The sequence below is a fragment of the Thalassotalea euphylliae genome (genome assembly GCF_003390335.1).
GTDB lineage: Bacteria > Pseudomonadota > Gammaproteobacteria > Enterobacterales > Alteromonadaceae > Thalassotalea_F > Thalassotalea_F euphylliae_B.
The window spans coordinates 2,421,342-2,652,027 of the sequence record NZ_QUOU01000001.1 but is presented as its reverse complement, the minus strand read 5'-3'; the positions used below and the strand labels follow the sequence as shown (position 1 = coordinate 2,652,027).

Sequence of the window (230,686 nt, the reverse complement as noted above, 5' to 3'; positions counted from 1 at the left end):
TTCGCCGCTTAAAACAAAGTGAAAGCGAAGATGTTTTTCAGATTGTGATGAACAGCTTCGCGCGAGTGGTAGAGCCGCATACTTCTTATTTATCACCGCGTAATGCAGAGCGTTTCCAAATGGAAATGAATCTGTCGCTTGAAGGCATAGGCGCCGTGCTGAGAGCCGAAGAGGATTACACGGTTATCCAAAGCATCGTAAATGGCGGTCCGGCCGATAAATCAAACGCACTCAAGCCCAAAGATCGCATCGTTGGTGTGGCGCAAGACCAAGATGAGTTTGTTGACGTCATTGGCTGGCGATTAGATGATGTCGTCGACCTGATCAAAGGACCAAAAGGCAGTAATGTGCGCTTGCAAGTACTGTCTGGCGAGTCAGATGACTCTTCCAATATCAAAATCGTTTCAATTGTGCGCGATAAAATTAAGCTTGAAGACCGAGCAGCAAAATCAGAGGTTTATTACGAACACGATTTAGAGCAAACCGGTAAGAAGCTTGGTGTTATTACCATTCCAAGCTTTTACAACAACTTGTCTCGCGACGTTAAAAAAGAGCTGCAAAAGCTCAAGGACGAAAAGGTTGAAGGGGTGATTGTCGACCTACGCGGCAATGGCGGTGGTTCACTGACTGAAGCAACCTTGTTGACGGGCTTATTTATTGATAAAGGCCCTGTCGTGCAAGTGCGAGACGGTGCAAATCGAGTACAAGTTAACAGCGATCGCGATGGCTTTAGTTATTACGATGGCCCATTGACTGTGATGGTCGATCGCTACAGTGCATCAGCGAGTGAAATTTTCTCGGCGGCAATTCAAGATTATGGTCGCGGTGTTATCGTTGGTGAGCAAACTTTTGGTAAAGGCACTGTGCAACAACATCGCGGTTTAGGCCGAGTGTATGACTTGTTCGAAAAGCCATTTGGCAGCATTCAATTTACGATTGCCAAGTTTTACCGCATTAATGGTGGCTCAACCCAGCACCGTGGCGTGACCCCAGATATTTTATTCCCATCTGCAATTGACCCAGCAGAGTGGGGCGAGAGTAAAGAAGAAAATGCCTTACCTTGGGATCAAATCGCGAAAGCAAAATACCGTCAATTGGACGATATTGCGACCGATGTGAGTTACCTCGATTCACTACACCAAGAGCGTATCAAGGCAAATGCAGAGTTTAATTACCTGCTCAAAGATATCGAAGAATATAAACAAGAAAAAGACGACAAATCAATATCGCTCAACCTTGCCGCGCGGAAAGAGAAGCGCGAAGAGCGCAAAGCAAAGCAGTTGGCTAGAGCCAATGAACGTCTGGTTATTCTCGGCTTGAAAACAGTCGAAGATTTAGATGATTTGCCGGATGAGTTAGACGAAATTGATCCGTTTTTAGATGAAGCGGCGAAAATAACTTACGATTTGGTTGCACTAGGCAAAGTGGCCAAGAATAAAGTCACACCTTAGTCTCAATTCGGACAACATACAAAACCACCTAACAATTACTTAGGTGGTTTTTTTATGGCCAAATAACTGTGCGTTTAACAAGAGTCTGTTTAGATTTTTATACAGTAAAAGCGAATAGTTATTGCCAAGAGACTATCCCACCAAACAATTTTTAGTATAATTGCTTTAATAAATGTCTTGCAGTCACTGACTAGTCTAGGCAGATTAATACATCTCGCCGCCCCGGCGAATATAATAATTATTTCAGGGTTTATATAAATAATGTCACAACCTCTTGATTCGCAGCCTAGAATCCCGAGCATGCTGGATGCCTTTATTCCGATAATTGCACTGATTGCCATGCTTTCTACCGCAGTAGTTTATTTTGGTGATAACTCGTCTTATGGTCCTAATCAAATCGCCTTATTAATCGCAATGGGTATTGCGATCATTATTGGTTTAAAAAATGGTTTTGATTGGCACTCTATCGAAAAAGCCATTGTTAATGGTATTTCATTGTCGCTTAGTGCGGTTTTGATTTTGTTGGCTGTTGGCTCGCTTATTGGTACTTGGTTATTATCGGGTACCGTACCGACACTGGTGTATTTTGGTCTGCAAATTATTGATCCCAGTTGGTTCTATGCCGCAGCCTGTGTGGTATGTGGCATCGTTGCCATGAGTATTGGGAGTTCATGGACTACCGCCGCGACAGTCGGTGTCGCCTTTATTGGCATCGCAACTGGCTTTGAAATGTCGACAGCAGTCACTGCCGGTGCGGTAATTTCGGGTGCGTATTTTGGTGATAAGTTATCGCCACTATCTGAAACAACAAACCTGGCGCCAGCGGTAGCAGGTACTGAACTCTTTGCCCATATTCGCAATATGCTTTGGACAACAGTACCTTCGATTACCATAGCGCTAATCCTATTTTTATTTATTGGTTTCGATCATTCGGGGCAGGGCACAGGCAATACTGACAGCATAACCACGCTAACCTCTACACTTGAAGCAACCTACAATATTTCTGCATTAAACCTTATTCCATTGGCTGTACTGTTAACATTGGCCTATAAGAAAATGCCGGCGTTTCCTGCCGTATCGGTAGGTGCCTTGATTGGTGCTGTGTGGGCAGTGATTTTTCAACAAGAATTGATTGCGACTATGGCCGCCGAAGGCGTTGAAGGCGTCAAGGCAACCATTATGGTGGTTTGGACAGCATTTTTTGATGGCGTTACCGTGGATACCGGTAATGCCAATATTGATGAGCTGTTAAGCCGTGGCGGTATGTCAAGCATGCTGAATACTATCTGGCTAGTGATGACGGCATTAAGCTTTGGCGCTGTGCTAGAACATTTGGGGATGTTACGTCGCTTCGTTGATGCCATTTTAGCGGCGGCCAAATCAACAGGGAGTTTGATTGCCAGCACAGTGGCGACCTGTATTGGTACTAACTTAATTACCGCCGATCAGTATATGGCAATTGTGATGCCCGGCCGTATGTATAAAGAAGAGTATGAACGCCGAGGCTTCCACCCAACCACGTTAAGTCGAACGCTAGAAGATTCAGGCACTATCACTTCGCCACTGATCCCATGGAATACTTGTGGTGCATTTATGATGGGGGCATTAGCATTAGGCTCTTATGAGTATATTTTTTACTGCTTCTTTAATATTATTAATCCAATACTAGCGATTATTTATGGTTACGCTGGCTTTAAAATGAATAAAATGTCAGAGCAGCCTGCTTAGCGCAAAAGTCGCTAGCATGAATAATTATCTGTTTTAATTTTTAAAGGCCTGCTAAATGCAGGCTTTTTATTTGAATTTTTCGTAAGTTACTAACAATACATTTCGAGGCAAGCTATGTCAGAGTTTACTGCCAAATATTTAGCTGACTATTTACCGTCAGACTTTACCATTGATACCGTTAATTTAACGGTCGAACTTGATGACCATCACACTCGTGTCACTAACACGCTTACAATTAAAAAAGTGAACTTGTCACAAAGCCAGCTCAGTTTAGATGGTGAACATTTAACGTTAGTTAGCGTACACCTTAATGAGGAGCAGCTAACGCGTGATGATTTTACGCAAACCGAGCAACAGTTAACCATTTTTAATGTGCCTGATGAGTTTACGTTAGCGCTAGTCACTGAAATTGACCCAGCTAACAACACAGCACTTGAAGGCTTGTACAAATCTGGTGGTGCGTTTTGTACGCAATGTGAAGCAGAAGGTTTTAGACGCATCACTTACTATTTAGATCGTCCTGATGTCATGGCAATTTTTACCACTAAAGTGATTGCTGACAAAGCCACTTACCCATACTTACTTGCCAACGGGAATCCAATCGAGCGTGGTGAATTAGCCGATGGCAAACACTTTGTGACTTGGCACGATCCATTTCGCAAACCATGCTATTTGTTTGCCTTAGTTGCTGGTGATTTTGATTTGCTCAAAGATGAGTTTGTGACTCAGTCTGGCCGCTCTGTGGCTTTGGAAATTTTTGTCGATCGCGGCAACCAGCATAAAGCAGTTCATGCCATGGACTCGCTTAAACGTTCAATGGCATGGGACGAGCAAGTCTTTGGTTTAGAATACGACCTTGATATTTACATGATTGTCGCCGTTGATTTCTTCAATATGGGGGCGATGGAAAATAAAGGGCTGAACGTATTTAACAGCAAATATGTATTAGCAGACAAAGAAAGTGCCACCGATACCGATTTCTTTAATATTGAAGCGGTTATTGCTCACGAGTATTTCCACAATTGGACGGGCAATCGCGTTACTTGTCGAGATTGGTTCCAGTTAAGTTTAAAAGAAGGTTTAACGGTATTTAGAGATCAGCAGTTTAGTGCCGACATGCATTCAAGTGCCGTGACGCGTATCCAAAACGTTAAGCTATTGCGCGCTCAGCAGTTTGCCGAAGATGCAGGACCAATGTCGCACCCCATTCGTCCTGAGAAAGTGATGGAAATGAATAATTTCTACACCTTAACGGTTTATGAAAAGGGCAGTGAAGTGATTCGCATGTTACATACCTTGCTAGGTCAACAAGGCTTTAGACAAGGGATGGATTTATACTTTAAACGCTTTGACGGTATGGCAGTGACTTGTGATGACTTTGTTGACGCGATGGCAGATGCGAATGACAAAGATTTATCCTTGTTTAAACGCTGGTATAGCCAATCTGGTACGCCTGAGCTGACCGTAACCCAGCAATTTGATGCAGAGCATAACAAGTTCAATTTAACCATTGCACAACAGACTCCGCCAAGTGAGGCTCAACCTGAAAAGTTACACTTGCACATTCCGATTAAAATTGAATTGATTGACCCCGTTACGCACCAAGTGACGAAACAATTATTGGAGTTGACAGACATACAACACACATGGCAATTTGATGCTAGCAATCAACCGATTGTTGCGCTGCTTGGCGATTTTTCTGCGCCAGTAAAAGTACATTTTGAACAATCGGTTGAAGAATTGCTGTCGATTATTGAACTGGGCGACAACAGTTTCTGTATCTGGGATGCTGGTCAAAAGATCATGGCACAAGAAGTTGCTTTCTTACTGGCAAACCAAAGTGCTCAACCTAGCGAGTCAATCATGCGTATGATGGCTGCGGTAATGAAAGCCGATTATGATGACGAGTTTAAGGCGCTAATGTTGACGCTGCCGTCATTTGATGAACTCGTCTCTGGTTTAAACAAAGTTAACCCACAACAGTTATTGAACGCAGTTGAGCAACTGAAATTATTTATTGCCCAGCAATTTGAAGAAAATTTAAGCGAGCTTTATCAAACGAGCAAGCAATTACTTCATAAAACCGACGACAGTGCAGAAGGCAAACAGGTTGCTGCTCGCGCTTTGGCAAACACCTGTTTAAGTTATTTAAGCAAGTTACCTAAGTACCATCACTTAATTGAGCAACAGTTTGCACAAGCTCAGGAGATGACTAGCAAGCTTGGTGCATTGCAAAGTGCTGTGAAACATGCACCTCTGGTTGTTGCTGATAACGTATTGTCGCAATTCGAGCAAACATGGCTTGACGACACCTTAGTGATGGACAAGTGGTTTAGTCTGCAAGCGAATATGCACACGGAGACGATTTTTGAGCGGTTAGAGCAGCTAATGGCACGTGACGATTTTGCATTGACCAATCCAAATCGCGCACGCTCATTAATTGGTGCTTTTGCCATGCAAAATGCCCGCTATTTTCATGATGCGCAAGGTAAAGGCTACCAATTCCTAGCCGAGCAAATTATCGCCATGGACAAAATCAATCCACAAGTCGCTTCTCGTTTGATCACACCGTTAATCCAGTTCAAAGCGTTTGATGAACACCACAGTGAGTTGATGATCAAAGCACTCGAACTTATTGCCGCTCAGCCTGAGTTATCGCGTGATATTACTGAAAAGTTGAACGCTGCATTACCGCAACACTAAATAAGTATAGGAAGCTTAGTGTGAAGTATTATTTCAAGGTGTCTATGTCAGCGGATGATGTGATGCCTTATTATCGCGGTCAAGCCTCAACGGTTGTAGCGTTTGCAACTAATGGACAGCGCATTCAATTTCCGGCAATGCATTTGCGAAAGTTTATGACGCCAAGTGGCGTATATGGCATGTTCTGTTTGGAAACACAGAGCAATAAATTTGTGTCATTAACAAAAGTGTCATAGCTTTTGTTGATTATACACAGAAGCTGCTAACAGCTATTGCCAGCTGCTTAGCGTGCCATTTTATAAGTGATGCATTAGTCGTTTTTTATCAACGTAGAGCTATGATCACGTAAAGGAAAACCAAAACGAAAAGCAGCCTAGCGTACTCAAGGCTGCTTTCACTTGTTACTAACTTGCGATACAACCATTCAACACAAATTCGTTCTTGAACAAACCATTCTTTAGCGTTTAGCACTGATACAAGCCAAGACACTCACACCTCTACATTTATCGGGTTCACCCCTATATCATTCATGAAATATTGTAAGCATTTGAATATACATCACTATTTTAATAACTAACCTAGAGCTGAATAAAAATCGCGCCCTAGAGTATATATTTCAAACAGTTTTTACATTCACTCGATTAATTGTCACTATACACATCATTCAATATTACCCATAAAATACTTCGAAAGCCTTTCCGGACAGTGACTTAGTGTTCAATTTAACACCAAGTTAATAGCTGCCTGTAACTAGCAAACGCCTGTTTGAACAAATTATTTTCAATCAAACGAGATTTTGTAGAGTATATACTTTAAACAAAGAGGGGGTTTTATTTGTACGAAGTGCCAATGTTTATTTTAGTGGGTGGCAGACAACCCTTAGGCCGCAAAGTGGTCAGTCCATTTGTTTGCTTTTGTTTAAAACAGTTGTTTTAAACATTGATTTGGTTATTGCTAAAGCCAGCCTGTAAGTCTCTAAAAATAAGTATATTTAGGAAAAATATTAGCGCTTGCCTGTTCAGATAAATGATGCAATTATGGTTTTGCGCACAAGAATCGTGAGCAAAAAACAACAAGCACTAGAACAATAAGAATTTATAAAAAGTAGATAATACTTTGTTTCAGGACTGGGGAGAGATTGAATGAAACATAGCCCTCGTATATCTTTTTTTAAGAAACCAATCGCGCTAGGGGTTGCAGCAGCCTTAGCCGCATCTATTACACCAAGCGTTAATGCCGCAATATTTGAATTAGGTGATTTTGAGATTACCTTTGACTCAACATTTTCACTAGGGACCAGTATCCGCGTTGAAAATCGCGACTGGGCAAATCACGTCAGTAAACCAAATAACGTGAACAACGGGTTTGATTTTAGCAGTTACCACCCGGCATTTAATCCAGTGCCAAGTGGCGCAGACGTCTGGAATGGTGAAGGTAAGTACTCGTCAAACAGTGACAATGCTAACCTTAACTTTGACGCTGGTGATGCATTTTCTACCATTTTCAAAGGTACGCATGAGCTAGACATTCGTCGAGACAACATGGGTGTCTTCATTCGAGGCCTATACTTCTACGATTTTGAAATGTCGGATGAAGATAGAGCATGGACAAATACTTTAACAGGTCGTACTGAGGATTCTTGCCGTGATTCTATCGCGGAAGAGCAAGTCTGTAGTGATTTCCGTATTCTTGATGCCTTCTTCTATGGCGATTTTGATATTGGCGAGATGCCGTTCTCAATTCGTGTTGGTCAGCAAGTCATTAGCTGGGGTGAGAGTACGCTAATTCCACATGGTATTAGTGAATTAAACCCGGTAGATATCGCACGACTTAGAGCGCCGGGCGCAGAGTTAAAAGAAGCCTTTATTCCGTTTGGTGCGGTATGGGGGTCATTAGGCGTAACAGAAAACTTTAACATCGAAGCATTCTATCAATACGACTGGGAAAAAACCGTCATTCCAGCAGCAGGCAGTTACTTCGCTGGTAACGATTTTGCTGGCGACGGCGGTCATTTCAATAACGTTCAGTTAAATTTCGCAAGCAACCCAGATATGGATCTTGATTACTTGATTGGTAACCTAAACGGCTTAGGTGATGCATTGCGCAGTGGTGACCCTGCGGTAGCGGCGGCAGCGGCGCAAATTTATTTAGCACATGGCACTAAGTTAACGTTAAAAGCACCGGGTAATGAATCGCTTGTACGACCAGACAATGGCGGTCAATACGGTTTGCGCCTTTCTTGGTTCTTGCCTGAGTTAAACGACTCTGAAATTAGCTTGTACTACATGAACTACCACAGCCGTCGTCCATTTTTCTCGGGTGTTGTAGCTGACTTTACCGCTCCGGCGATTGGGGCTGATTTAGCTTTTATCGCACAAAATCAGATCAACTATGATAACTACGCTGACTTACGTGGTTTCTCTAAAGTAGAGTTAGACTACCCTGAAGACATTCAACTTTATGCATTTAGTTTCAACACCACAGTTGGTGCAACTGCGGTCGCGGGTGAAGTGAGCTACCGTCAAGATGAACCACTGCAAATTGATGACGTAGAGTTACTATTTGCCGCGATGCCGCAGCAGTTAGCCAACGCTGGTATCCGTCCAGATCTAAATGGTATTTCACAGATGGATATCTTTGCGCCAGGCGAGCGCGCAGAGGGCTTTATCTTATCTGACACGTTACAAGCGCAAGTTACGTTAACGCACTTATTCGGCCCTATGATGGGCGCGGATCAGGTAACCGGTTTACTTGAAGTGGGTGGTGTTAATATTAATGATATGCCAGATCAAGATGTACTGCGCCTAAATGGTCCGGGTACAGCAAGAAATGGCGGTATTGCGGGCATTGAAGGCCTAGAGCTGGCGGTCCAAGATGGTGTTGAAACCAACCCATTCCCCGATGAATTCTCATGGGGTTACCGAGCACTATTGAAGCTTGATTTCAATAACGTGTTCGCAGGTATCAACGTTTCACCACGTATTGTATTTTCTCATGATGTTGAAGGTATCACGCCTGATCCATTGTTTATGTTTATTGAAGATCGCAAGTCTGTAGCATTTAGTCTCGACTTTGATTATCAAAACCGTTGGTCTGGTAGTTTTGGTTACAATGCCTTCTTTGGCGGCGTAGGCACAACTAACATTCTTGAAGATCGCGACTTTATTTCGTTTAGCGTTAAGTATTCAATTTAAGGAAGTAATGATAATGAAAAAACTCACCTTATTATCTTTAGCCGTATCGCTTGCGGTGAGCAGCACGTCAGTGTTTGCCAAGGTTTCAGCAGACGAAGCTGCCAAGCTAAAAACAGAGTTTACACCGATGGGGGCTGTGCGCGGCGCTAACGAAGACGGCTCTATCCCAGAGTGGACTGGCGGTATTACCGAATGGCCAGCTGGTTACAAACCGGGTGACCATCATCCAGACCCGTACCCAGAAGATAAAGTACTGTACACAATTACTGCGCAAAACATGAGCGAGTACAAAGACTTGCTAACGCCGGGTCAAATCAAGTTATTTGAAACATACCCAGAAACATTCAAAATGAATGTTTATCAAACGCGTCGCTCAGCATCGTATCCACAACACGTATACGATGAGTCAATTAACAATGCGAGTCGTACTGAGTTAGTAACCGGTGGTAATGGTATTGTAAATGGTGCTGTCGGTATTCCATTCCCAATGCCGCAAAATGGTTTAGAAGCCATTTGGAACCACATTTTACGTTACCGCGGTGTTTCAATGCAGAACAAAGCGGGTCAAGCAGGTCCTACGGCAAGTGGTGACTACACTTACATTGGTTTTGACCAGCAGTTGATGTTCACCTACCACGAGGAAGGCGCAACACCAGCAGAACTTGAAGAATCAAATATTGTTTTCAAGTTTAAGCAAAAGGTAAATAAACCTGCACGTATTGCTGGTACCGCATTGCTTGTTCATGAAACCATGGACCAAATCAAAACACCTCGCCAAGCGTGGACATACAACACAGGTCAACGTCGTGTACGTCGCGCGCCAAACGTTGCTTATGATGCACCGGGTACAGCGTCAGATGGCTTGCGTACAACCGATGATTTCGATATGTATAACGGCGCTCCAAACCGCTACAACTGGACATTAAAAGGTAAGCAGGAATTACTCATTCCATACAACGATTACCGCTTACACAGTGACAGCCTAAAGTATGATGACATTCTTCAGCCTGGTCACATCAACAAAGATCTAGTGCGCTATGAAAAACACCGCGTATGGGTGGTAGAAGCTAACTTGAAAGATGACACGCGCCATATCTATAAGAAACGTGTGTTCTACATTGACGAAGATAGCTGGCAAGTAGCGGTTACTGATATTTATGATAACCGAGATGAATTGTACAGAGTAGGTATTGCTCATGGTATAAACTACTATGAAGTGCCAACACAATGGACGACGTTGGAAGTTTTCCATGACTTGCAAGCTCGTCGTTATATCGCGATTGGCTTAGATAACGAAGAGTCCATGTATGACTTCAGTGTTAAGCTCAAAGACAAGGTGTTTACACCTGCAGCCTTAAGACGAGAAGGACGTCGTTAATCACATTTGATTAGCGATGAGCGGCTGGCACCTAGCCAGCCGTTTTTGTTTATAACTAGAAAGAAAGCGTGGTTTTAGGAATGAAGAATGTAGTTGCAGCGGCACTATGCTGTGCATTAGCGACAAAGGTTTATGCTGTTACCGAGCCTATGCCTGCGATACAAGCTCCTCTAGCGAGTAAATCTCTACTATTAGATATTCACCAGATAGAACAAGGTCAGTTAGTTGCTGTTGGCGAAAGAGGGCATGTACTCCTGTCAACTGATGGCGAAAATTGGCGCCAACAAGCAGTGCCAGTGCAATCAACACTCACGGCTGTCACCTTTGCCGATGAAGATCATGGTTGGGCTGTTGGTTACGATGCCACGATATTAGCGACCACAGATGGCGGTGCTACTTGGACTATTCAGCAATACTTACCTGAAAAGCAAAAACCTTTACTTGATATTGTGTTTAAAGATCAGAACAACGGTGTCGCTATTGGTGCTTATGGTTTGTTTTATCGCACAACTGATGGCGGTAAAAATTGGACAGAAGAATTTCACAGTGAGTTTTTACCAGAAGAAGATATTGAATACCTCAATGAGCTCAAGATGGAGGACGAAGAAGCCTACCTTGACGAGCGAGGCAGTATTCTGCCGCACTTTAATAAAATGGTCATGGATGGTCGCACATCATATCTGGTTGGCGAGATTGGTTTGATCGCAAAAAGCAACGATTTTGGTCAGTCTTGGGAGCAATTCGATCCTATTTATGAAGGTTCATTTTTCGATATTGAGCGAACGCAGCAAGGCAATTTACTCGCCGCTGGCCTAAGGGGCAATGTTTTTAGAAGCCTAAGAAATGGCACGCCATGGCAACATATTCAGACAGATTCCACAGCACTCATTAACGATATCGTATTAACCGATGATGATCGGTTACTGTTACTCGGTAATGGTGGTGCTTTATTGGTGAGTGAGGACGACGGTCAAAAGTTCGTCGCTTGGTCACAACCAGATGGTAAAGCACTTATCGCTGGTGTCTGGTTTAACAATCGTCTAGTTGCCGTTTCTGAAGATGGTGTTAGAACAATAACAATCGCGAAGTAGTGTTTATGAGTATTAATTCAGCAATCAATAAAATTGAAATCGGTATTTTTCGTCACCGAGCATTCGTCTTAGCACTATTCGTGGTGACGACTTTTGTGCTTTTGTATCAAGCAACGCATCTAAAACTCGATGCTGCTTTCACCAAGAATATTCCGCTTAATCACCAGTACATGCAAACCTACCTAAAGCATCAAAAAGATTTTGGTGGGGCGAACAACGTACTAATCTCCGTCTGTGATGTTGATGGTGATATCTTTAATGAACCCTTCTTTAACGCCTTAAAAGGCGTGCATGATCAACTTTTCTTCATTCCAGGCGTTGATCGTATTCAAGTGAAATCACTTTACTCACCAAGCACTCGTTTTGTTGAAGTTGTTGAAGACGGTTTTGCCGGTGGGCCGGTTATTCCTGCCAGCTTCAAACCAAGCGACGAAAAGGGCATGGCGGTTGTCAAGGCGAACATCGAAAAAGCCGGTATCGTGGGCCGAATCGTAGCTGACGATTACAGCTGTGCCATGGTCACAGCCACGTTAATGGAGATTGATCCTAATACGGGTGAGCCATTAGATACGTTAAAGATTGCCGAGCAATTAGAAAACGATATTCGCGCTAAGTATGAGAGTGATAAAGTGTCTGTACACGTTATCGGTTTCGCGAAAATGGTTGGCGACGTTGCTAATGGCGCGAAAAACGTTGTCACTTTCTTTGCCATTGCCATTGCCATTACCGCAGTGATGGTATTTTTCTTCTGTCGCTCGATTAGCTTAACCTTATTAACCATTGTTTGTTCACTGGTTGCGGTTATTTGGCAGATGGGGATGTTAGCCAGCCTTGGCTTTGGTATTGACCCAATGTCGATTCTTGTACCATTCCTAGTGTTTGCTATTGGTGTTAGTCACGCGGTGCAAATGATTAACTCAGTTGTTAAGCAAGTTGAATCAGGCATCAGTTGTAAGCAGGGCGCTCAGAACAGTTTCCGTGCCTTACTCATTCCAGGTGGTGTAGCGTTACTATCAGACACCATTGGTTTCATTACCTTACTATCAATTGATATCGGTATTATTCGCGAGTTAGCAATTACTGCATCACTTGGTGTGGCGATGATTATCTTGACTAACTTAGTGTTGTTGCCAGTGTTAATTTCTTACATGAAACTAGGTGGTGCTAAGCCAGTAGATGCAAGTGCTAAGCAGAAGTCGAACAAGAACGACGTTTGGCATATGATGGCGCAGTTTGCAACGCGTGGTCCTGCGACTGTTATTCTTGTGATTGTTGCAGGCTTGTATGCCTTTGGTTTATATCATGCGCAAAACATGAAAATCGGTGAGTTGCACGCTGGTGCACCTGCACTTCACGAAGACTCGCGCTACAACCAAGACACCTTCTTAATCACGGATCGATACGCGATTAGTGTTGATTACATGTCAGTGATTGTGGAGACTCAGCCAGATGCTTGTACCTCGTTTGAAACATTAGAAGTGATTGATCGCTTCCAATGGCATTTGCAAAATGTTGAAGGCGTGCAATCGGCTGCCAGCTTAGCGGCGGTGTCAAAAATTGTTAACGCTGGTTACAACGAGGGGAATCCCAAATGGCGTGTTATCCCGCGTAACCAACAAACACTCGTTCAATCGATTGCTAACGTGCCGACCACCAGTGGTTTATTAAACCGAGACTGTAGTGTGATGCCAGTGATTCTATTCCTGGAAGATCACAAGGCAGAAACCATTGACCGTGTTGTTAAAAGAGTCAAGGAAGTTGCTGAAGAGCTGAATACCGATCAACTCACGTTTAAATTAGCCTCTGGCCCTGTCGGTGTAATGGCTGCGACCAACGAAGCAGTAGAAGCGGCACAGTTACCGATGATGTTATACGTTTACGGTGCGGTTATTCTTCTTTGTCTAGTAAGCTTTAGAAGTGTGCGTGCAACCATCTCTGTTGTGTTACCGCTTTATATCGTATCAACGCTGGCGCAAGGTTTAATGACGGCGCTTGATATCGGCTTAACGGTATCAACTCTACCGGTAATTGCCCTAGGTGTTGGTATCGGCGTTGACTATGGTATTTATATCTTATCAACCATGAGTTTGCGTTTGCGCGAAGGTGACAGTGTGAAGAAAGCTTACTTAACTGCCTTACAAGAGCGTGGTAATGCGGTATTGCTAACCGGTATTACACTCGCAATTGGTGTGTCGACTTGGTTCTTCTCAGCACTGAAATTCCAAGTAGACATGGGGATTTTGTTAACCTTTATGTTCTTGGTGAATATGTTAGCGGCGATAATCGTCTTACCAGCGATTGCGGCTTATTTATGGCCTGAGAAAAAAAAGGAAAGTGCCAAATAAACAACTATGTTCGGTTTGATAGACCTGCATAATTAACCAAGAAAATGGCCGAAAGGCCATTTTCTATTTATCCCTTCTGAATAATCAATTACCCCTCGACAATGAGCTTGTCTAATTTGGTGCAACAGTGAGCTTTTGCACTAAAAAAGAACTCGCAAAACCCTAAGTTTCTTAATAAAATTGCCGCCGTTAGTCTATGCTGAACAGAATAGGCTATGTAAAGCACAGTTCGCTTGTTTTTTCGTTCATTTATGCTGCGCCTGAAATAACAATAATGATAAGTACGAGTCCGCTAAATCTTCGAATACGAGATGGTGTTTTAACCAAGACAATAATTACTCAACGCGTTTTATCCAAAAGGAAAGCGACATGGCGTTCGTAGACGGTTTACCCTCAGTTTTATTAACTAACGTAGCTCAATCTATCCAACAAAAAGTACCCGCGGAAACTGCGGCGTTAGTTGAGCACTTTGCTCAATTGCTATACGGAAATATTTCAACGACAGACTTAGCTAATCGCAACGATAGCGATTTATACGGCGCAACCATGAGTCTGTGGAATTCACTTAACGGTCATCAAGATGAGACCCCAGTGATCAAAGTTTTCAATCCAGAAGTGTCGAAACACGGCTGGAAATCTAGCCACACCATTATTGAAGTTATTGTGGCTGACATGCCATTTTTAGTTGATTCACTGAGAATTGCACTGAATCGCCAAGGTGTTTCGCCGCATTTAATGATCAATACGCCGATGCAAGTAGTGCGTGATGCCAAAAAACAAATAAAACAACTAGGCGCGTCAGGTGAGAAAAAACTGAGAAGCAGTAAAGTAGAAACGGTTTTCTTTATTGAAATCGATCGCCAAGACGACAGTAAAGTATTAAAGGCAATTGCTGACGATTTACACTCGGTAGTGAGTGATATTTCACTAACGGTTTCAGATTGGCAGCCAATGCTCAAAAAGCTGCAAGCAGTTGTTGCCGATGTAAAAAAAGCAAAAGTACCTTGCTCTGACCAAGAAAAGCAGGATTCATTAGAGTTTTTAGAGTGGATCGCAAACAATCATTTTACCTTGATGGGCTACCGCTCCTACGACATTAAAACGTTAAAAGGCGACATGGCGCTTGCGGCGAATGTCGACTCAAGCCTAGGCTTGATGAAAAATTCAAAGGGCACTGAACAACGCCTGATCTCAACGTTAAGTGAAACAGCTAGAGAAGTTGCGTTAGGTGATAGCTTACTTATTTTAACAAAAACCAATTCTCGCTCACGTGTGCATCGGCCTGCACACCTTGATTACATTGGTATTAAGCGTTTTGACGACAAAGGTAATGTCGTCGGTGAAGAGCGTTTTATCGGCTTGTTTGGCTCAGCGTACTACACCAACAGTGCGTTAGACTTACCTTTGATTAAATCAAAGGTTGCTGGTGTATGTGAACTCTCAGGCTTTGCACCGGGCTCGCACGCATACAAAACCTTGATCAATATCCTTGAAACTTACCCTCGTGATGAGATTTTACAATCAAGCGTTGTTGAATTACTGCAAAACGTCAAAGGCATTTTACAAATGCAAGAGCGTGATTACACTGGCTTGTTTGTGCGCCGTGATGCTTTTTCACGTTTCTACTCGTGCATGGTTTACGTGCCAAGAGAGCGTTACAACACCAAACTGCGCATTCAAACGCAGCAGCTATTAAGCGAAGCATTTGGCAGTAAAGAAGAGGTTGAATTTAACACTTACTTCTCTGAATCAGTGCAAGCGAGAACCCATTACATTGTTCGTGTCGATCACACAAAAGCAGATATCAACGTGAAAGAAATTGAAAAGAATTTGAACGAAGCCGCCCGAAGTTGGGATGATAAGCTTTCCGCGTTACTCAACACTCACAAAGGTGAGTCGGAAGGTAAAGCCTTGAGTCGTAAGTACTCAAAATTCCCGCAATCATATAAAGATGAAGTGCTACCGGGCACAGCAATCGTTGATATTGAGAAGCTTGAATCGGTATGCGAGAGCTGTCCGCTTGAAATGCTGTTTTATCAACCGCAGGAAGAAAAATCTGGTAGCCGCTTCGTTAAATTAAAGCTGTTCCACAAGGGCGAGCCGTTACATCTTTCTGATGTATTACCTATGTTGGAAAACTTTGGTCTGCGCGTGATTGGTGAGAGTCCATATGCAATTCGCACTGCCGATGGTGAAATGTGCTGGATTCTAGACTTCTCTATGTTGTTAACTGGCGATCGCGAGTTCAATTTAGAGCAAGTTCAAATGTTGTTCCAAGACGCCTTTGCGAAAGTATGGGCTGGTCAATTGGAAGACGATGGCTTCAACCGCTTGATTTTAGGTGCCGGCTTAGCGGGCCGTGAAGTATCTATTATTCGCGCATTCGCTAAATACGAGCGTCAAATTGGTGGGACATTCAGCCAAAGCTACGTAGAAGATACCTTTTCTCGCTATCCAAATTTGGCAGAGCTTTTGGTTAAATTGTTTAACCTGCGTTTTGCCCCTGCTGCTAAGCGCACAGACAAAGCGGTCAACAAGCTATTAGATGAAATCGAACAATCGCTAGATACCGTTGCTAATCTTGACGATGACCGTATTATTCGTCGTTTCGTTGAGATGATTAACGCGACAATTCGTACTAACTACTTCCAAAAAGATGGCAGTAAGCAAGACAAGTCTTACATCTCGTTCAAAATTTTGCCTGAGCAAATTTCTGAAATGCCGCTGCCAATGCCGAAATTTGAAATTTTCGTTTACTCTCCACAAGTTGAGGGTGTGCACTTGCGTGGTGGTAAAGTCGCTCGTGGTGGTTTGCGTTGGTCAGATCGCCGCGAAGATTTTCGTACCGAAGTACTCGGCCTAGTAAAAGCACAGCAAGTTAAAAATACTGTGATTGTACCGGTTGGTGCGAAAGGTGGCTTCGTTTGTAAACAATTACCTGTTGGCGGCACGCGCCAAGAAATTTTCGAAGCAGGTCAAGCGTGCTACAAAACATTTATTCGCGGCTTGTTAGACATTACTGACAACATTATTAAAGGCGATATTATCCCGCCAGTTGACGTGGTTCGTCACGACGAAGATGACCCTTACTTAGTGGTTGCAGCTGATAAAGGTACAGCAACCTTTTCTGATATCGCCAATGGTATTTCAGATGAGTACAACTTCTGGATGGGCGACGCCTTTGCCTCAGGTGGCAGCGTAGGTTACGACCACAAAGGTATGGGGATCACCGCAAAAGGCGCGTGGGAGTCAGTTAAACGTCATTTCCGTGAAATGGATATCGATTGTCAAACAACAGATTTCACGGCAATTGGTGTTGGTGACATGGCTGGTGACGTATTTGGTAACGGTATGTTGTTATCTAAGCATATTCGTTTACAAGCGGCGTTTAACCATATGCACATCTTTATTGACCCAGATCCCGTTGCTTCGACAACTTACAAAGAGCGTGAGCGCCTATTTAATTTACCAGGTTGTACGTGGGAAGATTACAACAAGGAGCTGATTTCTGAAGGTGGTGGTATTTTCAGCCGTGCGGCAAAATCAATTAAGTTAACACCACAGATCAAGAAAATGATCGGCACGCAAAAGCAAAGCATGGCGCCGAACGACTTGATCAAAGCCATTTTGAAGATGAAAGTCGACCTGTTGTGGAATGGTGGTATCGGCACTTACGTTAAAGGTGGCACTGAAAGTCACTTAGAAGTTGGCGATCGCGCCAACGATGCTTTGCGTATCAACGGCAGTGAATTACAAGCAAAAGTCGTCGGTGAAGGCGGCAACTTAGGTCTTACACAGTTAGGTCGAATCGAATACGCGGCCAACGGCGGCCGTATTAATGCCGACTCGGTGGATAATGTGGGTGGTGTTGACTGTTCAGATAACGAAGTTAACATCAAAATTTTGCTTAATGGCTTGGTACAAAGTGGTGATTTAACCGTTAAGCAACGCAACCAACTGCTTTACGATATGACGGATGAAGTGTCAGAGATCGTGTTGCAAGACTGTTATGATCAAACGCATTCATTGTCGATTACCGCAATGCGCGGCGCGCAGCAGTTGAAGGAGCAAACACGCTTTATTCACGGGTTGGAGCGTGATGGCAAACTAGATCGCGGTTTAGAATTTATTCCAAGTGACGATGAAATTGCTGAGCGTTTGGCACAAAACAATGGCCTAACTCGTCCAGAGCTATCAGTACTACTTGCCTACAGCAAAATGGTATTGAAAGAAGATCTCGTTTGTGAAGAAATCACCAAAAACCCATACCACGATCGCTTGTTGATTGGTGCATTCCCTCGCTTATTGCAAGAAAAATACAGTGCACAAATGCAAGATCACCCGCTGCGTGCAGAAATCATTGCGACTAAGCTTGCCAACAAACTTGGCAACGACATGGGTTTCAACTTCGTTAACCGTATGCAAGAAGAAACTGGCGCTAGTGTTGCCGAAGTTGCCAATTGCTACACTATGGCGAGCGAAGTATTTGAGATGGGCGCAGTCTGGCAAGATATCGCCGCACTAGACAATAAGATTGAAACCTTAGTGCAAACGGAAATGTTGTTCCAATTGCGCCGTAATGTTCGCCGTGCCACGCGTTGGTTCCTGAGACATCGCGACAAAGGTATGGATATCCAACAAGCGATTGATTTCTATCGCCCAACGTTCGAAACATTAGCGAAAAACTTGAATAAGTATATGGCTGCCGATGAAGTAGAGCAATTAACTCACGTTGAAGCTGACCTTGTGAAAGCGGGTGTGCCAAAGAAAACAGCGAAGCGAATTTCTCAACTGAGTACTTTATTCTCAGTGATGGATATTGCGGAAATTGCGGCAACAGATGGTCGTTCAATTGAGTTTATCGCTGAGCTTTACTTTAAACTGGGCGATCGCTTAGACCTGCACTGGTTCTTAGATCAGATTACTAAGCAGCCAGTAGCGAACCACTGGCAAGCACTCGCGAGAGCGTCATTTAGGGAAGAACTTGACTGGCAGCAAAGAGCGATTACTATTGTGGCCTTGAAAGTTGATGCAAACAGCAACGACAGTGATGCATTGCTGGCGCAATGGTTTGAGCAGAGCGCACAACCACTTGAGCGCTGGCAACATATTCTGGCTGACTTTAGAATGTCACCGACACATGAGTTTGCCAAATTCTCTGTCGCGTTAAGAGAGCTTATGCTGTTGAGTTTACACACAGCGGCATAATTAAAAAATGAAAAAAGTCCCTGCCTAGCGGGGACTTTTTGTATCGTTTAGGCAAACAAATAATTAAACACAAAAGAGGAAAACCATGTTGTATTCGGCGATTCGAAAGATGATGTTTCAAATTGATCCAGAAGCTATTCATAACTTCGCGATTAAAGGGCTACATCTAACCGGAAACTCACCATTAAAGGCCGTGTACAAACAAACTGTGCAAGATAAGCCAGTTGAAGTCATGGGAATTCGCTTTCCTAACCCTGTTGGCTTATCGGCTGGGCTTGATAAAAACGGTGAATGTATCCAAGCCTTTGCTGCGATGGGGTTTGGCTTTGTTGAAATTGGTACCATTACGCCGAGACCTCAACCGGGCAATCCTAAACCACGCATTTTTCGGTTAGAAGAGGCAAATGCTGTGATTAACCGTATGGGATTTAACAACAAGGGCGTTGATTACTTGGTAGAGCAAGTGCGAAAAGCCAATTTCAAAGGTGTGTTAGGCATTAATATTGGTAAAAATAAAGATACACCAGAAGAAAATGCAAAAGATGATTACATTCACTGCATGCGTAAAGTCTATGATTACGCTAGTTATATTACGGTTAATATTTCTTCGCCCAATACCCCAGGTTTGCGCTCATTGCAATATGGTGAAGCGTTAAATGAGTTGCTTGCTGCCTTAAAAATTGAGCAAAAATCACTGGCTGAGCAATACGGTAAATATGTGCCAGTCGCGGTAAAGATCGCACCAGATTTGACCCAAGAAGAAGTTGAAGGTATTGCTGATTGCTTAAAAACAAATGAGATTGATGCGGTAATTGCGACTAATACCACACTGGCTCGCGATAAAGTTGCGCATTTACCACATGGTGATGAGCAAGGCGGTTTAAGCGGCGCCCCAGTCAAAGAACAAAGCACGATTGTGATTAAGCAACTGGCACAAGCCTTAGCAGGGCAACTGCCAATTATTGGTGTTGGTGGCATTCAATCTGCCGAAGATGCGAAAGAAAAGCTTGCTGCAGGCGCCTCGCTGGTACAAGTTTATACTGGCTTTATTTATGAAGGGCCAAAACTGGTTAAAGATATCGTCGATGCGCTATAAGTGAATCGTTACTCTCACCTAGAATAAGCTAGCAACAGTTAAGCTTTGCTCACTTCTTTTCAACCCCAGCTTGATGTGAAGCTGAGGTTGAAATCTTATTATCTCGGCGATAAAGGTTTCGCCTTACCTCGTGATAATTCAGCTCTGCTCCTTTTTTAGCTGCTGATTACTTCATTAGTTTCGATAGAATAAATATGCATATTGGCTGGGTAATTACGCTTGGTATTCAGCATCGCCAAGTCGGTGAATACTTTTTGAGTCGCTAGTTAACGCCGAACTTACTCCTTTGATTTAGTCTGTTAATCATTTAATTTTGCAATTCGATGGGCTTTAAAAAAGTATATTTGAGCGTGTTTTATATAAAATAATCCATTGTTTATAAAGCATAAAAATTGTTCAGTGTTTGTAAAAGCTGGCTTTTGGAGGATGATTTTGAATAGCAAAAGTACAATGTGGGTGAATATTGTTCGTATGTGCTAATTATCGTTTAAATAGTATAAATACTTGTTTGAAATATTATTCATCAGTTATAAGATGAAATTGCATTACAACAGTATTACAACAATTTATGCAGTATAAAAAATTATCAATTATTATTAGCTCTCTTCTTCTTTCATCTTCATTTTCTCACATTACCCAAGCCGCAGGCTTTAAAATATATGAACAATCCACCAGTAGCATGGGCAATGCTTATGCTGGTCGTGGCGCAGTAGTTGAAGATGCTTCCATCGTGTATTCCAATCCTGCTGGGTTAACACAACTATCACGTGCTAGTTTATCCATCGGCGGTGGGTATATCTTTGGGCAGTCTGAATATTCCAATGTGTCGGCCACCAACGTACTGGGTCAACCTGTTTCGGGAGAAACTAGTGGCGACTTTGATATTAGTGAAGTGGTGCCGTATGCTTTTTACGCCTCGCCAATTAACGACAAATGGGCATGGGGTGTCGGCCTTTATGCGCCAGCCGCTATTTCAAGCACTTACGATGAAAACTTTATCGGCCGAAACTTCGCACAAGACACTGAATTAACCATTATCAGTTTACAGCCAACTCTCGCGTATCAAGTTTCCGAGCAATTCTCGGTAGGTCTTGGTGTTAGCGTTTCGTATGCAGAGGGGCGCTTAACTGCGTTTAAAGATATAGGTGGTCTTTGTGAGAACGCTGACTTTATTAATGCTGCCTATGCTCCACTGGGGTTAGGTGATGTTCACAATAGTAATTACTGTGATATTCAGTATGAGTTAGATAGTAGCGATTGGGCGGTTAGTGCCACATTAGGAGCACTGTGGCAGCCAAATCGTTCAACAAGCATTGCGTTTGTTTACAACTCAGCAATCGATCTAACCTTAGCGAACGATTTTGAAATTACGAATGTGCCTATTGTTGGCGCTGCCGCTGGCGGGCGTGATGATTTATTTATCGTTGCTCCTGAGTTACCCGCTGTTGATTTAAATACTGGTTTATTAGCTTCGTCACCACTTGAAAAAGAAGCGGCACAAATGGAGCTAACCCTGCCACAAAACTTTTCGATTAGTGTGAATCAAGCTTTGTCCCCTGAACTATCGGTACAAGCATCATTGCAATGGATGGATTGGAGTGAGTTCGACAATATCAGTATTATTAGCGAACAAGAATCTGGCGCTATTTCTCAAGTAACAGAAGCTGACTTAAACGAAGATGGCTACATTGCTTATATACCAGAAAAGTGGGAAGACACTTTTGCATTAGCGCTTGGTGTGACTTACCAATGGTCGTCTCAGGTTAAATTGAAAACGGGTGTGGCATATGACACCAGCCCAATTCCACAAGAGCGCAGAACGGCACGTATTCCAACGGATGACCGTATTTGGTGGACTATTGGTGGTAATTGGCAACTAAATAGTGATTGGACGCTAGATTTAGCCTATGGCTATATGTGGATGAAAGACACTAGCATTAATGAGTTTGAATATAATGTGCAAGATCAGCGTATAACCAATGCTAATTTAACCGCTGACTATGACACTAACGTTCACCTATTGTCTGTGCAGCTCAATTACTGGTTGTAGTTACACCTTAGTGACACAAACAAAAATGCCAATCATATGATTGGCATTTTTGTTTAAACGAGTTGGCTGGTAACGTTTGCGTTATTGCGCAGGTGTCGGTGTAGCTGCTGATTTGCTGGTCGAAGCACTATTTGCTGCTGGTCGTTCCATGCGCTCAATCAATAGCTTCACTGACGTATCAAGCTCAGCCACCATAGTTGCTAATTCTATTTGCTGTTGATCACGACTCGATGATTTGTTTTCCAAACTAGTTAACTGACTCGCAAGCTTTTCAATCTCTTGTTTCACCGACTGAGCCTTACCCAGTTGATCGGTAAGTGCATTGATATTAAATGCTGTTGCACTTTGTTTGTCGCCTAGCTCAATAATTGCAGTTTTATTCGTGAGAATTTCTGTGTTGGTTTCGGTCAGTTTATTTTCGGTTTTGATGGTTTTTGAACGCAGCTCTTTAATCTGTGCTTGGTTTTTACGCCATGCCGATGCCCACAGCTTGTCCATCTCGCTCCAAAGCTTGTCAGTCTTTTCGATTAAACCTTCAAGTTTCGCGCGCATCGCAACCGTTGATTCACCCATTTCTTCATCAGTCGCTGATAGCTGACGTTCTAGGTCAAGAATGCGGTTCTCTGCGGAAATAAGTTCCTGCTCGCGTTTTACATCTTGTTGAAATGCCCAGTAACCGCCAGCTGCAATCACGCCGTAAATTACTAGATTGTTTAAGATACTAAACGCAGAGCGTTTCTTAGGCGCTGGTTGGCTTGGCTCATTTGGCGTGCTTGGCGGTGTTGAAGAACCTGCTTTGCTCGGCTTTTTTGTACTGCGGTAGGCTTCTACCTGATCAAGATCAGGCTTAATGCTCGGAATATTATCGTCGATTGGGTTAGTCAAAACAGGAGATCCTAACTGTTTTAGAGAGTTATTCGGTAAATACGACTACTTTAAAGTAATTTTCATTAAAAATTAACTGACAAGTGTAAATAATCTTATTTGGGCGCTCATAAATTAAAAAAGGCGCTACTGATCATTTAGTAGCGCCTTTGATTGGGTGATAACAATCGTTTAAAACGTTAGCTTATTAGTAGCTGTCGTTATGTACCGACTGTACTGCACGACCTGACGGGTCGGCCATGTTTTGAAATGCTTCATCCCAAGCCAGTGCTTGCGGAGTAGAGCAGGCAACTGACTTACCGCCCGGCACACATTTGGCAGCACTTTCTAGTGGGAATTTCTCTTCAAACACAGTGCGATAGAAGTAAGCTTCTTTGGTATCTGGCGTGTTGACTGGGAACTTAAATTCCGCGTTTGCTAACTGTTGATCGCTCACTTGCGATTCAACATATTCTTTCAAGCCATCAATCCACGAGTAGCCAACACCGTCCGAGAACTGCTCTTTTTGACGCCATAAAATTTCTTCTGGCAAGTAGCCTTCAAACGATTCACGTAAAATGCTTTTCTCCATTTTACCGCCGCCACACATTTTGTCTTCTGGGTTAATGCGCATCGCGACATCAAGGAAGTTTTTATCCAAAAATGGCACGCGTGCTTCAATACCCCAAGCCGACATTGATTTGTTCGCTCGTAAGCAATCAAACATATGTAATTTGTCTAATTTACGCAGTAGCTCTTCATGGAATTCCTGTGCGTTTGGCGCTTTGTGGAAGTATAAGTAACCACCAAAAATTTCATCAGCACCTTCGCCGGAAAGCACCATTTTAATGCCCATGGCTTTAATTTTGCGCGCCATTAAGTACATCGGCGTTGAGGCACGAACGGTAGTGACATCGTATGTTTCTAAGTGATAAATCACTTCTTTTAACGCATCGATACCTTCTTGCTCGGTAAATACGACGTTATGGTGCACCGTACCAATCGCATCGGCAACTTTTTGTGCGGCGATTAAGTCAGGCGAGCCTGCTAAACCACAGGCAAACGAGTGCACTTTTGGCCACCAAGCTTCAGATAAGTCGTTTTCTTCAATACGGCGTGAGGCGTATTTTTGCGTAATCGCAGACACCAGTGAGGAATCTAAACCACCTGACAATAGCACGCCATATGGTACGTCTGTCATTAAGTGGCTTTTTACTGAGTCTTCTAATGCGGTGCGCAGCTTTTCTTTGCTGGTGTGGTTGTCTTTAATCGCATCGTATTGCATCCAGTTGCGCTTAAAGTACTTGCGCAATTCGCCGGTTTTGCTGTCTAGCACATGGCCAGGAGGGAATTCTTTAACCGTTTTACAAACCGGCATGAGTGATTTCATTTCTGAGGCAACATAGAAGTTACCGTCTTCATCAAAACCTGTGTAAAGCGGGATAATACCAATGTGGTCGCGAGCAATGATGTAGCGATCTGCTTTTTCATCGTATAAACAGAAGGCGAACATGCCTTGTAGCTTGTCAATAAACTCTGCGCCGAATTCCTTGTACAACGGTAAAATCACTTCACAGTCAGAGTGGGTTTGGAATTCGTAATCAACCGTTAAACTCGCGGCAAGTGTTTTGTGGTTATAAATTTCACCGTTAACGGCTAGTACGTGGGTTTTGTCTTCGTTATAAAGTGGCTGCGCGCCGTGCTCAGTATCAACAATGGCTAGACGTTCATGCACTAAGATGGCATTGTCGCTAGTGTAAATGCCAGACCAGTCTGGGCCGCGATGACGTAAAAGACGAGAACATTCTAATGCAGTAGGGCGAAGTGCCGACGCACTAGTTTTAATATCAAGAATACCAAAGATCGAACACATTGAAGTGCTACTCCTTTTTCCAAATTGTATGAGGTGCAGTGTTTTGTCGTGTAAAAATCGTGAGCAAACGACTGCGGATAAAAGTCCAATTAAAGCAAAACTATCTAACCGGTTAGTTAATTAATAACTACTATTGGACTGAGGTTAAATAGGGTTAACGTTAACACTTTAACAAACGGTTGACCGTCTGCAGTTGCTATTTAAAATGCCAGCTTCTCGCGAAAAAGCAACCCCTAATTTCACTAAAATGGTGAATACCTTAATAAAAACTCTATTTCTTATCCCAAATACCTGAATAGAGCTTGCCTTGGTAGTCGATATTTTGTGCAGAGAAGCTGATTTTAGGCTTGGTTTGACTCTGAACTGGTAACGACATTTGATTCGCCCGTTGTCGGCAGTAGTCTTTGAATAGCGCTTTGATAGTGGGGGTGAGCTGTACAATGGCAAAAATATTGACCAGCGTCATCAACCCTAATGCCATATCTGCCATCGCCCAAACATGGAAGAGTGAGGCGTTTGCACCCCAAAGCACCATGGCAAGATAACAACTCGTGTATATCCCACGCCCTAATTTGTTATCTAGTTTAAATAAATGTAGGTTGCTTTCAGCATAGGCATAGTTGGCAACTACTGAGGTAAAGGCAAATAGGGTAATTGCCGCGGCAACAAAATAAACACCACCCTCGCCAATGTGCGCTGTCATCGCATCTTGGGTGAGGCGAATACCTTCCATTTCACCGCTCATGGGCAGGTCGGCCAGTAAAATAATCACGGCAGTACAAGTACAAAGCACAACGGTATCAACAAATACACCAAGCATTTGCACATAACCTTGAGCAACTGGGTGATTAGGGGTAGGGGAAGCACTTGCCGAAGCATGGGGCACAGAGCCTGCGCCAGCTTCATTCGAATACAAGCCTCGCTGAATTCCATTTTTAATGGCGGCACCGAGCGCACCTGCACCAGCTTCTTGTAAACCAAAGGCAGACGCTAAAATATCACCTATTAAGGCTGGGATGTGCTCAATGTTGAGGGCTGTGACGGTTAGCGCCGCCAAAATATAGGCAATCCCCATAAATGGCACAACTAGCTCTGCAAAGCGGGCAATACTTTTAAAACCGCCCATGACAATCACACCAGCAAACAGGGTAATGGCAAGCCCGGAATACATGTGTGGAATATCTAGCGCGTGATTGAGTGCGTCGCTAATGGTATTGGCCTGCATCGCACTAAAACTAAAGCCATAACCTAAGAACAAACAAATAGCGAATGCCACTGCCAGCCAAGGCTTATTCAAGCCCATTTTTATATAATAGGCAGGACCACCGCGATACTCTTTATGATCGTCTTTCACTTTGTAAAGTTGACCTAAAATGCTTTCGGCAAAACCTGTCGCCATCCCTAAAAAAGCAATCACCCACATCCAAAAAACAGCACCCGCACCGCCCAGTGAAATCGCCACCGACACACCTGCTAAATTACCAGTACCAACGCGGGCAGATAAGCCAGTGCACAACGCCTGAAAAGAGCTAATGCCAGCGCTATCGCCTTTAGTGCTGTTTTTCATCACCGAAAACATATGGCGAAAATGGGCAAATTGAACGAATTTCAGTTTGAAGGAAAACCAGAAACCGGCAAACACCAGTATATAAATGAGGAGTTGACCAGAGCCCCACAGCAAGTTATTAACATTGCCAACGGTGGCGTTAAAAAACTGATCAAACATGCGACTTCCTTATTTGTTGTTTGGGTTTACTTTTTGAGTCAACTTACCTTAGCGTATTCTAAATCACTGTGCACGCTTACATTTTTTAAGGCTTTTGAGAGGGCGCTAAATGAATGCCGCGAGTATACAGGGGATTCAGCCATCCGCCATTTCAATGGTTGGTATATCAAAAGTTTCGATGGGTGTTTTTGTTAATTGCGTTGAGATTTGTTGTTTTGATAACGAGCGTCAGGCTGTACTTGAACAAAAAATGATATGAGAAATAGGAAACTTTAGACGAAAAAAAAGACTATCAATGGATAGTCTTTTTATCTTACCTATTGAGGTAATTATGTGGCTCCCCTGGTCTGATTTGAACAGACGACACATGGATTAACAGTCCACCGCTCTAACCAACTGAGCTACAGGGGAATAAACTTTTACTTGCCATCATTTGATGGGCTTTTTTCTTTAACTCAACGCTTATTAAAGGTGAGTTAAGAAGTATTTGGCTCCCCTGGTCTGATTTGAACAGACGACACATGGATTAACAGTCCACCGCTCTAACCAACTGAGCTACAGGGGAATAAACTTTTACTTGCCATCATTTGATGGGCTTTTTTCTTTAACTCATCGCTTATTAAAGGTGAGTTAAGAAGGATTTGGCTCCCCTGGTCTGATTTGAACAGACGACACATGGATTAACAGTCCACCGCTCTAACCAACTGAGCTACAGGGGAATAAACTTTTACTTGCCATCATTTGATGGGCTTTTATCTTTAACTCATCGCTTATTAAAGGTGAGTTAAGAAAGAATTTGGCTCCCCTGGTCTGATTTGAACAGACGACACATGGATTAACAGTCCACCGCTCTAACCAACTGAGCTACAGGGGAATAGTGTTTATTCTGTAGTGAAACTTACCGTTTAATGGGCTTGCCTCGCTAACGGGGCGGAATATTATAGTCCGTAAGTGAGAGTGTCAACACAAAAATGACAAATTCTTTCACAATTAGATCGTTTGCTGAATATGTGGTCAAGTGGTGGTAATTTTGCACACAATTAGCTGATATTGTTATGGTTGGGACTGACTTGAATCAACCTTTGTTATTCTTTATCTAGCTTCTTTTACCGAGTAAATCGTTATTTAAGTTTGTTGGCAATAAATAATGAGCACTGTCTTGGTTCCTCTTAATGGTTGAGGATCTAGTAATTAGGAAATTGTCGAGCTAATAAATAGTTTTGCTTGTCGCTCACTAACGTTACTTACACTGCTATCGCTTACCCGTACTCAAATTGACCCGCTAAATGAAGTCAACTATTCTCAGTTTGTTGTTATCAAACGACTTTACTTGCTCTTTTCACGAATGCAGTAGGTCGGAAACGCGTATGACAAACTAGGTTGCGTTAACAACTGATATAAACAGATATTAAATAGATATGGTCAAGAGGTATCGACTAATAACAATAAGGAACGTGAAATGAACCATAAGCTTTCAGCGCTGCTAATTTTAACTAGCTTGCTAGTAGGATGCAGTGAACCAAAGACATCAACTCAAAAGGCAGCCTCTGCAGCCCAACCTCAAGTTAACAACAGTAAGCCTGCAGAAGTTGTTTCCCAAATACCTTCATATTCAGCGGAAACCTTTTTTAAAACGATCAGCATATATGGCTCTCGTATCAATCATACAGGTGAGTATGCATTGGTAAGTTCGGATGAATCAGGTATTTATAATGCTTATCAATATCCGCTCAATGGTGACCAGCCTAAACAGCTGACGCAATCCACAACTGACGCTATTTGGGTTGTCGATTGGTTCCCAGCAGATGATCGTTTTTTGTATTCTTCAGACCAAGGTGGTAACGAGCTCAATCATGTTTATGTGCAATCACCAGATGGCACAGTGAAAGATTTAACACCGGGCGAGAACCTGAAAGCGTCGTTCGTTGGCTGGCACGAAAGCGATAAATGGTTTTATATCGCGAGTAATGAGCGCGATGCTAAAGTATTCGACCTATATCAATACAGTGTCGAGGATTACAGTCGGACGTTAATTTTCGAAAATGACAATAACTATTTCATCAGTGGTATTGCACCTAATGGCGAGTGGCTCGGGTTGTCTAAACCGAATCGCAATACTGATACAGATTTAATCATTGCGAATGTAAAAAGTGGCAAGTTAATCAATTTATCAGACGGTGAAAAAGATGCTCAAGTGGATTTGCTCGACTTTTCTCCTGATAACAATACGCTGGCTTATTCCACTAATCTTACCGGCGAGTTTGCTCAGCCGTGGACATATAACATTGATTCAGGTGAGCATAAGCAGATCGCTGACTTAAATTGGGATGTTGCGTATTTGGTGTATTCGCCCTCGGGTAAATATCGTGTGATGGGGGTGAATGAAGATGCCAGTACGGTTGTCACAATTACCGAGCAAGCAAGTGGCCAGCAAGTTGTTATTCCAAATTTAGCGGCAGGCGATATTCGCGGCGTAAATTTCTCATCAGATGAAAGTGTCGTCAATTTCTTATTGAACTCAGATACCTCACCTTCAAATCTCTATACCTATCAATTGGGCAGCAATGCCCCGAAAAAGCTAACCAGTACATTAGCAGACGAAATGAACGAACAGCATTTGGTGGCAAGCAGTGTCGTGCGCTTTAAAAGTTATGACGAGCTAGAAATTGCCAGTTTATTGTTTAAGCCCAAACAAGCGTCCAGTACTAATAAAGTACCTGCGTTAATATGGATACATGGCGGCCCAGGTGGGCAGTCGAGAACGGGATACTCTGCAGCCAGACAGCATTTGGTGAACCATGGCTACGCGATTTTTGCCGTTAATAATCGCGGCTCGTCAGGTTATGGCAAAACCTTTTATCACCTTGACGACAAAAAACATGGTGATGTTGATTTAAAAGACATTGTGTACGGAAAAAAATACCTACAATCGTTGGACTGGGTAGATACCGATAAAATTGGCCTGATTGGCGGCAGCTACGGTGGTTATTTAACCATGGCGGGTTTGGCATTTACCGATGAATTTGAAGTTGGCATCAATATTTTTGGTGTGACTAACTGGGTGCGTACGTTAAAAAGTATTCCACCTTGGTGGGAAGCGTTTAAAGAAAGCTTGTATCAAGAAATGGGCGACCCTGCGACCGACGAAGAACGTCATCGCGCGATTTCTCCTTTGTTTCATGCGAGCAATATCAAAGCGCCAGTGCTCATTGTACAAGGTGCGAATGATCCAAGGGTATTACAAGTGGAAAGCGATGAAATGGTAGAAGCTATTCGCCAAAACAATGTGCCTGTCGATTATGTGTTGTTTGATGATGAAGGCCACGGTTTTAGAAATAAAAGCAACCGTATTGAAGCGTCTCAAGCGTATGTGAACTTCTTGAAAAAACACTTATAAGCTCACTTAAAGTAGCCCTTTGCCAGAAAAGGCATTAACTCTACTTGAGTTAATGCAGCAGTATTTATCCGGCAGAGGGGATAGTTTTCGCTTTGTACGATGAATTAATCTTAGGTTTACTTAGTAGCGCGTTTCATCACTAGCCCCCATCGCCCTTATTTGTTTTCAATATCCGTAGCTTTCATCTTAGTTGGTTTCCACAGTTGGTTTGAGTTTGTTTCCACAGTGGACTCAGGCTTATACTCACAGCTTCTGTGTTCTCTTTGATTGATCCATTGTTTATTCAGCGCATCGGTATAATTAGCACTTTATCAATAAGTGGACTAAAAAATAGCGACTTACGTAGCTCATAGGGGAGCAAAAAGTGCTGTATATCTGATTATCTTAACCAATTAGACGAGTTATCCACGTAAATTGTGGATAACTGTGTGAGTTAAAGTGTAATAGTTGGTAATTGCTATGAAACATAGGGGGTACAGCGCATTGGTTAAAAAATAGCTAGTTGGTGTGATATCTTTTACAAACAATAAGATAGCCTTATGTTTGTGTGTTTCTTCGCCGAATAGCGTGTTTCTTGGTCAATTCGTCGTTTTTAGCGAGTCACTGTGTGTTATTTTTGCGATCATGGTTTGGTGAGTGCTTTTCTATGCAAACACAGCGCAAACAGGCGGTGTAAATTTACACTTTGTTGCGAATCTATTGGCGTGAAATAAAAGATAGCCATAGCGAGTCTTATCACTATCTTTTACAATAGCGCTTTTGCTGCATTCAAATGCTTTTCAGGTCGACTGTTTGTAAAGCGACCAAAAGCAACATTACGAAGAATACTTACAAAGAATACTTAGAAGAATAGTAAAAACCTTCCTTGTTCGTTTGACCAGATACATACGGTAATCAATTAAGTACATGACCGACAAAAAACACAAACACCAGATCGATTTATTAGCCGATCCGGTTGGGCCAACTTTGAAAAATATGACCATTCCGATGATCTACGGCATGGTGCTGTTGATGACCTTTAACTTGGTTGACACATTCTTCATCGGTCTACTCGGCACCCAACCATTAGCCGCTGTAAGCTTCACGTTTCCAATTACATTTACGGTGTTGAGTTTAACCATTGGCTTAGGCATAGGTACGTCTGCGGTCATTGCCAAATACCTTGGCGCGAAAGATAAAGAAACGGCAAAAGACAATGCCACCAGTGCGATGTACTTAGCGGCAGTGATTGTCTCGATAGTATCTGGCATTGGTTATTATTTTACTGATGAAATCTTCCACTTACTGGGTGCTAGCGATAGCTTATTACCACTGATCCACGATTACATGGACATCTGGTATCTCGGGAGTGTCTGTTTAATTGGCCCGATGATAGGTAATGCCGTGCTTAGAGCGTCGGGTGACACGCGAACGCCGAGTATTATTATGGGCAGTGCGGGCTTAATTAATGCCGTGCTAGATCCGGTGTTTATCTTTGGTTTTGGGCCAGTTCCTGCAATGGGTATTAAAGGGGCTGCGATCGCAACCTTGGTCTCATGGCTTGTTGGCCTGGCCATGGTGTTACACATTTTAGTGAATAAACGCCAACTGATTCACGGTCACTTTATTCCGCTAAAAACCTTATTAAAATCGTGTAAAGGCATTTTACATATTGGCCTGCCAGCTGCTGGCGCGAATATGCTGACGCCAATTGCCGCAGCTATTATGACCGCGATTATTGCGGGTTATGGAGAATCGGCGGTAGCAGCCTTTGGGGTTGGCTCACGTATTGAATCTATTGCCAGCTTAGTTGTATTGGCGATGTCGATGACACTGCCGCCGTTTATTAGCCAGAATTTTGGGGCTGGTAATATGGTTAGGGTAGAGCAAGCGTATCGCACTTCGGTGAAATTCGTGATGATTTGGCAAGTGTTCATTTACGCTGTGCTTATTCTGATATCGTCACTTATTGCCGATGCTTTTGCCAAAGAAGAAGCGGTGGCTGATTTGATCAAGTTGTTTATTTATACCTTGCCACTAGGTTATGGCTTGCAGGGGATTATTATTTTAACCAACTCCTCGTTTAACGCATTGCACAAGCCAATGGTGGCGCTGGTGTTATCGGTTGTTCGTTTATTTGTTTGTTATGTGCCATTGGCATACCTTGGCAGCTATTTATATGGCATTGAAGGTTTCTTTATTGGCGCCTTGTTAGGCAATTTAGTGATGGCGTTTATTTCCTATTATTCGTTTACTCGCCAGTTTATCGATGAAAATATAGATGCGGAGCCGCAGTCGACATGAAGTCATTAGAATTAGTTTCCGATTACACGCCTAGTGGCGATCAACCGACCGCGATTAACCAACTACTCGACGGTATTGACTCTGGTTTAGCACACCAAACCCTGCTAGGGGTGACCGGCTCGGGTAAAACGTTCACCGTGGCTAACGTGATTGAAAAGTTAAATCGCCCAACCATGATGTTGGCACCCAACAAAACACTTGCAGCACAGCTTTACGGCGAAATGAAAGAGTTTTTCCCTAACAATGCCGTGGAATACTTCGTTTCGTATTACGACTATTACCAGCCAGAAGCTTACGTGCCAACGACAGATACTTTTATCGAGAAAGACGCATCTATTAATGATCATATCGAGCAGATGCGTTTATCGGCAACGAAAGCCTTACTGGAACGTCGTGATGTTATTATCGTTGCATCAGTTTCTGCAATATACGGCTTAGGCGACCCCGATTCTTACCTGCAAATGATGTTGCACTTGCGCCAAGGGGATATCATTAATCAACGTGATATTTTACGCCGCTTGGCAGAGTTGCAATACACGCGTAACGACTTGGCCTTTCAACGGGCAACATATCGCGTGCGCGGTGATGTGATTGATATTTTCCCCGCAGAATCTGATCGCCTTGCCTTACGCGTTGAATTATTCGATGAAGAAGTCGAGAAAATCAGCGAGTTTGATCCGTTAACGGGGGCTGTTGAACGCACTTTGGCTCGGGTAACTGTCTATCCTAAAACTCACTATGCAACACCGCGCGATAAAATTTTAGCGGCGGTAGAGTCCATCAAAGTTGAACTAAAAGACCGTGCCAAGCAGCTTAAAGACAATAATAAACTGATTGAAGAGCAGCGTATTGTGCAACGCACGCAGTTTGATATTGAAATGATGACTGAGCTAGGCTACTGCTCGGGCATTGAAAACTATTCACGCTACCTATCAGGTCGCGAAGCGGGCGAAGCGCCGCCTACCTTGTTTGATTACTTACCTGACGATGGTCTACTAGTGATTGATGAATCGCATGTCACTGTGCCGCAAATCGGTGCCATGTATAAAGGCGATCGCTCGCGCAAAGAGAACTTGGTGGAATATGGCTTTCGTTTGCCGTCAGCGCTCGATAACCGGCCAATGAAATTTGAAGAGTTTGAAGCCTTAGCGCCGCAAACCATCTACGTTTCAGCAACGCCGAGTGATTACGAGCTGGAAAAGTCTTCTGGTGAAGTTGCCGAGCAAGTGGTCAGGCCAACGGGTCTACTCGACCCTGAAATTATGGTACGTCCCGTTGATACTCAAGTGGATGATCTACTCTCAGAAATTAACAAGCGTATTCCACTGGGTGAACGTGTACTTGCCACGACACTAACCAAGCGCATGGCCGAAGATCTCACGGATTACTTAGACGAGCACAATATCAAAACTCGTTATCTGCACTCTGATGTAGATACTGTTGAGCGTGTTGAAATTATTCGCGATTTTCGTTTAGGTAAGTTTGACGTGCTTGTGGGCATTAACTTGTTACGCGAGGGTTTGGATATGCCCGAAGTATCCTTAGTGGCGATTTTAGATGCCGACAAGGAAGGCTTCTTACGGTCTGAACGTTCACTAATTCAAACCATTGGTCGTGCTGCTCGTAATGTGAATGGTAAAGCGATTTTATACGCCGATCGTATCACTGGCTCAATGCGCAGAGCGATTGATGAAACAGAGCGCCGCCGTGCTAAGCAAGACGAACACAACAAAGCCAATAACATCACACCGAAAGGGGTTAAGCGTAAAATTACGGATGTTATGGATGTCGGGTTAGATCCAGAAGAGCAGTTAATCGCCAACAAGGTGGCAGAGCAAAAAGCCGCTTATAAAACGCTGTCGTTTGAGGAAATTGATGAACAAGTTAAGCAGCTTGAAGCAAAAATGCTGGAACATGCTAAGAACCTAGAGTTTGAACAAGCTGCTGCGGTTAGAGACGAAGTAGCGAAGCTGAGAGAGCAACAATTAAGCCGTTAATAAGTGGCCAATTGCAAAGGGGCTAACTGCACACTTTGCCTATAAATTGGCTGTTTTCTGCTGGTGTTGCTCTCGCTTTTGCTACCTTAACTCAGGCATAGAGTAGCGCCCAATAATGTCTGCAACGGCGTCACTGCTGCAATGCGACAGGTTACTGATTTCTTCTATTATTTTATCTTGCACATCAACTGGAAACAGCATTAATTGCTCCAGATACAAGTGTGCAGCGGTTTCTTTATTGCAATTAATCATATTGGCTAAATGCATGGCGTGGTTTTTCCATATAGCGCTCATATATACATCCTCATCCTCGTGAACACTATTTATAAGTTTAGTTGATGCCCTTAGAAGGGTTATATTCATTGGTTATGTAAACAGATCGACCACTCGTCCACCGTTATAACGCAGACACAAGTTATCTAAGTAACTACCGAGAAAAGTTCGCCATTTCAGTGAACAAGGGGTAGAATTCGCGATCTAATTTTATTGGTTGTCGTAAAACCAATAAACGCAATGAGATCAAACACAGATATGTCAGAAATTCGAGCCAGAGTTAACCTCAAAGTTGGCCAAAACAGTGATATTGACGCAGAAATCATCAGTTTCACTGGTTTTGATAAAGATAATGAGCACGTTGCCATGGTGTTCAAGCAAGCAGATTTGGCACAAGACGTGCCGTTAGTGCGCGTACATTCAGAATGTTTAACTGGTGATGTTTTCCATTCTTCACGTTGTGATTGTGGCGAGCAGCTTGATGAAAGCATTCAGGTAATGGCTGAGCAAGGCGGTGTTATTTTGTACATGCGCCAAGAAGGGCGTGGTATTGGTTTGTACAACAAAATAGACGCCTATGTGCTGCAAAGCCAAGGGCTAAACACGTACCAAGCAAACAATCACTTGGGTTTTGAAGACGATCAACGCAGCTTTGAACACGCTTTTGCGATGCTCGACGCGCTTAATATCAAACGTATTAAGCTATTAACGAATAACCCGAGAAAGGCGAAAGCATTGGCGACACACGTTGAAGTGACCGAAGTGGTTAACACGCAAGTTCACTTAAAAGACGACAACGCGAATTATCTTGCTGCCAAGCAAGAGCACGGTAAACATAATATAAAACTTGAGCCATAAGCAGTTAAGCGACTCATACCAATTGAATTAATTAATTGATCAATTCAGAGCGCTGTCAGCGGTGGGAGAACAAGCCAAATTTTTGTTGATATAGTTATTCTACATCTCAGAAATTTGGTGTAGTTATCGCGACGCTGACACGCTCCCAAAGGGCTGAGGGATCCCCATTTATCATACAATGATTATCTTGTTGTAGTCGTTAATGAAATTTAACCAACTCCTTTTGATAAACCTCTTTGTTAACTGGTGAGGGCATTGTTTGACAATATTTTTGGCGAGTGACAGAAATGAAAGCACGCGCCGCTTTCTCACGGTATTTGCTTGGAACCTAAAGTGCCATTTTCTTCTTTCTGCTTCAAAGCCAATAAGCCAGAGTACCAAGCTTGCTACACAAGCGATAAGGCACAGTATGCTCATCCGTTTAATGCCCATCGTTCGACTAAACCGCCAAGAAAAACCATACTGCTCACTTTTGTCATCTCTAAAGTTTTGCTCTATTTGCATACGTTTAGCGTACAAATTGATTACTTCGCGACTTGTTAGCTCGGCATCAGATGTCGCGATGAGCCAAGGTTCATGAGCAAGGTTGCGGTACATTTTATCATCCTTAGTAAAGCGGCTTTTCCCGCGTCGGCCTCTGTGCTCACCTTGATAAAGGTGCAGGCTCGCTTGGCACCCCGTTTTGCTGTGTTGCGTTAACCTTGCGCTCCCTAAATTTTTAGGTGTACAACTGGCGTCCTTTCTTAACTGCGCTAAGGTTTGCCATTGCGTTGGCTGCTGTTTCAATTGGCACTTCATTGTACCTCGCAGTCGACCAATAAAATCCCATCCGTGGGCAAGTACTTCGGCATACCAAGGTGTTAAAAAGCCGCCGTCAGATGTGATATACACTTTCGCATGCCCCGCCAATATGTGACTTAATCGTGAGAGAAACAATTGATGAGTGGTACGGGTTTCCTTATCCTTTTCTTCAACAACCATGTTGTAGAGCGTCATTGAGCGACCATCGACCAATAAACTAGCGCGTAACAAATGATAATTTGAGCCACAGCACCCACTCCAGTCGACAGCAATGACTAGGTATGGCAATTGGCTTATAACGGGCTTGGCAAGCGCACGGTAAATGTCAATAAGCTCTCGTTGTAAGTGGTCATTGTTTAAAAATCTGTCGATTCGTTTAATTTTGTTTTTACTGAACGCTTTTCCTTCGAGGTGTCGACCTATATCAGTGAGAGTTAACCGATTCGAGTCAATTAACGCATCGGCACTGAGCATTAAGGTTTTCATGCGTGCGCGATTGAAGGAAGAGAGGGTATTTTTAAGGTAGTTGTGGCATAGTGATTTAACAGGCATAGCAGTTGTCCTTATTGTGTTTGGCGATTCAATAAGATCACAAATTGTTATGCCTGTCACTTTTTGGGGATTCCTCAGCCCAAAGGGCGAGTTTAAAAGGCTCATATGCTGCGTTATTGATTTTGCTTTCCATGCAAAAAAAGGGAGCGACCATTCTCTGTAATCAATGCCTTGCCTCTAAGCCTTTTAATTCTCGCTGAATGATTAAGTAGTTATTTCAATTGGTATTATACACTTAATTTGTCTGATCATAGGCGCTAGAACACTGAGTTGGAATCTTAGAGGCACTGCTAGAACGGCATTTGGTGTTTGGCTCATGGTGGTTTAGCGAACAGAGTGTGTTCGGGAGCAGTTATTTTTGGGATCGTCGTGTGTCGTCTGAATCACACGATCCCGGCTTTAATCATTTGTGTTTCAAGTGAGCACACTTAGGCAGAAATTGCTTGTTCTCTTGACGCAGTAGGCGCGGCTATCAAGGTTATTTGATAAGCCTCAGCAAATTGTTGTGGCATACGCTTTGGGCGCCCTGTGCTTAAATCAGTGCAAATATAGTCTGTTCTCGCACGCAGCAAGGTTTTCTTATCTTTTATCCTTACAACTTGAAAGGTACGGCTTGCACGCAGTTTCCCATCGTTGGCGGATAACCAGTTAAACACGGCGATCTCATCGCCTAAATACGCTGAGCTAATATAATCAAGTTCGTGTCTAACCACGGCCATACCGCGATTAAGCGTTTGGCAAGTATGCTCATCTAAACCAACATTTCGGGTATGAGCCCATACCGTGGCGTCAAGCCATTTTAAGTAGACGGCATTATTAACATGACCAAAGCCGTCAATATCCTCTTGGGTTACTTTAAATATTCTGCCGAAGGCGTTGGGGTATTCCGCTAATTGTAAAATTGACTCGTCCATAAATATTTGACTACCAGTATGAAAACTAAAAACAACCTGTTATACCAATTGAAATAACTACTTAATCATTCAGCGAGAATTAAAAGGCTTAGAGACACAGGTTATATGCTCCATGCATAACCTAAGTACCTACATCCATGTAGGCAAGACATTGATTGCAGAGAATGGTCGTTCCCTTGTCAAAATCAATAACGCAGCATATGAGCCTTTTAAACTCGCCCTTTGGGAGCGTGTCAGCGTCGCGATAACTGCGCCAAATTGATGAGATGTAGAATAACTATCTCAACAAAAATTTGGCTTGTTCTCCCACCGCTGACAGCGCTCTGAATTGATCAATTAATTAATTCAATTGGTATTAGCCTTAGCTTAACCTTGATAATGAGTGCTTGTCACTAGTGTGTGAATCTGATACTTGGTTTGCGTCAACATTTGGTGCTTTTTGCACATTCATTAATACGGTATCAGCAGTTTTTAGCTATTAATAAGAAAATAAATGTTAGACTTAGCAGAGACTTAGCCATTGAGCGTTTGATTCAGTCATCAAGTTAAATAGTCAATTAGCCAGCATCGGTTGAACAATAACTCGTCGTATCGCGAAATAAATTAAGAGTGCTATAGCAATATGCCCCGTAGGAGCCATCATCCAGATCATGAAGTGACCGAAATCAATTGGCGTGTACTAAAAACCTTGTGGCCGTATTTATTGGAATTTCGCGCTCGTATTTCCATCGCCATCGCTTGTTTAATTTTAACCAAAATTGCCAGCGTTTATCTGCCGTTTATTCTCAAAGATTTGGTCGATACGCTCGATACCAATAACAAGCAGAGTTTACTTTTGGTGCCGCTTGGGCTGGTCGCGGCTTATGGTTTGGTGCGTTTTTCTATTGTGATTTTCGCGGAAATTCGCGACACCTTGTTTGGTCGAGTCACTGAACGGGCGATACGGCGCATTGGCCTTAAAGTTTTCCAACACTTGCACCGCTTAGAACTTGATTTTCATCTCAATCGCCAAACCGGTGGCTTATCACGGGATATTGATCGCGGCACGTCAGGCATTAGCTTTTTGATGCGATTTATGGTGTTTAACATCGTGCCGACCTTGTTCGAAATTGCCTTGGTGATTGGCATTTTAGGGTACAACTACGGTGTGATGTTTTCACTGGCAGTGCTTGCATCGATTGTCTGTTATGTCGGCTATTCGGTGAAAGCTACTGAGTGGCGAACGGGTTATATTCGGGAAGCGAACAAAGCTGACTCTTCAAGTAATACGCGTGCTATAGATAGCTTGTTAAATTATGAAACGGTTAAATATTTCACTAACGAGCGCTATGAGGCGGATGCCTACGATGAGCAGTTAGGTACTTGGGAGCAAGCGAAAATCAAAAACCGACTGTCCTTGTTTGCACTAAACGGTGGGCAAGCGCTGATTATCGCGGTGTCGATGACGGGAATGCTGGCAATGGCAGCGTATCAAGTTACCCATCAGCATATGACTCTAGGGGACTTTGTATTGATCAACGCTTTTATGATGCAGCTATTTTTACCCTTGAACTTTCTTGGCTTTGTGTACAGAGAAATTAAAGGTTCAATGGCAAATATCGAGCATATGTTTAGCTTGTTGGCAAAAACGCCTAAGGTTGTTGATAGCGCCGACGCTCAGTCGATAAAGGTGAGCCAAGGGGCGATATCATTTAACGATGTTAGTTTTACCTATGATGGCAAACGAGAAGTGATTAGCGGGTTAAATTTCACTATTGGCTCAGGCCAGAAAGTGGCGGTTGTGGGTGACAGTGGCTCTGGCAAATCAACGCTAGTAAAACTCTTGTTTCGCTTCTACAACACCTCATCTGGGCAAATAACCATTGATGGACAAGATATTAGTCAAGTGACGCAACACAGCTTGCGCACCCACATTGGTATCGTGCCGCAAGACACTGTGTTATTTAACGATACCTTGTTTGCCAACGTGCATTACGGCAACCCTGAGGCATCGGTTGCCGATGTTCGTCAAGCGATTGAACTGGCGCATTTAGATCGCTTTATTGCAAGCTTGCCAGAAGGCGAAGAAACTATGGTAGGGGAGCGTGGCCTCAAACTTTCTGGTGGTGAAAAACAACGTGTGGCGATTGCCCGAACCATTTTAAAAGCACCTGCTATTTTAGTGTTTGATGAGGCAACATCGTCGCTAGATAGTCATTCAGAGCAGGCAATTCTCAATGCGATCAAACAAGTGAGCCAAAACAAAACCAGCCTAGTGATTGCTCATCGGCTATCTACTGTAGTTGATGCCGATCATATCATTGTGATGCAGCAAGGCCAGGTGGTAGAACAAGGTGATCATCAGACGTTAATCGCCAAGTCAGGCAAGTATGCCGCGATGTGGGCATTGCAGCAAAGTGAATAACCTGATAAAAAGCGTGCCCGAAAACTTCTAACATGCTCTGAAAGCAAAACGACTGGCGAATTTAAAATGACTGACGAAAAACTACACCCCGCAGTAGTAAAAACTAAACATTGGCTTGAACAGATAGTGATCGGCTTAAACTTTTGCCCATTTGCAAAGAAAGAGTTCGTGAATAACACCATTCGTTACGCTACCAGTAATACCGGCCTACTTGAGCAAGCGCTAAGTGAAGTTGCCGAGCAATTACAATACCTAGTTGAACATCCAGAAATTGAAACCACACTGGTGATTTTTACAACCGGCTTTCGCAGTTTTGACAAATACCTTGATCTGGTCGATTACGCTAACGAGTTACTCGTTGATTTAGGCTTAGATGGCGAAATACAAATTGCCAGTTTTCATCCTGACTATGTTTTTGAAGGCGAAGATGAGCAGGGGGCTAGCAACTATACTAACCGTTCGCCATTGCCGACATTGCATTTAATCCGTGAAGCCAGTATGGCAAAAGTGCTGGCGGTGTATCAAAATCCCGAACAAATCCCAGAAGATAATATCGCGTTGGCGGAAGAAAAGGGCACTAAGTTCTTCAAGCAGTTTCTGGCGGGACTGAATAAAATTTCATAGCAGCAAGCGCTCTTATGTGAAGCCTGTTTATATAACGTACAACTTATTACATTCAAATAGCATTCGATAACGGCATTTATTGGTTGATATCTATACACTTGTTAACTGTCAGCTGGCCAAGTTTTTTAGGAACGTAACTTTTTAGATCGTAACTTTGGCCTTAGGTTTTTTGTATAAAAGGTCAATGCAATGAAAGCTATATATCACGGTAAGCTATATCAATTTAGCAACTTTGAAGAATTATGGCAGTTCTATGCGGCTAAGTTACAAGAGTCTATTCGCTAGACTTGTTAGTCGTTATTTTCGCTCAAATCACGCCATTACAGTAGCTTAATTCGGCTGCTCGCATATCAGGTACTTCGCACTAATGTGAGTGAGCTTGTCATTTCAAAACTCTTCACCACCTATCATCTGGATTTTACTGTGAGCTTTGTTTCTCGCCCTATGAATTAAATTTTGATTAAACTAAGCTGAACTCACCTTATTGGTTTAAGGTGCTTATTTTGATCGTTAACAGACAAGGAATCATTGGCATGGAATCGTTAAGAGAGCTTATCGCAACACTATGTTTTATAGCAGGAACAATTTTGGTGACCTCAATGCTAGCCCAAGAGTTTAGTTGGCTTATGCTAATTGCTCCGATCATTTTGTATGCTACGGCCTATTTGTGTTGGCCGAGTAAAAGACGTGGTAAGCGAGATAGTGAAAATGTCGTACTGGATATTATTGAGTTGATTATCGAGTTTCCCGTTGAGTTTTTCCTTTGGCTGTTCAGACTTTTAGGGCGTGTATTGGCAAGCCTATTGGGGGCTAAAGGAGATGGCTTAGACATTGATATTTAGTCTATCTTTCCGTTTTTTATATGATCTTTTGTCGATAAAAAGTTACTAATGCCTCTCATTACAGCGTGGCTGCTTCGACGTTGCTTGCACAATAAATGCACAGCATTGCTTGGCTTGTTAAGGTACAATAACCTTTCAATTGTCTTTTAAACCCCAATAAAAACAGGGGTATGTTGTTGCTACTTATAGGTATTTTGTGGACAAAGATTCGATTATTCAAGTTGGTGGTGATGTTGAAAAAGCACTGAAAGGTCAGTACGTCATCAACCCTAAACAAGTACTGCAAGAAGCGTGGCAAAAAACGAGTAGCACCCGTTGGTCGATAAATATCGGTTTATTATTCGTTTTGTTGATTGGTATGGCTTGCTCACTAGTGGTTGGTGAATATTTAGGTGGCGTGGAAAGCGTCATGGCCAACCCAGAAGCAACCATGATCCTTAATATTGTCGTCACTTTAGTTATCTGGCCGTTCCTAGCTGGCGTTGAGATGATGGGAGTATTGCATGCCGTTGGCGTGAAAACTCAACCTAAGCTTGTCTTTGCTTTCCTAAAGCGCGGTAGTTGGGTTGCTTTATGTGCGGTGATGACGTCTGTACTTATCAGCTTAGGGCTACAGCTCCTCATTTTCCCCGGCATCTTCTTAGCGGTTGTCTTGTCTTTAACTATTCCTCTGGTTTTGGAAAAGCGCTTAACACCGGGTAAGGCGATTATTTTGTCGTTGAAGGCGCTTCGCTTTCAGTGGTTTAATATTTTTGTAGTCTACTTGTTTATGGTATTGGCGCTAGTGGCTGCATTATTGCCATTGGTGATTGCCCAAACCGAATTGATGATGTTTATTGCGAGTGTACTGTTTATTTTTTCACTTTCTTATATTGCACCGTGTTACTACAACGCCAAGGGAATATTGTACCGTGAGATCTTTGGTATGAAGCTACACGCCGTTGCAGCTGAAAGCAGCGTAGGTAATGACACATTTGTCGCATAACTAGATAAAAGCAAGACAAAAAACCAATAAAAATTCGAGTAGAGTGTCGTTAGTTGTTCGATAAAAATCGATGAAAATGCGATACATAAATGGATAATGCCGGAATGATGCGAAGTGTATTAAGGAAAATTTTTTTTGTAGCAGGTGCTGCTGTCGTGGCAGGGGCACTTGTTCGGCCATTTATTGTTGAGCCTGACTTTGTCGAGGAATTACCAGCGCCTGTCCCTGAGACCCCGCCAAAACCTGTCGTGATCGAAAAGCCACTACACAATGTTGCCTTGCCTGATTTTGCGACTATTTTAGATGTAAAACAAAAGAAAGCGGCGTTTTTTAACTTTATTCGGCCCGCAGTTGAGAGCAATAATGCCAAGATTCTAGCAAATCGTCTGGCACTGGAAGATATGTTAGCCACAGTGTCTCTGGGTGAGCCACTGATGCCCGGTCAAGAGCAGCAGTTAGCAACGCTCGTGGGCAAGTACAGGGTTAGTGCTAAAATTAGCCAAATGCAGCAGTTACATCAGTTGTTAGTGAAAGTTGATGAGATACCAACACCTTTGGTGCTGGTGCAAGCCGCTAATGAGTCAGCTTGGGGCACATCTCGTTTTGCCCGTATTGGTTTAAATTTCTTTGGCATTTGGTGTTATAAGCCAGGCTGTGGCATGGTGCCTCGATCGCGCAACAGCGGTGCCAAACACGAAGTTGAAGCTTTCCAAAGTGTTGATACTGCGGTATATCGCTACTTACACAATATCAACACCAATAATGCATATAGTGTATTTCGCTCTATTCGCCAACAATTGCGTGAGCAAGAACAACCCTTAGTACCGGAAGTGCTGGCAATGGGCTTGTTACCTTATTCCGAGCGCGGTTCAGATTATGTCTTAGAAATTTCCGACATGCTGCGCCATAACAGCCAGTATTTAAAGTCGTCTACAGCGCCATAGCGGCTATTTGGTAAGCTTATGCTAGCTTGGCTTAATACTTTACTTGGCATTGCGCTTTGGCAGACATTAATACTTAGTCGTGTTGGCGAGCCTGCATCATTGATGCCTAAATCAAATCTTTTTAAATCTCATAAAAAAGCCGTAGCATTTGCTACGGCTTTCAGTGTTAGTGTTGTTAAGCTGATATTAACTATAAAAACACTTTAACGATGGCGCTAACGACGCTTTCGTCGTCAATACCGGCGATACCGAACTTGTTGTGCCAGTAGCTGTATTCAATACCTACTTCGACCGCGTTAGGCTTACCAAAATAGTTACCAACGTCTAAACGCACTTGCGGGTTGAAGTGAAAATCAGCAGCGTGATCATCTGCTGCAGAAGACCAATCAATGTAACCGTCAATCATCACTTTGTGCTTACCCATAGTAATTGGGTAGCCGTAGGTAATGGTTAATTGTGTGTCGTTGTCAGTTAACTCATTGTTGGCTTGGTAAACATCGGCACCAAAGAAGGCAAAACCAGGAATATTCCACGCGGTACCAACACCAATTAGGTAGTTATCAAAACCTGTGCTGAAGTTTGGCTCAGAGATGCTTGCATGCTCGTAAGTACCGGCAATAAATACGTCTTTTAGCGGGCCATAAGGCACGTTAGTGTCTAACGCGTAAGAAAGGCTTAAACGCGCGCTCACTTCGCCGTAAGTCTCTTTGTGCGTAGGCGCGTTAGCATCCGCTTTTGCGTCGATGCGGTCAACGAACATAAAAGCGTCACCCCAATTGTGCCCAGATGCGTGCTCAAGGGTGAAAACATCGACATCGTCATTCGTTAATACTTCAAAATCACTGGTGTTTTTGAGGTAAGTTAAGCTATTTGAACTCCATATTGTTTGCGCTGAAGTCATACTTGATACTACTAGGCCGCCGGCGACCAACAAAGTACGAGATAAAGTCATGGAACTTTCCTATCCAAAATAAATGAACTTAATTACAAATAGTGCTGCAATAAACAACACACTGGCTGATAACTGATTAAATTTGCCTGCAAAAATTCTCACTGCCGCGTAACCGATAAAGCCAAACGCAATACCGTGTGCAATTGAGAAGGTCAGTGGCATCGTTATACAAATTAGGGCGGCAGGTACAGCTTCAAGCAAATCATCCCACTCAATATGAGCGAGGCTTGAAAGCATTAGCACTGCAACAAAAAATAGCGGTCCAGCGGTAGCGTATGCTGGCACCATACCCGCCAATGGCGAGAAAAATAGGGCTAATAAAAATAAACAACCAACAATCACTGCCGTTAAGCCTGTACGACCACCTGCAGCAACACCAGAGGCACTTTCTACATAACTGGTTGTCGTTGAAGTACCTAACATGCTACCCGCGATAGTGGCGGAAGAATCAGCAAGCAATGCTTTGTCTAGACGCGGTAGTGAACCATCTTTATTTAATAAGTTGCCTTTTTGTGCAACGGCAATCAGTGTTCCTGAGGTGTCAAATAGGTCGACGAATAGGAAAGCAAAGATAACGCTAATCATACTAACTTCTAGCGCACCCATAATATCCAATTGCATGAAAGTCGGTGCTATAGCTGGCGGCATAGACACTAAACCGTTGAACTGCACGTCACCAAGTAAAATACCTAAGCCAGTGACAATCAAAATGGAGTACATTACTGCGCCGTTCATGCCGCGACTTGCCATCGCAACGATTAAAAATAGGCCAAGGGCAGCCATTAACGCGGGTAACGAGGTAATATCGCCAAGGTTTACGAGTGTTGCTGGGTTATCAACGATGATGCCCGCACTTTTTAACCCGATAAATGCCAGGAATAAACCGATACCAGCCGCAATACCGTAGCGCAGAGATTGCGGGATGCTGTTGATGATCCACTCGCGTATCTTAAAAATACTTAAAATGACGAAGACAATCCCTGAAATAAAGACGCCGCCAAGTGCCACTTGCCAGCTGTAGCCCATTTCAAGCACCACAGTGTAAGTGAAGAAGGCATTAAGACCCATGCCTGGCGCCAGTGCGATAGGGTAATTGGCAAAAAAGCCCATAATAAAACAGCCAATGGCAGCGGCAATACAGGTGGCAACAAAGACAGCGCCGTGGTCCATGCCAGCATCGGCTAACATGGCTGGGTTTACAAAGATGATGTAAGCCATTGTCAGGAAGGTAGTAATACCTGCGACAACTTCTTGGCGAACGTTGGTTCCGTGTTCAGTAAGTTTGAAAAGTTTTTCTAACATCATGGGTTGCTAAGCTTAAAGTTGGGCCAATTCAATTGGCGGTAAAAAGAAAGCGTTTCCTGCCGTGATAAGCATACTTGCCTTTACAAGTTACGCGTTATCAAGGCGTTTTTATCCGTAAAATCGTTCGTTTTATCTTCTGTAAAATACTCGTATGAAATATGGCTAGTACGACACCTATAAACTGCTTTGACGCTTGGTATTACACTTGTGAAACATCGATAATTAGTGAGTCGTCTATATTGGTCTCTAACGAGTTAGCTAGTGCTGTAGACAGGTTGGTTGACGAGACAGTTTCTTTTGAAAAATCGTAAGCTTCGCGCGGCGCACTGCGGTCAATGGGTAAATTGGCAAAATCAAATAACTCGGTATCTGCCAATTGACTTGGGCTTACGTTTTTCAGCGATTTAAATATGTTTTCAATACGGCCGGGGGTTTGAGCATCCCAGCTGTTAAGCAGTGCTTTAATATTTTGGCGTTGCAGGTTTTCTTGTGAGCCACAAAGGTTACACGGGATAATCGGGTACTGGCGAATTTCGGCAAACGCGATCAAATCTTTTTCACGTGCGTAACTCAAAGGGCGAATCACAGTATTGCGACCGTCATCGGCTCGCAGCTTAGGTGGCATTGCTTTTAACTTGGCGCCAAAGAACATGTTCAAGAACAAGGTTTCAACGATATCATCCATGTGGTGACCAAGGGCAATTTTGGTGGCACCAATTTCTTCCGCGAAAGAGTAAAGTGTGCCACGGCGTAAACGCGAGCATAAGCCGCAAGTTGTTTTGCCTTCGGGCACTTTTTGCTTGACGACCGAGTAGGTGTCTTTGTCTATGATGTAGTATGGGATATCAAGTGATTCGAAGTAGTTTGGCAGTATGTGGGCGGGAAAGCCCGGTTGTTTTTGATCAAGATTCACGGCAATAACGTCAAACTTGATCGGGGCAGATTTTTTCAAGCTAAGCAGAATATCAAGCATGGCAAAGGAGTCTTTACCACCACTAATCGCCGCCATCACAACATCACCTTCTTCGATCATATTGTAATCAGCAATTGCTTTACCCACTTTGCTGCGCAGTCGCTTTTGCAACTTGTTCGCTTCAAAGGTGGCCTTTCTGTTATCTGCTTCTGTCATACCAAAAAACTACTCAAATAATTGGGGGCGCATTATAAAGCTAAATGTCATAAAAGATAAGTAAAAATTAACCAGCGCTAGCATTCTTTATGCCAGCGCTGGTTACAATTTTGTTAATATTTTCGGTAGCTTACCGATCGGTCAATATTGTGATGGTTATATAACAGTCGCTCAATAAAGCAGCGTTTACATGTGCTTTATAGCCCTTGAACTAGCTTTGTAAGGGCGAAATATAACCTGTTGGCTTTAACGCTAAAACGTCACAATTCAATCGGTCAATAACGTGCTCTGCTGTGTTGCCAATCAGTGCTGCTGACAAGCCAGTACGCCCGATTGTTCCTAAAATAACCAATTCTGCGTCGAGCTCTTGCGATAGCTCGTCAATGACATCTTCAGGTAAGCCCTCTTTGATGTAGGTGTTATTGATATCAACACCGTATTTTTCGGCATGAGCCTCCATCGATTTCTGATGATGCTGTAACATAGTGTCGTTGTATTGGCTGGCGTCAAACTCTGGAATTTCTATTGCAATATTCACTGGCGTGCCAGGGAAGGAGTTAACAAGATGCACATTCGCCCTGATAACCTGTGCTAAATGTTGCGCCTCTTCGGTGATAATCTGATTCAAAGATTGGTGTTCGTCTTCATCACTGCCAACGTTTACCGCAGCGAGGATGTTCCCGTTTTCAGGCCATGAGTGATCTTTGACAAGCAGTAAAGGGCAGGGACATTTGCGCAGTAGATGCCAGTCCGTTGGTGTAAAGATGACAGATTTTAATTTGTCGTGCTCGTGGGTGCCTTTAATGACAACATCGTAGCCATGCTGTAAAACCTGATCGATCACCGCTTCAAAGGGGCGGTTATGCCAAATCACTTTAACATCAATGTTTTTACCTGAGGCTTGTAGTTCTTTAATGCGCTCATCTATCCAAAGCATGCGATCGTTAATCACGATCTGACGCATTGATTCGCGTTCATCGCTGGATAGCATGGTCGTCATTTCATACGAAAAATCGAAGATGCTTAAAAACGCAGTAATTGAGCCTTGAGTTTTATCGGCTAACTCAATGGCTCTACTTAGCGCTTTTTGTTCTTCGGTTGTCGGATCAATAACAACTAGTATCTTTTGGTAGGTTTCCATGCTCAGTACCTCGCATCGCTTTGTGATTGATATTCGTTAATAATCTTTTTTAAAAACGTTAGTTAGCAAATAGAGTGTGCCTTTTTTAAGCAATTAATTGTTTGTTTTACATCAACAAAAATGCGCAAGTGGCAGCCTACTAAATAGCATAGTATGTAAATTGGCGGTTAGAAAGGTGAAGTGTTGGAAAGCTAATCGCGTCGCTACAGTTGTATTAGTGTTGCGATAAATAAAGTTTAATGATGATGAAAGGTTGGGATTTATCACTAAAACGAGCAAGTAGGGCGCTTGCTCGTTGACCGGAGAAAACCGACTAAGTTAGCCGATTTTTCCCTATATCATGGCGACTTCGTTGAGCTGGTCAAGGTTATTGATGGTAATCAGCTTACCTTCAACAGTAATCAAGCCTTGCTTGTGAAAACGGTTTAGTAGCCGACTGATAGTTTCAACCGTTAAACCGATGTAATTACCAATGTCACCACGCGTCATCGTTAAACGAAACTCAGCGGCTGATAAGCCTCGTGCCTTGTAGCGGGTGCTCAGCGAAGAGATAAAAGTTGCTAAGCGCTGTTCAGCATTTTTGCGATTAAGTAGCGACAACATTTCTTGATCTGAACGAATTTCATTACTCATCAGCCTTAACACTTGGCGTTTTAGGGCTGGCATCGAGTTAGAAAGTTCATCAAGCGTGTTATAAGGAATTTCGCAAACCATTGAGGTTTCAAGCGCTTGCGCAAAACTTTGATGTTCGCTGCTAGCTAACGCATCGAAACCAAGCAAGTCGCCAGCAAGGTGAAAGCCGGTAATTTGCTCTTCACCATTTGAATCGATAGTAAAGGTTTTAAACGTACCAGAGCGGATCGCAAAAAGAGAGTGAAGGGCTTCACCGTCTTGGAAGATTTTTTCACCTTTGTGAATAGGGCGTTTGCGATCGATGATATTGTCGAGCGTGTCCAGCTCTTGTTCATTAAGGGAAAAGGGTAAGCAAAGCTCACTGATACTGCAGTTTTGGCAATGAATATGGTTGTTGCTTGCACAGTGACTAGACATGAGAAGATAACCTTAATATTTCCTTGGAATTAAGCATATGTATGGTATTAAATCATAGCATTGTACGCAATATACAAAGTGTAAATACCATAACTGATTAGACCAGTAGCCAGTATGTATCTAAATGTAAGATTTTGTAGTAATTTTTTGATGGAAAAAACGCCAAAAGATAAGGTTAACAAAGCGGGTAAGGTGCCTAAACCAAAGGCGGCCATAATCAGCGCTCCTTGTCCAAAGCTGCCGCTTGCTAGCGACCAAGTTAAGGTTGAGTAGACTAAACCACAGGGTAGCCATCCCCAAACAGCCCCTAAGCCAAATGCCTTGCGTTTATTATTGACGGGTAAGAAGTGTTTAGCGAATGGTGAAATGTATTGCCACAAGCGCTTTCCAGCTTGTTCTACTTTTGCTAATAGCATAAACCACTGAGCTAAATACAGGCCCAGTAAAATCAAGAATACACCTGAAATTAACCGTAAGCCATTAAGCGGTACGCCGAAATTTTTTGCCGTTATCGAGCCCGTAAAGCCCACCAAACCGCCAATTAAACTATACGAAAGAATTCGACCGAGGTTATAGCCAAAAACCAATGACCATTTTTGTTGACGGGCAGTTTGTGGAATAGCTGATAGTAACATGCCTGACACGCCACCACACATCGCAAGACAGTGGCCAGCACCGAGCAAGCCAATGACAAAGGCAGAGAGAAGATCTATGTTCATTAGCTATCTGAATTGGAAGAGTTACTTCGGTGCTGCGTTTGTTCCCGCTCAGTACTCGTTAGTTGCTCGTCGCCAGCAGTGCTATCTTGTGTTTGTGCATCGACTTTGGGTGGGCGCTTGCTTTTTTCGAGCTTTTCATCCTCAAACAGAATACTGAGCCCTTCTTTTTCAAGATCGTTAAACTGCTCTGTTTTTACTGCCCAGAAGAATAAATAAATACCCACGATTAACAGGATGATCGCAATGGGAATAAGTACGTAAATTACACTCATTTTTTCAATAGTCGCAATGAATTAGTGATCACAAGTATAGAGCTTGCTGACATACCAATAACCGCCATGTACGGGGTAATAAAGCCACAAACGGCAAGCGGTAATACAATGGCATTATAGCCAAATGCCCAGCCGTAGTTTTGCCATATGATACGCTTAGTTTTTTGCGCAACGGTTTGCAGCACATTCAGTGAAGATAGCTTGTTATTCAATAAAATGACATCAGCGCCGCTTTTAGCGACGTCGGTGCCACTGCCCATCGCCACTGAGACATGAGCAGCACTAAACACTGGCGTGTCATTAACACCATCGCCGACCATGGCAACAGTCTTGTCGTGTTGCAGGCGATTGACGATTGCCATTTTTTCGTGTGCACTCAAACTTGCGTGTACTTCATCAATCGGTAGTTGAGACGCTATTTGCTGGCAGCCAGCCATGCTGTCACCAGAGAGCATCAGCGTACCAATATTGCTTGCCTTTAGCTTAGTTAATACTTGGCTGGCATCTTCTCTGGCACTGTCTTTCAGGTATATTGCAGCGACAGGGTGGTCGTTAATGAACACGGCAATTTGCGCATCTTCGCAGCCTAACGTTTTTACTTGCTGTGCGTCAGTCATTAACCAAGAGACTTTACCTACAGTCATGGCGTTGCCGTCGACAGTACCTGAGATCCCTAAACCTGCGTGAACTTTGGTGTCAACAGCGTTAATTTGAAAGTCACGAAATGGCACGAATGCTTTGGCTAACGGGTGCTGAGAGTGAGCCTCTAGTGCGGCAACGAGTGTTAGTATCTGTTGTTCACTGTGGTTGTCATTAAAACGTTTCACCTGAGTGACTTGGAACTCACCTTGCGTTAATGTCCCAGTTTTATCAAAAGCAAAGGTATCAACCTCAGGTACAGTTTCCATGACATGGCCTGATTTAATCATGATACCGTCGCGATTTAAGCGTGTTGTACCACAGGTTAATGCGGTTGGTGTGGCTAAAGACAAGGCACAAGGGCAGGTTGCAACGAGCACAGATAAGGTGATCCAAAACGCTTCGCTAGGCATGTGTTGGTACCAGTAAAGTGCGGTGCCAATAGCGGTTAACAGTATGATGCCGACAAAATATTGTGCAATTTTATCGGATAGTTGTGCAATTTTAGGTTTGTGCGCTTGTGACGATTCACTTAATCGAATGAGCTGGCTCAAGAAGGTGTCGCTGCCCGGCTGCGTAACTCGCGCAGTTAAGTTGCCATCGCCGTTGATAGTACCAGCAAAAAGACTGTCCCCTAGCTGTTTGGCGACAGGACGCTGCTCACCGGATAACATGGCTTCGTTCAAGTGGCTTTCACCGTGCGCTACGATACAGTCAGCAGGCACTGTTTCGCCTGGTTTAATCATGACAGTGTCGTTGATTTGCAGTGATTTTGCCGCCACATATTGCTCGATGTTGTTAACCAGCTTAGTGGCGGTCATTGGCATTAGCTTTAATAAGTTTGCCGACACTTGTGCGGCACGTGAGCGGGCGCGAAATTCCAGGAACTTGCCGATCAGCAGCAAGAAAGTGAACATGGAAACGGATTCAAAATACACTTCGCCTTGCTGACTTATCGTCGCCCAAGCACTGGCAAAAAAGGCCAATAATATGGCGATAGAGACGGGGACATCCATCGACAAACGGCGAGATTTTAACGCACTTAATGCGCCGATATAAAAGGGCAGCGCACCGTAAAAAATGATTGGTGTTGTTAGCAACAAACTGGTGTAGCGCAGATACACTAGGTTGTGCTCAGACATATCTGAAAATGCGCCAAAATAAAGGCCAACGGCGATCATCATCACTTGCATCATCAAAATGCCCGAAATACCAAGGCGCTTAATAAAGGTTTTACTTTGCGCAAGGTTTTGCTGCTCTGCATCACTGGCCTTAAAAGGTAAGGCGTGATAGCCAAGGCGCTCGATATGTTCGATGATTTTACTTAGTTTGATGGCTTTGTTTTGCCAATGTACTGATGCTCGCTGGGTGGTAGCGTTGACTGATATTTGGCTAACACCGGGGATCTGCTCCAGTTTCATCTCGATTAGCCATGCACAGGCGGCGCAGCTAATACCATCAACCGTTAAAATAGTCTCGCGGGTGTCACCACTTTGGTGAGTGAACTCGTGTTGTAGGTTGTCATCATCGAGTAATTGGTTGCGTTTTAATTGCTCAGGTACGAGTGCTGTGCCTTTCGGTGCATTTTCGGTCCGAAATTTATAGTAATCGGTGAGCTTGTTGTCAACAATGGTCTCGGCAACCGCCTGACAACCAGCACAGCACATTGCTTGTGCTTGCTGGTCAATCGTAACAAATAGCGAAATGCCCTTGGGAATGGGCTCGCCACAATGAAAGCAAGGTTCTGACATCTGTTCGGTATTACTGGGCTTGTGCAGGGTTCGGTATTAACTCAATGAATTCTTCTTGTGGTAATGCAACCGTTGCTTGCACTTTCCAGTTATTTTCAAATGAAGAAAGCGTAACACGCCACTTGCCAGATACTGCTTGTTCAAAGCGGTGTCGGAAATCACCGTTGCCGTCAGGTGTTAGCGCTAAGTAAAAGTCTCTTTCTTCAAGCGTTGGGTGATAGAAATTAGCATTGATCACTGGAAATACTTTCTCGATGCCTAATGGGCGAATCACGAGTTCGTTATCCGTTAACTTTAAGCCGAATTTCATGCCCAGCTTTTGTGCTAGCTTAACTTTAGATACTTCGATATTGATGGCTTTACCTTTTTTATAGTAGTCACCGACCACTAAGTCATCGGGATCGGTGTTTGCAATAATCACGGTAGTGATACCTGCGATTACCGCAGATAAAGGTAGGAAAAAGACTAACCAAGCCCACGGCTCTTTATACCAAGGAGTTTTCATCGAATACATCTGTAGATAATTTTGGTGCCATATTGTAGCGGCTTTCGCGAATGGTCACCACGTTTTAATCGCAATAAAAAGATCTACGTCAACAAATGCGAAAAGGTGCATTAATTTAGGCTGTGAATAATTTGCTGGCGGGGGGTATTGAGTTAAATGACTAAATTTGATGGTTAGCTAAGAGCTGTTAAGCAATAAAAAACGCCTTGCTAATCACTTAGCAAGGCGTTTTGAAGGCGACAAATAAACTGTCGTTATTTGTTAGATAAGCTGTAAACGTAAGCGCTGATCACGTGGATCTTTTCTTCGCCTAGGATATCTAACCAAGCAGGCATTACGCCGGCACGACCATTGCGAATTGATTCTTCAACCGCTTTTTGTGAGCCACCGTATAACCAGATGTTGTCGTTCAGGGCAGGGGCACCAAGGGCGATACCCATGGCATTACTACCTTGACCTTCTGGACCGTGACATGCCGCACACATAGCGAACTTAGGCGCTGCTTTAGCTGCGTCCTCAGCGTTAACTTCACGGCCACTCAAGCTTAATACGTAAGCTGCCATTTCTTTAACACCTTGCTCACCACCTAGTGCTGATTTCCACGCCATCATACCGTTAGCCTTACGGCCGTGGATTAATGAGTGCTTGATGTCAGCTGGTGTGCCGCCGTATAACCAATCGTTATCCGTTAGGTTAGGGAAGCCAGTTGTACCGCGAGCGTCAGAGCCGTGACATTGCGCACAGTTTTGTAGGAATAAACGTTGACCTACTTTACGTGCTTCTTCGTCACCCGCTAAATCTTCAATGCTACGCGCTGCGTAGGCTTCAAAGATTGGGCCGTATTTTTCGTCGGCTTGTGCTACTTCACGATCGTACTGGTTAAGTACACCAGAATCTGACTCTAAGTTAGCAGCAGTTAACGCTTTTGACTCTTCGATAGTCATGATGCCTTGGTTAGAAGACTTCCAACCAAACAAACCTTGCCAGTTACCTAAGCCAGGGTAGAAAAGTAAGTAGCCAAAGCCCCAAATGATGGTAATAAGGAAGAATGTTGACCACCACTTAGGCAGTGGGTTGTTTAATTCTTCGATACCATCGAATTCGTGTCCCATTGATTCCCCTTCAGGGACACCCGCAAAGTTCTTTAAACACCAGCGCAATAATAGGTAACAACCCACTAAAGTTCCCAGTGATAGAACTGTAATCCAAATACTCCAGAAGCTAGACATTATTTATTAGTCTCCTGTTTGTTTACCTCATCTTTGTGGTCTTCTTCGAAAATAGAGTTCGCAGCTTGGTCAAAAGACGATTTACGACTCTTACTGTAAGCCCACACCACAATGATGATAAAAAGTGCCAATATGAGGAGGGCGATTAACCCTCTTAGTGTTCCGTAGTCCATTGCTGGTTACTTCAACGCGTGACCAAGCGATTGAAGGTAAGCGATAATAGCTTCCATTTCCGTTTTACCTTCAACAGCTGAACGTGCATTTGCAATTTCTTCTGCTGAGTAAAGTGGAATTGAATCACCATTTTCGTCTTTGTGACCACGGTTACGAGTTAACAAGTTAAAGGTTTCTAGCTTCTTAGCTGTTAGCTTACCATCTAGCTTGTTCTCTTCTAACCATCTGAATGATGGCATGTTTGATTCAGGCACTACTGAACGTGGATCAATTAAGTGAGCACGGTGCCAGTCATCTGAATAACGTCCGCCAACGCGAGCAAGATCAGGACCTGTACGCTTAGAACCCCAAAGGAACGGGTGTTCCCAAACGTGTTCACCAGCAACAGAGTAGTGACCGTAACGCTCAGTTTCTGCGCGGAAAGGACGGATCATTTGACTGTGACATACGTTACAACCTTCGCGGATGTAGATATCACGACCTTCCATTTCTAACGCTGAGTATGGGCGTAAGTTGGTAACTGGTGTCGTTGTTTCTTTTTGGAAGAACAGCGGCGTAATTTCCACTAAACCACCAATACTGATCGCCATAATAGTGAAGATGAAGAACCAACCAACGTGCTTTTCAATTTTCTCGTGCTTGTTTTGCATATTATTTGCCATGATAACGCTCCTTAAGCTGCTTCAACTTTCTTAAGGCTGCCGTTTTCAGCACCTATGGTTTTTAACATGTTGTAAATCATGATTGCGAAACCAGCTACAACCAATGCACCACCTAAGAAACGCATAAAGTAGAACGGGTAAGAAGCGGTTAAGCTCTCAACAAAGCTGTAAGTTAGCGTACCGTCAGTGTTTACTGCGCGCCACATTAAGCCTTGCATTACACCAGAAATCCACATAGCAACGATGTATAAAACGATACCCGCAGTGTGCATCCAGAAGTGAATGTTGATTAAACGAACGCTGTACATACGTTGTTGGTTAAATAGCACTGGGATTAAGTGGTACATAGCACCAATTGATACCATAGCAACCCAACCTAACGCACCTGAGTGAACGTGACCAACAGTCCAGTCAGTGTAGTGAGATAGAGCGTTAACAGACTTGATCGCCATCATTGGACCTTCGAACGTAGACATACCGTAGAAAGACAATGAAACGATTAGGAAACGAAGAATTGGATCGTGACGAAGTTTGTGCCATGCACCAGATAACGTCATGATACCGTTGATCATACCACCCCAAGACGGTAGGAATAATACGACTGACATTACCATACCTAAGCTTTGTGCCCAGTCAGGTAGTGCAGTGTAGTGCAAGTGGTGAGGACCCGCCCAAATGTATAGAGAAACTAATGCCCAGAAGTGAACAATAGATAAACGGTAAGAGTAAACCGGACGTTCTGCTTGCTTAGGTACGAAGTAGTACATCATACCAAGGAAACCAGCGGTAAGTAGGAAACCTACGGCATTGTGACCGTACCACCATTGCATCATGGCATCGATAGCGCCTGAGTAAATGGAATATGATTTCAGACCTGAAATAGGAATTGCCATGCTGTTACCGATGTGAAGTACCGCAACAGTAATAATGAAACCACCGAAGAACCAGTTCGCTACATAGATGTGCGACGTTGTTCGCTTGATGACCGTACCAAAGAATACAATTGCATAGCTTACCCAAACCACCGTGATAGCGATATCGATTGGCCATTCTAATTCAGCGTATTCCTTACTTGAAGTGTAACCTAACGGCAGGGTAATAACGGCTGCAAGGATAATTGCTTGCCAACCCCAGAAGGTAAACGATGCTAAGCTGCCACCAAACAGTGCTGTTTTACAAGTTCGTTGTACAACATAGTAAGATGTAGCAAAAAGTGCACTAGTACCAAATGCGAAGATTACCGCATTGGTGTGCAGTGGACGTAGACGGGAGTAGGTTAGCCAAGGAGTATCGAAATTTAGCGCAGGCCAAATTAATTGAGCTGCAATTAAGACACCAACTAGCGTACCCACGAACCCCCAAATGACAGTCATCACAGTAAATTGACGTACAACTTTCAAGTTGTAGTCTACTGCTGATGTATTACTTTGACTCATGTTATGGTTTCCGCAGTTTTTAGTTATTCATAAACAGAACGTGGATTGCGCCAGCCGCCCCACAAATTAATCAAACACAAAGATTAAAGCTAACCTAAGTTATAGACCAATTTTTGCGAGTTAACCTAGCGGTTCTCCAACCCGTGCGCATATTAAAGAGTTACCCCAAAAAAGTCATTACCGTTAGGGATAAAACCTGTTCTAAATCAAAAAAAAACTGAGATAACCACCATAATCAAATAAAATGCCAGTAAAATAGGCTTTTCAAACCATTAACTAGGCCTAGCAGTGACCAAATTACCCCCGTTTATCATTTTGATTTTATTCTTAATATCTGGTTGCAAACCGAACAACGAAGGCAGGAATTTAGCGCAAGTGCCTAGCTGTATTTTTGGCCAATCAAGTTGTCAACTAGCGAGTAAATTTGGCGACATAAGCCCGCAATTTAATCAGACGTTTTTAGTGGCAGAAACCCCCTTTGAGCTGCATATAAACGAGCTTGGAAACGCTGTTGAAATTAGCTCAGCTTACATGGCTGGTGAAGATATGTTTATGGGAAAAATCCCCTTGTTTTTCAAACCAAAAGCACAAGGTGGATGGGTTGCGCAAAGTATGTTTGGCAGTTGTGCGCAAGCGCAAATGACGTGGCGCGTGTGGTTGACGCTTAAAGCCGCTGATGGGGAAATGCAAACCCTTAATTTTACGGTAAAAAGTTTTCGAAGCTTGTCGGCTATTCCAGAAGGTTTATAGCGACAAAAAAGATGTCTGTACGGGGGATGTCGTTAATGCCTTACTTTTACAAGAACTAGTTATTACAAGCGGCAAGGCTAATTAATTCAAATACTTATATTGATCATAACCTGCTAGTGAAAAATTTTTCAGATACCAAGGCAAATTTAACGTTGGTAGCAGTAAAAATAGTCGTTAGAAGTACATTCGTCATCCACAGTTGAGGCTGTTTATCAACCGTTTTTTTAGCTTGCTAACGGGGTTAAATCGGCATCATTACAATCCATTACTCTGCGCGGTAAGATTTTAATTTTTCCGCATATGTTTTAAAAGCAATTGGCCTACCAAGAAAGTCAGAAACTAATGCTTCAGCAGGCTTTGAACCACCTTTCTCTAAAATGTTTTTACGATACTTATCCGCCGTCTGTTTATTCATCATCCCATGAGCTTTAAATACCGAGAGGATCTCGGTTGAAATGGCCAATGACCATTGATAGGTATAGTAAGCTGCGCTATAGCCATTCAAGTGCGTAAATGAGGTATATAAATATTGATTTTTATTGGCAGGGAATAGCGTGTATTCAGATTGTAACTGGTCACTTAGCATATCAACATCTAGCCCTTGGGGGTTTTGATTGTATACCTCAAGTGAAAATGCGGCATAATGCAGTTGTTGCCGAGTATTCATGCCTAAATTGAAGTCGCGCGCAGCGATCATGGCATCAAACATCGCTTTTGGTAAAGCCTCTCCTTTTTCATTTGTTGCAAATCGTGACAGCGTTGGGTAGTGCCACACCCATTCTTCGAGCATTTGCGAAGGTGCTTCGATAAAATCACGTTCAGTAGTGACACCTGCGGTATTACTCCATTTTCCGTGAGCAAACAGTACGTGCAGTACATGTCCAAATTCATGCAGAAAAGTGACAACATCATTGTGTGATAAGGCTTCATTGCCACTTGGAAAGTTGGCAAGCATGGCGGCTATTGGTAGTTGTTTATTCTCAATACCTTGTTGCAGGGTGATAACTTTTGCATGAGTAAACTTTCCAGCCCTGGGGTGTAAATCAAGGTAAAACTTCCCTAATAATTTTTCGCCATCATAGACTTCGTATGCAGTCACATCCTCATGCCAAACCCATGGTTGCCAAGCTTTGATTTGAATATCAAAAAGCGCTTGAACTAATTCCAGTATCCCAGCTTGGGTTTTAGTGAAGCTAAAATATTGTCGAATAGCCTGAGAATCAACGTTTAACTGTTCTTTTAAGACAAGTTCATATAGGTAATCTCGTTGCCATAATTCCACTTTGGTAGCGGACGGGTTGATAAGCTTCAAGCGCTCTAGCAAACGAAGGTAGTCTTTATTGTCTGCCGCTTTAGTGTATTCATTGAGCTGATGTAAAAAGTGTTGAACCCTTTGGGGGAATTTTGCCATTTTGTCGCTAAGTACATAATCGGCATAAGTTTGATAACCTAGCAGTTGAGCATATTCATACCTTTTCGCAAGTAGTTGCGCGACAACCGGAACATTCTCAGGGTAAGCCCGTTGCCAAAATTCAAACCAAAGCTTTCTTTTGACGTCGTCACTCTCGGCATAGGATATTACTGGTACTAGATCAGGATAACGCGTCGATATCTCAATATCGCCATTTTCGTCAGGTGTTTTTGCGTTGATAAAATCTTCTGGTAATCCCTTTAGTTCCTCAGGTTTTACTTTTATATAACGGACACTTTCATTGATATTTCTATTGAACTCCTGCTCAATGGTGACTAATTCACGCAAAAGAAGGCGTAATTTCTCGCGAGTTTTATTATCCGTGTTAACGCCACTTTGTTGAAACTTGGTGATCTGCTTTTGTAGGGAATATCTCGTTTCGTCGTCAAGGTTTGCTCTGTTGATGGCTGAATACTTATTATAGATATCCTTTGATAAATAAATGTTGCTCTCAAGCGCCGATAGTTTTTGCTGACAAGCTCTAGCGGCTTCTCGTAACGCTGGCTGTTCAAAACTATCAGAAATGAGTCTCAATCGACCTGAAAAACTCTTTATCGACACTAACAGTGAATCAAAAGGCGCATAAAAGTTAAGCTGAGTAGGGGGGAGTTTTGAATTTTTGGCTAATTGCTTTTGATTTTCCGCGTTTTTTAGAAACTGAGCACACGATTCAGATATAGCTGTTGCTGAGTTTAAGCTATCAAGCGGAGTGGGCTGATATTTAGCCAGAAAAATTGGCGCTTTGCTTTCTCCTGATTGGGCTGCATTTGCTTCGTTGTTACAAAACGTTATGAGTAAAAAAATAGAAGTAAAAGCAACAACTTTCAACATAATCCATCATCCTGATATTTGACTAGCAACCTTTGGCTTATTGTCCGTGGTAAGCGGATAAGTCCTTACAACATGCTCTGATTCAGTTGAGGTTTAGTTGGAGCAGAGCAGCCGGTAAAAACTAACACATTAGAGCGCTTAACTGCTGCCTATAAATAACCATAGTGCGACAAAAAACATCAGCCCGCCAGAAATTTTATTGAGTAAATTGAGATTGTTACGAGATGTTAGTAACTTGCCAATGGTTTTACCTCCGGTGGCATAGAGCATCATGCAAATAAACTCTGAAAGTAATATAACCGCCACTAAAATGCTGAGTTGGGGGGCAAGTGGCATCGACTGATTAATAAAAGGGGGCAGCAAAGACACCATAAATGCCCACCCTTTAGGATTTGCTATCGCGGTAACAAAACCTTGTGAAAACAACTGTAATGGTTGGCGATTTACGTGTTGTTCTGCATTGATGGCGAATTTTCCAGTTGAACGCCACATTTTGAACCCGATATAAGCCAAATAAATCCCACCAATTGTTTTTAACACGGTAAAAATCGCAGGGTAATGAAGCATTACCGCTGCAACGCCCATTACAGCGGCTGTCGCAACGCTAGCAACGCCTAAAAGCTCTCCGAACATCATAAACAGTGTGCGTCTGACACCAATGCTCATGCCTAGCGACATTGCTAGCGTCATACACATGCCAGGCGTAATGCTGACAAAAAAGATCGTTGGTACAAAAACGGCGAGTAGTGTGCTATCGAACATCAATGGTTAACCAATTCAATTGCTTAGTTGAACATTTTTTTAAAAGAAAACGGCTCCTAGTTGGAGCCGCTGTCTGTAGTTTTATTGATAAGCTGCGAATGCTAGATACTGTTGGTTACGTCAACCGAGAGTTTAAGCATCTGGCCGGGTTGCAAATAATTTTTGCGGCTTAAACTATTCCAGCGCTCAATATCTTTTATCGTTACGTTAAATTTGTTGGCAATGCGTGCAAACGAATCACCACGGCGTACTTTGTAAGTAATGTTTCGCATGACAACTTGCTCAGCTGGCTTACCGGCGGTTTGTTTTAAGCCAGACTTTTGCCAAATCACTAACTTTTGGCCCGGCTTAATGTAATCACGAGGCGCCATGCCATTCCACTTGGCAATACTTTTAGTGGATACGTTGTACAAGCGGCTGATATCCCAAAGCGTATCGCCATTTTTTACCGTGTGATAGGTTTTGATGCCAGAGCGCTTGCGCTGCTGTGTTTTGGTCAAGCGCTGCTCTTGCGACAAAATATAATCATCAAGCGCTTGCGCGGCGACAGGGATCAGCAAATGCTTTCCGGCGCGAATGTTATTGCCGTTAATACTGTTAACTTTGCGGATAAGCTCTGGTGTCGTGTGAAACTTCTTCGCGATGCGAATTAAACTGTCGCCGGATTTAATTTGATAGCGTTGCCAAGATAGGCGCTCTTTGTCTGACAGTTTGGCCAAGCCCGTTTTAAATGCTTCGACTTTTGCGGTCGGCACGACCACATAGTGCGGACCATCAGGATCGGTCGCCCAGCGATTAAAGCCTGGGTTAAGGCGTTGAAATTCCGCCAGTGATAAATCGGCTAAACGCGCCGCTTTCGCCAGATCTAGCTGTGATTTAATATCGACAGCAGAAATCACTTGGCTGTTGTTTATTTTGTAAAGGTGCAAACCAAAGTCATCTGGGCGCTTAACTATGTCGGCTAGTGCTAACAATTTAGGCACATAAGCGCGGGTTTCTTTGGGTAAATCAAGCGACCAAAAATCCGTTGGTTTATTTTTGCGGGCATTGGCTTTCATTGCTCGCTTTACACGACCTTCGCCTGAATTGTATGCCGCCAGCGCTAATAACCAGTCACCGTCAAAATACTTGTGTAAGTATTTAAGGTATTTAATGGCGCCATCGGTTGAGGCAATAACGTCACGGCGTCCGTCATACCACCAGTTTTGCTTCATGCCAAAGCGTTTACCTGTCCCCGGTACAAATTGCCACATGCCTGAGGCTCTACCGTGCGAGTAGGCAAAGGGGTCAAATGCACTCTCCACAATGGGCAGCAAGGCCATTTCAATTGGCATATCGTTTTTTTCAAGCTCTTGCACTATGTGATGCATAAACGGCTCGGCGCGCTTGGCGACGCGATCTAAATAGCGTTGGTGTTTGGCATACCAGTTACGCTGAACGATAACCCGTTTGTTTTGTGGGATATCAAAAGAAATTTGCTGTTGAATGTGCTGCCAAATGTCGTCTGAAACGTGAATGTCATCATTGGCAAGATCGATATCAACATCAGCAACCGGGTGAATGACGTCTATCGACTCATCAGCCATCAATGCCTGATTAATTTCGAGCGGCGAGGCGATATGTGCGTTGGCGGTTAAATCGGATGATTGCTCTGGCTGTGTTGCTTGGCAGCCGAGCAATAGTAGTGAGGCTGACAAAGAAAGTGTTAACTGCTTCATAGACGCTTATTTTGACAAAAACTAACCGAATTCTACTGGTTTGAGAGACTAATTCAAGTTGTTATTAAATTTCCGCGATGTGAAGTTAAAATTCATCTTTCCAGCGGCGAACTGCGGCGAAAACCTCAACTTCCGTTACCAGTACTTTACCCGAAAAACGCTCAGCACTTTGCTTTACATCGGCATGGTTACTGCGCAAAAATGGGTTGATGGCAAGCTCAGTGGCAATATTGGTTGGAATGGTTGGTTGTGCTTTGGCGCGCAGTGACTTAGCGTGTCCAATATATTCCATCAATGCCTTGTTTTCTGGCTCTACTGCCTGAGCAAAGGCAAGGTTAGCTAGGGTATATTCGTGTGCACAGTAGACTTTGGTTTGTGGTGATAAACGTTTTAGCTTGGCAAGCGAATGGTGCATTTGCGCAGGCGTGCCTTCGAATAAACGACCACAACCACCGGAAAACAGCGTATCGCCGCTAAACAGCAGATCTTCATTGAAATACACTATATGACCAGCCGTATGTCCGGGCACATCAAATACCTCGAGTGATATAGCCGGGCTATCTAATGTCACCTGATCGCCTTCTGATAATGGCAAGCGGCAATGTGGAATGTTCTCATTGGCAGGACCATAGACCTTAATGTGATCACCGTAGCGTGCGATCAGTTGTTTGATTGCGCCAACGTGGTCATCGTGGTGATGGGTAATTAAAATCGTGGTGAGCGTTAATGAGTTCGCTTCAATGTATTCAATGCAAGGCGCCGCTTCGCCGGGGTCAACTAAAGCCACTGTACGTTGTTCCGATAGTACAGGTTGCTTAGATAGTTCAGGTTGCTCAGTTTGTTCGATGGCCCAAATATAATTGTCGTTAAATGCTTGAATCGCCGTTATATTAATAGTCATAGAGTTTTTGTTTCGCTAAATGTGCTTAGCTAAGCGTGACCAGCTAAATTCACGTGAGTTTTGGCTAGTATAACGAAATTCGGCAATTAAAAGGCAATTCAGCAAGAGTTAGTCGCAGTGCAGCAAAGTAATTCACAGCGATTTATAGCGAGAAATGAACAACAGGGTGATCACATACGATGAAGTCAGCATTAGCATATCGCGAGCCTAGTTCGCCACAGAATTGGCAAGCCCTGCCAATGGGTAATGTTGTGCTTGATGCGATTAACCAAACCATAGCGCCATGGACTGCAAAGTTTTTTGGTTATCACTTGTTAAAAATTGGTGCGTTAAGTGGTGCGCTTGATTGCCATTTATCACCCATTAATCACCAAATGACAGTGGCGCATTGTCGCACGAATAGCTCAGTGATTGCCGATATTGACGACTTGCCATTTATTGAGCATAGCGTTGATGTATGTTTACTTGGTCATGCGTTGGAATTTAGTGTCGACCCGCACCACGTGCTGCGTGAAGCAAGTAGGGTGCTTATTCCTAACGGCTATATGGTGATTACGGGCTACAATCCGATCAGCTTTGCGGGGCTGAATAAATTAATGCCATATCGCCGCAAGCAGATGCCTTGGCGAGAGCAGTTTTTTACACCGATGCGAGTTAAGGACTGGCTTGAGCTGATGGGGTTTGAGATCCTTGAAGATACTCGTATTTTACATTCTACGTTAGCAGGCCAAACGGCCACTAATCACACTAGCAAGGGTTCACCCAATGGTGATGACAAGCCTGTTCAGCAAGGAAAAATAAAACAAGCTTGGCAAACCTTTGCCCAAGCATACCTGCCCGCAATTGGCAGTGTTTATGTCATCGTTGCTAAAAAACGGGTACATCCACTAACGCCAATTAAACCTAAATGGCGATTAAGGCCTAGCCTGCAGCCTGCCAGAGTGCCGTCGATGAACAGTAATCGTTCACCCCGCGTTTCTAAGAAATAGTACTAAGTTACACTGGCACCACGCCATTTTAATGCTAAGCCACAGGGAAAATAGGGAAATTTTATCTCGATTGAACGTTTCTTAGTTTATAACCTTGCTTATGTCAGTGATCTGTATGCAGCGAATATTGTGCACCATTTTGTGCTTACTCCCTTTGGGTCTTTCGGTTTTTGTGAATAGTGCTAATGCGCAAACATTCGTTAGCCCAAAACAACAAGTCAACTTAGTCGAAGTCTACAGCTCGCAAGGTTGCAGCAGTTGCCCGCCTGCGGAAAAGTGGCTTAGCCAATTCAAAGAAGATCAGCGTTTATTTAGCCAGTTTATTCCCATCAATCTGCACGTTGACTACTGGGACTATATCGGTTGGAAAGACCCCTATGCGCTTAGCGCTTTTACCAAGCGTCAGCAAAACTATCAACGCTTTGGTCATACCAAAAATATTGCTACCCCAGGATTTGTCGTCAATGGCAAGGGCTGGAATGGCTGGTTTTATCGTCAACGTTTGCCAATTGATAACCAACTGGCAGTAGGTGAGCTAAGTGCACAAATTAAAGCGCAAGAGGTTTTGGTGAGTTTTGACGGCGTAAAACCATTACCGCCTTTTGCCCAAGCTCACATTGCAATTTTGGGTTTTGATCAGATAACTAGGGTAACTCGCGGCGAAAACAGAGGCCGTGCATTGCCACATGATTTTGTCGTGATCGATTACCAACAAGCAAGTATAAAAACTGACGGTAGTAAATTAACCGCGACACTTCCTTTGCCACATAGTGGTAAATTCGTCTCAAACAAGAAAGCGATAGTTGTCTGGCTTTCTGAGCGTTTTGATCCTAAACCTATTCAAGCTGTTGGTGGCTGGCTTGAATGATAGGTTTGGCTAAATATTTGACCAATAACGCCAACTTAGGTTTTGATAATTAAACTTATTAACGATAACAACAAGGAATACGACATGGCGATTAACGCACTTAGAACACCAGAGGATAGGTTTTCTGTTTTACCAGCTTTTTCCTATCAACCGAATTACGTGGATGACCTTGACGGTTATGAAACTTTGCGCATGGCATATATTGACGAGGGCGACAAGAACGCAGAGACCACGTTTTTGTGCCTGCATGGGGAGCCTAGCTGGAGTTATTTGTATCGAAAAATGATACCGGTGTTTACAGCGGCGGGTCATCGCGTTATCGCCCCTGATTTATATGGCTTCGGCCGCTCTGATAAGCCCGTTGACGAGGAAACTTATACGTTTGAATTTCATCGCAACAGTTTATTGCGTTTAGTTGAGCGACTTGACCTTACCAATATCACCTTAGTTTGCCAAGATTGGGGGGGCATATTAGGCTTGACGTTACCAATGGAAATGGCTTCGCGTTTTACGCGGTTACTTGTCATGAACACTGGTTTGCCCGCAGGTGATGGTGCAACAGAAGGGTTTTATCGCTGGCGCGGATTTTGTGCCTCAGTACCGGAAATTCCAGTTGGTGGCTTAATTGCAACGGATGCCGGAAGTGCCGTCAATATGCTTGATGTCGTGGCGTATGATGCACCGTACCCAGACAACCGTTATAAAGCTGGCGTTAGGCGGTTTCCGCAATTGGTACCCGTTGATCCAGACATGCCGGGAATTGATTTGACCACTCGCGCCAGAGCATTCTGGTCTAACGAATGGCAAGGGCAGAGTTTTATGGCTGTCGGGATGAAAGATGCGGTGCTAGGGGAAAAATCAATGGAAGTACTGCGCTCATTTATCAAAGGCTGTCCGCCACCGATGAAGCTAGAGCAAGCAGGCCATTTTGTTCAAGAATATGGCGAAGAAATTGCCAAGCAAGCATTAATAGAGTTTGGTTTATAAACCAGTTTGATAACTTGGTGGTAGGTATATATTTTATATTCACTATACCTACCATGACCCAACATGTGACCTAACATTTACGCTGTTAAAGATCGTCGCTGTGTTAGCTTGTATTAGTCGGCTTTAGAATAAATTGAGAGCAATGGAAATTTATGTCGGCCAAAATTAATGGTTAATGACAACGTTTCCTCCGCTTTAAAGTGCTGCTCGATATCTAACGGGCTAATTCGCTCGCCGTTCGCCGTCAGCGCCAGTATGTGCTTTTGATCTAGCATTCGCCATCCGCTGGCTAAATTTCTAATGGTAACCACAGCCCAGCGTTCACCAGCTTGATTACTCATTAAAGCATAGCTGACAATCGCAAAGTCACTTTTGCGAGGCTGACGGTTTTGTTCATTTGGAAAGGCCAGTTCAAAATTTTCGGGTATCAGGCGCTCAATGTTCAAGGCTTGCTGATTAGCGAATGCACTTATCTTGAAAAATGCCAAAAATAGCAGAACAACGAGCAATAGCTTTGGTTTCATCTATGGTTCCTGTTAATTAAGCTTGCAACATACTCTAGCTAAGCCTGCTTAACCTAACCTGAACCGATGCCCGCTATTTAACTTATATCAGGCGAGTATCGTTACTTTAGCGTAGATGGTTTGTTTTTTCGTTTACGACGAACGAGTACAAGCTTCATTAAGCCACCGAACGCCAAACGGATAGGCGCGCCCTCGATGGCTATCACTGGCTTCAACTCCCTGACTCAACTAAACTTGCTAAGTGCGTGTAGTTCCTTCTTTCACGTGTATTTGGATAATATGAAACTCAATACCGATCGATTGAATGCGTTTTATCAGGTGGCATTGGACAAGAACTTTTGTCAGGCGGCTGACAACTTGTTTATTACCCAATCAGCCTTGTCTCAGCGGGTGCTCAAGTTGGAGCAGGAGCTGGGTACCAGTTTGCTGATACGCAGTCCCGAAGGTATTGGTTTGACGGAGCAGGGGAAGATCCTTTTCGAATATGTGTCGGACTTGCAGGCACGCGAGCAAGATGTGTTGAATCAAGTGACTGGGCGCAGCGCCATCGCTAATGGCATTATCCGTGTGGGGGCATTCAGTTCAGTGATGCGCTCGGTGATCATGCCGTCATTATTGCCTTTGATTAATTCTCCCCATCAACTCAAGGTGGAGTTCTTTTCCAGAGAGCTGCGTGAATTACCTCATTTGCTGTTGTCCGGCGAAGTAGATTTCATCGTCGTGGATGCCGAATTCACTGATCCGCGTTTGCAATTTCAGTTACTTGGCCACGAAACCTTAGTGCATATACGTAGCAAAGTCAGCGAGCATCGGCTGGACCCGCCTATATTTTTAGATCATGATGCCCATGATGTCACCACCTTCAACTTTTTTGACAGCCAAGGGATGGCGGATTTTGAGTTCGACCGCTGTTTTTATGATGACGTCTACGGCCTAATAGATGGCGTCCGACTGGGGTTTGGTGAAGCCGTGGTGTCTGAGCATATTATCAAAGACAGTGACGATTTCGAGATCGTCAGCCATACGAAAACCGTCACCAGCCCAGTCATTCTTTGTTATGTGAAAAACCGCTACATGTCGGCATTACAAAAGCAGGTCATTGGGCACTTGCAACAGAATGCGCCTCGTTATTTGTGACCGCCCAGCAAGATTATTTTTTCTCTAATATCGGCTAACTCATTGTATTTATGAGTGTTGAAGTAATTCTTATAGGGCAATTAAATTTAATAATTGTACCTTCCTAACTGCTGTCATTAAGCTTGGTTTCGTCCAATAACGGAACGGGAAAAAGACGATGGTTAAGCAAATAAACACACTACAACACTCGACCAAATCTCAGGGGCAATCACATGCTACTGCAAAGCGGTATACGCAATACTTTTTAGGGCTGTGCGTCCTGTTCATTGTTTCAGCTGTTTCTTTCTGTCCTGTCACTCAGGCCGCACTAGCAAACGTGTTGCCGCCAATCATCTCTGTTTTGAAATTAAGTGGTTTGACATTCAGTGTTGAGGGGATTGCCTATTTGGCGTTTTTAGGCTTATTGGTGATTGGATTAAACATACGCACCAAGTATCAGGGTTGATACTTGGCAATAAACGGACTGATGCAGAAACCGACACATAACTTTAAATTAGGAAGATTCCATGAAAACATTACAACTTGCGATTAGCGCGGCCATATATTTGCTGTTTTGGTGTGTGTTCACGTATCTACTGGTCTTTTTAGGCGGACCATTCTTTAGCTATTATTTACCCCTGCCGGAAATCATTAAAACCGTAGGAAGTGGCCCGGTGATAGGTAATATTCCATTGTTACCAGCAGTGATAGCTAATGCCTTGCTTATTGTCGCCTTTGGTATACAACATAGTGTGATGGCCAGATCAGGGTTTAAAAAGCTTATCTTAAAATGGATACCTACATCGTTGGAGCGTAGCGTATTTATGCTAGCAACTTGCTTTGTGCTTATTTGGTTCTATCTGGCATGGCAACCGATAGGCATTATGGTCTGGCAAGCCACAGGAACAGCTTCGGTTGTGCTGCAACTTAGCTTCTTCGCTGGTGCAGGTCTGGTGTTGTGGTCAACCTTTATGATCAGCCACACCCAACTTTTTGGCATTGCTCAGGCTTGGTATGCCTATAAAGGCAAATCTATGGCAGAGGATGATTTTAAAACCCCGTCTTTGTATAAAGTTTCTCGCCATCCTATGTATCTGGGCATGTTGATTGTGTTCTGGTCAACTCCTGAAATGACGGTCGGTCATCTAGTTGTAGCAAGTTTGTTCTCTATTTATGTGTTTATTGGCATAGGTTATGAAGAGCGTGACTTATTGGCGAGATTTGGCAAAGCCTACGCCGACTATATGGAGCGGGTGCCACAGTTGTTACCTATCGGGTTAAAGCGAGTGCAAAGTACTAAACAGCAACCTGCAAAAGTCCGTACTTGATTTGTCCACTGATTTGATACTAGATCCTACAAGAGACCGTCTGTATAAGTGGCTGTTTATCATAGTGATAAGCAGCTACTAGAAATAAATGAGTCAAGGTAACAGTAACTAAAGTAGCTAAAGGGCTGGAATCGATGAACGTGAGCATCCAAGTTTTTATAAGTAATTGTTAATGTTAGCTTTTAGATATTTTACATTGATAATAATCTAACCGCTTTCACTTAACTTTTTTGGTACTAATACTTGTCGTTTTTCTTGCCCATAATATACTTCATTGCACCACCAAAAATACCACCTGAAACAAGCCAAATACCGATTTCTGTGAGTATAAACCTGATATCCGTTTGACCTGCAATTATGTTAGGCAAAGACATCACGCAAAACATCATTAGGGCGAACAAGAGTCCCATTCGCCAGTAAGAGGCTTCTTGATGACGCGGCAATGTCTCTATCGTTGCTTGTGCCATTCGACGCTCAGAAAATGCTAGCCATTTATTTTTTAACGGTGTTTTAAACCAACCCCAAAGTGGAAAAGTCACTGCTAGCACTATTAGGCTAGTAAAGTTCCACAAGCAAGGGATTATTTGATGACAAGACGGACAAAAGTAGCCAAACCAATTACCAAAAGCTCTGCTTTTTGACCAAATCAACCCGTGGTGTATGGTGTTGCAATGTGGGCAAGTGTAGAAGTTCAGACCTGATCTAACGATTACCAGTTTAGAACGGGTGTCCGTCAGGTTAGTTTGAACTTAAATTCTTTTCAGTCCAAACCGATTTACCATCAATGAGCGTTTCCATTGGCGTTCTGCCACAGCAGATTTTACCCTGATGGGTTCGTTCATTGTTGTAGTATTCGAGCCATTCGTCCAGATCTTTTTGAAGCTCATCTAAGCTCATATACAAGCGTTTACGGAATGTTACTTGATAGAATTCCTGTAATATCGTTTTGTGGAAACGTTCACAGATACCGTTAGTTTGCGGTGATTTGACCTTTGTTTTTGTGTGATCGATATCGTTAATTGCCAAATACATTTGGTAATCGTGATTCTCGATTTTTCCACAGTATTCCGTGCCACGGTCAGTAAGAATGCGTAGCATAGGAAGGTCATGAGATTCGAAGAATGGCAATACTTTATCATTAAGCGTATCAGCCGCTGTAATCGGTGTTTTCATTGTATAAAGTTTAGCGAAAGCAACCTTCGAATAGGTATCAACAAACGTCTGCTGGTAGACACGGCCAACACCTTTAAGATTCCCCACGTAAAACGTGTCCTGTGATCCTAGATAACCGGGATGCGCGGTCTCTATTTCACCGCAAGCCTCATCGTCTAGCTTCTTGCGCTCAAGTGCCTGAACTTGGCTTTCGGTGAGTATAATGTTTTCTTTCGACACCTTGTCTTCTAGGGCTTTTAAGCGACCTTTGAAGTTGGCTAAGCCATGACGCAGCCAGACGGAACGAACACCACTGGGAGAGACGAAGATGCCTTGCTTGCGTAATTCATTACTCGCTCTGGTTTGCCCATGGGCAGGATATTCGACCGCGTAATCAATAACAGCCAATTCAATCGCTTCATCGACTCGGTTTTTAACATTAGGTACTCGACGGTTTTGATTGAGTAAAGCTTCAACGCCACCTTCTTCATTTGCTTGTTGATAGCGATAAAACGTATCGCGAGATACACCCATCACTTTGCAAGCTTGCGTAATGTTACCTAATTCTTCGGCTAAGTTGAGTAAACCGACTTTGTGTTTAATGACAGGGTTGTTAGTATGAATCATGAGAGTTACCTCTTTGTTTAGTTTGGATTAGACACCCTTAAACTAAACTGGTAACTCTCTCTTTTGAAAGTGAAATGTCAGATCAGATTGAAACTTCTATAGTTCAACTTTACCATTGAGGTTAGGACTAGCAGGTTTGATATACACATGCTGCATTCCCAGATCCTCGCAGTGCCAATGAAACTTAGACTGGAATTCATGACCATTATCTGTGCGTATCATTTTAATGCGGAAGGGAAACTTACCAGCAACGTAATCAATAAAGTCGATGGCACAAGCTTGGTTGTGTTTTTCGTAGACTTTTAATGCTCTGATACGTGTAGCATCATCAATAGCCGTATATTGGAATCTACGAACCTTCTTGCCAGACTTATCTTTGGAGGTCAGAAATTTAACATCAACTTGAACATGGTGTCCGGGGACTTGTTTCTCGTATCGCTTTACCGACTTAACTTGCCGTGTTCTCAAGTTTTGGGGGAGACGGTTGACGCCATGCCTACAAAACACGCTATAAACGCCTGATATAGAAACTTTAAGTCCATGATAGCGAGCTAAATACCAACTGATTTTAGCTTGTCCAAAATGATAGTTTTTACGCAGATATAAGATTTTTTCTTCGATAATCGGGTCAACGCGAACGGCTGGATTTTCAGGGCATGGTTTGGAGTTGATTAGTCCTGCTTCTCCTTTAGCTGCATAATCTTTTTTCCAACGATAAAAGCTATCTCTGGATATCCCCCAGTAACGACAGGTTTTGCTAACGTTTCTGGTTTCTTTTGCGTGGTTTAATATCTTTAGCTTACGTCTAACTTCTTGTTCTTCTTTTCTATTCATTTAAAACCTCAACTAACACATTGTAAATATAAAAAAATGTGTCAGCCAAGATCTAAAGATTCACAGCCTAAAGGTTCACAAATTAAACTAACGTTTATCACCTTCTGATTTTTGGCTTTCTACCACGGCTTCTCTCTCTTTTTTGTATTCTTGATAGGGTTTACCTGCTTGATGGCAATTTTGAAATTCTTCGCCAGACTGGGCGTTTTGAATACAGTCACTCTTTTGGTAGCCCTGACCAAGCTGGTAAAGCTCTCGGTTGCTGCAACCAATGGCAACAGCCAATACAAATACGACTGTAACTAGTCTTAGCATAACCTTTCCATCCATTTTCTAGGGTATTAGCATGCTTTTAATCATTAGCTATTAGGACTGTACACCCGACCTTTAGTTCTATGTTTTTTAATACTCAAATGTAAGCGATGAAAAATCGTGCGACTTGGCTAGCATTAGCACAACATAACACTAGACTTACTAAGGCCTTATCAGGAAATGTGATGCTGATGTAGCGACCGTATATTCAAATTTGAATTGCGATGCGGCGCGAGTGATAGCATGTATCCACACCCAAATACGTCAATTACACACATCATTTACTTCGATTGAGAGGGAGGTCATCATGGCTGATAAAAAACTTTCAAAGCCATCACCCATTACCCAAAAACCATGCGTTGTACCTAAACACACTATTTCTAGGGTTGCGAATAATGAAACGGAGTTAAAAACGGTTGCCGATGCCCAGCGAGAGCGCACCAATTGGGCGGGTTCAATTCTCGGCATCCCGCAAGTTTGGCAGGTAACACAAGGAGAGGGCGTTAAAGTTGCTGTCCTTGACACTGGTATTGACTCTGATCACCAAGACCTAGCGGCAGCAATTATCGATACAGCAGATTTTACTGGTGACGGGATTGAAGATGCCAACGGCCACGGCACGCACTGTGCTGGGGTGATTGGAGCAAGGTTAAACGGTGTTGGTTTTGTTGGAGTTGCGCCAAAATCGGAATTACTCGTTGCTAAAGTGTTAGCCAATAACGGCAGTGGCGCTTATGAATGGATCGCCAATGGTGTCTATTGGGCGGTTGATAACGACGCAGATATTATTTCCATGTCACTAGGTGGGCCAGTGTCTGATCCTGAATTGTATCGCGCGATTCAGTATGCCTTATTTTATGGCGTACATGTGATTTGCGCGGCAGGTAATGACGGTGGTTTAGGCACCAATACCATAGGTTATCCCGGTCGTTACGGCGGTGTCATTACCGTTGCTTCACACGATAGAAATGGCAACCCATCAGGCTTTTCATCAAAAGGCGGGGAAGTGGATGTGATGGCGCCCGGTAGCGATATTTGGTCAACCTACAAAAACGGTGGCTATGCCGAGCTATCAGGTACCTCAATGGCGACTCCATTTGTTGCCGGGTTAGCGGCCTTGATTGTCGCCAAACACAAGCAATCTGGGAGCCATAATACGCCGCTGCACAATAATGAAGACTTGAAAAACCATTTACTGTTTATGGCGGCGCATCCAGGTTATCACGATAATCGTGCGGGCTATGGGCCATTGAATCCGTTTAGCTACTTTGCCCAATAATAGCAGTTCGCTAGGCTGTATTAGGATAAATCACAGCGCTATTCGCAAGGGTAGCGCTGTGCCATTATGGTGATCGACTTAGAGATAATGGCTTTTAAAACCTCTATATCAATATCTGCCAGTTTGTTAATGTACAAGCAAGATTTACCGAGTTTGTGTTTACCCAAGCGAGCAAGCTCGTCTGAAAACTCGTCAAAGCCTGGCATAATATACACGCTAATCGCTGTTTTTCTTGGTGAAAAGCCCGTCACTGGCCATTCTCCACCGCCACTGGTGTTTTGATAACTGTATTTGCCAAAGCCAACAATACTTTTCCCCCACATTTTCGCTGGTTTATGGGTTAATGCGGTCATTACTTCAAGCAGGATTAATCCATCTGACACCTTTTGCGGATGCGCTACGCTCTCAATAAAAGCGTTAACATCGGCATCATTCTCTTGGGTTTTCAATGTCATCACTTCTTCCTTGCGAATTAGGTGAAGAAATTACAAACTTTCCGGCTTAGCGCCGGGGCCAAGTGGCTGACCATAGCTAAACTCAACAAAGTTGCCGTCTGGATCTTTAACACCGCAGTAATAACCAACCGGATAAGGCTCTTGTCGGCACGGCCACACTAAAATATCGTCTTGTTTCGCCTGTGCTGCGATGTCATCAACCGCAGCTTTGCTGGCTAGCGCAAAACCCAAGTGAGAAAAGTCGTTCTCTAGTTGCGCTTTTGCAGGCCCATTGGGGAGGACGACGATAATAAAGTCATTGGCTTTACTTGGCTCGGCTAGCCAAACAATACGTTTACCGTCTGGTCCGTGAGGACGACGATCGCGTACTATGCTCAACCCCGCATAACGTTGATAAAAGCTGACGCACGCTTCTAAATTTGCCACATGCAGGGCGATATGGGTTAGACTGGCATTCATAGCAGCCTCACTAAACTGAGTTAAATAATCATTAGCGGTACCTACAGTATAGAGAGGAATAGTTGAGACGAATGCCTGATAACTTGAATTACACCTTTAAAATACTTGCTCGCGACTGGCACAAACGGCGCAAACCTAATCCCAAAACCAGAGAGCCGCTATCGGTTGAAATACCACACTTTAAACGTGAGCATAACCATATGTGCACTATGGTGGTGACTTATAGTGACAATTCTAAGAAAGAACTTATCGCGCGAGTGATTTACAATCAGTTGGCACAGCGCTGGACTGTTGATGGCATGGAAGTGGCGGTAGAAGTGCTGGAGTGTTAAGCCGCTACTTTATTCAATTAAGACTTAGGCTGAGTCAGCCTAATTTCGCCATCAATATGAACATCTCGTTGTGGGAAGGCGACAACAATCCCCTGTGTATTAAAGGCTTCATTAAGCGCGAAGCGGATATTACTGGCGACTAAACGCAACCCGCCTTCAACATGGGAATTGATCCAAAAGTAGACCTCAAATACTAGCGCATTATCGCCAAACTCTTGAAAGTACACTTGTGGCGTTTTGCCATCTTCCGTGAGGGTTTCTTGTTGGGCATTTGTTACATCCAGCATGAGTTGTTTTACTGTTTGGCAATCGCTGCCATAGGCGACACCAACACTCACCACGCCGCGGATCAATCGGTCGCGTAATGTCCAATTAATAACAGTGTTTTCCAGTAATTTACTGTTAGGGATCAGCATATGCACACCGTCTACCCGCCTTACTCGGGTTGAGCGTGTATTAATTTCTTCGACCACACCTTTAACGCCCTCAACTTCTAGAAAATCGCCAATACGAATAGGCTTTTCACCCATTAATATCCAGCCACTAATAAAGTTATTAATAATATTCTGCGCACCAAAGCCAAAACCTATGGCAATGGCGCCAGACAAAAAGGCAAACGCCGTTATAGGTACGTTGAGCATGGATAGGGTGGTAATAAAAATAACGGCTAAGGCAAGGATATAGAGTAGCCGCTGAATTAAATGCACTAAGTTAGGATCTTTGTCTGCGTTTCGTAATTTTTTGCCCAGCTTTGCGATAAGAGCATGAGCCAGCCAGACACTAACTGCCAACCACAGTGGTACGGCAAGCACTTCGACAACGGTGATCACTCGCTCGTTAAAGGTGAATAGTGGATGATTTAACCATTCTTTGATTTGCACTAACATTTGGTTACCTGCTGCATTGGGGTACCTGTTGATAATTAACCTATATTAGCTCCCGCCTGTGTGGAAATGATGCATTGCTCATAAAAACAATTGGCTAAACAGTCGCATACCTATTAGTGTAGAAAACATTCGAAAAATAAAGAAAGAAACACAAGGAAGAGAGTTTTGAAAATTAACCGACGGAAATGCACTAATGCATTACTTGTGTTGTGTGGCTTGCTAATCACCAGTGGGATTAGCTCAGCGCAGCAATTTGTTGAATCTAAAGATGGTGTTAATTTGGATGATGCCAGCTTTCCTTGGCAGCTGGTGATCGATCGCGGCAAAATTCTCGGCTGCATTTATGATAATAAATACTATTCGCTTGGCTCGATTTTAGTATTGGAGTCACTGCCAAGAAAGTGTGAGCAAGCGTCCGATCGCAATGGCATTTGGCAACAGTTATCCGAATCTGAATTGGCACTGTTTAAACAAAACATCGAAATTCAACAACAGCTTGTGCGTGAATCCACCTATATAGGCGCAGAGCGAATTAATCGCGAGGAAGCGCGCTTAATTCGCTATTTGCGCAGCGTCAAAGAGTTTGCAGATAAGAGTCAAAGTCGTTAGCTTCTAACTGACTTTGGTCAATAAAAAGCTTAATGACCTTGCTTTTTAGAGCTGAAAGTTAAGCATAAACCTAATAACAGGAAGGTGCTCAAGACTGTTGGTTCTGAAACTTGAACTGCATTGTTGATGTTAAATGAGAGGTTTTCTAATATCCCGCTAGAATGTTGGTTACGCAATGCTGGATTTTCAGGGGTAGCGCTAATTTCAACATAATCTACCTTGTCAAAGGCTAGCTGAAAAAAGCTAAAGCCACCGCCGCTGGGCGATGCGGTACTGTTAATACTCTTTGACATAACAACTTGATTTTCAAAGAATGCTGATATTTCCCAAATCATACTTTCATAGCAGCAATCAACTAAGCCGCCCCCAAGTACCCTGAAATTGAGTTTATTGTTGAAGCAAAGCTCATGTTTAGGCTATTTGATTGATTAAATGCAGCAAACCCATTGCCACTCATTGGCCTTTCGCCAAAGGTTGGATCATTATCGACCACCATCCAATCACCACCGAAAGTAACACCATAATCTTGGTATTGATCATTAAGTGTCGTATACCTTCTGGTTTTTACGACACCATTGTCGGTATAGGTAAACGACCTAGTCGAGTCATTGTGGGCGGTTTCTTCATCGAAAGTGATTAAGGTGGCGTTTGTTTTACTTATTGTAAGCAGGGCAACAAGCAGGCAACTAATTATTCCATAGCGCTTCAAATCATATTTCCTTATATTTTTGTTGTTTGATTATTGAACAGTGTTCGAGGTTTCAAATCAGTTAACAATAGAAAATCAAAAATAAACTATTATAAATAATGACTTACCTGTAATAGTAATGACGGATATGAAGCACTTTAGCTTTTACACCGCAATCCTTTAACAATTAAATACGCATAAAAATTTAGTTCAAGACTAAGGTTTGGCTTTGCTGCGCAACCCAAGCTGCTAATTTATCGGGGCTGGTCAGGTAAATCGTTTGATAGCCGGTTTTAACAAAACCAAGTTGGCTTAGTTGTTTCAAGCTTTTCGATATTGATATTCGGCTGACGCCCAACTGCGCTGCAATTTGCTCCTGAGATATGGCAACCGCTTTGTGTTTTTGGGTTTCTCGGGCGATGAGTAAGAGCAATTTGGCTAATCTACCTGCTAACGGTAAGCGCTTTAAATCATCAATGGTTTCAAGGCTTTGGTGTAATCGCTTCGACAGTGACACCAAAAGTGCGTGAGCAAGTGCTGGCGAGTTGGTCAAAGCTTGTTTGAGTACTGAACCCGATACATAACCTAGCTGTGTATCGCCAACCGCCTCTGCGGTATGGGTTCGAGGCAAGTCTGCAAATACCACGAATTCGCCAAAGCTTTCTCCCGGCAATAATAATTTACTGAGAAAATAGCGCCCATCATTACCATAATTGCCCATTTTAACTGCCCCTGACAGCACTATGCTCAGCCCATCTCCGTGATCTCCTCGTTGATGAATTAGCTCACCGTCTAGAAAGCTTTGTACTTGTTGAATTTCACTTAGCTCCACTAGCGCTTGCTGAGGTAATACGCCCATAAAGTCGTGGGCTGTTTCACCTTGATTAGCATGTTGATTTGAAGACATAGCAGTATTTTATAAATGTAAACTAGTTAACATTTATAAAGTGAATTTGCTGTTATAACAATCCCTAACAAGGTTATTTGGCTTAACCTTATTCTCTCACTCATGAACTATCAGATGCGTTAGCCGTCGGCATAAGGGCTAATGTTGATAGTTATTTGATAAAGGATTTTTTAATGGCTCAAATCAGTACATTCAAGGGAAAACAAATTCGGCAAGGCCTACAATTGCTCTTGGCGGCACTTTTATTAACTGGCTGTGATTCACCACAAACAAGTCATGATCAAGTGAGTGAATTTACTCGCCACCACAACAAAGCGGTATACAAAGCCTTACCCTTTGATGATAAAACTGATTTCGAGCAGGCTGAGCGTGGACTGATTGCACGAGATCCGCAATTGTCTATTTCAGACGAGCAGGGGGCCGTACTCTGGCAAATAGGTGACTATGACTTTGTCAAAGGGGATGCACCAGATTCGGTTAATCCTAGTTTATGGCGACAAGCCAAACTTAATGGTATGCACGGACTTTATCAGGTCACTCAAGGTATCTATCAGATTCGTGGCTATGATATTGCGAATATGTCGTTAATCAAGGGGCAAACTGGTTGGATTATTGTTGACCCGTTAACTGCTTTTGAGTCAGCACAAGCGGCGTTGGCAATGGCGCAAAAACACTTAGGCGAGATAAAAGTCACAGGCTTAATTCTCACGCATAGCCATATTGATCACTTTGGCGGTGCGCTGGCTGTTATTAACCCTGAATTAGAGCCTAACGTTCCTGTGATTGCGCCAAAGCACTTTATGGCGGAAGCCACATCAGAAAATATTCTTGCCGGTGTCACCATGGCACGTCGCGCTGGCTATATGTACGGCCGCAACTTAGCTAAAAGTGCGACGGGCAAAGTAGATTCTGGCCTAGGCAAAGGCTCGGTGTTTGGGCGTATGGGGGTGGTGCCGCCAAATCGGTTAATCGACCAAACCGGGCAAACGTTAACGATTGATGGTGTTGAGTTTGAATTTCAATACACGCCAAATTCAGAGGCCCCCGCTGAACTCACCTTTTATTTACCTCTGCACAAAGCGTTTGCTGGCGCTGAGTTAGTGTCTCGTCAAATGCATAACCTGTATACCTTGCGCGGTGCGAAAGTCAGAGATGCGCTATCGTGGAGTAATCATATTGAGGATGCTCGTCGGCTGTTTAGTGATGCAGAAATATACTTTGGTAGCCATCATTGGCCAATTTGGGGAAATAGCGCAATCGACCAATTTTTGCGAGGCCAACGCGATATTTATAAATTCATTCACGATCAAACGCTGAGATTAAGCTACAAAGGCTTAACCCCCAGTGAAATAGCGGAAACACTAACACTACCCGACACACTTGCGACGTCATTTTCGAATAGGGGCTATTACGGCACAGTTAGCCATAACGCCAAAGCGGTTTATCAAGCGTATTACGGCTGGTATGACGGTAATCCGGCAAACCTCAACCCGTTGCCACCAGCAGCGAGTGCTAAGAAGTACATCACAGCAATGGGCGGTGAGCAAGCTGTGCTTACACTGGGAGAAGCTGCCATTGCTAATGGAGAATATCGCTGGGCGGCAGAGTTACTTAACCACTTAGTCTTTGCCAATGATAGTGAATCAGCGAAATTGTTGCTTGCTCAGGCATATCAACAACTGGCGTATCAAGCAGAGTCGGCACCGTGGCGAGATTCCTATTTAAGCGCCGCACAGGAACTGACTCAAGGTAAGAGCACGAATGTGATCAGCTTAACCATGATGCGAGACTTGCTTGAACATGCCCCTGTGCCCAGATTTTTTGATGCGATGGCAGCGACATTAAATGCTGATGATGCGCAGGGTGAAGTACTAAGCTTTGTTTTCGAACTTACCGATCGCAACGAAAAGCATGTGTTATGGCTTGAAAATTCGGTATTACATCATCGCCCTTATGATGGGCAAGAGGCGTTAGAGTTCGAGGTAAACGCGCAAATCCGCATTAGTCATTCGTTGTTTATGGATATTGTTCTTGGCGAAGCCAGCTTGTTAGATTTAGCGGGTTCTGACGAGCTAAGCATTGAGGGCAGTACGATTGATCTAGTTGGTTTCTTAGCCATGCTCGACAAACAAAAAGAGCCGTTTAATATCGTTGAGCCATGATTTACTTTGGGCTCAATTGAGTCCAGCTCAATAGCCACTTACCTTATCAGGGTCACTTGATTAAGTGGCCCTTAGTTTTTTAAGTGCGTGCCAAGTGCAACTTACTTTATATGACACAGCTTGGTGCATAGTTATTAAGGATGCTTTGGGCTAGGGGCGCGTTGTTCCAGCTTATTAATATGTAGATCGTCTCGGTCGATCACTTGTCCTCCGAGAATAATTTTATCGATATCGTCGTAGGCGTTGATAGTTTTAAGGGGATTACTGTTTAACAGCAATAGGTTTGCACGCTTGCCTTTTTCAACGGTGCCATAATCCTGCGATAAATTATAAAGGCTGGCATTATTTATCGTCGCAGCCGCCAAAATACCTGTTAAATCAACACCTGCCTTGTGCATATCGGCTAATTCCCAGTTGGTCGCTAGCCCAGGTTGAGAGGCAAAAGTTGGTGCCGGCGGTGTATCAGACCCCAGCAAAATAGTAGCACCATGATCATATAAATGCTTGAGGACTCGCTGACCGTTGATTTGCTTCGCACTGAATCGCTCAATGATTAGTTCGACAGGTGGCTTGCCCCAGTCTTTGTGCATTTCAACATTAAACCATTGGCCTGCGTTTGATTGATACCAAGCTATTTGCCACGGAGGTAATACGGTTTTGTATTCAGTTCGGTCGATATGGTTTTCAACCATTAGATCAGTCAATGATCGGATAACATTTAACGTTGGTTGATAGGCGATATCTTGGTTAAGAATTTTGGTGAGAACACGGCTCACTTTAGGGGGAAGCGCTGCTTCAGTTGATAACCCTTGCTCTTCTAACCAATTCCATAAACCATGCCCCATTACTGAAATCTCAGCGTTTGCCGCAATATCCTGCATATCGGTTGCATTGGCATGTGCCATGGTCGGTAAGTTGAGTGTTTTTGCGTACTGTGTAAGCTCATTTAGTGTCGCTTCACTTACCATCGGTATGTTGTCAGCCAAATCAAAGCCGTTTTCAATATACACTTTTGCACAGACAGCGCCGTCATTTTTTAATCTTAACAAGCTTTGTTTGGCTTGATGCGCATGGGTTATCGCCTCAGTCGTTTTAGGATCTGTGTATTGGGCTAGGTAGTAAGGACGTTCATGATGCAGGTGTTTATGAGCAATGCCTTGAGCGTTGTAGCCATTAAACACAGGCATAGCGCCACAGAAAAATGCATCAGGTGTTAAACCACTCTCATGAAACCGCTTGATACCGTCTTTAGTGTTTGACGGATCGATAACTTGCGTAACGCCATAATACAAATAATTAGTGCCTTGTCTGGCAAGAAAAGCTGATTGCATATGCGTAGCATTGGCGTCGGAAAAATTTATCCCTGGCATGGTTTTTAAGTGAACATGGCTATCGGTTAATCCCGGAATAAGGTATTGGTCACTGCCATCAATCACCAATTTTGCTTTTGGCGGCTTTGTTCGGTTGCCTATTTGGCTAATGCGATTTCCTTTGATTGCAACCCAATGATTGGGTTTGACACTTATTTGATGCTTATTAATAGGCGAAATGATTGTCGTACCTTCAATCACCACATCAACGTCAGCTAAACTGGCCGAGCTCATATTAACTGAAGCAGCACTGACTGAGCTTGAAAAGGCTGAGCAATAAAAACACGTTAGTAATGCGTAGCTTAAAACTTGTTTTTTCATGAAATTCTCCTGTTAAAGGCATGACCTTAATAAAGGAGAGAATTCTGTATCTAAGTTATCTATAATAATTGTCTAAAATTTTTCTAAAATAATTAAAAAACAATACTATTCAGTTGTTTAAGTGGTCATTAATGGAATCGTTTCAGCTTGGGAATTGGCGTGTTTCACCAAGGTTAAATCAATTAACGCTCGAGAATAGTGAGCAAAAACTCTCCATTACGCCCAAGTTAATGCAACTTCTGCTGGTGCTTGTTGAACACAAATATCAACCTATTGGATTAGAAGAATTAATTGAAAAAGTATGGCCGCAGCGTGTAGTCGCTGATAGTTCGGTTTACCAAGGTATTGCTCAGTTACGTAAAGTGCTTAGTGCGGACGACCAGCACCAACAATACATTGAGCGTATTTCAGGGCAGGGCTATCGAATTGCGCCGGATATCGCGATTGAAATTTATACCGATGAGTCAGGCACGTTAGACTTAACGCCTAGTTCACAGAACACTTCTCACTATAAAAACTACTGGTTGCTCGGCATTTGCACATTGTTGGTTGTGGCTGCATTGGTTATCGCCGTCAATATTCAGAGTTATAGCCCCAAAAGAGAGGCTGACTCAACGCAATATTTTGAGCAATTTACGTTAGCAAGTCATTTGCTCTCTCAGCAAAATGTCGCACAACTAGAACAAGCGAAACAAATTTATCTAGAGGTCATTGAGCAAGACAGTGAGAATGCCGAAGCACTTAACGGGTTGTGCAATAGTTATCGAATGTTAGCGATATATGGCAGTGTTACTGAGATTGAGCGAGACACCTTGTGCCACCCCTTGTTAGAAAAAGCGTTTGCTCATGCTCCTAATAATGCACAAGTTTTGGCTTCTGTGGCACGCCAGCATTTTGAGCAAGGCCAAATTAGCCAAGCCCAAGCCTTGTTCGAGCAGTCTTTGGCAATAAACCGTGATGACGCCATGACTTGGCATTGGTATGGTCGCCTGAAACGCAATCAGAATAAGGTGGCCGATGCGCTAACGGCCCATCAACGTGCATTTAAGCTTGCACCGAATGATCCCATTGTACTGCGCGGGCTAGCATATGCTTATTTAAACAACAGAGATTTAACTAATGCGCGCAAGTACTTTGAACGCAGCGTTGTAATTTCCCCTAACTTTAAACACAAAGCCCTGTATGAACTAGATTTTTACCCATTGAACCAATCGCGAGCTGCGCACTATTTAAACTGGTACAGACAACATCAAGAAAGCTACGTTAAAAAATACCCAGCACACAAACTTAGCCACATTTTGTTTTTATTAAGTTTAAATCAAGGAGTGCTTGCACAAGAAATTTTTGATCAGTTTGCTGCTGTTAATAGCGTGCCGCAGCACTTTTTACTCTACGCTAAGGCATCTCTGGCTTGGTATCATCAAAAACCAAACGCGGCGCTTGTTTATTTGCAGCAGCGCTATCGACTAGCGCCTGAGCAAAATCATTTTGTGATGCCTTATTTATTCGCTTTAGTTCAGCTTAATCATGCTGAAAAAGCATTAACGTTATTTAAAAAGCACTTCCCAGAAATAGTTACTCTCAAGCAGGTGACAAACGAAAATAGAGGGCAATATTTATTGCTTGCTAGGCTATATAAAGCGACAGAAAAAAATCGTTTGTATCAAGACGCCTACGAGCGGCTACTAGCGTTAGAGCAAGAATCTACGTTTAGTATCGAGCACCAGTTACGTTGGAATGCGTTAAGTGGTGATGACGCTAACAACGTCGATTTGCTCAACAAGTTATTGAATAGCGGTTGGTTACCTGATTTTAATGACAATATGTTCTCAATTGAGCGCTATTCAACACTTGCGGGCTCGAATCACAGTGCAAAAAGCTGGTTGGCTAAGTTAAGTAATATTCAACGTTGTATTTGGCAACATACGCAATGTGTAAAAAATTGATGTTTGCCTGCGACGGTAAGTCGCGCTTACAAATTCATAATTGAACCAACTGTATTTACTAGAAAATTTACTAATACAAGTGTGAGTTGATGCAATCACATTGCAAAATTACGACAGAAATATTTCAAATACGGCTTTGTGTCTCTAAAGTTTTGTTGTATCATGCCCGCCCAATCGAATAGCAGCAACGCTGTGCATTTCAATTAACTCACTCTATTTATTTCTCGTCCATCTGCTTATGCAGTCGGCGGTTTTGCGTGCGCATAAGTTTTATGACCAGAAATAGTTAAGCCGAGTTGGTGAATGAAACTGCTGCATTTATTAAGGTTGGTACTCACCCGGAAGAGTTAAAACCTCACAAAAAAAACACTACATTTTTTATTGAGGACAAGCATGAACACCACTAAGTCGCCATTCAATCTGCACCGTACTTTAAATCCTATTTCAGCCGCCATTACATTAGCCGTAGCCGGATTTGTTGCCACTCCTGTACTAGCGGAAGACGCTGATACTAATTCAGACATTGAATCAATCACAGTAACAGCAACAAAGCGCTCTCAGGTTATTTATGAAGTACCAATTGCCATCAGTGCATTCTCTGGCGATGCGTTAGCGTCTCAAGGTATTAGCGACATTACCGATGTTGGTAAGTTTGTGCCAAACCTAAACATTACCGGTTTCTCAGCAGGTCACAACTCATCAGCGAACCCATTTATTCGTGGTATCGGTTTGCAAGACCACTTGATTACCACAGACCCGGGGGTGAGTGTTTACGTTGATGGTGTTTACTTAGGTCGTCAGGTTGGTCAAAACTGGAACCTTCAAAATATCGAGCGTATTGAAGTACTGCGTGGTCCTCAAGGTACTTTATACGGTCGTAACTCAATTGGTGGTGCAATTAACATCATCACTAAACAACCAGACGAAGAAGCAATCACTAAAGTTAGCACAGAAGTGGGTACCCGTGGTCGAGTAAAAGCAAGCATCTTTACTAACCAGGCGATTACTGACAACTTGGCAATTAACTTCAATTTAGGTTACAACCGTCGTGGTGGTTTAGGTGAGTTTATTAACCTACCAGATGCCAAATACGATGTCGGTGAAAACCGTGAATACTATGGTCGTTTCTCTGCGAAATACACAGTAAATGAAGATCTATCATTCACGTTAACCGCGGATATGAATGATGGTGAAGGTGGTACGCGTCCTTACACTACGTTAATTGACGAGCTGCCAAATGGCCGTTACTACCAAAGTGGTTTACGTAACTCAGACGTTACCGCTGATCCTTATGACAATGCCAGTGGCACGATTGAAACCTCAGAAGTCAGCAATGAAGCGGATGGCTTCTCACTGACGGCAGATTACAACATTACTGATGAGTTAGGCGCTAAGCTCATTTTCAGTAAGCGTTCTTCTGAATACAAAGCAGGTCTTGACGACGATGGCACCATTGTTGCGCTAGATCACTTCCCAGAGCGCGGTGAGGCAGACCAAACCTCTGTTGAATTGCAATTTAATGGCTATGTTGGTGATGTCGATTTCGTCACGGGTTTATACTGGTTCGAAGAAGAAGGTAGCAACCGCCAAGATGCTTCAGAAGCGATTTTCAATGGTGGCCCAACTAAGCTTGAGTTAGATCAAAAAACAACAAGTAAAGCGGTATTCTTAAATGTAGGCTACGACTGGACTGACGAATTACGTGTTACTGGTGGTATTCGTTACACCGAAGATGAGAAAGAAGCATCGGCAAACGTATTCGATCCTGTCGGTACGGTATTTTCTGAGCGTGATTGGGATGAATTCTCTTGGGAATTAGCGGCAAACTATACTTTTGATAGCGGCTTAAACTGGTACGGTACCATTCAAACTGGTTACCAATCAGGCCAGTTCCCAGCACGTCCATACTTTTTAATCGGCCAGTTCTTTGCTGAAGGTGGCTTCGACAACCTTGAGCAAGCTGCAGCTGCGGTTCAAGCGAATAATGGCTTTTTAGCAAGTGACAACATTAGCGCAATTAACTATGAGACTGGTTTTAAAGGTCAACTAACCCCTGATTTCAGCATGAGTGTTGCGTTCTTCAACACTGAATATGAAGATTTACCGTACCAAGTAAACACCGCTACGGATGCCGGTTTTGACACAAACAACTTAATTGTTGAGCAAACTTCTCGTGGTATTGAGTTTGAAAGTACTTACTCAGTAACGGATAACTTTACGTTACACACGAGCTTTGGCTTTATGGATGTTGACGTTGATGAGCAAGACGGCATCAAGCCAGTTGCACCATTAACGCCAGATTTGACGGCATCAATTAGCCCATCTTACGAGTTTGCACTTGAAAACGGTGCCCTGATTACTTCGCGTATGGATATTTCTTACCGCGACGAAATGTACGGTGAGCCAACATCAGATGCACGTCGTATGACGGAAATTGAAAGTCGTACCACAGTTAATTTTGACATCAAGTACGCGCCCGCAGGTGCTGACTGGGATATCTCACTATACGGTCGTAACATTTTTGACGAGCGCTACGAAGATGCACGCTTAAACACAGGTGATTACATCTTAGTGATCATGAGTAACGATGCGAGCGAGTTCGGTTTACGCTACTCTGCAACTTTCTAAGCTCAGTCGCTAAAGCATAATTTAGCTTAAAATAGCGAAAATTAGCTCTCGTATAATTAAAGCCAGTTAGCGGAAACGCTAACTGGCTTTTTTAGTGCTGCTTATCGACTAAAAATTGTATTTTACGGTTGCGTTAACCGAGCGACGAACACCAGGGAAACAATCGCCACGGAACAGGCAAGATGTTTGGTAGTCTTTGTCGGTTAGGTTACGCACGTTTAGGGCAAAATCTAAGTTCGCACTGAAAGTGTAGCCCAGCATTAAATCTGCAAGCGTGTAATCTGGTGTTACGTATCGCACAGGGGCAATATTCAACTCAGAGACACTTTCACCGACGTGGCGAACACCCGCACCGATGCGAAAACCTGGTAATAAGTTTTCAGGTTGCCAAGTAACCCAAGCAGATACTGTGGTATCTGGAATTGAAGATAACTGCAGGCCGTCTTGGTCTTCTGTGTCTAAGTCGGTGTAAGCTAGTTGAATATCAAATTCGCCCACTTGGAACTTACCTTCAAACTCAACACCTTTAAGCGTTGATTCACCTTGCTGCTGACCTTGCTGACCTTGCTGACCCGGGAAACTGTTTGGATCTGGTAAGTTGGTAATGTCGATTTCAAAGTAAGCTAAGGTAAAGAAACCAGGGAAACTGGTTGGTTCATACTTAGCACCAATTTCGATCTGTTCAGCTTCTTGTGGTTCAAGTTGTTCGCCCGTATCCGTCAAACCAACAACGGTTTCAAACGATTCTGAATAGTTGATATAAGGTGAAATACCATTATCGAATTTGTACAACAGACCACCACTTAACGATAAGGCATCATCATCTTGCGAGCTGTTTTGGGCTGTATCGCCAATATCGCTGCGCGTTTTGTTATCAACGCTGTCGTAACGCGCGCCAAGGGTAATGCGCCAGTTATCAACTGAGATTTGATCAGAAAGGTAAATACCTAAATCTTCGACTTGATTGGTAGGTTGGTCTTGGTAAATGGCATCGAAAATTGCTTGATCAGGAGCACCAGTGTATAAAGGATTCGCTAAGTCTAATACATAGCGAAAATCGCCAGAAAGTACGCCACCGCCGGCGTAGTTACTGCGATTGCTATCGGTCTCAATATCTTGGTATTGTGCGCCAACTAACACTTCGTGCGATAAACGACCAGTGTCAAATTCGCCAGACAAGCGTACATCAAATGCGTACTGTTCAAATCGGTTATCAGCTTGGTAGAAAGTACGCGGTACAGTGGTATCGGTAAAGCCAGTAGGCACACCTGCAGGCACTAAACCTTGCTGAACGAGTAAATCATTGAGGTAACGACTGCCTAGTTGCGGGTTAAAAGTTGGCCACGCTTGATGATAGTCGCCTTCACCGTCACGCCACAGCGCAGTAGCGTTTAAGGTAAAATCATCATTAATCATATGTTCAACAAGCATGGTTACCTGTGTCGATTCAGTTTCAATTTTATTGAAGCCTGGCTCGCCCGCGTATACGTTGCTGTTTAAGAAGCTACCATCGGCAAGTGGTGTTAATGTGCCTTGTACGGGTAAAAATTGTGCAGCGGTATCGGCATCAGAATCTTGGTACAAGCCAATCAATGTGAGCGTCGTATCTTCTGATGGCATAAAAGTAACCGAAGGCATTAAAACAAGTGTGTCGTCGTTTACTTCTTCAATTTGCGTTCCTGAATCGCGGTATATTCCCACAAGTCGCCCCTGTAGCGAGGCATCATCGTTTAATACACGATTAATATCTACGCCTAGCTGTTGGCGATCGTGGTTACCAATTTGTGCATAAATTTCACCGAAGTTTTCAGGGCGAGGGGTTTTACTCACGTAGTTAATGATGCCGCCCGGCGAGCCTTGGCCATAAAGCACGGATGCAGGGCCACGCAGAACTTCAACTTGTTCAAACGTGTAAATTTCTGCGCGCGGTGAGTTGTAGTTGCCAAATTGCTCCTGAATAGAGTCGCGATAACGTGGCGCTCTTAAACCGCGAATCGAAATATTATCGACACGTGTCGCAAAACCATTGCGCTCGGTGGTAATCCCCGGCATGTAAGATACCATTTGAGAAAGGTTTAATGAGCCTTTCTCTAATGCTGCGTCAAGGCTTTCAATTGATACTGAGCGCGAGGTCTCAACAATCGGTGTGTTTGATTTTGTCGCACCAAAGCGAGAGACCGAACCTGTTACCGTAATGACTTCGATTTCATCTTCACTCGCAGGCAGGTTATCTGCCTGTGCGATACCAAATGAAGAGCCAATGGCGAGAGAGAGCAGTGCGATTGGAAATTTTTTGTTTTTAGTATTCAACCTTAATCCCTTTAACAATAAAAGTGTGTTGTTATGGATGCTTTACTTATTTGTAAAGTGAGTGTTAGCTTGGGGTTGTCTGCGGAAGCACAAGCACCATTACAAGCTAGGAGCACAATTTAGGGGTGCAAGTGACGAGTAGATGTGAGGAAGATAAGTGTGGAATTAAACAGGCGAGTGCGTGTTAAGCCTGTTTAATTTAAAAAGCAAACCTATTGTTGCAAGGTTTACTTTGTTATTGCACTGGAAATAGCGGGTGTGATCAGGAAAGGCTAACTCAATTACGGGGACATTTTTATTGCCTATCCACATCACCCCAATAAACAGTGAAATTTATCTAGAACAGGCCGAAATTAGTCGAAAACATAAGGGCAACCGCCAAAAGAGTTCATGGTTTCAGACCAGCGCCAAACGTCGTTCGCTCGGCGCCAACGGCTATGATAGAACTCCATCAGGCATGAGCCTTGCTTCAACTCAATCAACAAAGTGTCACCTTCTTTTACTTGCTTATAAGGGGGATAAGTATCGGTTTTTCCCCAAGTCAGCCCGCTTTTTGAAGCTGCATACCTTGCCCAAAAAGCTTCTACATCTGCTCCTTGTGTCCAAACGATAGGCTGCTGGTTATCACTACTTGCTACTGAATTGGCTGTAGCGCATGACGTTAACAAAAAACAAAAACTTAAAAACAATAGGGCGGTTTTCATATTGAATTTCTCTATGATCGTGAAAACTATCACTGATATTACTATTTACTGGCTTGTTAACTAAGTGTTTTAACAAATTAATTGATAAGTGGCGGCGGGACGCGCTTAACTATATTGCTTGTGTTGCTTAAAGCTCAGAGCGACACCAACCAAAGACAAGAAACCGCCGATAGCAGATGTCATAAAAAATGGCGTCACAGTCAGGTTAATGTTGCCCTGAAAACCAGCAGCAAATGCAGAAGTCATCGCATTGACCTGCATTGTGTACCCAACCGAAGCAGCGATTATGATAATCGCGCCAGAGACAATAAGAGCAATAACTATTTTACTATCCATAAAAGATCCTTTTTTAATATTAAACAAACGATTAATGGGCTGATACTTGCCCAAGCGCAAACGGCTTTGACAAATGCTTACTTAGCGCCGACTGAATGTCAGTTATTGGCACTGTTTCGATCTTTCAATTCTAAGGTTTTTTGATCAAACCGAATTTGCAGTGGCAGGTTGTCTTTCCATGCCCCTACGTGTATATGAGGGTTACATGAGTAACCATTATTGCCAACCTTCGCAATGCTTTCCCCAGCTTGAGCAAGCAAGTATATTTCTGCCAAATCCCACCTCATGGCTTTTGGGAAGAGGGGGGGAGCCGACAGTAATGTAACTCGAAAGTATATTGTGAAACCATCACCTTCGTCTTTGCCCAAGAACAATTGAGTAATTTACAAACAGCTTGGCTCGGTCTATCGTAGGTAATAACAGCACTAATAAAAATTAAATCAACAGGATAACAATATGTGGAAATGGATTGGTGCAATTTTAGTGGCCATTATCGCGGCAGGCGTTGGTTATTGGTTTAGCCTTGATAAAAACATCCGTTACTTGATGTTAAACCAGCCGGAAAATACCAATGTTTTACTATGGACTACTGCGCAGCGCGATGCTGGCTTTCAAACACTCGAACAATTAAATGTTATTCCTTTTAATGTCATTGAGAAAGGTGAACGCCCTCACTCGCTGTCGTTAACACAGCCGCTAGAAGTTTCAGACAGCGCAATCGATAAATTTTTTGAAGAGCAGCGTATTGCCGCTTTGGTGGTACTGCAAAATGGACAGCTTCGCTATGAAAAATATGGTCTAGGGCTAACTAGCAGCGATAAGTGGACGAGCTTTTCGGTTGCCAAATCGTTTACCTCAACCTTGGTTGGTGCTGCGATTAAAGATGGTTACATTAACAGCCTGCAAGATAAAATCACCAACTATATTCCTGATTTAAAGGGCAGTGTTTATGATCAAGTTACGATAGAGCAAGTGCTGACCATGACATCGGGGGTGGCTTGGGATGAAGATTATTACGATCCTGACTCAGATGTGTCGAAATTCAATTTTCATACGCCAGAGCCGGGTTTGGACGCCACAGTCAGTTATATGCGCCATCTTGGCCGCGCTAAACCAGCAGGTTCCGAATTCTCATATAGCACAGGCGAGACGGGGTTAATTGGTTTACTGGTGAGCCAAGCCACCGGGAAAACACTGTCGAGTTATTTGTCAGAGAAAGTATGGTCACATTTGGCCGTGCAAAAGGACGCCTCTTGGCTACTCGGCCCAACTAATCACGAAATTAGCGGTTGCTGCATTCAAGCAACGGCGAGAGATTTTGCCTTATTTGGCGACTTTGTCTTGAACGGTGCACAAGTCAATGGCACGTCTATTGTTCCTGAAAACTGGTTTGCTAAAGCAGCATCTAATCAAGTTGAGTTGGATGAAGGCGAAGGTTACGGTTTTCAATGGTGGACGTCAGCAAAAGGTCACTTTGAAGGAAAAGGTATTTATGGCCAAGGGTTATTTGTCGACCCTGAGAACCAATTAGTTGTTGCTGTTAATGCTAATTGGGAAGGGGCGATGACACCTGCAAGCTACCAATCAAGAAAAGCTATGTATCAGTATTTTGTGAATTTATTGAACAACAGCTAAGGAGAAGGCGAGTTGTGTTTGATGAGGCATTTAAACAACAACTCAATCATATGTTTTTTATAGTCAATAATTTGCACCACGTTTTAGCGCTTAAAGTTACTTTTAAACGTTAAAGGATGGTGCTTGCGAACTGAGAACAGGCTAAAACTCATATTTAGTTAGCTTTTGTGCATCACCGCGAGTTAAATATGTCAATCTATGTTGATTGCTGAGCGATTGGTAGCTGAGGCAACAGACGGTTCAATTTGTATTGCACCTCATTATTCGAAAGTAATAAATCACTAGCGATTGCAGAAAATACTGGCAAGGTGCCAATAGCTTCTAAACCAATGCTAGGTTCATACAAAGCTTTAAGTTGATTTATAGACAAGCCAGGCTTCTGAATAGTAAGCTTAGTATGTTTATGGCTCTGTCTGGGTACTCAATGTCATCAACACTTTCAAAGGATTGATATAATGCGTCTAATGAATATTCGTTGAAATTCAAGTCCATTTGCGGCTCCGTTGTGTAAAATTAGCCCTGTTAAAAAAACGCTAGCAACTAATATTGCTATTTTGCATTAAGCCATACTCTCGTTCTCGATATGTTGACTTATTTAGGTTGAATGAAGTGCCAAACTTACTATTACAGTTTTAGCCGTACCTTGTTGAGTTTCAACCATAAGCTTTAGCTGATTCAAAGATTTCGATGTTAAGTATGACTTAGCTTTAGTGGCCGGACAACCAGGAATTTGACAACCCTCTATCGATTTAACTTTATCTCCGACCTTTAAGCCTGCTTTATCAGCCGGAGAATTCGCTACTATTTCTTTAGCAACAAGTTCATTGACTTTAGGATCGAAAAAACCGCTGGCCGAATACGACCATGTTACCCCCATTTTTATCCTTTCTGATGCGAAAGAGGTGTGAACTATCGGTAAGAGAATCAGCGTGATGATGAGTTTGATGTGGCGCATTTTCTTCCTTGCATGCATAAAAGTATCCAATTTACATTACAATTTAGTAATGTGCTTTTAGTTTTATCTTAATGTAAACTATTGATATTAATGATTTATTAGGCAGTTGGGTGAGCTGACTGTATCCCATATTACTTTATTGATGGTGTATTGATGTGACCTAAAACAATACTAGTTTTCATGTGGAATTTTAGTTGCTTGCCATGCAATCACTTGCCAAATACCATTGCGTTTTAACAAGGTGCCAGTATTAAAGTAGGTTTGTTTTACTTCTGTTGCGTTCGCATTTTCTTTGTGCATCAGTTTAAATGCAACTATCGCGGTTGAGCCGTAAATACGAATATCGGTTTGTTCAGCCCAGTAAAGCGGTGGCAGCGTTTTATGACTTTCCTTGGTGTGTTCCATTGCTGTGGCTTTTAAATCAGCCTCAATACCTTCAATAATGTGGGCCTTATCAAATCTTGCACCAGATGAGCTAGTGTAAATAAGATCATCAGCCCAAAAGCGTTGATGATTTTTCAAATCGTCGTTAATGGTATTGGCTAAAAAGTCGTTGAGCAGTTGGTTGATCACCGCTTTTTCTTCGCCAGTTTCATTGGCGTAAGCCGTACCAAATAAAGTACCGAAAAATGGAGTTAATAAGATAAGCAGTAAAGCGAAGCGAAGTTTATTCATTGGTAACCTTTTCTAATTTTTAGTTTTATTCTTTAGTTGTGTTATTAAGCTTTGGATTTGAGTCGATTTAGCGTGCGTTGCTTTTAGTTTTCAGCTTTGCGCAAACTTAATCAGCTTTGGGCAACTGGAGTAACTGGCTGTTTTTCTTCCATTATGCCGATTAGATTATCATCAGGATCGCGGATAAAGCCAATCCATAAATCGTGATCTGGCATTTTAGCGGCAAACGCCGGTAGACGCTCAATAGTGACGCTTAGCGTGCTTAACTGCTCGAAATATTGCTCTATATTCGTGGTGTGGTAGTAGATGACGGATGTTTGATGATCTCGCTCACTGCCTTGCAGCGTTGTCAGCATTAAGCGAATATCACCAAGCTCAAGAAACGCTAGGTTGGGTGGTACTTCAAAAGCAAGCGGGATATTAAGAATCTTATGGTAAAAATTAACCGCTTTCGGTAAGTCGCTAATCGCGATAGCAATTTGTTTGATTGATAGATTATTGGCAGATAGCTTACTGGCGTCTTGTTGTGTAGGTTCCATCATCGAAATTATCCCAAGGCACTTATACTTGATGACAGCATAGTTAATATTGTTGAAAGTATAAATGCCAGAGTCGTTATTTGTCCGGGAGGAGCTTATTCAGGTACTAGCATATCCAGTGTGTAACTCGATTGCTCAGTGCCCAATAACGTTTTCAGTTGCGGCAGTGCGCTTTCAAGTTCGCTAGCTAGCTGCCAAGGAGGGTTAACAATAAACAATCCCGTACCTGTCATGCCATATTGTTCTGAATCGGGTGATAAGCAAAGCTCTACTTTCATCACATTGCTTAGCTGGCTGCTGCTAATCGCCGCTTCCATGGTATCAATGTAATGACGTTGTACGATCGGATACCAAATAATATAGGTGCCAGTGGCAAACTTTTTATAGGCTTTAATCACCGCATCAACCGCTTTTTGATAATCGTTTTTAATTTCAAAAGGCGGGTCGATTAACACGACCGCTCTGCGTGTTGGCGGTGGTAACTGCCTGACAAGCCCAGCGTAGCCGTCTTTTTGAAAGACACTTGCTTGTTTCCAGTGATCGCAAAACTGCTCAAGCAAGCTAATATCGGTATTGTGTAGCTCAAACAAACGGGCGCTGTCTTGCTTTCTGGCGTGATATTGGGCAACTGCTGGTGAACCTGGATAAAGCGCCAAAGCTTGTGTATTAAAACTTTTGATAAGTGCCACATAATCGGCGAGTAAAGGCGTTAGCTTAGGCGCCTTGTATAGCTTGCCGATACCTTGTTTATACTCGCCAGTTTTTTGTGCGTATTCGTCTTGTAACTTGTACATGCCCGCGCCAGAGTGGGTGTCGATATAGCTAAACCCTTTCTCTTTTTCCGTCATATAGTTCAACACATGATGCAAAACACTGTGTTTGAGTACATCGGCAAAATTGCCGGCGTGAAAAGCGTGGCGGTAACTTAACAAGAGAATTCCTTATTGTATGGTATGGGGTAATTGGTAATGGGCAAGATAGGCTCTCGCGATATCTTTACGGTGCTTAGCGATGTGCTTTAGCGTGGTTGATTGGCCGTGCGCGGCAAAATAATGATATTTGCCATTCTCTTCAACAACACCGACAAACCAGCCTTGTGCTTTCGTTGGGCTAAACGTCCCCGCGCCAGTTTTACCATAAATTTTATAATCAGGCGTGTCGTGATTTAGCATTAATGGCTTGAGTAGCGCATAAGTGCTGGTTTTTAGTGGTAGTTGTTTGCTGTACAAGCGTTGTAAAAATTGTGCTTGTTCAATAGGGGAAATTTGTAAGCTGACACCTAACCAGAATACATCAATTCCAGCGCTAATATCGCGATTGCCGTAATCAAAATTGTTTAAATAGCCTTGCATGCGCTCAGCGCCCACCTGTGTTGCGATGGCGCGGTAAATTGGCACATTCGAAACTTGGTAAGCAGAGCGCAAGGTGTGCTCGCCAGCAGTCCAACTGCTTGGCCACCAACCTTCCGGCGCATAGGTTTTGGTATCGGCGCTCATGGTTTGGCTTAAATCGCTGACAATGCCTAAATCTAATGCAATGAGTGAATTAGGGATTTTAAACGTTGAAAATGGGCTAAAGCGCGTGTTCGCCCATTGTTTGTTGTGTACTTTAAGATCGCCGTCTGCGGTTAACAGTACAAAAGCACACTGACTATTGGCTTGCTCACAAGGTAGCACTTGCGGGCTTTTATCTTGGCTCTTGTTTTGGCTCTTCTCTTGGCTTAGCGCAGAGCTGGCTTGAGCACTTTGTGGCGCAGCATCAACAACTGCCGCCACTGAAGGCAATGGATAAGCAACTAAAGTTGCAGTAGCTAAAGCAAGCGCAGTGATGCGGCGCAGCGCTTTTATTGATCCCAAATTCATTTTTATAATCTTCCTTAACGGGTAGTTAGTGCGGTCTTTTACGCGCCATAACTCAATGGTTTGCTTTGGTTATAGCAATAAAAGGTTTTAGTGTAATGCCGCGCGAAATGGTAATTTTTCACAAATCGCCGCTTCAGCGATAAGGATTTCTTCTAAGCGTGTATCTACGTCTGTTTTGTCAAAATATTCGTAAGCAAGTTCAACAAATAAGTTTTTGTGTTTTTCTTCTGACTTTGCAATAGCAACGTAAAAATCTTTGTCTTTACCCGCGGGCAGTGCCTCGGCAACCAACGCGAAGCGCTCATGACCTCGGGCTTCAATGACACCAGCCACTAACAAGCGATCCATTAAAAACTCGTCGCGACCACGGCGAAACAACGCGCGAATCTCTTTGATGTAAGTATCTTTTTTATCGTCGGCAAGTTGCACATTGCGAGCGATTAATAGCTTTAACACTTGTTTAAAATGAATCAGCTCTTCAAGCGCTAAGTCTGTCATGGCTTTAACAAGCTTGAGGCGATCAGGGTAGTGCGACAGCATCGACATCGCCATGCCTGAGGCTTTCTTTTCTGCTGCTGCGTGATCCTGCAAAAAAGCATCAAAATCTGCCATTACAGCGTCGGTCCATTCAAATGGGGTGTGGTACTTCAATTCAAACATAGCGATATCGTCTTTATAAAACGTGAATGACACAAGTGCCAGCAAAGCAATGCGCTAGCACTTTAAAAGGTCGCGATTTTACCAGCCTTGGCGCTCGGCGCAAAGTGCTATTGTATTTTCTATTACCGAGAATATTACTGAGAAGGTGCGACAGAAAATGGTTGAATGACGGAGGTGGTTACTCCAACTAGATTAATTGATAGGCAAACCTACTATCAATACGGCCATTGTTCGTTGATGCAACCTTGAGCGGGTGATTAATTTTATTCCAGGCGGTGACTTTGCCTTTCATATTAATGAGTGGAAATTCACCTTGAGTATCTTGGGGTAAGCCGAGAAACTCAATCAGCTTGGCAAAGCTATCACTTGCCGCGATATCGAGTGTTAACAAATCTTGCTCACGATGTTTAAAGTAATCGTGAATCCCTTGTTGATGTTTTGTATAACACTGAATGAGAAATTCGTCACTGGCGATATTGTTTTCCGTGAGAGGCGAAAAAACATCGTTAAAACAGCGTTTTAAATGGGGGTTAAAACCACCGTCGCCGCGCTGTAAGTTAGTGTACATACGGCTTAACAGCTGGCGAATAGACGGTAACCACTTATCAAATGACCGCGTTAAATAAATAAATTTGCTGTTAGGATATTGCTTGTCCAATGCTTGGTAATCGCAAAATACCGGTGTATCGGCAATGACCTGTGCGCTGTCAAAGCAACGCTGCAAATACGCCGTATGCGCGGTTTTAAAGCCCAGTTCGAGCATCGTCACACAAATGCTCGTAGTGGCCGTGCGGGGCAGGCCAATAATCCAAATTTTCGATGTGTGAATACGTAGATCGGAGGTTGTTGCGTTTGTGGGGTCATGCGAGTTCGAGGCTAGTGGTGCGTTCAACGTTAATGGAGAGTTAGTCATGACATAGTTGATAAAAAAGTGGGTTAAGCCAAGGGTAAAAGCCGTTAGCTATAAAACGGCGCGATTATAGCAAACCTTTACTTCTAAGTGCGATTTATAGCCAACGTCTAACCTGAGAGCAGTAGTCGTGATATGGCCGACCAAAAATTTCAGCTAACATATGCTCTTCGGGTTTAATTTGAAACTCAGTCATATACCAAACAAACAGCGCACACCAAATTAAGGTCATGGGGTGTTGCAAGTACGAAGCAAACGCTAACAACGCAAGTAAAAACCCTAAATACATGGGATTGCGGGTGAGTCGATAAATACCTGTACAAACTAGATTTGACGCCTCACTTGGCGCCATGGGGTTGACTGTGGTTTGCGCTCGTTTAAAGGCCCACACACCAGCAATAGCAATAGCTGCCCCCACTGCGATAAGCGTTGTCGCTAGCGCACTGGCAAATTCAAAGGTCAAAGCCCATTGCGGCGTGGTGCTTTTGGTTAATGTCATCAAGAGCATGGTAATAAACACCAACACCACTGGTGGAACTTTTAGTTTAAGCGCTTCCATATTTTACTTTTCTCCTCGCTTACCTTGGCTTTCCTAATTCGTTTTTTAGCCTGGCTTTGCCAATTTATCTGTACGCGGTTTGAGCACTCTCACTGGCGGAAACTAGCGTGCATCAATCGCTTAGGTATATACTGCCAGTCCCGAATATTCTAATAAATAGTATCTTCATGAAAAAAATATCTTCTTTCGCGTTAGCTGGTGCTGCGCTGCTCACCGTTGCTGGGTGTAATGACAAGCCCGCTACAGAAACCGCCAACGCCGAATTAAAAAATACTCAAGCGGTGTTTGACAGCAGCTACAACAGCATTAACGGCGAGCAGCTTGCTGAGCACGTAAAAGTACTCGCGTCTGATAAATTCGCAGGTCGCGCACCATCAAGTATTGGTGAAAAGTTAACGCTGGACTACTTAACTGAACAGTTTAAAGCTTTGGGCTTAGCGCCCGGTAATGGCGATAGCTTCTTACAAGAAGTACCTTTGGTGTCAATAGAAGCATCAACTGATATGTCACTCAACATTGGTGGTAAAGCATACAAGTTCAAAGAAGATATGGTGATGAGCTCAAGCCGCATTACCGAGCTGTCTGAGCTTAAAGACTCTGAACTAGTGTTTGTTGGCTATGGCGTTAATGCACCAGAATACAACTGGAATGATTACGAAGGGCTAGACGTAAAAGGCAAAACCGTGGTGATGCTAGTCAATGATCCGGGCTTTGCAACGAAAAATCCTGCGTTATTTACGGGCGAAGCGATGACCTATTACGGCCGCTGGACCTACAAATACGAAGAAGCGAGCCGCCAAGGCGCGGAAGGCGCGATTATTATTCACGAAACGGCTCCGGCATCTTATGGCTGGAATGTCGTGAAAAACTCATGGACTGGCGCACAATTTGGCTTCCAACGTGAAGACAACAATATGAGCCGTGTCGCCGTTGAAGGTTGGATCACCAGTGAAGTGGCGAATGAGTTATTTACTAAGGCAGGGTTAGACTTCGCCACCGCCAAAGCACAAGCCGCAAAGGGCAGTTACCACGTTGATATGGGCGATTTAACCGCATCGGTAACGGTTAAAAATACCATCAAAAAATCAGTATCTAATAACTTTATTGCCACCTTACCGGGTACGAAAAAATCAGATGAACACATTATCTATAGTGCTCATTGGGATCACTTAGGCACAGACACCGCGCTTGAAGGTGATCAAATTTATAACGGCGCCGTTGATAACGCGACGGGCACAGCCGCATTAATTGAAGTAGCCGAAGCTTTCACGCAATTAAACGTCAAACCAGAGCGTTCAATTACCTTCTTAGCGGTGACTGCTGAAGAGCAAGGCTTGTTGGGCTCTAAATTCTACGCGGCAAATCCTGTGATTCCCGCGAAAAAAACCGTGGCTAACATCAATATGGATGCGTTAGGTGTTAACGGTAAAAGCGCTGATGTATCGGTATACGGTTTAGGTCAGTCTGAATTGGACAACTACTTAACCAAAGCTGCGGAAAAACAAGGTCGTGTAATCTCCGGCGATCCTCGCCCAGCAGCGGGTATTTACTACCGCTCTGATCACTTTGCTTTTGCCAATATCGGTATTCCTGCGCTTTACGCGAAAAGTGGCGCAGAGCCTGCCGACGAAGCAACGGCTAAGTTACGTGCGATGTTAGATCCTAAATTGAAAAAGTGTTACCACAACTTGTGTGACGAATATTCAGATGAGTGGGATTTATCTGGCGCAGTGCAAGATATGCAAGCGTTTTTTGAAATTGGCTATGAGCTTTCTAGCGAAAATATCTGGCCAAAATGGAGCGAAAGCTCTGAGTTTAAAAGACAGTAATTTGTCGAGATAATCTTGTGTTTTAAAAAACAGAGGGAGCAATAATGCTCCCTTTTTTGTACCATTTTTAGTTCGGTTCCGGTTGCCTACCCGTATAAACCTTTATTGCTATTGTGCTTGGTGAAAAATCGCTAGTAGCGCAACCACAAAATGTGGCTAGCAATAGATAATCCCTAATAGTAAACTTGGGAACTAAACATAAGGAAATACAAGGAGTTGTTGTGATTGAAGTAAGCAACCTAAGCTTTAGCCGATACCAAGGCGATCGCGAATTTCCTATCCTTCGCGGGTTAAACCTTTCGCTGACGCAAGGTGAGCAACTCGCATTACTTGGCGACAGTGGCTCAGGCAAAACGACACTGCTGCATATTTTAGCGGGCTTGCTACCAGCAGATGCTGGCGCCGTGGCAATTGATGATACGGATTTAACGCAACTTGACGACACTGAACTTGCCATCTATCGCCGTCAACTTGGGCTGATTTTTCAACATTATCAGCTGCTTGACTGTTTAACCGTCAAACAGAATATTCTTTTTCAATTCCAGTTAAACTTTCCAAAGCAAGAGGCAAGTGAATTTACGGCGTTAGTAGCCGCGCTTGGCCTTGAAAATAAGCTTGATGCAATGCCGCACCAAATTTCTGGCGGTGAGCAGCAGCGTGTGGGTATAGCGCGTGCCTTGCTTAACAAGCCTAAACTTGTGCTGGCCGATGAGCCAACAGGTAATTTAGATCAAACTCGCTCACATCAGGTGGTTAAGCTACTCACGGCGTTATGTCGAGAGCGTAATATCAATTTAGTGATGGTCACTCATAGCCAGCAATTGACCGATTATTTTGATCGCGTTGAAGTGCTAAGCAATGGGCAGTTTGCGTAACACTTTTCTTATGACGCAGTTAATGACACAGATAACAAAAGCGCAAACAAGCACAAATCAGCCTCAAGCCATCGAATTGAACGCTATTTTACGTATTTTAGCGACTCATCTGGCATTTTATCGACAGCGCCCGTGGTTAATGGCACTTTTTATTTTGGGGTTTAGCTTAGGTAGTGCGTTACTCACCGCCATTACCGGTTTAAATCAAGAGGCGAAAAACCGCTATAGCCACTCGTCAGCGCTGATCGAAAACCCTGTTTCGCACTTAATTCAGCCGCTTGTTGGCGAGAAATATATTGCTGGCGATTTATGGTTAACGCTAAGGCGAAATGGTTATAGCCATGCGCAACCGATATTACGCGGTAATTTAACCACAGCCTCTGGGCAGACACTCGCTATTCAAGGGGTTAATACCTTGCTTTGGTTAAATGCGAGTCACAAAGGCCAACAGCAAGAGATGGTGAGTCGCTTGTTTGAACCAACAAGCAGTGATGATACGCAAAATCAGTCAGCCAGAGATAACACGGGCAACAACTCATCTATTTACTCACCATTAACGACTTTATTTGTTGATAGCCAGTTTAAATCACGGCTAGAGCCTTCAGCAAAAAATCAGCAAGAGCCTTCAGCGGAAAACCAGCAAGAGCCTTCAGCGGAAAACCAGCAAGAGCCTTCAGCGGAAAATCGGCAAAAGCCTTCAGCAAATACAGATCAAAAAAACACAGTAATCTTTAAATTTGAGCCTTATCAAGCGGCTCTGCAGGTTCATTTTGTTGATGGTATAGGTCTTTGGGCAATGACCGACTTGGCACTTGCGGATCAGCTGTTAAACGCTAATGGGCAGTTAAGTTTTATTGAGCTTTCTAACTTGTCAGCCAAGCAGGTCAGTGAAATCGAACGCTTGATTAAAGGGCAAGCACGGCTGGTAGCCGCTGAACAACAAAATTTTGATGTACTCTCTGATGCCTTTTTCTTTAATTTAATGGCGCTTGCGTTGCTCGGCTATGTCGTTGCTGCCTTTCTAAGTTACAACGCAATTAAACTGACACTTTCGGCACGCAAAAAATTACTTTGGCAAATGCATTTGCTTGGTTGCACCAAGCAAAGTATTCAAGTGAGTTTATTGATCGAACTGGCAGTGATTAGCATCGCCACGGCTTTTATCGGGGCATGGGGCGGCTACTTTATTGCTAATACCTTGGTGCTTGATGTTAATCGCACGTTGATTGGCCTATACCAACTAGAAAAAGCGCTAGTGGTAAACTGGCAATGGACGAATGTGGCGATTGGTTTCATATTAAACGTGAGTGCCTTGGTGTTTATGCTGGCTAGCCAAGTTAAGGTGGTTGGTCGGCAGCACCAAAAAATATTCGTTAGCTTATTATCGCTTACCCTTGTCAGCCTAGGGTGGCTTTATCTCTTTTCAGTGACTGAGTTTCAGGCGCTCTTACTGTGTTTTTGCATACTTGTGTTATTTATTTTGTTGGTGCCTAAATTACTGACTCGCTTGGCGAGTATTCGCTTTGATTTTCAACATCCACTGGCTAGTTGGCTGCACGGTGACACCAAGCAGCACATTAGCGATCTTACTATTGCCATCGTTGCCATTTTGGTCGCACTCGGCAGTGCTGTTGGTATGCAGGTAATGGTGACCAGTTTCAGCAATACGCTTGATGCCCATTTGGAAAAGCAGCTAAGTGCAGATATCTATCTTCGCACGGCAAACGTTAACTCAGACTTTCGCGCGGTACTCAACGCACAGCCAGAAGTGAGCCAAGTGAGTGTGTATTTTCAAAGTGATGGCGAAGTGGCCAAGCTGCCGGCAAAATTGGCCAGTTTTGGCAACAGTGAACAGCACTACCAGCATATTTCACTCACCAGTGGCGAACAAGTTAATGCCTCACATTTTGCCAATCACGGCTGTTTAGCCAACGAGCAAGCCTATATAAAATTTGCTGTTGAGCTGGGCGATATTGTCGACTTTAGACAAAATGAGCGCGTATTCCCATGCCGTATTTCCGGCTTTTTTTACGATTACGGCAACCCGCTTATTTCACTTTTTACCCTTGAACCTCGCCACCAATTAGCAGCGCTGAATGGTCGCCATTTTGGCTACTCTATTCGCCTCGATCATGCCAATACGTCATTGGCACTATTTACTGAGCGTTTGATCAACGAATTTGATCAACAAAGCGAAAAAATCCTTGCCAATAAGCGCTTTAAGGAATTTGCCAATCGCTTGTTTGAAGACACTTTTGTCGTCACCAAAGCGCTAAATGGTTTTATTCTGGCCATTGCCTTGCTTAGCCTGTGTACCAGTTTATTGAGCTTAGGGGCTAATCAGCGCAAACAGCTGACCATCTTGAACCATTTGGGCGTTACCCAAGGGCAATTACTTGGGATGAAGCTTATACAGACGAACATTATCGTCGTCTTTACGGTACTTTTTGCCTTACCTTTGGGGTTACTGCTGGGGCTGGCACTACTGAAATTCGTAATGCCCATTGCCTTTGGTTGGACGATACACTTCAACTTGGATATCGCCGCGATTTTGCAAACTTGCGCCTTGTTAATTATTACTGCCATGTTGTGCGCTTATTTACCGCTTAGGCAAATAACTACTCGGGCAAATAACCACTCTGGCAAACAAAAGGTTCAACAAAAATAAGTAGGAATTGAGCTTATGTATAAACCGTGTTTTTACTTATTTGATGTCGTTAGATTAGCAAGTTCGCGTGGTGTAAAAGCTTGCTTCTCCTTCCTTTTAGCATTTTTATTATTGGCTTGTGAGCCAGTGGCTTTGAAAATTGAAACGTCGAAAGATAAGGCTTCGAATCAAGATTCGGCATGGCAAACCGCCAGTGGAGAACCAGTTGAGCAAGGCCGAACACTGGTTTTTCCTCAAGATCACGGTATTCACCAAGTACAAGGTATTGAATGGTGGTATTTAACGGCGAATCTAACGGCTAGCACAGGTGAAACCTTTGGCGTGCAGTGGACATTATTTCGCACGCTGATGCCTATAAAAACGACAATGCCAATAGGTGAGTCAGTAGCAAATCGTTCGAAAAGTCCTACAGAGCCTTCGGCTAACTCGCTAAATCAACATCAGCCTCAACCTCAAATAAGGTGGTGGGACAACAACCTCTACTTTGCGCACTTTGCGATGCAACACCAACAACGCCATGTTGCGTTTGAGCGCTTCGCGCGAGTAGGTCAAGCCAGTGTTCAACATTCCCCGTTTGTTGCTGAAATAGATAATTGGCAACTGGCAAGCCAAGGTAATGAATTCTTACCGCTTAGGTTAAAAGCCGCACAAGGGAATTATCAACTTAATATTTCATTAGCCGATAGCCCACTTGTACTGCATGGTGATGAAGGATATAGCCAAAAAACCGGGGCAGGGCATGCTTCTTATTATTACAGTTATCCTTTTTTAACAGTTGATGGCCAGCTCACGTTTGCGGGCAAGCAATATCAAGTATCAGGTAATGCTTGGTATGATCGTGAATGGTCAGCAAGCTTGCTTAGCCAAGAGCAATTAGGCTGGGATTGGTTTAGCTTGGTGAATGAAGCGTCGGATGAGCAGCTGAGCGAGAACGATGCCAAGGGGCTGATGGTGTTTTGTATTCGCGGCGCTAAGCAGAATTACGATTACTGTAGCGGCAGTAAAATCACCAAAAACGGCAAGGTACAGGCGATTCATCAAGGCGAAGTAACGCTCAAAGTGTTAGCTACCGTTGATATAGAAGGCGATAATTACCCGAAAAAATGGCAGATTGAGCTGCCAGATACGCCTGCTATTTTCGTTGAATCCATCACGCAAGATTCGCGCAATCAATTAACATTCCCTTATTGGGAAGGGCGCGTGAAGGCCAGTGGAGGTTTTAGTGGTTTGGGTTATGCCGAACTCACGGGGTACTAATTTGGCTTTAAGCAATTGCGTTGAATTATGGCCTCAAAGTAATTGACTCATACTTGTCGGCATTACCGCTTTTAATCGTATATTTTTCCGATCCGTTTCTCATTTTTAGTTAAGTCTTTAGCTAATTTTATATTAAGCGTTTGAAATCCAGTGCTAGAATCTAGGCGTATACAACGGGAAAATTAACAAAGAGAGAATTTATCATGTATTTAGTGCGTTTGATTTACGCCAGTTGCAAGCCTAGAGATATTGTTGATGAGAGTATTAACGATATTTTGGTGTCGGCGCGCAAGCACAATACTGCCAACAGCATTACGGGGTTGTTGTGCTTTAATCGTAAATACTTTTTGCAGTGCCTTGAGGGGTCGCGCAAGAAAGTGAACGAAACTTATCAGCGTATTTTACAAGACGACCGCCACGAAAAGATTATCATGCTTGATTACTGCGAAATCGTTAAACGCGAATTTACCGATTGGAGTATGGGTTATATTCCCGATTCCTCCCTCACCCACGATATTAATTTGAAATTCTCAGGCAGCTCGGAGTTTGATCCGTTTGAAATGTCGGGTGAAAGTGCCCACCAAATGATGTTAGAGCTAAAAGAGCAAGTGCCTGTGGTGGATTAGTTTACCGATATTTTGGCGTAAATTTAAGCAGTAGTTGTCAGATTATTCGAAGAACTATTTCAATTCAATTGCTTAGGGTATGAGCTGAACAGTTTTTAACTTCTATTCAATGGCGCGGTATGTATTTCTCTGGGATTAAACTGAGCAAGTTAGTTGAAATAGGGGGGAATACTGAATTGATAGGGGAGTGCTTTTATCGTCATAGTTAGCCCCTGTGAGGGCTAACTAAAATCTATTGGATGTAAAGAGTGTGAACTAGATTCCTACTACCATGCAACGCAAATTTTGCCAAAATGGCTGCCGTTTATTTGGTAGTCAAATGCTGTCGATAATTCCTCGTACTTAAATGTGGTATCGATAACAGGCTTTACATTATTGGCTTCTAAGGCCGCAACATAATCTTGCTGCTGTTGGCGGTTACCCACCAGTAAACCTTGCAAACGCGCTTGTTTAAACATTAAACCTGCCAGTGGCAAATTACCTTCAAAGCCGGTAAGCACACCAATTAACGAAATTTGACCACCAACAGCAACGGCTTCAACTGATTGTGCGAGCGTTCCCGGTCCGCCAAGCTCAATCACATGATTGACGCCTTTTCCTTGCGTCAGTTTTAACACTTCTTGTCCCCAGTCGGGCTGGGTTTTGTAGTTGATGATGTGATCTGCGCCTAAGGCTTTGGCTTTTTCCAACTTTTCGTCAGATGAAGAGGTGACAATGACTTTAGCGCCTAACATTTTACCTATTTGTAACGCGGCAATGGATACACCGCCAGTGCCTAGGGTTAAAATGGTATCTCCAGCTTTTACATTGCCATCGCAAACGAGTGCACGCCAAGCGGTTAAGCCTGCGGTTGTGATGGTTGCCGCTTCAGCATGGCTCCATCCTTTCGGGGCAAGTGTGAACGCACAGGCGCTGCGGGTGACAAAATTAGCTGCTAAACCATCAACCCCATCTCCAGGCGTTTGGGCAAAGCCATCAACATCATGTTGAGCATTACCAGACAGCCATTGCGGGAAAAAAGTCGACACGACATTATCGCCAACTTTAAACTCTTCAACACCTTCACCCACAGCCACTACTTCTCCTGCACCGTCAGACAGTAACACTCTATCTTCGGCGCTTGGCATCGCACCAGAAGCGACAAGGTAGTCGTGATAATTTAATGAACCAGCGTGAATTTTAACTTTGATCTCGCCTTTTGCTGGCGCTGCCGATTCTGCAACCTCGGTAACGGTAATATTGGCTAATCCACCAGGTTGTTTTAGGGTGATTGAACGCATTGATTTTTCCTACAACTAATAAAACACAATTAACGCCAATGACTTTTCAATGGCGGAGTGCGGTTAATACAAGAGCCGATAATATTACTATTATCATGATATCAGTGATATATTGTTTAAGTTGTAATTAATACAAGTAAAAGGTTGTTGTTTGTGGTGCTAGAAAAGCTCGATGTAAAACAAATGCGATTGCTATTATTGCTATTGCAAAAACGCAGTTTAAGCAAAGTTGCGCTAGCGTTAAATGTTAGCCAGCAGGCTATCAGTATGCAGTTAAAGTCGTTGCGAATGATTTTTGATGACCCTTTATTTGTGCGTGATGGACAAGGAATGACGCCCACGGCACATGCGCTATCATTGGGGGACGTTATTGCGAATGTCCTGAGCCAGCTTGAGCAAGCGGCGCATCCCGCACAATTTTTACCCGAAAAAGTAACAGCAACCGTGGTGATTTCTGCCACCGATTATGCGCAATATACAGTAACCAACAGACTTTTTTTTCGGATCAGGCAACTTGCCCCCGGTATTAAATTGATTGTGAAAGAGTTGGAAATAGAAACACTCTCGACGTCGATGGCCAGTGGTCAGCTTGATTTAGTAGTAACAACGCCGGCGTTTTTGTCAGACAACTTGCCTTATGCACCTTTATTCAAGGAAACTTATCAACTCGTTTCCAGCGCGAAATTACCGCCAAAGCAGCTCACTCATATTCAAGCGTTAAATCACTATGATCATGTGATTGTTTCACCTTCACGGGCAAACTTGACCGGCTCTTCACAAAGCTGGTTTGAAGCACAAGGCGTGAAACGCAATATTGTGGCTGCAATTCCGCACTTCTCAATGCTAGTTGACTACGTGAGCAATGGCGATGTACTCGCTTATGTTCCCAGTAAAATGTTGCCTAACCCTGGCTTACGCGAAATCCACCTACCACAGCAGCCTCCCGGTTTTGAAGTGGTCGTGGCTTGGCATCCTAGCCGCTCGCAAACACCCTTGCATCAATGGTTAGTGACGCAAATGCAAGCAATTACCGCAGCATCGTAACGACTGGCAACGAGCCTTTGGTGCCAGAGTCAGCTATCAGTATTGCTTGTAACAGATACAGCCTAATACTGTTTTCGGTTGTAGCTGAGATTCGCTATGATCTGCTACTTACTCTCTACCGCTTTATTATTGCCATGATTATCGCTATTGATCTTGTGGCTTTACTTGAGTTCTTCTGCAAATAACAGGTATTTATGAAACTGACGTCTTTTGATCCCAGTAATCAGCAAGCTTTAGGGCGAGTAGCCGTTGCGACCAGCGAACAAGTGCACCAGTGCGTTCAAACAGCAAAGGTCTATCAACAACAATGGCGACAGCTGCCGATGGCTGATCGTGTTGAAATTGTGCACAAAGCCTTTATGTCAGTATCGCCGTATAGCGACGAACTTGCCGTGTTGCTCTCAAAAGAAATGGGTAAAGACATAGATCGCAGTACCAGTGAAGTGCGTGGCGCTATTTTTGCGGGTAGTCACTTTGCCAAAGAAGCTGGCGCCGCATTATCACCGAGAGCCGATGGCAGCAATATTAGCTACCGCCCTCTGGGAGTATGTGCCGTTATTTCACCGTGGAACTACCCGTTGGCAATGGCGGTAAACTTAATTGTGCCAGCGCTAATTGCCGGTAACACTGTGGTATTTAAGCCTTCTGAACAAACCCCTTTAATTGCAGAAAAATTTGTCGCGTATTTGAATGAACATTTACCCTCAAATTTACTGACCATTATTCACGGTGATGAGGAAGTAGGCGCCAAGCTGGTTGAACACGAAGACGTTGCACTAGTGGCATTTACTGGCTCGCAAGCGGTGGGCAAAAAGATCATGAAAACAGCTGCGGCCAGTTTAAAACGCTTAGTGATGGAGCTTGGGGGGAACGATCCCATGATCGTATTAAAAGATGCTGATTTGGATGCAGCGGCTCGGTTTGCTGTCGCCAGTAGCTTTGAGAACGCTGGGCAAATGTGTACCTCGACAGAGCGTATTTATGTTGAAAAATCGGTTGCTCAAACATTTACGGACAAAGTGGTTGCTATTGCGAGCTATTACCAAACCGGTTGTTGGGATGAGCCTAACGCTCACATCGGCCCAATTGTCAGCCAAAAACAAGTGACTAAAATCATTGACCATATGGAAGATGCCAAAGCCAAAGGCGCTCAGGTATTGCTCGGTGGTTCGGTGCAACATGGAAACTTTTTTAGCCCGACCGTATTAACGCAATTAACACCCAATATGCTGATGGAGCGAGAAGAAACCTTCGGGCCTATTGTCGCAATTGCCGAGGTAGACTCGGTAGCTGAGGCGATAATGCGCGCTAATGATTCTGATTATGGTTTGGGCGCCGTGGTGTTTGGGCAAGCACAGGCCAGAGATGTTGCCAATCAATTGGAAGCTGGCATGATTGGCATAAACAAGGGGCCTGGAGGGGGCGGTGCTAGCCCTTGGGTTGGCGCTAAGCAAAGTGGATTGGGTTTTCACGGTGGCGTTGATGGTCATCGCCAGTTTGCGCAAGTAACGGTTGTTGGTTAATAAATTAGGCTAAGCAGTTAAAGGTTGTCATTGTATGTTAGGTAAAGGCTTTTACGTTATTGAGCACGAGCAAGGTGCAGAGAACGATAATATTCCACTGTGGGGCAACAAAGTTGAAAACCCCGCTGAATTAAGTGCACAGTCAACAAGCCGTGCTCATTTGGTGCCAGTGCCTCAAGTGCCGGGTGCATTTCAAATAATGAATGTGCTATCTCGCGACGAGTGTCGCCGTTTAATTGATATCGCTGAAACTTTGGGTTTTAACCAAGACGCCGCGGTATCGCTGCCGCGCCATATTCGCCATAACGATAGCTTAACTTGGCTGACCGACGACACTACCGAGTCTTTGATATGGCAGCGCTGCCGAGGTTTGTTAGCGTCTGGTATTGAAGCTATCGGTGGGTTAGTGCCGCTCGGTATTAACCAGCGTTTTCGTTTCTACAAATACGGCGAAGGGGATTTCTTCAAACCGCATACCGATGGTTCATGGCCGGGCAGTAAATTAATTGACGGTGTTCATGTACAAAATGCGTTTGACGATCGTTATAGTCAAATGACTTTTTTAATGCTGCTGTCTGATGATTTTGAGGGGGGCGATACGCAATTTTGGGTGAACGATGTCGAGCCGAACAAGCCCGCCCAACGAGGTCAACCAGCAAGGCAAGTTAATGTCAGAACACCAGCAGGTAGTGTGCTGTGTTTCCCTCATGGTATGCATCCGCTACACTGCGTGCATAGCTCAGAGCCAATTACCCGTGGCGTTAAATATATTATTCGAACAGATTTACTGTTTCCGCTTGATTAACGCTGCGGCTTAGTTGTTGTCAATAAGCTGATATTCAGCTTTTCATTACAGCTGTAATCAAGGTGATCAGGAATAAATTAGGCGGAATTAAGGCACAGTAATGTCAGTGTTGAAAGGTATGATAAGTTGTTATATTGCCTTGAACCACCTTGGGCAACCGCCCAATCTTGTCTACGCGGAGTACCACCTAAGTATGTTCCATCATATGGCTCACCGTGAACCCCACTTTTGAGGAATATAGGAGGCTCTGTTGTCGGGGAATAAGTATACCGACAGCGCCTTTACGGCCAGCAAAATATTTTTTGCATGCTTAATCAGTTGAATGCATCGAGCAGTTAAAGTAGCCATTTGCAATACTAATCACCTGCGCCCAGTTGAGTATTAAAAATAGGTTATGCCGTTGCCTAAAGCAAATACGAAGATTTGAGTATTGTTGGTGCGTACATTGTGAAACTACGAGATTAAACAAGGTAAACTCTGAACGATAAGCCTATCGACGCATCTAACCTTTGAATGTGCCTAACACCTGAAATAAACGGCTATATTTTGTCAGCGCAACTAACAGCCAAGCGTGGGAATCGCGCCGAAATGCTTTGTGTGCATGCCTTCGAACGCGCATGAAAAACTGTGTCTACTTGAGGTTACATACCTAAGCGCCCTTTGAGCGCCTTTTTACGTACCAGCCTTTAAACTTAATTTCCTTACACCGATTAAAACACCACCAAATGAAACAGGAAAGAGTATTAGCACCGAAATAAGTGTATTAATATCTGATATATCAATGCCTGGACTTCCGATAACGGCAAGAGTATTTATTAACAGTAAGGTTAAACTCGATTGAAGGTAGCCTTTTGAACCAATGAAACCAGCTACCAATAACATTAGCAATGAAATACCAACTGCTGGAGTGAAAGGCGCGGCCGCTAGCATCATACACAGTAAAGAAATGATAATCTATAGAAGTTTCAATCTGATCTGACATTTCACTTTCAAAAGAGAGAGTTACCAGTTTAGTTTAAGGGTGTCTAATCCAAACTAAACAAAGAGGTAACTCTCATGCTTCATACTAACAATCCTGTCATTAAACACAAAGTCGGTTTACTCAACTTAGCCGAAGAATTAGGTAACATTACGCAAGCTTGCAAAGTGATGGGTGTATCTCGCGATACGTTTTATCGCTATCAACAAGCAAATGAAGAAGGTGGCGTTGAAGCTTTACTCAATCAAAACCGTCGAGTACCTAATGTTAAAAACCGAGTCGATGAAGCGATTGAATTGGCTGTTATTGATTACGCGGTCGAATATCCTGCCCATGGGCAAACCAGAGCGAGTAATGAATTACGCAAGCAAGGCATCTTCGTCTCTCCCAGTGGTGTTCGTTCCGTCTGGCTGCGTCATGGCTTAGCCAACTTCAAAGGTCGCTTAAAAGCCCTAGAAGACAAGGTGTCGAAAGAAAACATTATACTCACCGAAAGCCAAGTTCAGGCACTTGAGCGCAAGAAGCTAGACGATGAGGCTTGCGGTGAAATAGAGACCGCGCATCCCGGTTATCTAGGATCACAGGACACGTTTTACGTGGGGAATCTTAAAGGTGTTGGCCGTGTCTACCAGCAGACGTTTGTTGATACCTATTCGAAGGTTGCTTTCGCTAAACTTTATACAATGAAAACACCGATTACAGCGGCTGATACGCTCAATGATAAGGTGTTGCCATTCTTCGAGTCTCATGACCTTCCTATGCTACGTATTCTTACTGACCGTGGCACGGAATACTGTGGAAAAATCGAGAATCACGATTACCAAATGTATTTGGCAATTAACGATATCGATCACACAAAAACGAAGGTCAAATCACCGCAAACTAACGGTATCTGTGAACGTTTCCACAAAACGATATTACAGGAATTCTATCAAGTAACATTCCGTAAACGCTTGTATATGAGCTTAGATGAGCTTCAAAAAGATCTGGACGAATGGCTCGAATACTACAACAATGAACGAACCCATCAGGGTAAAATCTGCTGTGGCAGAACGCCAATGGAAACGCTCATTGATGGTAAATCGGTTTGGACTGAAAAGAATTTAAGTTCAAACTAACCTGACGGACACCCGTTCTAAACTGGTAATCGTTAGATCAGGTCTGAACTTCTACACGAGTATAAAATTGGGTACTAAAAAGACTATTGCAAGCTTTACTCATGGTGGTAGTAGTGTCTGTAACAGATACGGTTTTTCTATTTACAGAAACTATGATGGGCATGATTTAAGAGTGACTTTAGTTAATCGTGATGGTAACAGAGTTAGGGGCGGATATGGCGAAGCAGTTTACACTTCTATATATGCTGAAGGCACTTATTATTGGCAAGTTGAACTGGTTTAATTGAGCCGGACACTTTAATAAAGGACAATGTTCCAATATTGAGGTGTTAAATGACAAAACGAAAAAACAAAACCTATACAACCGAATTTAAACAAGAAGCTGTAGCTTTAGTGACTGAGCAAGGCTATACGGTCTCACAAGCCGCAGCCTCTTTGGGAATTACAACTAAACTCATTTATAACTGGAAAGCGAAACTTGAACAACAACAAGCTGGCAATGCGTTAAGTGAAGGTGAACGAGCAGAGCTAAAACGACTGAGAAAAGAAGTTAAAGAACTCAAAGTGGAGAAAGAGATCTTAAAAAAGGCAAGCGCCTTCTTTGCGAAAGAAATGAAGTAAAGTACGAGTTCGTCAAAGCCAATAGTCAGGCTCATGACGTCCGCAAGATGTGTGCTGTGATGCAAGTCAGTCGCTCTGCTTACTATGCATGGCTCAAACGGCCAGCCAAGTTAATTACGGCAGAAGAGCTTCATTTATATCGGCGAGCTAAAGCGCTGTTTAAACGCAGTCGTGAAAGCTTGGGCTATCGCGAGCTACATAAAAACTTACGCAAAGAAGGCTTTGAAATTGGTAAGCACAGAACTCGAAAGCTCATGGAAGCGTTAAACCTAAAAGTAAAGCAGCGAGTTGCCTACAAGGTAACAACGAAGCGTAAGCATGCTGATGCAGTTGCAGATAATTTGCTTAATCAGAACTTTAATCCGTTGGGGCCAAATCAGATTTGGGCTGGTGATGTGACTTATTTAAAAACAGGCGAAGGTTGGATGTATCTTGCTGTTGTGATGGATTTATATTCTCGACGCATTGTTGGTTGGCATATAGATAAACGTATGACGACTGACTTAGTGATGAAAGCCATGATTAGGGCTTATAACCTGAGAAAACCAGCTAAAGGCTTAATATTCCACTCTGACCGAGGCTCTCAATACACCAGTAAGCGTTACCGTCAGCTGCTCGAACAATTTGGTATTCGAGCGAGTATGGGTGATGTGGGAGCCTGTTGGGATAACGCAGTAGTGGAGAGGTTCTTTGGCAGTTTGAAACATGATTGGTTACTTAAAGTGGCTCAACCTACGCGTGAGCATATGAAAAATGATGTTGTCGATTATATGAAGTATTACAACTTAGAAAGACTGCATTCAGCTAATAGTGATCTGTCACCAGTAGAGTATGAAAATTCTTTTAGAAAAGTGTCCGGCTGGAGTTGACCAGAACAAGTTGAGAATAAAACAACGACAGGCTCTACTTATGGTGGTATGGCATATGAAGTGATATCTAATAACTAATTAGAATACATCTAAATGATTCATGGGGTATTAATCCCATGGGCCATTTAGATAATGACTTAGTTTACTATAAAAGCTCAAGTTTTATCGAGTAATGTCGATAAAAGTAAAACAGTAGTTTACTTAGATTTAATTTAAAAAGGATTTTATGAAAATTAATACTAACTCATCACATAGCCAATTTGAAAATAAGACTGCTGTTTTTGTAAAAACGGATGGCGAAAACCTCAAAAATCTTTCTGAACAAAAAACTAAATTAAGCACCACAGATCCCTACCCGAAGGAAAAAAGAGATAATAAACCCTTTGATTTATCATTAATTGAGGGGAGTGCTTATGAACAAATATTTAAAAAAGAAGATTTAGACTTTACTAATATGAGTACAAACGAACTTCATAATATTGTTAAAAATGTGAATGATATGCAGTGGGAATATACACAAAAATACGGTAGTGATGAGCCAGTTAGATTAGGTAGGTATGGTAATCCAATCATATCGAAAAAAAGAGAAGATATGCTAAATTTAGAGTCTAAACTTGAGATCCTTTCTTATGGTGGTGGTGACGTTGACCCTGATAAAAAAATTGATATTATGGAGTATTTTGCTAACAGCTCAGAGAAGTTGGATAAGCTCACTATAGAATATCCTAAACGCCAAGATTATAGTGTAGCTGCCTCTTACATGAAAGAAATAATTAATACGTTTGATAGATTTATGTCAGATGATACTTTTGACTTATATCAAGAAAGCGCTGCTAGGCTATTAACGGATGAAAAAAAAATGGTTCTTCGCATATTAGCGGGACTAGAAATGAAAACGGTAGTAAAGGTAATGTTTAGTTCGCCAAAACAAAAACAACACCCAAACTACCGTTTCTATGTCAGAGCTTACTTTTCTTGCCCAGTTTTGGGAAGGGTTTCATGTCACAAATATTGAAACCAATCCTACATCCATTCACTTCACGTTAGAGCCTAACAGCTCAGGTCGATGCCGTTGTGGTCAATTAACTAACAGTATTCACGATTCGTCTTGGCGTAATATCCAAGATGCTACGATGCTGGGTCGTAAGGTGAGCTTAGCTGTTAAGACACGGCGAATTGTCTGCCCAAACTGCGGTGTTGTTACGGAATCAATTCGTTGGCTAGAGCCATTCGCCCGGATAACCAAACGACTTCAAAGTTACGTCGAAGGGTTATTGCCAATCCTACCTATCAAGCATATCTCAGAGGTGACAGGACTTCATTGGCATACCATCAAACAAATTGATAAAGCGCGGCTTGCACAACAAGTTAAAGCGCCGAATTGGTCGCGCGTAAAACGCTTAGTCATGGACGAATTTGCCCTGTTTAAAGGTCATCGATACGCCACAGTCATCGCAGACGCGGACACTTACCAAGTGCTCTGGATTGGCGTTGGTAGAGCAAGGCAGCATATTCGCCCGTTCTTTGAGTCACTTGGTGAGCATTGCCAGCAAATTGAAGCTGTTGCAATGGACATGAACACGGCCTTCGACTTGGAAGTTAAGCAACACTGCCCACAGGCTCGCATCGTTTACGACCTTTTTCATGTCGTGGCTAAATACGGTCGCGAGGTTGTTGATCGCGTTCGCGTTGACCAAGCCAACCAGCTCAAGCATGACAAGCAGGCCAGGCGTTGGGTTAAACGCTCTCGTTGGGTTTTACTTAAGAACCGAGATAACTTAAATACTCATCAGCAAGGATACCTAGATGAACTGCTCAGCATGAACCGAGACTTAATGGTGGTGTATCTATTAGGTGAGCAACTCAAAGAACTTTGGTATTGCGAGGATGAAGAGCAAGCCAAAAATCTCTGGCAATGCTGGTGGCAACAAGTCATTGAAAGTGGCATTAAACCATTGATTGCCTTTGCTCAAAGGCTCAAACCATACCTGCATGGCATCACTTCTTCAGCAATCTATCGGATGAACACATGTACCTTGGAAGGCATGAACAATAAAATCAAACTGATTAAGCGAATGGCGTATGGATACCGAGATATAGAATATTTCTTTTTAAAGATAAAAGCAGCTTTCCCCGGAAAGCCGCGATGAACCAAAAAAATTGATATTTTTATTTGAAAATAGCCTGAAATATACAAAACAGTAACGCGGTAGTGTTTAGAAATCTGTGTCATTTCAGTAATATTAAGAAAATAGGAATGACACATGACTCAATCTTTCGACTTCAACAAAGCATTAGCAGAACTTCAATCAGGTAAAGGGTTAACGGGTGAAGATGGTGTTTTAACGCCACTCATTAAACAATTAACAGAAGCTGCACTCAAAGCCGAGCTAGAGCAACACCTAGACTCAGAGCAACAACCTAACCGTAAGAACGGTACAAGCAAGAAAACGGTTAAATCCTCCGTAGGCCAGTTTGAGCTTGAAACCCCAAGAGACCGTACTGGCTCATTTGAACCTCAACTCGTTAAGAAAAATCAAACTAAGCTAACCGCTGAGATTGACCATAAAATCCTATCCATGTTTGCGTTAGGCATGAGCTATCGTGATATTCGCAGCCATGTTCAGGAAATGTACGGCATTGAAATCTCAGAAGCCACGATAACAGGCGTTACAGACCAGCTCATACCAGAGCTAAAAGCGTGGCAATCACGTAGCCTTGATACGCTGTACCCGTTTATCTGGCTTGATGCTATTCACTATAAAATCAAGGAAAGTGGCCGTTATGTTAGCAAAGCTGTTTACACCGTACTCGGCATAAATATCGAAGGTCGCAAAGAGTTACTTGGCTTATACGTCTCAGAAAGCGAAGGCGCTAACTACTGGCTATCAGTGCTCACCGATTTACACAATCGCGGCGTATCCGATATTTTAATTGCTTGTGTTGATGGACTTAAAGGCTTTCCTGAGGCCATTGGTACTATCTATCCTGAAACAGAGGTTCAACAGTGCGTTATTCATCAAATTCGTAACTCGATGAAGTATGTTGCTTCAAAGCACCAGAAAGCATTTATGGCGGACTTAAAGCCTGTTTACCGTGCAACGACCAAAGATGCCGCAGAAGCAGCCTTAGACGAATTAGATGCTAAATGGGGCAAGCTATATCCCATCGTGATTGAGTCTTGGCGCAGAAAATGGGCTAACTTGTCGGTTTACTTCAAGTATCCAGACTACGTGCGCAAAGCTATTTACACCACCAATGCTATCGAGGCAGTGCACCGCCAGTTTAGGAAATTGACCAAAACGAAAGGCGCTTTCCCGAACGAAAATAGCTTGATGAAATTATTGTATGCGGGCATATTGAACGCTTCGAAGAAATGGACAATGCCAATCCACAGTTGGAACCTGACATTGTCGCAATTAGCCATCCACTTCGAGGGGCGATTAGATGGCGTGCTAGATATTTAGCAATTTAGGCTGACACAGAATTCTGAACGCCCTCGCTAACGCTTAAATAAACGGCTAAAAATGCTTGGCTATCATAGGGAGCGCAGCGAACCAAGCCAAGCGTTTTTAGTCCGATTTAATTTTCTTGTTAGCCACAATTAAGCAGAAATATAAAAAACCTTCGATAAAAAATCTTACCGAAGGTTAATAAATGTATGAATATAAGGGTATTTCCTATCAAAAACTAGGCATATTACTCATATCATTGTTATTTCTAGAACAGATCTGTACTTACTTTTCACCACAGCATTACACATCTCGAAAGATTTTTTATCACTTTTAGCTAACTTTGCAGCAGCTCTAACAATTTTTAAAGCCCCGCTTGCGCCAGTTGTAGACGAGAGTGAATTGAGTAACTTAGAGATGCTCTTATTACAGTTTCCTGTTTCTCTTACCATAGTGGCTAGAACTTTTGTTGTTTTCTCATTTGGTGTACCAGAGTTAAATTTATCACCATAAAAAGCTGCAATAAGTGCATTGGCACTTTTAATATCTTCCTTTGTCATTCTTACATTCCCTCGTTAGTTATTTTGGATCCAATTCGATTTGGTTTAGATGGTTTAAAAAAATTGTTTTAGAGTCAATATTGGTTAATATACGAATAAAATAATTTTCATTGGTATGGCTGTAAATATATGCTTCAAATGTGTATTCATCTATTTCAGTATTGAAAACTACGCATTTGACTTCTTTGCTTGCACATGAATCACCTAGGCTAATGTCATCTTTATTTGGAGGGATAACGTGCATAAGATGACGTTTTAAAGAGTCATCAATACATTTCTCACCTAAAGAACAAAAAATAAAATCTTCAACACCATATAAGGGTTGATTACTGTTAAGGCTTTTGACGTATTCTTTGTGCTTTCCTAATAACTCTCTCATTTTCCAAGATTCAAATGTCATAATTTGAGAGTCTTTTTTAAGTATAAAGCCACCTTGTGAAAGCCCTATAATATTTTTCCACTTATCAGCTTGTGTATAAATAAAATTATCTTGTTGTATTGTTAAAGCATCAGCTTGGTGAGCGAAAAGCGTTATAGTCAAAAATAAAATCTTACTAAATAAGTTCATACATTCCCTGTCATTAAACATATTGATATTCCGATAGTATCTGTTTACTAAAACCTAGTAAATACATATTTTAAAAAGGATTTCAGGATCATCCTAAGTGGCTAACGCTTTGCTAAACGGCAAAAAACTGTTTGGCTACAATACCGAACGAAGTGAGGCGAGCCAACAGTTTTTTGTCCTTTTGAGCAACTTGTTATGTTTTTGCCTACTGGCGGTCTATTTTAAACATCACTGCCCGCAATCAACGGGTCTTGCGTTAAGTCTAATTTATTTCTAAGCATACGATACAGACCCCAAGTAATGATCGCGTCTACTGTTATCCCTAACCCGAACATCATAGCGATAGTTTCAAGTGTTGGTACAAATACACCTACTTGATAGCATATAAATGCGCCGCCATAAAAAATGCTATTGACGATCAAGGATTGATAAAGCATGAGATCTGTGCGCCCAATTCCGTAAAAATAGCTATCTATGACATTATTAAAGCTGAACACAACGTAAAAGCCGAGTAACAGCCATACTAGCTCTATAATTTTAGAAGGTTCAGCAATCCCCATGATATTTGATATAAAACCATCCCAGACTGGTACTGAAGTAGCCCAAATAACGGTTATTCCTACTGTTATCCATAAATAGCTATTAACCCGAATAGTTGATAGCCCTTTGTTTGTTGCAGCATCTTGCTTTACTAGCTGCCCGAGAGCTAGCACAGGAAGTAGTAACCACCCCCAGATAAACTGATTAGTCAGCCAAAATGTTCCAGCTTGTTGCACTTGATTAATCAATTGCAAGACCATGACTATAAATGCTGCGTTGCGAACAAACGACTCAAGGCCAGACTTCCAACCAATTGCCAACCATTCTTTCAACCATTGCGTCTGGCTCCACATACTTCGTTCAAATTTGAAATTAACTCCTGAGTTTGTAAGGTAAGTAATAGCGACAGCTGCAAGGATTGAGTTAACAACAGTATTGCTAATTGCAACGCCATCTACACCGAGTTCAAAAGAAACAGGCAACTGACTAACAAACACACTGTCACATAATACTGTCAATATCATTTGTACTACCAACAATTTATAAAGTGCCTTCTTTTCATTTTTTAAGACCAGAACCAATGATAAAAATGAGTAGATACTAGACAAAAAGATAGCGATGGATTCCAGTCGGATATAATGAACTGTGTTAACAAATAACTCTGTTTGCTGTTGCATTGCCTTGACCAAAGATGAGGCAAACAACAACACCAATACAGTTACAATTAGATAACTAGCAATGATAATACTTAGGGAAATACTTGCTCGTTCGCGAAACCTTTGCTCATCAGTTACAACATTGCCAAGGATAAAAGCAAGTGGAATTAATAATGCTTCATTAATCACCTCATACCCTACATTTAACCAAGCAACTTGTGCTGCAATACTAAATGTCCAAGGGCTTGGGAGAGTTCCCAAAAAATGAATCCGTGTTGTAGAGTAAATTAAGGGGATAAAACTGGTAAGTATCAGCACTAACCAAAGCTGATAATTAATTGTTCTGATGTCACTTTGTTTCAAAGAAAATTCCAGAAATTCTGCTAGTTCGATAAGGTCTCGGATGTGGATGAAAACATAACGCCTTACTAAAAGGCGGAAAATGCTTGGCTATAATCAGCGACGAAGGAGCGCAAGCCAAGCGTTTTGCGTCCTTTTGAGTAACTTGTATGGATAATTACCCACCTAAATAACTATTTTCGGTAAAGTGAGACCCAAGCCTTAGCGGCAACTAAGGCCTTCTTTTACAGTAGTTCGATTGATTAATGGCTCCTCAATCGAGAGACCGATAACAAGAACGAACGCTGTAAAAGACTCCAAGCAACATACTCGAATAGTCTACTGGGTCTCGAACCCGCATTATGCAAGCAAGGGTTAGCTTATTATGAAAACAGTCATCAATCAAAAGATTCACGTTGGGGTAGATACAGGTAAGTACCAACTTGATATATATCTTCGTCCTTTGGACATTTACTTCACCGTCCCCAATGACGAAAAAGGGATTGCAGAAGCCATAAATCAGCTCAAGCAATACCCTGTTGAACGCATCGTCATTGAAGCGACAGGGCGGTTAGAAATGCCGTTTATTATGGCGTGTGCGAACAGCAAACTGCCGTTTGTTATCGCCAATCCTATTCACATCAAACGCTTTGCAGGTGCGATTGGACAGCGCGCTAAAACAGACAAACTTGATGCGCAGCTTATCGCTCATTATGGGGAAGTGATTAAACCAGCACTATCACAACTCAAACCAGCCACTATGCAAGTCATGAGTGATTTGGTCGCCAGAAGAAATCAGTTACTTGTGATGCAAACGATGGAAAAGAACCGCCTTCAGTCTCTGCCAAAAAGCTTATCAATGACCATCAAGCCGATACTTACCGCGTTTAAACATCAAATCCTAAAAATTGAAAAGAAACTCGTTGAACTCATCGAATCTTGCCCTGAATACCAGAAGAAAAATACGATTCTGCAAAGCATGACAGGTATCGGTAAAATAGCGGCCTCATCAATCATCAGTAATTTGCCAGAGCTTGGCTATGTGACGGGTAAACAAGCGAGCAGCCTAGTTGGTGTTGCGCCGATGAATCGAGAAAGTGGCCGCTATAAAGGACAACGGAGAATCCAAGGTGGACGGCACCAAGTGCGCACGGTGTTATATATGGCGATGCTGTCAGCGATTCAAAGTAATCCGGTGTTTAAAGATACCTATCAACGATTAGTTGGTGCAGGCAAACCTAAAAAAGTGGCGATAATTGCCTGTATCAGAAAGATGGTGGTGATATTAAATTCGATGCTCAGAGATGGAGTAATGTGGGAAGCGCCAAAAGCTTAAAAATAGCTATTGACGCCATAGTCTCTTGTTAGCCGTGTTTCAGATGATGTGAATGTAAATTCTCAATACGTTCCGCAAGCCAAACCTTGATTATAGATTGGCGAGTAACACCAACACGATTTGCTTCGCGATCAAGTGAATCTAGCATCCATGCTGGGAAGTCTACATTCACACGCTTAGTTTTTTGCATAGGACGCTTAACATTAGATAAATCTAAGTGCTCTATGATGTCTTCACCATCATCAAATTTTTTATCGAAATCAGATGCTTTCATATAAATCTACCTCATTTTTCCTTGCTCGCCTTACAGAAATAATTCGCACATTAGGTGTACGATAAGTTACTACAGCTGACCAATACTTACCTTTATAATAAGCAACAATTAAAGCTCTAGGTTCATCTGAAGTATTCGCTGGAATTTCAATTAAATCAGGATCATTCCATAGCTCTTGAGCCTCAATAAAATCTATCCCATGTTTGGATAGATTAATGTGGCTTTTATTAGGATCAAATTCAAAAGTATACATGAGTAGAAACTATACCTTTTTTGAATCAATTGCAAGGTTGGATATTTGATGGTACGGCTAACGCCGCAATAAACGGCAAGTAATGCTTGGCTAAACTAAGCGAGGCACGAGCGCGAGCCAAGCGTTACGCGTCCGTTTGATTGTTTTGTTATGTAATTTTTCTTACTTTACATTGGGTTGGGTTAAATTCCAAACTCAGAAAGTATACGTACCGAACCTGCCCGCAACTGGCCACCACAATACGCTAAACCTGAATTTTGAGCCGCAAGCTGTTCTTGGAAAAAAGCACTAAATGTTAACGGCGAAAAACACATGAACGTGATGACAAATTCAGAAAAGGGTGCTTTCTTTGATTGATTTTCATCCTTGATATTGTGGTGGTACATAACGCCGCCGTAAACGGCGCGAGCTTGCGAGCGTCCGGCGACCGAAGGGAGCGAATTTGATGGCCTTGTTACATGTTTTACTTGGGATCAAATTCACGCTCGATTAAATTGATTAAGTTGGCTACCGTTTCTGTGCTAATGGCAATTACCTTTGCACCACCTTTTTTACCCTGCTCAACATCAAAGCCGTGAGACTCAAGAAATTCCTTGATATCTTCATAAACATTTCTGCTTCGGCCAATGGATAAATGGTGCCGACCAGATTTTCTGGCATTAACGTAGTAGGTTAATTGTTTTTCATCACTGAAAAAGGTTGGGCCAGCCAGACGCGAAGAGGATCTTAAAGGCTTATCAAGTAAATCTGATATTTCACCAACTAAAATATGATCAGACTGCTGCTTAGCCTCAACTTCTTTTTTGATGATGCTCTGTGTGTAAGCATCATTACTTTGTTCGATAGCAACTTCCTTTGCGCCGATCAACTCCATTATGGGCTGCATTCGCTCCACAAGAGTACCTTCTTTATCAAGAAACCACTCTCCTTCAATTCGGCTATCTTCCATTAACATGTGAAGGGCGTTTTCGACAGCCCTGGCATCTTCGTGCTCCCACGCTGCAATGCATTGAGCTTTAATAGGAGATTTTGTGTTGCTGATTTGTTGCAGTCTTGAGCTTAAAGTCGCATTGCCTGCACCAGTGATTCCAACTTTCTTGTATGGAATTTCAATATTGCCACCAATATCTATGTGGCGCATGACGTAAATTATTGTTTGCATTCCTGCTCGGTACTCCGAATCTGGTGTGACATGTAACGCCCAAATAACGGGCTTAAAATTGTGGGCTAAACTTGAGCGAAGCGAAAAAGCCCGCAGTTTTAAGTCCCAGTTAATTTTCTTGTATGGATAATTACCCACCTAAATAACTATTTTCGGTAAAGTGAGACCCAAGCCTTAGCGGCAACTAAGGCCTTCTTTTACAGTAGTTCGATTGATTAATGGCTCCTCAATCGAGAGACCGATAACAAGAACGAACGCTGTAAAAGACTCCAAGCAACATACTCGAATAGTCTACTGGGTCTCGAACCCGCATTATGCAAGCAAGGGTTAGCTTATTATGAAAACAGTCATCAATCAAAAGATTCACGTTGGGGTAGATACAGGTAAGTACCAACTTGATATATATCTTCGTCCTTTGGACATTTACTTCACCGTCCCCAATGACGAAAAAGGGATTGCAGAAGCCATAAATCAGCTCAAGCAATACCCTGTTGAACGCATCGTCATTGAAGCGACAGGGCGGTTAGAAATGCCGTTTATTATGGCGTGTGCGAACAGCAAACTGCCGTTTGTTATCGCCAATCCTATTCACATCAAACGCTTTGCAGGTGCGATTGGACAGCGCGCTAAAACAGACAAACTTGATGCGCAGCTTATCGCTCATTATGGGGAAGTGATTAAACCAGCACTATCACAACTCAAACCAGCCACTATGCAAGTCATGAGTGATTTGGTCGCCAGAAGAAATCAGTTACTTGTGATGCAAACGATGGAAAAGAACCGCCTTCAGTCTCTGCCAAAAAGCTTATCAATGACCATCAAGCCGATACTTACCGCGTTTAAACATCAAATCCTAAAAATTGAAAAGAAACTCGTTGAACTCATCGAATCTTGCCCTGAATACCAGAAGAAAAATACGATTCTGCAAAGCATGACAGGTATCGGTAAAATAGCGGCCTCATCAATCATCAGTAATTTGCCAGAGCTTGGCTATGTGACGGGTAAACAAGCGAGCAGCCTAGTTGGTGTTGCGCCGATGAATCGAGAAAGTGGCCGCTATAAAGGACAACGGAGAATCCAAGGTGGACGGCACCAAGTGCGCACGGTGTTATATATGGCGATGCTGTCAGCGATTCAAAGTAATCCGGTGTTTAAAGATACCTATCAACGATTAGTTGGTGCAGGCAAACCTAAAAAAGTGGCGATAATTGCCTGTATCAGAAAGATGGTGGTGATATTAAATTCGATGCTCAGAGATGGAGTAATGTGGGAAGCGCCAAAAGCTTAAAAATAGCTATTGACGCCATAGTCTCTTGTTAGCTTTTTGCCACAGAATACCAATAGTCTTTTCCTTTAGGGCGAACTACTTTCTCCAAGGCCGTTTCTCCAACTTTATCGCGTTTTTCTCTGACAGCTTTCTGCAAATCTCTGGCAAGCGCTTTGAAGGGTAAATGACTAGAACAAATATAGTCAGGCTGAGAAAGTTCTGTGTATAGCTGTGGCTTCATATTAGAGCTTTTTTCAGGATGTAAAACTAGACTGACGGTAACATCCTCGAATTTCTCGTTTCCACTATGAGCAGCAAAGTTATGCCTTAAAGCCATAACTTTTTCATGCGTCTTTTGGTGTTGCTCAGGAATGTGTGTAGCTTCCAGCTTTACTTTGCGGCCATCGCACTTAGTAAAGCATTTGCCATAAAAAGTTAATGATGCAACAAATAGCCCCTTAATAAGATCCATTTTCTCAGGTGCTTTGACTCGATCCAACTCTTGAGGTGCTAACCTTTCGATTTCTTCCAACCAAGCAATTGTACTTCTTAAATCTTTGTCAATAAGAGTGTAGGCAGCATATTGTTGACTTATCTTGTCGGACATTTGAATAGCAGGTGCAGGCTTATCTCCATAATAGTATTTATTGTGACAGCCTTTCTCCTGATCCAAATGCTCTTCTATAGTCCAGCCACTGGACATTACTTTTCTAATTATCTGCACAGTTGCCAAATTAAACTCCTATAAAGCTAACGCCTTAAGCAGTGGCGCGCGCAGTTTGCGCGTCCTGCTGACTTAACTTGTTATGCATTTTTCTCAAATACAATTTAGATGCTATATACGATGCAACCAAAGTTTCAATTAATGCCAAAGGTAAAACTATAACCAGGTAGGACCAGCTTGAAAGATTCATATTTGCCATGCCAACCCAAAACAATACAAAGAAAAAACACCACGACATGATGCCGCTAATAATAACCGACTTTGTATTATTGCCGAATGCCTGAGAACACAACCAAAATAAGAATACATATAAAGCCGTAAGCAATGTATCCCACAAACCCCAAATAGCAAAAATGCCCCAATTCATATCAGCAACATTTGGGACAACAGATAGATATTCATGCATTTCTGGCCTTACAAAAATAAAGTACCTAAATACCTCAGAGGCATTAACCCACAGGCTGACAATGATGGTAATAACTATAAAATCTTTTGTTACAAATTTTTGATTCATTCTTATTGATTCCCTGTGGATGCATAACGAATGATATGGACTCCCCGCTCGGCATCTTTCTCTAGCGAGTGTGCCATAGTGAAGTTGATTATTTGCTTCAATTGAGGAGAGTCCATATGTCACTAATTAAAGCAATTGGCATCGATTTAGCCAAATCTGTTTTCAGTATCCACGGTGTCGATAGTCATGGCAAGTGTCAATTACGAAAAACCGTTAAGCGAAACAAACTGTTAGCAGAAATTGCTAAGTTGCCAGCGTGTATCATTGGTATGGAAGCTTGCTCTGGTGCACACTACTGGGCAAGAGAGTTTACTAAGCTTGGCCATGAAGTACGCATCATGGCTTCAAAGTTCGTTATCCCGTATCGCCAAAACGAAAAGAACGATGCCAACGACGCTGAAGCCATTTGTGAAGCGGTGACCCGCCCCAAAACGCGTTTTGTCACCATCAAAAGTGAAGAGCAACAAGCTGTATTGTGCTTACACCGTATTCGCCAAGGGGCTATCAAGGATAGAACGGCACTGATTAATCGCCTACGAGGTTTGCTCGCTGAGTTTGGCATTGTCATGCCCAAAGGGCGGTATCCAGCACAACATGCCATCACAGGTATTTTAGCAGATGCTGACAATGGTCTACCGCTGCTCGCTAGAGAGCTACTAAGTGACTTATGGCAAGACATTAAAGCATTAAACCAGCAAATTCTTAAACATGACCGAAAGCTCTACCAACTCGCGAACCAAATGAACGCGGCAAAACGCTTGATGAGTATACCTGGCGTTGGAGAAATCACGGCAACGGCGGTTGTTGCGACGGTGAGTGACGCAAAAGATTTTGATACCAGTCGCGCCTTTAGTGCGTGGATAGGGCTAGTCCCTAGGCAATACACGACAGGTGGGCAAGTGAAGCTTGGCCGAATATCTAAACGTGGCGAAAAACACATTCGCACCTCACTCATTCACGGTGCACGAGCCGTTATTGCCAACTGTAAACACAAAACAGATAGAACCAGTTTATGGGTACAAGAGCTGATTGAGCGACGAGGGTTTAAACGAGCAACCGTCGCGCTTGCGGCCAAGAATGCACGGTTGATATGGGCATTGCTGCGAAGTAAAAACGAATACCAAATAGATTATGTAAAATAGAAAAGATTGACGTTGTAAAGGTAACCCTAACGGTTAACCCCACCGCGTCTTAGCATGAGCGATTGACGATAACACGGTCAGACCGAGAGCATAAAAGCCTGTTTAATCGGGAAGCGCATTTCTTGAAAGAGAAGACGCTGTCTAACGAATGAGGCCATGCTCAAGCGCAAATCATCAGGGCGATAGCACAAGCTGTTACGGCAGTATGCTAATAAACGCCGAATGTAGAGCTGCTGTCAGACTTTCTTGTTGTCAGAGAGTGCTTGTGCTTGACAAAGGGGAGTCCATGTAGCCCTGTTAATGGGCAAAATTATGTTGGCTAAACTGTGAAGCGAAGCGAAACCGAGCCAAACTTTAGCAGTCCCACTTGAACAGCTTGTTATATTTTCTTTAACTCACCAGAACCAAACATATAATAATGATCTGGAGCACCTGAATTTTGGGTGTTATACCAATTATGAACGGTTCTTGTAACAGTTAATGCTCCCGTATTTTCTTCGGTACGTGCGATAGAAAGCCAAATGCGCTCTAACCAATTGCCACCTTCTCTAGTGAGATAAACATGCCAACCTAGCTTATCAGGAACTACTTGAATGTTAGCGTCAGACATTTCCCAATCAGATTTTGATGTATATTTAAAATAGACTTCGGTAGATTTCTCTTTAAGGATAATCTTGATCCCTATGCCTGCCTTATCACTTCCATCTTTAGCCATAATTTCTAATAGCTCATCAGGCGCACTTTTAATGAAATATTTTCCTTTCCATTCTCCTAAAAGAGGGGAGTATTTTTTAATTGATTCTATTTTCTTCGAGATTTCAGGGTTAATTTGCTGTTCTTGAGCAAAAACACTGAATGGTAATGCAAATAGTAATACTAGAAATTTCATCGAAACCCTTTTGAAAATATAACGCTTTAGTTAAACGGCTTGTAATGGTTGGCTTGTGTTTTTGCGTCTTTTGCAAAAACCGAGACAAGCGTTACAAGTCCGATTGAACTACTTGTTAGCTATTTAATGCCAATGCCCATAAGGTATTTTTTCTGGATCATCTGGTAACAATCTCCATCCATCCTTTTTATCAACGTATCGACGTTTAAAGTTATTCCTCCGTGCCCCGTTAGGAACTAGCCCTGATAATAAATCTAATACATCGTTAGCTTGTGACGAGTTTCTTCCATGGGCAGCAATTACAGTTTTTAAAACTGGCAGTAGCTTTTTGTATTTTTTATTAGCGTCTTGTTTATCATTAAACAGCTTATAAAGTTCTTTTGCTGCATCAACAGGAAAACCAAAGATTTTAGTTGCCGACATAATTAACTCCTTTTAATTGTTTAGACAGTTGAAAAAAAACGTATAAATTGGGTGTTAAAAAAATAGCTGTTAAGATAGATATAATGATCATCTCTTCTTGGGAGTATCCTCCAGCAGAGAATTCATAAGCCAGAGTAGTTATGTTGGTCAAAATAAATAGACAAGCAGTTATGTCCCAAAAATAGCGAATTTTAGTCAGGTAATAGCAACTATATTTATACGCATAGCTATATAACCCAAATAATAACACCGGAAGTAAAAGCAAATTTAAAACAGACAGTTCCATGGGTATTTGAGGTTGAGTAATATCTGGTTCCATGAGTGATTCGTAAACTCTGTAGCTTGAAAACACCAAGACAAACCAAAACCATAACTTCCAAAATATCCTGTCTTTCATATATATCCCTATAAGTTTTTAGTGAATAGTAAAACGAACCTTCGAAAATAGCTAACGCCCAAATAACGGGCTTAAAATTGTGGGCTAAACTTGAGCGAAGCGAAAAGAGCCCGCGATTTTAAGTCCCAGTTAATTTGCTTGTTAGGTTTCATGACATTAAAACGCCAATGAAAACTAGACTAACCCCTATGCAAATGAATAAGGGAAAAATGGCATCTCCGGTAAACTGAAGTGCGCAGCCTATTAAATACATTGCAAATGATAGATTGATACCCAACTTAGCTTCCCAACCAACTAAACTGCGAGACTTGCGATAGACCGCTAAGAGAGCAAAAAAGCAAAGAATTAAACAAGCAGAACTAATTAAAATAGCAGGAAAGCCATAAATATGATTCCAATATTCATAACCGCCACGTCTAGGTATAGCTAAGTCTTGTTCTACTACACCTTTAATAAAACCTGGTGCATAGCCTAAAAACATCACACCGGGGATGCCGAGCCTAAATTGATTCCTTTCATTGCGACTTAACATGTCTCTCCTTGAAACCTAACGCCGCCAACACGGGCCGAGCGTAGCGAGGTCCAGCACCAGCTTGCTGGTGCGAACGTGCTTGGCCTTGTTAACTTTTTTCACGCTTTCTAGGGTTGTACTTTGACATAGCCTTTTTATTCCACTCTTTAAAAGATTCAATTTTATTGAGTTCTTCATCAAGTACTATGCCTCGTTTGGGATCTGATCTGATCCAATAGTTTTGGACACCTCATTAAGTGAGTAAAATAACTCACAGAGGTGAATAATGACATCCCAAAAGAAAATCCGAAAAACCTATTCAGTAGAATTCAAAGAAGAAGCTCTAAAGCTAGCAGCCAAAGTTGGAGTAGCACAGGCTGCACGTGAACTTAGCATTTATGAATCTCAACTTTACGCATGGAGAAGTTCGGCACAAAAAAAAGCATCCACATCTGAACGAGAAAGTTCTTTAGCCACAGAAAATGCGAAGTTAAAACGCCAATTAGCCGAACAAGCCGAGGAGCTAGAAATACTAAAAAAGGCGGCCACCTACTTCGCGAAAAACCAAAAGTAGCCAGATTTGAGTTTATTAAAGACAATCACGGCTCATTCTCCATTGTCAGAATGACTCGTGCATTGTCCGTTTCGCCAAGTGGGTATTATTCATGGTTGAAGGCTTGTCAACAGCCAAGCAAGCGAAAGCAGGCACAGCAAGTTCGTGATGAAAAAGTCAGGCACATTTTTGATGACAGTAAAGAGCGAGATGGTGCTAGACGCATCCAAGCTGAGCTTGAAGAACAAGGTCATAGACATGACATAAAAACCATCGCCAACAGCATGGAGCGTCAAGGGCTTGTTGCCAAAGCAGGGCGTAAGTTTAAAGTCACGACAGACAGTAAACATTCGTTACCTGTTGCACCGAATTTACTAGAACAGAATTTTACCAGCGACAAGCCAAATCAGAAATGGGCGGGTGATATCACCTATCTAATGACGAGCGAAGGCTGGTTATATCTAGCCGTTATCATTGACTTATACTCCCGCTCAGTGATTGGCTGGTCGATGAGTACCCGTATGACCTCAACGCTGGTCTGTGATGCTTTACAAATGGCTTTATGGCGCAGAGGCAAACCTAAGAATGTCATTGTGCATAGCGATCGTGGTAGCCAATATTGCTCACACGCTTATCGTGATTTGATTAAAAAGAACTGTTTAATCCAAAGCATGAGTCGAAAAGGCAACTGCTGGGACAATGCCTGTGTTGAAAGCTTCTTCCATTCAATGAAAGTTGAAGCGGTTCAATATGAGCCGATTATGAACCGAGAAACCATGCGCCAGCACATATTTGAGTACATCGAAATTGATTACAACAAAAAAAGAAGGCATAGTGCCTTGGGCTATTTAAGTCCTGAAAGATTTGAACAATTAAATGTCGCTTAATGCAGTGTCCAGTTTTACTGGTTCAGATCAGTACGCATAATTTGGTTTTAGAAGTTAACGCCCAAATAACGGGCTTAAAATTGTGGGCTAAACTTGAGCGAAGCGAAAAGAGCCCGCAGTTTTAAGTCCCAGTTCATTTGCTTGTTATGTTTTACTTACAAACGAACTAATTTTCATTGTGTGGGTTGAGCAAGAATCGGCATACCCAATATTACCGATTAGCTCATCGTCATCATACAAGACAGCTTTAATCTTTATAGATACATCGCCAGTAGCAACCATTGTTAGAGCGCAATGCCTTGGATTTAGTTTACAACTATAAACATTGCCTTTGGACGTCTCAAATATAACAGTGTCAATTCCTAGTTGAGTATCATTATTGACATGGAGTGAAATGCCGCCCGTTGGACAATCCAGAGTAGACTCTACAACAAAATATCCAAAGGTAACTAATACTCCAAGAACAAATGATATTAGAATGTTCACCAAGGCTCCCTGTAATACATAACGCTAAGCTAACGGGCAGTGACGTAGCGGCATAATCGGGAAGCGCCGCTGCGTTACTGTCCCAGTGTGGCACGCAGTGCTACACGTGTTAAGCGCCTTGTTATATCCAACCAATTGCCCTCCAAAAAAACCACCCGATAGGAACCCAAAAATAAAAACCAAATAGCAAAAAGCGACTCTGTAACTAAATCTGTGTAACTGCCTATTATTAATACCCATATAGGGTTTAGGATAGGTAGTTATGAACAAGAAAGAACTTGAAGTCTTTGCCAAGCAAGCGGCTAAATCCATCAAAACGGAAGCAGATTTAACGAACTTTCGTAAAATGCTTACCAAGGTAACGGTTGAAGCTGCGCTTAATGCGGAGCTGGATGAACACCTTGGTTATGTTCGTCATGAGCAATCCATCAACGATAATTCACGCAATGGCTATTCGCCCAAAACTATACGAACAGAAGATGGCGAGATTGATTTAGATACACCTCGTGATAGAGATTCTAGTTTTGAGCCTCAACTGGTTAAAAAGAATCAAACCCGCTTTACGTCAATGGATGACAAGATTTTATATCTGTATTCCAAAGGCATGACGACTCGTGAAATCGTGTCCACATTCAAGGAAATGTACGATGCAGATGTTTCACCAACACTGATTTCTCGTGTGACTGATGCGGTTATCGCTCAAGTCGTCGAGTGGCAAGCCAGGCCGCTTGATGCTGTTTACCCAATCGTCTATCTCGACTGCTTGGTTGTAAAAATACGCCAAGATAAGCAAGTCATCAACAAAGCCATTTACTTAGCCTTAGGCGTGAATATCGAAGGCCATAAAGAACTTCTAGGTATGTGGATATCAGAAAACGAAGGCGCGAAGTTCTGGCTTAACGTATTAACGGAGCTTCAAAACCGTGGCGTCAAAGATATCCTTATCGCCTGTGTCGATGGCCTTAAAGGTTTCCCTGATGCAATTAATACCGTTTATCCTGACACACAAATTCAGCTTTGTATTGTTCATATGGTGCGTAATTCATTGAAGTTTGTGCCGTGGAAAGACTACAAAGCCATCACGGCTGATTTAAAGCGCATATACCAATCGGTAACTGAAGATGAAGCCTTAATGGCCTTAGAGCAGTTTGAGCAACGCTGGGACAGTAAATATCCCAATATCTCTCGCTCATGGCGAAATAACTGGCAAAACGTTAGTACCATCTTCAATTACCCTGAAGATATCAGAAAAGCTATTTACACCACCAACGCTATTGAATCGCTGAACTCAGTTATACGTAAAGCCATTAAGAAACGTAAGCTGTTCCCACATGACGATTCGGCGAAAAAGGTGGTTTACTTAGCTATTGAGCAGGCATCTAAAAAATGGACGATGCCGATAAGAAATTGGAAATCGGCCTTAAATCGATTTATGATCGAATTCGAAGACCGATTAAAAGATGTTATTTAAAACTGGCAGTTACACAAAATGTGTTACAGGGTCCAAAAAGCCCATTGCCCCCAAATGATGATAGCCAAGCCCCGGCTTTAATGTGGATTGAGAAGGGTCCTTCGGATTTACAAACACGCGAACTTTCCAATTGAGGGCAAACTCACCTAATAACTCTTCAGCTGGCTTTCGCGTACCTGTCCCTGATATTCCAAAGCCTATGGTATTTGATTTGTATTTTTTACCATTAAAAACGTATTCATATTCAATATCTGGTTCAAAGGTGTCCGAATCATCGCTGTCTTTATAGGTTCTAACTTCGGATTTAGTTATTAAGGCATCGGTTTTTGCCCATAACCGTTTTCTAAAGTCGAAAATAGCAAACAATACAAAAGCAATAATGCCAACATTTACTGCTGCACTAAATATGAATTTAATATAAAAATCTTCAGATGTTTCCATGGATATAACGGCTTAAATATGGGGCGCCAACTTGTTGGCGTCCCAGCACAGTTTACTGTGCGAGCATAATTTATTTGTTAGCTTTAAATGACGACAACAAACGATTGATATGCTCTTCTTTAAAAGCCCCAGAAAGTTGAATAACATGATTGTGATTAGCTGGCACTATGTATAGTAGTTGGTTATTCATATCATAGCTTTTTACCCAGTATGCATTCATTTTCGTACCTTGATACTTAACAAATGCAGATGCGTCGTTCAACCCCATAATTTGCCTAGCAACCTTAACTGCTTTCGACGATTGAGTAGGAGTATGAATTTCATCAAAAAAGCTAGTTATGTCACTGACATTCAATTTTTGATAATAACCATTTTCATTTAACCCTCCCGTTGTTTTAGACTCATTTAACACTGAAAAAATGATCTCATTATTTTTTGCAAACCACTCGTCTTTACTTTTAAAGTAGGTGCCAATTCCATCTACATTGAGCAATAAAACTTCTTTGAGCTTGCTTTTAGGGAAGTTAAATAGAATGTCATCTATATTAGATATGCTTATTCCAATACAATTATTACATTCGGATATTTCAGGCCACGGCTTTTGAGCGACTTCGATGGCTTTTACATTTAAGGCCAACAAACAAAATATAAATAAAGAATAAAGTTTCATATTGCTACCCTAGTATAGACGCTCTATCTAATTCTCGAGACCAAACATGAATTACTTGCCTCGCACATGTTAAAGATACGCTATCCCGAAATCTATCTAACATTGCACGCCCAAAATTCGTAGCAAACCATGTTATGGTAGCTCTGCCCCCTGGTGGTGTTGGTACCCAAGCTAGTGCATTAGAACACTTCCTAGTTTCTATCAACATTTTTCCAAATATATTTGCAACTTTATCATTTACTGACCCCGTAAACTTTTTGTTTACTCCTGCTCCCTTATAAAAAGCATTAATTGCATCTCTTACTACTTCTTTTTCCATGTCATTCTCCTTAATTATGACTGTATTTTTTAAAGCTAACGCTTAAAATAAACGGCTAAAAATGCTTGGCTATACTTGTGAGTGAAACGAACCAAGACAAGCGTTTTTAGTCCGCTTTAATTTTCTTGTTAGAGGTACTTAATATTTTAGCCCTAAAGCTAAAACAAGCCCCAAAAATAAACCAGCCACCAATGTTAGCCCATGTGTTAACGCTTTATATGATTTTTCATCTTTTGTGGGTGTTGCTAGTGATTCCATATTTGCTAGTTTTACTTTCAACTCTGAAAGCTCGGTTAATTGGTAGGAGTACTTTAATTCTCCATACTCTTTACACGTGTCTGCAATACAATTTCTGATGTGAACAAGTTGACCTTTTTGACTCGCTTCATTTACATATTGCGTCAATAAATTTTCTGCACCAATAATCCCTATATTTTTTAAAATAGTTTTGGGGTCTTGCTTAGTTAATTTTCCAACTAACTGTAACAAAATCATCTCGCTTTCATCCATGTTTGGGGAATTGTTCATAGTACCTCTAACGCTTAAATAAACGGATAAAAATGCTTGGCTATACTTTGTGAGCGAAGCGAACTAAAGCCAAGCGTTTTTAGTCCGATTTAATTTTCTTGTTAGGTTAATACTGGGCTTTGTTATTTTTTAAATACTCTTTGAAAGAGTAATGAAAATTTAAGACATGCTCATTTGCTGCCTTTTCTTCACATTTAACACGAATATTTGATAAATCAATATATGGTTGAAGCATTCCAGATTGCTCTAATTGTAATGCTAATTCTGCTTTTTGAGCCAACTCCGTTAGGTTACTTCCGAAATTTTCAGCTTTAGGGATACCCTTATTTTTGGTTCATCGCGGCTTTCCGGGGAAAGCTGCTTTTATCTTTAAAAAGAAATATTCTATATCTCGGTATCCATACGCCATTCGCTTAATCAGTTTGATTTTATTGTTCATGCCTTCCAAGGTACATGTGTTCATCCGATAGATTGCTGAAGAAGTGATGCCATGCAGGTATGGTTTGAGCCTTTGAGCAAAGGCAATCAATGGTTTAATGCCACTTTCAATGACTTGTTGCCACCAGCATTGCCAGAGATTTTTGGCTTGCTCTTCATCCTCGCAATACCAAAGTTCTTTGAGTTGCTCACCTAATAGATACACCACCATTAAGTCTCGGTTCATGCTGAGCAGTTCATCTAGGTATCCTTGCTGATGAGTATTTAAGTTATCTCGGTTCTTAAGTAAAACCCAACGAGAGCGTTTAACCCAACGCCTGGCCTGCTTGTCATGCTTGAGCTGGTTGGCTTGGTCAACGCGAACGCGATCAACAACCTCGCGACCGTATTTAGCCACGACATGAAAAAGGTCGTAAACGATGCGAGCCTGTGGGCAGTGTTGCTTAACTTCCAAGTCGAAGGCCGTGTTCATGTCCATTGCAACAGCTTCAATTTGCTGGCAATGCTCACCAAGTGACTCAAAGAACGGGCGAATATGCTGCCTTGCTCTACCAACGCCAATCCAGAGCACTTGGTAAGTGTCCGCGTCTGCGATGACTGTGGCGTATCGATGACCTTTAAACAGGGCAAATTCGTCCATGACTAAGCGTTTTACGCGCGACCAATTCGGCGCTTTAACTTGTTGTGCAAGCCGCGCTTTATCAATTTGTTTGATGGTATGCCAATGAAGTCCTGTCACCTCTGAGATATGCTTGATAGGTAGGATTGGCAATAACCCTTCGACGTAACTTTGAAGTCGTTTGGTTATCCGGGCGAATGGCTCTAGCCAACGAATTGATTCCGTAACAACACCGCAGTTTGGGCAGACAATTCGCCGTGTCTTAACAGCTAAGCTCACCTTACGACCCAGCATCGTAGCATCTTGGATATTACGCCAAGACGAATCGTGAATACTGTTAGTTAATTGACCACAACGGCATCGACCTGAGCTGTTAGGCTCTAACGTGAAGTGAATGGATGTAGGATTGGTTTCAATATTTGTGACATGAAACCCTTCCCAAAACTGGGCAAGAAAAGTAAGCTCTGACATAGAAACGGTAGTTTGGGTGTTGTTTTTGTTTTGGCGAACTAAACATTACCTTTACTACCGTTTTCATTTCTAGTCCCGCTAATATGCGAAGAACCTTATTTTTAGCCCAAGCAATTGTTGCTGCCGCAGCCCTTAAAGCACCTAAAGACTTTAAAACTCTTTTTTGTTCCTCTGTGAATTTTCCACACTTGGCAGAAAGCCACTCTTCGTAAAAAGGAACACGAGAATAAAATTCCATTTTCGCCTCAGACATGTTTAATATATCAACATTAGTAGAATCAGTTTCAAACATCCTTTCAATAAGAGTTTGTTTTACTCCCATTTTTTTCAAGTAATCTTCACTAGATTCTCTTAATGCATCATACCTCTTTTTTGCTTCCAGAGATGACAAGTTAGCAAAATATGATTTATCAAAATACGGTCTGTGAAGTCCAATAACGCCACCAATGTCTCTTTCTACGCCAGCGGAGAGAATAATACCAATTGAAATAAACATGTGATCTAATAGCCATGACTTTTCAACCAGTAGATCAGCATGCATCACCCAACAGAATTAAAAAAGCTCGCCCAACAAGAAAGTAACGCGAGAGTCCGAATGAGGTTGCTCGCCATTTATCACTTTTCACTTGGTCAAAATAGAGCGCAAATAGCTCAATTACTCGGTGTTGCTCGAGGCAGCGTTAATAAATGGGTTAACAGCTACCTATCGGCAGGGCTTAAAGGGCTGCAATCCAAAGTAAACAAGGGGAGACCCTCCAAACTCTCACAAGCGCAACTGAATCAGCTGTCAGCATTTGTGTTGTCCCATGCAGAAAAAAACAGTGGCGGTAGACTGATTGGGGAAGATATTCAACAGTTCATTGCTCAAGAATTTGATGTGACTTATTCACTACGCAATATCTATCACCTGCTCCATGCGCTCGGCTTTAGTTGGATAACGAGCCGCTCCAAGCATCCTAAGCAATCCGAACAAGCCCAAGCGGTTTTTAAAAACCTTCCGACTGGAAACGATCCTTAACACCCCATGGCATGTCCAGCCCGAAGACGTTGATGTGTGGTTCCAAGATGAGGCTCGTTTTGGCCAGCAAAATCAAGTAACAAGAACGTGGGCGAAAAAAGGAAGTCGTCCACGGGCGGTTAAACAACAGCAGTTTGACTACGGCTATTTATTTGGTGCTGTTTGCCCTTCGACAGGCCAAACCGAAGCGCTAATTACGCCGCTCGTCAATAAAGCGATGATGACAGAGCACTTGTCTCAAATATCCAAAGCTACACCTCAGGGTAGACATGCGGTGGTTATCATTGATGGTGCGGGGTGGCATACAATGGATACAGCTAGTCCATTTTCTAATCTTACGCTAATCAAGTTGCCACCCTATTCACCAGAGCTAAACCCAATTGAGCAAGTGTGGCAATGGTTACGCCAGCACTGTTTATCTAATCGTGTATTCAGCGGGTTTGATGAAATAGTAGAACAAGTCTCAGTGGCCTGGAATACATTCATTTCGGATATTGATAGGGTGAAAAAACTCTGTACTCGCGATTGGATCAAGGTGGTCAGATAATTATTTCAATTGGTATAAATACGCAAGCACTGAAACATTCTTCGCCTGAATGCACAGGTATTTGACTTGCCCTTATTATTTCACCGATATGGATAGCTTCGTCTAAGTTACCGCCTCTCGATGAAATAAAGAAAATAGTAGGCGCTACCTCCCATGAAGTGAACTCTAAAAGAAACTTAGCTGCATCACCTTTTTTAATTTCACCATGCATAGAAAAAGTCCCACCTAGTTTCAAAAACTCCATAGATTGGACACTAAATGTAAATATGAATGACAAAAAAATTATTAATCTCATTATGACTCCTTTCTCTGAGATTGATTTGCAAACCTAACGCTTAAATAAACGGCTAAAATTGCTTGGCTATACTTGTGAGTGAAACGAACCAAGCCAAGCGTTTTTAGTCCGATTTAATTTTCTTGTTAGGGTTCTTTTACAAATGACAGAAAGCTTTCATCAAACTGAACCGCTTTTGCAGAAAAATTACCATTATCATTTTCTTGGTAGCTCCATCCCATAAACTCAGGAAATTCAATCCAGCTTGGCTTAGGTGCAGGATAGGCTGATCTTGTTTCGTAATTAGCATCCCCGTTTACAATAGATACAAGGGCAATTCCATGTTCAGTTGCATATTTTATAGCACCAGATTGAAATCCTGTCGTGGCAAAAAGAATACCTTTTTGAGCACCAAGAGAACGAACTCTATCGTGTAATATTTGAACCAAACTTCTAGGGATAGCATTCTTGTGCTTTTTACATTCAACAATTACTTTAAATTCAGCCCCAAAAGCTTCAAATGTAGCTAATACATCTATTTGATAAGTACCATCATGAGCTTCTAAATCAACATCATGTTTTACTTCAATATTTTTTAATTCACTTCCTGAAGACTCTAACCACTTTTTTGTGGCTATTTCGAATTCTATTGGTGTTATATCAATTCCTGTATCTGAAAATGGATTTCTCAATTCTTAACTCCAAACTTCGATTGAACCCTAACGCCCCAATAAGGGGCTGATAAATGCTTGGCTATACTTGTGTAGCGAAGCGGAACCGAGCCAAGCGTTAGCAGTCCCGCTTTATTGGCTTGTTAGCTGAATAGTTTACTGTAACCACAAAACTATCAGCAACAAACAATGGTAAATACGTTTGTAAGGAACCCGCAACAACGTCCACCACTACCCGACAAACTTGAATTTGAGCCGTTTTTACTTTGGTTTATTTGAGCCCATAAAACTGAAACGGCGAAAATGCTTTAGCAAAAAGTACGAAACAAGATTGGCACGAATAACTCACCAAACCAAAGAAACACAACACCAGCCAAACTCTTGTTTTACCGCCAAACCACAAACTATTTTTACTTGAATTAGTGGTGGCAGATAACGCCCCAATAAGGGGCTGATAAATGCTTGGCTAAACTGTGTAGCGGAGCGGAACTGAGCCAAGCTTTAGCAGTCCCGCGCTTAATTGGCTTGTTAGCTTTCTTTGTAAAACTGCTCGAAAAGCCTGCTGAACCGTTTACCTTTTGAAAAATAAAACAAGAATCCAAAAGTAAACATAAAATAAAACATAAGTCCCCAACCAACAAGCGAGCTATTGTTTGGGATTAAATAAATTCTAACTAGGAAAAATACAAGTAAAACACCTGAGAAAGTAACTAGCATTGTTTTAGCTTTTTTATCAGTGCAGATGTACTGCAACAATTTTAAATTTTTGGTTATAAGAAAAGAAACCGATATAAATAAAAGTAAGGCTATTTCAATTTTACCGTTGTGCATGTATATAGCTAAAAAGCATGGAGAAAATAAAAGAGGTAATACTTGTTTTTTATATTCTTCTATTTTTGTTCTTTTATTAAACCCTTCGGGGTTTTTATGCTTCTCGATATCTTCAGTACCTGCCGTTGAAGAGCAACCGCAATTTGTGCAATGAGTTTTATTTGAGTCATTACCAAAACTACAGGCGTTACATGTCCATCTATAACCTTTCATAAAACTCCATTCTTGATGAGAAAGCTAACGCCGCAATAAACGGCAAGTAATGCTTGGCTAAAATCCGCGAGGCACGAGCGCGAGCCAAGCGTTACGCGTCCGATTGATTGTTTTGTTATGTAATTTTTCTTACTTTACATTGGGTTGGGTTAAAAGCCAACCTTAGAAAGTATTTGAACCCAGCCTGCCAGCTACTTGCCACCACAACACACAAAGCCTGAATTTTGAGCCGCAAACTGTTCTTGAAAAAAGCACTAAATACTATCGGCGAAAAACACATGAACGTGCTTATAAATTCTGAAAAAAGCGCTTGATTTGACTAGCTTTCATCCTTGGCATTGTGGTGGTACATAACGCCCAAATAACGGGCTTAAAATTGTGGGCTAAACTTGAGCGAAGCGAAAAGAGCCCGCAGTTTTAAGTCCCAGTTAATTTGCTTGTTATGTAATTTACCTTACTTTACGGAGAGTTAGAATAAAAGCTAAACCTAGAAAGTATACGTACTGAACCTGCCAGCCACTCGCCACCACAACACACAGAATCTGAATTTTGAGCCGCAAACTGTTCTCGAAAAAAGCACTAAATGCTAACGGCGAAAAACGCATGAACGCGCGAATAAATTCAGAAAAGGGCGCTTGAATTTATTAACATTCATCCTTGAAATTGTGGTGGTACATAACGCTTGCGATAAGCGGCTTAAAACAGCTGGCTATACTTGTGAGCGCAGCGAATCGAGCCAGCTGTTTTAAGTCCGATTCATTGCCTTGTTATGCAAACCCTCTGAGGCCACTAAAGCCTAACAACACTGCCAATGCTTGTAGAAGAGGCGGAAGATACAACAGCTATTGCACCCACAACACTCGATGCCTGCCTTTTGAGCCACACGCCAATACTAGAATTAGCGATACACCCTAGCCTGCTTGGAACCAATGTCAAAATTTGCAACTTGAATAGCAGGAAAAACCTAATTTACCTGCAAACTAAATACTCGAAAGCAACCATACCTGATTGAGCGGTAACTACAAGATTAGATTGGCGAAAAACTCATTTAGCCAACACAACTTTACTTTGCTAGTACCCAATAACTCACAACACCAAAGAATGAATCACACCCGATCTTAAATAAAAAAAGGCTGAACTAGCAGATTATTAAATTCTGATTTTGTGGGTGGGCATAACGCCCGCATAACGGGCAAAAAATTGCTGGCTAAAATCAGCGACGAAGGAGCAAAAGCCAACAGTTTTTTGTCCCTGTTAATGCGCTTGTTAGGGCTTACATCTTGCCGTCGACCTACCAATACCAGCGCGCTGATCTTTGACAAATGTATTTAAAACATCCTCTCGCCCATACTCAATTGCTTTCGCTTCAATTAAAGATAAAAGGGCTTTGGCTTTTATTGCTTTGCTATTATGTTCAGGGTCATCTGCGCATTGTTGATTGAAATTGATACTAGACGCTTCATCAATGAATTTAAGGGTTAGGATAGATAACTCATTGTCTTTTGATTGTTCTTGCAATAGTTTCTCTTTTTTCTCAAGCTCTTTCCACTTCTCTTCAAATTGTCGCAATTTGAAGTCCGCTTCCATATTGAGTTTTATGGCGTTTTCTTGCTCTTTTAATGCGGCTAGTCTCTGCTGATCAAGATAATACCAGCCACCAGCAAATAGGAGAGATACAGTCAAAAATGAAGCAAGTGACTCTTTGATTTTCTCGATTGATATTTTCACTGATCCTCCTTGAGCCATAACGCCGCAATAAGCGGCAAGTAATGCTTGGCTAAAATCCGCGAGGCACGAGCGCGAGCCAAGCGTTACGCGTCCGTTTGATTGTTTTGTTATGTAATTTTTCTTACTTTACATTGGGTTGGGTTAAATTCCAAACTCAGAAAGTATACGTACCGAACCTGCCCGCAACTGGCCACCACAATACGCTAAACCTGAATTTTGAGCCGCAAGCTGTTCTTGGAAAAAAGCACTAAATGCTAACGGCGAAAAACGCATGAACGCGCGAATAAATTCAGAAAAGGGCGCTTGAATTTATTAACATTCATCCTTGAAATTGTGGTGGTACATAACGCCGCAATAAACGGCGCGAAATGCTTGGCTAAACTAAGCGAGGCACGAGCGCGAGCCAAGCGTTACGCGTCCGATTGATTGTTTTGTTATGTAGAATTGCCTTACTTTACCGAGAGTTCGACTAAATGCCAAACACGGAAAGTATTTGAACTCAGCCTGCCAGCAACTTACCACCACAACACGCTGAATCTGAATTTTGAGCCGCCAATTGTTCTAGAAAATAAAGCTAATTACAATCGGCGAAAAACACATGAACGTGCGATTAAATTTAGAATAGGGCGCTTGATTTGATTAACCTTCATCCTTGAAATTGTGGTGGTACATAACGCCGCCATATGGGGCGCACAAATGCTTGGCTAAAATCAGCGACGAAGGAGCGCAAGCCAAGCGTTTTGCGTCCCTGCCATAATGGCCTTGTTAGGTTCATAACCTCTAAGGCCAATGCCTACAACTTTGTGGATTACCGCCTTCATCATGGCCCCAGCTTTTTATTACGTATGTTTCGGGATCTACTACTAGGTAAAATTTACATTTTCCGATCCATTCTTTGTGTCCACGCATCTCATTTTTGTTGTAAAAGTTTGGGAGAACCTCAGCATCAAACCAATGTTGAATAATGTCACCGTTTTCATTGACTGAGGTGTGAGTAAAGCCTTCTCCTGCTACTAAATAATCAGCACGAATAAGCTCACCTGCATTCTCAAACCTATGGGGCTCCATCCGCCAAGCTTTTTTCCCAATTAATTTGTCTTGAAATTCTGCCCAAGGTTCATAGCCGACAGCACAGCCAGATAAAAAATAAATGATGAAAAAGGCTGCAAAAAGATGAATGTTATTCATATATGTCCTTAGCACCACGGCTGGATAATTTGGGTGAACCTAACGCCCGCATAACGGGCAAAAAATTGTTGGCTATAATCAGCGACGAAGGAGCAAAAGCCAACAGTTTTTTGTCCCTGTTAATGCGCTTGTTAGGCTTTGATCTTACTATCAAGTTTTTGAATCTCAAGCACAACTTTTGAAGTTAAGTGCTTGCAAAGCTCTATTTCCCGATCAAGTGATTTATCTGTTGGGTGAGAGTAGTTGATTACAGGAATAAAAACCTTTGACTCGCTGCCATTAGTCGCTAAATAAACCTCTCCTTGCTCATAAACACTACTATCCGAATGAGCTACATATTTGTTTCTGGTTTTTATAATGTTTAGGTGAGTCTTATAAAACATAGATTCATTTTGAAAATAATTTTTGGGTTTTAAAGACAGCCCACGTTCATTGCCTGAAGCAAAACACTTTCCATATTTAATAACAAAGGCATCATATATAGGTTTTGCTATTTCTGATTCTTGGCAGCTTTTGAGTAAATGTAGATATTCAAAACAAGAAGACAAGTCTCTAACTATGTACTCCAAAGCTAATCTTCTCTTTGCAATTTTTCCTGTAACTTCTTGATGTTGGCATTTTTTACCATCATAGAAAGTGGTGTATGTTATTTCGGAAGAATCAGGGCAAATGTTGGATTTTATGCTGAATTTACTCATATGCTCCATAAAAGCCTAACGCCGCAATAAACGGCAAGTAATGCTTGGCTAAAATCCGCGAGGCACGAGCGCGAGCCAAGCGTTACGCGTCCGATTGATTGTTTTGTTATGTAATTTTTCTTACTTTACATTGGGTTGGGTTAAAAGCCAACCTTAGAAAGTATTTGAACCCAGCCTGCCAGCTACTTGCCACCACAACACACAAAGCCTGAATTTTGAGCCGCAAACTGTTCTTGAAAAAAGCACTAAATACTATCGGCGAAAAACACATGAACGTGCTTATAAATTCTGAAAAAAGCGCTTGATTTGACTAGCTTTCATCCTTGGCATTGTGGTGGTACATAACGCCCAAATAACGGGCTTAAAATTGTGGGCTAAACTTGAGCGAAGCGAAAAGAGCCCGCAGTTTTAAGTCCCAGTTAATTTGCTTGTTATGTAATTTACCTTACTTTACGGAGAGTTAGAATAAAAGCTAAACCTAGAAAGTATACGTACTGAACCTGCCAGCCACTCGCCACCACAACACACAGAATCTGAATTTTGAGCCGCAAACTGTTCTCGAAAAAAGCACTAAATGCTAACGGCGAAAAACGCATGAACGCGCGAATAAATTCAGAAAAGGGCGCTTGAATTTATTAACATTCATCCTTGAAATTGTGGTGGTACATAACGCTTGCGATAAGCGGCTTAAAACAGCTGGCTATACTTGTGAGCGCAGCGAATCGAGCCAGCTGTTTTAAGTCCGATTCATTGCCTTGTTATGCAAACCCTCTGAGGCCACTAAAGCCTAACAACACTGCCAATGCTTGTAGAAGAGGCGGAAGATACAACAGCTATTGCACCCACAACACTCGATGCCTGCCTTTTGAGCCACACGCCAATACTAGAATTAGCGATACACCCTAGCCTGCTTGGAACCAATGTCAAAATTTGCAACTTGAATAGCAGGAAAAACCTAATTTACCTGCAAACTAAATACTCGAAAGCAACCATACCTGATTGAGCGGTAACTACAAGATTAGATTGGCGAAAAACTCATTTAGCCAACACAACTTTACTTTGCTAGTACCCAATAACTCACAACACCAAAGAATGAATCACACCCGATCTTAAATAAAAAAAGGCTGAACTAGCAGATTATTAAATTCTGATTTTGTGGGTGGGCATAACGCCGCAATAAACGGCAAGTAATGCTTGGCTAAACTAAGCGAGGCACGAGCGCGAGCCAAGCGTTACGCGTCCGTTTGATTGTTTTGTTATGTAATTTTTCTTACTTTACTGAGGTTTGGATTAAAAGCCAAACTTAGAAAGTATTTGAACCCAACCTGCCAGCTACCCGCCACCACAACACACTAAATCTGAATTTTGAGCCGCTAATTGTTCTTGATAAAAGCTTTAAACGTTAACGGCGAAAAACACATGAACGTGCGAATAAATTCAGAAAAGAGTGCTTGCCTTGATTGATTTTCATCCTTGATTTTGTGGTGGTACATAACGCTTAAATAACGGGCTTAAAACTGTGGGCTAAACTTGAGCGAAGCGAAAATAGCCCACAGTTTTAAGTCCTGTTTATTTTCTTGTTAGAGTTACTTGCTTAGAAATATAAAAAACTATTTTTATGATAATCAATGGGAAACTTAGAATTAATGCATTTACGCAAATATAGATAAATCCATCGTACGCTTTACCTGGTAGCAAGGCATAAAACTCAAAAAATTTATCAATAGAGAGCACTGTAAACCACGATATTAAAACGTAAAAGATATTACCTAATTTAAATAGATAAAAAACAATTAAACTTAAAATTAAAACAATGATATAGCCGTAATTTAAATTTGAGCTAAAAACATTAAACGTGAACAATATGGCGCTTAAAATAACCACAATACTTAGGTGTAAAAAGAAGGATTTCATTTGTGACTTACCTAACTTCTAACTGCACTGTACCGCTTGCCATAATCATTGACTTTATTAGGTTGGTTTCTCTAGAGCCACTGATTCCTCCTCCTATATCAATACAACCCGCAGATCCAGATTTACTACCTCCATGTAAGAAAAAACCTTTACGGCCATAAGTCTGAGTCCCAGTTGCGGGTATAAGTCTAACTCTCCAGTCGCCCCAGTCACCTCTAGTATTGCGAGCAAGGTCACCTATAATTCCAGGATCACTCAGGTCAGAAGACCTAATAATATAATTTCCAACAGGAATTGGGCCTTGCCACTCTGCTTTTTGACATGATTTTGAGTTATTATTTCTGCACTCTCCCCGTCCACTAGTAGCTGGATATGTTCCAGAAAAAGTAGAAGATTGAACATATAGTTTTCTAGCTTCAATGCTAAATATCATTTTCATACACACTCCTTGTTTGAACACTGTAACTCTAACGCCCAAATAACGGGCTTAAAATTGTGGGCTAAACTTGAGCGAAGCGAAAAGAGCCCGCGATTTTATGTCCCAGTTCATTTGCTTGTTAGCTGATCATACTAACTATCACTACAATAATTAGCACTATATTAGCAGCAGCCAAAATTGCTACACTGCTCTCTAGCTTCCCAAGCCTTGAATAAATTTCTACCGGTATTTCGTATACACTGGTAGTTTGATGGCGGGTTGTAACACCATGAACGAAAAAATTTACAGAAAGGGGGATTGCAAACAAGGCACTAATTACCTCAAATACAAATAACCAAGATTTAAAATAACTTAAATCCTCCGTTTCCTGTTTATCTAGGAGTTCCTTCAATGGCCCTAGTTCATAAATTATTTTCTCTTCTGTTTCACCATTTTCGATTAAGCGTTTTATAACACCTTGGTTTTGCTTTATTTGGCCATTAGATTTTTCTAACTGATTTAGTTTTAAATCATAGTTTTGCGCGACTATGTCATCAGACATCATTTGCATCTTATGTACGGTAACTAGAATAACCGATGCACATACTAAAAGAGAAACTGATAAAAAGATGTATTCCCATGATTTCATCTTTCGATGACTAAAAAAGGAAATAATTAAAAGCAATATTGGTAAAGCATATAGACCTATCAAGGCAATGGTCTTTATTAGAGCAACTGACTCCATATTTTAATTTACTACTCCGTGATTTGATTGAACAGCTAACGCTTGCGATAAGCGGCTAAAAACGCTTGGCTATACTAGTGAGCGCAGCGAACTAAGCCAAGCGTTTTTAGTCCGATTCATTGCCTTGTTATGCAAATTTTCTGACGCCACCTAAACCTGACAATACAGCCAATGCTTGTAGAAGAGGCGGAAGATACAACAACCCACACGCCCACAACACTCAACACTTGCCTTTTGAGCCACACACCAAAATTAGAATTAGCGATAAGCCCTAATCTGATTGGAACCCTTGTCAGAATTTGCACCGTAAACCGCAGGGAAACATAATTTACCTGCAAACTAAATACTCGAAAGCAACCATACCTGATTGAGCGGTAACTACAAGATTAGATTGGCGAAAAACTTATTTGGCCTACACAATTTTACTTTGCTGGAAACTGAAAGCTGCAACACCAAAGAATGAACCACACTCGATCTTAAATGAAAAAGCTGCCCTAGCAGATTATTTAATTCTGATTTTGTGGGTGTGCATAACGCCCGCATAACGGGCAAAAAATTGTTGGCTATAATCAGCGACGAAGGAGCAAAAGCCAACAGTTTTTTGTCCCTGTTAATGCGCTTGTTAGGCTTTGATCTTACTATCAAGTTTTTGAATCTCAAGCACAACTTTTGAAGTTAAGTGCTTGCAAAGCTCTATTTCCCGATCAAGTGATTTATCTGTTGGGTGAGAGTAGTTGATTACAGGAATAAAAACCTTTGACTCGCTGCCATTAGTCGCTAAATAAACCTCTCCTTGCTCATAAACACTACTATCCGAATGAGCTACATATTTGTTTCTGGTTTTTATAATGTTTAGGTGAGTCTTATAAAACATAGATTCATTTTGAAAATAATTTTTGGGTTTTAAAGACAGCCCACGTTCATTGCCTGAAGCAAAACACTTTCCATATTTAATAACAAAGGCATCATATATAGGTTTTGCTATTTCTGATTCTTGGCAGCTTTTGAGTAAATGTAGATATTCAAAACAAGAAGACAAGTCTCTAACTATGTACTCCAAAGCTAATCTTCTCTTTGCAATTTTTCCTGTAACTTCTTGATGTTGGCATTTTTTACCATCATAGAAAGTGGTGTATGTTATTTCGGAAGAATCAGGGCAAATGTTGGATTTTATGCTGAATTTACTCATATGCTCCATAAAAGCCTAACGCCGCAATAAGCGGCAAGTAATGCTTGGCTAAACTAAGCGAGGAACGAGCGCGAGCCAAGCGTTACGCGTCCGTTTGATTGTTTTGTTATGTAATTTTTCTTACTTTACCGAAAGTTAGATTAACAGCTAAACCTAGAAAGTATACGTACCTAACCTGCCAGCAACTCGCCACCACAACACACTAAATCCGAATTTTGAGCCGCCAATTGTTCTAGAAAATAAAGCTAATTACAATCGGCGAAAAACACATGAACGTGCGATTAAATTTAGAATAGGGCGCTTGATTTGATTAACCTTCATCCTTGAAATTGTGGTGGTACATAACGCCGCCATATGGGGCGCACAAATGCTTGGCTAAAATCAGCGACGAAGGAGCGCAAGCCAAGCGTTTTGCGTCCCTGCCATAATGGCCTTGTTAGGTTCATAACCTCTAAGGCCAATGCCTACAACTTTGTGGATTACCGCCTTCATCATGGCCCCAGCTTTTTATTACGTATGTTTCGGGATCTACTACTAGGTAAAATTTACATTTTCCGATCCATTCTTTGTGTCCACGCATCTCATTTTTGTTGTAAAAGTTTGGGAGAACCTCAGCATCAAACCAATGTTGAATAATGTCACCGTTTTCATTGACTGAGGTGTGAGTAAAGCCTTCTCCTGCTACTAAATAATCAGCACGAATAAGCTCACCTGCATTCTCAAACCTATGGGGCTCCATCCGCCAAGCTTTTTTCCCAATTAATTTGTCTTGAAATTCTGCCCAAGGTTCATAGCCGACAGCACAGCCAGATAAAAAATAAATGATGAAAAAGGCTGCAAAAAGATGAATGTTATTCATATATGTCCTTAGCACCACGGCTGGATAATTTGGGTGAACCTAACAATTTATTATGTGACAAAATGTCCAGTTTTCTCCCGACATTTTGTCCAATAATATTCTTAATGATTTCCAACAATACGCTAAGTTTATAATACTTCAACTGTTTTGGTTAAGTTCTATATGAATCAAGGATAAAGTTGGACAAAATGTCCACGATCCTGAAATCTACTTAGAACTTTGATTCCTGTATAAATATACAGTTATGATGTTGAGCTTGAAGCTTCTAGGGTAACCAACAAACTTTAATGTGTAGACAAGGAGCCTTTACGGTTTTGGATTATGAAATACGTTAGTATGCTGTGAGGAAAATTACATACATTGGAAAATAAAAAGCTTACTTAGCAAAATCCACAAAGTAAGCTTGTTAGGTTTTGTATTTCTCTGATAAGTATCAGCCGTTAGTGGCTGTTAATTCTTACTGCTTTGCCAACAGTTTTACTGACACCGATATAGTCTGCCATTTGGCCATCTTCATCGAGCGTAAATGGTTTAACGTTTTGTTGGAACGCGGTATGCCACTCAACTAACGCAAAGTTATCGAGTAAAACATTAGCATCATCGTTGCCCATATTTTCAAATTCAACCAGTACACGGTAGCTGCGATAGCGTATACGCGGTGAGTCAAATTCAACTTCAAGCGCTTGCCAATCAAGGCTTTTAGTAAGCTCAAACGATTGGATAAATTGTTTAGGGCTGGTGGCATAGGCATCTAACAGTTTTTGACCACTTCGGCGACCTTGCCAATACACATTAACTTTGACGGGTTTATCGGTTTTTGCTTGCACAGACATCGTCATTGGATTATCAGCTGTGTATACACGGCGAAAATGCTTCATGCCAAATAGGCTTGACGATTTATTATCGACGGTTATTTGCATTGCCTGATCACTTTGATGGCCATTAGGTACCAGCTGCCAATTGTCCGGCAGTTTGAAATTGCGCTCTGGCGAGTCGAACCATTTGAATTGTTCAAAATCGCTGCCGTTTACTAAGTTATTGCCAAGGCGGTAGTAAAGGCTGGCATCGGGTAGTTTTACCGTTGAAATGTTTTCTGACCAAGTTTTGTATGGAATAGCAGCGGTTGTTTGTTGACTGAAATCAACCGTGTATTTTTGTTGTGAGTTATCTTTCGCTGTATTTGATGCGTAAATCACGCCATGGCCGTGATGGTCAATAATATGCGTATTTCGCTTAGCTGACAGCGTGGCAATTCGAGTGAGGGCACGGTTTCGCTCGTTGTCCATCGCGGGTGTGGGCTTGTAGTCGCGCACGTAAATCGGCACCAGCTCTGCGCGGCTAAATTCACCGTCATCTAGCCATACATAAAGGATATAGCTATGTTGCGTGGCACTAAAGTTTTGGTCGAAAATAAAATTACCCATCGAGTAGGCGATGAGCTTGCCTTGGTATAATTCAATACCTTGCGTTACGTGGGGGTGGTGAGCAACGATCAAAGCGGCACCTTCATTGACTGCACTTTTTAAGCGCTGCTCAGTGACTCCGGTTGGCTCTTTAACGTATTCTAAACCGCCGTGGTATTGCACAATAGGGAGCATCCCTTGTTGTTTAGCGTTACTTACCGATTCGGTAATGTTTTTCATATTGCCAAATGCTGCGCCACCTTGGTTGGCATCTGCCGTTTGTGTGGGCTTTTTACTGCCGTGCCAGCCGACATAGCCTAATAAGCCAAGCGCTTGGCCATTGACTTTCATTTGGTGTGGTTTCAATGCTTGAGCTTCATTGTAACCCGCACCAGAATAAGGTAGCTCAGCTTTGTCTAGTGCGTTCAACGTAGAAATTAACCCCTCATCCATATAATCGTAGGTGTGATTATTGCCCAGTGTGACGTAATCGACACCTGCCCACTGTAAAGCCTCAATCGTTTCTGGCGCAGAGTAGAAAGTGACGGATTTATTCATGCGCTGGCTAGGTTCGTGCGCAGATAATTGTGTTTCCAAGTTAACGGCCGCCACATCAGCGACACTCATGTAAGGTTTTACATGTTCAACAAGCGCTTTACTGTCTTGTAAAATCGAGTCTGGTTTGATCAAAACCGGATCGTCAAAATAAGGCTTGTAGTAGCGGCGTCCCATCATCACATCGCCACCAAAGGCGAACATCACACGACCCGCTTTTTTCTTTATCAGCTGAAAAGGCTCAGCAGTGTTCAAATTTGCTAGTTCTTCATGGCTATAGGTGTGAACTCTTGAGTAATAGTTCGCTTTTGAAAACTCAACTTGGTAGTAATCTTGTTCAGGTAGGGCCAGTTTAAATTTCCCGTTTTTGCTTGAGCTAACTTTCTTACCGTTAACAGTGATTTCAACATCCTTAATTGGACGATTGTTTTCATCTGCGACTGCTGCCTCAAAATGTGTTGCCGCATTGCTGGCAAATGAAGGTGCAAGTGTTGCAAATAAAACTGCGGTGGTGGAAAGCTTTGGCAGCGATGAGCCAAAAATATTCATGAGAAGTGCCTATTGTGCTTGTTGTTATGGTGATTTTAGCAGTATATCGTGCGAAATATTCGCGCAGGCATTCTATTTATTTGTGCTTTTATAACTTTAGGTAATGGTGATTTGAAGGTTGAAATAGGAGGCTAACTGTTGATTACTGCTAGTTCAAGAGCAGCCACTCGCTACTGGCTAAAATGAATAAACCCAGTTTGATACGAGGTTTAGAGCTTTGTTTAGGTTTAATTAGCGTTTAAGGCTATTCCGTACTTTCGTTATCAACACGAGTGCTTACGCTAAAAATGGTTAACACTTGTTTTAACGTACCTAAATCATCGGCTTCACTGCTAGAAAAGAAGATACCAATAGGCATTGATTGCATGGCATTGGCAAATTGTGCAGGGGTCATATTAATACGTGCTAGTGTGAGCCTACCAGCGGCAATCTCAGCCTCTAACCTTTTAACAATTGCCGATTGCATTTCTTCTTGTTCGCTGTCGATCAGGTCCTGGCACAAGGTGTGGCCTGCGTGAACAAGTTCGGTTCTGATCAGTTGGCTGGGGATATCGTCAAACATGCCTTGGCAACGATTGACGAACAGTTGCTCTGTATCTTGCCAAAAGTCTTGCTTAGATGCGGCATAGGTTGAAACCGCAATCTCATATTCTGCAAATTGGCTTTTCACCATTGCCTGAAACAGGGCCTCCTTCGAGCTAAAGGTCTTATAAATCGTGGCACGTGAAATATCTGCATAACGCGCAATCAAAGAGACGTTGCTCGCATTATAGCCATGTTGAAAAAAGCATTCTCTGGCAGCATTGACAATTTTTGAAGTTGATTTAGGCACGATTTAATACCGACTCAATGGCTAGTTAAAAACAATGATAATGTGTTGTGATTGAATTCACAATACAAGTATACACATTGTGACAAACTGTAAACTTGTGCTAGTATTCGCCAAAATATGTAAACCAACAGTTTATATAGTGCTTTATCCCTATATTGCCGGTGATACTAATCTCCGTTGATATTGAGAAATTTCTCGCCTAAGAGGCTGACAAATCTAGGAGTTATGGTGTTTCGACTATTGATAATTATGACAGCGCTACTGTTACAAGCGTGCTCAGAACAAGTTGTAGAGGTAAAAGAAAAGCCGCCTTTAGTTGTACAGCTAACTGAGGTAAAGGCAACGAATGTCAATGAAGTCTACGAATTTCCGGCGTTAGTGTCGGCAGTGAAAGACGTTGATGTGAAATTTGAAGTATCAGGGCGTTTGATCGAAGAGCAGCTGGTTGAAGGCAGTGTGGTCAAAAAAGGTGAGGTACTAGCGAAAATTGATCCTGCACCGTTTCGCCGCAAGGTTGAAGAAAGCCGTACTCGCCATCAAGACGCCGCTCGTTCACTGCGCAGAATTAAAGAAGTTCACGCTAAAAATGTCGCATCGCAGCGTGAACTAGATGATGCTCAGTCGCTATTCACCCTCACTAAAATTGCGCTCGAAGATGCTGAACAAGATTTAAGTTACTGTACGATTCGCGCACCGTTTGATGCGGTGATCGGTACGCGTTTAATTGAAAACAACAGTTACGTGCGCGCAGGTGATACGGTCGCCAATATTCAAGACAGATCTGAGCTGTACTTTTCATTTGAAGTACCAGAGCGTGTAATGACCGCCAATGCGGGCAATCGTCAAATTAAAGCGACGGCTTCAGTGATCGGTCACGAGCAACAGATTTTTGATATTCATTATGTCGAGCACGAAACAACGCCAGATCCGGTTGCTCAAACATACAAAATTACCTTTGCGATTGACGGAGAAGTGACAGAGCTGTTTTACCCGGGTTCACGTGCGACGGTAAAAATTACCAATAACGATCAAGTGCAAGAGGCGTTATTAGTGCCGCTGAATGCGTTAACCGGTAGTAAAGACAAAGGCTTTTACGTGTGGCTGTTTGACGCTGATACCAGCACAGTGAACAAAGCTTCTGTAGATATTACTGCAATTAAAGGTGAGTACGCCATAATTGCCAGCGGCTTAACATCGGGCAACAAAGTGGTTTCTGCCGCAGTTCAGCAAATGCGAGAAGCGTTGAAAGTTAAAGAATATCAGGCGGATTTCTAATATGGATATCGCTCGTTATGCACTTACAAGACCAATAAATGTGTGGTTGATCACGCTGTGTTTTTTAGTTGGTGGTGTTATTGCGTTAGGTAACATAGGTCGATTAGAAGATCCTGCATTTACCATCAAACAAGCCGTGATCATGACCTACTACCCAGGCGCAAGTGCTGAAAAAGTAGAAAAAGAAGTCACCGAACAGCTTGAAATAGCACTGCAACAAATGTGGCAGCTAAAACGTGTTGAATCAGAGAGCAAACCGGGCTTTTCACGCATTACCATGGAGGTAAAATCAAACCTTGATGGGCCGTTACTACCGCAAATATGGGATGAGTTGAGAAAGCGTTTACGCGATGTACGCGCAGACCTGCCATTGGGCGCTAGCCAGCCATTGGTGATTGACGATTTTGGTGATGTTTTTGGCCTTTATTATGCGTTAACCGCACCTGATTTTTCGGCTTATCAAATGCGCGAGTTTTCACGCATTATTCGCCGTGAGTTGCTGACGGTGGATGGTGTTGCCAAGGTCGCGGTCAGCGGCATTTTGGAGGAGCAAATTGTCGCCGAGATCGACCCATACCAAATTGCTGGGCTTGGCCTTTCGTTCCCCGATATTGAACAGATTTTGGCAAGTAACCTAAAACCCTTTGCTGGCGGCCGTTTATACATTGGGGATAAGCAAATTCGTATTCCGGTTTCTGCCGCGACCGATAAAATCACTGAAATCGAGAATATTTCGTTCGTATTACCGGGGCGCAATGCGTCAATTAAAATTAAAGACGTAGCAAGATTGCACTTAGAGCCTGTTGATATTCCCTCTGATTTAAAACGTTACAACGGCGAAAGCGCGATTACGCTGAGTGTTTCTGCTCAAAACGATGTCAACATCGTTGAAGTGGGTGAACGTATTGAAGCAAAACTAGCTAATGTACTAGCCAGCTTACCCGCAGGTATTAGTGTTTCATCAATATACAACCAAGCCAAAATTGTCGATAAAGCCGTTGATGGGTTTATTTTAAACCTCGAAATATCGGTTGCCGTGGTTACCATTGCACTGTGTGTATTTATGGGCTGGCGCTCAGGCATTGTGGTTGGTGGTACTTTATTAGTCACTGTGTTGGGTACTGTGCTGATTATGTGGCTGTATGGTTTGCAACTTGAGCGTATCTCTTTGGGCGCTATGGTTATTGCCATGGGAATGCTGGTTGATAATGCGATAGTGGTTGCCGAAGGCATGATGCTGCGAATGGAAAAGGGCAAGTCAGCACTTGAATCGGCAAGCTTTATCGTAAAACGCACGCAATGGCCTTTATTAGGGGCAACCATTATTGGTATCGCCGCGTTTAGTGGTATTGGTTTATCTGATGATGCGACAGGTGAGTTTCTCTTCTCGTTATTTGCGGTTGTACTTATTTCCTTGCTGTTGAGCTGGGTATTAGCAGTGTCATTAACGCCATTGCTAGGGAAATATTTTTACAAAGTGGCCGAAAGCGAATCTGCACATGAACAGCATTCATTTTTCCATCGCGGTTATTTAGTGTTACTGCGCAATGCGCTGCATTATCGCGGCTTATCGATTTTGCTTTTGGTTGCTATTACGGTCGGTGCCTACGGGAGTTTTGGCCTGATCAAACAAGGTTTCTTCCCTCCGTCAAATACGCCAAATTTCTTTGTGCATTATTGGGGGCCGCAAGATAGTGATATTCGCGCGACTGAAAAATACATGAAGGCCGGTGAGTCGTTGATTTTAGAGACCGAGGGCGTTCAGTCATTAACGTCATTTATTGGCCAAGGTGCTGATCGTTTTACTTTAGTGTACTCACCACAATTGCCAAACGAAAGTTACGGTATGTATTTGGTACGAGTTGAGGACGCGAAAGATATTCCACGCATTGCTAAAGATGTTGGAGAACGTTTGCAAGCGATTAACCCGAACGCAAATTTCTATCCAGAGATTATGCAATTCGGGCCAGGGGCTGGTGCTAAATTACAAGCGCGTTTTTCCGGCCCAGATCCGGTGGTACTGCGCGATTTAGCGGAGCAAGCGAAAAACTTGTATTTAAACGATGGTCGAATTCGCGATGTACGCCATAACTGGCGAACGAAAGGCATGGTGTTGGTGCCAGAGTACGACATTAACGCAGCAGGTGTTGCTGGCGTATCACGTAGCGATTTCAATCAAGCGGTACAGTTTTACACAAATGGATTAAAAGTTGGGCAGCTACAAGACGGGGATTATTTATACTCGATTGTCGCCAAAAATCGCACCTCAACAGGTGAGGCTAGCCAAGCGCAGTTAGCTAACCTTGAAAATGGTTTGGTATGGAGCGCGAGCCAGCGAACTTATATTCCGTTTAGACAAGTGAGTGGCAACACTTACTACGATAGTGAAGAAATGCTGATCAATCGTCGCGATCGCGTTCGCACAATCACTGTGATGGCCGAAGCGGGCTTTGATGAAACCGCTGGTGCGGCGTTTAATCGCATGCGCCCCCAAATTGAAGCCATTGAACTACCTGATGGCTATCATTTGGCGTGGGGCGGTGAGTTCGAATCCTCACGCGATGCGCAAGCGGCATTAGGTAAAGGTTTACCATTGGGCTTTTTGGTGATGTTTATCATTAGTGTGTTGCTGTTTGGCCGCACTCGTCAGCCACTGATCATTTGGTTAGTGGTACCAATGGCGATTGTCGGTGTAGTTGCCGGCTTGTTGTTGGCAGACCTACCATTTGGCTTTATGTCGCTACTCGGTTTCTTGAGCTTATTCGGTATGCTCATTAAAAACGCCATTGTGTTACTGGAAGAAATTGATCTGCAAATTGAAGAAGGTAAGGCCAAAGGGATTGCCATTGTTGATGCGAGTTTGAGCCGTTTACGCCCTGTTTCTTTAGCGGCGATTACCACGATTCTTGGGGTAATGCCGTTAATTGCCGACCCATTCTTTGCGGATATGTCGGTGACCATTATGGGAGGGTTAGCATTTGCGACTTTACTTACTTTGGTCGCGGTACCTGTGCTTTACAGTATCTTCTACAAAATAAAGGTCAGTAAAGTTTAAGAAATGCCAAGTCTGTTTGTCTCTAAGGCTCTGTGTTTTTAAGCCTAGAAGGGCTTGGCTAACTTGCCATCCACACAAAACTGCGCAAGTTGAAAGCTAACAGGCCATTGACCTTGAGTTGAAAATGCCACTTTATTACTAGTGGTTTGACAAAGCCAGAGCTGCATTTGCTCTGGCTTTTTTGATGTGATGACATCTGGTGTTGCAATAGCGAGGTTAACGCCTTGCGTATCCCGCGCAGAGAAAAAGCGAATAACGTCCGCCTTTGCTCTCTTATTAGAATGTTGAGTTGAGTGTTCACTCGCGTATTCGCTTGGATGCCCCGTTAAATATTTTCCAACCGCTTGTGATATTTGATAGCTACGAGGTGAGCGAAGTGCCTCGATATGCTGTTGGTTAGATAACCTAGTTAAATCACAGCAACGCTGTGAGGTGACATTAACACTAAATATTGAATGTTGAGATTGAATCGTGCCTTGGTGAGGTATTGCCATATCACTTAAAAACACAAAGCGATAAAACGCACATTCTGCTAATACAGTAGGTACGTGTTCAGCGCCATAAAAATAGCTGGGCATAGTCGTGTCGCCGAAGCGCGAGCCATAGTTGAGCGGTGGGTATCGAAAAGGTGTGCTGATCAAGTAGTGACGCTCAGCGGTCTCTGGGCGGTAACCCGGTTTAACATCGTCTAGCAGTTGTTCAAGCAAATGTTGCTCTGCTAAATCGTCGACAATTTTGCTGGTTGCCGCATATTCTTGGGTTTCAACAATGCGGTAAACGACGCCGCGATATGAGGTTGGTAGTGGGCAGCTGGCGATAATTTCGTCGATCACAAAAATTCCTTTTATTGATCTATTTAGCCTTTGATGTGGGTATTTAAATGCTCTTTTTAGTGCGCCAAGGTGCGTTACTTTGAGTAACTAAATTTTGCCTCGCATGGCATCTAAATATTGGTTTGTTCGGTACAAACCTTCGATAGTCGGACAAATCTCTGCAGGTACACCGTTTAGCGCGTGATTATGGGTGCGATACCAGTGCTGCATAAAAGTTTCATCACCACCGGCTATTGCAAACAATGAGCGATACAGGCGAATAAAGTGCAACAAAATTTCCCCTGTTTTTGAGTTAGGCGAAAAGCCTTTGTGTTGGTTACGAGATAACGTTGAGGCATTCACACCAGTAATCGCAACTTTTTCTTGCGTTGACACTTTTAGCGCATGACAGGCATTGTTAAACGCTTTAATGATCACTTGTGATTCGCTTATTGGCGGGTGAGTGTCGAGCGCATTTGAGCGCTTTTCTCTACTCAAGCTGTTTTCTGCAAGTGCCGACATATTGAGCTCCTGTCTAACTTTTATGTTGCATTTGCAAAGTATCGTATGTTTTTTGTGCGACTGCAAGTGATGGGGCGAGAAATTGCGCGCACCGCTAGTGGAGCCGCAGCCAAGCTAAAAACATAATACATATATGCTGAAAAGCTGCTGCGACAAGGGTGTTAGTTCTGTTGATTGACTGATTTTCGCACGATCAAGGTCGGTTCAAAGACTTGCTCAATAGCGATATTTTTTTGTTTGTAGATATCCCTAAGTACCATCTTGGCCGCCATTTTCCCCATTTTTTCAACAGGGTTATCGATAGTGGTCAATGTGGGGTACAGGTAATTAGCGAAGATAACGTTATCAAACCCGATCACCGATAAGTCACTTGGTAACGAGTAACCGTGTTCACGCGCATATTTCATCGCCCCAGAGGCCATTTCATCGTTCGCACAAACCAAGGCCGTGAATTGACATTGGTTGTCGATAAACTGTTTTAAACCAGAGCTACCGCCAGTTTCCTTGAAGTCTCCGATATATAACAGTTGTTCGCTAAACGCTATGCCATGCTCTTGCAGCGCACGTTTGTGACCGAGCAAACGATTGCTGGCATCGGCTTTAAATTGTGGCCCAGCAATATAGGCGATGTCTTTGTGGCCGCGCTCGAGTAAAGCTTTTGTGGCTAAATAGCCGCCAACTTCGTTATCAAGGCTTATACACTTTTCTTTAAGGGCTTCTACGTAGCGACTTAGCAGGTAAATAGGCGTTTGCCCCTGGCTTACTTCCACTAAATAATCGTCTGACACCGCTTCAACGTGCATGATGATGGCATCACAATTACGACCCATTAAAAATTCTATGCCGTCTTTTTCGCGGTCTTCCTCAGAGTGGCCTGTGGTAAAGATTACGTGTTTACCAGCAGCTCTAAGTTCTGCCTCAACACCTGCCATCATTTGGCCAAAGAACGGGCCGTGTAGTTCTGACACCATAATGCCGACAGAGTCAGTGCGATTAGACGCCAACGAGCGTGCGCTTGCGTTAGGGCGATAGCCTAGTTGATTCATGGCATCGAGTACTTTTTGCTTAGTTTTGTCGCTGACCCGTGCGTTGTTATTCATTACGCGTGAAACGGTTGCCAGAGAAACGCCAGCGAGTTTTGAAACTTCGTAAATGGTTGCCATGAATGTACTTAACTACCTTGCTGTTCTTTAACCAAGTGGTCGGCAATCATACCTAAGATAGCTCACCTTAACCAGTGGCCGAGCCGCTGAGTTTGAGCTTACCTTGAATTGCTTCCAGCTTGTTCGATGTTAGCGTATAGCGGGTCATAATTGCCGCCACTAAAAATGACCCTAAAGCTGGCAACACCGTAAATGACAGTAAAATTCCTTGCTGGGTTGCTGCCGTTTGCTGTGCATCTGCTTGGTACTGATAAAACGCGAGTAACCAACCTGCCAAGGCGCCACCTAGCGCAACGCCCATTTTGATAAAGAAAATAACGCCTGAGTAGACTAAACCTGTGATGCGAATTCCTGTTTTTTCGTGGCCGTAATCTATGGTGTCTGCCATTTTTGCCCATAGCAGTGGTGTTGCCATGTCGAGGAAAAACTTCCACAAAATAAAGGCGATGAAGGCCAGTACGAGCTGATCTGCACCAATAAAATAGCTCAGAGCGCAAATTGTGGCGGCTATAAATTGCAATGCAATGTAGGCCTTAATTTTACAAACGCGTTTGGCTAATGGTTGAGCTAAAGCGCAGCCAATCATACTGGCGACAACGCCTAACGTCATAAATGAGGTGATCAAGTCTTCTCGTCCCAAATAATACTTAACGTAATACACGGCCAAGGTGAATTTTAAGACTTGTCCCGTCAGTAAAAACAAGGCGGCTAAACATAAAATTCGCCACTGATCGTTGTGCCAAAGCGAGCCCAAACTTTCTTTGAAACCTGTTTCTTGGGATTTCGGTTGCTCGATACGCTCTGTTGTGCCAGCAAAGCACAATAAGAACATCACTAACCCCATCGCACTCATCGCTGCCATGGTGTATTGATAGCCTTTGGCGTTATCACCTTGACCAAAAAACTCAACGAGCGGCATGGTGCAGCCTGCAACAATAACGCCGCCTAACATGCCAAAAACAAAGCGATAAGACTGTACGGTAACGCGCTCTTTTGCGTCAGCGGTCAGTACGCCACCAAGCGCACAATAGGGAATGTTAATGGCGGTATAGGCAACCATTAATAGTGTGTATGTGGTAAAAGCGTAAACAATTTTGCTGATACCAGTAAGTTCAGGTGTGCTGAATGCTAATACACTAATAATCGCAAACGGAAGTGCTAACCAGAGTAGGTAAGGGCGAAAGTGCCCCCAACGGGTATGCGTGCGATCGGCAATCGTCCCCATCAGTGGGTCAGTTATGGCATCAACAACGCGAACAACTAAAAACATGGTGCCGACAAGTGCCGGTGATAAGCCAACCACATCGGTGTAATACAGCATGAGAAACATCATTACCGTTTGGAAAATAATGTTGCTTGCAGTGTCGCCCAAACCATAGGCTATTTTTTCACGTACGCTGACCCCTTGACCGTTTTGCATTACTCAATACTCAACTCTTTAGTGTTTTGTGAAGCTTTGCTATGTGTTTATGCTCTGTGCCTGTGCCTTTGAATTGTCGCGATGAACATATTCCTATTCATATAGCTGTTTCAACAAAGTTCTTTTTAGCGCAGTTACTATCAGCATAGTAATTTTTAGCTTAGTTATTTTAAGCATAATTATTTCAAGCATAGTTACGCTGCGCTTTATTGCTAAGTGCTTTGTTATTATGGTTTATTTTTTCTACTGGTGATCAAATCCCGGTAAGCTAAACCACTATTTTTAATAATGCGCGCCTGACTTTCATAGTCAACGTAAACGATGCCAAAGCGTTTAAGGTAGCCTTCTGCCCACTCAAAATTGTCCATTAAGCTCCAAGCGAAATAGCCGTGAATATTCACGCCTTGTTCGATAGCGTGGTTAACGGCAACCAAGTGCTGTTGGTAGTAGTCTAAGCGATCTAGGTCGTTTACCTTGCCGTCAACCAGTGTATCAGCCATGGCTGCGCCATTCTCTGTAATGTAGACCGGCGGTAATGGATAACGCGCGTGAAGGTCGGTGAGTAAATCTGTAAACGATGAAGGGTATATCTCCCAACCAATATCGGTAGTTGGCGCAGGTGGTGGCAGCTGTTCAAAGACTGCTTGCTCGTCGGTGCGATAAATTGCGCGGGTATAAAAATTAATGCCGAGGAAATCTAACGGTTGAGCGATGATATCAAAATCACCTTCGTGAATCTCTGGCTGTTGCGATGCGGGCAGCTGATTGATGATGTCGGGATAGGCTTTATCAAAAATTGGTTTGATATACCATTGGTTGAAATAATCATCGGCATAATTTGCGGCTGCTTTATCTGCAGGAGTCTCTGGGTAACAAGGAGTAAAGTTAAGAACAATACCATTGAGGGTATGCGGGCTATTCTTTTGCAATACTTGCATCCCCAAGCCATGCGCTAATAACAAGTGATGCGCGGCTTTTTTCCCGTACTCTTTACCCACTTTACCCGGCGCGTGTACGCCCACTTCATACCCCAAATAAGCGCTGCAAAATGGTTCGTTTAGCGTCGCATAAGAGTGCACGCGATCGCCAAATGCTTTCGTTACAAGCGCTACGTAATCTTTAAACTTGTATGCCGTTTCACGATTCAACCAACCGCCTTTGTCTTCGAGGTGTTGTGGTAAATCCCAGTGATACAAGGTGACAAATGGCTTTATGTTACGAGCGTTGAGCGCGTCTAATACCTTGATATAGAAAGCTAAGCCTTTTTCGTTTGCTGTACTGTCTTCATTCATAACCCGGGGCCATGATATCGAGAGACGATAGGCATCTACGCCTAATGATTCAATTAAATCGATGTCGGCTTGCCAATTGTTATAGTGATTACAGGCAATGGCACCGTTCGAGCTATCAGCAATTTTTCCCTGGGTAGCACAAAACGTGTCCCAAATGCAGGCTAACCGGTCACTAATACCACCTTCAATTTGAAATGAAGCTGTCGCCACACCGTACACAAAAGACGGTTGTTGCATCACAGAGTTAGCTGGTAGCTCTAGTTTATTCATTCATTTTTACCTACTTATTCGGACACATTTTCAGCGACCATTTTGAATTGCGTTATACTCAGTTTTAGAACATTTGAAAGCGCTTACAAATTTAATTGAAAAACAACCTTTATTGGTTTTTAATATTGATAGGTGAAAGCGCTTACATTGCTTAGGGTAGTAGTTATCACACTTTAGGTCAATAAATAGCGAAAAACACTTGCAGGTAAAGCGTGTGTTATACCAATTGAATTAACTAATTGATCAATTCAGAGCGTTGTCAGCGGTGGGAGAATAAGCCAAATTTATGCCGATATAGTTATTCTACATCCAATAAATTTGGCGCAATTATCGCGGCGCTGACACGCTCCCAAAGGGCGAGTTTAAAAGGCTCATATGCTGCGTTATTGATTTAGACAAGGGAGCGACCATTCTCTGCAATCAATGCCTTGCCTCTAAGCCTTTTAATTCTCGCTGAATGATTAAGTAGTTATTTCAATTGGTATTATTTCACTGAAAATAATAAACACAAATATAGGGGGCTGTATGGCAGGGGCATCTGCGGTACCGAACAACACGAATCCTGTGGCGGGGGGCGATCAAAATTATCGCTTTGCGCTGACATCACTTACCTCGCTGTTTTTCATGTGGGGCTTTATCACTTGTTTAAACGATATTTTGATACCGCATCTGAAAGCGGTATTTGATTTAACCTACACGCAAGCCATGCTGATTCAATTTTGTTTCTTTGGTGCTTATTTTATCGTCTCGATGCCTGCCGGTGTGCTGGTTAAAAAATTAGGCTTTCAAAAAGGCATTGTGATTGGTTTAGTGATCGCTGCATTGGGCTGTTTGGGCTTTTATCCCGCAGCATTGATGCAAAGCTATCCGGTATTTTTAATGGCGCTGTTCGTACTGGCGAGCGGTATTACTCTATTGCAAGTGTCGGCGAATCCTTACGTTAGTGTGCTGGGGAAAGCAGAAACGGCTTCATCGCGATTAACCTTAACGCAAGCGTTTAATTCATTGGGCACGACGGTTGCGCCGTTTTTTGGTGCGTTTTTAATTTTAGAGCAAGCAGCCACTGAGGTTGGCAATGCGGCCAGTGGCGCTGAAGCCGTGCAAATGCCTTATTTGTTGCTGGCTGCCATGTTGCTTGGATTAGCTGCACTGTTTGCTTACTTGAAGCTACCTGTTGTCGAGCAAACGCAGCTAGACCAGCAAGAGGTGGTTGAAGGCAGCGTATGGCAGTACCGCCATTTAGTGCTAGGGGCAATCGGTATTTTTGTTTATGTTGGTGGCGAAGTGGCGATTGGTAGCTTTTTGGTGAACTTCTTAAACCAGCCTGAGATTGCGGGATTGGAAGAAGCGGAAGCTGCCAAGCTGATTGCCTACTATTGGGGCGGCGCAATGGTTGGCCGCTTTATTGGTGCTGCCGTTATGCAAAAAGTCGCCGCGGGTAAAGTCTTAGCCTTCAATGCCGCCGCTGCCGTGCTATTAATTGTGATCGCTGTTTCAACTACTGGCACTATTGCCATGTGGGCAATATTAGCGGTGGGGTTATGTAATTCAATTATGTTCCCAACAATATTTAGCTTGGCAATCACGGCATTGGGCAAGCACACTTCACAAGGCTCTGGCATTTTGTGCCTGGCCATTGTTGGTGGCGCAATTTTACCGGTATTTCAGGGCATGATCGCCGACAGCGTGGGTGTACAACTTTCTTTTATCATGCCTATTTTCTGCTACCTGTACATTGCTTATTACGGGCTGATGGGGAGCAAAGTTAAAGTACCTACCACTTATTCTGCGAAGGCATAGGGCAAGAAAATATGAATAATCCATCGATGATGAAAACTAAGCTTGCGCTATTAATTCCTTTGGCTGTAGTAGCTGGCGCATGTACTTTGCACACAAAAGATGAGCAAGTGAAAGATGCAGCGGTTACTCAACAGAGCGTTGAGAAAGCAAAGACTGAACAAGCACAAGACCGATATAACTTTGCGAAAAATATCGATATTTGGCCGCGCCTCGACATCGCCGTTAAGCCAAGCGAGCAAGTAGAAGCCAAGATAGCTGCCTTAATGGCTAAGATGACGCTTGCACAAAAAGTGGCGCAAATGATCCAGCCTGAAATTCGCGATATCACCGTTGAGGATATGCGCAAATACGGGTTTGGCTCTTATCTCAATGGTGGCGGCGCATTTCCTAACAACGATAAACATGCCACCCCACAGGATTGGATCAAACTGGCAGAAGACTTATATCAAGCATCCATTGATGACTCCCTTGACGGCTCGACAATTCCGACTATGTGGGGGACAGACGCAGTGCATGGTCACAACAATGTGATTGGCGCTACCTTGTTTCCGCATAATATTGGCTTGGGTGCTGCAAATAACCCTGCGTTAATTGAAAAAATCGCAGCAGTTACCGCGAAAGAAGTCATGGTTACGGGAATTGATTGGGTGTTTGCACCAACAGTAGCTGTTGTTCGGGACGATCGCTGGGGGCGCACTTATGAAGGCTACTCGGAAGATCCTGAAATTGTGCGAGCATACTCAGCTGCGATTGTAAAAGGCTTACAAGGGTATGCCGATGGCGACTTTCTCAGCGAGCAACGGGTAATTTCTACCGTTAAACACTTCTTGGGGGATGGCGGCACCGTGGACGGCGATGACCAAGGTGACAATATCGCTTCCGAGCAAGCGCTGTTTGATATTCACGCGCAAGGTTACGTTGGCGGTTTAAGTGCCGGCTCACAGTCAGTGATGGCATCGTTTAACAGCTGGCACGGCAAGAAAAACCACGGCAATCAATACTTGCTGACGGATGTTTTGAAAAACAAAATGGGCTTTGATGGCTTTGTTGTTGGCGACTGGAATGGGCATGGGCAAATTAAAGGCTGCACCAATGAAAACTGTGCACAAGCAGTAAATGCGGGCCTTGATGTGTTTATGGTGCCAACTGGCGCGTGGAAGCCTCTGTATGAAAATACGATTGCGCAAGTAAAGTCGGGTGAGATTGCCATGTCTCGTATTGATGATGCCGTGCGCCGCGTTTTACGGGTTAAAGTACGTGCGGGCTTGTTTGAAAAACCAAGTCCTGCTAATCGCCCATTTTCTGGTAAAACGGAACTGATTGGCGCACCAGAGCACAGAGCGGTTGCCCGACAAGCGGTGCGTGAATCCCTTGTATTACTGAAAAATAATCAAAACTTATTGCCGTTATCGCCCAAGGCTAGCGTGCTCGTAGCGGGTGATGGCGCTAATAATATTGGTAAACAGTCGGGCGGCTGGACTATCACATGGCAAGGAACAGGTAACAACAATGCTGATTTCCCCGGCGGAAGCTCGATATACCAAGGTATTGCTGAGCAAGTAAGACAAGCGGGCGGCTCAGTGCAACTAAGCATTGATGGTAGTTTTGAGCAAAAACCTGACGTAGCGATCGTAGTGTTCGGTGAAGATCCGTATGCAGAAGGTCATGGCGATCGCGATAATCTAGCGTTTCAGCGTGGCGATAAGCGCGACTTGGCTTTACTTAAAAACCTTAAAGCGCAAGGTATACCAGTAGTATCTGTATTTATCAGTGGTCGCCCTATGTGGGTAAACCCAGAATTTAATGCTTCTGATGCGTTTGTTGCCGCTTGGCTACCAGGCTCAGAAGGGCAAGGCATAGCAGATGTACTCTTTACCGACGCAGTAGGCAAAATACAGCATGACTTTGTCGGTAAGCTCTCGTTCTCTTGGCCAGCAAACCCAACGCAAGCAACGGTTAACAAAGGTGACGCAGATTATGCGCCATTGCTGCCATACGGCTATGGTTTGAACTATCAAAGTGACAAAGCAAGTCATCGATTAGCGAACTTACTCGATGAAACTGTGTTGGCCTCGGTAGATGATGCACAAGAAGAAGTTTTTTTTGATGGTAAAATGCACAAACCATGGGTCATGTGGTTAAAGTCAGGTGAGGAACTACTTGAACCTAATGCCAATACTCATCAGCTTAGTGGCCTAGCTTATCGTACCGTTGACAAAAAAGTGCAAGAAGATGCACGCCAAATTACACTTAATGGCAGCGAACAAGCTGGGTTAAGCATCATTAGTCAAAGTAACTTTCGCGAGGATCTACGTTCAGCACTAGAGAACAAGTCGGCAATGCACTTTGAAGTAAGTGTCATGAGTCAACCGCAAGCAAGTGTTATGGTAGGTACTCGCTGCCAAACAGAAGAAAGTGCCGATGATAATTGTGGTGCAGCGTTAGATGTCTCAAAAGAATTAAGCCAAATTGTTCACCACGGCTGGTCAGCAATTAGTATCGACTTGCAGTGCTTTGCCGACAAAGGCACGAGCTTTGACGACTTAACAGTGCCATTTGAAATTTATTCAGACAGTGTACTTACTCTGCAACTTGGCGAAATTAGTTATCAACCGAATATGGCAGACAGTGCGACAATTTCTTGCCAATAGGCTAGCTACTATCAGCTGATACGAGTAATCGTCGTAACTCATCAGATAAATGTAAAACGCTCATCTCGGTTTATTACCTGATGAGCGTTTTTTATGGCAACTTTAAATAGCTTGGACAACATGAGTGCGCTCGTTTTTGGGGTTTTCAGAATGTTAAGTAATTGACTAGCAATGTAATTATTGATGCTTTACAGTAAATTGAATTGTTTTTAAATCGCGGAATCGCTAATCACCAGATGAGTTTTGTTTTATGAACCAAGATCCAAATTGTATTTTCTGCCAGATTGTTGCAGGAGAAGCACCGTGTCACAAGGTATGGGAAGATGAAGAGCACTTGGCGTTTTTATCCATCTACCCAAATACCCAAGGATTTACCGTTGTTATTCCGAAATCTCACTGCCCAAGTTACGCATTTGCTAATGCCGACTCGGTTTTAGCGAAATTAACTGTTGCCACTAAAAAAGTTGGGCTACTGCTCGATAAAGCGATTGATGGTGTTGGTAGAACGGCTATGGTCTTTGAAGGGTTTGAAATTGATCACCTGCATAGCAAATTAATTCCGCTCCACGGAACGGGAAACTCATCTAACTTTCAGCATATTGAGCCAACTTTTGGCGAATTTATAGAGCAATATCAGGGCTATGTGTCCACACATGACTGCGAAAGGGCAAACGATAGCGACTTGGAAAAATTAGCTAAAAATATTCGAGAGGCCGCACAACGTTGATAAATGACTGTGATTTCATCCCAAAAAGGTAGTTTAGCCAAGGTAGCCTCCCTGGTATTGTTAGGTATATAAGCACAAGATAATTCAAGTCGATATTTGCTAATTGCTAATAACTAATAAGCAGCACCGAACCAAGCAACGCCAATAGCTTATTGAAACTCAACAAAGATATTCGCGGTCAACCTGCCTGTTATTGGGTGTTCATTAATATCATGATTGTTATCGACTAAGGTGGAATGCAATAAGTTACCCGGATAAATCACAAGGCAATTAGTTTGGTAGGGAATGCTATCAATTAGCGCATACTGCTGATTGGAGCCAGTTTGATAACCTTGATGATGACTATCCTGACCATTTTGGCCATCAAACTCTGCTTGTACCGACGCTAAGTAACTATCGACCTTGCTATCAGTTATTCGTTCGTAATGAGTTGCCTTGTGTCTAAAAAAGCCCGTTCCGCCGTGAGTAAATTCATTTAAATAGAGCAGCGCTGCAAAGTAGTAGGGGCGAGAGGTGTCAAAATGTGGAATAGTTTGCATGGCAACCAGTTGCTCAGGCTGTTTGGTAATGAGCGAAAAGTAGCTAGGATGTGCTGCCGGTTTTAGATGATTGGGAACCTTTAGCACTTTGTAAAAGCCGGGTAACACGGGCTGGATAAGTGCAGTAACAGTTTTAGTCGCTATCGGGCTTCGAATACCAGGGTAAAAACTTTGCTTATCTTCACAGTAGTCTTGTTTGCTAGCCTGTTGCCTAAGTTCATCGATATTCGCTAAGTAATCATCAATGACTAAAACAGGGGTTTCTTCTAGGCCAATACGTTTAACCCTAACGGTAAAGTTAGGGTTAATGATAAATTCAGTTGCGGCTTCAATGGCTGGCAAGTTTACATTACCTTACTTTTGTTACTACTTGGCTTATGTCATCATTTTGCTTCGGCAATAGTGATTAATAAAGTCGATATGCGATGGCCAGCTGGCAACTTTTTTACTGGTGTTCTGTTTGATACGGTTAAGAAAGTTGGCAAGCTCCTGCTCAGACATTTGATCAACAATCGGGTGATACTGATCTGGCAGTAACCCTTGTCCCATCATGACTTGTACCCAACTGGCTTCACCAAACAATTCTTCTGCTTTTTTAAATACCCGCCCAGACTCTTTAAACAGCGCCATGCGATGCTTTAGGCTATCGGGAATGGCCATGTTGGCACAGTGTCGCCAAAACGCTGTGTCATTGCGCTCAGTTTGATAGTAGTGCAAGACAATAAAATCGCGAATATTGTCCATTTCTTCTTGGGTTTGTTTGTTAAACTCATCAACAATGGCGTCATCAATGCCGGTATGTGGAAATAGTTGTAATAAGCGGACGATCGCCTTTTGGAACAGGTGAATGCCCGTTGATTCAAGTGGCTCAACAAATCCACCTGACAAACCTACCGCGATACAGTTCTTATTCCAATGCTGACGACGTGTACCTGTTGTGTACTTAATAACACGGGGATCGTTTAACGTTTTACCTTCAATATTACTGAGTAACGTATCAATGGCTTGCTCGTTACTGATGTATTTGTCACAAAATACGAATCCATTGCCGGTGCGATTTTGCAGAGGAATTCGCCATTGCCAGCCCGCATCGCGGGCGATAGAGCGTGTGTAGGGGACAGGTGCCCCGACCGTTTCTGTTTGCACGGCAATGGCACTGTTACAAGGTAAATAATGGCTCCAGTCATCAAAGCCTGTGTGCAGCGCCTGCTCGATTAACAGCCCTCTAAAGCCAGTGCAATCAATAAATAAATCGCCACTGACGTGCTGGCCATTATCTAAGGTGACTGCTGTGATAAAGCCCGTATGGTTATCTTGATGAACTTGGCTAATTTTACCTTCTACTCGCTCACCACCGTGTTTAAAGGCAATGCCTTGCAGGAATTTGGCGTACAGCCCAGCGTCTAAATGGTACGCATGATTGAGATCTTGATTGGCCATCACCGCAAATCGACCTTCTCGGCTGGCGAGGTGCTCAGGACAATAATCGCCAATTTCAGAAACCAGCCCCAAATCTAAGCCCTTGCGCCAAAAATGATGAAAACCACAGGCCCAGCAGTCCTGCCCAAGGTAACCAAAGGAGTGAATATAGTCTTGGTCTAGGTCTTTCCAATTCTCAAAAGAAATTCCTAACTTAAAGGTGGCATTAGTTGCCACCATAAACTCAGCTTCATTAATTCCTAGCAGTTGATGAAGAATATGCAGTGTTGGAATCGTTGCTTCACCAACGCCGATCGTCGGAATTTGATCGGACTCAACAAGTGTCACGCTCACCGCTTTGCCTAGCAGTTTACTTATGGCAGCAGCTGCCATCCAGCCGGCGGTGCCACCGCCGGCAATCACGACTTTTTTAACGGGCATATTTACCGGCATATTTACCTGCTTAGCTGTTTGCTTATTCATCGTTTGAGTTTCTCTAATAGTTCTGCGCGAATACGACGAGCGGTTAGTTCGTCCATCGGCGTTGCCAACATGCCTTTTGCGTGATCAGGTAAATACGCAAAATCATCATTGTCGTGTTCAAAAATATAGTGATTAAAAATGGCCTGCCATGCTTTACGTTGAGCTTTCGGCAGGTTGCGCAAGCTAAGCATCGCGGTTAATAAGGCATTGTTGGGGCGACCCATGTATGCTGGCGTATCGCGCCACCAGTGCGTGAGTAGCACACTAAAACTGCTGAGTGCTTCGACATGGTGCCACCACATGCTAGGAATAAACACCGCATCGCCAGCTTCAAGTTCAGCCACTTGAGCATGTTCAAGTGCTACTTTAAAGTTGGGAAACTGTTCAAAATCAGGGTCTGCAAAATCCACCATGGAAACATCTTGGCCGCCAGGTGCAAACTCCATAGGCCCCGGATAAAGGTTAACGACTTGCTCTGGCGGAAATAGGGTGAAGCGACGCTTACCTATCATGGCGCAGGCGATATTGTGCGGAAAGTCGTAATGAGCGGCCACTCGGCTCTTATTGCCAATCCACAAGCTAGTTAACGGTGAGAGTGCATCAAGTGCTGATGCATGAGCTGCTTTAAAGCCAGGAAAATAGCTTTCAACCTCAGTTGAACCAACATACATGCCAGTAGGCTTTTCTTCCTGTTTCGATAATAAATAAGCAAGTACCTGCTGCAAAGGAACGCGCGCTGGCTGAAAGTTAAAACCATCGATGGTTTCATTGTAAAATACGCGGCCATTTTCTTGAGCTGGCAAGTGACAGGCATTAACCGGACGTCCGTTGTAAAAAGACAGCAAGTAATCCGCGGCTTTTTGCTCAGAGTCAGCCCCTGCTTGCACGAGCGGCCAGCTTTCACCAAAGTTTTTTAGGACAATAGGCTGCTCTTCGCCGAATAACCAATCGGGAATATTGTCAGCCCGAATATCGCTAACTTGCTTTATACTGCCTTGTTTTATGTGGGCTTGGCTTATGTTCACTTGCTTCATCTGGGCTAAGTTATTAACCTGAAACTTGTGCGTTTTTCTTCGCTAACAGGTGATGAATATTGCCTTGTGAGGCGAGCATCATATAAATGGCTTGTAAATAACCTTTATTTTTAAGCTCAAGTACTTGTTCGTCAGTTAATGCATCCAAGATTTCTTCATTGATGGTATAAAAGCCAATCATTTGATACTTTTTGCCGTCTTTTAGCTGAATATCAAAGGTACACGACTCGATAAGGTCAAGCGCAGCTAAGGTTTTGCAAAATGCTTCGCCGTCATTCATGCCCAGATGCATGGTTTCCATCATGCTCGCGGTTTGATCAAGAAATTCTGTGTTACCACCAAACTCTAAAAACAGTGGCTCGCCTTGTTCTTTACTTACGCGTGGATGTTCCATATCAATACACAGCATGCGATCTTGAATCTCTTTACCATCAACCATTCGGGTTTGATTGGCAATGAGGAAAGGTTGACGCTTAACCGAGACCGGAATGTAGGCAGCGTGCCAGCCATTATCATCAAGAAATAAGTTTTCGCCTTCTTGAAAGCCAAATAGCGCGATAGATAAAAACTGGCCGGTTTGCGGATCTTTGTGCAGCAAAATAGGGTAATGGGTTTGTACGCTACGAAATTCTCTAGGAAACGTGAGTGCGTACCAAAGGTCATCGCCTAACTCAGCAGAGCGTGTATTGATGATTTTTATATCTTTGTGGTCAATGTTATTCACAAGCGCATGCTGTGCCATATATCTCACCCTAATAATTGTTTTTAGACTTTACTTAACCCGTACTGCTTTATTTTATTAATCAGCTCGCGATTGCTTGGCAATGCGTGCATTAGTTTTGCTGTACGTTGTTTATTCTCATTAAAGATTTGTTGTGCTTGAGCTGCAACACTTGCTCTTTTTTCTCGCGCAGGTAGTTGGGTCTCAAACCCCATGCCATATAAAATATATTGGAAGCTGGCAGCGGGGAATAATTCCTCGGTTTGGTGCGTATCATACTGATAGGGCGTTTGATATCGCCACAAACTGAGTAGTTCTCGCAGTTCATCAGGAATCGTCTGCGTTCGGCGATTCGCTTGCCAATAATCACTTTCCCGCTTGGACAGCACGTAATGTAATTTTAAAAACTCAATAATACGTTGCCAGCGATGGCTAAATTTGCGATTAAAGCGCGCTGCGGTAATAGCCATTACGTCACTGTTAGCAGGCAATTGCTCTGCGACAAAGTTGGCTGACAACTCAATAAGCGCAATCGCTGAAGCTTCAAGCGGCTCAATAAAGCCCGCAGATAGGCCAATAGCAACACAGTTTTGATGCCAGAACTTTTCTCTATAGCCAGGATTAATCACCAATTTTCGCACGTTAATATCGTCTTCTTGAATATCGCTCGTGCGGCTTATATAACGACGTAAATCAATTTCTGCTTGCTCGTCACTGGTAAAATTACTGGCGTAGACATGACCGACACCGCGACGAGATTGCAAACCAATGTCCCAAAGCCAGCCATTGTCTTGTGCGGTAGATACCGTATGCGAAGCAATGGACGCATCTGCTTGCGAATAGGGGACTTGTGCGGCTAACGCGCGATCATTAAATAAAATATGGTCTTGAAGTTTTAATGAAATACCATAGTGCTGGTCGATCAAAATCCCGGTAAAACCGGTGCAATCAATAAATAGATCACCTTCAATTTCACCGTGTTGAGCTGTGGCGACGGATGCAATCGCACCATCATCATGACTATTTACCTTAGTAACATTATCTTTAACATGCGTAACGGCTAACTTTTCCGTGCAATGCTTTGTTAGGAAGTCACTAAACTTCCCAGCATCTAAGTGATAGCCATAGTTTTGCAAAAACGCATATTCTGGCGTGGCAATTTGTTTGGGGGCTTTGCCTTGTTCACATAAATGGCTTTGACTGGAGGTTGCGTTTGCAAAATTGATCTGCTCGCGGTATGGCAACCAGTGCTCAGCAATGTTCGCCTCAAAAAAGCCAGTGGGAATTGTGAAAGGGTGGTAGTAGCTGTCACCACCGCTTTCTTCTTCATAAAGCCAGTTATTAAATTTTGACGCTTGTTTAAAGCTCGCATCACAATGAAGAATAAATTCGGCTTCGCTGATACCGAGCTTTTTCAGCGTTCCGCGCATTGACGGCCAAGTGCCTTCACCAACGCCAATGGTGGCAACATCAGGTGACTCAACCAAAGTCACGTTAATCGCCTTATCCCCTTGTGTTTGATAATGTGCTGCGATAATACTTGCGGATAACCAGCCCGCGGTACCACCACCTACGACAACAATGTGAGTTACGTCTTTTGTCATTATTGCTACCAGAAATTTGCTACCAGAAACACTGAACGAATTATCGGTTTGCTGTTTTATCTGTTGCTTATCTAAGATTTACAGGGTTTAACCTATATCATTTAACTTAGCCGTTGCTTAGCCAAAACTAAAGTATTTGGAGCAAGTGTACGTTCAGCGTGTGCGATATTTTTGCTAAATGCCTTACTGTTAATCATTTTCTCTATGTTTAAAAATAAAGCGTTTAATAAAAATAAAGCCACGTGAACAGGAGAGAGCATTCACGCGGCTTACAACTTAGGGGTTACTGGTTAGTCATCAACATTAGAAGTTGTAACGAACACCTAAGCTATAACGTGCACCTTGCTGGGTAACGTTTAGCACTTGGTGTGAGTTACGACCATGTTTACGGCGATATTCGTCAGTAATGTTAATACCTTCGAAGAATATCGATAACCCTTCAACCCATGGAGTGTCGTAGCTAATGTTAAAATCTAATTGATCATACGCTTCAACAAAGGTTGGGTTTGCGCCCGTATCGTCACCGACTTTCTCTAGGTAATCGTCACGCCAATTGTAGGCAAGACGCGCTGAAATTCCGTGGTTTTCATAGAACAGCACGAAGTTAGCAGTGTCTGAAATGCCCGTTTGCACGTCGTCGTTGGTGTCGCCGATAATCGCTTCGTTGTCGTATACTTCGGTGGCGGCAATAACTTGGTTATTAAAGTCGTCACCAGCGTCAACGAGTGTGTAGTTGGCGAAGAAACCGAATCCGGAATCGCCAAATACGTGTTGTAGTGCAAACTCAAAACCATCAAATTTGTTTTCGATATCGGAGTTGTCTGGAATGGTGACCAAAAATTCCAGTAAATTATCTTCAGCTACCCCTTCAATGATAATCTTACCGTCTTCCATAAATACTTCGGGACGATCGCCAAAGTTGTCAAAGATCCATTGACGTTGTTGACCCGCATCACCGCCAACAGCGGCTAATGCAGCATTATATTTGGGGCCATTGACTGGATTGCGAATACTAAATAGCTCCTGCCTGATTGAGGTTTTGTCTATCCAATTGGTAACATCTTTTTTGAACCAACCAATTGCAGCGTAGCTGCTCTCGCTGTAGTACCACTCGAAAGACAAATCGTAGTTAGTTGATTCTAAAGGCTCTAAATCTGGATTCCCTGAATTACCCGATGCACCGCCGCGGTTAAACTGAGTTCCAACCGTCGTGCCACCTTGTAAATCTTCGTAGCCAGCGCGACCAATCGTTTCACTGTAAGCCGCGCGGACTTTAATATCGTCAGTTATTTCAAGGTTGAAATTAATGTTAGGTAACAAGTGATCGTATTTGCCCGACTTAGAAAATGCTGAGCGAACGCCTTGATCTTCGAATACTATCTCAGTGTCTCCCTCCCATCGTGCAATTGCTCCTGTGTAATCAGGCACGACTGACGTTGAATCAATTTCTGTTTCTTCATAGCGTAAACCGATATGAAGATCATATGGCATATCGCCAATTTCATTTTCGTAACTCCATTGTACATAGTAAGAAACGATTTCTTCTTCAACAAAGCGATCCGTGTCTGCGGAATAGTCAGTTGATGCACAGAACAAGTTGCCACAATCGCCAATAATACCGCTTAGTTCAGCGGGTGTGTAATTGGTAGCCGCAAATGCACGTAGTGCTTCGAAATCCCAATTGATAATGCTATCCACAATTTCGAAACCATCAGGGCCGTCTGGGTGATCTTCAAAGTTACCACCACTAACGTCATCAAACTTATCTTGCACACCGGTAATATCACCAGCAATATTCGTTAGGTCGCCAGCTGCACCAACGCCGCCCCAATCATTGCGTTGCACTTGCACGGCGCGGTTGTGTTTTTCTGCCTTAATCAGGCTGACACCAAAGTCGATGCTGCCGTACTCGTCTAATTCATATGTACCTTTAAGCTGCGTTTGATCGATTTCAGCACGGTTATCTTCATTTCTAAAGAAGGAACCGGTTACTAGCATATCGGCCTTGGTCACACCACGAGAACCGCGCACTGCCAAAATCGGTAGGTCACCAGTAAAGTCAGTTGCTGCTGCACGGCGAACAAAACCTGCGGTAGAAAGTGAGTTAGAACTGCCATATGGGCTGTTAGGCGTTTCTTCGGCATCAGAAGAGTGATGATCAAGCTCTAGTGTTAAGTTTTCATTCACTTGCCACTTGAAATTCAGACCAATAGACGTCGATTCCGCTTTTGTTCCAGAGTTTGAAACCGCCATCGATAAATCTTGATTACCAATGCCGTTCGCTTCGTAATCCTCACTATAAAACAACGGGGCTGCTGCAGGGCCATCTGTCCACACATTTTCAGATGGCGCAAACGTGTACCACGCAGAAATATCGTTAAACTGAACATCAATTTCATTGCTCATATGCGTGACATCTAATGTCGCCGTGAAATTATCGGTAGGCGCATATTGCAGTACTAGCTGACCATTGATGCGTTCACGTTGTTGTTCTTCAAAACGATAAATAGTCGTTTGCGGAACCGAATAAACATCATTTGAGTTAGGATCAGGGCGATTAATTTGATTTTCATATGGAACCCCGCCCCAAGCAGCATTTGGATCGGGAAATGCTTGATTGATGCGAGCAGGGAAGGTACGCCAACCTGTGCCGACTTCGGCCCGTTGGTTCCCACTTTCCCGCTCTGAGTAGCTACCTGCGATTGAAATACCAAAAGTATCGTCAGCAAAGGTTTCAGAGTACATGCCCGACAATTCAGGGGTAATATCACCATCTTCTGCCGACGTGTCGTCTAGCAACTTACCACTGATGGTTGCGGTACGACCGGGGTTGTTTAACGGGCGAAGTGTTTGCACATTGATTGTTGCGCCAATACCGCCAGTTGCAATCGTTGCATCACTTGTTTTGTACACTTCAACGCCTGAGATCATTTCCGAGGCAATATTGGCAAAGTCGAATGATCGATCACCGGTTGATGTAGGCATTTGGCGGCCGTTAAGCAAAACCAAGTTGCGGTCAGGGCCAAAACCACGCACAGAAACACGACTACCTTCGCCGTTGTCACGGTCAATTGCTACCCCAGAAATACGTTGCAGCGACTCCGCTAAGTTTGAATCTGGAAACTTACCGATATCTTCTGCGTTAATTGCTTCTACTACGCCTTTACTGCTGCGTTTAATATCCATCGCTTTCACAAGCGAACTACGAATACCGCGTACTTCAATAACTTCAACGTTTTCAGTACTTTCACTTTCGGCAGCTAGAGCGGGAGTGACCATAGAAGCACCTAAGATCAAAGACAAGCTTGACGCCAGCTTTGACTTATTGAACTTTTTATATGCCATTTGAATCCCCTCGATTTCTATTTTTTATATTATTATGGTCAATGAATTGCTGTAAGCGCTTACATCTAGGCGTAAAAAAACTCAAAAAAGAAAGGTTTTCTTGAGATTGAAAGCGCTTACATTAATTTAGTTCATAAACCAAATTTGATCAACTCGAAAAGTCTAAAATAGGCTAAGTGTATAAGGTTAAAGGTTTCACTCGTGATTGTGACGCCATTATTTTGCGCATAGAGCTTACGGTTTAGCGTTACAAGTACCAAGGTCTAGTATGCGTGTTGTGAAATCCCACATTGTAAAAATATTAATCGATAAAAGTGCAGCTATGCTGATATCAAAGAGTAAAGGTGAAAACAGACAAAACATTATCGAAGGAGGTACAAAAAATGCGTTGCCAATATTTGATGCATATGTTGTCTATTCGTCATTGTATAAAAGCGAAAAAACTCACAGGTTTGTTATTCGGAATATTGAGCTTACTTAGCTGTCAATTAGTGAGTGCGCAAAGTGTAATAACCGTGAATAAAGCGTTATCTGTGATAACAATAGATGGCATACCATCAGAGCAAAGTTGGCAGCAGGCAAATTGGCTTAACATGGATCAGCATATTCTCGGAGAATACCCAACACCGGAAGATTTTTCAGCCCATTACAAATTGCTCTGGAATGAAGATTTACTTTATGTGTTAGTCAAGCTCTATGACGATGTACTTTATGATACAAATCCTAATCCACTTGTGCGTTACTGGGATGATGATTGTTTGGAAGTGTTTGTTGATGAGGATAATTCCAAAGGAGATCACTTAGCTAATTTTAATGCGTTTGCCTACCACATTGCACTCGATAACCAAGTGGTTGATTTAGCACCTAAACCAATGCCTCAACTAATGCCCCAAAAAGACAAAACCGACAATATCGCTGTTCCCATGCTATTTAATGATCATATTGATAGTGTTTGGCGGCGCAGCAGCGAGGCTGGCTTTCCGATTTATTGGGAGCTAGCCGTAAAACTATTTAGCCAAGAGTACGTGCACCCAATGAGTATTCAAGGCAAGCTGGCAGCATCAAAAACTTATCGCGTGAAGAACTACAAGGGTAAACAGCTCGGTTTTATGTTGGCTTATTGTGATAACGACGGTAGTGAAACGCGAGAGCATTTTATCGGCTCAACTAAAATCTCCCCCGTCAATGGTGATAAGAACCTTGGCTATAAAACAGCAAATGTTTTTGATACTTTGCTCTTGGTCGATGACGGGGATTTCAATGAGCTTAGCTCCGCTGATCGTAATCTTGATGTTGGTAATTAATTGCGATGCTAATTGGCAATGTGGATTGGCGGTTTACTTGTTGTTTGTCTGAATTGAACATAAGCGTTAGCACAATAGTGGCAAAACTTACGAGTAAAGATGCTAATCAAAGAAGAATCATCCGCTAGCAAAGTGCTCGCTGATGACTCTTCAATCGCTACAAATGCGTATCGTGTATGACAACGCAACTCGTCATAGTACTCGCTTTTGCCAAGCGGTAGGCAAGCGAGGGGTTAGTCAAGAATAGCAGCAACTTGTTGATACCAGCGTCGTAAGTTTTCACATTCTGGCGGAATGCTAGCTTTTACCCAGCTAGCAAACTGACAAATTGCGTATGCATCAATATCTGCTTGGCTAAAACTACTTGCCGCGACAAATTCGCGAGCGCTTAGGTGGTTATCAAGCATTGTCCAGAATACCCCAATACGGGTTTGTCCACGCTCTACTAACGCTGGTAATTGCTTGATTGGCGTTAAGCCAGGTAGGGCGCGATCAGCAAAAAACTCACTGCCATTGCGCAACACCTCTGCGACTGCACTGAACCCCTCGACGTAGAGTTTGTGGCACCAGCCAATAACGTGCGCATATTCTTCATCATTTTGCCCAAACAAAGGTTTTTCTGGGTGTTTACGCTCTAAGTAAGTACAAATAGCGATACTGTCTGTTAGTAGCGTGTTATCGTCTAGCAACAATGCTGGCACTGTGGCATTGGGATTTATCGCCAAGTATTCGTCGTTAAACTGCTGTTTTTCTTTTAAATCGATAATTTCAGTCTCAATCTCTAGCCCTTTATATTTTAAAAAGTAGCTAACGCGCAGAGGGTTTGGAGCGGGGGGAAAGGTAAAGAGCTTCATGTTTAGATCCTTGTTATGCTTTTGTTGTTAAAATAATGTGCTAAGTAAACCATGTCGTTTCTAGTGCTAAGATAGCCTCGCAAGTCATGAGATGCAATCGAAGCGCGTGCATTCTCTTTCACTTGAACAAGGCACCTCACCGCAATTTTTTATGTGTCTGACACGCGTATGGGTAAGGGTAAATGGATGTTAAAAAGTACGCTGTAACTTGTCGCTGACAGTATTCCTGCATCAGGTTTTTATTAAAACTTCTGATCACATAAGGCTTTGTGTACACTAGCAGCTTCATGTCAGAGTAATTAAACAAACGTTATGCAGATTTCTTCTAACTTCGACAGCGGCAATATTCAAGTATTAGCAGCTAATGATCCAAGCGATATTCAACTAGCCATTAACAAAGATAATGGCTCAGAGTTCTTCCAGTGGTTCCATTTCAAATTACATAACAATGAGCGTGTTGAACATCACATTCGCATAGTCAACGCTGGCCAGTCAGCCTACGTGGAAGGTTGGCAAGATTACCAAGCGGTGGCCTCTTACGATCGCGAGCACTGGTTCCGCGTGCCGACCGAATTTGACGGCCAAGAGCTGAAAATTACGTTTATGCCAGAGTTTGACTCTGTGTATTTTGCTTATTTCCAACCCTACAGTTATGAACGTCACCAAGACTTGCTGCACCAAGCGCAGCTCGATATTGACTGTGAATTGCAAATTCTTGGTCAAACACTTGATGGTCGCGATATGTCTCTACTCAAAATTGGTGAAGAGGGTGCAGACAAGAAAAACGTGTGGATCACCGCGCGCCAACATCCCGGTGAAACCATGGCGGAATGGTTTGTTGAAGGCTTTATCGACCGCTTGCTCGACGAAGACGATGGGGTCGCGCGAGCACTGCTCAATAAAGCTGTATTTTACATCGTGCCGAATATGAACCCAGATGGCAGTGTGCGTGGTCATTTAAGAACAAACGCTATTGGTGTGAATTTGAATCGCGAATGGCAAACACCATCAATGGAGCGCAGCCCAGAAGTTTATCTTGTCACCGAAAAAATGAAAGCAACGGGTGTTGATATGCACCTTGATATTCACGGTGATGAAGCGCTACCTTATAACTTTGTCGCTGGCAGTGAAGGTATCCCGTCATACGATGCCCGTCACAAAGCATTAGAAGACAAGTTTAAAGAAGTCTTGCTGGCAATTACGCCAGAATTTCAAGATGAGAAAGGCTACGACAAAGACGAGCCGGGCCAAGCGAACTTAACTGTGGGCAGCAACTGGGTTGGTGAAACCTTTAAATGTTTGGCGTATACCATTGAAATGCCATTTAAAGACAATGCCTTGTTGCCTGATTACAGCGTAGGTTGGTCAGGTGAGCGCAGCAGTATTTTTGGTCGAGATGTGTTAACGGCCATCTACCATGTTGTCGACGATTTACGATAGTCACTGCTAACGGCGGTAAAGATAGGTTGCGACTTGTCATAATGTGGCATTATTGGTCGTAACCTATTTATTTGCAAAAAAATAAAACAACATAAACAAGAACAACAATAACAAAATTGGAGTTAATTAGTGTTAGAACTAGTCAATACGCTCAATAGCGTGATATGGAGCCCTGCGCTTATTTATTTGTGTTTAGGGGCAGGGTTGTTTTTCTCAGTCATCACTCGCTTTGTTCAAATTCGTCACTTTCGTGAAATGTGGCGTCTGCTGTTGTCAGGCAAAAGCTCAGAGCAAGGTATTTCGTCTTTCCAAGCCTTAGCCGTGTCGTTATCGGGCCGAGTGGGCACTGGTAATATCGCAGGTGTTGCTGCCGCTATTGGCTTTGGTGGCCCAGGTGCTGTTTTTTGGATGTGGGTCGTTGCCTTTTTCGGCGCTGCTACCGCTTATATCGAATCGACCAATGCGCAGATCTACAAAGAAGAACACGACGGTTTGTATCGCGGTGGCCCAGCTTATTACATTGAAAAGGCGATGGGACAAAAGTGGTACGCGTGGATTTTCGCTATCGCTACGATTCTCGCTTGTGGCGTATTGCTGCCAACTGTGCAGTCAAACAGTATTGGCGAAGCCGTCACTATGGTGTTTGGCCAAGGGCATATTGTTGATACCGCGTTTGGACCGCTGTCAATTACTAAAGTTTACACCGCAGTAGGTATTGTATTACTGCTGGGCTTTATCATTTTCGGTGGCGTTAAGCGTATTGCTAACTTTACCCAAGTAGTCGTGCCGTTTATGGCGTTAGCCTACATCATCATTGCGTGTGTGATGATTGCGCTCAACATAGATAAATTGCCAGGCATCTTTATGATGATTGTTAATGATGCCTTCTCGCCAATGGCGGGTATTGGTGCGGCGATTGGTTGGGGTGTAAAACGTGGTGTTTATTCCAATGAAGCCGGCCAAGGCACAGGCCCTCATGCCGCTGCCGCTGCCGAGGTTAAGCATCCTGCTCAGCAGGGTTTAGTGCAAGCCTTCTCGGTATATATCGACACTTTATTCGTATGCTCTGCAACTGCCTTTATGATTTTGATCACAGGCGCCTACAATGTACATGGCGCAGGTGATACCTTTATCATTCAAAATGTCGCAGCAGACATCGCCGCCAATAGCCCGGCGTTCACTCAAATTGCTGTAGAAGGTATGTTACCGGGTATTGGTAAGCCATTTATTGCACTGGCGCTGTTCTTCTTTGCGTTTACCACGATTTTGGCTTACTACTTTATTGCGGAAAACAACGTTGCTTACATCAAGCGTACCTTTAAAATCCCAGCGTTAACCTTCTTGCTAAAAGTTGCCATTATGGTGGCCACTTTCTACGGCACGGTAAAAGCAGCAGATATTGCATGGGGCTTAGGTGACGTTGGCGTTGGCTTAATGGCGTGGTTAAACATTATTGGTATTTTAGTGATATTCTTTATGGCTAAACCAGCAATTAAAGCGCTAAAAGATTACGAGCGACAACAGCGCGAGGGCGTTGAGGAGTACAGCTTCGACCCGGATGCATTGGGGATCAAAAACGCCGATATTTGGCGTGATAAAAAATAATAAATAAACCGTGAAAAAACGCCCGCAAGGGCGTTTTTTTTGGTTAAAATACAGAGTAGTTTAGAAAATCAGGAAGCTATATGGCTGTTATTAATTGCCCGTCTTGCAGTAAGAAAATATCCGATAAAAGTGAAGCTTGTAGCCATTGTGGCATACCGCTAAAAGGTGTTGACCCAGACAAGCTCGCCAGTTTTGAGCGCGAGAAGAAAATAAAGCAACAACAATCATTAATGACACATTCTTTTATTGCCATGTTGTTATTTTGTGGTGGCTTTTTATTCCTTTTCTGGCAAAACGCACAGCCGGGCAGTTGGCAATACATTTCGGCGATGACCAGTACAGTGATCGGTTTTATTCTGTACATCGTTACTCGCGTTAGAATTTTATTAGTAAAAAGAAAATTAAAATAAATGGATATCATTCAAGTTGTAGATAACCTCTCTGAGGAAATGTTCGAACGTTTTAAGAGCGCTGCCGAAACGGGTAAATGGCCAGAAGGTACAGAGGTTGAGCAAGCGCAACGCGATACCGCGATGCAAATTGTCATGGCATACCAAGCAAGACGCCTTAAATCCAAGGAGATGCTGACAGTTGGTGAAGACGGTGAGATAGTGAATAAGAGTAAACGCGAACTTAAAGCGGAATTAAGCGCACGTGCAGAGCAAACTGACATTGAGCACGATAATCAAAATAATATTGCTAGGTTTACCGATCTATGATCTTCAAAAAATTATTTGCATCAAAAGCAAATTGGCAACACCAAGATCCGAATGTTCGGGTCAGTTGTATTGAGCAAGAATTATCATTAAGCGACACTGAGGCGCTACAAATTATCCACCAGCTGGCAGCAACTGACGAAAGTGCATTAGTGCGCCGTGCAGCCCTGCTAAAGCTTGATGACTTCGACGCGTGGCAGCAAGCTTTAGCGAAAGACAATACCGCGTCAATTCGCCGCGTGGCTGAGCAAAAAATAGTCGAAGCTATCGCAGGTGACAACGAGCAGCTAACGACAAATCAGCGCATCGAAAAAGCTGTGTCATTAAACAAAGCAATGGCTGAGCAGGTGCTGAATCAAACCAGCGATACTCAGTTGATCATTGCCATACTCGAAAAGCTTGAAAAACCTCACTTGCAAGTTAACGTCGCCCAGCAAAAAGCGCAAGCAGAGGTTTGGCAGTTCATTATTGAGCGTACAAACGAGCTAGAAGCGTTAGAGAAACTTGCCAAAAAAGTTAACGTAGAGTCAGCCAAAGCAGTGGTTGAAGAAAAAATTGCTGCGTTGACAACCGCCCAGGAATTACCCAAAAAAATCGCCAAAGATGCGCAGTTAACCCTCTCAAAACTGTTAGCGTTAAAAGATGTCGCCGACTATGAAACTGTTATCGCTAAGCGCGCCACCTTAGAGCAAGAATGGCAAACGTTAAGTGCCCAGTTTGAATTATTAACCGATGAAACCGCGCAAACATTTGTTGATAAATACGCGTCGATAATCGATACCTTAGATAAAGTGTTTGTCGCTAAAGCTGAACAATATCAGCAAGCGCAAATAGCTGCGCAAGTTGCAGAGCAGCAAAAAGTGCAACAACAGGCATTTGAGCAAGCGTTAACAACTACTGAGCAGGCAATTAGTGAAGCCATTTTTGAAAACAAAGCGTTAGATGAACAAAGTCTAGCAGCTAAACTCACAGACTTTTGTGCACAAGTAAGCGATTCCGTGCTTAACGACCAATCAAAACAAGCCTTGATTGCAAAGGCAGAAAACTTAATCGATAAATTGGCCAAGGTAAGTGACATTGCCGCTTCAGTTGCTAACGCTACGCAGTTAATTGCACGTTTCGCTCAACAAACGCCGCCTAACGTCCAGCAAGAATTAGCTGATAAGCAAGCTGCCTTTCGAGCTTGGTTGCACGACTGGCGTGAAAACGCGCGTAATGCCAATGGTGTCTTACCGGCCTCAATTATTTCGGCACACAAAGAAATTAAAGACAAATGGTTGTCAGCGCTGGGGCCGCTTGAAAAAGCGCAAGAGCAATTAGTGCGACATGTGCAGCGTAAAGCGTCTGATTTAAAGCGCTTATTGGCCTCAGGTAAATACAATGCGGCTTTTGGTGTGTTTAATAACTACAAGCGTGCGTACAGTGAATTAACCGCTGAGCTGCAACACAAAGTGCACCGAGATTTTGAGCAGTTGTCTGAAAAAATGGCGGAGTTAAGTGATTGGGAGCACTATATTGCCACGCCGCGTAAAAAGGAATTGCTTGAAGAGATACAAAAGTTAGCTCAATCGCCGATGGATAACCCGACAGAGCAAGCTAATAAAGTAAAGTGGTATCGCAAAACATGGAATACCTTGGGCCATGCAGATGAAGAAATTGATCGCGAGCTAAATCAAGCTTTTAACTTGGCTTGTGAACAGGCATTTGCGCCTTGTCGCTTATTTTATGCCGAGCAGGAAAAAATTCGCGACGCGCATTTAGCAACGCGTAAGGTCTTGATTGAAGAGTTTGAACAGTTAGCGTCACAAATTTCAAACAAGCTTGAAGCAGCTATTGATTATAAAAGTCTTGAAGCTAAGTTTAACAAGCTAAGCCAGCAGTGGCGAAGTGCGGGTGATATTGATCGAAAAGCTCACAAAAAGATCAGCCAGCAATATCAATCGTTAATAAAACCTATTCGCGCTGCTATTAACGGTTATCACCATACTAATGAAGAAGCCAAGTGGGCCTTAATCAAGGAAGCTGAGCAGCTTGTCACTCAGTTAGCTGACGAGCAAACAGTGTTTGACGCAGTTAGCAAGGTTAAACAATTACAGCAACAATGGAAAGCCATTGGCTATGCGGGTGCGAAAAAAGAAAACCTGTTGTGGCAAAAATTTAGAGCGGTCAACGATCAAATTTTTGGCCGTCGTCAACAATTACAATCACAACACAAACAAGAAAATGCGGAGCAGCTAGCATCGGTTAAAGCGAGTGTGGAATCGCTTAGCCAAGGTCTAATGGAATTAACCGATTCAAATGCTAATGCTAGTGTTGATTCGTCACTCGCGACAATCAGTGAACTGGAAAGCCAAGCTCTAGCACTTAAAGCTGAGTTGCAAACAGAAAGTCATATCAATAAAAGTGCACTAAATTTAGTCACACAATTTTTGGCCAAGTGTGAGCAAGCTCGACAATCGGCCAAAGCAAATTCCGCTAAGCAAGACTGGCAACGTTTATTTGCCTTATTTACTGCGATAGCGACTGATAGCGTTGAAAAAGCTAATTGCCAACAGCTCAATGATTTTAACGCATTAAGTAAAACCTATCAGCGCAAAGTGATGGACAATTTAGCCACTAAGCAATCCTCGCAACGATTAGCGCTAACGGTAACTGTGGAAATTATTGCCGGAATTGATAGCCCTGCGGCTGATCAAGCACTTAGACGAGAACTACAAGTGAAGTTGATGCAGCAAAAAATGAACTCTGGCGAACTGAAATCAACAGAAGAGAAATTGTGGCTTTGGTTGCAGGACGGACAACTGACAGCGCAAGATTTGCCATTAATTGAACGTTTACAGCCAATTTTTTGTGAGCAAGAGCATTAGCAAGCTGACAATGTAAGACAATGCAATTTGAACTGAGCTACTACAAGTAAAAGCGCTATCACTAAGAAAGTGATAGCTCGCCACGTAAGTTTGATTGCATTAGCGCACACAATTCATCGTATGGCAGTTGTTGGCTAAGTAAAAAATGTAGCTTAGTCAACGCTGCTTCGAGCGTCATATCGGCGCCGCTAATCAAGCCGCATTGGCTCAAACTAGAGCCAGTCGCATACCCGCCCATATTGACTTTGCCTTTGACACATTGGCTTAAATTAAGGATCAATATTCCATCATCCGTTGCTTGTTGAAGCAAAGATAGCAGTTTTTCGTCTTGTGGCGCGTTACCTACACCATAACTACGTAAAATAAGGGCTTTTACAGGCTGTTGCAGCACATTGGCAATGAGCTCGTGACTAATGCCGGGGTACAAGTGCACAACCCCCACAGGCTGCGGCGTGATGGGGATAAGTGTTATCGATTGTTTATTGTTGGCTGCAAGTTGCTTATCACGTTGCGCTGTTACTGCTAGCTGGCCGGCTTTGACTTTGATGTCGATCCCTGCTTCCAGTAGCGGCTCCATATTGGGCGAGTCAAACGCATTAAAACCATCGGCATAAGCTTTAATACTGCGGTTACCGCGAAATAACTTGTTATTAAAATACAAGCCGACTTCATTGATGGGGTAGTTTGCGGCGATAAACAGCGAGTTAAGCAGGTTTTCTTGCCCATCGGAGCGCAACTGACTAAAAGGGATCTGCGAGCCAGTGACGATAATCGGTTTGCTCAAATGCTCAAACATAAAGGACAAGGCAGAAGCGGTATACGCCATCGTATCTGTGCCATGCAGTACAACAAAGGCGTCAAATTCATCGTAGTGCTGATAAATATCGTCGGCAATACGTTGCCAATCGTTGGGGGTCATGTTCGACGAGTCAATTAATGGTTCGTACTCATTGATAACAAAATCAGGCATTTCTGTGCGGTGAAAGTCTGGTGTGCGATTGATGGCGTCAGTTAAGTGACCTTTGACGGGTATGTAACCTTGTTCACTTTGCTTCATACCGATGGTGCCGCCCGTGTAGGCAACATAAATTTTTTGCTTCATGGCAATTAACCTCAGCTCAGGATAACTAATGCGCTTCTAGCGGCTATTTTTCCTGATATCAGCGTTGAATTTACTTGCAATAGGCCAGCTATTGATGCGCAAATCCGCCTTGATCTCAGAAAAAATTTCTCGATAGAAGGTAACGGTAAATTTAAGTGTATAAATTTATTGTTTATTCGCTATTTCTTATCTAAACCTGAGGTTAAGTAAAAAAAGCCCCGAATAATCGGGGCATTAAGAATTAATTCACCTCACAAGTCAAACAAAATGAATAAATGCCTTGCGGGTCGTTAAATTGCTCTAGTTGCTTGAGCTCTGTAACAATGGTTTGAACCAGTTGCTGCGCTTGTCCCAAATGAGCTAAAGGAGCAGGTGATTGATAGGTATAACCATTCGCAAAACCAAGTTTAGCGGCAACATGTGCGCTACTATCAATCAAGTTTTGCCAGAACAGATCTTGCGGGCTCAGCTCTTTTTCAACCACTACTTGCTCGTAAGCTTCGAGCTTAGCAAGTTCAGCTGCAATGGTAACCGCTTTATCAAGTGAGCCTAGTTCGTCAACTAAGCCAAGCTCTAGTGCTTTACTACCTGACCAAACACGACCTTGGGCGACTTTGTCCACTTGCTGTTTCGTCATTGCTCGACTATCAGCGACCAGTGAGATGAAGTCATCGTAGCCGCGGTTGATGCTTAACTGAAATAGTTGTGACATGCCATCAGACAAAGGTCTTGTGATGCCAAAACCTGCAAATTCGGTTGTGCCAACGCCGTCAGTGTGAATACCGAGATTACCTAATGTGTTCTCGAGCGTCATAAACATACCAAAAATACCGATAGAGCCAGTAATGGTTGTTGGTGATGCGACAATTTTATCTGCCGACGCAGAAATCCAATAGCCACCAGAAGCGGCGACACTGCCCATTGAAGCGACCACAGGTTTACCTGCCTGCTTGAGTAGCTCAACTTCCTGACGAATAATTTCTGAGGCGTAAGCGCTGCCGCCAGGGCTATCAACACGAAGTACAACCGCTTTGATGTGTTTGTCGTAGCGTGCACGTTTTAACAGCTTGGCAGTACTATCACCACCAATGGTACCCGCAGGCTGGTGACCGTTTAATATGGTGCCTTTGGCAACGACGACCGCAACTTTATCACCGCCATTGGCTTCAAGTGGGAAGGGCGGCTTGGTTGCTTTTAGGTATGCCTTGTAGCCGATATGGTTGAAGTATTCACCGTTGTCACTTTTACCAACACGCGAGATTAATTCACTGGTCATCTCGTCGCGAGTTTTTAAGGCATCAACCCATTGGTTTTGCATCGCGTATTCAGCATAACTACCGTTAGCTTGATTGAATTTCGTCAATAATGAACTAAAATCTTCATCAAAATTGGCCGTTTCAAAACCGCGCTGCGCAGCAACATCTTCTTTGTAGGCTTGCCACAAGTCGTTTAACCATAACTGATTTGCCGCTTTTGCAGCCTCAGACATATCATCGCGTAAAAATGGCTCTACTGCTGATTTGTAAGTACCTACGCGAAAAATATGAGGCTTAACAGCGAGCTTTTCTAATGCCGATTTGTAGTACATTTGGTAACGGCCAAAGCCATCAAGTAATAAAAAGCCTTTTGGGTCTAACCAAATTTCATCGGCGTAGCTGGCGAGATAGTATTGGCCTTGAGAATAAGCATCGCCAAGTGCGATCACTTGCTTACCCGAAGTTTTAAAGTCTGTTAATGCTTTGCCAATGTCTTGTAGCTTGCTCAAACTGCCGCGCGATAGCTGATCTAGCTTTAGCACGATTATTTTAATACGCTCGTCTGCTTTGGCTTCGGCGATGGTGTCGAGCACATTGCTCAACAAGACCTCAGGGCGTTCTTCCTTTTGCCCTAACGCTTCGTTAAACAGCGCATCCATTGGGTCTACTGCAACTTTTTGCTCGACTAAGTCACCGCTTAAATTTAGGACAAGCGCTGCACCGTCTGGTACCTTCACTTGGGTATCGTCACTGGTAATAATGCCGATGATAGCAATGATCACTAAAATAAATATTAGGTTGATGACGAGCTTGCGGCTGGTATCGATGACCCGCCAAGTGCCTGAGAAAAATCGTCTAATAAGGCTAGGGTTACTATTCATTCATATTTTCCATTACATTGAATTGGGAATATTACGTGACTGTTATGCTACGTAAATTTATTAAAACCGCAGTAGTAAATTTTGTAAAATTAATTATCTGTTAACAAGATACCAATCCGCATAAATAAATGTTCACTCAGCTTGAGATAAAACACTTTAATGCTAGGCGCATGTTTGCCTTTCATAGTTATTCTATTTCAAAAACATGCAACACCGCAGTAAAGTGTTTTAGCCAAGCCTTTCAGGAGCTTTTCAGCGGCCCAATTACTGCGTAAAATTCTCTAGATGTAGAGCAACTATATCGTTAAAAATTTTTCTTGTACTTGAACCGCTGAAATAGCTCTGAGTTGAACATATTATTATGCGGTTTGGTATTACAACTACGTAGAAGAATTATTTTGGGTTTTCTACGGTCTAGTCGAACTATATGATCTAACATAACAAAAGTGAACTTATGAACTTATCTTCTTTATACCAAAGTTTTATACAACAACTCAGTAAACTCGATGGCATTCCGGCGCTGTTAATCCGTTTATACCTTGCCCCTGTATTCATTATTGCCGGTTATTCAAAATTACAGTTAGGTAACCCAGATGTCAGTGGACTCGCTTCGTTGGCTGCTGATCCTAATATCGTCAATTGGTTTGGTAATACTGAATGGGGCTTGGGTTTACCATTCCCGGCACTACTTGCTAACTTAGCGGCCTGGACTGAGTTTCTTGGTGGTTGGTTATTAATTATTGGTTTGTTTACACGCCTTATTTCTATTCCCTTGATGTTTACTATGGTGGTTGCTGCGACCAGTGTTCACGCCGACAACGGCTGGTTCGCGATTACGCCAACTAACCCAGACACTAGCCCAGCAAAAATGGTTTCTTGGTTAGGTTTTGAAAGTGCTGAGCAGAGTATAGAAAACTCTGAGGAAACGTCAGTTCGATTAAACAAAATGCGTGATATTCTCGATGAAAATGGCAACACAAACTGGTTATATGAAAACGGTAATATTGTCGTGTTAAATAACGGTATTGAGTTTGCCGTTACGTATTTCATCATGCTGTTGGCGCTGTTCTTTATCGGTGCGGGCCGTTTCACGAGTGTTGACCACTTCGTTCGCGCGCGATTTTTGTCTGCGGATTAGCAGTCAATATTCGCACTTATATAGTTAATAATTTAATTTTTTATAAAACCCGCATTAAGTGCGGGTTTTTATTATTTTTATATTGATTACAATGAAGGGAATACAACTCAAATAAAAGTACGCCAGTGATCGATTTTCTACTTCAACGCCAATCTAACCCCAACTTAACCCTACCTGCGCCAAGCGAGCATGAGCTCGAAAAAATGCTCCAAGCGGCAATGTCAGTGCCTGATCACGGTAGTTTAACCCCATTTAATATCATTGTTGTGAAAGAAGCCGCCCGCGTTATGCTCGCAAAAGCATTCAAACAATCCGCAGAGGTGAATAGCGGTGATGAATTTAAAGTGGCTAAAGCGGAAAAGATGCCATTTCGCTCGCCGATGATGATTGTTGTTACAACGAATTACCAAGAGCACCCGAAAGTACCTAAAGAAGAACAGCTTATTACTGCAGGCTGCGCAGTTTATGCTATGCAAATGGCTGCGGTAGCATTGGGTTACCAAGCGATGTGGCGCACGGGCGAGATGGCGCATTGTGACATCGTCAAGCAGTCGCTTAACGTACCTGTAGAGCAAGAGATTGTTGGCTATTTGTATGTCGGTAGTGAGAGTAAAACACTCCCTAGCAAGCCACGAAAATCGTTTGAAACCGTTACTCGTTATTTAGACTAGGGCTTGTTGCTGGTTTTTATCGATGCTGGTCAACAAGAATGGGGTTGCCATCGGGGTCTAGCACAATTATGTGAGCAGGCCCCTGAGTATTTGAATCTGCCTCGCTCTGCAATATTATTCCGTTGTTTTTAAGGTGTGCTTGAATATCGCGAACATCGATAAATTGTTCAATCGCTTGTGCACTTTGATCCCAACCGGGGTTAAACGTTAGGGTGTTTTTATCAATCATGCCCTCGAATAAGCCAATAATGTGCTTGTCTTCGTTTTGCAAAATTAACCACTTTTGCTCGATATCACCGCCAAACTGTGTAAACCCTAATTTTTGATAGAACTCCAATGATGCTGCTATGTTTTTAACGTTTAAGCTTACGGAAAATGCCCCTAGTTTCATCAGCGTATCTCACTTTGTTGTCGTGTTTTAGGCGTACAAAAGTGTTGTAAAGTAAAACTCTTGTCGTGAATATCAGACCAAGCAAACTCATCGTTCGCCACTAACTGAACATAGCCACAGGTGGGAATATTATCAATGTAAGCATTGGTGAGGTGATTACAAAGATCTGTCAATGCAGGATTATGGCCAACAAGCGTTATCGCTCGGCAGTGAGGGCTTTGGTTTTGCAAAAATGATCTAAGCACTGCGCTGTCGAAAGTGTAGAGTTGCTCCACGGTATGCCACTGTGCTTGTTCCGTTGAGAGTGCTTGATGTTGCGCCTTTTGTTCCTCTTGTAGTTGTTGTAGATGTGCAAAAATTCGCTTGATGGTCTCTTGAGCGCGCAGGGCAGGGCTAACATATACATTGGTTAAATCACTGCCGAGCGCATGAATATGCTGTGCCATTATCTGACAACTCTTTTTACCCCTTTGATTCAGAGGGCGTTCAATATCGCTTAGACCGAGCTGCTGCCAACTCGATTTCGCGTGGCGAATTAATTGCAACGTTTTTCGTGTTTCTTTCATATCACAAGTGTAGTTGAACTGACGCTCGTTAAGTGAACAAGTGTATTTTTTGACGACCTATTTTCACCATTATCGACATTGAACTATTTATAAATTGCGAGGAAATATTTATCGCGAACTATTTATTACGAATAATCAAAGTCTTGGTTTGTATCCCTCGTTTCACTATTGCAAATACCTTCGCTCTCTTCTATTCGTTAATAGTGCATATAGTAAATATGTATAGATGAGAGATATAAGAAAGATAATGAAGGAGAACTTGTCGATGATGAAAAGGCAAAAACGTGACCGTCACGATCGAGCACACGCTAAAGGTTATCAGGCGGGCGTTGCAGGCCGCTCAAAAGAAATGTGTCCTTATCAAAACAACGAAGCTAAGTCTGAGTGGCTAGGTGGGTGGCGAGAAGCCATTGCCGATAAACAGCAAGGTTTATTTAAGTAGTAAACAACACAACTAACGAGCTAAAGAGTAGACAAACAAAAGCCCGACTTATGGTCGGGCTTTTGTGTTCTATTATCTGTTTATGTAGTCGGTTAAAAGCTTGAGGTATCTGTAAATAAACCGACTTTTAGATCCTTTGCAGTGTAAATCACTTTACCGTCAACCGCGACAGTGCCATCTGCAATACCCATAAACAATTTACGCTTAATCACGCGTTTAAGCTGAATGTTGTAGGTGACTTTTTTTGCTGTTGGCAGCACTTGCCCGGTAAATTTCACTTCACCTACGCCCAATGCGCGGCCACGACCAGGGCCACCGGCCCATGCTAGGTAAAAGCCAACTAATTGCCACATCGCATCTAAGCCTAGGCAGCCTGGCATCACAGGATCACCTTTAAAGTGACAATCAAAAAACCAAAGGTCTGGATTAATGTCTAGCTCAGCAATAATTTCACCTTTGCCAAACTCACCACCTTCTTCTGTGATTAGGTTAATGCGATCCATCATCAGCATGTTATCTGCTGGCAGCTTACTGTTACCCTCACCAAAGAAGTCTGTGGTACCAGCTAACACTAGGTCTTCTTTACTGAATGCGTTTTTTCGTTCCATATGATCAACTATTTTTTCATCGTGGCTAAAATTTAGAGTAGGTACTTTAGCGAACACTTGTACACTAAACAACTCGGAGCAGTTATTTTGTTGCTTTTTACTTAGTTATACGTAACCTGATGTAAAAAGTAGTTAAGCATAATGACAAGGAGATGACATGGCGCTAACCAATGCAGAAAAACAGCGGCGCTATCGCGAGCGCCAAAAGGAAAGTGGTAAAAAAGAAATGCGCGGCTATCTGTCAAAAGAAGCACTTGAGTGTTACGAGTTAATTCAAGAACAAACCAATTGGTCAGACTCCGTTATTCTTAGCAATGCGGTTAGGTTAACGTATGCCGCCTATAAAAATGGTCAAATTGGCCTATTAAACAATTGGCTGACGAAGAATAAACTATAGCCAAATAAGGTTTATATGCTTAATATTCATGCGGTTTATGGAATTATTTATTTGTCTTGATAGGTTTTTCACTATATAGTTTTGACGTGTCTCTGAATGTGTTCGTAGTTTTGTATGTCGCTGATTAAGCGAGCAAGTCACTAGCAAAAAATTCAGAAATAACAACGTATAATGATAAAAAGGTAGAAACACATTGATTAATGTTCTTTTAGTTGATGATCATGAGTTAGTCCGCACAGGGATACGTAAAATACTTGATGAAATTAAAGGAATTAAAGTGGTGAGCGAAGCTGAAACCGGCGAAGAGGCCGTACAGTTTTGTCGAAAAGAGCAGCCAGACGTTGTGTTAATGGACATGAATATGCCGGGCATTGGCGGTCTGGAAGCTACCAAGAAGATCATCCGTTACGCACCAGACGTTAAAGTTATTGTGCTTACCGTGCACAGTGAAGATCCATTCCCAACCAAAGTAATGCAAATCGGTGCCGCGGGTTACCTGACTAAAGGAGCCGGGCCAGATGAAATGGTTAATGCCATTCGCGCAGTCAATAGTGGCCAGCGCTACATCACGCCTGATGTCGCTCAGCAAATGGCGCTGAATCAGTTCAAATCGACAGAAGAGAATCCTTTTAATTCGCTTTCTGAGCGTGAGCTACAGATAATGTGGATGATCACCCGTGGTGAGAAGGTGCCTGACATTTCAGAGCAGCTAGTGTTGAGTACCAAAACGATTAATAGTTATCGTTACCGTATGTTTGATAAATTAAATGTCAGTAATGACGTTGAGCTTACTCATTTGGCGATTCGCCATGGCATGTTAAAAACAGAAAAATTCTAGAGTTAGCCTTGTCTGAACCTTCAGAGCTTCCCTCGGAAAATCAATCGAATACACTTGCTTTTGACCACCAGTCGTTTCTAAAAACGGTAACTGAAAAGGCGGGTGTTTACCGCATGTATAACCTCGAACAAGAGGTTATCTATGTCGGTAAGGCCAAAAATTTAAAAAAACGATTGGCCAGTTATTTTCGAAAAGACGTTAGCAGTGTTAAAACCAAAGCACTGGTCAAACAAATTCTCACCATTGATGTGACCATCACGCATACCGAAGGTGAAGCGTTAATTCTTGAAAATAACTATATAAAGAAGTATCAACCTAAGTACAACATTTTACTGCGCGATGATAAGTCGTATCCTTACTTACTGATCACTAGTCATAAACATCCCAAGCTTGGCATGCACCGCGGTGTAAAAAGGCAAAAGGGCGAATACTTTGGCCCGTTCCCAAGTCCGGGAGCCGTGTGGGAGTCATTGCGTTTAATGCAGAAAATATTCCCTATTCGCCAATGTGAAGATAGTTATTATCGCGCCAGAACACGCCCGTGTTTGCAATATCAACTAGGCCGTTGCTCCGCCCCTTGTGTGGATAAAATCTCGGCGCAAGATTATCAACAACAAGTATCACTTGCGAAAATGTTTTTACGTGGCAAAAGTTCGCAAGTTATCGATACCTTAGTAAATCGCATGGAAGAGGCGAGCATAGCGCTCGAGTTTGAGCAAGCCGCGCGCTTTCGCGATCAAATTGCAACACTACGCAAGGTGCAGCAACAACAATTTGTCAGTGGCGTTGCCGCCGAAATGGACGTCATTGGGTTGTTTAGAAAAGGTGCGCAGGTCTGCGTGCATGTGTTATTTGTGCGCGATCATAAAATACTGGGCAGTAAAAGTTATTTCCCCACTTTGATGGCTGAAGATACAGACGAAGAAATCATCGCCGCTTTTATTGGTCAGCACTATTTAGTTAATGAAGCGTTTCAAGGGGCCATCCCCAAAGAGATCGTCATTGACTACAAAGTAGAAAGTGCTAGTGAATTATCTACTTTGCTTTCAGAGCAGTCGGAATACGAAGTCAAGATTTCCAGCAATGTACGCCAAGAGCGCAAGCAATACCTTAAACTAGCCGCGACTAATGCAGAGCACGCGCTTGTCACTCGCAATAGTGAAAAAGAATCAATGCACAAACGCTTTGCACAATTGAACGAAGTGTTCGAACTCGATCAACAAATCGAGCGCTTAGAGTGTTTTGATATCAGCCACACCATGGGGCAACAAACGGTTGCTTCTTGCGTGGTATTTAATACCGAAGGCCCACTGAAAAGTGATTATCGCCGATACAATGTTAAGGGGATAACGCCGGGTGATGATTATGCCGCCATGGCATTTGCGCTCAACAAGCGCTACGGTAAAGTCACCGACGAAGATAAACTGCCCGATATTGTGTTTATCGATGGGGGGAAAGGGCAGTTAGCGAAAGCGGAAGAGTTTTTTGCGACCTTGTCGCTGACAAAGATTCCGCTATTAGTAGGTGTTGCAAAAGGGGAGTCGCGTAAGCCTGGCTTAGAAACACTGATCCTCGCAGGCAGTCATCAGCTTATTTCACTGCCAGCTACCTCGCCAGCACTGCATTTAGTGCAGCACATTCGCGACGAATCTCACCGTTTTGCGATCACGGGTCATCGCGCTAAACGTCAAAAACACGCAAAAACGTCCTCGTTGGAATCTATTCCGGGTATCGGTGCTAAAAAGCGTCAAGCGCTGCTGAAATACTTGGGGGGATTACAGGAAGTGAAAAACGCTGATGTAAAAACCTTAGAAAAAGTCCCTGGCATCAGCCATACGCTAGCGCAAAATATATATGATGCGCTACATGATAATTAACTATAGAATAACTTCACAAACTGCACATACTATTTATTAGCAAGGTAACACTTCTTCTTTATAGTAGTGCAGCAACGATAAGAATAGCTTTGTGAAGTATCTATGTGGACCATTCCTAACCAAATTACCTTATTTCGAATTGTATTAATTCCTGTATTTATCATTGTTTTCTATTTACCTGTCTCGTGGAGCAATTTTGGCGCATTTGCCATCTTTTGGTTAGCGGCAGTAAGTGATGCGCTCGATGGCTATTTAGCAAGAAAGCTGAACCAATCATCTGCCTTTGGCGCTTTTATTGACCCAGTCGCCGATAAGCTGATGGTGGCATCTGCTCTAATCATGATTGCTGAAGACTATGCCGTGTGGTGGATTTCGGTACCGGCAATGATCATGATCGCGAGGGAAATCTTTATCAGCGCCTTGCGCGAATTAATGTCCTCTAAAGGCAAACGCGACACCGTAGCGGTTTCTACCTTAGGAAAATACAAAACCGCAGCGCAAATGCTTGGCATCATGGGCTTAATTTGGCAACCTGATTATGATATTCCATTAATTGTGTTTAACTTCCCACACGAAATTTTAATGGGCGCTGCTTATTTATTCTATTTCATTGCGACCGTGTTAACCGTGTCGACAATGATGAGCTATTTTAAGGCCGCTTGGCCTGATTTAAAGAGTGAATAAACGCCTGTTTTTATCGCGAAAAAGCTAAAAAAACATCACATTAAACGCTTTTTAATCACTTGAAATGTTTTTGAAATTTAATTGTTGACTCACATTAATATCAATGTAGAATGCACCACCAGTTGACAGGGAGTCAGCGTCAGGAAGCGGCTGTAGCTCAGTTGGTAGAGCACCACCTTGCCAAGGTGGATGTCACGAGTTCGAGCCTCGTCAGCCGCTCCAAATTCTCTTTCTTTTAAGAGGTAACTTCAAGGAATACTACCCAGTCGTAGTGATATGGCGGGTTGGCAGAGTGGCTATGCAGCGGATTGCAAATCCGTGGACCTCGGTTCGACTCCGGGACCCGCCTCCATGATGCCCGGGTGGTGGAATTGGTAGACACAAGGGATTTAAAATCCCTCGCTTGTAAGAGCGTGCCGGTTCAAGTCCGGCCCTGGGTACCATTTCACTTCGAATTGTGTTGTATAAAGAAGTTGTCATAGAGAAATAGGTGCGTTAGAATGCGCGCCGCAATTTACGAAGCGGCTGTAGCTCAGTTGGTAGAGCACCACCTTGCCAAGGTGGATGTCACGAGTTCGAGCCTCGTCAGCCGCTCCAAATTTTACTACTCATTCATGATGAATAGTGGCATTAACAATTAATGTAAAGTTGGTTGTGAACACAGTGCCCGGGTGGTGGAATTGGTAGACACAAGGGATTTAAAATCCCTCGCTTGTAAGAGCGTGCCGGTTCAAGTCCGGCCCTGGGTACCATTTCATCAAGTGTGATTAGTGAAAAATAAGCGGCTGTAGCTCAGTTGGTAGAGCACCACCTTGCCAAGGTGGATGTCACGAGTTCGAGCCTCGTCAGCCGCTCCAAATTGCTTAATTTACACATACGTGTAAGTTGAAATAAAAGTCTTTGTGAAAAATATTTAGCAAAGCAACTCATTATGTGAGATTCGCTTATCTTGTTTTATATAAGAAATAAGCATGAAGCGGCTGTAGCTCAGTTGGTAGAGCACCACCTTGCCAAGGTGGATGTCACGAGTTCGAGCCTCGTCAGCCGCTCCAAATTTTACTGCTCATTCTAGATGAATAGCGGCATTAGCAATCAACGTAAAGTTGGTTGTGTTCACAATGCCCGGGTGGTGGAATTGGTAGACACAAGGGATTTAAAATCCCTCGCTTGTAAGAGCGTGCCGGTTCAAGTCCGGCCCTGGGTACCATTTCATCTGGAACGTAACGTAAATCCAAATAAAGCGGCTGTAGCTCAGTTGGTAGAGCACCACCTTGCCAAGGTGGATGTCACGAGTTCGAGCCTCGTCAGCCGCTCCAAATTTTAAATCTCAGGTTTCTAAATATCCTAGGTTAAAATACACTTTGTTATGCCAACGATAACAAAGTTAGAGTAGTCGACTAGACTATTTGACAAAAAGCGGCTGTAGCTCAGTTGGTAGAGCACCACCTTGCCAAGGTGGATGTCACGAGTTCGAGCCTCGTCAGCCGCTCCAATTTCTCTCAGAGAAACATTAGATACTACCCCCGAGTCGTAGTGATATGGCGGGTTGGCAGAGTGGCTATGCAGCGGATTGCAAATCCGTGGACCTCGGTTCGACTCCGGGACCCGCCTCCATAATGCCCGGGTGGTGGAATTGGTAGACACAAGGGATTTAAAATCCCTCGCTTGTAAGAGCGTGCCGGTTCAAGTCCGGCCCTGGGTACCATTTCACTGCGACAAGCGGATAGTAACTAAGTTTAATCATCAAGCGGCTGTAGCTCAGTTGGTAGAGCACCACCTTGCCAAGGTGGATGTCACGAGTTCGAGCCTCGTCAGCCGCTCCAATTCTTTTTGATTAACTTCACGTTACCCTTTAATCTTATCTAAATTTTAGGTTTAGGTATTGTTATGTCTGTTTGAACATTTGGCGAATCTCAGTTGCGCTGTTTTCTCTGGTACGATGTCGTCTGAAAAACAGACGGTATGTAACTTTTTGTTAACATCAGTTAAAAAAAGTTATCAAAAATACGATAAGTTGCTAAATTACTATTCACTTTTACTTCGTTTGAATGCAATATGTAATGTATAAATGTAATTTAACGGAAGTACTTTTTCGTTGGTATAAGGTGTTACGAGCACTTATACAGTCAAATAACTTGGTTGTATGCTAACGAAAAACAAGTGCTGGAAGCATGAATGAAGGTTTAGTTTTTGAAAAAGCTGGCAGTAAAACTTTTTAACACCTTTATAACTTCGTTACTATTGATCGGTGTAGCGTCTTACATATTGTTTGTGACGGGGTTGGCGAAAGAGTTAGAGCACCCCAACAAATACCCTGTACTTAATGTCAGTCTAGAAAGTAAACAGCAATTATCTTCTGTAGAGCAGCTGTATGCTGATGCATTGTTACTTAGTAATATTACCAAAGTTAACAACTCCCTTGCTTATTATTACGCCAATGGCGCAGGCAACCAGCAAGTTATCGCGCTCAAACCTATTCTCTTTAAAACCTTTGTAAGTATCATTCTTCCGCTTACGGCATTGATCGCCGTTGCCGCATTAATGTTTATCATAGCGGGTACGTATCACCGCGCTAAGCTCAATATCATGATGGGGTCCTTGGTGAGTAAAGCGGAAAAAACCGCAGATGTCTTTGGTAAAGATCTCACGCCTGATGACGGAACTTCGCCATTAATTCGCATTAATATGGCGCTAGATGGCTTGTCGTCTTTTGCGCATGAATATCACATTCGCTCCATCAATAATGCACACCGAGATCGACTTACGGGACTTGTTAATCGCCATCGCTTTTTAGAGCATATTAGCGAACGACTCAATGAAAACGAGCAGCAACAGCAAAAAAGTGGCTTGTTGTTTATTGATTTAGACGGTTTTAAGCAAGTGAACGACTCATTTGGTCATTCATTTGGCGATGAAGTTCTGATCCAAGTGGCTGAGCGTTTGGCGACCATAGTTCGTATCGAAAAACTCTCTCATCATAAAGCAGACTCCGATTTAGAATATAACTTAGCGCGCTTGGGTGGTGATGAATTTACTTTGTTTATCGAAGACTTTAGTGATTCAGCAAAAATGGTGGATGTCGCTAAAAACGTGTTAAAAGAGATCGAGAAAGATTTTGTACTAGGTAATAAAGAAATCAAGATAAGCGCCAGTATTGGTATTGCTGTTTACCCCGATAGCGCCAATTCGCCTGAAGCCTTGGTACAAATGGCAGACGTTGCCATGTATCGTGCGAAAAAAGAAGGACGAGGCATTTATCGTATCTATTCGCCTGAAATGGGGAGTAATATTAGGCGTTATCATTACTTATTGGAAGAAATGCGCATTGCATTAGACACCAATAGTTTTAGCTTGTCGTTCCAACCAATTATTAACGTTGAAGGCAGCGCTATTAGTTATTTTGAAGCACTGGTTCGCTGGCATCATCCAGCAGAGGGCAGTATAGCACCCACTGAGTTTATACCGGTCGCCGAAAATTCAAATTTGATTCTCAAATTAGGGGATTGGATTTTAGATGAAGCATGTCGGCAAATGGCGGTTTGGTATAATGCCGGGATGTCGAAAACCCGTATCTCGGTTAATTTATCGGGTGTTCAGCTTAAACACAGATCGCTGTATCAATGGGTAATGGCAACGTTAAATAAATTTGGGGTGCCACCTAGTTCTTTAATGCTGGAAATTACCGAATCTTCGTTTATTGATCTGTCAGATAATACCGTAGATGAGCTCAATCGCCTTCGCAAAGAGGGAATTCTTGTGGCTATTGATGATTTTGGAACGGGTTTTAGCTCCTTGTCATTGTTAGCAAACCTACCTGTAGATGTTTTGAAAATTGATAAGTTATTTGTTAGTCAAGCAACGAAAAATATCAAATATCACAAGATTATTAATTCAATTGCTGACTTATCTCAGCAGCTAGATTTAAAAGTCGTTGCAGAAGGAATTGAAGAAATTGAGCAGCTAGAGTTGCTCAAATCACTAGGGATTAACTACATTCAAGGCTTTCTAATTAGCCGCCCAGAAACGTCAGCAAATATTGGTGATAAAGTGTTGAAACAAAATACTAGCCATCTTTCAGTGACGGGGACAGGGGTATGGCCACCACAGCGTTCTCGCGTTATTTCTTCAGCTGTCACTTAAACCAGTTACTAAGTAACTTATTGAAATAACTTAATTACTTAACTCTTGGGCTGCAAGAGCCAATTGTTCTCTTGCCAACCTACGTCTTAAAACACTGACACGTCTAAAAAAATACGCCTCCCAAGTGAACCATAACTCTGCTGAATACCGTTTGTGTAAAGTATCGTAAATCTGATGTTTTTCACTGGTTGTGAGATTTACTATAGCGAGCAATTATCGCTAGTTAATCGCTTCATAACGTTAGGAAAGGTAAGTGAACAAACAGAGCAAAGTTTTTGGTCACTTTGCACTATGTGGCCTAGTTATCGCACTCGCCTCAGGTTGTTCTGCGCAATCAAGTATTTCAAAGGCAGCTAAGAATCCTCAACTACCAGATACTTGGTATTCCCACTTATACGCTGAACATAATGTAGCGCAGGATCACAATGCGCTGAATGTCGATCTGCGAAGCGAGTGGCCATTGATGGTTCAAGATACAGTGCTTGTTGATTTGATTAGCAGAGGGCTTGCTAAAAACTATCAGCTTAATGCCAGCTATCAGAATTTGCTAAGTACAAAAGCCCAGTTGGCAATCACGCAAGCGTCTGACTTTCCAGAGCTAAATTTGATGCTCAATCAAAATCGGCGTCGAACCGTTAATGGTGAACAAGTACAGCTAAATAATGGCGCAGACATCAATTTACAGCTAAGTTATGAACTTGATCTGTGGGGGAAATTGTCAGCACAGCAACAGCAAGCACAGTTAACCTATTCAGCAGCTAAGTTAGATTTTGCCCAAATGCAAAATAAGCTAATTTCACAGATCGTTTCCGCCTGGTATGGACAAAAACAAGCACACGCGCTGCTGACTTTGTACAAAGAAAGGGCCACCAGCTTAACCAATAGCTTAGAGATAATTAACGATTCTTATCAATTAGGGCTTACTCAAGCACTCGACGTTTATTTAGCTCAAAATGAACTCAGCAGTGAGCTCGCGCGCATTTCAGTACAACGTCAAACTGTCATTGAGCGTCAGCGCGACATACAACTCTTAGTTGCTGACTACCCTTCAGGTCAATTAGAAAATCAAAATGAATTGGCGCTACCACATTTTGCCAGTCAATCAATCGCTGAACTTCCGGCAAGTATCTTAACTAATAACTATGAATTACAGTCGAGTTGGCTATCACTGCTTGCCGCTGATTCCGCTGTTGCTGTTGCCCATAAGCAGCGTTTTCCCTCATTAAAACTGACAGTGTCAGGAGGCGATACCAGTGATGAACTATCCAATTTATTATCAGGAAATCCATTAACTTGGTCGATTAGCGCAGCAGTTACTGCCCCTTTGTTCAATGCGGGTAAATTGAAGTCGTTAGAAGCGCAAGCGCGCTTGCAAGTCAAAGCACAAGAGCAAAGCTACCTGGATCAGGTGTTTAGTAAATTTGCCGATATCGAAAATCAACTTAGTAATCATAGTGCACTCACTAAACAGCTAAGCCATGTCCAAGATGCCAGAGAAAATGCGATAGCGGCAGAAGAATTGTCGTTTAATCAATACTTAAAAGGCTTAGTGAATTACACCACTGTGCTCGAAGCTCAGCGTAGGTCATTTGACGCGCAAACTAATGTGATTCAAATCACCCATCAAATAATTCAAAACCGTATTGCCTTACTAACCAGTATCGGTGGTATGGACATCGCCAAACTAGTCGCCCATAACAAGCCACTAACTGATGTGCCGCAGAATGATGAAACACTTGAAAAAGCAGCGCTAGTGAAAGCCAATCTATACACGAATGAAAAGTACCATGATGTTAACTAAAAAACTGATGAAAGTGATCGTGCCAGTATGTGTGCTGGCAGTATTCGTCATTGCGGCCAAAGTGGTCTCAGACAATCCACCAACAGCTAAACGCGGTAAACCAAGCAAAGCGCCGCAACTCAATGTGGCCGTTCAAACCATTGAACATGAAAATTTTGCCTTGCAAATAAATAGCTATGGCACAGTTCAGCCAAGAACCCAAAGTGTCCTTATGCCGCAAGTTTCTGGTGAAATCAAAGCAATTAGCGACAACTTTCGTGAAGGTGGTTTTTTTGAAAAGGGTGAAGTGCTGGTCAAATTGGATGATCGCGATTACCTTGCTGATATTAATATTGCCAAAGCTAATTTATACAGTGCCGAGCAAGCACTTAGCGAAGAACAAGCCCGCAGTGCGCAAGCAAAGCAAGATTGGCAGCGTTTGGGCAATAAGCATCAAGCCTCCGACTTAGTGTTGAGAAAGCCGCAATTATTGGCCGCAGAAGCGGCGGTGTATTCAGCCAAAGCGCAGTTAGCAAAAGCCGAATTATCACTAGAGCGCACCGAAATTAAAGCGCCTTATACAGGGAGAATTTTAAATAAATCCGCTGATATTGGCCAAGTTGTTTCGGCCAATACTCCGCTGGCTGAAATATTTGCAGTCGATTATATAGAAGTTAGGTTACCTATTAAAAATAACGACTTACCGTATATTAATCTGCCAGAGCGATATCGGTTTGACCATGCTCGACCTGACAAAAGTGTCAACGACATATCTGCCGATGAATTTCCTTTGGTGACGATTTACTCCGAACTTGTGATACAGCAGCAATGGCAAGGGCGAGTTGTACGTACAGAAGGCGCGTTTGATCAAAATTCACAACAACTGTTCGTCGTGGCGCAAATAGATGATCCCTACGGTGATGCATCAGTTAATGGCCTACCACTGAAAATAGGTCAATACGTACGAGCGACTATTCAAGGTAAGTTACTTGAAAACGCCATTAAAATCACAAACAAAGCGATTTATCAAGGCAGCTATGTATTTGTCGTAAAGGATGGGGTACTGCTCAGACAAGCGATAGATATTGCATGGCAAAACGATGAATTTGCTGTGGTTGAACAAGGGTTAATAGAAGGGGATTTGCTCGTGTTAACGCCGCTTGGGCAAGTAAATTCGGGTACGCCCATCGCAGTGATTAACAAAGACGGTGTTGAGCAAAACACTGAGATTGCACTTGAGAGAGCAATATTGCAGGGTAAAGCAAAACAGCACAAAACAGGCAAGCCAGATAGAAAATCAGGTATAAAAAAAGCACAGCGCAATAAGGAGCAAGCACTATGATTGCTTGGTTTGCGCGTAATCACGTGGCCGCTAATCTTTTGATGATCAGCATCTTGTTAGTTGGCCTAATGTCGATGAACTTACGGATACCGCTTGAGGTATTTCCATCGTTTGAGTCTGATGTCGTCTCTGTCAATATCAGTTTGCGCGGTGCAACGCCAGAAGATGTAGAGCAGGGCGTGGCAATTAAAGTCGAAGAAGCGGTACAAGATCTTGAAGGGATCAAAAAGATCACCAGTAGTTCGGTAGAAGGCTCAGCAACCATTAACATTGAAGCGGAATCGGGTTACGATGCGCGCGAATTACTTGCGGATATTAAAAGCCGCGTCGACGCCGTTAATACTTTCCCTGCCGATGCCGAAAAACCTGTGATTGCATTAAGGCAGCGCCAACGTGAAGTGATCGCGGTCACCATTGCCTCAAAATATAGCGAAAAAGAACTGCGAGAATTTGCCGAACAAGTACGAGATGACTTGCTACGCTTGCCGCAAGTGACGCAGTTATCACTTGATGCTGTTCGAAACTATGAAATCGGTATTCATTTATCGCAAGATAAATTACGTGAATTCAACCTGTCGCTCAACGCGGTTGCTAATGCCATCAGCAATAGCTCAGTGGATTTATCTGCCGGTAATATTAAAACCGAGGGGGGTGATGTGTTGGTTCGCAGTAAAGGCCAAGCTTATCGCCAAGACGAATTTGAAAGTATTGTCGTAAAAACGAATCCTGACGGTACTATCGTTAAATTGGGCGATATTGCTGAGGTTAATGATGGCTTTGAAGAAACGCCATTGCGAGCGCGTTTTAATGGTCAGCAAGCGGCACTAATCGAAGTGTATCGAATTGGTCAGCAAAACGCGATTGACGTTGCTGATGCGGTCAAGGGTTATATCGAAGCACAGCAAGCCACTTTGCCATCGGGATTTACCCTGAGTTACTGGGATGATGACTCAGAAATCGTTAAAAGCCGCTTAAACACGCTGATTAGCAATGCCTTGCAAGGCGGCTTCTTAGTGCTTTTACTCCTGACGCTATTCTTACGTCCAAGCATCGCATTCTGGGTATTTATTGGTATTCCCGTCAGTTTTATGGGCGCCTTTGTATTTATGCCTATTTTCGATATTTCGCTTAACATCATGAGCTTATTTGGCTTTATTCTGGTACTGGGCATCGTTGTTGATGATGCCATTGTCACTGGCGAAAATATTTATCGTCACAGTCAGTTTGCCGAATCTGGTTTGCAGGCGGCGATTAAAGGCACGGAAGAAGTGGCAACTCCAGTAACTTTTGGCATTTTAACCACTGTCGCTGCGTTTTTACCGCTGGCATTTATTGAAGGCACACGCGGTGCCTTGTTCGCGCAAATTCCTGTTGTGGTGATTCCAGTTTTACTGTTTTCACTGATAGAATCTAAATTTGTTTTACCGTCACATTTACGCCATTTGAAGCTGCGACACGAAAAAGACAATACCTCTAAACTACAACAAATTCAGCAACAGTTTGCTGATGGTTTTGAGCAAGCGATTATTAATTACTACCAACCGATATTAGCGCTCGCGGTGCGCAATCGCCTGACAACGCTCGTTGGTTTTATTGGTGTGTTTATTTTGATTTTGTCTTTTGTTACCAGTGGTTGGACTAAGTTTACCTTTTTCCCCCGCGTTCCTAGCGAAACTGCACGTGCTAATTTAGTTATGCCGGTTGGCACCAGCTTTGATGTCATTGATGGTTATGTAGAGAAAATGGCTAATGCTGCAATTGAATTGCAAGAAAAGTATCGCGATGCGGAAGGGAATAGCGTGATCACCAATGTACTTGCCATCACAGGTGGTAATAATACCAATATTGGTCGTGTTCGATTTGAAATTTTGCCAGCAGATAAAAATGAGTCAGGTGTTACTATTCGTCAACTCGTCAATGAATGGCGAGGTCTTATCGGCGCATTACCCGGTGCCGAAAGTTTAACGTTTCGCGCGGAAATTGGTCGCGGCGGTGATCCCATCGACGTGCAGCTTTCCGCTACCGATCTAGGCTTGTTAAAAACGGTGGCGGAAGAAGTGAAAGCGCGTTTAGCTACTTATCCTACGGTGTTCGAAATCACCGACAGTTTGTCGAACGGCAAGGAAGAAATTCAAATCGAGTTAACGGAACAAGGCCACGCCATGGGCTTGTCGGTCAGCAGTGTCACGCAACAAGTGCGCAGTGCCTTTTTCGGCGCACAGATACAGCGAATTCAACGCGGACGCGATGATGTCCGTGTGATGTTACGGTTTCCGTTAGCTGAGCGCTCTGCCATTGCCAATTTGGCAGAAATGCTGATTTCGACGCCGCAAGGGGGAAACGTGCCTTTGTCTCATGTTGCGACATTTAACGCGGGAAAAAGCCCCTCAACGATAAACCGAATTGATCGCTACCGCACAGTGAATGTCACCGCTGATGTCGAAAAAGAAAATACTAACATGACGGTATTAAACGCCGATTTAACGCCATTTTTAGATGAACTTACCACGAAATACCCGGGTATTGCCTATACGCTTGAAGGTGAAGCGCGTGAGCAGCAAGACTCGTTTGGTAGTTTGTTCTACGGTTTACTTTTTGTGTTCTTTATCATTTATTGCCTGCTTGCGATCCCGTTTAAGTCGTACCTACAGCCGATTATTGTGATGTCGGTCATTCCATTTGGTGCGATTGGTGCTGTCATTGGTCATTGGATCATGGGCATGAACCTTACCATCATGAGCATTTTGGGACTTATGGCGCTTATTGGTGTGGTGGTGAATGACTCGTTAGTGCTGGTTGATTTTGTTAATAAAAAACGGACAGAAGGGGCACAGCTGATGGAGTCGGTGTTAATTGCCGGAGCAGCGCGTTTTCGCCCCGTAATGCTGACTTCGCTAACGACCTTTATTGGTTTAATGCCACTACTGTTTGAAAAAGCAACGCAAGCTCAATTCCTAATTCCCATGGCCGTTTCACTAGGTTTTGGGATAATATTTGCGACCTTGATCACTTTAGTTTTAGTACCCGTTAATTATTTACTGGTGGAAGATCTTAAAAGCGCGTTAAAATTTAGTAAACACGTAGGGCAACGCTCTGCTGCCCATTAATTGACTGTTATGCTTAGCGGCAGGGGTTCAGCACCGTTACCGCTAAACATTACGATGAGCTGAGGACATCACATGGACAACACCGAGTGGCAAGAAACTATTTTTTCTAAAATTATTCGCCAAGAGATCCCAACCGAACTACTGTATCAAGATGAGTTAGTCACAGCTTTTCGTGATATTTCACCGCGTGCTAAATCACACATTCTGATCATTCCCAATAAGCTCATTCCGACGGTAAATGATGTCACTGAAAATGACGAATTGGCACTTGGTCGCTTGTTTACCGTTGCCAGAAAACTTGCCGCGCAAGAAGGCATTGCTGAAGACGGGTACCGTTTAATTATGAATTGCAATAAGCATGGCGGCCAAGAGGTTTATCATATTCATATGCACTTACTAGGCGGCCAACCGATGGGGCCGATGGTGAGTGTATAGCAACCCATGCCGATAGTTATTCGGCTAACTCGTCACTAGCGAATATTTCTTAACATAGCCCTTAGTAAAAAGATCAATAAAATGATGAGTATTTACGCATAAGCTATTTGAAATCATTTGTATACTTTTGGTGAATACTTGATAATATGCCGCGAAAACCAAGGGGTGCGGGTAGTTAAACGTTATTGTTGAATAACAAATACCTGCTGAGATTGCCGACTTTTTACTTTGTATTAGAAGCCTTGTAATAGAAATATTGCTTTGTTTACTTTGTGTTGAAAGTGCAGAACCCTTATTACCTGATCCGGTTAATACTGGCGTAGGGATGGTTAGCACATCATATCTGCATTCTTCGCCGCTTGGCACCTACGCATTATGCTGTCGCTCTAACGATATCTGCGTCTGTTTTGGTTTTTACTCAATTTCCTATAACAAAACGCCGATTTAGAGAAATCGAACGAGAGTATAATGAAAACAAGACAATCAATGCTTGCCGCTGCGATTAGCAGTGCCATTTTTTCTTCAGTTGTTTATGCCGAAAATGACAACACTACTTCGCTAGAAGAAGTCGAGGTGATTACCGTTACTTCGGATTTTCGCGACACTAATTTACAAAAAATTCCTGCTTCATTGAGTGTGTTATCAGCACAAGACATTGCCAATTTAAACGCACAAAACTTAGAGGAAGTGATCTCAATCGCGCCTAACGTGAATTTTTCGGCGGGTACTCAGCGAGCGCGGTATTACCAAATTCGCGGCATTGGCGAACGCAGCCAATTCCGTGAGCCAATTAACCCATCGGTTGGTATTATTATTGATGATATTGACTTTACTGGCGTGGGCAGCATTGCTTCATTGTTTGATGTTAACCAAACCGAAGTTTTCCGCGGCCCACAAGGCACGCGCTTTGGGGCTAACGCGTTAGCAGGTTTAATCAACATCACCACCAATGCGCCAAGTAATGATTTTGAAGGTGCAGCTAAACTCACTGCGGGTAATTATGCTAGCTATGGTGCTGGCCTTGCTTTGTCTGGCCCAGCTACTGATACAATGAATTACCGTTTTGCAATTGAACAGTATCAAAGTGACGGCTTTATCGACAATATTCATTTAAATCGCGATGATACCAATGATCGTGATGAGCTTACTGCACGCGGTAAATTAGCGATAACCTTATCTGACGAGCATCATTTAGACTTAGGCTTATATTACTTTGATTTTGACAATGGTTATGATGCATTTTCACTCGATAACAATCGTCAAACACGCTCAGACCAACCGGGTTTTGATCGCCAAGAAACTTATGCACTAAGCGCTAAATCTCATTATTCAGGTTTTGATTTTGGTGAGCTTGTTACCATAGTGACTCACGCTGACAGTGATATTGACTACGGTTATGACGAAGATTGGAGTTTTGTTGGCTTGCATCCATTCGAGTACAGTTCAACTGACCATTATTTCCGCGAAAAAACAAGCTCAACACTTGAGTTAAGAGCCGTTTCAAATAACCAAAGCCGGCTGTTTAATGGCACAACGGCTTGGGTTGCGGGACTATACGCTAAAACAGAATCAGCAGAGTTGTTGCGCGAATACACCTTTGCAGATGGCGACTTTGGGTCAAACTTCGATACCGATACGATTGCCGCTTATGTTCAGCTAGACAGCCAATTAACGGAAAAGCTGACGTTAACTTCTGGGTTGCGCGTTGAAGAGCGCAGTGCCGATTACGATAACACTGACGGTTTAACATTTAGCCCAGACGATACTATGGTAGGTGGTAAATTAGTCTTGTCTTATCAGCAAACTGAACAAGCATTAGTCTTTGCTTCAATCAACCGCGGCTATAAAGCCGGTGGCGTTAATACCGATGGTAGTTTGCCTGCGGACTTGCGAGAGTTTGATCCAGAATATTTATGGAACTACGAATTAGGCTACAAATACAGCTTCGACGACAACTCGGGTTATGTTCGCGTGACAGCGTTTTACATGGATCGCACTGATATGCAAGTCAACAGTAGTCGCACAGACGTTAGGCCTGACGGTAGTGCTGAGTTTATTAGTTATTTAGGTAACGCTGCAGAAGGGAAAAACCAAGGGGTTGAACTTGACGCTAGCTGGCAACTAACTGAAAGTGCTGAAGTTTATGGCGCGTTTGGCTATTTAGACACTGAACTACGCGATTTTGTCAATCAGGAAGGTGTTGATTTAACTGGCCGTGACCAAGCTCACGCGCCTAATTATCAAGCGACATTGGGCGTAAATGCTTACGTTAACGATAATCTAATGTTCAATGTGAATTTGATCGCTAAAGACGACTTTTATTTCTCAGACAGCCACAATGAGCAATCAGACGGCTATGAGACACTAAATGCCTCATTGACCTACGAGATGAAAGATTGGCAAGTCAAAGTGTGGGCGCGTAATATCACCGATGAAGACTACAAAACCCGTGGTTTCTTCTTTGGTAATGATCCGCGCGACGGCTATCAAGCTAAGCAATATTATCAACTGGGTGAGCCAAGAGTTTATGGCGTAACGCTGGACTATCAGTTCTAGTAAGCTTTTCATAAGCAAAGTGACCAGCAGAATGGTAAGCGCATCACACGCAAAAATTTGATGCGCTTAACTATCATGTGAAAAATGACGACAAAGTGGAGAAGGTAATGCAAATATCTATCGATTTAAGCCTTTATCCGTTGGCAGAGCAGGCCTACAAAAACGAAATATGGACGTTTATTAACGCGCTCAAGGCAAATTCTCAGGTTAAAGTTGTTTCCAATGGCATGAGCACTCAAGTGTTTGGTGAGTATGATCACACTCTGGGTTTTGTCATGGCGGAAATGAAAAAAGTACACCAAACGGTTGGCAGTGCGGTGTTTATTCTCAAAATCATTGCTGACGATCGCTTTCGCGAATATGACAATTAACCAGTACTCAAGACAAGAATAAGTAAATGTGGCAAGAGACCTACCAATATTTTAGCCAAATGGCTGTTCTGGAAATCATCGCGGTGATTACCGCAATGGCTTACGTAATTTTGGCCGCCCGTGAGCATATTTTATGTTGGCCAGCAGCACTCATCAGTACGCTCTTATATACCATTATATTTTATGATGTGTATTTGTGGATGGATAGTGCACTGCAAGTTTACTATTTTGCCATGGCGATTTATGGTTTTTATTGTTGGCGTAGGGTCGGTGCAAATGGTGATGCGCTTGCTGATAACAAAGAGCAAACTAACAGTATTATTCATCAACAGCCACTTATTAAGCATTGTAAAGCCTTGTTGGTACTTGCGCTTACTTCAATTGCCGTTGGTTACTTTATGGCGAATAACACGCCAACAACTTTCCCATACGTAGACGCAGCAACAACGGTATTTGCCGTCTATGCCACCTACTTGGTGACGCAAAAAGTACTTGAAAACTGGTTGTACTGGATAGTGATCGATCTAGTGTCGATATATATCTATATTGAGAAAGGGTTAACGCCAACGGCAATGCTGTTTGTTGTTTATGTCGTCGTGGCTGTCGTCGGATACTTCACATGGCGTGAAAAGCTCAAGCAAAGCGTTAACTCAGAAAACCATAATCAACAAAATCATACCCCACAAAGCCATAGTGAAAATGGTGCTATTGAGACCAGCGTAAGGAGCGATAAAAGCGCTTTTGCTAATCAAAACCCAAAGAAGGCACAGCTAAGAGGCTAGAGTATTCATACTCTAGCAAGCGAGCTTTTTATGCAAATTAAGGGTGAGAACATTAATACGCTAGTCGCAGAGCTTAGTGACCTACCTTGTTTTATTGGCAAAGAGTTAACTATCGAAGCGATCAACACGGGTTATAGCCAGCAAGTCTTTAAAATCGTCATTCTGGATAACGGCCATGATAGTCAAAGCAATGATGGGACAACCCGTGATGAGCAATGTTCATCTCACCAGCTCACTAATAACACTGCCAGAAGTTCAAGGCTAAAATGTTCTAGCGAAACCTTTGTCGCTAAACGTTTTAGTGATAAGAAAATTGCATATCGTGAAATGCAGGTGCAAAGATTTTTATCAACTCAATCGCTGCACCAGCCAGCAAAACAACTACGAGCACCAAAGGTTGTTTGTTGCCATGAGCATTGGCTGGTGTCTGAATTTATTGACTCGCCCTTATTAGATCAACTACCAATAAGCGAAAAAGCAAAGCTTGAGCGAGCAACAGCAGCACTCGCTAAATTTCACGATGCTTTTTCCACGTTTCGCAGTGCTGTTCAGAGCACAGCAAGTGATAGCCAAGCTAACTTGCCAGCAATAGGGGGAATAGAAGCCGTTAAAGCCGAGCTAACAGAGCTTGATTTACCCGCCGTCATTCGGTCACTCGCCAATTCTATTGGAAAGCTCGCGCTAAAAGGTTGGAAAGATCACGAGCATCTCATTAAGCAAGCTATGAAATGTGCAATTGAAATGCAAGACGGATTCAAATCCCATATAGATGAATCTGGTGTGGGCGTTATTCACGGCGATCTCAACTACGCTAATATCTTAGTCACGCAATCAAATGGCGATAGTGATGACACTCAAGTGTGTTTAATTGATTTTGAGTCTGTCGCGCTCGCGCCCTTTGCCTATGATCTTGGTATGTTGATGGCGATTAATTGTGTGCCACCTTCGTTGACCGATTTTTGTATTCGTAATTATCAAAATCATGCTATTAACAATCGATATTTACAGTGCGAAGTGGTTACGTGTTACGCTTTTATTTCAAGTATAATCAACGGGTTGTGGTTTTCAGAAGAGTCTTCGTGTAAAAATGAAAAAGTTACCCAAGACGTATATCTAGCTAAGGCTAGCGCCCAGTTCGCGTATGCCAAAATGGTATATTCAACAGATTCTTACTTGAGTCACGATAAATCATTCGGTTCGCGTTAAGTTTTATATCAATTAAACATGCGGGCATGACTAGAGTGGATGTTACATACCTCTGAAACTTCAATAACTGGCCAAATAACGACGGAATTGAGACAGGGTGCTCAAAAGTTACGATTAACCGTAATGCGCCTTCACAGCTATTTTCGCATAATTACAGTAACTAGATTATTAACCCGTGTTGGTCGTTGTTTGTGAACTGGAAAGCTCTTATTGAAAACCGCAATCGCTTTTTCTGGCTGCTGCATACTGCAGGCTGGTTTGGCTTTGCCTTAGTTCAGTTCCTTGGTTCTTTGTTGCATGATTTACGTGATTTATTTGTCATCGTTATCTTCTTGAACAGTTATGCTGGTTGGATGCTTACTGTGCCGCTGCGCTACGTTTATCGTCGTGCTTGGAACCTGTCACCGATAAAGCTTATTGCCGTTGTTATATTAAGCTCTTATGTTACTGCTGTAATTTGGCAGGTGATTAAAAACATCAATTATTGGGAAATCTATAAGCACGGTTGGCAGCCTGAATTTTGGTTGTATTACACCAAATCGAGCGTCTGGTCGTTCTACATCATTCTGAGCTGGAGCTGTTTGTATTTTGGCATCAAGTACTACCAGATGCTGCAAAAAGAAAAGCAAAATGTATTACAAGCGAATACCGCTGCCCATCAAGCACAGTTAAAAATGTTGCGTTACCAGTTAAACCCACACTTTTTGTTCAATACGCTTAATGCCATTTCTACGTTAATCTTGGTGAAAGAAAATGATACCGCTAACGGTATGGTCACCAAACTTAGCGAGTTCTTGCGCTATTCATTGGATAAAGACCCAATGAAGCGAGTTACTTTAACTAACGAAATACAGGCGCTACAGCTTTATTTAGACATCGAAAAGGTAAGGTTTGAAGAGCGTTTGCAAGTCGATACTAATATTGCCGATGACTGCGCTAATGCCTTAGTGCCGAGTATGGTGTTACAGCCACTTGCGGAAAACGCAATTAAATATGCGATAGCAGTAAAAGAAGAGGGCGGTACCATTGCTATCACGGTTAATCGCTTTGGCAATGATTTGTTGGTAGAGCTAGCCGATAATGGCCCTGGTGCAGAGATCAAAAATGGCAATTTACATCGTGAAAACGGCGTGGGTTTAGCAAATACTCGCGAGCGTTTAGCAGCGCTTTATAAAGATAATTTTTCACTGGTAGTATCCTCAAACAAGCCTTCAGGTGTTAAAGTAAATATCAGAATTCCCTACGAACTTGGACATTAATAGGACGTTAATATGACTGCCACGCTGTCTACCATCATAGTGGATGATGAGCCGTTAGCACGTAAAGGTCTAGCCATTCGCTTAGCTGCCCATAATGACATTAATATCGTTGCACAATGTAGTAACGGCCGGGAAGCAATAGAGGCGATTAAGACCCATCGCCCTGATCTCGTTTTTCTCGATATTCAAATGCCCGGCATTAATGGCTTTGAAGTCATAGACGCACTAATAGAGCAAGGTTTATCTATGCCCATGGTGGTTTTCGTTACCGCCTTTGATCAATATGCGATTAAAGCCTTTGACGTACATGCCGTTGATTACTTAATGAAGCCTGCTGATGACGCGCGCCTAGCTCAAGCAATGGACCGCATTCGCGAACACTTGCAAAGCAAAACTGACGCAGAGCACAAAAATAAGCTCGTTAAACTGGTGAGCGATGTCACAGGTAACGATCAAAATACAATTTTGGAAGAATTAGCTAACAAGCAAACAGTGTCACTTTCGCAGTATTCTGACGTATTGCCTATCAAGGACGGCGGCGAATTAAGCCGAGTCCCCGTCAATACTATTTCATGGATTGATGCGGCGGGCGACTATATGTGTGTGCATACCGAGGAGGGCACACACATCTTACGCAAAACCATGAAGCAATTAGAAGAGTTGCTTGATCCACGTATATTTATTCGCAGCCACCGTTCAACCATAGTCAATAAAAATTATGTGCAGAAGTTTTGTAGCCAGCTTAACGGCGAGTACTATTTAGTGATGAATAGTGGTAAAGAACTCAAAGTTAGCCGTAGTTATAAAGACAAAGTAAAACAAGCGGTAACGCAATAAACTAAGTAAACTAATCAACTCGTGCATGGCTTGCCGTACTGTCGTACACCTTGATTAAGTCATCGTTAACTACTTTCTTGTGTTGTATGGCTTTGGTAAGTGGTGTGTAAGTAATCTTGCTTTCGCACTCACCAATCATAATGCCGGATCTCTCTAAAAGAATCGCTTCAATTGCGGCGACCCCAAGTTTAGTGGCTAATATTCTATCTTTAGCAACGGGTGAGCCACCTCGTTGAATATGACCAAGCACACAAATACCAACATCGATATTACCCTGTTGCTTTAATGCTTCGCCTAGTGCGTGAGCGCCACCGGGCCAAAGGTTCTCTGCAAGTACTATTAAATAACTGTGTGCTTTGTTTTGCTTTTGTTGTTCAATATCAGCAATTATCTTGGCTAATTTAGCTTCCTGCGCTAGTGGATCGAAATTTTCAAAGGAAATTATTTGCTCTGCGGCACAGGCGACCCCAACATTAAATGCAATCTGGCCACTATGACGCCCCATTAGTTCGACAACGAACACACGATCGAATGCATCCGCTGTGTCACGGATTTTATCAATCGCATTAATTGCTGTATTAATTGCGGTGTAAAAACCAATCGTAAACTCGGTACCGTCTAAATCATTGTCTATGGTACCCGGTAGGCCAATTAACTTACCTTGCCAATACTCCTGTATGGCTAGCATACCGTTGAAAGAGCCATCGCCACCAATCACAATCAAGGCATCAATATTCTCTTTGATTAAACAGCTAACAGCTTGCTTAATACCTGTTGGGCTCAGCATTTCTGGGCAACGCGCGCTTTTTAAAATAGTACCTCCCTGATGAATAATATTGGTTACGTCATCAGGTTGTAAAATACAGAAATCTTGATTGATTAATCCGTTATAACCGTGGTGGAAGCCATAGCAAATTAACTTATGGTGTTTGGCAGCTAAGGTGATAGCGCGAATGGCGGCGTTCATTCCGGGGGCATCGCCACCGCTGGTGAGCAGGCCAATCTTTAGTGGTTTATTACGTGTTGCCATTGTTATTCACTCCCAAGCGTTTTGAAATATTTACTGACATAACCGCGTATTTACAATCCGTTGTATTCTGACTATCGTAGTTTATTTCAGTTAACTTAAACACAGATTGTGTTAAATCAATAATTTATACTGAGGGGTTGTGTTAATGGTGAGCTTCATCAAACGTGGTAAACAGTGGGCAACCGTCATCTTTTGTGCGTTATTTTTAACGGGTTGCAGCTTCACGTTCGTATACAACAATCTAGATTGGTGGGTTGATTGGTATCTCGACGACTATGTGTCACTCAACAAAACGCAGCAGAAAGCATTCGATGAAAAGTTTAGCCAATTACACGACTGGCACCGAGCAACGCAGCTGACTGCTTATGCCAATCAACTTAAATCACTGCAAACGCAAATTAACCAAGGGATTACCCCCGAGCAAATTCAATCGCATCTCGAACACATGAGAGATCATTGGCAAAATCTGCGCGCGCAAGCACAACCAGACCTGATTGCGTTGACTCAGCTATTAGATGAGGAGCAACGCCAAGATTTACTAGCTGGTATTGCTGAAAACAATCGCGAAAACCAAGAAGAGTACCAAGCTGAGCATCAAAATTTAACGCGTGACGAGTGGGTAAAAAAAGAATGTATCGAGCAACAAGCTCAGTTTCGCAAATGGGTAGGTAAGTTAACTAAAGCGCAAAAAGCACAACTATGTGTGATGAGTGAAGGTTTTCAGTCGACATATAGTGATTGGTTAGCGTATCGAAAAGCGTGGCACAAATCCTTTAGCGAGGCACTTGCGCCAGATTTATCTGTCCAAAAATATGAGCAGATGTTTGCTGAGCTGATTGCTGCGCCAGACAAGCTAAAAAGTGAAGCGTATGTTGCAATTCAAGCACAGAACAATCGAAACTTTACTGATATCTTCTACTATATGATGCACAGCTTATCGGCCAAGCAAAAGAAGCGGTTTAATAACCGTATTCAAGACTATATTGATGACTTTAAAGAGTTGGCAAAGGAATAAACCACATTACACTTATTCTCCAAGACCGATAAAAGCGCGTAAAGACTACAGTCATATCGCATTTGATCTTGAGGCCGAGCATTTTCAGGGCTTTTATCAGCGTTTGGTAGACTGGTGTATTAACCAGTGGAAAGACAACAGGAGTGAAGGGCATTCAGTTTACTTTTTAGAACCCGGTGGGCATAAACTGGAAGCGCATTGCGGCAGTTTAGCAAGCCGATTAGCATCGCTAAAAACTCAATCTTACAAAGGTTTGAAGTGGTTGTAGGTCCTCGTTTTAGCTTCCCTAGAACGAAAAAATCAGCCAGTAAGTAAAGTGCTAAACTAGCTGATTTTGATATTTAGATTCGCGTAACGTTTATTTCAGCCTGACTTTCAGCCAGATTGGGTGTCATCAATTACTTGAGTAATTCTTTAGTTACTTTCAAAATTTTCATGGTGTTAGAGGCACCAACAGTTTCCATTGAATCACCGTGAGTGAAAATTACCTTGTCATTCTCTTTAAAGTCACCTTGGCTGATAACAGCTTTAAGCACATCGTTGGTCAGTGATTGATCGGTACTTTGTGTTGAATCAAATTGCACCGGATAAACACCACGATAAATCACGGTTTTCGTCAACGTTTTGTGATGACGAGAAAGTGAATAAATCGGCAAACCAGAAGTTATCCGCGACATAATTTTAGACGTTTGCCCTGATTCGGTTAACGCAATAATCGCTTTAACACCTTCTAAATGGTTAGCGGCGTACATGGCTGAGAGTGCGATGGTCTCTGAAATTTCAGAAAACATCAGCTCAATGCGGTGTCGTGACATATTCACTGAGCGATGTTGCTCGGCGCCTAAACATACTGCTGCCATGGCTGTTACCGTTTCTACTGGGTATTGACCAGCGGCAGTTTCGGCTGAAAGCATGACGGCGTCTGTACCATCAAGCACGGCGTTAGATACATCCATAACTTCTGCCCGTGTTGGCATGGGCTGGCTGATCATGGTTTCCATCATTTGCGTAGCTGTGATCACTACACGGTTAAGCTGACGGGTGCGGGCGATAATGTGTTTTTGCTTGCCAACTAATGCCGGATCACCAATCTCAACACCTAAGTCGCCACGGGCAACCATCACCACATCAGAAGCCAGAATAATGTCGTCTAGCACTTTGTCGTCGTTAACGGCTTCTGCGCGTTCGATTTTTGCCACTAAACGGGCTTTACAGCCAGCTTCTTGTGCCAGCAAACGCGCTTCGCGCATATCGGCAGCATCACGTGGAAACGAAACGGCAAGAAAATCCGCGTCTAACTTAGCGGCTAACTTGATGTCTTCTTTATCTTTGTCGGTTAATGCTGGTGCAGTTAAACCACCGCCTTGGCGGTTAATGCCTTTGTTGTTTGACAATGGGCCACCGACAACCACTTGGGTAAATACTGATGTACCTTGTGTACGCAATACTTCTAGCTGCACACGGCCATCGTCTAACAATAAAATATCGCCGCTCGACACGTCATTGGGCAGTGCTTTGTAATCAATACCGACTTTTTCTTGGGTACCTTCACCTTTGGGGAGCGCTGCATCTAATTCAAATTGGTCGCCAACGGCTAATGTAATCGGCCCATCTTTAAATGTTGAAACGCGAATTTTAGGCCCTTGCAGATCGCCTAAGATGCCGACGTAAATACCTAGCTCCTCGGCGAGTTCGCGAACCATCTTGGCTCGATTGATGTGATCTTCTGGGGTGCCGTGAGAAAAATTTAAGCGTACAACATTTACGCCTGCCGCAAGCACCTGTTTTAGCGTTTCTCTGTTGTCTGTTGCCGGCCCTAAGGTTGCAACAATTTTGGTTCTTCTAGGCATTTTTGTGATTCATCCTGTGTAAGTGGGTACTAAAAAAGGCATACCTAAGTATGCCTATTTTTTTATTCTTTGCGCTCGAATCGTGAACTGCGCAGACTGTCTTTTACTTTTTTGAGGTTATCTCTAAACTTGCTACCACGGCGCAGGGTAAAGCCAGTGGCTAAAATGTCAATCAGCGTTAACTGTGCGATACGCGAAGACATTGGCATATATAAATCAGTATCTTCCGCAACGTCTACAGACAACACTAAGCTACATTCTTTTGCCAAAGGCGAACCGTCGGTGGTAATACCGATAACCGTTGCATCGTTTTCTTTTGCAAGAGCCGCAACTTCAACCAGGGCTTTTGTGCGTCCGGTGTGAGAAATAACAATGACTACGTCACCTTGCTGGCTATTAATGGCGCTCATGCGTTGCATCAACACATCATCGAAATAAACCACAGGAACATTGAAGCGGAAAAACTTGTTCAGTGCATCGTGTGCAACCACCGCAGAGGCGCCCAAGCCAAAAAAGGAGATTTTATTTGCTTGTGTCAGTAGGTCAACTGCGCGATTCACAGCGGTTGTATTTAAGCTTTTTCTCGCCAATTCTAAGCTGGCCATGGTTGATTCAAAGATTTTGGCTGTATATTCATCAGCGGTATCATCTTCGTCGACGTGTCGATTTACATAAGGGGTACCATTGGCAAGACTTTGTGCTAAATGCAATTTGAAGTCAGGGTAGCCTTTTGTGTCCAAACGACGACAAAACCGGTTTACTGTTGGTTCACTAATATTAGCCTGCTTGGCTAGAGCGGCGATGCTCGCATGTATAACTGTATTTGGCGAAGCTAATATTACCTCAGCAACTTTGCGTTCAGACTTGCTGAAGGTGTCTAGTTCGTTAGCGATCTTTTCTAAAATGTTCATATTATTTTTCCAGATCTTTTTTTGCTAACTGTAATTTATTTTCTGGTTAAATAACAGTGAAAGTGTAAATTTATTACAATAATTCATCAGATTACTTATTTATCAAACAAAAATCACCTGTGTTTAATAATTGAACGCTGGTCAATGCTATAATTAAGCAGCTTAGCCAAGCGGTCTAGAATTAGTTATTCAATACATACGTATGAAGTGTAGTAAAATTACAAAAAGTTCTTTACTGTGCCATTTAGTAGCGCTAAATTAACGGCAAATGTAGTTTAGTTACAGCTTGTAAACTAGAGATTTATATATGAAAAATGCACAAAGCAGCTCAGCAGTCGAAGTCGTCTTATTTGGCGTACTCGGAGACTTATCACGCAGAAAGTTATTACCCGCACTATATCAACTCGATTTAGCTGGCCTGCTCGACGAAAAAACACGTGTCGTCGGTGTCGCAAGACATGAGCATTCTGATCAAGACCTTATCGAATTTGCCAAGGAAAATTTAACGCAATTCGTTTCTGAAGGGCTTGATGAGCAAGTATTAAATCGCTTTTTAGCCCGTTTGGTTTATCAGCAATTAGATTTCAAAAACACAGAGAGTTATGGTGATTTAGCTAAGACTCTGGCGCAAGGCAATGCAGAGCGTATTTACTATTTTTCAACACCACCTGCCATTTACGGTGATATTACCGAGGGGTTACACAATGCGGGCTTAATTGAGCCGCAAGACCGCGTGGTCATGGAAAAACCTATCGGCCACTGTTTAGCTTCATCAAAAGTCATTAACGATATGGTGTCTAAGCATTTTGAAGAAAATCAAATCTACCGTATCGACCATTACTTAGGAAAAGAAACGGTACTAAATCTTTTAGTATTGCGCTTTGCTAACTCTTTGTTCACCAATAATTGGGATCGTAACTATATCGATCATGTACAAATTACCGTGGCGGAAAGTGTCGGTATTGAAGGACGCTGGGGCTTTTATGACGAAGCTGGGCAAATGCGAGATATGGTGCAAAATCACTTACTACAGATTTTGTCGCTACTCGCCATGGAGCCGCCAGCTGATTTAAGTGCTGACAGCATTCGTGACGAAAAATTAAAAGTTATCAAAGCATTACTGCCTATCACGCGTCAAAACATCAAAGACAAAACCGTGCGTGGCCAATACACAGAAGGTTTCTTAACGGGTAAAGCTGTGCCTGGTTATCTCGACGAAGAAGGTGCCAACAAAAATAGCAATACAGAAACTTTTGTTGCGATAAAAGCGGAAATTGATAACTGGCGCTGGACAGGGGTTCCATTTTATCTGCGCACAGGCAAGCGCATGCCAGCCAAACACAGTGAAATTGTGGTGCACTTCAAAGAGCAGCCGCACAATATTTTTAAAGACAGTTATGCCGATTTGCCAGCCAACAAGCTAACCATTCGCTTACAACCAGACGAAGGCGTGGAGTTGGAAGTGATGAACAAAATTCCGGGTATCGCTTCACAAATGAACATTCACGAGAACAAGCTGGATTTAAGTTTTTCTAAAACTTACGAAAATGAGCGCGTGGTTGACGCATACGAGCGTTTAATGCTGGAAGTGATTAATGGTAATCAATCATTGTTTGTCCGCCGCGATGAAGTGGAAGCCGCTTGGACCTGGGCAGACAGCATTATTGATGCGTGGCAAGCGAGCAGTGATAAACCAAAACCATATGCAGCAGGGTCTTGGGGGCCAGTTGCGTCAATTTCACTGATCGCACGTGATGACAGACATTGGGTGGAGTAATCGATGAACACAATCAACAAATTTGAGTCTCGCGCGCAATTGGATTCGACACTAGCTAATCAAGTGGCCGAGATTCTAGAAAGTGCAGTGAAAGCAAAGGGCAAGGCTAGTATTGCGGTATCTGGCGGCTCAACGCCAAAGGGCTTTTTTGCTGCGCTATCAAACATGGACTTACCTTGGAAGCAAATTACCGTTACCTTGGCAGACGAGCGCTGGGTGGACATTAATGACGATGCGAGTAACACCAAATTAGTGCATGAACACTTATTGCAGAACAAAGCGGTAGATGCAAATTTCTTTCACATCAAACAAGGTGATGAACTCACCAGTGAAGTACTCGCAGATTTAAATCTGGCCGCAGGTACCACGGTATTACCCTTTGATGTGCTGATCCTCGGGATGGGCGAAGATGGCCATACCGCATCATTGTTTCCTTGCAGTAATGAAATTCACGCCGCGTTATCACGCGATGCTGCGCCGCTGTTAAAAGTTGTGCCGCAAACTGCGCCCCATCAGCGCATCACCTTTAGTTACGCTTATCTTGCGCAAAGTAAAAACACTTTTTTACATATTTGCGGTGAGAGTAAACAAACCGTGCTTAATCAAGCGTTAAGCGACTCAGATGTAACTCACATGCCAATTCGCGCATTTTTACAGCACGAGTCATTAATGACACAAGTTTTCTGGGCGGAATAACCATGAATCCCCAAATTAAGGCAATCACTGAGCGCATCATTGAACGCAGTAAGCCCACACGACAGGCTTACTTGGAAAAAATCGAACGCGCTAAGTCAGACACTGTTCATCGAGCGAGTTTATCTTGTGGCAACTTGGCTCATGGTTTTGCTGCGTGTGGCAAAGAAGATAAAAATAAGCTCAAAGGTTTAAATCACTCTGATATTGCCATTGTTTCTGCATATAACGACATGCTCTCTGCGCACCAGCCTTATGAAAGCTATCCTGCAATTATTAAAGAAGCGATAACCGAAACTGGTGGTGTCGCGCAATTTGCTGGCGGTGTACCGGCGATGTGTGACGGTGTCACTCAAGGGCAACCAGGCATGGATCTTAGCTTAATGAGTCGCGATGTCATCGCCATGTCAACCGCAGTCGGCCTATCGCACAATATGTTTGATGGTGCGTTAATGCTTGGCATCTGTGACAAAATTGTGCCGGGCTTATTGTTAGCGAGTTTAACCTTTGGTCACTTACCAACGGTGTTTGTGCCAGCAGGGCCAATGCCTTCAGGTATTCCAAACAAAGAAAAAGCACGCGTTAGACAACAGTTTGCCCAAGGTGAAGTCGGTAAAGAAGAGTTGTTAGCTGCGGAATCTGCGTCATACCATAGTGCAGGTACTTGCACCTTCTTTGGCACCGCAAATTCTAATCAGCTAGTGGTTGAAGTGATGGGCCTGCATTTACCCGGCGCATCTTTTATCGCACCCAATACCGAGCTGCGTGAAGAGCTCACTAAGGCGGCCGCACGCCAAGTCACTCGTTTAACTCAGCAATCAGGAAACTACTTACCAATTGGTAAAATGGTTGATGAACGCTCTGTCGTCAATGCGATTGTGGCGCTACTTGCCACCGGTGGTTCGACGAATTTAACCATGCACATTATCGCGTTTGCAAAAGCGGCCGGTATCATTATTGATTTCCAGGATTTCAATGATTTGTCTGATGCTGTGCCACTGATCACTCGAATCTACCCGAATGGCCATGCCGATATTAACCACTTCCAACAAGCTGGTGGTATGGCGCTGTTGTTCAAAGAACTATTAGGCGCAGGCTTGTTACACGAAGATGTTGACACTATTTGTGGTCGTGGCTTAACGCGCTACACGCAACAGCCCGTGCTCGAAAACGGGAAACTCGTGTGGGTTGACAGTACCGACGTTTCTGGTGATCCAGAAGTTATCGCCACCACTGAACAGCCGTTCAAACCGGACGGTGGTTTAAAGGTGCTAAAAGGTAACATGGGGACTTCCGTACTCAAAACCTCAGCGCTTCGCGATGGTAGTACAGTGATCAAGGCACCTGCTGTTGTGTTTGAAGATCAACACGAGCTAGAAGCGGCATTTAAAGCGGGCGAGCTGGAAAAAGACTTTGTCGCGGTGGTGCGTTTTCAAGGGCCAAAAGCGCGCGGCATGCCTGAGCTTCACAAATTAACGCCTCCACTAGGTGTACTGCAAGACAAAGGCTTTAAAGTTGCGCTGGTGACCGACGGTCGTATGTCTGGTGCATCAGGTAAAGTACCAGCCGCTATTCATCTTTGCCCAGAAGCACTTGATGGGGGTTGGATAGCTAAAGTGCAAAACGGTGACATGATCATGGTTGATGGTGAATCAGGTGAATTAACCCTGCTCGTTGACGAGCAAGAGTTGGCGCAGCGTCCATTGGCGAAGTTTAACGTTAATGGTCATCATGAAGGGATGGGGCGTGAGTTATTTGGCTTTATGCGTCAAAGTTTAAGCTCAGCAGACACTGGCGCTTGTTCATTATTTGGCAACCTTGAAGGTGAGCATTAATGCTCGAAAATCTAGTAAATATTGTCGCCGATATTGGCGGTACTAATTTAAGAATTGGCATTGCTCAGCAAGACGGCAGTTACCATGCCTTGACGGTTTATCAGTGCGCTAAGTATGCAAGTTTAGCTCAAGTGATTAGTGACTTTATTGAGAAAGAGCAACTCGCTGAAAAGGCAATTAATGCCTGCTTTGCAATCGCGTGCCCTGTTGAAAATGACCTTGTGGTCATGACGAATTTACCTTGGCAATTCTCAAAAACGGAATTGAAAGCAACGCTTGGCCTTAACAAATTACTGCTTATCAACGACTTTACTGCCATTGCTCATGCCATTCCAATGCTCAGTGATGATCAGAAAGTGAAAATAGGCGGTGGTGAGCCTGTTGTTGATAAACCAATTTCGGTATGCGGTCCAGGCACAGGGCTAGGGGTTGCAAACCTTATCCGGCAAAAAGTCCAGCAAGAAGATGCCTGGGTAAGTTTGAGCGGTGAGGGCGGACACGTTGATTTTGCCCCTGTAGATGCACAAGAAATGGAAATATTGGCGTATTTACAAACCAAATATCAGCATGTTTCTTATGAACAGCTGTTATCTGGCTTAGGTATTGAACAAATTTACCAAGCGCTTGCGAGCAATAACTCATCGGTTGCCAGCGAGCTACCAGCACAGGATATTACCGCGCGCGCATTGGCCAATCAATGCGAAGTCTGCGCACTCGCGTTAGCACAGTTTTGCAAAACACTTGGCAGCTTTGCCGGCAATTTAGCGTTAACGCTAGGCAGTTTCGGCGGTGTTTATATTGCCGGTGGCATAGTGCCGCGCTTTATTGAGTATTTCAAAGAAAGTGATTTTAGGCTGCGGTTTGAAGAAAAAGGGCGCATGACGGGCTTAAATCAAAACATCCCCACTTATGTCATCACTGCATCTCAACCGGGAATATTGGGTGCTACTGCCTACCTAATGCAAGACAATCTTCAACACGAATTACAAGACGATATACAAGAAAAGAAAGAGGCATTATGAAGGATTTAAAGAAATGGCAATTACAGCCATCTGAACTTTTTGCAATGGGACCAATAGTGCCTGTACTTGTTATCGAACGCGTTGAAGATGCCTTACCAATCGCTGAAGCGTTGTTAAAAGCGGATATCAAAGTTCTGGAAGTCACGCTGCGTACCCCATCAGCTTTAAACGTGATTGAAACGATTGCCAAGGAGTTGCCAGAGGCGGTTGTAGGCTCTGGTACGGTCACTAATCGTGAATTGCTACAACAGTCTAGCGACGCGGGCGCAAAATTTGCTATCAGCCCAGGGTTAACGAAAGACTTGCTAAAGGCGGGTAACGAGGGGGACATTGCATTAATCCCTGGCATTTCATCAATTTCTGAGCTAATGGATGGCATTGATTACGGTTACGATCACTTTAAGTTTTTCCCGGCTGAGGCATCTGGTGGTGTTAAAGCGATAAAATCCATAGGTGGCCCCTTTCCCAATATCAAATTTTGCCCAACAGGCGGCATAAATTTAAACAACGTTAATAACTATTTAGCGCTGAGCAACGTTGCCTGCTGTGGTGGCTCATGGTTAGTTTCTGATGCGATTGTCCAGCAAAAAAATTGGTCTGCGATTACGCAGCTTGCGCAAGAAGCACGTGCGCATGTTGAGGCTGCGACCGTTAAATGACAAATTCCTAATCGAAATATTTAGGTGACTACTCAGGTGACAGTAGGTATTTGCGTCACTCGGGTAAACTCAATACTAAAACGCTTGGTGTTTTCACTAAGCGTTTTTTATTTTATGCCTTTTTTATTTGATGCTAGAAAAAGGTGGGAGTGTTATGGCGACAGTGTTATTTAGGCTATCCAAGCGGCTCGTTACCCGTTTGATCAAAACATGCTGGCCGCGCTATTACTTATTTTTTCAAGCACTCGGCGATCTTAATGTGCAGTGAAGTATAAACAGAGCGCTGTTTAGCAAAATTAACGTTAAAACTCACGATTAATATCATTTACGGCACTTCAATGTGTCAGTATTTTTCGCCAATCAGATAAAACTGCTGCACTGGAATGAGAATAAATTAATTGACTTGTTTTCAGGCAGAAAAAAGGTCGGTATTAACCGACCTTGTTCTATTTCATTGCTTATTAATGAATAAAACGAATTTCTGTGTTAACGAAAACTCGTTCTACTTTGAAATATAAGCTACCAAATCCAGTACTTTATTCGAGTAACCAATTTCATTGTCGTACCAAGATACAACTTTGACGAAGGTATCGGTTAATGCGATACCCGCGCCAGCATCAAATACTGAGGTACATTTTTCACCAATGAAGTCAGTCGATACAACGTGATCTTCTGTGTAGCCTAAAATGCCCGATAATTCACCTCTAGCGGCGGTATTCATTGCTTGGCAGATTTCTTCATAAGTTGCTGGCTTAGCAAGATTGACCGTTAAATCAACAACAGAGACATTAGGCGTTGGGACGCGAAATGCCATACCTGTCAGCTTGCCATTTAATGCTGGAATTACCTTACCAACGGCTTTTGCCGCACCAGTGGATGAAGGGATGATATTTTGGCCTGCACCGCGACCACCGCGCCAATCTTTAGCTGAAGGGCCATCAACTGTCTTTTGGGTTGCCGTCGTTGCATGAACGGTTGTCATTAAACCGTCGGTAATACCCCAATTATCATTGAGTACTTTTGCGATTGGCGCTAAACAGTTGGTCGTACATGAAGCGTTCGACACAATATCTTCGCCTTGATATTCATCGTGGTTCACGCCCATAACAAACATTGGGGTGCTGTCTTTAGAAGGGGCTGACAATACGACTTTCTTAGCACCTGCCGCGATGTGCTTACGCGCCGTATCATCGGTTAGGAAAAGGCCAGAAGACTCGACAACCACATCAACGTTTAGCTCGTCCCACTTTAACTGCGCAGGATCGCGTTCGGCGGTTACTCTTACAGTTTTCCCGTTGACGACAAGGTTGCCCTCAACGACTTCGACATTACCACTGAAACGGCCGTGAGTTGAATCGTATTTCAGCATGTAGGCCATGTAATCAACATCGATAAGATCATTAATGCCAACGACTTCAATATCTTGGCGTTCTTGTGCCGCTCTGAAAACGAAACGACCGATGCGACCAAAGCCGTTTATACCTACTTTAATAGTCATGATTTTTCCTGAAATTTCTTTATGTAGTAAAATTACACCAATAAATGAAAAATACAAGGGTAAAATTTAGTGTTATGTAATTTTGTTAAATTAAATTTCGGATTGTTACTAAAAAAACAAGAAAAATTAACAGCTTTATACGTTTTAACTAAAGCGTAATGTTAATTCCCATGATAAAATAGTGGAAACATGGCGCATTGATGCGCCAATTTCCTCTGTATTAACCCTCGGAAAAAGAATATGACACAAGAGAAAGTATTGTGTGACATCGGCTTTATCGGCTTAGGTGTAATGGGTAAAAACCTGGTGCTAAATTTAGCGGACAATGGCTACAAGATTGCGGCTTTTGATTTAAGCCAAGAGAAAGTGGACGACGCAATAGAGCAGGATAAATTAGAAAACAAAACGGACACGCAACGAGTATACGGTTGCTCTTCATATACAGAACTTCTCTCCCAACTAAAAGCTCCCCACTTAATTGTATTATCAGTTCCTGCTGGCTCTCCCGTTGACCAAGTTTGTGAAAGTCTGATTGGCGCAGGCATCCAGCCAGATGATATTGTCATCGATACCGGCAATAGCTTGTGGGTTGATACTGTAGAGCGCGAAGCGCGTTACAAAAATCAGTTTATTTTATTTTCTTCAGCTGTATCTGGTGGTGAAGTTGGGGCGCGTTTTGGCCCTGCACTTATGCCAAGTGGCTCGCCATATGCGTGGACTCGTATTAAGCCTATTTGGGAAGCGATTTCTGCTAAGGTTGAACCAAGCACAGGTAAGCCAATAGAGCGCACTGAGCCAGGCCAAATTATTGATGGCGGTGACCCGTGTGCAGCCTATATTGGGCCAGCAGGTGCTGGTCACTACGTGAAAATGGTGCACAATGGTATTGAATATGCCGATATGCAAATCATATGTGAAGCCTACCATGTATTGCGTAGTGGTTTAGGAATGAGCTGCGACGACATTGCCGATACGTTTGAGAAGTGGAACCAAGGGCCACTAGACAGCTACTTAATGGAAATCTCTGTTGAAGTCTTGCGCCATAAAATCGAAGATGAAACGCCTTTAGTTGATCTTATTTTAGATAAGGCAGGTCAAAAGGGGACTGGCTTGTGGACAGCCGTGAGTAGTTTAGAGGTTGGCTGCCCAGCACCAACAATTTCACAAGCGGTATACGCGCGTTCAATTTCATCATTTAAAGCGTTGCGCGTCGCAGGTGCTGAAATGTTGCAAGGCCCTGAACAAAAGCGTTTATCGGCAAGTGAGCAGGACGCCTTTATTAGTCGCCTTCACGATGCCATTTACTGTGCAAAAATTTGTGCTTATGCGCAAGGCTTCCAGTTAATGAAGCTGGCGGCAAAAGAGCACAACTGGACGCTTGATTTCGCGAGTATCGCTAAAATCTGGCGTGCTGGCTGTATCATTCGCGCGGTATTTTTGCAGTCAATTACTGAGGCATTTGAGCGCAATGAAGATTTAGAAAACTTGTTTTTAGACGAGTTCTTCGTTCAGCAACTAAATGCACATCAAGCAAATTGGCGACAAGCTGTCGCAGAAATCACACTTATGGGCATACCTGCAGGAGCGTTATCATCGTCGCTTGCTTACTATGATTCAATGCGCTCTGCGGTTTTACCTGCCAATTTACTGCAAGGGCAGCGAGACTTCTTTGGCGCGCACACATTTGAGCGCACTGACAAAGCAGCGGGTAAAAAATACCATGTTGAATGGTCGTCGCCAGAGCGCCCAATACAAAAGCTATAAAAGCATAAAAAATATAGAAGCACATAAAATCTAGCGAGTAACAATTTGACTGAGTCATCCAGGAGGCGCTAATGACTGATGAACGTTATAAAGAAAAACTAACGCCAGAAGCCTTTGCGGTGTGTCGTTTAGCGGCAACTGAACGGCCTTTTACTGGTAAATACAATGATCATTGGTTGGCTGGCAATTACCATTGTGCTTGCTGCGAGTGCCCTTTGTTCTCTTCTGAAACTAAGTTCAACGCTGGCTGTGGCTGGCCGAGCTTTTACGACTGTTTAGCCGATAATGTTAAATACTTAGAGGATTTGACACACAATATGGTGAGGGTAGAGATCCAATGCAAGCATTGTGATTCACATCTAGGCCATGTTTTTGATGATGGGCCTGCGCCCACCGGCAAACGCTATTGTGTGAATTCGTTAAGTTTAGTGTTCGAGCACGATTTAGCAGGTTAGTCCAATTCTTAAAAGCTATTAAATTACTGCACCTAGTGTCGAGGTGCAGTAAATGTCCCATCGGTAATCTTATCAAGTGTTGCATTGGCGACTTTATCGAGAAACTCAGTATCTAGCTCATGAAACTGGCCAAACGAAATTAATCCCTGTTCGCTGCTATCAACGTCTTCTGGATCATATAAGGTTAAGATTTTTAACCAAATATAGGCCTGCTTAAACTCTTCTTTATCGGTGAAAATTGATGTGATCGACTTAAATATTTCGGTGTTGACGGGGTTGTCAGTAGATTGCAGCTCTAACGCGTGAAACAAAAGATCTAGCGTCTTATCTGGGTCGCGTTTAATGTAATAAGTCGCAAGATTGAACTGAGATTCAGCAGTTTCCAGCACTTCATTACCTTCCATCGCCAAAAACTTAGCGAGTGCTGCTTCATTCAAATAACGTGACCAGTGGTAAAAAAGTAACTCTGGGTGCTCAGAGTGCAATGTATCCTCGCTTATTTCTTTGATTCGGGCTTTGGCGGTTATTGAGTTATCAATACGGTTTCGCTTCTTGTATTTCAACTTTATATGTTCAATTTGCGATGCGTGATCCATACAAGCGGCGTATTCTTCGTAAGCAACTAATAAATCGAATTTTTGTTTGTCTTCGCCTGTTTGCGATAGCAGGTAATTATTATAAATTGTCTTCACACGCTCTTTTTTACACCAGGTATCCTCAATAAATTCTTCACACATAACTGGCGATTCTTTACATATCTTGGCCAGATCAGGGCCCGTGTCACAACCAGCAAGAAATAAAGGGAGTAAGAATAAAGGAGATAAATGTTTCATTTAATACTCAAGCAAAACATGGAATTTTTAATGTAGGTAGTAGCGAAAACTTTCACTGTGCATTACAATGACGCCCGCATCAAGCGAGTAGCTATTATTAATCATAACGTCATATTAAAACATTGATAATAGTTAAACATCACCCTACGGAAATATAAGGTTTAAGTAATGACTTCTCATCTTGAGGAACAATATCAAGCTAGCTGGCAAGAACGCCAAACATTCGCCGAAAACATGTTACCGATGATCAGCCAACTCTTTCGCAATAAAGGGATTGAAGTTGCTGTTTATGGTCGTCCATTAGTTAATGCCTCGGCTATCGATATCGTTAAAGCTCATAAATCAGTAGCTTTGCACGAAGAAAGTAAGTTGCGCTTACGTGAGAGTTTCCCATTTTTAGAAGCATTAACCAAGATGTCTTTATCGCCTGCGCGTATTGATATTGGTAAATTAGCTTATCACTACCTGTTTTTAGGTGGTGCTAACGGTTTAACTATCGAGCAATACTTAGAAAAAGAATTAGCTGATATTTTGTCTGGCAACAGTCAAGAGCCAGCTCCGCAAGATGTTGTGCTTTACGGTTTTGGCCGTATCGGTCGTTTATTGGCTCGCTTACTAATAGAGAAAACCGGTCCTTCGTCAAAAATGCGCTTACGCGCCATCGTTATTCGCCCAGGTAAAGAGGGTGATCTTGCCAAGCGTGCCAGCTTACTTCGTCGCGATTCCGTACACGGTTCATTTAACGGCAGTATTACGATTGATGAAGAAAACAATGTGATCAAGGCTAATGGTGCATTTATTCAAGTTATTTACGCTAAATCACCAGCTGATATCGACTACACAGCATACGGTATCAATAACGCATTAGTTGTTGATAACACAGGTATTTGGTCAGACGAAGAAGGTTTAGGCCAGCACTTACAATCAAAAGGCGTAGCCAAAGTATTGTTAACTGCGCCAGCAAAAGGTGATATCAAAAACATCGTGTACGGTGTTAACCACGACATGATTTTAGCTGAAGATAAGATTGTTTCGGCAGCGAGCTGTACAACGAATGCCATCACGCCAGTGTTAAAAGCGGTAAATGATAAGTTTGGTATCAAAAATGGTCATGTAGAAACTGTTCACTCTTACACGAATGACCAAAACTTAATTGATAACTACCACAAGTCACCACGCCGTGGTCGCAGTGCACCATTAAACATGGTTATTACTTCAACGGGTGCAGCAAAGGCTGTTGCTAAGGCATTGCCAGAATTAAAAGGTTTATTAACAGGTAATGCTATTCGCGTACCAACACCAAACGTTTCAATGGCAATTATGAACCTAAACCTGAAAGAAGCGACAACTACTGAAGGATTAAATGATTACCTACGCGATATTTCACTGAATTCTGACTTACAAAACCAAGTAGATTACACAGCATCAACTGAAATCGTATCAACCGATCTTGTGGGTTCACGCTACGCTGGTGTTGTTGACTCACAAGCAACAATTGTTGATGAAGATCGCGCTGTGCTTTACGTATGGTACGACAACGAATTTGGTTACAGCTGCCAAGTAGTGAGAGTGATGCAAGAAATGGCGGGCATTATTGTACCGACATTACCGGTTGCATAGCTCGACAACAGTGTTGTTAAAGCAGCATTAAATAAAAAAAGCGCTTAGGCGCTTTTTTTAGGTCTGATATCTCGCACGAACACCGGATAGATTATGTTGGCAATTGATAAATTGGCATTAAAGTTTGCTAGCGCTTAGCCGATACAACAATTAGGAAATACGTCTTTTCTGATAAAAACTAGTTCAAACTGGCATTTGTGTCATACAACAAGAGGTAAGTTATGGCTTTAACTGTAGGTTCATCAACACCCGTTAATGTTGACGGTGGTAACGCGTTAGAAGTTATTGGCGCACGTAGAGAAAATACTCAAACAGAAGTAGAAGGGCAAATTGCGGTTGACTTGATTGAATCAAGTTTAGCTGGCGGGCAGGTTAGCCCACCAACGGCAACTTCGGGCAATAACGTTAATATTAAAGTTTAACGTTTAAGTAGCTCTTAATGATTAAATACAGCGCGCGGGTTTAGGTAAACCCGCGTATTTTGTCGCTTGTTTGGCTGGTCCTTCTGGAAACAAACGATATAAATAGCGACTATTTGCTTTCTCCTCTCCAAACTCTTCCTTCATTGCCTTGGTTAACGCTCTAATGGCAGGCGATGTGTTAAATTTCAGGTAAAACGCGCGCACAAAGCGAATAACTTCCCAGTGTGCTTGGGTTAATTCAATGTTGTCCTGTGCTGCGAGTGCTGGCGCGAGTGCTTCGCTCCATTGCAGGTGATCTTTCAAATAACCGTGTTGGTCTAGTTCAATAGTTTGATTATTAAATTGCATATTATTGCCAAGTAATCACTTGTGTTGATTGGTCAGTTAAGGCAACTAAATTTGCCATGGTAATTTTTTCAATGTTAACAGGCGCTGTAATCCCTCGCGCTTGAATGTGATGTTCGATCACGTAAACTTGAATGCCAATATTATTTACCAGCAGTTGTTGAATGCCGGGGTGTGACACATTGTATACACCATCGTCTATGAACACGACTAGGTCGTCGGCATTGAGTAAAGACAAGGCAGTTAAGATGTTAGCATCGCTATAAGCAGAGTTTCGGATTAGGTGAATACTAGCCATAAGTTATTTTTTTCGTATTAAAAAGTTAAAACAAATTTGTGTTTGCTCAGTTGTGCTTTAAAAACTGCATTGCTCACTAACTGTGCGTCATCAATGAAGTTGTCAGGTTGCAAACCTCGCGCTTTCGCGGAGTCTTCACAAATATATAGGTTTTCAATATCGTAAAAAGAGAGGGCGGGAAACGTTTTACAGTAGTCTTTAATACTCAAACGCGCGCCGTCGCAGTGGTTAATAAGCTGAAAAACACCGTCTCCTATAAAAAATAACGACACAGGCTGTTCGTAACTACCAAAAATTAACGCTAAATCTAACGCGTCTTTACCATGGCTTGTCGCAAATGGTGCTTGTGTATTGATCACTGCCAGTAAATCAGTAGTGCCCGATGCGCTCATAGTTGAATGACCTTATCTGCATTGGTTGATAGCTCAACCATCTCGCCTAAACCTGAAACAGTAAATGCACTGTGAATATTCATTGTTTGTTGATCATCGGTTAGTCCGCGTTTTTCGCCTGCGGTGATACACAAATGAAGTGGCACTTGATGATCTTCGTTGAGTTTGACAAAAGCTGAGATGGCTTGTAATTCATCGCTGGGCATAGCGGTTAATTTGCTGGCGTTAAGCACACCGTCGCGGTAGAAAAAAATACCATTAATTGTGTGACCGGCCGCTAATGTAGCCTGAGCAAACTCTAATGCGGTGGCGGTATTATTTTGATGGGGCGGGGTAGTAACCACTAAAGTGTAAACTGACACGAGCTTTCCATTGAATAAATTTTAAGTGACAAAAAGCCCCGCACTTGGCGGGGCTTTTATTATATCTCAATATCCAGTGAGAATTAATCGTCAGAGTTAAATGCACCTAATAATTGCAGTAAGCTAACGAATAAGTTGTAGATGTTTAGGTATAAAGACACTGTTGCACGAATGTAGTTGCGCTCACCACCGTGAATAATGCGGCTTGTGTCGAATAAAATTAAACCAGACATAATCATCACAATTGCTGCGTTTAATGCTAGCGATACCGCTGGAATAGCGAAAAAGATGTTCGCGATACCTGCGATAATTACAACAATTAAACCAACCATTAAGAAACCACCCATAAATGAGAAGTCTTTTTTACTGGTTAATGCATAGCCTGAAAGCGCAAAGAATATT

At 42.9% G+C, this 230,686-nt stretch carries 199 protein-coding genes, 17 tRNA genes, 1 pseudogene and 1 riboswitch (2 of these 218 only partly in view); of the genes and pseudogenes, 106 read left to right on the top strand and 111 right to left on the bottom strand.

From position 1 onward, the window contains the following. The 11 genes from prc to DXX93_RS11680 form a co-directional block, all read left to right on the top strand. On the top strand, positions 1–1,451 hold the 3' portion of the coding sequence (gene prc, locus DXX93_RS11730; RefSeq protein WP_116008254.1) for a carboxy terminal-processing peptidase. 589 nt of this gene lie to the left of the window's left edge; 1,451 of the gene's 2,040 nt are visible here — the last part of the coding sequence; the start codon falls outside the window, past its left edge; its stop codon occupies positions 1,449–1,451. A gap of 261 nt (positions 1,452–1,712) precedes the next feature. Next, on the top strand, positions 1,713–3,179 hold the full coding sequence (nhaC, locus tag DXX93_RS11725; RefSeq protein WP_116008253.1) for a Na+/H+ antiporter NhaC: 1,467 nt from the start codon (positions 1,713–1,715) through the stop codon (positions 3,177–3,179). A 114-nt stretch (positions 3,180–3,293) separates the two neighbouring features. Continuing rightward, complete coding sequence (gene pepN, locus DXX93_RS11720) at positions 3,294–5,882, top strand: aminopeptidase N (protein WP_116008252.1); 2,589 nt, start codon at positions 3,294–3,296, stop codon at positions 5,880–5,882. Between the two features lie 20 nt (positions 5,883–5,902). After that, positions 5,903–6,118, top strand: a complete 216-nt coding sequence (locus tag DXX93_RS11715; RefSeq protein WP_116008251.1) for a DUF2835 domain-containing protein — start codon at positions 5,903–5,905, stop codon at positions 6,116–6,118. 906 nt (positions 6,119–7,024) lie between these two features. After that, positions 7,025–9,076: a DUF1302 domain-containing protein gene (locus DXX93_RS11710; protein WP_116008250.1), complete on the top strand. Its 2,052-nt coding sequence runs from the start codon at positions 7,025–7,027 to the stop codon at positions 9,074–9,076. Between the two features lie 10 nt (positions 9,077–9,086). Further along, positions 9,087–10,454, top strand: a complete 1,368-nt coding sequence (locus DXX93_RS11705; RefSeq protein ID WP_116009934.1) for a DUF1329 domain-containing protein — start codon at positions 9,087–9,089, stop codon at positions 10,452–10,454. Positions 10,455–10,534: 80 nt separating this feature from the next. Next, positions 10,535–11,545, top strand: a complete 1,011-nt coding sequence (locus tag DXX93_RS11700; RefSeq protein ID WP_116008249.1) for a WD40/YVTN/BNR-like repeat-containing protein — start codon at positions 10,535–10,537, stop codon at positions 11,543–11,545. Between the two features lie 5 nt (positions 11,546–11,550). Then, positions 11,551–13,890 (top strand): efflux RND transporter permease subunit, encoded by a 2,340-nt coding sequence (locus DXX93_RS11695; RefSeq protein WP_116008248.1) that lies wholly within the window; start codon positions 11,551–11,553, stop codon positions 13,888–13,890. A gap of 369 nt (positions 13,891–14,259) precedes the next feature. Then, a complete protein-coding gene (locus DXX93_RS11690; RefSeq protein ID WP_116008247.1) occupies positions 14,260–19,098 on the top strand; it encodes an NAD-glutamate dehydrogenase in 4,839 nt (1,612 codons plus the stop codon). An 85-nt stretch (positions 19,099–19,183) separates the two neighbouring features. Continuing rightward, on the top strand, positions 19,184–20,194 hold the full coding sequence (pyrD, locus tag DXX93_RS11685; RefSeq protein ID WP_116008246.1) for a quinone-dependent dihydroorotate dehydrogenase: 1,011 nt from the start codon (positions 19,184–19,186) through the stop codon (positions 20,192–20,194). 568 nt (positions 20,195–20,762) lie between these two features. Then, complete coding sequence (locus tag DXX93_RS11680) at positions 20,763–22,244, top strand: OmpP1/FadL family transporter (protein ID WP_116008245.1); 1,482 nt, start codon at positions 20,763–20,765, stop codon at positions 22,242–22,244. 81 nt (positions 22,245–22,325) lie between these two features. Here the strand turns inward: DXX93_RS11680 and DXX93_RS11675 are convergent, their stop codons facing one another. The 7 genes from DXX93_RS11675 to DXX93_RS11645 all read right to left on the bottom strand — a co-directional run bounded on the left by DXX93_RS11675 (position 22,326) and on the right by DXX93_RS11645 (position 27,581). Next, positions 22,326–23,129, bottom strand: coding sequence for a hypothetical protein (locus DXX93_RS11675; protein WP_116008244.1), 804 nt, complete (start codon positions 23,127–23,129; stop codon positions 22,326–22,328). A 187-nt stretch (positions 23,130–23,316) separates the two neighbouring features. Beyond that, the gene (gene asnB / locus DXX93_RS11670; RefSeq protein WP_116008243.1) at positions 23,317–24,981 is read right to left on the bottom strand and encodes an asparagine synthase B; all 1,665 of its coding nucleotides are present in this window, start codon (positions 24,979–24,981) and stop codon (positions 23,317–23,319) included. A 271-nt stretch (positions 24,982–25,252) separates the two neighbouring features. Further along, entirely contained in the window at positions 25,253–26,707 is a 1,455-nt protein-coding gene (locus DXX93_RS11665; protein WP_116008242.1) for an alanine/glycine:cation symporter family protein, read from the bottom strand. Positions 26,708–27,041: 334 nt separating this feature from the next. Beyond that, positions 27,042–27,118: transfer RNA gene (locus tag DXX93_RS11660), tRNA-Asn, on the bottom strand. A gap of 77 nt (positions 27,119–27,195) precedes the next feature. Continuing rightward, positions 27,196–27,272, bottom strand: a tRNA-Asn gene (locus DXX93_RS11655). 77 nt (positions 27,273–27,349) lie between these two features. Further along, a tRNA-Asn gene (locus DXX93_RS11650) sits at positions 27,350–27,426 on the bottom strand. A 78-nt stretch (positions 27,427–27,504) separates the two neighbouring features. Beyond that, positions 27,505–27,581: transfer RNA gene (locus tag DXX93_RS11645), tRNA-Asn, on the bottom strand. Positions 27,582–28,166: 585 nt separating this feature from the next. Here DXX93_RS11645 and DXX93_RS11640 point away from each other — a divergent pair. The 3 genes from DXX93_RS11640 (at position 28,167) to uvrB (ending at position 34,384) form a co-directional block, all read left to right on the top strand. After that, positions 28,167–30,104 (top strand): S9 family peptidase, encoded by a 1,938-nt coding sequence (locus tag DXX93_RS11640; protein ID WP_116008241.1) that lies wholly within the window; start codon positions 28,167–28,169, stop codon positions 30,102–30,104. Positions 30,105–31,010: 906 nt separating this feature from the next. After that, on the top strand, positions 31,011–32,387 hold the full coding sequence (locus DXX93_RS11635; protein WP_116008240.1) for an MATE family efflux transporter: 1,377 nt from the start codon (positions 31,011–31,013) through the stop codon (positions 32,385–32,387). After that, positions 32,384–34,384: an excinuclease ABC subunit UvrB gene (uvrB, locus tag DXX93_RS11630; RefSeq protein ID WP_116008239.1), complete on the top strand. Its 2,001-nt coding sequence runs from the start codon at positions 32,384–32,386 to the stop codon at positions 34,382–34,384. Before DXX93_RS11635 ends, uvrB begins: the two co-directional genes overlap by 4 nt. An 81-nt stretch (positions 34,385–34,465) precedes the next feature. Here uvrB and DXX93_RS11625 read toward each other — a convergent pair whose 3' ends face one another. After that, a complete protein-coding gene (locus tag DXX93_RS11625) occupies positions 34,466–34,678 on the bottom strand; it encodes a hypothetical protein (RefSeq protein ID WP_116008238.1) in 213 nt (70 codons plus the stop codon). Between the two features lie 237 nt (positions 34,679–34,915). On the opposite strand from DXX93_RS11625, the gene DXX93_RS11620 reads away from it, so the two are divergent. Beyond that, complete coding sequence (locus DXX93_RS11620; RefSeq protein ID WP_116008237.1) at positions 34,916–35,515, top strand: GTP cyclohydrolase II; 600 nt, start codon at positions 34,916–34,918, stop codon at positions 35,513–35,515. A gap of 171 nt (positions 35,516–35,686) precedes the next feature. On the opposite strand, the gene DXX93_RS11615 is transcribed toward DXX93_RS11620, so the two are convergent. Both DXX93_RS11615 and DXX93_RS11610 read right to left on the bottom strand, forming a co-directional pair. Beyond that, on the bottom strand, positions 35,687–36,868 hold the full coding sequence (locus DXX93_RS11615; protein ID WP_116006317.1) for an IS4 family transposase: 1,182 nt from the start codon (positions 36,866–36,868) through the stop codon (positions 35,687–35,689). 428 nt (positions 36,869–37,296) lie between these two features. Then, the gene (locus DXX93_RS11610) at positions 37,297–37,782 is read right to left on the bottom strand and encodes an acyl-CoA thioesterase (protein ID WP_116008235.1); all 486 of its coding nucleotides are present in this window, start codon (positions 37,780–37,782) and stop codon (positions 37,297–37,299) included. 622 nt (positions 37,783–38,404) lie between these two features. Between DXX93_RS11610 and DXX93_RS11605 the strand changes: the two genes are divergently transcribed. The 5 genes from DXX93_RS11605 to DXX93_RS11585 all read left to right on the top strand — a co-directional run bounded on the left by DXX93_RS11605 (position 38,405) and on the right by DXX93_RS11585 (position 43,581). Further along, a complete protein-coding gene (locus DXX93_RS11605; protein WP_116008234.1) occupies positions 38,405–40,186 on the top strand; it encodes an ABCB family ABC transporter ATP-binding protein/permease in 1,782 nt (593 codons plus the stop codon). Between the two features lie 66 nt (positions 40,187–40,252). Next, on the top strand, positions 40,253–40,810 hold the full coding sequence (locus DXX93_RS11600; protein WP_116008233.1) for a DUF1415 domain-containing protein: 558 nt from the start codon (positions 40,253–40,255) through the stop codon (positions 40,808–40,810). A 533-nt stretch (positions 40,811–41,343) separates the two neighbouring features. Beyond that, positions 41,344–41,652, top strand: a complete 309-nt coding sequence (locus tag DXX93_RS11595) for a hypothetical protein (RefSeq protein WP_116008232.1) — start codon at positions 41,344–41,346, stop codon at positions 41,650–41,652. A 196-nt stretch (positions 41,653–41,848) separates the two neighbouring features. Continuing rightward, the gene (locus DXX93_RS11590) at positions 41,849–42,637 is read left to right on the top strand and encodes a hypothetical protein (protein WP_116008231.1); all 789 of its coding nucleotides are present in this window, start codon (positions 41,849–41,851) and stop codon (positions 42,635–42,637) included. 104 nt (positions 42,638–42,741) lie between these two features. After that, positions 42,742–43,581 (top strand): glucosaminidase domain-containing protein, encoded by an 840-nt coding sequence (locus DXX93_RS11585; RefSeq protein WP_258872657.1) that lies wholly within the window; start codon positions 42,742–42,744, stop codon positions 43,579–43,581. Positions 43,582–43,771: 190 nt separating this feature from the next. Here the strand turns inward: DXX93_RS11585 and DXX93_RS11575 are convergent, their stop codons facing one another. The 13 genes from DXX93_RS11575 to ccoN all read right to left on the bottom strand — a co-directional run bounded on the left by DXX93_RS11575 (position 43,772) and on the right by ccoN (position 56,545). Continuing rightward, positions 43,772–44,533: an outer membrane protein OmpK gene (locus DXX93_RS11575; protein ID WP_116008229.1), complete on the bottom strand. Its 762-nt coding sequence runs from the start codon at positions 44,531–44,533 to the stop codon at positions 43,772–43,774. Positions 44,534–44,542: 9 nt separating this feature from the next. Next, the gene (locus DXX93_RS11570) at positions 44,543–45,835 is read right to left on the bottom strand and encodes an NCS2 family permease (protein WP_116008228.1); all 1,293 of its coding nucleotides are present in this window, start codon (positions 45,833–45,835) and stop codon (positions 44,543–44,545) included. 202 nt (positions 45,836–46,037) lie between these two features. After that, complete coding sequence (gene ttcA / locus DXX93_RS11565) at positions 46,038–46,967, bottom strand: tRNA 2-thiocytidine(32) synthetase TtcA (RefSeq protein ID WP_116008227.1); 930 nt, start codon at positions 46,965–46,967, stop codon at positions 46,038–46,040. 211 nt (positions 46,968–47,178) lie between these two features. After that, positions 47,179–48,108, bottom strand: a complete 930-nt coding sequence (gene uspE, locus DXX93_RS11560; RefSeq protein ID WP_116008226.1) for a universal stress protein UspE — start codon at positions 48,106–48,108, stop codon at positions 47,179–47,181. Between the two features lie 333 nt (positions 48,109–48,441). Continuing rightward, the gene (gene fnr, locus DXX93_RS11555) at positions 48,442–49,158 is read right to left on the bottom strand and encodes a fumarate/nitrate reduction transcriptional regulator Fnr (RefSeq protein WP_116008225.1); all 717 of its coding nucleotides are present in this window, start codon (positions 49,156–49,158) and stop codon (positions 48,442–48,444) included. Positions 49,159–49,205: 47 nt separating this feature from the next. Then, the gene (locus DXX93_RS11550; RefSeq protein ID WP_116008224.1) at positions 49,206–49,877 is read right to left on the bottom strand and encodes a sulfite exporter TauE/SafE family protein; all 672 of its coding nucleotides are present in this window, start codon (positions 49,875–49,877) and stop codon (positions 49,206–49,208) included. After that, positions 49,877–50,149, bottom strand: a complete 273-nt coding sequence (ccoS, locus tag DXX93_RS11545; RefSeq protein ID WP_116008223.1) for a cbb3-type cytochrome oxidase assembly protein CcoS — start codon at positions 50,147–50,149, stop codon at positions 49,877–49,879. The genes DXX93_RS11550 and ccoS overlap by 1 nt, the downstream gene beginning before the upstream one ends. Continuing rightward, positions 50,146–52,539, bottom strand: a complete 2,394-nt coding sequence (locus tag DXX93_RS11540; RefSeq protein WP_116008222.1) for a heavy metal translocating P-type ATPase — start codon at positions 52,537–52,539, stop codon at positions 50,146–50,148. The genes ccoS and DXX93_RS11540 overlap by 4 nt, the downstream gene beginning before the upstream one ends. 10 nt (positions 52,540–52,549) lie before the next feature. Further along, entirely contained in the window at positions 52,550–53,044 is a 495-nt protein-coding gene (locus DXX93_RS11535) for a FixH family protein (protein WP_116009932.1), read from the bottom strand. A 254-nt stretch (positions 53,045–53,298) separates the two neighbouring features. Next, the gene (ccoP, locus tag DXX93_RS11530) at positions 53,299–54,273 is read right to left on the bottom strand and encodes a cytochrome-c oxidase, cbb3-type subunit III (protein ID WP_116008221.1); all 975 of its coding nucleotides are present in this window, start codon (positions 54,271–54,273) and stop codon (positions 53,299–53,301) included. Beyond that, positions 54,273–54,446, bottom strand: a complete 174-nt coding sequence (locus DXX93_RS11525) for a cbb3-type cytochrome oxidase subunit 3 (protein WP_116000412.1) — start codon at positions 54,444–54,446, stop codon at positions 54,273–54,275. Before DXX93_RS11525 ends, ccoP begins: the two co-directional genes overlap by 1 nt. 6 nt (positions 54,447–54,452) lie before the next feature. Further along, positions 54,453–55,097 (bottom strand): cytochrome-c oxidase, cbb3-type subunit II, encoded by a 645-nt coding sequence (ccoO, locus tag DXX93_RS11520; RefSeq protein ID WP_220347602.1) that lies wholly within the window; start codon positions 55,095–55,097, stop codon positions 54,453–54,455. Positions 55,098–55,120: 23 nt separating this feature from the next. Further along, positions 55,121–56,545 carry a cytochrome-c oxidase, cbb3-type subunit I gene (ccoN, locus tag DXX93_RS11515; RefSeq protein ID WP_116008219.1) on the bottom strand — a complete coding sequence of 475 codons (1,425 nt, stop codon included), beginning with the start codon at positions 56,543–56,545 and terminating at the stop codon, positions 55,121–55,123. Between the two features lie 288 nt (positions 56,546–56,833). On the opposite strand from ccoN, the gene DXX93_RS11510 reads away from it, so the two are divergent. Continuing rightward, positions 56,834–57,295 (top strand): hypothetical protein, encoded by a 462-nt coding sequence (locus DXX93_RS11510; protein ID WP_116008218.1) that lies wholly within the window; start codon positions 56,834–56,836, stop codon positions 57,293–57,295. 265 nt (positions 57,296–57,560) lie between these two features. Here DXX93_RS11510 and DXX93_RS11505 read toward each other — a convergent pair whose 3' ends face one another. From DXX93_RS11505 to gloB, 4 genes are all read right to left on the bottom strand, one after another. Next, entirely contained in the window at positions 57,561–59,597 is a 2,037-nt protein-coding gene (locus DXX93_RS11505) for a M3 family metallopeptidase (protein ID WP_116008217.1), read from the bottom strand. 138 nt (positions 59,598–59,735) lie between these two features. Then, positions 59,736–60,359 carry a LysE family translocator gene (locus DXX93_RS11500; RefSeq protein WP_116008216.1) on the bottom strand — a complete coding sequence of 208 codons (624 nt, stop codon included), beginning with the start codon at positions 60,357–60,359 and terminating at the stop codon, positions 59,736–59,738. 101 nt (positions 60,360–60,460) lie between these two features. Further along, positions 60,461–62,077 (bottom strand): LysM peptidoglycan-binding domain-containing protein, encoded by a 1,617-nt coding sequence (locus tag DXX93_RS11495; RefSeq protein WP_116008215.1) that lies wholly within the window; start codon positions 62,075–62,077, stop codon positions 60,461–60,463. A gap of 85 nt (positions 62,078–62,162) precedes the next feature. Further along, complete coding sequence (gene gloB, locus DXX93_RS11490; RefSeq protein WP_116008214.1) at positions 62,163–62,978, bottom strand: hydroxyacylglutathione hydrolase; 816 nt, start codon at positions 62,976–62,978, stop codon at positions 62,163–62,165. Positions 62,979–63,157: 179 nt separating this feature from the next. On the opposite strand from gloB, the gene DXX93_RS11485 reads away from it, so the two are divergent. The 3 genes from DXX93_RS11485 (at position 63,158) to DXX93_RS11475 (ending at position 65,822) form a co-directional block, all read left to right on the top strand. Then, positions 63,158–63,967, top strand: coding sequence for a class I SAM-dependent methyltransferase (locus DXX93_RS11485; protein ID WP_116008213.1), 810 nt, complete (start codon positions 63,158–63,160; stop codon positions 63,965–63,967). Positions 63,968–64,139: 172 nt separating this feature from the next. Beyond that, positions 64,140–64,835 (top strand): DUF1223 domain-containing protein, encoded by a 696-nt coding sequence (locus DXX93_RS11480; protein ID WP_181902207.1) that lies wholly within the window; start codon positions 64,140–64,142, stop codon positions 64,833–64,835. A gap of 84 nt (positions 64,836–64,919) precedes the next feature. Further along, a complete protein-coding gene (locus tag DXX93_RS11475) occupies positions 64,920–65,822 on the top strand; it encodes a haloalkane dehalogenase (protein WP_116008211.1) in 903 nt (300 codons plus the stop codon). A gap of 113 nt (positions 65,823–65,935) precedes the next feature. Here DXX93_RS11475 and DXX93_RS11470 read toward each other — a convergent pair whose 3' ends face one another. Continuing rightward, complete coding sequence (locus DXX93_RS11470; protein ID WP_116008210.1) at positions 65,936–66,346, bottom strand: hypothetical protein; 411 nt, start codon at positions 66,344–66,346, stop codon at positions 65,936–65,938. 279 nt (positions 66,347–66,625) lie between these two features. Here DXX93_RS11470 and DXX93_RS11465 point away from each other — a divergent pair, with 279 nt between their 5' ends. From DXX93_RS11465 to DXX93_RS11455, 3 genes are all read left to right on the top strand, one after another. Then, positions 66,626–67,483 (top strand): LysR family transcriptional regulator, encoded by an 858-nt coding sequence (locus DXX93_RS11465; RefSeq protein ID WP_181902206.1) that lies wholly within the window; start codon positions 66,626–66,628, stop codon positions 67,481–67,483. A 157-nt stretch (positions 67,484–67,640) separates the two neighbouring features. Beyond that, positions 67,641–67,928 (top strand): hypothetical protein, encoded by a 288-nt coding sequence (locus tag DXX93_RS11460; protein ID WP_116008208.1) that lies wholly within the window; start codon positions 67,641–67,643, stop codon positions 67,926–67,928. A 61-nt stretch (positions 67,929–67,989) separates the two neighbouring features. Further along, positions 67,990–68,790 (top strand): methyltransferase family protein, encoded by an 801-nt coding sequence (locus DXX93_RS11455; RefSeq protein WP_116008207.1) that lies wholly within the window; start codon positions 67,990–67,992, stop codon positions 68,788–68,790. A 236-nt stretch (positions 68,791–69,026) separates the two neighbouring features. Here DXX93_RS11455 and DXX93_RS11450 read toward each other — a convergent pair whose 3' ends face one another. From DXX93_RS11450 to DXX93_RS11435, 4 genes and pseudogenes are all read right to left on the bottom strand, one after another. Then, positions 69,027–69,329, bottom strand: coding sequence for a hypothetical protein (locus DXX93_RS11450; RefSeq protein ID WP_147302683.1), 303 nt, complete (start codon positions 69,327–69,329; stop codon positions 69,027–69,029). 199 nt (positions 69,330–69,528) lie between these two features. Beyond that, on the bottom strand, positions 69,529–70,569 hold the full coding sequence (locus DXX93_RS11445) for an IS481 family transposase (protein WP_116007550.1): 1,041 nt from the start codon (positions 70,567–70,569) through the stop codon (positions 69,529–69,531). A 102-nt stretch (positions 70,570–70,671) separates the two neighbouring features. Beyond that, positions 70,672–71,403: pseudogene (locus tag DXX93_RS11440) on the bottom strand (helix-turn-helix domain-containing protein); the annotation flags it as partial. 87 nt (positions 71,404–71,490) lie between these two features. After that, on the bottom strand, positions 71,491–71,718 hold the full coding sequence (locus tag DXX93_RS11435) for a hypothetical protein (protein WP_116009931.1): 228 nt from the start codon (positions 71,716–71,718) through the stop codon (positions 71,491–71,493). Between the two features lie 304 nt (positions 71,719–72,022). On the opposite strand from DXX93_RS11435, the gene DXX93_RS11430 reads away from it, so the two are divergent. Next, positions 72,023–72,994, top strand: coding sequence for a S8 family peptidase (locus DXX93_RS11430; RefSeq protein WP_116008205.1), 972 nt, complete (start codon positions 72,023–72,025; stop codon positions 72,992–72,994). A 38-nt stretch (positions 72,995–73,032) separates the two neighbouring features. On the opposite strand, the gene DXX93_RS11425 is transcribed toward DXX93_RS11430, so the two are convergent. After that, the gene (locus DXX93_RS11425; RefSeq protein ID WP_220347569.1) at positions 73,033–73,449 is read right to left on the bottom strand and encodes a DUF1801 domain-containing protein; all 417 of its coding nucleotides are present in this window, start codon (positions 73,447–73,449) and stop codon (positions 73,033–73,035) included. Between the two features lie 30 nt (positions 73,450–73,479). After that, positions 73,480–73,908, bottom strand: a complete 429-nt coding sequence (locus tag DXX93_RS11420) for a VOC family protein (RefSeq protein ID WP_116008203.1) — start codon at positions 73,906–73,908, stop codon at positions 73,480–73,482. Positions 73,909–73,979: 71 nt separating this feature from the next. On the opposite strand from DXX93_RS11420, the gene DXX93_RS11415 reads away from it, so the two are divergent. Beyond that, entirely contained in the window at positions 73,980–74,240 is a 261-nt protein-coding gene (locus DXX93_RS11415) for a hypothetical protein (protein ID WP_116008202.1), read from the top strand. A 17-nt stretch (positions 74,241–74,257) separates the two neighbouring features. Here DXX93_RS11415 and DXX93_RS11410 read toward each other — a convergent pair whose 3' ends face one another. Beyond that, positions 74,258–75,127, bottom strand: a complete 870-nt coding sequence (locus tag DXX93_RS11410) for a mechanosensitive ion channel family protein (RefSeq protein WP_116008201.1) — start codon at positions 75,125–75,127, stop codon at positions 74,258–74,260. A 165-nt stretch (positions 75,128–75,292) separates the two neighbouring features. Here DXX93_RS11410 and DXX93_RS11405 point away from each other — a divergent pair, with 165 nt between their 5' ends. Then, a complete protein-coding gene (locus DXX93_RS11405) occupies positions 75,293–75,736 on the top strand; it encodes a DUF1496 domain-containing protein (RefSeq protein ID WP_116008200.1) in 444 nt (147 codons plus the stop codon). Between the two features lie 29 nt (positions 75,737–75,765). On the opposite strand, the gene DXX93_RS11400 is transcribed toward DXX93_RS11405, so the two are convergent. The 3 genes from DXX93_RS11400 to DXX93_RS11390 form a co-directional block, all read right to left on the bottom strand. Further along, entirely contained in the window at positions 75,766–76,071 is a 306-nt protein-coding gene (locus DXX93_RS11400; RefSeq protein ID WP_116008199.1) for a hypothetical protein, read from the bottom strand. Between the two features lie 20 nt (positions 76,072–76,091). After that, entirely contained in the window at positions 76,092–76,445 is a 354-nt protein-coding gene (locus DXX93_RS11395) for a hypothetical protein (RefSeq protein WP_116008198.1), read from the bottom strand. Positions 76,446–76,629: 184 nt separating this feature from the next. Further along, positions 76,630–77,331 carry a Crp/Fnr family transcriptional regulator gene (locus DXX93_RS11390; RefSeq protein WP_116008197.1) on the bottom strand — a complete coding sequence of 234 codons (702 nt, stop codon included), beginning with the start codon at positions 77,329–77,331 and terminating at the stop codon, positions 76,630–76,632. 173 nt (positions 77,332–77,504) lie between these two features. Between DXX93_RS11390 and DXX93_RS11385 the strand changes: the two genes are divergently transcribed. Beyond that, entirely contained in the window at positions 77,505–79,493 is a 1,989-nt protein-coding gene (locus tag DXX93_RS11385; RefSeq protein WP_116008196.1) for an alkyl/aryl-sulfatase, read from the top strand. Between the two features lie 134 nt (positions 79,494–79,627). On the opposite strand, the gene DXX93_RS11380 is transcribed toward DXX93_RS11385, so the two are convergent. Next, on the bottom strand, positions 79,628–81,184 hold the full coding sequence (locus DXX93_RS11380; RefSeq protein WP_258872656.1) for an amidohydrolase family protein: 1,557 nt from the start codon (positions 81,182–81,184) through the stop codon (positions 79,628–79,630). 131 nt (positions 81,185–81,315) lie between these two features. Here DXX93_RS11380 and DXX93_RS11375 point away from each other — a divergent pair, with 131 nt between their 5' ends. Next, positions 81,316–83,130, top strand: a complete 1,815-nt coding sequence (locus DXX93_RS11375; RefSeq protein WP_116008195.1) for a winged helix-turn-helix domain-containing protein — start codon at positions 81,316–81,318, stop codon at positions 83,128–83,130. A gap of 393 nt (positions 83,131–83,523) precedes the next feature. Then, positions 83,524–85,758, top strand: coding sequence for a TonB-dependent receptor (locus tag DXX93_RS11370; protein WP_116008194.1), 2,235 nt, complete (start codon positions 83,524–83,526; stop codon positions 85,756–85,758). Positions 85,759–85,866: 108 nt separating this feature from the next. On the opposite strand, the gene DXX93_RS11365 is transcribed toward DXX93_RS11370, so the two are convergent. From DXX93_RS11365 to DXX93_RS11350, 4 genes are all read right to left on the bottom strand, one after another. Beyond that, complete coding sequence (locus DXX93_RS11365) at positions 85,867–88,068, bottom strand: TonB-dependent siderophore receptor (RefSeq protein ID WP_258872655.1); 2,202 nt, start codon at positions 88,066–88,068, stop codon at positions 85,867–85,869. 353 nt (positions 88,069–88,421) lie between these two features. Next, the gene (locus DXX93_RS11360; protein ID WP_116008192.1) at positions 88,422–88,772 is read right to left on the bottom strand and encodes a hypothetical protein; all 351 of its coding nucleotides are present in this window, start codon (positions 88,770–88,772) and stop codon (positions 88,422–88,424) included. Positions 88,773–88,877: 105 nt separating this feature from the next. Then, positions 88,878–89,108, bottom strand: coding sequence for a hypothetical protein (locus DXX93_RS11355; RefSeq protein ID WP_147302682.1), 231 nt, complete (start codon positions 89,106–89,108; stop codon positions 88,878–88,880). A gap of 98 nt (positions 89,109–89,206) precedes the next feature. Further along, positions 89,207–89,383, bottom strand: a complete 177-nt coding sequence (locus DXX93_RS11350) for a M23 family metallopeptidase (protein ID WP_147302681.1) — start codon at positions 89,381–89,383, stop codon at positions 89,207–89,209. Positions 89,384–89,564: 181 nt separating this feature from the next. Here DXX93_RS11350 and DXX93_RS11345 point away from each other — a divergent pair, with 181 nt between their 5' ends. Then, positions 89,565–90,743 (top strand): serine hydrolase domain-containing protein, encoded by a 1,179-nt coding sequence (locus tag DXX93_RS11345; RefSeq protein WP_116008189.1) that lies wholly within the window; start codon positions 89,565–89,567, stop codon positions 90,741–90,743. Between the two features lie 595 nt (positions 90,744–91,338). Here DXX93_RS11345 and DXX93_RS11340 read toward each other — a convergent pair. The 8 genes from DXX93_RS11340 to DXX93_RS11305 form a co-directional block, all read right to left on the bottom strand. After that, positions 91,339–91,698, bottom strand: a complete 360-nt coding sequence (locus DXX93_RS11340; protein ID WP_147302680.1) for a PDZ domain-containing protein — start codon at positions 91,696–91,698, stop codon at positions 91,339–91,341. Between the two features lie 171 nt (positions 91,699–91,869). Beyond that, positions 91,870–92,373 carry a nuclear transport factor 2 family protein gene (locus tag DXX93_RS11335; protein WP_116008187.1) on the bottom strand — a complete coding sequence of 168 codons (504 nt, stop codon included), beginning with the start codon at positions 92,371–92,373 and terminating at the stop codon, positions 91,870–91,872. A 110-nt stretch (positions 92,374–92,483) separates the two neighbouring features. Beyond that, complete coding sequence (locus tag DXX93_RS11330; RefSeq protein ID WP_116008186.1) at positions 92,484–92,915, bottom strand: VOC family protein; 432 nt, start codon at positions 92,913–92,915, stop codon at positions 92,484–92,486. A 92-nt stretch (positions 92,916–93,007) separates the two neighbouring features. Next, on the bottom strand, positions 93,008–93,844 hold the full coding sequence (locus tag DXX93_RS11325) for a 23S rRNA (adenine(2030)-N(6))-methyltransferase RlmJ (RefSeq protein WP_116008185.1): 837 nt from the start codon (positions 93,842–93,844) through the stop codon (positions 93,008–93,010). 9 nt (positions 93,845–93,853) lie between these two features. Beyond that, the gene (locus tag DXX93_RS11320; RefSeq protein ID WP_116008184.1) at positions 93,854–94,774 is read right to left on the bottom strand and encodes a class D beta-lactamase; all 921 of its coding nucleotides are present in this window, start codon (positions 94,772–94,774) and stop codon (positions 93,854–93,856) included. Positions 94,775–94,861: 87 nt separating this feature from the next. Beyond that, positions 94,862–95,434 (bottom strand): tRNA-(ms[2]io[6]A)-hydroxylase, encoded by a 573-nt coding sequence (locus DXX93_RS11315; RefSeq protein WP_116009929.1) that lies wholly within the window; start codon positions 95,432–95,434, stop codon positions 94,862–94,864. 187 nt (positions 95,435–95,621) lie between these two features. Next, positions 95,622–96,197, bottom strand: coding sequence for a sulfotransferase (locus DXX93_RS11310; RefSeq protein WP_258872764.1), 576 nt, complete (start codon positions 96,195–96,197; stop codon positions 95,622–95,624). A 244-nt stretch (positions 96,198–96,441) separates the two neighbouring features. Further along, positions 96,442–96,903 (bottom strand): methyltransferase family protein, encoded by a 462-nt coding sequence (locus DXX93_RS11305; RefSeq protein ID WP_116008183.1) that lies wholly within the window; start codon positions 96,901–96,903, stop codon positions 96,442–96,444. Between the two features lie 167 nt (positions 96,904–97,070). Here DXX93_RS11305 and DXX93_RS11300 point away from each other — a divergent pair, with 167 nt between their 5' ends. The 5 genes from DXX93_RS11300 (at position 97,071) to DXX93_RS11280 (ending at position 104,158) form a co-directional block, all read left to right on the top strand. After that, complete coding sequence (locus DXX93_RS11300; RefSeq protein ID WP_116008182.1) at positions 97,071–98,732, top strand: M28 family metallopeptidase; 1,662 nt, start codon at positions 97,071–97,073, stop codon at positions 98,730–98,732. A gap of 221 nt (positions 98,733–98,953) precedes the next feature. Continuing rightward, entirely contained in the window at positions 98,954–99,607 is a 654-nt protein-coding gene (locus DXX93_RS11295) for an ABC transporter ATP-binding protein (protein ID WP_116008181.1), read from the top strand. Positions 99,608–99,629: 22 nt separating this feature from the next. Then, positions 99,630–102,275 (top strand): FtsX-like permease family protein, encoded by a 2,646-nt coding sequence (locus DXX93_RS11290; RefSeq protein ID WP_258872654.1) that lies wholly within the window; start codon positions 99,630–99,632, stop codon positions 102,273–102,275. Positions 102,276–102,290: 15 nt separating this feature from the next. Further along, positions 102,291–103,532, top strand: coding sequence for a lipocalin-like domain-containing protein (locus DXX93_RS11285; protein WP_116008180.1), 1,242 nt, complete (start codon positions 102,291–102,293; stop codon positions 103,530–103,532). A gap of 203 nt (positions 103,533–103,735) precedes the next feature. Continuing rightward, on the top strand, positions 103,736–104,158 hold the full coding sequence (locus tag DXX93_RS11280) for a BLUF domain-containing protein (protein ID WP_116008179.1): 423 nt from the start codon (positions 103,736–103,738) through the stop codon (positions 104,156–104,158). 266 nt (positions 104,159–104,424) lie between these two features. Here the strand turns inward: DXX93_RS11280 and DXX93_RS11275 are convergent, their stop codons facing one another. Then, on the bottom strand, positions 104,425–105,438 hold the full coding sequence (locus tag DXX93_RS11275) for a zinc-dependent alcohol dehydrogenase family protein (protein WP_116008178.1): 1,014 nt from the start codon (positions 105,436–105,438) through the stop codon (positions 104,425–104,427). A 153-nt stretch (positions 105,439–105,591) separates the two neighbouring features. Here DXX93_RS11275 and DXX93_RS11270 point away from each other — a divergent pair, with 153 nt between their 5' ends. The 3 genes from DXX93_RS11270 (at position 105,592) to DXX93_RS11255 (ending at position 108,810) form a co-directional block, all read left to right on the top strand. Then, the gene (locus DXX93_RS11270; protein ID WP_147302679.1) at positions 105,592–106,482 is read left to right on the top strand and encodes a LysR family transcriptional regulator; all 891 of its coding nucleotides are present in this window, start codon (positions 105,592–105,594) and stop codon (positions 106,480–106,482) included. Between the two features lie 194 nt (positions 106,483–106,676). Beyond that, positions 106,677–108,005, top strand: a complete 1,329-nt coding sequence (locus tag DXX93_RS11260; protein WP_116008175.1) for an aldehyde dehydrogenase family protein — start codon at positions 106,677–106,679, stop codon at positions 108,003–108,005. A 34-nt stretch (positions 108,006–108,039) separates the two neighbouring features. Further along, positions 108,040–108,810: a prolyl hydroxylase family protein gene (locus DXX93_RS11255; protein WP_116008174.1), complete on the top strand. Its 771-nt coding sequence runs from the start codon at positions 108,040–108,042 to the stop codon at positions 108,808–108,810. 672 nt (positions 108,811–109,482) lie between these two features. Here DXX93_RS11255 and DXX93_RS20885 read toward each other — a convergent pair. Further along, the gene (locus DXX93_RS20885; RefSeq protein WP_258872763.1) at positions 109,483–109,740 is read right to left on the bottom strand and encodes a DUF6419 family natural product biosynthesis protein; all 258 of its coding nucleotides are present in this window, start codon (positions 109,738–109,740) and stop codon (positions 109,483–109,485) included. A gap of 126 nt (positions 109,741–109,866) precedes the next feature. Between DXX93_RS20885 and DXX93_RS11245 the strand changes: the two genes are divergently transcribed. From DXX93_RS11245 to DXX93_RS11225, 5 genes are all read left to right on the top strand, one after another. After that, positions 109,867–110,907, top strand: coding sequence for an IS481 family transposase (locus DXX93_RS11245; protein WP_116008172.1), 1,041 nt, complete (start codon positions 109,867–109,869; stop codon positions 110,905–110,907). Positions 110,908–111,240: 333 nt separating this feature from the next. Beyond that, positions 111,241–112,397 (top strand): IS3 family transposase gene (locus DXX93_RS11240; protein WP_116008023.1). Its coding sequence is split into 2 segments (ribosomal slippage): positions 111,241–111,484 and positions 111,484–112,397, totalling 1,158 coding nucleotides; the frame shifts between segments, so codons are not numbered across the junction. A 226-nt stretch (positions 112,398–112,623) separates the two neighbouring features. Beyond that, the gene (locus DXX93_RS11235; protein WP_116008171.1) at positions 112,624–113,412 is read left to right on the top strand and encodes a hypothetical protein; all 789 of its coding nucleotides are present in this window, start codon (positions 112,624–112,626) and stop codon (positions 113,410–113,412) included. Then, entirely contained in the window at positions 113,354–114,547 is a 1,194-nt protein-coding gene (locus DXX93_RS11230; RefSeq protein ID WP_116006470.1) for an ISL3 family transposase, read from the top strand. Before DXX93_RS11235 ends, DXX93_RS11230 begins: the two co-directional genes overlap by 59 nt. 114 nt (positions 114,548–114,661) lie before the next feature. After that, entirely contained in the window at positions 114,662–115,864 is a 1,203-nt protein-coding gene (locus DXX93_RS11225; protein WP_116006715.1) for an IS256 family transposase, read from the top strand. Positions 115,865–116,100: 236 nt separating this feature from the next. Here DXX93_RS11225 and DXX93_RS11220 read toward each other — a convergent pair whose 3' ends face one another. From DXX93_RS11220 to DXX93_RS11210, 3 genes are all read right to left on the bottom strand, one after another. Further along, positions 116,101–116,409, bottom strand: a complete 309-nt coding sequence (locus DXX93_RS11220; RefSeq protein ID WP_116008170.1) for a hypothetical protein — start codon at positions 116,407–116,409, stop codon at positions 116,101–116,103. Between the two features lie 19 nt (positions 116,410–116,428). Beyond that, on the bottom strand, positions 116,429–116,977 hold the full coding sequence (locus DXX93_RS11215) for a hypothetical protein (RefSeq protein WP_116008169.1): 549 nt from the start codon (positions 116,975–116,977) through the stop codon (positions 116,429–116,431). A 221-nt stretch (positions 116,978–117,198) separates the two neighbouring features. Continuing rightward, positions 117,199–118,536 (bottom strand): MATE family Na+-driven efflux transporter, encoded by a 1,338-nt coding sequence (locus tag DXX93_RS11210; RefSeq protein ID WP_116008168.1) that lies wholly within the window; start codon positions 118,534–118,536, stop codon positions 117,199–117,201. A gap of 361 nt (positions 118,537–118,897) precedes the next feature. On the opposite strand from DXX93_RS11210, the gene DXX93_RS11205 reads away from it, so the two are divergent. After that, a complete protein-coding gene (locus tag DXX93_RS11205) occupies positions 118,898–119,848 on the top strand; it encodes an IS110 family transposase (protein WP_116007788.1) in 951 nt (316 codons plus the stop codon). Between the two features lie 28 nt (positions 119,849–119,876). Here DXX93_RS11205 and brnA read toward each other — a convergent pair whose 3' ends face one another. The 4 genes from brnA to DXX93_RS11185 form a co-directional block, all read right to left on the bottom strand. Further along, positions 119,877–120,122 (bottom strand): type II toxin-antitoxin system BrnA family antitoxin, encoded by a 246-nt coding sequence (gene brnA, locus DXX93_RS11200; protein ID WP_116008167.1) that lies wholly within the window; start codon positions 120,120–120,122, stop codon positions 119,877–119,879. Next, on the bottom strand, positions 120,109–120,375 hold the full coding sequence (locus DXX93_RS11195) for a BrnT family toxin (protein ID WP_116008166.1): 267 nt from the start codon (positions 120,373–120,375) through the stop codon (positions 120,109–120,111). The genes brnA and DXX93_RS11195 overlap by 14 nt, the downstream gene beginning before the upstream one ends. Positions 120,376–120,557: 182 nt before the next feature. Further along, positions 120,558–120,761, bottom strand: coding sequence for a hypothetical protein (locus DXX93_RS11190; RefSeq protein WP_116008165.1), 204 nt, complete (start codon positions 120,759–120,761; stop codon positions 120,558–120,560). A 77-nt stretch (positions 120,762–120,838) separates the two neighbouring features. Then, positions 120,839–121,675: a GIY-YIG nuclease family protein gene (locus tag DXX93_RS11185; RefSeq protein WP_220347568.1), complete on the bottom strand. Its 837-nt coding sequence runs from the start codon at positions 121,673–121,675 to the stop codon at positions 120,839–120,841. 199 nt (positions 121,676–121,874) lie between these two features. On the opposite strand from DXX93_RS11185, the gene DXX93_RS11180 reads away from it, so the two are divergent. Then, complete coding sequence (locus DXX93_RS11180) at positions 121,875–122,825, top strand: IS110 family transposase (protein WP_116007788.1); 951 nt, start codon at positions 121,875–121,877, stop codon at positions 122,823–122,825. Positions 122,826–122,853: 28 nt separating this feature from the next. Here the strand turns inward: DXX93_RS11180 and DXX93_RS11175 are convergent, their stop codons facing one another. Both DXX93_RS11175 and DXX93_RS11170 read right to left on the bottom strand, forming a co-directional pair. Next, the gene (locus DXX93_RS11175) at positions 122,854–123,537 is read right to left on the bottom strand and encodes a hypothetical protein (protein ID WP_116008163.1); all 684 of its coding nucleotides are present in this window, start codon (positions 123,535–123,537) and stop codon (positions 122,854–122,856) included. Positions 123,538–123,562: 25 nt separating this feature from the next. Continuing rightward, entirely contained in the window at positions 123,563–124,042 is a 480-nt protein-coding gene (locus DXX93_RS11170; RefSeq protein WP_116008162.1) for a hypothetical protein, read from the bottom strand. 116 nt (positions 124,043–124,158) lie between these two features. Between DXX93_RS11170 and DXX93_RS11165 the strand changes: the two genes are divergently transcribed. After that, positions 124,159–125,184 (top strand): IS110 family transposase, encoded by a 1,026-nt coding sequence (locus DXX93_RS11165; protein WP_116008161.1) that lies wholly within the window; start codon positions 124,159–124,161, stop codon positions 125,182–125,184. A gap of 379 nt (positions 125,185–125,563) precedes the next feature. Here the strand turns inward: DXX93_RS11165 and DXX93_RS11160 are convergent, their stop codons facing one another. The 3 genes from DXX93_RS11160 to DXX93_RS11145 all read right to left on the bottom strand — a co-directional run bounded on the left by DXX93_RS11160 (position 125,564) and on the right by DXX93_RS11145 (position 127,425). Next, positions 125,564–126,073: a hypothetical protein gene (locus DXX93_RS11160; protein WP_116008160.1), complete on the bottom strand. Its 510-nt coding sequence runs from the start codon at positions 126,071–126,073 to the stop codon at positions 125,564–125,566. Between the two features lie 123 nt (positions 126,074–126,196). Further along, positions 126,197–126,496, bottom strand: coding sequence for a hypothetical protein (locus DXX93_RS11155; protein WP_116008159.1), 300 nt, complete (start codon positions 126,494–126,496; stop codon positions 126,197–126,199). Positions 126,497–127,041: 545 nt separating this feature from the next. After that, a complete protein-coding gene (locus tag DXX93_RS11145) occupies positions 127,042–127,425 on the bottom strand; it encodes a hypothetical protein (protein WP_116008157.1) in 384 nt (127 codons plus the stop codon). 265 nt (positions 127,426–127,690) lie between these two features. On the opposite strand from DXX93_RS11145, the gene DXX93_RS11140 reads away from it, so the two are divergent. Together DXX93_RS11140 and DXX93_RS11130 are read left to right on the top strand one after the other, a co-directional pair. Then, positions 127,691–128,844, top strand: a protein-coding gene (locus tag DXX93_RS11140; RefSeq protein WP_116006826.1) for an IS3 family transposase whose coding sequence is annotated in 2 segments (ribosomal slippage) — positions 127,691–127,937 and positions 127,937–128,844 — 1,155 coding nt in all. Because the reading frame shifts where the segments join, the coding sequence is not laid out codon by codon here. Positions 128,845–129,592: 748 nt separating this feature from the next. Beyond that, positions 129,593–130,801: an IS256 family transposase gene (locus DXX93_RS11130; RefSeq protein WP_116007348.1), complete on the top strand. Its 1,209-nt coding sequence runs from the start codon at positions 129,593–129,595 to the stop codon at positions 130,799–130,801. A gap of 9 nt (positions 130,802–130,810) precedes the next feature. Here DXX93_RS11130 and DXX93_RS11125 read toward each other — a convergent pair whose 3' ends face one another. From DXX93_RS11125 to DXX93_RS11100, 7 genes are all read right to left on the bottom strand, one after another. Beyond that, complete coding sequence (locus DXX93_RS11125; protein WP_116008155.1) at positions 130,811–131,242, bottom strand: DUF3592 domain-containing protein; 432 nt, start codon at positions 131,240–131,242, stop codon at positions 130,811–130,813. A gap of 70 nt (positions 131,243–131,312) precedes the next feature. Then, entirely contained in the window at positions 131,313–131,912 is a 600-nt protein-coding gene (locus tag DXX93_RS11120) for a hypothetical protein (protein WP_116008154.1), read from the bottom strand. A gap of 4 nt (positions 131,913–131,916) precedes the next feature. Further along, positions 131,917–132,231 (bottom strand): hypothetical protein, encoded by a 315-nt coding sequence (locus tag DXX93_RS11115; RefSeq protein WP_116008153.1) that lies wholly within the window; start codon positions 132,229–132,231, stop codon positions 131,917–131,919. Positions 132,232–132,369: 138 nt separating this feature from the next. Next, a complete protein-coding gene (locus tag DXX93_RS11110) occupies positions 132,370–132,759 on the bottom strand; it encodes a hypothetical protein (RefSeq protein ID WP_147302678.1) in 390 nt (129 codons plus the stop codon). 106 nt (positions 132,760–132,865) lie between these two features. Continuing rightward, complete coding sequence (locus DXX93_RS20810; protein ID WP_181902204.1) at positions 132,866–133,039, bottom strand: hypothetical protein; 174 nt, start codon at positions 133,037–133,039, stop codon at positions 132,866–132,868. Positions 133,040–133,093: 54 nt separating this feature from the next. Further along, entirely contained in the window at positions 133,094–134,287 is a 1,194-nt protein-coding gene (locus DXX93_RS11105) for an ISL3 family transposase (RefSeq protein ID WP_116006470.1), read from the bottom strand. Continuing rightward, positions 134,229–134,783 (bottom strand): hypothetical protein, encoded by a 555-nt coding sequence (locus tag DXX93_RS11100; protein ID WP_147302677.1) that lies wholly within the window; start codon positions 134,781–134,783, stop codon positions 134,229–134,231. The genes DXX93_RS11105 and DXX93_RS11100 overlap by 59 nt, the downstream gene beginning before the upstream one ends. A 39-nt stretch (positions 134,784–134,822) precedes the next feature. Here DXX93_RS11100 and DXX93_RS11095 point away from each other — a divergent pair. After that, positions 134,823–135,852 (top strand): IS630 family transposase gene (locus DXX93_RS11095; RefSeq protein WP_441351376.1). Its coding sequence is split into 2 segments (ribosomal slippage): positions 134,823–135,281 and positions 135,283–135,852, totalling 1,029 coding nucleotides; the frame shifts between segments, so codons are not numbered across the junction. Here the strand turns inward: DXX93_RS11095 and DXX93_RS11090 are convergent. From DXX93_RS11090 to DXX93_RS11030, 12 genes are all read right to left on the bottom strand, one after another. Then, positions 135,845–136,147: a hypothetical protein gene (locus DXX93_RS11090; RefSeq protein WP_116008150.1), complete on the bottom strand. Its 303-nt coding sequence runs from the start codon at positions 136,145–136,147 to the stop codon at positions 135,845–135,847. The two genes, DXX93_RS11095 and DXX93_RS11090, sit on opposite strands and share 8 nt — an antisense overlap. A 125-nt stretch (positions 136,148–136,272) precedes the next feature. Next, the gene (locus tag DXX93_RS11085) at positions 136,273–136,818 is read right to left on the bottom strand and encodes a restriction endonuclease (RefSeq protein WP_116008149.1); all 546 of its coding nucleotides are present in this window, start codon (positions 136,816–136,818) and stop codon (positions 136,273–136,275) included. Positions 136,819–137,325: 507 nt separating this feature from the next. Then, a complete protein-coding gene (locus DXX93_RS11080) occupies positions 137,326–137,841 on the bottom strand; it encodes a hypothetical protein (RefSeq protein WP_116008148.1) in 516 nt (171 codons plus the stop codon). 1,266 nt (positions 137,842–139,107) lie between these two features. Beyond that, the gene (locus tag DXX93_RS11075) at positions 139,108–139,569 is read right to left on the bottom strand and encodes a hypothetical protein (protein ID WP_147302676.1); all 462 of its coding nucleotides are present in this window, start codon (positions 139,567–139,569) and stop codon (positions 139,108–139,110) included. A 780-nt stretch (positions 139,570–140,349) separates the two neighbouring features. After that, on the bottom strand, positions 140,350–140,757 hold the full coding sequence (locus DXX93_RS11070; protein ID WP_116007799.1) for a hypothetical protein: 408 nt from the start codon (positions 140,755–140,757) through the stop codon (positions 140,350–140,352). Positions 140,758–140,888: 131 nt separating this feature from the next. Then, a complete protein-coding gene (locus DXX93_RS11065) occupies positions 140,889–141,455 on the bottom strand; it encodes a hypothetical protein (RefSeq protein WP_147302666.1) in 567 nt (188 codons plus the stop codon). A 1,921-nt stretch (positions 141,456–143,376) separates the two neighbouring features. Beyond that, positions 143,377–143,808, bottom strand: a complete 432-nt coding sequence (locus tag DXX93_RS11055; RefSeq protein ID WP_116008145.1) for a tlde1 domain-containing protein — start codon at positions 143,806–143,808, stop codon at positions 143,377–143,379. A 118-nt stretch (positions 143,809–143,926) separates the two neighbouring features. Then, positions 143,927–144,532: a hypothetical protein gene (locus DXX93_RS11050; RefSeq protein ID WP_116008144.1), complete on the bottom strand. Its 606-nt coding sequence runs from the start codon at positions 144,530–144,532 to the stop codon at positions 143,927–143,929. 622 nt (positions 144,533–145,154) lie between these two features. Further along, positions 145,155–145,721, bottom strand: coding sequence for a hypothetical protein (locus DXX93_RS11045; protein ID WP_147302666.1), 567 nt, complete (start codon positions 145,719–145,721; stop codon positions 145,155–145,157). A 451-nt stretch (positions 145,722–146,172) separates the two neighbouring features. Next, positions 146,173–146,580: a hypothetical protein gene (locus DXX93_RS11040; RefSeq protein ID WP_116007799.1), complete on the bottom strand. Its 408-nt coding sequence runs from the start codon at positions 146,578–146,580 to the stop codon at positions 146,173–146,175. A 440-nt stretch (positions 146,581–147,020) separates the two neighbouring features. Further along, positions 147,021–149,087: a CapA family protein gene (locus tag DXX93_RS11035; RefSeq protein ID WP_116008143.1), complete on the bottom strand. Its 2,067-nt coding sequence runs from the start codon at positions 149,085–149,087 to the stop codon at positions 147,021–147,023. Between the two features lie 244 nt (positions 149,088–149,331). Continuing rightward, the gene (locus DXX93_RS11030; RefSeq protein ID WP_181902203.1) at positions 149,332–149,919 is read right to left on the bottom strand and encodes a TetR/AcrR family transcriptional regulator; all 588 of its coding nucleotides are present in this window, start codon (positions 149,917–149,919) and stop codon (positions 149,332–149,334) included. Between the two features lie 249 nt (positions 149,920–150,168). On the opposite strand from DXX93_RS11030, the gene DXX93_RS11025 reads away from it, so the two are divergent. Further along, complete coding sequence (locus tag DXX93_RS11025) at positions 150,169–151,194, top strand: efflux RND transporter periplasmic adaptor subunit (RefSeq protein ID WP_181902202.1); 1,026 nt, start codon at positions 150,169–150,171, stop codon at positions 151,192–151,194. Between the two features lies 1 nt (position 151,195). Beyond that, positions 151,196–154,249, top strand: a complete 3,054-nt coding sequence (locus DXX93_RS11020) for an efflux RND transporter permease subunit (RefSeq protein WP_116008140.1) — start codon at positions 151,196–151,198, stop codon at positions 154,247–154,249. A gap of 44 nt (positions 154,250–154,293) precedes the next feature. Here DXX93_RS11020 and DXX93_RS11015 read toward each other — a convergent pair whose 3' ends face one another. The 5 genes from DXX93_RS11015 to DXX93_RS10995 all read right to left on the bottom strand — a co-directional run bounded on the left by DXX93_RS11015 (position 154,294) and on the right by DXX93_RS10995 (position 159,728). Continuing rightward, positions 154,294–155,082 (bottom strand): RES family NAD+ phosphorylase, encoded by a 789-nt coding sequence (locus tag DXX93_RS11015; protein WP_116008139.1) that lies wholly within the window; start codon positions 155,080–155,082, stop codon positions 154,294–154,296. A gap of 87 nt (positions 155,083–155,169) precedes the next feature. Beyond that, positions 155,170–155,583 carry an MbcA/ParS/Xre antitoxin family protein gene (locus DXX93_RS11010; protein ID WP_116008138.1) on the bottom strand — a complete coding sequence of 138 codons (414 nt, stop codon included), beginning with the start codon at positions 155,581–155,583 and terminating at the stop codon, positions 155,170–155,172. 161 nt (positions 155,584–155,744) lie between these two features. Beyond that, a complete protein-coding gene (locus DXX93_RS11005; RefSeq protein ID WP_116008137.1) occupies positions 155,745–156,746 on the bottom strand; it encodes a LacI family DNA-binding transcriptional regulator in 1,002 nt (333 codons plus the stop codon). A 67-nt stretch (positions 156,747–156,813) separates the two neighbouring features. After that, positions 156,814–158,166 (bottom strand): glycoside-pentoside-hexuronide (GPH):cation symporter, encoded by a 1,353-nt coding sequence (locus tag DXX93_RS11000; protein ID WP_116008136.1) that lies wholly within the window; start codon positions 158,164–158,166, stop codon positions 156,814–156,816. 227 nt (positions 158,167–158,393) lie between these two features. Beyond that, positions 158,394–159,728 carry a GH1 family beta-glucosidase gene (locus DXX93_RS10995; RefSeq protein WP_116008135.1) on the bottom strand — a complete coding sequence of 445 codons (1,335 nt, stop codon included), beginning with the start codon at positions 159,726–159,728 and terminating at the stop codon, positions 158,394–158,396. A gap of 525 nt (positions 159,729–160,253) precedes the next feature. Here DXX93_RS10995 and DXX93_RS10990 point away from each other — a divergent pair. The 3 genes from DXX93_RS10990 (at position 160,254) to DXX93_RS10980 (ending at position 164,906) form a co-directional block, all read left to right on the top strand. Continuing rightward, positions 160,254–161,528, top strand: a complete 1,275-nt coding sequence (locus DXX93_RS10990; RefSeq protein WP_116008134.1) for a sugar MFS transporter — start codon at positions 160,254–160,256, stop codon at positions 161,526–161,528. Between the two features lie 29 nt (positions 161,529–161,557). Beyond that, complete coding sequence (locus tag DXX93_RS10985) at positions 161,558–164,179, top strand: glycoside hydrolase family 3 protein (RefSeq protein WP_116009926.1); 2,622 nt, start codon at positions 161,558–161,560, stop codon at positions 164,177–164,179. Positions 164,180–164,429: 250 nt separating this feature from the next. Then, positions 164,430–164,906 (top strand): HIT family protein, encoded by a 477-nt coding sequence (locus tag DXX93_RS10980; RefSeq protein WP_116008133.1) that lies wholly within the window; start codon positions 164,430–164,432, stop codon positions 164,904–164,906. A gap of 149 nt (positions 164,907–165,055) precedes the next feature. Here DXX93_RS10980 and DXX93_RS10975 read toward each other — a convergent pair whose 3' ends face one another. The 6 genes from DXX93_RS10975 to DXX93_RS10950 all read right to left on the bottom strand — a co-directional run bounded on the left by DXX93_RS10975 (position 165,056) and on the right by DXX93_RS10950 (position 174,051). After that, positions 165,056–165,787 (bottom strand): DUF6445 family protein, encoded by a 732-nt coding sequence (locus DXX93_RS10975; RefSeq protein ID WP_116008132.1) that lies wholly within the window; start codon positions 165,785–165,787, stop codon positions 165,056–165,058. Between the two features lie 33 nt (positions 165,788–165,820). Further along, complete coding sequence (locus DXX93_RS10970) at positions 165,821–167,347, bottom strand: tryptophan halogenase family protein (RefSeq protein WP_258872652.1); 1,527 nt, start codon at positions 167,345–167,347, stop codon at positions 165,821–165,823. Beyond that, positions 167,344–168,381, bottom strand: a complete 1,038-nt coding sequence (locus DXX93_RS10965) for a cupin-like domain-containing protein (protein WP_116008131.1) — start codon at positions 168,379–168,381, stop codon at positions 167,344–167,346. Before DXX93_RS10965 ends, DXX93_RS10970 begins: the two co-directional genes overlap by 4 nt. A gap of 13 nt (positions 168,382–168,394) precedes the next feature. Then, entirely contained in the window at positions 168,395–169,123 is a 729-nt protein-coding gene (locus DXX93_RS10960; RefSeq protein ID WP_116008130.1) for a SapC family protein, read from the bottom strand. Positions 169,124–169,146: 23 nt separating this feature from the next. Beyond that, a complete protein-coding gene (locus DXX93_RS10955; RefSeq protein ID WP_116008129.1) occupies positions 169,147–170,706 on the bottom strand; it encodes a tryptophan halogenase family protein in 1,560 nt (519 codons plus the stop codon). 303 nt (positions 170,707–171,009) lie between these two features. Then, a complete protein-coding gene (locus tag DXX93_RS10950; protein ID WP_116008128.1) occupies positions 171,010–174,051 on the bottom strand; it encodes a TonB-dependent receptor in 3,042 nt (1,013 codons plus the stop codon). A gap of 344 nt (positions 174,052–174,395) precedes the next feature. Between DXX93_RS10950 and DXX93_RS10945 the strand changes: the two genes are divergently transcribed. Next, complete coding sequence (locus DXX93_RS10945) at positions 174,396–175,355, top strand: CBM9 family sugar-binding protein (protein WP_258872651.1); 960 nt, start codon at positions 174,396–174,398, stop codon at positions 175,353–175,355. A 233-nt stretch (positions 175,356–175,588) separates the two neighbouring features. Here DXX93_RS10945 and DXX93_RS10940 read toward each other — a convergent pair whose 3' ends face one another. Beyond that, the gene (locus DXX93_RS10940; RefSeq protein ID WP_116008126.1) at positions 175,589–176,209 is read right to left on the bottom strand and encodes a glutathione S-transferase family protein; all 621 of its coding nucleotides are present in this window, start codon (positions 176,207–176,209) and stop codon (positions 175,589–175,591) included. 312 nt (positions 176,210–176,521) lie between these two features. Here DXX93_RS10940 and DXX93_RS10935 point away from each other — a divergent pair, with 312 nt between their 5' ends. From DXX93_RS10935 to DXX93_RS10915, 5 genes are all read left to right on the top strand, one after another. Next, the gene (locus DXX93_RS10935) at positions 176,522–177,649 is read left to right on the top strand and encodes a M14 family metallopeptidase (RefSeq protein ID WP_116008125.1); all 1,128 of its coding nucleotides are present in this window, start codon (positions 176,522–176,524) and stop codon (positions 177,647–177,649) included. 129 nt (positions 177,650–177,778) lie between these two features. Continuing rightward, positions 177,779–179,254 (top strand): alanine/glycine:cation symporter family protein, encoded by a 1,476-nt coding sequence (locus DXX93_RS10930; protein WP_116008124.1) that lies wholly within the window; start codon positions 177,779–177,781, stop codon positions 179,252–179,254. Positions 179,255–179,334: 80 nt separating this feature from the next. Next, positions 179,335–179,664, top strand: a complete 330-nt coding sequence (locus DXX93_RS10925) for a zinc ribbon domain-containing protein (RefSeq protein WP_116008123.1) — start codon at positions 179,335–179,337, stop codon at positions 179,662–179,664. Beyond that, positions 179,665–179,973, top strand: coding sequence for a YeaC family protein (locus DXX93_RS10920; protein ID WP_116008122.1), 309 nt, complete (start codon positions 179,665–179,667; stop codon positions 179,971–179,973). After that, the gene (locus DXX93_RS10915) at positions 179,970–182,837 is read left to right on the top strand and encodes a DUF349 domain-containing protein (RefSeq protein WP_116008121.1); all 2,868 of its coding nucleotides are present in this window, start codon (positions 179,970–179,972) and stop codon (positions 182,835–182,837) included. Before DXX93_RS10920 ends, DXX93_RS10915 begins: the two co-directional genes overlap by 4 nt. Before the next feature lie 61 nt (positions 182,838–182,898). On the opposite strand, the gene ansA is transcribed toward DXX93_RS10915, so the two are convergent. Beyond that, positions 182,899–183,939, bottom strand: coding sequence for an asparaginase (gene ansA / locus DXX93_RS10910; protein ID WP_116008120.1), 1,041 nt, complete (start codon positions 183,937–183,939; stop codon positions 182,899–182,901). A 241-nt stretch (positions 183,940–184,180) separates the two neighbouring features. After that, positions 184,181–186,076: a signal peptide peptidase SppA gene (sppA, locus tag DXX93_RS10905; protein ID WP_116008119.1), complete on the bottom strand. Its 1,896-nt coding sequence runs from the start codon at positions 186,074–186,076 to the stop codon at positions 184,181–184,183. Positions 186,077–186,530: 454 nt separating this feature from the next. Between sppA and DXX93_RS10900 the strand changes: the two genes are divergently transcribed. Both DXX93_RS10900 and DXX93_RS10895 read left to right on the top strand, forming a co-directional pair. Beyond that, a complete protein-coding gene (locus tag DXX93_RS10900) occupies positions 186,531–187,214 on the top strand; it encodes an HvfX family Cu-binding RiPP maturation protein (protein ID WP_116008118.1) in 684 nt (227 codons plus the stop codon). A 125-nt stretch (positions 187,215–187,339) separates the two neighbouring features. Then, the gene (locus DXX93_RS10895) at positions 187,340–187,885 is read left to right on the top strand and encodes a nitroreductase family protein (RefSeq protein ID WP_116008117.1); all 546 of its coding nucleotides are present in this window, start codon (positions 187,340–187,342) and stop codon (positions 187,883–187,885) included. Between the two features lie 16 nt (positions 187,886–187,901). Here DXX93_RS10895 and DXX93_RS10890 read toward each other — a convergent pair whose 3' ends face one another. Next, entirely contained in the window at positions 187,902–188,276 is a 375-nt protein-coding gene (locus DXX93_RS10890; RefSeq protein ID WP_116008116.1) for a VOC family protein, read from the bottom strand. Beyond that, positions 188,276–188,842, bottom strand: coding sequence for a SixA phosphatase family protein (locus DXX93_RS10885; protein ID WP_116008115.1), 567 nt, complete (start codon positions 188,840–188,842; stop codon positions 188,276–188,278). Before DXX93_RS10885 ends, DXX93_RS10890 begins: the two co-directional genes overlap by 1 nt. 268 nt (positions 188,843–189,110) lie before the next feature. Here DXX93_RS10885 and rmf point away from each other — a divergent pair, with 268 nt between their 5' ends. Next, a complete protein-coding gene (rmf, locus tag DXX93_RS10880) occupies positions 189,111–189,284 on the top strand; it encodes a ribosome modulation factor (protein WP_116009924.1) in 174 nt (57 codons plus the stop codon). Between the two features lie 92 nt (positions 189,285–189,376). On the opposite strand, the gene fabA is transcribed toward rmf, so the two are convergent. Next, the gene (fabA, locus tag DXX93_RS10875) at positions 189,377–189,892 is read right to left on the bottom strand and encodes a bifunctional 3-hydroxydecanoyl-ACP dehydratase/trans-2-decenoyl-ACP isomerase (protein ID WP_116008114.1); all 516 of its coding nucleotides are present in this window, start codon (positions 189,890–189,892) and stop codon (positions 189,377–189,379) included. 157 nt (positions 189,893–190,049) lie between these two features. Between fabA and DXX93_RS10870 the strand changes: the two genes are divergently transcribed. The 28 genes from DXX93_RS10870 to DXX93_RS10735 all read left to right on the top strand — a co-directional run bounded on the left by DXX93_RS10870 (position 190,050) and on the right by DXX93_RS10735 (position 211,503). Next, entirely contained in the window at positions 190,050–190,289 is a 240-nt protein-coding gene (locus DXX93_RS10870) for a hypothetical protein (protein ID WP_116008113.1), read from the top strand. A gap of 193 nt (positions 190,290–190,482) precedes the next feature. Then, positions 190,483–191,127, top strand: a complete 645-nt coding sequence (gene uvrY / locus DXX93_RS10865; protein WP_116008112.1) for a UvrY/SirA/GacA family response regulator transcription factor — start codon at positions 190,483–190,485, stop codon at positions 191,125–191,127. Positions 191,128–191,135: 8 nt separating this feature from the next. Continuing rightward, entirely contained in the window at positions 191,136–193,004 is a 1,869-nt protein-coding gene (gene uvrC, locus DXX93_RS10860; RefSeq protein WP_116008111.1) for an excinuclease ABC subunit UvrC, read from the top strand. Between the two features lie 102 nt (positions 193,005–193,106). Then, on the top strand, positions 193,107–193,688 hold the full coding sequence (gene pgsA, locus DXX93_RS10855; protein ID WP_116008110.1) for a CDP-diacylglycerol--glycerol-3-phosphate 3-phosphatidyltransferase: 582 nt from the start codon (positions 193,107–193,109) through the stop codon (positions 193,686–193,688). Between the two features lie 146 nt (positions 193,689–193,834). Beyond that, positions 193,835–193,910: transfer RNA gene (locus tag DXX93_RS10850), tRNA-Gly, on the top strand. Between the two features lie 56 nt (positions 193,911–193,966). Further along, a tRNA-Cys gene (locus tag DXX93_RS10845) sits at positions 193,967–194,040 on the top strand. A gap of 4 nt (positions 194,041–194,044) precedes the next feature. Beyond that, positions 194,045–194,131: transfer RNA gene (locus DXX93_RS10840), tRNA-Leu, on the top strand. A gap of 78 nt (positions 194,132–194,209) precedes the next feature. Then, positions 194,210–194,285 (top strand) — tRNA-Gly (locus DXX93_RS10835). A gap of 68 nt (positions 194,286–194,353) precedes the next feature. Next, positions 194,354–194,440: transfer RNA gene (locus tag DXX93_RS10830), tRNA-Leu, on the top strand. A 29-nt stretch (positions 194,441–194,469) separates the two neighbouring features. After that, positions 194,470–194,545: transfer RNA gene (locus DXX93_RS10825), tRNA-Gly, on the top strand. Between the two features lie 119 nt (positions 194,546–194,664). Further along, positions 194,665–194,740 (top strand) — tRNA-Gly (locus DXX93_RS10820). 68 nt (positions 194,741–194,808) lie between these two features. Beyond that, positions 194,809–194,895, top strand: a tRNA-Leu gene (locus tag DXX93_RS10815). 33 nt (positions 194,896–194,928) lie between these two features. After that, positions 194,929–195,004: transfer RNA gene (locus DXX93_RS10810), tRNA-Gly, on the top strand. Between the two features lie 100 nt (positions 195,005–195,104). Next, a tRNA-Gly gene (locus DXX93_RS10805) sits at positions 195,105–195,180 on the top strand. Positions 195,181–195,228: 48 nt separating this feature from the next. Then, positions 195,229–195,302, top strand: a tRNA-Cys gene (locus tag DXX93_RS10800). A 4-nt stretch (positions 195,303–195,306) separates the two neighbouring features. After that, positions 195,307–195,393, top strand: a tRNA-Leu gene (locus DXX93_RS10795). A 42-nt stretch (positions 195,394–195,435) separates the two neighbouring features. Continuing rightward, positions 195,436–195,511: transfer RNA gene (locus tag DXX93_RS10790), tRNA-Gly, on the top strand. Positions 195,512–195,878: 367 nt separating this feature from the next. Beyond that, positions 195,879–197,828 carry a putative bifunctional diguanylate cyclase/phosphodiesterase gene (locus DXX93_RS10785; RefSeq protein ID WP_258872650.1) on the top strand — a complete coding sequence of 650 codons (1,950 nt, stop codon included), beginning with the start codon at positions 195,879–195,881 and terminating at the stop codon, positions 197,826–197,828. 253 nt (positions 197,829–198,081) lie between these two features. Next, positions 198,082–199,629 (top strand): TolC family protein, encoded by a 1,548-nt coding sequence (locus DXX93_RS10780; protein WP_116008109.1) that lies wholly within the window; start codon positions 198,082–198,084, stop codon positions 199,627–199,629. After that, positions 199,616–200,950, top strand: a complete 1,335-nt coding sequence (locus DXX93_RS10775; protein ID WP_116009922.1) for an efflux RND transporter periplasmic adaptor subunit — start codon at positions 199,616–199,618, stop codon at positions 200,948–200,950. The genes DXX93_RS10780 and DXX93_RS10775 overlap by 14 nt, the downstream gene beginning before the upstream one ends. Continuing rightward, positions 200,947–204,057, top strand: a complete 3,111-nt coding sequence (locus DXX93_RS10770) for an efflux RND transporter permease subunit (protein ID WP_116008108.1) — start codon at positions 200,947–200,949, stop codon at positions 204,055–204,057. Before DXX93_RS10775 ends, DXX93_RS10770 begins: the two co-directional genes overlap by 4 nt. Positions 204,058–204,129: 72 nt before the next feature. Continuing rightward, positions 204,130–204,492: a purine nucleoside phosphoramidase gene (gene hinT, locus DXX93_RS10765; protein ID WP_116008107.1), complete on the top strand. Its 363-nt coding sequence runs from the start codon at positions 204,130–204,132 to the stop codon at positions 204,490–204,492. 151 nt (positions 204,493–204,643) lie between these two features. Further along, a riboswitch (TPP riboswitch) is annotated at positions 204,644–204,835 on the top strand. Between the two features lie 125 nt (positions 204,836–204,960). Further along, positions 204,961–207,048 (top strand): TonB-dependent receptor, encoded by a 2,088-nt coding sequence (locus DXX93_RS10760; RefSeq protein ID WP_116008106.1) that lies wholly within the window; start codon positions 204,961–204,963, stop codon positions 207,046–207,048. Between the two features lie 107 nt (positions 207,049–207,155). After that, positions 207,156–207,419 carry a hypothetical protein gene (locus DXX93_RS10755; RefSeq protein ID WP_116009921.1) on the top strand — a complete coding sequence of 88 codons (264 nt, stop codon included), beginning with the start codon at positions 207,156–207,158 and terminating at the stop codon, positions 207,417–207,419. Positions 207,420–207,445: 26 nt separating this feature from the next. Continuing rightward, positions 207,446–208,201, top strand: coding sequence for a nicotinamide riboside transporter PnuC (gene pnuC, locus DXX93_RS10750; RefSeq protein WP_116008105.1), 756 nt, complete (start codon positions 207,446–207,448; stop codon positions 208,199–208,201). Positions 208,202–208,231: 30 nt separating this feature from the next. Then, entirely contained in the window at positions 208,232–209,407 is a 1,176-nt protein-coding gene (locus DXX93_RS10745; protein WP_116008104.1) for a phosphotransferase, read from the top strand. A gap of 191 nt (positions 209,408–209,598) precedes the next feature. Continuing rightward, positions 209,599–210,666 (top strand): sensor histidine kinase, encoded by a 1,068-nt coding sequence (locus tag DXX93_RS10740; RefSeq protein WP_116008103.1) that lies wholly within the window; start codon positions 209,599–209,601, stop codon positions 210,664–210,666. 12 nt (positions 210,667–210,678) lie between these two features. Beyond that, positions 210,679–211,503, top strand: a complete 825-nt coding sequence (locus tag DXX93_RS10735; RefSeq protein WP_116008102.1) for a LytR/AlgR family response regulator transcription factor — start codon at positions 210,679–210,681, stop codon at positions 211,501–211,503. 10 nt (positions 211,504–211,513) lie between these two features. On the opposite strand, the gene DXX93_RS10730 is transcribed toward DXX93_RS10735, so the two are convergent. Further along, a complete protein-coding gene (locus tag DXX93_RS10730) occupies positions 211,514–212,533 on the bottom strand; it encodes a 6-phosphofructokinase (protein WP_116008101.1) in 1,020 nt (339 codons plus the stop codon). 145 nt (positions 212,534–212,678) lie between these two features. Between DXX93_RS10730 and DXX93_RS10725 the strand changes: the two genes are divergently transcribed. Both DXX93_RS10725 and DXX93_RS21190 read left to right on the top strand, forming a co-directional pair. Continuing rightward, the gene (locus tag DXX93_RS10725; RefSeq protein ID WP_116008100.1) at positions 212,679–213,548 is read left to right on the top strand and encodes a DUF6279 family lipoprotein; all 870 of its coding nucleotides are present in this window, start codon (positions 212,679–212,681) and stop codon (positions 213,546–213,548) included. Then, positions 213,520–213,816, top strand: a complete 297-nt coding sequence (locus DXX93_RS21190; protein ID WP_181902201.1) for a hypothetical protein — start codon at positions 213,520–213,522, stop codon at positions 213,814–213,816. The genes DXX93_RS10725 and DXX93_RS21190 overlap by 29 nt, the downstream gene beginning before the upstream one ends. 130 nt (positions 213,817–213,946) lie before the next feature. On the opposite strand, the gene pyk is transcribed toward DXX93_RS21190, so the two are convergent. Beyond that, entirely contained in the window at positions 213,947–215,398 is a 1,452-nt protein-coding gene (gene pyk, locus DXX93_RS10715; RefSeq protein ID WP_116008099.1) for a pyruvate kinase, read from the bottom strand. Between the two features lie 62 nt (positions 215,399–215,460). Then, on the bottom strand, positions 215,461–216,309 hold the full coding sequence (locus DXX93_RS10710; RefSeq protein WP_116008098.1) for a MurR/RpiR family transcriptional regulator: 849 nt from the start codon (positions 216,307–216,309) through the stop codon (positions 215,461–215,463). A gap of 307 nt (positions 216,310–216,616) precedes the next feature. On the opposite strand from DXX93_RS10710, the gene zwf reads away from it, so the two are divergent. From zwf to DXX93_RS10685, 5 genes are read left to right on the top strand one after another with little or no spacing between them, the layout of a single operon-like run. Continuing rightward, entirely contained in the window at positions 216,617–218,086 is a 1,470-nt protein-coding gene (gene zwf, locus DXX93_RS10705; RefSeq protein ID WP_116008097.1) for a glucose-6-phosphate dehydrogenase, read from the top strand. A gap of 3 nt (positions 218,087–218,089) precedes the next feature. Continuing rightward, a complete protein-coding gene (gene pgl, locus DXX93_RS10700) occupies positions 218,090–218,782 on the top strand; it encodes a 6-phosphogluconolactonase (RefSeq protein WP_116008096.1) in 693 nt (230 codons plus the stop codon). 2 nt (positions 218,783–218,784) lie between these two features. Then, positions 218,785–220,614 carry a phosphogluconate dehydratase gene (edd, locus tag DXX93_RS10695; protein ID WP_116008095.1) on the top strand — a complete coding sequence of 610 codons (1,830 nt, stop codon included), beginning with the start codon at positions 218,785–218,787 and terminating at the stop codon, positions 220,612–220,614. Then, positions 220,614–221,636, top strand: a complete 1,023-nt coding sequence (locus DXX93_RS10690) for a glucokinase (RefSeq protein WP_116008094.1) — start codon at positions 220,614–220,616, stop codon at positions 221,634–221,636. The genes edd and DXX93_RS10690 overlap by 1 nt, the downstream gene beginning before the upstream one ends. Continuing rightward, positions 221,633–222,295: a bifunctional 4-hydroxy-2-oxoglutarate aldolase/2-dehydro-3-deoxy-phosphogluconate aldolase gene (locus DXX93_RS10685; RefSeq protein WP_116008093.1), complete on the top strand. Its 663-nt coding sequence runs from the start codon at positions 221,633–221,635 to the stop codon at positions 222,293–222,295. The genes DXX93_RS10690 and DXX93_RS10685 overlap by 4 nt, the downstream gene beginning before the upstream one ends. Positions 222,296–222,797: 502 nt before the next feature. Here the strand turns inward: DXX93_RS10685 and gap are convergent. Then, complete coding sequence (gene gap, locus DXX93_RS10680; RefSeq protein WP_116008092.1) at positions 222,798–223,793, bottom strand: type I glyceraldehyde-3-phosphate dehydrogenase; 996 nt, start codon at positions 223,791–223,793, stop codon at positions 222,798–222,800. Positions 223,794–224,033: 240 nt separating this feature from the next. Between gap and gndA the strand changes: the two genes are divergently transcribed. Both gndA and msrB read left to right on the top strand, forming a co-directional pair. Continuing rightward, on the top strand, positions 224,034–225,557 hold the full coding sequence (gndA, locus tag DXX93_RS10675) for an NADP-dependent phosphogluconate dehydrogenase (RefSeq protein WP_116008091.1): 1,524 nt from the start codon (positions 224,034–224,036) through the stop codon (positions 225,555–225,557). Between the two features lie 71 nt (positions 225,558–225,628). Continuing rightward, positions 225,629–226,012, top strand: coding sequence for a peptide-methionine (R)-S-oxide reductase MsrB (msrB, locus tag DXX93_RS10670; RefSeq protein ID WP_116008090.1), 384 nt, complete (start codon positions 225,629–225,631; stop codon positions 226,010–226,012). Between the two features lie 32 nt (positions 226,013–226,044). On the opposite strand, the gene DXX93_RS10665 is transcribed toward msrB, so the two are convergent. Then, positions 226,045–226,845 carry a DUF2989 domain-containing protein gene (locus DXX93_RS10665; RefSeq protein WP_116008089.1) on the bottom strand — a complete coding sequence of 267 codons (801 nt, stop codon included), beginning with the start codon at positions 226,843–226,845 and terminating at the stop codon, positions 226,045–226,047. 168 nt (positions 226,846–227,013) lie between these two features. Between DXX93_RS10665 and DXX93_RS10660 the strand changes: the two genes are divergently transcribed. Further along, positions 227,014–228,465 carry a glyceraldehyde-3-phosphate dehydrogenase gene (locus DXX93_RS10660; RefSeq protein ID WP_116008088.1) on the top strand — a complete coding sequence of 484 codons (1,452 nt, stop codon included), beginning with the start codon at positions 227,014–227,016 and terminating at the stop codon, positions 228,463–228,465. Positions 228,466–228,686: 221 nt separating this feature from the next. Next, entirely contained in the window at positions 228,687–228,887 is a 201-nt protein-coding gene (locus DXX93_RS10655) for a hypothetical protein (protein ID WP_116008087.1), read from the top strand. 21 nt (positions 228,888–228,908) lie between these two features. Here DXX93_RS10655 and DXX93_RS10650 read toward each other — a convergent pair whose 3' ends face one another. From DXX93_RS10650 to DXX93_RS10630, 5 genes are all read right to left on the bottom strand, one after another. After that, positions 228,909–229,235: a TusE/DsrC/DsvC family sulfur relay protein gene (locus tag DXX93_RS10650; RefSeq protein ID WP_116008086.1), complete on the bottom strand. Its 327-nt coding sequence runs from the start codon at positions 229,233–229,235 to the stop codon at positions 228,909–228,911. A 1-nt stretch (position 229,236) separates the two neighbouring features. Then, positions 229,237–229,530, bottom strand: a complete 294-nt coding sequence (gene tusB / locus DXX93_RS10645) for a sulfurtransferase complex subunit TusB (protein ID WP_116008085.1) — start codon at positions 229,528–229,530, stop codon at positions 229,237–229,239. Positions 229,531–229,547: 17 nt separating this feature from the next. Further along, positions 229,548–229,922, bottom strand: coding sequence for a sulfurtransferase complex subunit TusC (tusC, locus tag DXX93_RS10640; protein ID WP_116008084.1), 375 nt, complete (start codon positions 229,920–229,922; stop codon positions 229,548–229,550). Continuing rightward, positions 229,919–230,284, bottom strand: a complete 366-nt coding sequence (gene tusD, locus DXX93_RS10635; RefSeq protein WP_116008083.1) for a sulfurtransferase complex subunit TusD — start codon at positions 230,282–230,284, stop codon at positions 229,919–229,921. The genes tusC and tusD overlap by 4 nt, the downstream gene beginning before the upstream one ends. A gap of 83 nt (positions 230,285–230,367) precedes the next feature. After that, a protein-coding gene (locus DXX93_RS10630) for a Bax inhibitor-1/YccA family protein (RefSeq protein WP_116008082.1) crosses the window boundary here: on the bottom strand, positions 230,368–230,686 show its 3' end. Its footprint extends 350 nt past the window's final position; the window shows 319 of its 669 coding nt (coding positions 351–669); its start codon lies beyond the right edge, outside the window; it ends in the stop codon at positions 230,368–230,370.

What these genes read in the sequence shown, in the direction of transcription:
- DXX93_RS10950 (WP_116008128.1), bottom strand. Translation starts at nt 174,051, where the DNA reads ATGGCATATAAAAAGTTCAATAAGTCAAAGCTGGCGTCAAGCTTGTCT.
- asnB (WP_116008243.1), bottom strand. Translation starts at nt 24,981, where the DNA reads ATGTGTTCGATCTTTGGTATTCTTGATATTAAAACTAGTGCGTCGGCA.
- DXX93_RS11595 (WP_116008232.1), top strand. Translation starts at nt 41,344, where the DNA reads ATGGAATCGTTAAGAGAGCTTATCGCAACACTATGTTTTATAGCAGGA.
- DXX93_RS11050 (WP_116008144.1), bottom strand. Translation starts at nt 144,532, where the DNA reads ATGGAGTCAGTTGCTCTAATAAAGACCATTGCCTTGATAGGTCTATAT.
- DXX93_RS10660 (WP_116008088.1), top strand. Translation starts at nt 227,014, where the DNA reads ATGACTTCTCATCTTGAGGAACAATATCAAGCTAGCTGGCAAGAACGC.
- DXX93_RS11300 (WP_116008182.1), top strand. Translation starts at nt 97,071, where the DNA reads ATGAAAAAAATATCTTCTTTCGCGTTAGCTGGTGCTGCGCTGCTCACC.
- DXX93_RS11335 (WP_116008187.1), bottom strand. Translation starts at nt 92,373, where the DNA reads ATGAATAAACTTCGCTTCGCTTTACTGCTTATCTTATTAACTCCATTT.
- DXX93_RS11160 (WP_116008160.1), bottom strand. Translation starts at nt 126,073, where the DNA reads ATGAAATTTCTAGTATTACTATTTGCATTACCATTCAGTGTTTTTGCT.
- DXX93_RS11090 (WP_116008150.1), bottom strand. Translation starts at nt 136,147, where the DNA reads ATGAGATTAATAATTTTTTTGTCATTCATATTTACATTTAGTGTCCAA.
- DXX93_RS10735 (WP_116008102.1), top strand. Translation starts at nt 210,679, where the DNA reads ATGACTGCCACGCTGTCTACCATCATAGTGGATGATGAGCCGTTAGCA.
- DXX93_RS11070 (WP_116007799.1), bottom strand. Translation starts at nt 140,757, where the DNA reads ATGAATAACATTCATCTTTTTGCAGCCTTTTTCATCATTTATTTTTTA.
- DXX93_RS11475 (WP_116008211.1), top strand. Translation starts at nt 64,920, where the DNA reads ATGGCGATTAACGCACTTAGAACACCAGAGGATAGGTTTTCTGTTTTA.
- DXX93_RS11710 (WP_116008250.1), top strand. Translation starts at nt 7,025, where the DNA reads ATGAAACATAGCCCTCGTATATCTTTTTTTAAGAAACCAATCGCGCTA.
- DXX93_RS10730 (WP_116008101.1), bottom strand. Translation starts at nt 212,533, where the DNA reads ATGGCAACACGTAATAAACCACTAAAGATTGGCCTGCTCACCAGCGGT.
- DXX93_RS11110 (WP_147302678.1), bottom strand. Translation starts at nt 132,759, where the DNA reads ATGAACAATTCCCCAAACATGGATGAAAGCGAGATGATTTTGTTACAG.
- DXX93_RS10980 (WP_116008133.1), top strand. Translation starts at nt 164,430, where the DNA reads ATGAACCAAGATCCAAATTGTATTTTCTGCCAGATTGTTGCAGGAGAA.
- DXX93_RS11690 (WP_116008247.1), top strand. Translation starts at nt 14,260, where the DNA reads ATGGCGTTCGTAGACGGTTTACCCTCAGTTTTATTAACTAACGTAGCT.
- DXX93_RS11180 (WP_116007788.1), top strand. Translation starts at nt 121,875, where the DNA reads ATGAAAACAGTCATCAATCAAAAGATTCACGTTGGGGTAGATACAGGT.
- DXX93_RS11375 (WP_116008195.1), top strand. Translation starts at nt 81,316, where the DNA reads ATGGAATCGTTTCAGCTTGGGAATTGGCGTGTTTCACCAAGGTTAAAT.
- DXX93_RS11080 (WP_116008148.1), bottom strand. Translation starts at nt 137,841, where the DNA reads ATGAAAGGTTATAGATGGACATGTAACGCCTGTAGTTTTGGTAATGAC.
- DXX93_RS11190 (WP_116008165.1), bottom strand. Translation starts at nt 120,761, where the DNA reads ATGTACCACCACAATATCAAGGATGAAAATCAATCAAAGAAAGCACCC.
- DXX93_RS11130 (WP_116007348.1), top strand. Translation starts at nt 129,593, where the DNA reads ATGAACAAGAAAGAACTTGAAGTCTTTGCCAAGCAAGCGGCTAAATCC.
- DXX93_RS11585 (WP_258872657.1), top strand. Translation starts at nt 42,742, where the DNA reads ATGATGCGAAGTGTATTAAGGAAAATTTTTTTTGTAGCAGGTGCTGCT.
- DXX93_RS10940 (WP_116008126.1), bottom strand. Translation starts at nt 176,209, where the DNA reads ATGAAGCTCTTTACCTTTCCCCCCGCTCCAAACCCTCTGCGCGTTAGC.
- DXX93_RS11040 (WP_116007799.1), bottom strand. Translation starts at nt 146,580, where the DNA reads ATGAATAACATTCATCTTTTTGCAGCCTTTTTCATCATTTATTTTTTA.
- pyk (WP_116008099.1), bottom strand. Translation starts at nt 215,398, where the DNA reads ATGCCTAGAAGAACCAAAATTGTTGCAACCTTAGGGCCGGCAACAGAC.
- DXX93_RS10960 (WP_116008130.1), bottom strand. Translation starts at nt 169,123, where the DNA reads ATGGCACAGCATGCGCTTGTGAATAACATTGACCACAAAGATATAAAA.
- DXX93_RS11640 (WP_116008241.1), top strand. Translation starts at nt 28,167, where the DNA reads ATGAACCATAAGCTTTCAGCGCTGCTAATTTTAACTAGCTTGCTAGTA.
- DXX93_RS10915 (WP_116008121.1), top strand. Translation starts at nt 179,970, where the DNA reads ATGATCTTCAAAAAATTATTTGCATCAAAAGCAAATTGGCAACACCAA.
- gndA (WP_116008091.1), top strand. Translation starts at nt 224,034, where the DNA reads ATGACACAAGAGAAAGTATTGTGTGACATCGGCTTTATCGGCTTAGGT.
- fnr (WP_116008225.1), bottom strand. Translation starts at nt 49,158, where the DNA reads ATGTCTAGTCACTGTGCAAGCAACAACCATATTCATTGCCAAAACTGC.
- DXX93_RS11055 (WP_116008145.1), bottom strand. Translation starts at nt 143,808, where the DNA reads ATGAAAATGATATTTAGCATTGAAGCTAGAAAACTATATGTTCAATCT.
- DXX93_RS11455 (WP_116008207.1), top strand. Translation starts at nt 67,990, where the DNA reads ATGAAAACATTACAACTTGCGATTAGCGCGGCCATATATTTGCTGTTT.
- DXX93_RS10685 (WP_116008093.1), top strand. Translation starts at nt 221,633, where the DNA reads ATGAAGGATTTAAAGAAATGGCAATTACAGCCATCTGAACTTTTTGCA.
- DXX93_RS11165 (WP_116008161.1), top strand. Translation starts at nt 124,159, where the DNA reads ATGTCACTAATTAAAGCAATTGGCATCGATTTAGCCAAATCTGTTTTC.
- DXX93_RS11570 (WP_116008228.1), bottom strand. Translation starts at nt 45,835, where the DNA reads ATGTTAGAAAAACTTTTCAAACTTACTGAACACGGAACCAACGTTCGC.
- DXX93_RS11435 (WP_116009931.1), bottom strand. Translation starts at nt 71,718, where the DNA reads ATGCTAAGACTAGTTACAGTCGTATTTGTATTGGCTGTTGCCATTGGT.
- DXX93_RS11665 (WP_116008242.1), bottom strand. Translation starts at nt 26,707, where the DNA reads ATGTTTGATCAGTTTTTTAACGCCACCGTTGGCAATGTTAATAACTTG.
- DXX93_RS10775 (WP_116009922.1), top strand. Translation starts at nt 199,616, where the DNA reads ATGATGTTAACTAAAAAACTGATGAAAGTGATCGTGCCAGTATGTGTG.
- DXX93_RS11500 (WP_116008216.1), bottom strand. Translation starts at nt 60,359, where the DNA reads ATGTTCGATAGCACACTACTCGCCGTTTTTGTACCAACGATCTTTTTT.
- DXX93_RS10970 (WP_258872652.1), bottom strand. Translation starts at nt 167,347, where the DNA reads ATGAATAAGCAAACAGCTAAGCAGGTAAATATGCCGGTAAATATGCCC.
- ccoN (WP_116008219.1), bottom strand. Translation starts at nt 56,545, where the DNA reads ATGAGTCAAAGTAATACATCAGCAGTAGACTACAACTTGAAAGTTGTA.
- DXX93_RS10655 (WP_116008087.1), top strand. Translation starts at nt 228,687, where the DNA reads ATGGCTTTAACTGTAGGTTCATCAACACCCGTTAATGTTGACGGTGGT.
- ccoS (WP_116008223.1), bottom strand. Translation starts at nt 50,149, where the DNA reads ATGAGTGTAATTTACGTACTTATTCCCATTGCGATCATCCTGTTAATC.
- uspE (WP_116008226.1), bottom strand. Translation starts at nt 48,108, where the DNA reads ATGGAAACCTACCAAAAGATACTAGTTGTTATTGATCCGACAACCGAA.
- DXX93_RS11695 (WP_116008248.1), top strand. Translation starts at nt 11,551, where the DNA reads ATGAGTATTAATTCAGCAATCAATAAAATTGAAATCGGTATTTTTCGT.
- DXX93_RS11635 (WP_116008240.1), top strand. Translation starts at nt 31,011, where the DNA reads ATGACCGACAAAAAACACAAACACCAGATCGATTTATTAGCCGATCCG.
- DXX93_RS11610 (WP_116008235.1), bottom strand. Translation starts at nt 37,782, where the DNA reads ATGGACGAGTCAATTTTACAATTAGCGGAATACCCCAACGCCTTCGGC.
- DXX93_RS20885 (WP_258872763.1), bottom strand. Translation starts at nt 109,740, where the DNA reads ATGCTAGCGGCCGCGCCTTTCACTCCAGCAGTTGGTATTTCATTGCTA.
- DXX93_RS11100 (WP_147302677.1), bottom strand. Translation starts at nt 134,783, where the DNA reads ATGTTTATTTCAATTGGTATTATTCTCTCCGCTGGCGTAGAAAGAGAC.
- DXX93_RS11425 (WP_220347569.1), bottom strand. Translation starts at nt 73,449, where the DNA reads ATGACATTGAAAACCCAAGAGAATGATGCCGATGTTAACGCTTTTATT.
- DXX93_RS11680 (WP_116008245.1), top strand. Translation starts at nt 20,763, where the DNA reads ATGCAGTATAAAAAATTATCAATTATTATTAGCTCTCTTCTTCTTTCA.
- DXX93_RS11120 (WP_116008154.1), bottom strand. Translation starts at nt 131,912, where the DNA reads ATGAAACTTTATTCTTTATTTATATTTTGTTTGTTGGCCTTAAATGTA.
- DXX93_RS21190 (WP_181902201.1), top strand. Translation starts at nt 213,520, where the DNA reads ATGACTTTAAAGAGTTGGCAAAGGAATAAACCACATTACACTTATTCT.
- DXX93_RS11615 (WP_116006317.1), bottom strand. Translation starts at nt 36,868, where the DNA reads ATGCCTGTTAAATCACTATGCCACAACTACCTTAAAAATACCCTCTCT.
- DXX93_RS11125 (WP_116008155.1), bottom strand. Translation starts at nt 131,242, where the DNA reads ATGGAAACATCTGAAGATTTTTATATTAAATTCATATTTAGTGCAGCA.
- DXX93_RS11010 (WP_116008138.1), bottom strand. Translation starts at nt 155,583, where the DNA reads ATGTCGGCACTTGCAGAAAACAGCTTGAGTAGAGAAAAGCGCTCAAAT.
- DXX93_RS11260 (WP_116008175.1), top strand. Translation starts at nt 106,677, where the DNA reads ATGAAACTGACGTCTTTTGATCCCAGTAATCAGCAAGCTTTAGGGCGA.
- DXX93_RS11020 (WP_116008140.1), top strand. Translation starts at nt 151,196, where the DNA reads ATGGATATCGCTCGTTATGCACTTACAAGACCAATAAATGTGTGGTTG.
- DXX93_RS11305 (WP_116008183.1), bottom strand. Translation starts at nt 96,903, where the DNA reads ATGGAAGCGCTTAAACTAAAAGTTCCACCAGTGGTGTTGGTGTTTATT.
- DXX93_RS11340 (WP_147302680.1), bottom strand. Translation starts at nt 91,698, where the DNA reads ATGCGCCACATCAAACTCATCATCACGCTGATTCTCTTACCGATAGTT.
- brnA (WP_116008167.1), bottom strand. Translation starts at nt 120,122, where the DNA reads ATGAAAGCATCTGATTTCGATAAAAAATTTGATGATGGTGAAGACATC.
- DXX93_RS11360 (WP_116008192.1), bottom strand. Translation starts at nt 88,772, where the DNA reads ATGAAAACCGCCCTATTGTTTTTAAGTTTTTGTTTTTTGTTAACGTCA.
- DXX93_RS11700 (WP_116008249.1), top strand. Translation starts at nt 10,535, where the DNA reads ATGAAGAATGTAGTTGCAGCGGCACTATGCTGTGCATTAGCGACAAAG.
- DXX93_RS11605 (WP_116008234.1), top strand. Translation starts at nt 38,405, where the DNA reads ATGCCCCGTAGGAGCCATCATCCAGATCATGAAGTGACCGAAATCAAT.
- DXX93_RS10890 (WP_116008116.1), bottom strand. Translation starts at nt 188,276, where the DNA reads ATGAAACTAGGGGCATTTTCCGTAAGCTTAAACGTTAAAAACATAGCA.
- DXX93_RS10985 (WP_116009926.1), top strand. Translation starts at nt 161,558, where the DNA reads ATGAAAACTAAGCTTGCGCTATTAATTCCTTTGGCTGTAGTAGCTGGC.
- DXX93_RS11245 (WP_116008172.1), top strand. Translation starts at nt 109,867, where the DNA reads ATGCTTCATACTAACAATCCTGTCATTAAACACAAAGTCGGTTTACTC.
- DXX93_RS10995 (WP_116008135.1), bottom strand. Translation starts at nt 159,728, where the DNA reads ATGAATAAACTAGAGCTACCAGCTAACTCTGTGATGCAACAACCGTCT.
- DXX93_RS11215 (WP_116008169.1), bottom strand. Translation starts at nt 116,977, where the DNA reads ATGAACTTATTTAGTAAGATTTTATTTTTGACTATAACGCTTTTCGCT.
- DXX93_RS11400 (WP_116008199.1), bottom strand. Translation starts at nt 76,071, where the DNA reads ATGATTTGGGAAATATCAGCATTCTTTGAAAATCAAGTTGTTATGTCA.
- msrB (WP_116008090.1), top strand. Translation starts at nt 225,629, where the DNA reads ATGACTGATGAACGTTATAAAGAAAAACTAACGCCAGAAGCCTTTGCG.
- DXX93_RS10965 (WP_116008131.1), bottom strand. Translation starts at nt 168,381, where the DNA reads ATGAAGCAAGTGAACATAAGCCAAGCCCACATAAAACAAGGCAGTATA.
- DXX93_RS11370 (WP_116008194.1), top strand. Translation starts at nt 83,524, where the DNA reads ATGAACACCACTAAGTCGCCATTCAATCTGCACCGTACTTTAAATCCT.
- DXX93_RS10955 (WP_116008129.1), bottom strand. Translation starts at nt 170,706, where the DNA reads ATGACAAAAGACGTAACTCACATTGTTGTCGTAGGTGGTGGTACCGCG.
- DXX93_RS11430 (WP_116008205.1), top strand. Translation starts at nt 72,023, where the DNA reads ATGGCTGATAAAAAACTTTCAAAGCCATCACCCATTACCCAAAAACCA.
- DXX93_RS11145 (WP_116008157.1), bottom strand. Translation starts at nt 127,425, where the DNA reads ATGTTAAGTCGCAATGAAAGGAATCAATTTAGGCTCGGCATCCCCGGT.
- ttcA (WP_116008227.1), bottom strand. Translation starts at nt 46,967, where the DNA reads ATGACAGAAGCAGATAACAGAAAGGCCACCTTTGAAGCGAACAAGTTG.
- DXX93_RS11485 (WP_116008213.1), top strand. Translation starts at nt 63,158, where the DNA reads ATGAAGTCAGCATTAGCATATCGCGAGCCTAGTTCGCCACAGAATTGG.
- DXX93_RS11255 (WP_116008174.1), top strand. Translation starts at nt 108,040, where the DNA reads ATGTTAGGTAAAGGCTTTTACGTTATTGAGCACGAGCAAGGTGCAGAG.
- DXX93_RS10885 (WP_116008115.1), bottom strand. Translation starts at nt 188,842, where the DNA reads ATGAAAGAAACACGAAAAACGTTGCAATTAATTCGCCACGCGAAATCG.
- DXX93_RS11230 (WP_116006470.1), top strand. Translation starts at nt 113,354, where the DNA reads ATGTCAGAGCTTACTTTTCTTGCCCAGTTTTGGGAAGGGTTTCATGTC.
- DXX93_RS11550 (WP_116008224.1), bottom strand. Translation starts at nt 49,877, where the DNA reads ATGAACATAGATCTTCTCTCTGCCTTTGTCATTGGCTTGCTCGGTGCT.
- pgsA (WP_116008110.1), top strand. Translation starts at nt 193,107, where the DNA reads ATGTGGACCATTCCTAACCAAATTACCTTATTTCGAATTGTATTAATT.
- DXX93_RS11600 (WP_116008233.1), top strand. Translation starts at nt 40,253, where the DNA reads ATGACTGACGAAAAACTACACCCCGCAGTAGTAAAAACTAAACATTGG.
- DXX93_RS10745 (WP_116008104.1), top strand. Translation starts at nt 208,232, where the DNA reads ATGCAAATTAAGGGTGAGAACATTAATACGCTAGTCGCAGAGCTTAGT.
- zwf (WP_116008097.1), top strand. Translation starts at nt 216,617, where the DNA reads ATGAAAAATGCACAAAGCAGCTCAGCAGTCGAAGTCGTCTTATTTGGC.
- DXX93_RS10760 (WP_116008106.1), top strand. Translation starts at nt 204,961, where the DNA reads ATGAAAACAAGACAATCAATGCTTGCCGCTGCGATTAGCAGTGCCATT.
- DXX93_RS11380 (WP_258872656.1), bottom strand. Translation starts at nt 81,184, where the DNA reads ATGAAAAAACAAGTTTTAAGCTACGCATTACTAACGTGTTTTTATTGC.
- gloB (WP_116008214.1), bottom strand. Translation starts at nt 62,978, where the DNA reads ATGACTATTAATATAACGGCGATTCAAGCATTTAACGACAATTATATT.
- DXX93_RS11465 (WP_181902206.1), top strand. Translation starts at nt 66,626, where the DNA reads ATGAAACTCAATACCGATCGATTGAATGCGTTTTATCAGGTGGCATTG.
- DXX93_RS11225 (WP_116006715.1), top strand. Translation starts at nt 114,662, where the DNA reads ATGACTCAATCTTTCGACTTCAACAAAGCATTAGCAGAACTTCAATCA.
- DXX93_RS11625 (WP_116008238.1), bottom strand. Translation starts at nt 34,678, where the DNA reads ATGAGCGCTATATGGAAAAACCACGCCATGCATTTAGCCAATATGATT.
- nhaC (WP_116008253.1), top strand. Translation starts at nt 1,713, where the DNA reads ATGTCACAACCTCTTGATTCGCAGCCTAGAATCCCGAGCATGCTGGAT.
- DXX93_RS10920 (WP_116008122.1), top strand. Translation starts at nt 179,665, where the DNA reads ATGGATATCATTCAAGTTGTAGATAACCTCTCTGAGGAAATGTTCGAA.
- DXX93_RS11290 (WP_258872654.1), top strand. Translation starts at nt 99,630, where the DNA reads ATGACACAGATAACAAAAGCGCAAACAAGCACAAATCAGCCTCAAGCC.
- sppA (WP_116008119.1), bottom strand. Translation starts at nt 186,076, where the DNA reads ATGAATAGTAACCCTAGCCTTATTAGACGATTTTTCTCAGGCACTTGG.
- DXX93_RS11115 (WP_116008153.1), bottom strand. Translation starts at nt 132,231, where the DNA reads ATGGAAAAAGAAGTAGTAAGAGATGCAATTAATGCTTTTTATAAGGGA.
- DXX93_RS11415 (WP_116008202.1), top strand. Translation starts at nt 73,980, where the DNA reads ATGCCTGATAACTTGAATTACACCTTTAAAATACTTGCTCGCGACTGG.
- hinT (WP_116008107.1), top strand. Translation starts at nt 204,130, where the DNA reads ATGGACAACACCGAGTGGCAAGAAACTATTTTTTCTAAAATTATTCGC.
- DXX93_RS11035 (WP_116008143.1), bottom strand. Translation starts at nt 149,087, where the DNA reads ATGAATATTTTTGGCTCATCGCTGCCAAAGCTTTCCACCACCGCAGTT.
- DXX93_RS11170 (WP_116008162.1), bottom strand. Translation starts at nt 124,042, where the DNA reads ATGAATCAAAAATTTGTAACAAAAGATTTTATAGTTATTACCATCATT.
- DXX93_RS10870 (WP_116008113.1), top strand. Translation starts at nt 190,050, where the DNA reads ATGGCGCTAACCAATGCAGAAAAACAGCGGCGCTATCGCGAGCGCCAA.
- pnuC (WP_116008105.1), top strand. Translation starts at nt 207,446, where the DNA reads ATGTGGCAAGAGACCTACCAATATTTTAGCCAAATGGCTGTTCTGGAA.
- rmf (WP_116009924.1), top strand. Translation starts at nt 189,111, where the DNA reads ATGAAAAGGCAAAAACGTGACCGTCACGATCGAGCACACGCTAAAGGT.
- DXX93_RS11285 (WP_116008180.1), top strand. Translation starts at nt 102,291, where the DNA reads ATGTATAAACCGTGTTTTTACTTATTTGATGTCGTTAGATTAGCAAGT.
- DXX93_RS11005 (WP_116008137.1), bottom strand. Translation starts at nt 156,746, where the DNA reads ATGGCAACCATTTACGAAGTTTCAAAACTCGCTGGCGTTTCTCTGGCA.
- DXX93_RS10690 (WP_116008094.1), top strand. Translation starts at nt 220,614, where the DNA reads ATGCTCGAAAATCTAGTAAATATTGTCGCCGATATTGGCGGTACTAAT.
- DXX93_RS10925 (WP_116008123.1), top strand. Translation starts at nt 179,335, where the DNA reads ATGGCTGTTATTAATTGCCCGTCTTGCAGTAAGAAAATATCCGATAAA.
- DXX93_RS11355 (WP_147302682.1), bottom strand. Translation starts at nt 89,108, where the DNA reads ATGGATAGTAAAATAGTTATTGCTCTTATTGTCTCTGGCGCGATTATC.
- DXX93_RS11065 (WP_147302666.1), bottom strand. Translation starts at nt 141,455, where the DNA reads ATGAGTAAATTCAGCATAAAATCCAACATTTGCCCTGATTCTTCCGAA.
- DXX93_RS11575 (WP_116008229.1), bottom strand. Translation starts at nt 44,533, where the DNA reads ATGACTTTATCTCGTACTTTGTTGGTCGCCGGCGGCCTAGTAGTATCA.
- DXX93_RS11275 (WP_116008178.1), bottom strand. Translation starts at nt 105,438, where the DNA reads ATGCGTTCAATCACCCTAAAACAACCTGGTGGATTAGCCAATATTACC.
- gap (WP_116008092.1), bottom strand. Translation starts at nt 223,793, where the DNA reads ATGACTATTAAAGTAGGTATAAACGGCTTTGGTCGCATCGGTCGTTTC.
- DXX93_RS11470 (WP_116008210.1), bottom strand. Translation starts at nt 66,346, where the DNA reads ATGAAACCAAAGCTATTGCTCGTTGTTCTGCTATTTTTGGCATTTTTC.
- DXX93_RS10710 (WP_116008098.1), bottom strand. Translation starts at nt 216,309, where the DNA reads ATGAACATTTTAGAAAAGATCGCTAACGAACTAGACACCTTCAGCAAG.
- DXX93_RS11525 (WP_116000412.1), bottom strand. Translation starts at nt 54,446, where the DNA reads ATGGACTACGGAACACTAAGAGGGTTAATCGCCCTCCTCATATTGGCA.
- DXX93_RS11105 (WP_116006470.1), bottom strand. Translation starts at nt 134,287, where the DNA reads ATGTCAGAGCTTACTTTTCTTGCCCAGTTTTGGGAAGGGTTTCATGTC.
- DXX93_RS10990 (WP_116008134.1), top strand. Translation starts at nt 160,254, where the DNA reads ATGGCAGGGGCATCTGCGGTACCGAACAACACGAATCCTGTGGCGGGG.
- DXX93_RS11155 (WP_116008159.1), bottom strand. Translation starts at nt 126,496, where the DNA reads ATGTCGGCAACTAAAATCTTTGGTTTTCCTGTTGATGCAGCAAAAGAA.
- DXX93_RS11000 (WP_116008136.1), bottom strand. Translation starts at nt 158,166, where the DNA reads ATGCAAAACGGTCAAGGGGTCAGCGTACGTGAAAAAATAGCCTATGGT.
- DXX93_RS11420 (WP_116008203.1), bottom strand. Translation starts at nt 73,908, where the DNA reads ATGAATGCCAGTCTAACCCATATCGCCCTGCATGTGGCAAATTTAGAA.
- DXX93_RS11310 (WP_258872764.1), bottom strand. Translation starts at nt 96,197, where the DNA reads ATGCTCGAACTGGGCTTTAAAACCGCGCATACGGCGTATTTGCAGCGT.
- DXX93_RS11195 (WP_116008166.1), bottom strand. Translation starts at nt 120,375, where the DNA reads ATGTATACTTTTGAATTTGATCCTAATAAAAGCCACATTAATCTATCC.
- DXX93_RS11505 (WP_116008217.1), bottom strand. Translation starts at nt 59,597, where the DNA reads ATGTTGAAAGTTGTTGCTTTTACTTCTATTTTTTTACTCATAACGTTT.
- DXX93_RS11390 (WP_116008197.1), bottom strand. Translation starts at nt 77,331, where the DNA reads ATGTCTTCAAATCAACATGCTAATCAAGGTGAAACAGCCCACGACTTT.
- DXX93_RS10935 (WP_116008125.1), top strand. Translation starts at nt 176,522, where the DNA reads ATGCAGATTTCTTCTAACTTCGACAGCGGCAATATTCAAGTATTAGCA.
- ccoP (WP_116008221.1), bottom strand. Translation starts at nt 54,273, where the DNA reads ATGTCTAGCTTCTGGAGTATTTGGATTACAGTTCTATCACTGGGAACT.
- uvrB (WP_116008239.1), top strand. Translation starts at nt 32,384, where the DNA reads ATGAAGTCATTAGAATTAGTTTCCGATTACACGCCTAGTGGCGATCAA.
- DXX93_RS10665 (WP_116008089.1), bottom strand. Translation starts at nt 226,845, where the DNA reads ATGAAACATTTATCTCCTTTATTCTTACTCCCTTTATTTCTTGCTGGT.
- DXX93_RS11460 (WP_116008208.1), top strand. Translation starts at nt 67,641, where the DNA reads ATGGTTAAGCAAATAAACACACTACAACACTCGACCAAATCTCAGGGG.
- pepN (WP_116008252.1), top strand. Translation starts at nt 3,294, where the DNA reads ATGTCAGAGTTTACTGCCAAATATTTAGCTGACTATTTACCGTCAGAC.
- ccoO (WP_220347602.1), bottom strand. Translation starts at nt 55,097, where the DNA reads ATGCAAAACAAGCACGAGAAAATTGAAAAGCACGTTGGTTGGTTCTTC.
- DXX93_RS11320 (WP_116008184.1), bottom strand. Translation starts at nt 94,774, where the DNA reads ATGAATTTGGGATCAATAAAAGCGCTGCGCCGCATCACTGCGCTTGCT.
- DXX93_RS11345 (WP_116008189.1), top strand. Translation starts at nt 89,565, where the DNA reads ATGTGGAAATGGATTGGTGCAATTTTAGTGGCCATTATCGCGGCAGGC.
- DXX93_RS11220 (WP_116008170.1), bottom strand. Translation starts at nt 116,409, where the DNA reads ATGACAAAGGAAGATATTAAAAGTGCCAATGCACTTATTGCAGCTTTT.
- pgl (WP_116008096.1), top strand. Translation starts at nt 218,090, where the DNA reads ATGAACACAATCAACAAATTTGAGTCTCGCGCGCAATTGGATTCGACA.
- DXX93_RS11315 (WP_116009929.1), bottom strand. Translation starts at nt 95,434, where the DNA reads ATGTTTGAATTGAAGTACCACACCCCATTTGAATGGACCGACGCTGTA.
- DXX93_RS10770 (WP_116008108.1), top strand. Translation starts at nt 200,947, where the DNA reads ATGATTGCTTGGTTTGCGCGTAATCACGTGGCCGCTAATCTTTTGATG.
- DXX93_RS11540 (WP_116008222.1), bottom strand. Translation starts at nt 52,539, where the DNA reads ATGTCAGAACCTTGCTTTCATTGTGGCGAGCCCATTCCCAAGGGCATT.
- DXX93_RS11235 (WP_116008171.1), top strand. Translation starts at nt 112,624, where the DNA reads ATGAAAATTAATACTAACTCATCACATAGCCAATTTGAAAATAAGACT.
- DXX93_RS11445 (WP_116007550.1), bottom strand. Translation starts at nt 70,569, where the DNA reads ATGATTCATACTAACAACCCTGTCATTAAACACAAAGTCGGTTTACTC.
- DXX93_RS10755 (WP_116009921.1), top strand. Translation starts at nt 207,156, where the DNA reads ATGCAAATATCTATCGATTTAAGCCTTTATCCGTTGGCAGAGCAGGCC.
- DXX93_RS10725 (WP_116008100.1), top strand. Translation starts at nt 212,679, where the DNA reads ATGGTGAGCTTCATCAAACGTGGTAAACAGTGGGCAACCGTCATCTTT.
- DXX93_RS11410 (WP_116008201.1), bottom strand. Translation starts at nt 75,127, where the DNA reads ATGTTAGTGCAAATCAAAGAATGGTTAAATCATCCACTATTCACCTTT.
- DXX93_RS11620 (WP_116008237.1), top strand. Translation starts at nt 34,916, where the DNA reads ATGTCAGAAATTCGAGCCAGAGTTAACCTCAAAGTTGGCCAAAACAGT.
- DXX93_RS11280 (WP_116008179.1), top strand. Translation starts at nt 103,736, where the DNA reads ATGTATTTAGTGCGTTTGATTTACGCCAGTTGCAAGCCTAGAGATATT.
- DXX93_RS11045 (WP_147302666.1), bottom strand. Translation starts at nt 145,721, where the DNA reads ATGAGTAAATTCAGCATAAAATCCAACATTTGCCCTGATTCTTCCGAA.
- DXX93_RS11205 (WP_116007788.1), top strand. Translation starts at nt 118,898, where the DNA reads ATGAAAACAGTCATCAATCAAAAGATTCACGTTGGGGTAGATACAGGT.
- tusB (WP_116008085.1), bottom strand. Translation starts at nt 229,530, where the DNA reads ATGGCTAGTATTCACCTAATCCGAAACTCTGCTTATAGCGATGCTAAC.
- DXX93_RS11025 (WP_181902202.1), top strand. Translation starts at nt 150,169, where the DNA reads ATGACAGCGCTACTGTTACAAGCGTGCTCAGAACAAGTTGTAGAGGTA.
- DXX93_RS11495 (WP_116008215.1), bottom strand. Translation starts at nt 62,077, where the DNA reads ATGAAGCAGTTAACACTTTCTTTGTCAGCCTCACTACTATTGCTCGGC.
- DXX93_RS11385 (WP_116008196.1), top strand. Translation starts at nt 77,505, where the DNA reads ATGGCTCAAATCAGTACATTCAAGGGAAAACAAATTCGGCAAGGCCTA.
- tusC (WP_116008084.1), bottom strand. Translation starts at nt 229,922, where the DNA reads ATGAGCGCATCGGGCACTACTGATTTACTGGCAGTGATCAATACACAA.
- ansA (WP_116008120.1), bottom strand. Translation starts at nt 183,939, where the DNA reads ATGAAGCAAAAAATTTATGTTGCCTACACGGGCGGCACCATCGGTATG.
- DXX93_RS10650 (WP_116008086.1), bottom strand. Translation starts at nt 229,235, where the DNA reads ATGCAATTTAATAATCAAACTATTGAACTAGACCAACACGGTTATTTG.
- fabA (WP_116008114.1), bottom strand. Translation starts at nt 189,892, where the DNA reads ATGGAACGAAAAAACGCATTCAGTAAAGAAGACCTAGTGTTAGCTGGT.
- pyrD (WP_116008246.1), top strand. Translation starts at nt 19,184, where the DNA reads ATGTTGTATTCGGCGATTCGAAAGATGATGTTTCAAATTGATCCAGAA.
- DXX93_RS10900 (WP_116008118.1), top strand. Translation starts at nt 186,531, where the DNA reads ATGAACTTATCTTCTTTATACCAAAGTTTTATACAACAACTCAGTAAA.
- edd (WP_116008095.1), top strand. Translation starts at nt 218,785, where the DNA reads ATGAATCCCCAAATTAAGGCAATCACTGAGCGCATCATTGAACGCAGT.
- DXX93_RS11330 (WP_116008186.1), bottom strand. Translation starts at nt 92,915, where the DNA reads ATGATGGAACCTACACAACAAGACGCCAGTAAGCTATCTGCCAATAAT.
- DXX93_RS11535 (WP_116009932.1), bottom strand. Translation starts at nt 53,044, where the DNA reads ATGAAAACTCCTTGGTATAAAGAGCCGTGGGCTTGGTTAGTCTTTTTC.